This is a genomic window from Gloeotrichia echinulata CP02 (genome assembly GCA_038087035.1).
Classification (GTDB): domain Bacteria; phylum Cyanobacteriota; class Cyanobacteriia; order Cyanobacteriales; family Nostocaceae; genus Gloeotrichia; species Gloeotrichia echinulata.
Genome location: CP051187.1, coordinates 287,764 through 518,449, shown reverse-complemented (window position 1 = coordinate 518,449; position 230,686 = coordinate 287,764). Strand labels below are relative to the sequence as shown.

The 230,686-nt window shown below is 41.8% G+C and carries 193 protein-coding genes, 1 tRNA gene, 1 other RNA gene, 3 pseudogenes, 1 CRISPR repeat array and 1 riboswitch (1 of these 200 cut by a window edge); of the genes and pseudogenes, 98 read left to right on the top strand and 100 right to left on the bottom strand.

All coding sequences use genetic code 11. The annotated features are described in order from the left end of the window. Positions 1-171: 171 nt before the first annotated feature. The 4 genes from HEQ19_02275 to HEQ19_02260 form a co-directional block, all read right to left on the bottom strand. The gene (locus HEQ19_02275; protein WYL98521.1) at positions 172-1,386 is read right to left on the bottom strand and encodes a response regulator; all 1,215 of its coding nucleotides are present in this window, start codon (positions 1,384-1,386) and stop codon (positions 172-174) included. 971 nt (positions 1,387-2,357) lie between these two features. Further along, entirely contained in the window at positions 2,358-3,524 is a 1,167-nt protein-coding gene (locus tag HEQ19_02270; GenBank protein ID WYL98520.1) for a response regulator, read from the bottom strand. Between the two features lie 361 nt (positions 3,525-3,885). Further along, the gene (murQ, locus tag HEQ19_02265) at positions 3,886-4,806 is read right to left on the bottom strand and encodes an N-acetylmuramic acid 6-phosphate etherase (GenBank protein ID WYL98519.1); all 921 of its coding nucleotides are present in this window, start codon (positions 4,804-4,806) and stop codon (positions 3,886-3,888) included. A 198-nt stretch (positions 4,807-5,004) separates the two neighbouring features. Next, positions 5,005-5,433 carry a DUF3110 domain-containing protein gene (locus HEQ19_02260; protein ID WYL98518.1) on the bottom strand — a complete coding sequence of 143 codons (429 nt, stop codon included), beginning with the start codon at positions 5,431-5,433 and terminating at the stop codon, positions 5,005-5,007. A 411-nt stretch (positions 5,434-5,844) separates the two neighbouring features. On the opposite strand from HEQ19_02260, the gene HEQ19_02255 reads away from it, so the two are divergent. Beyond that, positions 5,845-11,274, top strand: a complete 5,430-nt coding sequence (locus HEQ19_02255; protein WYL98517.1) for a translocation/assembly module TamB domain-containing protein — start codon at positions 5,845-5,847, stop codon at positions 11,272-11,274. A gap of 1,006 nt (positions 11,275-12,280) precedes the next feature. On the opposite strand, the gene HEQ19_02250 is transcribed toward HEQ19_02255, so the two are convergent. After that, complete coding sequence (locus tag HEQ19_02250; GenBank protein ID WYL98516.1) at positions 12,281-13,546, bottom strand: CCA tRNA nucleotidyltransferase; 1,266 nt, start codon at positions 13,544-13,546, stop codon at positions 12,281-12,283. A 254-nt stretch (positions 13,547-13,800) separates the two neighbouring features. On the opposite strand from HEQ19_02250, the gene HEQ19_02245 reads away from it, so the two are divergent. Then, positions 13,801-14,049: a Ycf34 family protein gene (locus tag HEQ19_02245; protein WYL98515.1), complete on the top strand. Its 249-nt coding sequence runs from the start codon at positions 13,801-13,803 to the stop codon at positions 14,047-14,049. Between the two features lie 265 nt (positions 14,050-14,314). Here HEQ19_02245 and HEQ19_02240 read toward each other — a convergent pair whose 3' ends face one another. Both HEQ19_02240 and HEQ19_02235 read right to left on the bottom strand, forming a co-directional pair. Continuing rightward, positions 14,315-14,893 (bottom strand): CBS domain-containing protein, encoded by a 579-nt coding sequence (locus tag HEQ19_02240; protein WYL98514.1) that lies wholly within the window; start codon positions 14,891-14,893, stop codon positions 14,315-14,317. 125 nt (positions 14,894-15,018) lie between these two features. After that, positions 15,019-15,507, bottom strand: coding sequence for a hypothetical protein (locus tag HEQ19_02235; GenBank protein ID WYM03215.2), 489 nt, complete (start codon positions 15,505-15,507; stop codon positions 15,019-15,021). Between the two features lie 243 nt (positions 15,508-15,750). On the opposite strand from HEQ19_02235, the gene tsaB reads away from it, so the two are divergent. The 8 genes and pseudogenes from tsaB to HEQ19_02195 all read left to right on the top strand — a co-directional run bounded on the left by tsaB (position 15,751) and on the right by HEQ19_02195 (position 21,344). Beyond that, complete coding sequence (tsaB, locus tag HEQ19_02230) at positions 15,751-16,416, top strand: tRNA (adenosine(37)-N6)-threonylcarbamoyltransferase complex dimerization subunit type 1 TsaB (protein WYL98513.1); 666 nt, start codon at positions 15,751-15,753, stop codon at positions 16,414-16,416. A 417-nt stretch (positions 16,417-16,833) separates the two neighbouring features. Beyond that, complete coding sequence (locus HEQ19_02225) at positions 16,834-17,487, top strand: MotA/TolQ/ExbB proton channel family protein (protein WYL98512.1); 654 nt, start codon at positions 16,834-16,836, stop codon at positions 17,485-17,487. Continuing rightward, complete coding sequence (locus HEQ19_02220; GenBank protein WYL98511.1) at positions 17,471-17,881, top strand: biopolymer transporter ExbD; 411 nt, start codon at positions 17,471-17,473, stop codon at positions 17,879-17,881. The genes HEQ19_02225 and HEQ19_02220 overlap by 17 nt, the downstream gene beginning before the upstream one ends. Before the next feature lie 141 nt (positions 17,882-18,022). Further along, a pseudogene (locus HEQ19_02215) lies at positions 18,023-18,344 on the top strand (DUF433 domain-containing protein). A 3-nt stretch (positions 18,345-18,347) separates the two neighbouring features. Further along, positions 18,348-18,692, top strand: coding sequence for a DUF5615 family PIN-like protein (locus HEQ19_02210; GenBank protein ID WYL98510.1), 345 nt, complete (start codon positions 18,348-18,350; stop codon positions 18,690-18,692). Between the two features lie 128 nt (positions 18,693-18,820). Continuing rightward, positions 18,821-19,027, top strand: a complete 207-nt coding sequence (locus tag HEQ19_02205) for a glycogen debranching protein (protein ID WYL98509.1) — start codon at positions 18,821-18,823, stop codon at positions 19,025-19,027. 499 nt (positions 19,028-19,526) lie between these two features. After that, positions 19,527-20,675, top strand: a complete 1,149-nt coding sequence (locus tag HEQ19_02200; GenBank protein ID WYL98508.1) for a transposase — start codon at positions 19,527-19,529, stop codon at positions 20,673-20,675. Positions 20,676-20,777: 102 nt separating this feature from the next. Next, the gene (locus HEQ19_02195; protein ID WYM03214.1) at positions 20,778-21,344 is read left to right on the top strand and encodes a methylmalonic aciduria and homocystinuria type D protein; all 567 of its coding nucleotides are present in this window, start codon (positions 20,778-20,780) and stop codon (positions 21,342-21,344) included. Positions 21,345-21,487: 143 nt separating this feature from the next. On the opposite strand, the gene HEQ19_02190 is transcribed toward HEQ19_02195, so the two are convergent. Further along, positions 21,488-22,504, bottom strand: a complete 1,017-nt coding sequence (locus HEQ19_02190; GenBank protein ID WYM03213.1) for an NAD-binding protein — start codon at positions 22,502-22,504, stop codon at positions 21,488-21,490. Positions 22,505-22,693: 189 nt separating this feature from the next. On the opposite strand from HEQ19_02190, the gene HEQ19_02185 reads away from it, so the two are divergent. Continuing rightward, positions 22,694-23,977 carry an aspartate aminotransferase family protein gene (locus HEQ19_02185; GenBank protein ID WYL98507.1) on the top strand — a complete coding sequence of 428 codons (1,284 nt, stop codon included), beginning with the start codon at positions 22,694-22,696 and terminating at the stop codon, positions 23,975-23,977. Between the two features lie 210 nt (positions 23,978-24,187). Beyond that, the gene (locus tag HEQ19_02180; protein WYL98506.1) at positions 24,188-25,066 is read left to right on the top strand and encodes an Rpn family recombination-promoting nuclease/putative transposase; all 879 of its coding nucleotides are present in this window, start codon (positions 24,188-24,190) and stop codon (positions 25,064-25,066) included. Positions 25,067-25,216: 150 nt separating this feature from the next. On the opposite strand, the gene HEQ19_02175 is transcribed toward HEQ19_02180, so the two are convergent. Next, positions 25,217-25,489 carry a hypothetical protein gene (locus tag HEQ19_02175; GenBank protein ID WYL98505.1) on the bottom strand — a complete coding sequence of 91 codons (273 nt, stop codon included), beginning with the start codon at positions 25,487-25,489 and terminating at the stop codon, positions 25,217-25,219. 343 nt (positions 25,490-25,832) lie between these two features. Then, a complete protein-coding gene (locus HEQ19_02170) occupies positions 25,833-26,798 on the bottom strand; it encodes a protochlorophyllide reductase (protein WYL98504.1) in 966 nt (321 codons plus the stop codon). A 363-nt stretch (positions 26,799-27,161) separates the two neighbouring features. On the opposite strand from HEQ19_02170, the gene HEQ19_02165 reads away from it, so the two are divergent. Together HEQ19_02165 and HEQ19_02160 are read left to right on the top strand one after the other, a co-directional pair. Then, the gene (locus HEQ19_02165) at positions 27,162-27,365 is read left to right on the top strand and encodes a chlorophyll a/b-binding protein (GenBank protein ID WYL98503.1); all 204 of its coding nucleotides are present in this window, start codon (positions 27,162-27,164) and stop codon (positions 27,363-27,365) included. A gap of 69 nt (positions 27,366-27,434) precedes the next feature. Continuing rightward, on the top strand, positions 27,435-27,638 hold the full coding sequence (locus HEQ19_02160) for a high light inducible protein (protein WYL98502.1): 204 nt from the start codon (positions 27,435-27,437) through the stop codon (positions 27,636-27,638). A gap of 93 nt (positions 27,639-27,731) precedes the next feature. Here HEQ19_02160 and HEQ19_02155 read toward each other — a convergent pair whose 3' ends face one another. From HEQ19_02155 to HEQ19_02130, 6 genes are all read right to left on the bottom strand, one after another. Next, complete coding sequence (locus tag HEQ19_02155; GenBank protein ID WYL98501.1) at positions 27,732-28,847, bottom strand: HAMP domain-containing sensor histidine kinase; 1,116 nt, start codon at positions 28,845-28,847, stop codon at positions 27,732-27,734. Between the two features lie 67 nt (positions 28,848-28,914). Then, positions 28,915-29,316 (bottom strand): hypothetical protein, encoded by a 402-nt coding sequence (locus HEQ19_02150; protein WYL98500.1) that lies wholly within the window; start codon positions 29,314-29,316, stop codon positions 28,915-28,917. Further along, a complete protein-coding gene (locus HEQ19_02145; protein ID WYL98499.1) occupies positions 29,317-29,814 on the bottom strand; it encodes a Rab family GTPase in 498 nt (165 codons plus the stop codon). 14 nt (positions 29,815-29,828) lie between these two features. Then, on the bottom strand, positions 29,829-31,619 hold the full coding sequence (locus tag HEQ19_02140; protein WYL98498.1) for an OmpA family protein: 1,791 nt from the start codon (positions 31,617-31,619) through the stop codon (positions 29,829-29,831). Positions 31,620-31,757: 138 nt separating this feature from the next. Beyond that, positions 31,758-32,372: a hypothetical protein gene (locus HEQ19_02135; GenBank protein WYL98497.1), complete on the bottom strand. Its 615-nt coding sequence runs from the start codon at positions 32,370-32,372 to the stop codon at positions 31,758-31,760. A 535-nt stretch (positions 32,373-32,907) separates the two neighbouring features. Then, positions 32,908-33,135, bottom strand: a complete 228-nt coding sequence (locus HEQ19_02130; GenBank protein ID WYL98496.1) for a hypothetical protein — start codon at positions 33,133-33,135, stop codon at positions 32,908-32,910. A gap of 267 nt (positions 33,136-33,402) precedes the next feature. Between HEQ19_02130 and HEQ19_02125 the strand changes: the two genes are divergently transcribed. The 3 genes from HEQ19_02125 to HEQ19_02115 all read left to right on the top strand — a co-directional run bounded on the left by HEQ19_02125 (position 33,403) and on the right by HEQ19_02115 (position 35,990). Beyond that, a complete protein-coding gene (locus HEQ19_02125; protein ID WYL98495.1) occupies positions 33,403-33,645 on the top strand; it encodes a hypothetical protein in 243 nt (80 codons plus the stop codon). Positions 33,646-33,792: 147 nt separating this feature from the next. Continuing rightward, positions 33,793-35,043, top strand: coding sequence for a transposase (locus tag HEQ19_02120; GenBank protein ID WYM03212.1), 1,251 nt, complete (start codon positions 33,793-33,795; stop codon positions 35,041-35,043). Positions 35,044-35,078: 35 nt separating this feature from the next. Then, positions 35,079-35,990 (top strand): HEAT repeat domain-containing protein, encoded by a 912-nt coding sequence (locus HEQ19_02115; GenBank protein WYL98494.1) that lies wholly within the window; start codon positions 35,079-35,081, stop codon positions 35,988-35,990. Between the two features lie 149 nt (positions 35,991-36,139). On the opposite strand, the gene HEQ19_02110 is transcribed toward HEQ19_02115, so the two are convergent. The 8 genes from HEQ19_02110 to cpeB all read right to left on the bottom strand — a co-directional run bounded on the left by HEQ19_02110 (position 36,140) and on the right by cpeB (position 41,678). Further along, a complete protein-coding gene (locus tag HEQ19_02110) occupies positions 36,140-36,595 on the bottom strand; it encodes an HNH endonuclease (protein WYL98493.1) in 456 nt (151 codons plus the stop codon). After that, positions 36,592-36,831, bottom strand: a complete 240-nt coding sequence (locus HEQ19_02105; GenBank protein ID WYL98492.1) for a hypothetical protein — start codon at positions 36,829-36,831, stop codon at positions 36,592-36,594. The genes HEQ19_02110 and HEQ19_02105 overlap by 4 nt, the downstream gene beginning before the upstream one ends. Positions 36,832-37,099: 268 nt before the next feature. Then, positions 37,100-37,714, bottom strand: a complete 615-nt coding sequence (locus HEQ19_02100; GenBank protein WYL98491.1) for a HEAT repeat domain-containing protein — start codon at positions 37,712-37,714, stop codon at positions 37,100-37,102. A gap of 51 nt (positions 37,715-37,765) precedes the next feature. After that, positions 37,766-39,061 carry a HEAT repeat domain-containing protein gene (locus HEQ19_02095; protein ID WYL98490.1) on the bottom strand — a complete coding sequence of 432 codons (1,296 nt, stop codon included), beginning with the start codon at positions 39,059-39,061 and terminating at the stop codon, positions 37,766-37,768. 97 nt (positions 39,062-39,158) lie between these two features. Then, entirely contained in the window at positions 39,159-39,596 is a 438-nt protein-coding gene (locus tag HEQ19_30625; protein ID WZI67228.1) for a zinc ribbon domain-containing protein, read from the bottom strand. A 75-nt stretch (positions 39,597-39,671) separates the two neighbouring features. After that, entirely contained in the window at positions 39,672-40,382 is a 711-nt protein-coding gene (locus HEQ19_30620) for a hypothetical protein (GenBank protein WZI67093.1), read from the bottom strand. A 178-nt stretch (positions 40,383-40,560) separates the two neighbouring features. Then, positions 40,561-41,055 (bottom strand): C-phycoerythrin subunit alpha, encoded by a 495-nt coding sequence (gene cpeA / locus HEQ19_02085; protein WYL98489.1) that lies wholly within the window; start codon positions 41,053-41,055, stop codon positions 40,561-40,563. A gap of 68 nt (positions 41,056-41,123) precedes the next feature. After that, the gene (gene cpeB, locus HEQ19_02080) at positions 41,124-41,678 is read right to left on the bottom strand and encodes a C-phycoerythrin subunit beta (GenBank protein ID WYL98488.1); all 555 of its coding nucleotides are present in this window, start codon (positions 41,676-41,678) and stop codon (positions 41,124-41,126) included. Between the two features lie 325 nt (positions 41,679-42,003). Here cpeB and HEQ19_30615 point away from each other — a divergent pair, with 325 nt between their 5' ends. From HEQ19_30615 to HEQ19_02070, 3 genes are all read left to right on the top strand, one after another. Continuing rightward, positions 42,004-43,359 carry a hypothetical protein gene (locus HEQ19_30615; protein ID WZI67092.1) on the top strand — a complete coding sequence of 452 codons (1,356 nt, stop codon included), beginning with the start codon at positions 42,004-42,006 and terminating at the stop codon, positions 43,357-43,359. After that, positions 43,352-44,176: an ISL3 family transposase gene (locus tag HEQ19_02075; GenBank protein ID WYM03211.2), complete on the top strand. Its 825-nt coding sequence runs from the start codon at positions 43,352-43,354 to the stop codon at positions 44,174-44,176. The genes HEQ19_30615 and HEQ19_02075 overlap by 8 nt, the downstream gene beginning before the upstream one ends. Positions 44,177-44,628: 452 nt before the next feature. Next, positions 44,629-45,480, top strand: a complete 852-nt coding sequence (locus HEQ19_02070; GenBank protein WYL98487.1) for a universal stress protein — start codon at positions 44,629-44,631, stop codon at positions 45,478-45,480. Between the two features lie 223 nt (positions 45,481-45,703). Here the strand turns inward: HEQ19_02070 and psbM are convergent, their stop codons facing one another. The 7 genes from psbM to HEQ19_02035 form a co-directional block, all read right to left on the bottom strand. Then, positions 45,704-45,820: a photosystem II reaction center protein PsbM gene (gene psbM / locus HEQ19_02065; GenBank protein ID WYL98486.1), complete on the bottom strand. Its 117-nt coding sequence runs from the start codon at positions 45,818-45,820 to the stop codon at positions 45,704-45,706. Between the two features lie 121 nt (positions 45,821-45,941). Further along, positions 45,942-46,238, bottom strand: a complete 297-nt coding sequence (locus tag HEQ19_02060) for a 2Fe-2S iron-sulfur cluster-binding protein (protein WYM03210.1) — start codon at positions 46,236-46,238, stop codon at positions 45,942-45,944. Positions 46,239-46,556: 318 nt separating this feature from the next. Further along, positions 46,557-47,249, bottom strand: a complete 693-nt coding sequence (locus tag HEQ19_02055; GenBank protein WYL98485.1) for a manganese catalase family protein — start codon at positions 47,247-47,249, stop codon at positions 46,557-46,559. 134 nt (positions 47,250-47,383) lie between these two features. Beyond that, positions 47,384-47,662 carry a GlsB/YeaQ/YmgE family stress response membrane protein gene (locus HEQ19_02050; protein ID WYL98484.1) on the bottom strand — a complete coding sequence of 93 codons (279 nt, stop codon included), beginning with the start codon at positions 47,660-47,662 and terminating at the stop codon, positions 47,384-47,386. Between the two features lie 406 nt (positions 47,663-48,068). Continuing rightward, positions 48,069-50,375 (bottom strand): NACHT domain-containing NTPase, encoded by a 2,307-nt coding sequence (locus HEQ19_02045; protein WYL98483.1) that lies wholly within the window; start codon positions 50,373-50,375, stop codon positions 48,069-48,071. A gap of 357 nt (positions 50,376-50,732) precedes the next feature. After that, on the bottom strand, positions 50,733-51,923 hold the full coding sequence (locus tag HEQ19_02040) for an EAL domain-containing response regulator (GenBank protein ID WYL98482.1): 1,191 nt from the start codon (positions 51,921-51,923) through the stop codon (positions 50,733-50,735). Continuing rightward, on the bottom strand, positions 51,920-56,380 hold the full coding sequence (locus HEQ19_02035; GenBank protein WYL98481.1) for a PAS domain S-box protein: 4,461 nt from the start codon (positions 56,378-56,380) through the stop codon (positions 51,920-51,922). The genes HEQ19_02040 and HEQ19_02035 overlap by 4 nt, the downstream gene beginning before the upstream one ends. A 454-nt stretch (positions 56,381-56,834) precedes the next feature. Here HEQ19_02035 and HEQ19_02030 point away from each other — a divergent pair, with 454 nt between their 5' ends. Both HEQ19_02030 and HEQ19_02025 read left to right on the top strand, forming a co-directional pair. Further along, positions 56,835-57,092, top strand: a complete 258-nt coding sequence (locus tag HEQ19_02030; protein WYL98480.1) for a hypothetical protein — start codon at positions 56,835-56,837, stop codon at positions 57,090-57,092. Continuing rightward, positions 57,070-57,288, top strand: a complete 219-nt coding sequence (locus HEQ19_02025) for a hypothetical protein (protein WYM03209.2) — start codon at positions 57,070-57,072, stop codon at positions 57,286-57,288. Before HEQ19_02030 ends, HEQ19_02025 begins: the two co-directional genes overlap by 23 nt. On the opposite strand, the gene HEQ19_02020 is transcribed toward HEQ19_02025, so the two are convergent. From HEQ19_02020 to HEQ19_02000, 5 genes are all read right to left on the bottom strand, one after another. Beyond that, on the bottom strand, positions 57,285-60,023 hold the full coding sequence (locus HEQ19_02020) for a family 10 glycosylhydrolase (GenBank protein ID WYL98479.1): 2,739 nt from the start codon (positions 60,021-60,023) through the stop codon (positions 57,285-57,287). The genes HEQ19_02025 and HEQ19_02020 overlap by 4 nt on opposite strands. 95 nt (positions 60,024-60,118) lie before the next feature. Next, positions 60,119-61,447 carry a TIGR03279 family radical SAM protein gene (locus tag HEQ19_02015; protein ID WYL98478.1) on the bottom strand — a complete coding sequence of 443 codons (1,329 nt, stop codon included), beginning with the start codon at positions 61,445-61,447 and terminating at the stop codon, positions 60,119-60,121. Between the two features lie 1,085 nt (positions 61,448-62,532). Further along, positions 62,533-64,389: direct repeats of the CRISPR family, unit length 37 nt; unit sequence GTTTCAATCCCTAATAGGGATTAAGTGTAATTGCAAT. Positions 64,390-64,769: 380 nt separating this feature from the next. Continuing rightward, entirely contained in the window at positions 64,770-65,594 is an 825-nt protein-coding gene (locus HEQ19_02010; protein ID WYL98477.1) for an undecaprenyl-diphosphate phosphatase, read from the bottom strand. A gap of 261 nt (positions 65,595-65,855) precedes the next feature. Then, complete coding sequence (gene modB, locus HEQ19_02005) at positions 65,856-67,670, bottom strand: molybdate ABC transporter permease subunit (protein WYL98476.1); 1,815 nt, start codon at positions 67,668-67,670, stop codon at positions 65,856-65,858. A gap of 284 nt (positions 67,671-67,954) precedes the next feature. Beyond that, positions 67,955-68,434: a molybdenum cofactor biosynthesis protein MoaE gene (locus HEQ19_02000; protein WYL98475.1), complete on the bottom strand. Its 480-nt coding sequence runs from the start codon at positions 68,432-68,434 to the stop codon at positions 67,955-67,957. A 558-nt stretch (positions 68,435-68,992) separates the two neighbouring features. Between HEQ19_02000 and HEQ19_01995 the strand changes: the two genes are divergently transcribed. Further along, a complete protein-coding gene (locus HEQ19_01995) occupies positions 68,993-69,148 on the top strand; it encodes a hypothetical protein (GenBank protein WYL98085.1) in 156 nt (51 codons plus the stop codon). Continuing rightward, a complete protein-coding gene (locus HEQ19_01990; GenBank protein WYL98474.1) occupies positions 69,121-70,206 on the top strand; it encodes an RNA-guided endonuclease TnpB family protein in 1,086 nt (361 codons plus the stop codon). Before HEQ19_01995 ends, HEQ19_01990 begins: the two co-directional genes overlap by 28 nt. A 630-nt stretch (positions 70,207-70,836) precedes the next feature. Here HEQ19_01990 and HEQ19_01985 read toward each other — a convergent pair. The 5 genes from HEQ19_01985 to HEQ19_01965 form a co-directional block, all read right to left on the bottom strand. Further along, entirely contained in the window at positions 70,837-71,187 is a 351-nt protein-coding gene (locus tag HEQ19_01985; protein WYL98473.1) for a Rieske (2Fe-2S) protein, read from the bottom strand. A 163-nt stretch (positions 71,188-71,350) separates the two neighbouring features. After that, complete coding sequence (locus HEQ19_01980) at positions 71,351-73,246, bottom strand: response regulator (GenBank protein ID WYL98472.1); 1,896 nt, start codon at positions 73,244-73,246, stop codon at positions 71,351-71,353. Continuing rightward, positions 73,243-73,719, bottom strand: a complete 477-nt coding sequence (locus tag HEQ19_01975; protein ID WYL98471.1) for a response regulator — start codon at positions 73,717-73,719, stop codon at positions 73,243-73,245. Before HEQ19_01975 ends, HEQ19_01980 begins: the two co-directional genes overlap by 4 nt. Positions 73,720-73,865: 146 nt before the next feature. Continuing rightward, entirely contained in the window at positions 73,866-75,008 is a 1,143-nt protein-coding gene (locus HEQ19_01970) for an IS4 family transposase (protein ID WYM03208.1), read from the bottom strand. A gap of 222 nt (positions 75,009-75,230) precedes the next feature. Next, positions 75,231-77,279, bottom strand: a complete 2,049-nt coding sequence (locus tag HEQ19_01965; protein WYL98470.1) for an ATP-binding protein — start codon at positions 77,277-77,279, stop codon at positions 75,231-75,233. Between the two features lie 804 nt (positions 77,280-78,083). Between HEQ19_01965 and HEQ19_01960 the strand changes: the two genes are divergently transcribed. The 3 genes from HEQ19_01960 to HEQ19_01950 all read left to right on the top strand — a co-directional run bounded on the left by HEQ19_01960 (position 78,084) and on the right by HEQ19_01950 (position 81,702). Continuing rightward, positions 78,084-78,260, top strand: a complete 177-nt coding sequence (locus tag HEQ19_01960; GenBank protein WYL98469.1) for a hypothetical protein — start codon at positions 78,084-78,086, stop codon at positions 78,258-78,260. Positions 78,261-78,364: 104 nt separating this feature from the next. Further along, positions 78,365-78,766 carry a sulfur transferase domain-containing protein gene (locus HEQ19_01955; GenBank protein ID WYM03207.1) on the top strand — a complete coding sequence of 134 codons (402 nt, stop codon included), beginning with the start codon at positions 78,365-78,367 and terminating at the stop codon, positions 78,764-78,766. 524 nt (positions 78,767-79,290) lie between these two features. Continuing rightward, positions 79,291-81,702, top strand: a complete 2,412-nt coding sequence (locus HEQ19_01950; GenBank protein ID WYL98468.1) for a sucrose synthase — start codon at positions 79,291-79,293, stop codon at positions 81,700-81,702. 182 nt (positions 81,703-81,884) lie between these two features. Here HEQ19_01950 and HEQ19_01945 read toward each other — a convergent pair whose 3' ends face one another. Then, the gene (locus HEQ19_01945) at positions 81,885-82,109 is read right to left on the bottom strand and encodes a hypothetical protein (GenBank protein WYL98467.1); all 225 of its coding nucleotides are present in this window, start codon (positions 82,107-82,109) and stop codon (positions 81,885-81,887) included. A 7-nt stretch (positions 82,110-82,116) separates the two neighbouring features. Here HEQ19_01945 and pgmB point away from each other — a divergent pair, with 7 nt between their 5' ends. Further along, positions 82,117-84,993, top strand: coding sequence for a beta-phosphoglucomutase (gene pgmB, locus HEQ19_01940; GenBank protein WYL98466.1), 2,877 nt, complete (start codon positions 82,117-82,119; stop codon positions 84,991-84,993). A 25-nt stretch (positions 84,994-85,018) separates the two neighbouring features. On the opposite strand, the gene HEQ19_01935 is transcribed toward pgmB, so the two are convergent. The 7 genes from HEQ19_01935 to HEQ19_01905 form a co-directional block, all read right to left on the bottom strand. Next, a complete protein-coding gene (locus HEQ19_01935) occupies positions 85,019-85,393 on the bottom strand; it encodes a hypothetical protein (protein ID WYL98465.1) in 375 nt (124 codons plus the stop codon). A 405-nt stretch (positions 85,394-85,798) separates the two neighbouring features. Continuing rightward, positions 85,799-86,962, bottom strand: a complete 1,164-nt coding sequence (locus HEQ19_01930) for a glycosyltransferase (protein ID WYL98464.1) — start codon at positions 86,960-86,962, stop codon at positions 85,799-85,801. A gap of 173 nt (positions 86,963-87,135) precedes the next feature. Continuing rightward, positions 87,136-88,134, bottom strand: coding sequence for a GDP-mannose 4,6-dehydratase (locus tag HEQ19_01925; protein WYM03206.1), 999 nt, complete (start codon positions 88,132-88,134; stop codon positions 87,136-87,138). Between the two features lie 645 nt (positions 88,135-88,779). After that, a complete protein-coding gene (locus tag HEQ19_01920) occupies positions 88,780-89,223 on the bottom strand; it encodes an anti-sigma regulatory factor (protein WYM03205.1) in 444 nt (147 codons plus the stop codon). Between the two features lie 369 nt (positions 89,224-89,592). Further along, complete coding sequence (gene petD / locus HEQ19_01915; GenBank protein WYL98463.1) at positions 89,593-90,075, bottom strand: cytochrome b6-f complex subunit IV; 483 nt, start codon at positions 90,073-90,075, stop codon at positions 89,593-89,595. A gap of 262 nt (positions 90,076-90,337) precedes the next feature. Continuing rightward, a complete protein-coding gene (locus tag HEQ19_01910) occupies positions 90,338-90,985 on the bottom strand; it encodes a cytochrome b6 (GenBank protein WYL98462.1) in 648 nt (215 codons plus the stop codon). A 389-nt stretch (positions 90,986-91,374) separates the two neighbouring features. Further along, complete coding sequence (locus HEQ19_01905; protein WYM03204.1) at positions 91,375-92,601, bottom strand: transposase; 1,227 nt, start codon at positions 92,599-92,601, stop codon at positions 91,375-91,377. 234 nt (positions 92,602-92,835) lie between these two features. On the opposite strand from HEQ19_01905, the gene ctpA reads away from it, so the two are divergent. From ctpA to HEQ19_01870, 7 genes are all read left to right on the top strand, one after another. Next, entirely contained in the window at positions 92,836-94,083 is a 1,248-nt protein-coding gene (ctpA, locus tag HEQ19_01900; GenBank protein ID WYM03203.1) for a carboxyl-terminal processing protease CtpA, read from the top strand. Positions 94,084-95,310: 1,227 nt separating this feature from the next. Continuing rightward, complete coding sequence (locus HEQ19_01895; protein ID WYL98461.1) at positions 95,311-96,168, top strand: TauD/TfdA family dioxygenase; 858 nt, start codon at positions 95,311-95,313, stop codon at positions 96,166-96,168. 137 nt (positions 96,169-96,305) lie between these two features. Further along, positions 96,306-96,896 (top strand): FcoT family thioesterase, encoded by a 591-nt coding sequence (locus tag HEQ19_01890; GenBank protein ID WYL98460.1) that lies wholly within the window; start codon positions 96,306-96,308, stop codon positions 96,894-96,896. 422 nt (positions 96,897-97,318) lie between these two features. After that, positions 97,319-97,684 carry an acyl carrier protein gene (locus HEQ19_01885; protein WYL98459.1) on the top strand — a complete coding sequence of 122 codons (366 nt, stop codon included), beginning with the start codon at positions 97,319-97,321 and terminating at the stop codon, positions 97,682-97,684. After that, on the top strand, positions 97,681-102,270 hold the full coding sequence (locus tag HEQ19_01880; protein WYL98458.1) for an amino acid adenylation domain-containing protein: 4,590 nt from the start codon (positions 97,681-97,683) through the stop codon (positions 102,268-102,270). Before HEQ19_01885 ends, HEQ19_01880 begins: the two co-directional genes overlap by 4 nt. Before the next feature lie 6 nt (positions 102,271-102,276). Further along, the gene (locus tag HEQ19_01875) at positions 102,277-103,836 is read left to right on the top strand and encodes a long-chain-fatty-acid--CoA ligase (GenBank protein ID WYL98457.1); all 1,560 of its coding nucleotides are present in this window, start codon (positions 102,277-102,279) and stop codon (positions 103,834-103,836) included. A gap of 9 nt (positions 103,837-103,845) precedes the next feature. Beyond that, positions 103,846-105,084, top strand: a complete 1,239-nt coding sequence (locus HEQ19_01870) for an MFS transporter (GenBank protein WYL98456.1) — start codon at positions 103,846-103,848, stop codon at positions 105,082-105,084. Between the two features lie 504 nt (positions 105,085-105,588). Here HEQ19_01870 and HEQ19_01865 read toward each other — a convergent pair. Then, positions 105,589-106,260 carry an MBL fold metallo-hydrolase gene (locus tag HEQ19_01865; GenBank protein WYL98455.1) on the bottom strand — a complete coding sequence of 224 codons (672 nt, stop codon included), beginning with the start codon at positions 106,258-106,260 and terminating at the stop codon, positions 105,589-105,591. 170 nt (positions 106,261-106,430) lie between these two features. On the opposite strand from HEQ19_01865, the gene HEQ19_01860 reads away from it, so the two are divergent. The 3 genes from HEQ19_01860 (at position 106,431) to HEQ19_01850 (ending at position 110,215) form a co-directional block, all read left to right on the top strand. Beyond that, entirely contained in the window at positions 106,431-107,933 is a 1,503-nt protein-coding gene (locus HEQ19_01860) for a site-2 protease family protein (GenBank protein WYM03202.1), read from the top strand. A gap of 331 nt (positions 107,934-108,264) precedes the next feature. Beyond that, on the top strand, positions 108,265-109,482 hold the full coding sequence (locus tag HEQ19_01855) for a hypothetical protein (GenBank protein WYL98454.1): 1,218 nt from the start codon (positions 108,265-108,267) through the stop codon (positions 109,480-109,482). Position 109,483: 1 nt separating this feature from the next. Next, on the top strand, positions 109,484-110,215 hold the full coding sequence (locus tag HEQ19_01850; protein WYL98453.2) for a hypothetical protein: 732 nt from the start codon (positions 109,484-109,486) through the stop codon (positions 110,213-110,215). 376 nt (positions 110,216-110,591) lie between these two features. On the opposite strand, the gene HEQ19_01845 is transcribed toward HEQ19_01850, so the two are convergent. From HEQ19_01845 to HEQ19_01835, 3 genes are all read right to left on the bottom strand, one after another. Further along, positions 110,592-111,158, bottom strand: a complete 567-nt coding sequence (locus HEQ19_01845; protein ID WYL98452.1) for a phycobiliprotein lyase — start codon at positions 111,156-111,158, stop codon at positions 110,592-110,594. Between the two features lie 71 nt (positions 111,159-111,229). Next, entirely contained in the window at positions 111,230-111,910 is a 681-nt protein-coding gene (locus HEQ19_01840; GenBank protein ID WYL98451.1) for a HEAT repeat domain-containing protein, read from the bottom strand. A 117-nt stretch (positions 111,911-112,027) separates the two neighbouring features. Then, on the bottom strand, positions 112,028-113,194 hold the full coding sequence (locus HEQ19_01835; protein WYL98450.1) for a transposase: 1,167 nt from the start codon (positions 113,192-113,194) through the stop codon (positions 112,028-112,030). A 186-nt stretch (positions 113,195-113,380) separates the two neighbouring features. Between HEQ19_01835 and trxB the strand changes: the two genes are divergently transcribed. The 3 genes from trxB to HEQ19_01820 all read left to right on the top strand — a co-directional run bounded on the left by trxB (position 113,381) and on the right by HEQ19_01820 (position 116,128). Continuing rightward, a complete protein-coding gene (gene trxB / locus HEQ19_01830; GenBank protein WYL98449.1) occupies positions 113,381-114,754 on the top strand; it encodes a thioredoxin-disulfide reductase in 1,374 nt (457 codons plus the stop codon). A gap of 208 nt (positions 114,755-114,962) precedes the next feature. Next, a complete protein-coding gene (locus HEQ19_01825) occupies positions 114,963-115,859 on the top strand; it encodes an ABC transporter permease (protein ID WYL98448.1) in 897 nt (298 codons plus the stop codon). Positions 115,860-115,960: 101 nt separating this feature from the next. After that, positions 115,961-116,128: a hypothetical protein gene (locus HEQ19_01820; GenBank protein ID WYL98447.1), complete on the top strand. Its 168-nt coding sequence runs from the start codon at positions 115,961-115,963 to the stop codon at positions 116,126-116,128. A gap of 150 nt (positions 116,129-116,278) precedes the next feature. Here the strand turns inward: HEQ19_01820 and HEQ19_30610 are convergent, their stop codons facing one another. After that, a complete protein-coding gene (locus tag HEQ19_30610) occupies positions 116,279-116,404 on the bottom strand; it encodes a hypothetical protein (GenBank protein ID WZI67091.1) in 126 nt (41 codons plus the stop codon). Positions 116,405-116,406: 2 nt separating this feature from the next. On the opposite strand from HEQ19_30610, the gene HEQ19_01815 reads away from it, so the two are divergent. Next, positions 116,407-117,306 (top strand): ROK family protein, encoded by a 900-nt coding sequence (locus tag HEQ19_01815; protein ID WYL98446.1) that lies wholly within the window; start codon positions 116,407-116,409, stop codon positions 117,304-117,306. A 507-nt stretch (positions 117,307-117,813) separates the two neighbouring features. On the opposite strand, the gene HEQ19_01810 is transcribed toward HEQ19_01815, so the two are convergent. The 7 genes from HEQ19_01810 to HEQ19_01780 all read right to left on the bottom strand — a co-directional run bounded on the left by HEQ19_01810 (position 117,814) and on the right by HEQ19_01780 (position 123,453). Then, entirely contained in the window at positions 117,814-118,263 is a 450-nt protein-coding gene (locus HEQ19_01810; protein ID WYL98445.1) for a transposase, read from the bottom strand. Positions 118,264-118,548: 285 nt separating this feature from the next. Continuing rightward, positions 118,549-118,722, bottom strand: a complete 174-nt coding sequence (locus HEQ19_01805; protein WYL98444.1) for a hypothetical protein — start codon at positions 118,720-118,722, stop codon at positions 118,549-118,551. 403 nt (positions 118,723-119,125) lie between these two features. Then, a complete protein-coding gene (locus HEQ19_01800) occupies positions 119,126-119,308 on the bottom strand; it encodes a hypothetical protein (GenBank protein ID WZI67090.1) in 183 nt (60 codons plus the stop codon). A gap of 56 nt (positions 119,309-119,364) precedes the next feature. Beyond that, on the bottom strand, positions 119,365-120,276 hold the full coding sequence (locus tag HEQ19_01795; protein ID WYL98443.1) for a hypothetical protein: 912 nt from the start codon (positions 120,274-120,276) through the stop codon (positions 119,365-119,367). A gap of 152 nt (positions 120,277-120,428) precedes the next feature. After that, entirely contained in the window at positions 120,429-120,842 is a 414-nt protein-coding gene (locus HEQ19_01790; protein ID WYM03201.2) for a hypothetical protein, read from the bottom strand. 167 nt (positions 120,843-121,009) lie between these two features. Continuing rightward, on the bottom strand, positions 121,010-122,383 hold the full coding sequence (gene thiC, locus HEQ19_01785) for a phosphomethylpyrimidine synthase (GenBank protein ID WYL98442.1): 1,374 nt from the start codon (positions 122,381-122,383) through the stop codon (positions 121,010-121,012). Positions 122,384-122,389: 6 nt separating this feature from the next. Then, a riboswitch (TPP riboswitch) is annotated at positions 122,390-122,486 on the bottom strand. Between the two features lie 199 nt (positions 122,487-122,685). Further along, positions 122,686-123,453, bottom strand: coding sequence for a Uma2 family endonuclease (locus HEQ19_01780; GenBank protein WYL98441.1), 768 nt, complete (start codon positions 123,451-123,453; stop codon positions 122,686-122,688). Between the two features lie 111 nt (positions 123,454-123,564). Between HEQ19_01780 and HEQ19_01775 the strand changes: the two genes are divergently transcribed. Beyond that, on the top strand, positions 123,565-124,155 hold the full coding sequence (locus tag HEQ19_01775) for an rRNA large subunit pseudouridine synthase E (GenBank protein ID WYL98440.1): 591 nt from the start codon (positions 123,565-123,567) through the stop codon (positions 124,153-124,155). On the opposite strand, the gene HEQ19_01770 is transcribed toward HEQ19_01775, so the two are convergent. Continuing rightward, positions 124,124-124,324: a hypothetical protein gene (locus HEQ19_01770; protein ID WYL98439.2), complete on the bottom strand. Its 201-nt coding sequence runs from the start codon at positions 124,322-124,324 to the stop codon at positions 124,124-124,126. The genes HEQ19_01775 and HEQ19_01770 overlap by 32 nt on opposite strands. A 342-nt stretch (positions 124,325-124,666) precedes the next feature. On the opposite strand from HEQ19_01770, the gene HEQ19_01765 reads away from it, so the two are divergent. After that, the gene (locus HEQ19_01765) at positions 124,667-126,397 is read left to right on the top strand and encodes a PAS domain-containing sensor histidine kinase (protein WYL98438.1); all 1,731 of its coding nucleotides are present in this window, start codon (positions 124,667-124,669) and stop codon (positions 126,395-126,397) included. Between the two features lie 58 nt (positions 126,398-126,455). On the opposite strand, the gene HEQ19_01760 is transcribed toward HEQ19_01765, so the two are convergent. Continuing rightward, positions 126,456-127,580 (bottom strand): transposase, encoded by a 1,125-nt coding sequence (locus HEQ19_01760; protein ID WYL98437.1) that lies wholly within the window; start codon positions 127,578-127,580, stop codon positions 126,456-126,458. 593 nt (positions 127,581-128,173) lie between these two features. Between HEQ19_01760 and HEQ19_01755 the strand changes: the two genes are divergently transcribed. The 6 genes from HEQ19_01755 to HEQ19_01730 all read left to right on the top strand — a co-directional run bounded on the left by HEQ19_01755 (position 128,174) and on the right by HEQ19_01730 (position 135,229). Then, entirely contained in the window at positions 128,174-129,490 is a 1,317-nt protein-coding gene (locus tag HEQ19_01755) for an O-acetylhomoserine aminocarboxypropyltransferase/cysteine synthase (GenBank protein ID WYL98436.1), read from the top strand. A 45-nt stretch (positions 129,491-129,535) separates the two neighbouring features. Further along, on the top strand, positions 129,536-130,600 hold the full coding sequence (gene metX, locus HEQ19_01750; protein WYL98435.1) for a homoserine O-acetyltransferase: 1,065 nt from the start codon (positions 129,536-129,538) through the stop codon (positions 130,598-130,600). A 666-nt stretch (positions 130,601-131,266) separates the two neighbouring features. Beyond that, the gene (locus tag HEQ19_01745) at positions 131,267-133,285 is read left to right on the top strand and encodes a serine/threonine phosphatase (GenBank protein ID WYL98434.1); all 2,019 of its coding nucleotides are present in this window, start codon (positions 131,267-131,269) and stop codon (positions 133,283-133,285) included. Further along, complete coding sequence (locus HEQ19_01740; GenBank protein ID WYL98433.1) at positions 133,286-133,507, top strand: hypothetical protein; 222 nt, start codon at positions 133,286-133,288, stop codon at positions 133,505-133,507. It abuts the gene before it with no gap. A gap of 34 nt (positions 133,508-133,541) precedes the next feature. After that, the gene (locus HEQ19_01735) at positions 133,542-133,790 is read left to right on the top strand and encodes a hypothetical protein (GenBank protein ID WYL98432.1); all 249 of its coding nucleotides are present in this window, start codon (positions 133,542-133,544) and stop codon (positions 133,788-133,790) included. A 158-nt stretch (positions 133,791-133,948) separates the two neighbouring features. Next, entirely contained in the window at positions 133,949-135,229 is a 1,281-nt protein-coding gene (locus HEQ19_01730) for an FHA domain-containing serine/threonine-protein kinase (protein WYL98431.1), read from the top strand. A 267-nt stretch (positions 135,230-135,496) separates the two neighbouring features. Here the strand turns inward: HEQ19_01730 and HEQ19_01725 are convergent, their stop codons facing one another. Both HEQ19_01725 and HEQ19_01720 read right to left on the bottom strand, forming a co-directional pair. After that, positions 135,497-135,715: a DUF4327 family protein gene (locus tag HEQ19_01725; protein ID WYL98430.1), complete on the bottom strand. Its 219-nt coding sequence runs from the start codon at positions 135,713-135,715 to the stop codon at positions 135,497-135,499. A gap of 739 nt (positions 135,716-136,454) precedes the next feature. Beyond that, positions 136,455-136,634: a hypothetical protein gene (locus tag HEQ19_01720; GenBank protein WYL98084.1), complete on the bottom strand. Its 180-nt coding sequence runs from the start codon at positions 136,632-136,634 to the stop codon at positions 136,455-136,457. Between the two features lie 50 nt (positions 136,635-136,684). On the opposite strand from HEQ19_01720, the gene HEQ19_01715 reads away from it, so the two are divergent. The 3 genes from HEQ19_01715 (at position 136,685) to HEQ19_01705 (ending at position 141,202) form a co-directional block, all read left to right on the top strand. Beyond that, the gene (locus HEQ19_01715; protein WYL98429.1) at positions 136,685-137,086 is read left to right on the top strand and encodes a tetratricopeptide repeat protein; all 402 of its coding nucleotides are present in this window, start codon (positions 136,685-136,687) and stop codon (positions 137,084-137,086) included. A gap of 109 nt (positions 137,087-137,195) precedes the next feature. Continuing rightward, positions 137,196-139,538 carry a methyltransferase domain-containing protein gene (locus HEQ19_01710; protein ID WYM03200.2) on the top strand — a complete coding sequence of 781 codons (2,343 nt, stop codon included), beginning with the start codon at positions 137,196-137,198 and terminating at the stop codon, positions 139,536-139,538. Further along, positions 139,535-141,202, top strand: a complete 1,668-nt coding sequence (locus HEQ19_01705; protein ID WYL98428.1) for a tetratricopeptide repeat protein — start codon at positions 139,535-139,537, stop codon at positions 141,200-141,202. The genes HEQ19_01710 and HEQ19_01705 overlap by 4 nt, the downstream gene beginning before the upstream one ends. 96 nt (positions 141,203-141,298) lie before the next feature. On the opposite strand, the gene HEQ19_01700 is transcribed toward HEQ19_01705, so the two are convergent. Continuing rightward, positions 141,299-143,527 (bottom strand): O-linked N-acetylglucosamine transferase, SPINDLY family protein, encoded by a 2,229-nt coding sequence (locus HEQ19_01700; GenBank protein ID WYL98427.1) that lies wholly within the window; start codon positions 143,525-143,527, stop codon positions 141,299-141,301. Positions 143,528-143,637: 110 nt separating this feature from the next. Beyond that, a complete protein-coding gene (locus HEQ19_01695; protein WYL98426.1) occupies positions 143,638-144,174 on the bottom strand; it encodes a type IV pilin-like G/H family protein in 537 nt (178 codons plus the stop codon). Between the two features lie 445 nt (positions 144,175-144,619). Between HEQ19_01695 and HEQ19_01690 the strand changes: the two genes are divergently transcribed. The 4 genes from HEQ19_01690 (at position 144,620) to HEQ19_01675 (ending at position 149,633) form a co-directional block, all read left to right on the top strand. After that, positions 144,620-144,964 carry a hypothetical protein gene (locus tag HEQ19_01690; protein WYL98425.1) on the top strand — a complete coding sequence of 115 codons (345 nt, stop codon included), beginning with the start codon at positions 144,620-144,622 and terminating at the stop codon, positions 144,962-144,964. A gap of 345 nt (positions 144,965-145,309) precedes the next feature. Beyond that, the gene (locus tag HEQ19_01685) at positions 145,310-148,045 is read left to right on the top strand and encodes a cation-translocating P-type ATPase (protein ID WYL98424.1); all 2,736 of its coding nucleotides are present in this window, start codon (positions 145,310-145,312) and stop codon (positions 148,043-148,045) included. Positions 148,046-148,063: 18 nt separating this feature from the next. Then, positions 148,064-148,879, top strand: a complete 816-nt coding sequence (pstB, locus tag HEQ19_01680) for a phosphate ABC transporter ATP-binding protein PstB (protein WYL98423.1) — start codon at positions 148,064-148,066, stop codon at positions 148,877-148,879. 463 nt (positions 148,880-149,342) lie between these two features. Next, entirely contained in the window at positions 149,343-149,633 is a 291-nt protein-coding gene (locus HEQ19_01675; protein ID WYL98422.1) for a DUF5132 domain-containing protein, read from the top strand. Positions 149,634-149,955: 322 nt separating this feature from the next. On the opposite strand, the gene HEQ19_01670 is transcribed toward HEQ19_01675, so the two are convergent. The 3 genes from HEQ19_01670 to gntT form a co-directional block, all read right to left on the bottom strand. Next, positions 149,956-150,516: a cation transporting ATPase C-terminal domain-containing protein gene (locus HEQ19_01670; protein WZI67089.1), complete on the bottom strand. Its 561-nt coding sequence runs from the start codon at positions 150,514-150,516 to the stop codon at positions 149,956-149,958. 255 nt (positions 150,517-150,771) lie between these two features. Continuing rightward, on the bottom strand, positions 150,772-150,999 hold the full coding sequence (locus HEQ19_01665) for a cation-transporting P-type ATPase (GenBank protein WYL98421.1): 228 nt from the start codon (positions 150,997-150,999) through the stop codon (positions 150,772-150,774). Between the two features lie 929 nt (positions 151,000-151,928). Beyond that, positions 151,929-153,287 (bottom strand): guanitoxin biosynthesis MATE family efflux transporter GntT, encoded by a 1,359-nt coding sequence (gene gntT, locus HEQ19_01660; GenBank protein ID WYL98420.2) that lies wholly within the window; start codon positions 153,285-153,287, stop codon positions 151,929-151,931. A 460-nt stretch (positions 153,288-153,747) separates the two neighbouring features. On the opposite strand from gntT, the gene HEQ19_01655 reads away from it, so the two are divergent. Both HEQ19_01655 and HEQ19_01650 read left to right on the top strand, forming a co-directional pair. After that, positions 153,748-155,859 (top strand): TIGR00300 family protein, encoded by a 2,112-nt coding sequence (locus HEQ19_01655; protein ID WYL98419.1) that lies wholly within the window; start codon positions 153,748-153,750, stop codon positions 155,857-155,859. Positions 155,860-155,901: 42 nt separating this feature from the next. Continuing rightward, positions 155,902-156,429 (top strand): DUF2085 domain-containing protein, encoded by a 528-nt coding sequence (locus HEQ19_01650; GenBank protein WYL98418.1) that lies wholly within the window; start codon positions 155,902-155,904, stop codon positions 156,427-156,429. 1 nt (position 156,430) lies between these two features. Here the strand turns inward: HEQ19_01650 and HEQ19_01645 are convergent, their stop codons facing one another. From HEQ19_01645 to HEQ19_01635, 3 genes are all read right to left on the bottom strand, one after another. After that, positions 156,431-157,426 (bottom strand): DMT family transporter, encoded by a 996-nt coding sequence (locus HEQ19_01645; GenBank protein ID WYM03199.1) that lies wholly within the window; start codon positions 157,424-157,426, stop codon positions 156,431-156,433. A gap of 198 nt (positions 157,427-157,624) precedes the next feature. Further along, a complete protein-coding gene (locus tag HEQ19_01640; protein ID WYL98417.2) occupies positions 157,625-159,427 on the bottom strand; it encodes a hypothetical protein in 1,803 nt (600 codons plus the stop codon). After that, positions 159,427-161,196 (bottom strand): N-acetylmuramoyl-L-alanine amidase, encoded by a 1,770-nt coding sequence (locus HEQ19_01635; protein ID WYL98416.1) that lies wholly within the window; start codon positions 161,194-161,196, stop codon positions 159,427-159,429. The genes HEQ19_01640 and HEQ19_01635 overlap by 1 nt, the downstream gene beginning before the upstream one ends. Before the next feature lie 85 nt (positions 161,197-161,281). On the opposite strand from HEQ19_01635, the gene HEQ19_01630 reads away from it, so the two are divergent. The 4 genes from HEQ19_01630 (at position 161,282) to HEQ19_01615 (ending at position 164,936) form a co-directional block, all read left to right on the top strand. After that, entirely contained in the window at positions 161,282-162,919 is a 1,638-nt protein-coding gene (locus HEQ19_01630) for a CTP synthase (protein ID WYL98415.1), read from the top strand. A 195-nt stretch (positions 162,920-163,114) separates the two neighbouring features. Then, positions 163,115-163,537 carry a hypothetical protein gene (locus tag HEQ19_01625; GenBank protein WYL98414.1) on the top strand — a complete coding sequence of 141 codons (423 nt, stop codon included), beginning with the start codon at positions 163,115-163,117 and terminating at the stop codon, positions 163,535-163,537. A gap of 10 nt (positions 163,538-163,547) precedes the next feature. Then, the gene (locus HEQ19_01620) at positions 163,548-164,162 is read left to right on the top strand and encodes a hypothetical protein (protein ID WYL98083.1); all 615 of its coding nucleotides are present in this window, start codon (positions 163,548-163,550) and stop codon (positions 164,160-164,162) included. Positions 164,163-164,762: 600 nt separating this feature from the next. Beyond that, positions 164,763-164,936, top strand: a complete 174-nt coding sequence (locus tag HEQ19_01615) for a hypothetical protein (protein WYL98413.1) — start codon at positions 164,763-164,765, stop codon at positions 164,934-164,936. Between the two features lie 250 nt (positions 164,937-165,186). On the opposite strand, the gene pyrE is transcribed toward HEQ19_01615, so the two are convergent. Continuing rightward, positions 165,187-165,807, bottom strand: coding sequence for an orotate phosphoribosyltransferase (gene pyrE / locus HEQ19_01610; protein WYL98412.1), 621 nt, complete (start codon positions 165,805-165,807; stop codon positions 165,187-165,189). A gap of 101 nt (positions 165,808-165,908) precedes the next feature. On the opposite strand from pyrE, the gene HEQ19_01605 reads away from it, so the two are divergent. Further along, complete coding sequence (locus HEQ19_01605) at positions 165,909-166,331, top strand: hypothetical protein (GenBank protein WYL98411.1); 423 nt, start codon at positions 165,909-165,911, stop codon at positions 166,329-166,331. A 152-nt stretch (positions 166,332-166,483) separates the two neighbouring features. Here the strand turns inward: HEQ19_01605 and HEQ19_01600 are convergent. After that, positions 166,484-166,556: transfer RNA gene (locus tag HEQ19_01600), tRNA-Ile, on the bottom strand. 345 nt (positions 166,557-166,901) lie between these two features. Here HEQ19_01600 and HEQ19_01595 point away from each other — a divergent pair. From HEQ19_01595 to HEQ19_01590, 3 genes are all read left to right on the top strand, one after another. Next, positions 166,902-167,603: a hypothetical protein gene (locus HEQ19_01595; protein ID WYL98410.1), complete on the top strand. Its 702-nt coding sequence runs from the start codon at positions 166,902-166,904 to the stop codon at positions 167,601-167,603. 17 nt (positions 167,604-167,620) lie between these two features. Then, complete coding sequence (locus HEQ19_30605; protein ID WZI67088.1) at positions 167,621-167,752, top strand: hypothetical protein; 132 nt, start codon at positions 167,621-167,623, stop codon at positions 167,750-167,752. A 196-nt stretch (positions 167,753-167,948) separates the two neighbouring features. Then, positions 167,949-169,319, top strand: a complete 1,371-nt coding sequence (locus HEQ19_01590; protein WYM03198.2) for a hemolysin family protein — start codon at positions 167,949-167,951, stop codon at positions 169,317-169,319. Between the two features lie 346 nt (positions 169,320-169,665). Here the strand turns inward: HEQ19_01590 and queC are convergent, their stop codons facing one another. After that, positions 169,666-170,343, bottom strand: a complete 678-nt coding sequence (gene queC / locus HEQ19_01585) for a 7-cyano-7-deazaguanine synthase QueC (protein ID WYL98409.1) — start codon at positions 170,341-170,343, stop codon at positions 169,666-169,668. A 667-nt stretch (positions 170,344-171,010) separates the two neighbouring features. Here queC and HEQ19_01580 point away from each other — a divergent pair. The 4 genes from HEQ19_01580 (at position 171,011) to HEQ19_01565 (ending at position 174,784) form a co-directional block, all read left to right on the top strand. Further along, complete coding sequence (locus HEQ19_01580; GenBank protein ID WYL98408.1) at positions 171,011-172,093, top strand: Gfo/Idh/MocA family oxidoreductase; 1,083 nt, start codon at positions 171,011-171,013, stop codon at positions 172,091-172,093. Between the two features lie 206 nt (positions 172,094-172,299). Further along, the gene (locus tag HEQ19_01575) at positions 172,300-172,923 is read left to right on the top strand and encodes a DedA family protein (protein ID WYL98407.1); all 624 of its coding nucleotides are present in this window, start codon (positions 172,300-172,302) and stop codon (positions 172,921-172,923) included. Positions 172,924-173,132: 209 nt separating this feature from the next. Then, positions 173,133-174,287 (top strand): ParM/StbA family protein, encoded by a 1,155-nt coding sequence (locus HEQ19_01570; GenBank protein ID WYL98406.1) that lies wholly within the window; start codon positions 173,133-173,135, stop codon positions 174,285-174,287. Between the two features lie 5 nt (positions 174,288-174,292). After that, complete coding sequence (locus tag HEQ19_01565; protein ID WYL98405.1) at positions 174,293-174,784, top strand: plasmid segregation centromere-binding protein ParR; 492 nt, start codon at positions 174,293-174,295, stop codon at positions 174,782-174,784. A gap of 139 nt (positions 174,785-174,923) precedes the next feature. Here the strand turns inward: HEQ19_01565 and HEQ19_01560 are convergent, their stop codons facing one another. The 3 genes from HEQ19_01560 to trxA all read right to left on the bottom strand — a co-directional run bounded on the left by HEQ19_01560 (position 174,924) and on the right by trxA (position 177,467). Beyond that, complete coding sequence (locus HEQ19_01560) at positions 174,924-176,486, bottom strand: phosphate ABC transporter substrate-binding/OmpA family protein (protein WYL98404.1); 1,563 nt, start codon at positions 176,484-176,486, stop codon at positions 174,924-174,926. A gap of 516 nt (positions 176,487-177,002) precedes the next feature. Next, positions 177,003-177,137, bottom strand: a complete 135-nt coding sequence (locus HEQ19_30600; protein ID WZI67087.1) for a hypothetical protein — start codon at positions 177,135-177,137, stop codon at positions 177,003-177,005. A gap of 12 nt (positions 177,138-177,149) precedes the next feature. Then, complete coding sequence (trxA, locus tag HEQ19_01555; GenBank protein WYL98403.1) at positions 177,150-177,467, bottom strand: thioredoxin; 318 nt, start codon at positions 177,465-177,467, stop codon at positions 177,150-177,152. 352 nt (positions 177,468-177,819) lie between these two features. Here trxA and fabG point away from each other — a divergent pair, with 352 nt between their 5' ends. Next, entirely contained in the window at positions 177,820-178,587 is a 768-nt protein-coding gene (fabG, locus tag HEQ19_01550) for a 3-oxoacyl-[acyl-carrier-protein] reductase (GenBank protein ID WYM03197.1), read from the top strand. A 71-nt stretch (positions 178,588-178,658) separates the two neighbouring features. Here fabG and HEQ19_01545 read toward each other — a convergent pair whose 3' ends face one another. Further along, positions 178,659-179,756 carry an MraY family glycosyltransferase gene (locus HEQ19_01545; GenBank protein WYM03196.1) on the bottom strand — a complete coding sequence of 366 codons (1,098 nt, stop codon included), beginning with the start codon at positions 179,754-179,756 and terminating at the stop codon, positions 178,659-178,661. A 165-nt stretch (positions 179,757-179,921) separates the two neighbouring features. Between HEQ19_01545 and groL the strand changes: the two genes are divergently transcribed. Beyond that, complete coding sequence (gene groL, locus HEQ19_01540) at positions 179,922-181,601, top strand: chaperonin GroEL (protein WYL98402.1); 1,680 nt, start codon at positions 179,922-179,924, stop codon at positions 181,599-181,601. A 213-nt stretch (positions 181,602-181,814) separates the two neighbouring features. Here groL and HEQ19_01535 read toward each other — a convergent pair whose 3' ends face one another. Both HEQ19_01535 and HEQ19_01530 read right to left on the bottom strand, forming a co-directional pair. Next, positions 181,815-182,207 carry a hypothetical protein gene (locus tag HEQ19_01535; protein ID WYL98401.1) on the bottom strand — a complete coding sequence of 131 codons (393 nt, stop codon included), beginning with the start codon at positions 182,205-182,207 and terminating at the stop codon, positions 181,815-181,817. 154 nt (positions 182,208-182,361) lie between these two features. Further along, positions 182,362-183,789 carry a transposase gene (locus tag HEQ19_01530; GenBank protein WYL98400.1) on the bottom strand — a complete coding sequence of 476 codons (1,428 nt, stop codon included), beginning with the start codon at positions 183,787-183,789 and terminating at the stop codon, positions 182,362-182,364. Between the two features lie 158 nt (positions 183,790-183,947). Here HEQ19_01530 and corA point away from each other — a divergent pair, with 158 nt between their 5' ends. The 5 genes from corA (at position 183,948) to HEQ19_01505 (ending at position 188,269) form a co-directional block, all read left to right on the top strand. Further along, complete coding sequence (corA, locus tag HEQ19_01525) at positions 183,948-185,090, top strand: magnesium/cobalt transporter CorA (protein ID WYL98399.1); 1,143 nt, start codon at positions 183,948-183,950, stop codon at positions 185,088-185,090. A 63-nt stretch (positions 185,091-185,153) separates the two neighbouring features. After that, the gene (locus HEQ19_01520) at positions 185,154-185,849 is read left to right on the top strand and encodes a hypothetical protein (GenBank protein ID WYM03195.1); all 696 of its coding nucleotides are present in this window, start codon (positions 185,154-185,156) and stop codon (positions 185,847-185,849) included. 48 nt (positions 185,850-185,897) lie between these two features. After that, positions 185,898-186,347, top strand: an RNA gene (rnpB, locus tag HEQ19_01515) — RNase P RNA component class A. A 36-nt stretch (positions 186,348-186,383) separates the two neighbouring features. Next, positions 186,384-187,103 (top strand): ribonuclease III, encoded by a 720-nt coding sequence (gene rnc, locus HEQ19_01510; protein WYL98398.1) that lies wholly within the window; start codon positions 186,384-186,386, stop codon positions 187,101-187,103. 110 nt (positions 187,104-187,213) lie between these two features. Continuing rightward, positions 187,214-188,269 (top strand): Gfo/Idh/MocA family oxidoreductase, encoded by a 1,056-nt coding sequence (locus HEQ19_01505; protein WYM03194.2) that lies wholly within the window; start codon positions 187,214-187,216, stop codon positions 188,267-188,269. Here HEQ19_01505 and HEQ19_01500 read toward each other — a convergent pair whose 3' ends face one another. Continuing rightward, on the bottom strand, positions 188,270-190,309 hold the full coding sequence (locus tag HEQ19_01500; GenBank protein WYL98397.1) for an ATP-binding protein: 2,040 nt from the start codon (positions 190,307-190,309) through the stop codon (positions 188,270-188,272). A 571-nt stretch (positions 190,310-190,880) separates the two neighbouring features. Here HEQ19_01500 and HEQ19_01495 point away from each other — a divergent pair. The 3 genes from HEQ19_01495 to HEQ19_01485 are packed head-to-tail and all read left to right on the top strand — an operon-like array spanning position 190,881 to position 193,331. Then, the gene (locus tag HEQ19_01495) at positions 190,881-191,624 is read left to right on the top strand and encodes a RibD family protein (GenBank protein ID WYL98396.1); all 744 of its coding nucleotides are present in this window, start codon (positions 190,881-190,883) and stop codon (positions 191,622-191,624) included. Positions 191,625-191,674: 50 nt separating this feature from the next. Further along, on the top strand, positions 191,675-192,934 hold the full coding sequence (locus HEQ19_01490) for a GNAT family N-acetyltransferase (GenBank protein ID WYL98395.1): 1,260 nt from the start codon (positions 191,675-191,677) through the stop codon (positions 192,932-192,934). Positions 192,935-192,947: 13 nt separating this feature from the next. Then, on the top strand, positions 192,948-193,331 hold the full coding sequence (locus HEQ19_01485) for a DUF4346 domain-containing protein (protein WYL98394.1): 384 nt from the start codon (positions 192,948-192,950) through the stop codon (positions 193,329-193,331). A gap of 453 nt (positions 193,332-193,784) precedes the next feature. Here the strand turns inward: HEQ19_01485 and HEQ19_01480 are convergent, their stop codons facing one another. Continuing rightward, positions 193,785-194,522 (bottom strand): TPM domain-containing protein, encoded by a 738-nt coding sequence (locus HEQ19_01480; GenBank protein WYL98393.1) that lies wholly within the window; start codon positions 194,520-194,522, stop codon positions 193,785-193,787. 326 nt (positions 194,523-194,848) lie between these two features. On the opposite strand from HEQ19_01480, the gene HEQ19_01475 reads away from it, so the two are divergent. Next, complete coding sequence (locus HEQ19_01475) at positions 194,849-196,669, top strand: aspartate kinase (GenBank protein WYM03193.1); 1,821 nt, start codon at positions 194,849-194,851, stop codon at positions 196,667-196,669. Between the two features lie 666 nt (positions 196,670-197,335). Here HEQ19_01475 and HEQ19_01470 read toward each other — a convergent pair. Continuing rightward, complete coding sequence (locus tag HEQ19_01470; protein WYL98392.1) at positions 197,336-198,214, bottom strand: hypothetical protein; 879 nt, start codon at positions 198,212-198,214, stop codon at positions 197,336-197,338. Positions 198,215-199,095: 881 nt separating this feature from the next. Between HEQ19_01470 and HEQ19_01465 the strand changes: the two genes are divergently transcribed. Beyond that, entirely contained in the window at positions 199,096-200,094 is a 999-nt protein-coding gene (locus tag HEQ19_01465) for a serine/threonine-protein kinase (GenBank protein ID WYL98391.1), read from the top strand. Positions 200,095-200,258: 164 nt separating this feature from the next. On the opposite strand, the gene HEQ19_01460 is transcribed toward HEQ19_01465, so the two are convergent. The 3 genes and pseudogenes from HEQ19_01460 to HEQ19_01450 all read right to left on the bottom strand — a co-directional run bounded on the left by HEQ19_01460 (position 200,259) and on the right by HEQ19_01450 (position 204,358). Then, the gene (locus tag HEQ19_01460; GenBank protein WYL98390.1) at positions 200,259-200,690 is read right to left on the bottom strand and encodes a hypothetical protein; all 432 of its coding nucleotides are present in this window, start codon (positions 200,688-200,690) and stop codon (positions 200,259-200,261) included. Positions 200,691-200,887: 197 nt separating this feature from the next. Further along, positions 200,888-203,914, bottom strand: a complete 3,027-nt coding sequence (locus HEQ19_01455; protein ID WYL98389.1) for a valine--tRNA ligase — start codon at positions 203,912-203,914, stop codon at positions 200,888-200,890. A gap of 69 nt (positions 203,915-203,983) precedes the next feature. Then, positions 203,984-204,358 (bottom strand): annotated as a pseudogene (locus tag HEQ19_01450) (transposase). A 351-nt stretch (positions 204,359-204,709) separates the two neighbouring features. Here HEQ19_01450 and HEQ19_01445 point away from each other — a divergent pair. From HEQ19_01445 to HEQ19_01430, 4 genes are all read left to right on the top strand, one after another. After that, positions 204,710-205,180: a hypothetical protein gene (locus tag HEQ19_01445; GenBank protein WYL98388.1), complete on the top strand. Its 471-nt coding sequence runs from the start codon at positions 204,710-204,712 to the stop codon at positions 205,178-205,180. A 223-nt stretch (positions 205,181-205,403) separates the two neighbouring features. Next, positions 205,404-206,399, top strand: coding sequence for a formylglycine-generating enzyme family protein (locus HEQ19_01440; protein WYL98387.1), 996 nt, complete (start codon positions 205,404-205,406; stop codon positions 206,397-206,399). Between the two features lie 204 nt (positions 206,400-206,603). Further along, positions 206,604-207,869 carry an MFS transporter gene (locus HEQ19_01435; protein ID WYL98386.1) on the top strand — a complete coding sequence of 422 codons (1,266 nt, stop codon included), beginning with the start codon at positions 206,604-206,606 and terminating at the stop codon, positions 207,867-207,869. A 79-nt stretch (positions 207,870-207,948) separates the two neighbouring features. After that, the gene (locus tag HEQ19_01430; GenBank protein ID WYL98385.1) at positions 207,949-208,917 is read left to right on the top strand and encodes a BadF/BadG/BcrA/BcrD ATPase family protein; all 969 of its coding nucleotides are present in this window, start codon (positions 207,949-207,951) and stop codon (positions 208,915-208,917) included. Positions 208,918-209,296: 379 nt separating this feature from the next. On the opposite strand, the gene HEQ19_01425 is transcribed toward HEQ19_01430, so the two are convergent. Next, the gene (locus tag HEQ19_01425) at positions 209,297-210,589 is read right to left on the bottom strand and encodes an FGGY-family carbohydrate kinase (protein WYL98384.1); all 1,293 of its coding nucleotides are present in this window, start codon (positions 210,587-210,589) and stop codon (positions 209,297-209,299) included. A 339-nt stretch (positions 210,590-210,928) separates the two neighbouring features. On the opposite strand from HEQ19_01425, the gene psaM reads away from it, so the two are divergent. Further along, positions 210,929-211,054: a photosystem I reaction center subunit XII gene (gene psaM, locus HEQ19_01420; protein ID WYL98383.1), complete on the top strand. Its 126-nt coding sequence runs from the start codon at positions 210,929-210,931 to the stop codon at positions 211,052-211,054. A gap of 254 nt (positions 211,055-211,308) precedes the next feature. Next, positions 211,309-211,719 carry a hypothetical protein gene (locus HEQ19_01415; GenBank protein WYL98382.1) on the top strand — a complete coding sequence of 137 codons (411 nt, stop codon included), beginning with the start codon at positions 211,309-211,311 and terminating at the stop codon, positions 211,717-211,719. Positions 211,720-212,018: 299 nt separating this feature from the next. Here the strand turns inward: HEQ19_01415 and HEQ19_01410 are convergent, their stop codons facing one another. Then, on the bottom strand, positions 212,019-212,738 hold the full coding sequence (locus HEQ19_01410) for a tetratricopeptide repeat protein (protein ID WYL98381.1): 720 nt from the start codon (positions 212,736-212,738) through the stop codon (positions 212,019-212,021). 738 nt (positions 212,739-213,476) lie between these two features. Between HEQ19_01410 and HEQ19_01405 the strand changes: the two genes are divergently transcribed. Further along, the gene (locus HEQ19_01405) at positions 213,477-213,941 is read left to right on the top strand and encodes a hypothetical protein (GenBank protein ID WYL98380.1); all 465 of its coding nucleotides are present in this window, start codon (positions 213,477-213,479) and stop codon (positions 213,939-213,941) included. 116 nt (positions 213,942-214,057) lie between these two features. Here the strand turns inward: HEQ19_01405 and tnpA are convergent. The 5 genes and pseudogenes from tnpA to uvrA form a co-directional block, all read right to left on the bottom strand. After that, positions 214,058-214,258: pseudogene (gene tnpA / locus HEQ19_01400) on the bottom strand (IS200/IS605 family transposase). Between the two features lie 13 nt (positions 214,259-214,271). Then, positions 214,272-215,096, bottom strand: a complete 825-nt coding sequence (locus HEQ19_01395; protein ID WZI67086.1) for an ISL3 family transposase — start codon at positions 215,094-215,096, stop codon at positions 214,272-214,274. Between the two features lie 9 nt (positions 215,097-215,105). Next, positions 215,106-215,477 (bottom strand): transposase family protein, encoded by a 372-nt coding sequence (locus HEQ19_30595; protein WZI67085.1) that lies wholly within the window; start codon positions 215,475-215,477, stop codon positions 215,106-215,108. A gap of 239 nt (positions 215,478-215,716) precedes the next feature. Continuing rightward, positions 215,717-216,208 (bottom strand): YajQ family cyclic di-GMP-binding protein, encoded by a 492-nt coding sequence (locus tag HEQ19_01390; protein WYL98379.1) that lies wholly within the window; start codon positions 216,206-216,208, stop codon positions 215,717-215,719. Between the two features lie 168 nt (positions 216,209-216,376). Further along, a complete protein-coding gene (gene uvrA / locus HEQ19_01385; GenBank protein WYL98378.1) occupies positions 216,377-219,307 on the bottom strand; it encodes an excinuclease ABC subunit UvrA in 2,931 nt (976 codons plus the stop codon). Positions 219,308-219,475: 168 nt separating this feature from the next. On the opposite strand from uvrA, the gene HEQ19_01380 reads away from it, so the two are divergent. Beyond that, on the top strand, positions 219,476-220,210 hold the full coding sequence (locus HEQ19_01380) for a Uma2 family endonuclease (GenBank protein ID WYL98377.1): 735 nt from the start codon (positions 219,476-219,478) through the stop codon (positions 220,208-220,210). 658 nt (positions 220,211-220,868) lie between these two features. Here the strand turns inward: HEQ19_01380 and HEQ19_01375 are convergent. The 4 genes from HEQ19_01375 to HEQ19_01360 all read right to left on the bottom strand — a co-directional run bounded on the left by HEQ19_01375 (position 220,869) and on the right by HEQ19_01360 (position 223,650). Next, on the bottom strand, positions 220,869-221,804 hold the full coding sequence (locus tag HEQ19_01375; protein ID WYL98376.1) for an alpha/beta hydrolase: 936 nt from the start codon (positions 221,802-221,804) through the stop codon (positions 220,869-220,871). 20 nt (positions 221,805-221,824) lie between these two features. Continuing rightward, positions 221,825-222,274, bottom strand: a complete 450-nt coding sequence (locus tag HEQ19_01370) for a DUF4112 domain-containing protein (GenBank protein WYM03192.2) — start codon at positions 222,272-222,274, stop codon at positions 221,825-221,827. 152 nt (positions 222,275-222,426) lie between these two features. Then, positions 222,427-223,326, bottom strand: coding sequence for a YihY/virulence factor BrkB family protein (locus HEQ19_01365; protein WYL98375.1), 900 nt, complete (start codon positions 223,324-223,326; stop codon positions 222,427-222,429). 63 nt (positions 223,327-223,389) lie between these two features. Then, positions 223,390-223,650 carry a hypothetical protein gene (locus HEQ19_01360; protein ID WYL98374.1) on the bottom strand — a complete coding sequence of 87 codons (261 nt, stop codon included), beginning with the start codon at positions 223,648-223,650 and terminating at the stop codon, positions 223,390-223,392. A gap of 13 nt (positions 223,651-223,663) precedes the next feature. Between HEQ19_01360 and HEQ19_01355 the strand changes: the two genes are divergently transcribed. Next, positions 223,664-224,137, top strand: a complete 474-nt coding sequence (locus HEQ19_01355) for a hypothetical protein (GenBank protein WYL98373.1) — start codon at positions 223,664-223,666, stop codon at positions 224,135-224,137. A 4-nt stretch (positions 224,138-224,141) separates the two neighbouring features. Here HEQ19_01355 and HEQ19_01350 read toward each other — a convergent pair whose 3' ends face one another. After that, on the bottom strand, positions 224,142-224,888 hold the full coding sequence (locus HEQ19_01350; GenBank protein WYM03191.2) for a pentapeptide repeat-containing protein: 747 nt from the start codon (positions 224,886-224,888) through the stop codon (positions 224,142-224,144). Between the two features lie 566 nt (positions 224,889-225,454). Between HEQ19_01350 and HEQ19_01345 the strand changes: the two genes are divergently transcribed. The 6 genes from HEQ19_01345 to HEQ19_01320 form a co-directional block, all read left to right on the top strand. Next, complete coding sequence (locus HEQ19_01345; protein ID WYL98372.1) at positions 225,455-226,690, top strand: FAD-dependent oxidoreductase; 1,236 nt, start codon at positions 225,455-225,457, stop codon at positions 226,688-226,690. A 196-nt stretch (positions 226,691-226,886) separates the two neighbouring features. Then, positions 226,887-228,113, top strand: a complete 1,227-nt coding sequence (locus HEQ19_01340; GenBank protein WYM03190.1) for an ABC transporter substrate-binding protein — start codon at positions 226,887-226,889, stop codon at positions 228,111-228,113. Between the two features lie 7 nt (positions 228,114-228,120). Further along, positions 228,121-229,071, top strand: coding sequence for a branched-chain amino acid ABC transporter permease (locus tag HEQ19_01335; GenBank protein ID WYL98371.1), 951 nt, complete (start codon positions 228,121-228,123; stop codon positions 229,069-229,071). A gap of 98 nt (positions 229,072-229,169) precedes the next feature. Continuing rightward, positions 229,170-230,108 (top strand): branched-chain amino acid ABC transporter permease, encoded by a 939-nt coding sequence (locus tag HEQ19_01330; protein WYL98370.1) that lies wholly within the window; start codon positions 229,170-229,172, stop codon positions 230,106-230,108. Next, positions 230,105-230,617, top strand: a complete 513-nt coding sequence (locus tag HEQ19_01325) for a hypothetical protein (GenBank protein ID WYL98369.1) — start codon at positions 230,105-230,107, stop codon at positions 230,615-230,617. Before HEQ19_01330 ends, HEQ19_01325 begins: the two co-directional genes overlap by 4 nt. A gap of 29 nt (positions 230,618-230,646) precedes the next feature. Next, positions 230,647-230,686 carry the start of an ABC transporter ATP-binding protein gene (locus HEQ19_01320; GenBank protein WYL98368.1) on the top strand. 779 nt of this gene lie beyond the right edge of the window, so only the first 40 of its 819 coding nucleotides appear in the window; the start codon lies at positions 230,647-230,649; the stop codon falls past the right edge of the window.

Genomic DNA, 230,686 nt, shown 5'->3' with positions numbered 1-230,686 from the left:
TTAGATAAATGCATTTTTTCTTATTTTATAAGTTTGCAGTATTCTCTGGATATAAGCCTCAGAGAAAGTACGGAATATCAGCAAAAAATACACAAAATTTATCTACCCAATTTTCGATAGTCAGTAAGTATTGAAAGTATAGTCATGTTTATTTCCATACACTTAATTAATCTAAGGAAAAACCTCTAAATTAGAGATAGTATGAGATACTCTTTTGACTTTTGATGGAGCCTGTACAGGTAAATACTTACGGACTATAGCTATTACCTTATCAGCCACTATAGGTTTAGCCAGAAAATCGGTAGAGCCTACTACTTTAGCCCGGACTCTATCTAAAAGACTATCATGGGCTGTTAAGATAATCACGGGTGTATTGGTGAAGGCAGAAATTCGTCGCAATTGAGTGCAGATTTCATAACCACTGGCTATGGGCATAATCAAATCCAAAAAAATCATATCAGGCTTATATTGTATTAACATCGGTAATGCTTGCACAGCATCTTGAATCTTCAGAAACTTCAGTCCATGTGCAGTGAGGATTTCTTCTAACATTTGACAAACCTGAGGGCTATCATCTATACAGGCAACCAATGGAGTACTCGGCTTCTTTGGCTGTATGATGGTAGAGTCATTTTTGACTTCAATGATAGCTAAAGGTAAGTCAGGTATTTCCACCAGTTCAATAATTCCTTTGAGAATATAGGGAAGTAACGAACGAGAAACTAATAGCAAACTCTGGTTCATTTTTACAGCTAAATCCCGCAGTGTATATTTACCATTAGTCAACTTCACAAAGTTATTGTACACAGATGGACTTACCAGATTCTGGAGTTGTTCTGGTCTTCGTAAAACTGGTGCAAAATTAGGAGAAAAATTTGCCAAACCAGCTTCTGACCAAACCTTCCATGACTCTTGCATCTGCTTTCTGCAAAGATCTGCACTGGTGAAACTCATTGGTGCTTCTAAGATTACTTCTGAATTGCGTTCGCAACTTATAGAAGCAAAATCTGCCTCCTGCGCTATATCAAAAAACAGTTCTGCTATCGTATTTTCTACAATAGTGTAGATTTGTTCCCGTTGAATTTTCTGTCTTTTATAAAAAATTTCTAATAGACGATAATCCCAGTAATCTAATGATATGTCTTCAGGGCGAAACCGGATCTTATCAAGCTCTATCTGGGGGCAATTTTGTGCTATCTGTCTACGCCAGCGACGAAAGGGATGATTTCCCCCAGTCGCCCAAACTATTCGTCCCAACCGATAATATAACGTCCAATGATTTCCCTTTATACTACTAATATTTAACTGTCCATTATATTGCAGTTGGTTACAAGTCTTAAATTCGTTTACTAAAATAGTTGATACTATCAGTTCTTGGTGGTTCATACTATATTCCTTTTATTAACATGCCAGCCCTTTCAAAACTTACAATATCCATTCATTTGTCACCAAGTATCTCAAAAGTTGCACTTATATTTGGCAACTCAATTCGGATAACTTTCATTTATTTCGTCTTACTTAGGAACTAGCACTACTAAGTCAAGACTGAAAATAACAGAGGAAATAGAGGGCAAAAGCAGTGTCACTACAGGAGCTATTTAGAGTATACTTCTCCATCAGAAAATTCTAAATTATTGCTAATATCGAACCACTCAAATTAGTTTTATATAATTCAAGATTCTGATGTATAGAGTAGTAATATATTATATTACTAACTTTCACTCTGAATTATAACCGTGTAAATTCTGATTATTGTCTGCAAAAAAATCAGTTTTTCTAAATTTTATATTATACTTATTGTAAGTTTTGATTTAATTGTATATTTTTGAGGAAATTAAGTAGGTCGGTGCAAATAAACATTACAGGCTTTGGTCGTCATTGGTCATTGGTCAGGATTTCAGGCATGTTTACGTTTCGTAATATAGTTTGGTTTATTTCCACAGACTTATTTACAATATTCCTTTTAAATCAATTTAAACCAGTTATATAGCGATTTAGTAAACGGACCCCCGTTGTAGGGGTTTAGCATTGCTAAACCCCTACTACTCTGTCAAGATAAAAATGATGGACTGTAGTGCGGGCATCTTGCCCGCGTGAGCGAGACGCTCACACTACCAAAAATCCCTCAAAACAAAATTGACAGACTACTACCACAGATACCGTTTTTCCGCAATGCATGTTTTGTGTTTTTTGTCAATGCCTAAGTCCTAATGTTGATGGAATAGGTCAACCGATTTTGGATACTTCGACTTCGCTCAGTACAAGTTTTGGATACTTCGACTTCGCTCAGTACAAGTTTTGGATTGACCCCGACCACAAGGGGTAAACAATGTTAGATACTTATCTACGAGAAGTATCTAACATTGGCTTGGTAAATACTTTTGCAGTACCGCCATTACCTGATCTACCACTACAGGTTTAGTGAGAAAATCCGTAGCTCCAAATACTTTAGAACGAACTCTATCAAACATACCATCACTACCTGTTAAAATAATCACGGGTGTCTCGGTGAAGGCAGAAATTCGCCGTAACTGACCACAGATTTCGTAACCATTCGTAACAGGCATAATCAAATCCAAGAAAATCAGGTCTGGTTGATTTTGAATCAGAGTTGGTAAAGCTTGCACTGAATCTTGAACCTTGATAAATCTTAATCCATTTCCAACCATAATCCTCCCTAGAATTTCACACATTTGAAGACTATCATCCACACAGGCTACTAATGGAGGATGCGGATGATTTGATCGTGTGGTTGTCAAGTTTGTTTTAACTTTCGTTACTGCTAAAGGCAAGTCAGGTACTTCTACTAATTCTATAATTCCTTTGGAGATATAGGGCTGCAACGAACGGGTAACTGACAACAAATTCTGCTTCATTTTCACTGCTAAATCCCGCAGTGTGTATTTGCCATTCATGAATTTGACAAAATTTTTGTAAGCAGATAGACTTACTATCTGCTGAAGTTGTTCTGGTTCTTTCAGAACAGGTGCTAAATCAGGATAAAAATTGGCTAAACCAGCTTTTGACCAACTCTTCCACGGCTCTAGTATATACTTTGTACAAATATCTGCGTTAATCAAGCTGATTGGTGTTTCTGAAATAATTTGTGGATGACGATAGCAACTAACAGTGGCAAAATGTTGGTGTATTTTTATATCAAATAATAATTCTGCTATCGTGCTTTCTAAAATTACGTGAATTTGTTCAAGTTTAATTTTTTGTTTTTTATACAATATTTCTAGTAAAAGATAATCCCCATATTCTGTCAATACATATTTGTCAGGAAACAGAAGTTTCTCAACATCAATTTGTGGACAATTTTCAGCCATCTGTCTACGCCAGCGGCGAAAGGGATGATTCCCTCCTGTCGCCCAAACTATTTTGCCCATCTGATAATAGAAATTCCATTGTTGTCCTGTGGAACTTTTAATGTTAAATCGTCCATTGTATTGGTCATGACTACATTTTTTCAACTCATATATAAGCTGATTTTCATGCCCAATTATTATTGGCGGATAACTCATATTATTTCCCTTATTTAATCTGTCAGCTATTTCTCAACCCAAATTCAAATTATTTATGCACTGGTCAATATTTTTGCATTGCTTATTTTATCCACAATGCTGTCTAAAAAGTTTTAAATATTCATCACTCCATCGTGCAATCCGCTTGTACTATTTAAGTATACAAATCAAACAGTATAAATCCGGAACATTGCTCGGAAAATATCCGCATTTGCGTACGAGTGAGGTACAATAATTAACTGCTATTAATCTAGAAACGGCGCAGCTTACCTCTGTGTTATCTGCGCCTCTGTAGTTATATTAATTACTTCTTAGTCGCCCAGACACAGAAAGCGCAGAAAGAAAAAAGAGATTTTATGAATCACTTGTCCCGATTGTGACTAGCAACAGCAGCCCTAAGATCACCTTTATGTTCTGATAAAAGCTGATCGCCTGCAGCTTTTTCCAAACCAGTCCAGTGCATTAATAGGGCTAACTTGACCCATTTACCGCTACGATCTAACAATCCGCTAGCAGTTTCTCGATTCAAGCCTGTGAGGTCTTGCAAAATTCGTAAAGCGCGATCGCGTAACTTTTGGTTTGTGACTGCAACATCCACCATGCGATTGCCGTAAACTTTACCTAGCTTCACCATCACCCCAGTGGAAAGGATATTTAACGCTAGCTTAGTGGCTGTACCAGCTTTGAGGCGAGTGGAACCAGCTAACACCTCAGGTCCAGTCAATAGGCGGATGTCTACATCAGCATCAAAGCTCACCTGTTCACTCGGTACACAAGCAATAAAAATAGTGATGGCACCCCGTTGACGAGCGGCGTTGAGGGCGCCGTGGACAAAAGGTGTTGTACCACCAGCGGTAATGCCGACTACCACATCTAATTGCGTAATATGTCTTTGGGCGATCGCCGCCTCCCCATCTTGGGCACGGTCTTCTAAATCCTCAGAACTGCGTACCAGTGCGCCAGCACCACCAGCAATAATCCCCTGTACCAACTCTGGCGGTGTACAAAAGGTAGGTGGACACTCAGCAGCATCTAATACCCCTAATCTGCCACTCGTCCCCGCACCCACATAAAATAGGCGTCCACCGTGACCTAATTTTTCTGCTGTATAATCAATTGCCTTTGCCAACTGAACTTTAGCCGCTGCTACCGCCGCCACTGCCTTTTGGTCTTCGCTATTAAATAATTCTACGAATTCCAACGCAGTAAGCTGGTCTAAATTGAGACTATTAGGATTTACCTGCTCGGTTAAAAGATAGCCGCGTTCCTGTAAATTTGTCATTTGTCCTTTGTCCTATGTCATTTATACCGCCGCTTGTCGGTCATTTGTCATTTGTCAATTGTCAGTGACTAATGACTAATGACTAATGACTAATGACTAATGACAAATTACCCATTGGATTAGGTAATGTTAGACTGGCGCCAGCCAGCAATTGCTGTTTGACTCCAGAATCTCCGCCCTTTTAGGGCGGGGAGTATGTCAAAATAATCCTTCCAGTTGGCGACGAATCTTGTCTAATTCAGAATTAGACAATTCCGATGGGGCTGGGGTTGCTTGGTTCGGCTGGGAGGTATCCTTACTAGTATCCTCCTTCGAGGCATTTGCTTGCCAGTCGGTTTGTTCCACGTTCAGCTCTGGGGGAGTGATCACTTTATCGCTCTGTTGTGGGACAATTTCCCAGTGATAGCCCGCACTTTCACAAAATTCCTTGATTTCCTCAGCATCCATCGCCTCTACGGTCGGGCTGCGGAAATCTTGAGCTTCTAACATTAGCGCATAGCGCGTGGCGTCGTCTTCTGACTCAAACATCAGAATTTTATTACGATTGCCCTCCCGAATTGAGTGAATACCCTCATTTTCGGTGCGAGCATTAAAAATTAACACAAAAACACGCATGGGTGTAATCATCTGTCCTTTTTTTCTCAGGTCTATTCATATTAAAGTTCTAGGTTGTGTCTCTGTCCAAGTCACAGCATCAAATTTCACTTTATTCAAATTTTCCTGACAATGCCAATATTATTGAGCATATATATGGAATTGGGTAAAAAGTCAAGAGTCAAGGGTCAAGAGTCAAGAGTCAAGGGTCAAGGGTCAAGGGTCAAGGGTCAAGTGTCAAGGGTCAAGAGTCAAGGGTCAAGAGTCAAGGGTCAAGGGTCAAGGGTCAAGAGTCAAGAGTGAGCAGTTAGACCAATGACCAATGACAACAACCGTCAGGTAAAGCGAAATCAATGACGTATCCTGGAAAAGACCGCGTAAATATTGTGCCAGTTACCACTAACAGTGTGCCAGATACATTTGTCAAGTAAACAGTGAAAGCCAATGATTAACTCTAGCAATCGAGATCATCACTCCCAGCCAGTCACCCGTAAGCGTTTGTGGTTAATGATTTTGAGTCGCGGTGGTATTTTCTTGGGTGGAGTTTTACTGCTGGGAGTTGTCGGTGTTACTTGGCGATTGTGGACTTTCATTCAAAAAGAGTTAACGCCGTTAGCTGCAGGAAATCTTACTAGTACACTCAACCGTCCAGTAAAATTGGGAGAAGTCACACAATTTTCTTTGACGGGTATCAGGTTTGCGGCGTCTTCGATTCCCGCTACAGCGACAGATCCAGACCGGGTGACAATGGAGGCTGTGGAGGTGGGTTTTGACCCGTTACGGTTAATCTTGAACCGTCGATTAAAGCTAGATGTTACCTTAGTCAATCCCGATATTTACATTGAACAGGATGATCAAGGACGCTGGGTGACTACTACTATCGCCCCCCCAGGAAAAGATGGTCCAATTAAAACCGATTTGGATCATCTGCGGTTTCGTAATGCCAAGGTGGCTTTATTACCATTTTCCGCAAAAACCTCACAACCACTCCCCACTCCTAACCCCCCCATCACTTTTTCCCAATTTAAGGGCGTCGCGCAACTCCTGGAAAATAACCATCTAATTAAATTTGACGTGGCAGGTCAGGGAGATAGTGGTGGTAATATTTCTATTCAAGGAGACACGCGCATCCAGGCAAACTCTTGGAATTTACAGCTAAAAGCGCAAAATTTGCCAGCATCTCATATCACCCGCCTGATTAAATTACCAGTAAATTTACAGGCGGGTAGAGTCAATGGCGATTTACAAATCAAACTGGTAAACCAGCAGCCAGCTTTATTGTTTGGTAGCGCGACAGCGCAAGGGGTAACACTTCAAATTCCCCGTGTACCACAATTATTGAGCAATACCCAAGGGAATCTCAATTTTCAGGGCTTGGTCATCCAGTTAGAGAATATTGCTACCAATTATGGTAAGATTCCTGTATTGGCTAAGGGCATCATAGATAGCCAGACTGGTTTTAAGTTGGCAGGGCGAATTAATCGGGTAACAGTTCCCACAGCGTTAGAAACTCTCAAGGTGAAACTGCCTTGGACTGCAACTGGGGAAGTAAAAGCCGACTTACAGATTACCGGTTCGCTGACTCAACCGATTCTCTCCGGCACAGTTGCCAGCATCAAACCTGCCCGGATTGATAAAGTTGATTTGAAAACTGTTAGTAGTAAGTTTGAGTTATCTACCAGTAATTCCCTCATTACCCTCAAAGATATTCAAGGCATAGGCACATTAGGGGGTGAGGTGACAGCGGCTGGGACAATTAAACTTAGTCAGACGCCCCGCCTGGATTTTAATTTTACAGCAAAGAATGTTCCAGGGGATGCGATCGCCAAAGTTTATGACGCCACACCCACATTTAAAATCGGTACTGTCTCAGCAACAGGGCAATTAACTGGAGTTCCTAGTCAGGTGCAGACGGTGGTGCAATGGCAAGCCCCCGGCGCAACTTACCCCGCCAGTGGTGAAATGGCGATCGCCCCAGACCGCAGTGTCTCTTTTGGCAATGTCGCTGTCAATGTCGGCGGTGGTACTGTCCAAGCATCTGGGAGTTATGTCAATCAAGCTTGGCAAGCTGTCGCCCAAGCCTCTGGTGTACAATTGGCACCTTTTGTCAAGCAAAATCAACTGCAAAATGTCTCTTTAGCAGGAGCAAATTTGAATGGTCGTTTTATCGTTGCTGGGACGACAACACCATTTAAAGTTGCGAAAATTCGCACTGAAGGCGCAGGAGTGCAAATTGCTGGGGGTAGAATAGCAATTGCTGATCTCCAGCTGCAAGACCAAAGCTTTGCAGCCCAACTAGTCGCCAATGGTGTACACTTAGGACAGTTATTCCCAAATTCTCCCCAGGCTTTGGCAGGTCCAATGGCTGGGACGTTTCAAATCGCAGGTAATAGAGATTTTAGTCTGAAAACTCTCAGTGGTACTGGTGAAGCTCGTCTGAGTGTCGCTGGTGGTAGCGTCACCGCTGCCAATATTAAATTAGCTGATGGTGTATATCAAGCCCAAGTCCGGGCAAATAACCTGGCTGTGCAAGAATTGGCAAAGGTACCTCGACAGTTTCACGGTCGCTTAGGTGGTGATTTCCAAGTTGCGGGTGCTGTGGAGTCTTTGAAACCCCAAGCGATCCAAGCTACAGGACTTGCACGATTGAATGTTGCTGGTGGGACAATTACAGCCTCAAATATTAAACTGGCAAATGGTCGCTATCAGGCCGACTTTGATGCTGCAGGTGTAGAATTAAATCAGTTAAATCAGCAGTTGCGCGGTCAGTTCGGTGGTAAACTGCAAGTGGCAGGAACTGTGGAATCGACAAAATTAGCTGATATGCGTGCCACCGGTCAGGTACAATTGTCTCAAGGTATTTCTGTTATTCAACAACCCATGAAAGCGGCGATCGCCTGGAATGGTCAACGTCTGCTAGTTGAACGGGCAACTTCCCCAGATTTAATTGCTAGTGGTGATATATCTGTCAATGCTCAAAGCTCTGGTATACCAGAAATTAGCGAATTAAATCTGCAAGTTCAAGCTCAAAATTACAACATCCAACAGTTACCGTTTAAGCTGCCTAATACAGTAAATCTGGCAGGATTAGCCGATTTTAACGGTAAAATCACAGGTAAGTTACCATTGCCAAACATACAAGGTCAACTGCGGTTGCGGAATTTGGCAGTACAGGACTTTGCTTTTGAGTCTGTGTTAAGTGGAAATATCCAGTCATTGGCTGGAAGAGGTGTAAATCTAGACGTAGCCGGAAAAAGCGATCGTCTGGCTTTTAACCTCGATGCCAAAAATCGCCCCAATGCTTTCCTGGTAAAGTGGCAACAAGCATTGGCTACCGGTCAAACTCAAGGGGATAATTTGTCCTTGAAACTAGAAAACTTTCCCTTAAAGGTGTTGAATTTGACTCCACCTGCTAACACCCGCTTGGGTAATGCACCGCTAGCTGGGTTGTTAAATGGAGATTTGCAGATTAATCAGCAGACATTCGCCACAAGTGGAAATATTGCGATCGCTAAACCGCGAATTGGTCGCATCACAGGCGATAGTTTAATTGCTCAGTTTGGCTACAACCAGGGTAAAGCCACAATTACAAATAGCGAATTTGTCATAGACCAAAGTCGCTACGGCTTTGTGGGTAATGTCAATACTTCCACCAAAGTCCCCCAAGTACAGGGCAAACTCAACATCAATCAGGGTAATATCCAAAATATTTTAACAGCATTACAGCTATTTGAAATCCAGGATGTCCGCAATGGCTTGGCAACACCAACTTACGGGAAAGCGGCTGATTTGGCTACTAACCAACAAGGATTGCCAAATCAGCCGTTATTAACTCAAATTGAACGGTTTTCTCAAGTTGATGACCTCTTTGCACGACAGCAAGAACAGCGACTTCAAGCACATCCACTACCAGAGTTAGCCGACTTAAAAGGAACCTTCAGCGGCGAAGTTGGTGTAAATACAAGCACACCCAAAGGACTCGCGCTACAGTTTAATTTAAATGGTCAAAACTGGAGTTGGGGGAAGCAGGACGAACAGAATCAACTCAATCGTTTTTATAGCGCTGATAGAATAATTGCCGAAGGTAGCTTTGAAAACAGCATTTTGACGTTGCGACCTTTACGAATCGAATCTGGTCAAAAACTCCTCGCCTTCAAAGGTAATATTGGTGGTCAAGACCAATCTGCTACATTAGAGATCAATAATTTACCAATAGAACTATTGAACAATTTTGTCAAGCTACCAGTTGGTGTCACCGGTAATCTGAACGCGACAGCAGGTTTAGCAGGTAGCCAAGACAATCCCCAAGCCAAAGGGGTATTGCAAATCAACGACGGTGCAATCAATCAGAAGAAAATAGAATCAGCTACAGCCAGTTTCGACTATAACAATGGACGCTTGGGCTTTAATAGCAATGTTGTAGTTAAGGGTACAGAACCGGTAAACCTTCGCGGTTACATCCCCTTGCTCTCGAAGATACCAGAAAATAATGAAATCAGTCTAGAGGTCAAAGTCAAAGATGAAGGATTGACCCTGTTAAACTTGTTCACTAATCAGGTAGCCTATGAACAGGGAAAAGGAGAAGTCAACCTCGAAATCCGGGGAACGATGCAAAACCCAATAGTCAATGGCATTGCCACTCTCAATAATGCCATATTTTCAGCCATTGCTTTGCCAGGAAAGCTGACCGATGTCACAGGTAAAGCAACATTTGATTTTGACCGGATCTCAGTAGAAAATCTCCAGGGTAAGTTTAGCCAAGGTAAAGTAGAAGCCACTGGACAAATTCCCATCGCCGACACCCAGGATACGACAATTGACAATCCCCTTACCGTCAACCTCGATAAGTTAACGTTGAATCTCAAGGGACTGTATCAAGGGGGCGCCAGCGGTAATTTGCAAATTACAGGTTCAGCCCTACAACCACGAATTGGTGGTAAGGTACAGTTATTTGATGGTCAGGTATTGCTAGCAGAGTCTGCTTCAACTAAAAAGGCCGCAACTAACAGTTTTAGCCTGACTGATAAGATAGCAGTCAGCAATTCCATCACCACATTTAAGGATTTAGAGTTGGAGTTAGGGAACAATGTCGAAATTACCCGTCCACCAATTCTGAAGTTCCAAGCCAAAGGTAGTCTCATGGTCAACGGTGCGGTGAGTGACCCAACACCCGATGGTACGATCAGGCTAGAAAGTGGTGGAGTCAACTTATTTACTACCCAATTTAACCTAGCTCGTGGCTATCAACAAACCGCAACTTTTAACAAAAATCAACCCCGTGACCCAAATTTAGATATTCGGCTATTTGCTAAGGTACTCGACGGAATCCAGACCAATGACATCAATAAACTAAATTCCACAGGAGGATTAGCAGCCTTAGAGACCATTCGCGTCGAAGCTAGTATCAACGGTCCAGCCAGCAAAATCAACGAAAATCTCCAATTAACCAGCTCTCCATCACGCAGCGAAACAGAAATCGTCGCACTTTTAGGAGGTGGGTTTGTCGATACCCAAGGACGTGGTGACAGCACCTTGGGACTAATTAATATTGCCGGTTCTGCTGTATTCAACAACTTTCAGGGCGCTTTTAACCTGATTGGTAACGCCTTTGGCTTAAGTGAACTGCGGGTATTTCCCACCATCCTCTCAAAGAGACCCGAAGCAGGCAGAAGCAATTCCACTGTAGAATTAGCTTTAGAGGCAGGGGTGGATATTTCTACCAAGTTTTCGATTTCCACCATCAAAATTTTAACAGCCAATGACCCCTTTCAATGGGGTATCAATTACCGGATTAACGACCGAGTGCGTCTTCGTGCTTCCACAAATTTCTTCGATGACAGTCGTACCGTCATTGAGTATGAAAGACGGTTTTGATCTGAGTTAGGAGTTGGGAGTTGGGAGTAATGAGTAATGAGTTAGGAGTAAGGAGTAGGGAGTAATGAGTAATGAGTTAGGAGTAATGAGTAAGGAGTAGGGAGTAATGAGTTAGGAGTTAGGAGTAATGAGTAATGAGTAATGAGTAATGAGTAATGAGTAATGAGTTAGGAGTTAGGAGTAAGGAGTAAGGAGTAGGGAGTAATGAGTAATGAGTTAGGAGTTAGGAGTAATGAGTAATGAGTTAGGAGTTAGGAGTAATGAGTAATGAGTAATGAGTAATGAGTAATGAGTAATGAGTAATGAGTAATGAGTAATGAGTAATGAGTAATGAGTAATGAGTAATGAGTAATGAGTAATGAGTTAGGAGTTGGGAGTAATGAGTTAGGAGTTGGGAGTAATGAGTTAGGAGTTGGGAGTAATGAGTAATGAGTAATGAGTTAGGAGTTGGGAGTTATATCATGTTCGGGTAAACAGTTATTATAAAAGCTCACGCATTCTCTACGTAGACGCTCCGCGTTCGCGCAGCGTCCCGTAGGGAAAGAGCAAACGCGAGTGCGTCCCGTAGGGAAGAAGTCTGATACTTTTAACCGAGACATTTTCTGACATCAGAGATATCTTGAACATCTAAGTATAACATCACCAACAAAGTCAGTGAAGGTGGTATCCCACATTGCCTTAAGCAAACTTAAGGCTCTTTTTATCTGTTTGTTTGCGACACCGAGAACGCAACAACAACTCGCCTACGGCATATGTCTGACTTTCCCGTGCAAGCAATTTATAACTTTCTTAGCTATGGTCTGCTTGTGTCAAAAGACGGAGCCATGCTACTCGTCTTTATTCATTGTAGCACAAATACAGCAAAAAGTTCTAATTAGACATGACCAAAAATATCCGCTATGTCTGTAATGTCTAGCGATTTATCGTCCTATCTTTTGCTCCCAAGTTTTTATCGTAACTAATTAGACGAACCTGATATTAGCAGGTCTAATGACCAATGACCAGCCTAGAGTAACAGACGCGCAAAAGCGATCGCCTCAGATGTCGTGGAAATTTTCGCCTCGGCTTGTGCTACACCAATTTCGGTCAATATTTTGCCGACTAGTGGCGAAGCGGAAATATTTAATGCTATGATAAGGTCTCTCCCATTCAATAACTGAGTGGGATGAGCGACCAGATCATCAGGGTTTAGGTAGCGGCAGATCAAGGGTATGTAGCTGCCAGGCAGCATATCGCCACAAATCTCCTCTACCAGGGTATCATGTGCTAAGGACAAAGCTGCGATCGCAGAAAATGCAGATCCTGCTTCTTGAAAGAAAAAAAACTGTTCCCGTATAGACATATCAGGTTTTTTAACCAGCGGGAACAGTTTAAGGGCTGTGGTTACAGAGCGAATCTCGGCACGGCTATAGGTTAATTTCTGTAGTTCTATTTCTGCTACTTCGGGATTGGGATGAACAAGACAAGCAAGTTTGGCAATAGCTAACCAAGTGGTTTTAACTGTATCACGGACGGATGTTTGCAGTTGCTCCCCGATTTGTTGCCAAGTTTCTTGGAGTAAGCAAGCAGCTTGATCAACTGCAGCGATTTTTTTGCAGCTGTCGTTGGTGGCGTTTTGGAACAACGGCGCCAGTAAACCATCTTCGAGAGCAGTTTTCAGCCAAGGAGTACCTTGGGGACTGGCTAGCAAATAACCAATTTCTACACGCACTCTTTCAGCTGCGACTTCACAGATATGTGAAGCCAAATCACGAATAGTTGCTTGGGTAGCTGGCTCAATGGTAAAATCTAGTTGTGCTGCTTGACGATAAGCCCGCAATAATCGTAAAGGATCGGCTTTGAGGTTGGCAGGTGAGACCATTCGCAAAAGCCGCTGTTGTAAGTCAGCATAGCCTTGTACAGGATCAATGATTTCTTGAGTATGGGGATTATAGGCGATCGCATTGACTGTAAAATCTCTTCTATATAAGTCAGTTTCTAAACTAGAGCCTTCCTGCTGGGCAATATCAACAGTAGCGTGAGGAAAGACCACACGGGCTATTTGTCGTTCCGCATCGAGTAAGACAAAACCAGCTTTGTAATGTTGAGCAATTGCTCTAGCTATCTTCACCGCATTGGATGGAATCACAAAATCGAGATCCACATATTGGCGCCTTCTGTTGAGAATCGCATCTCGAACCGCACCACCTACCATGTAAGCAGGTTGTGGCAATAATTCTAGGCTAAAAGGCCAAGTTTCGGGCGCGAAGATAGAAACTGCAGGAAAATCCATTAACGGTTGTCATTCCTCATATCATGTTCGGATAAATACTTGTCATTGCGAGCGTTGGCGTAGCCTCTCGTAGAGAAGCGTTCACGTAGCGTCTGCTCCAGAAGCAATCCCGTCCCTTGCGATTGCTTCGCTACGCTTGCAATGACATTTTATAAGCGATCAACCCAACATGATATCATTCGTCATGATAGATTTTGGATTATAGGTTAACATAAGCTACATTAATAATAAAGGCCTCTGGAGTTGGTTCTATTATGTGTATTTGTGTGAACTGCCACTATGTAGACACCTGTGTAACCTACCATGCCGTAGAAGCACAGCACCAACAGCCTCACTTGACCGAAGCACCAGATTTCGATCCCAACGAACCTTCGATCAACGTGAACATCCGCACCAAAGAAGATGTGATTGAAATGGAATGGGATGTGGTCGGTTGTCTCAGCTTTCAGCGGGAAACCGGTAAGTGGTCAAAGTTGCGTCCAGGTGAATTAGTACCAACTTGACCAGAACATCATATTTGCTTGATGTAGAATGTCCCAGCCTTGGTCAAAATCAATAGACCACGCTTACCGAATTTTAGATTTTAGATTTTAAATAATGGAATTGAAGATTCAAAATTTAAAATCTAAACTGGTCTGAAGCCCCCGAATTTATTCGCTTAATAAATCTAAAATCCAAAACTTGTACTGAGCGTAGCCTTCGGCGCCCGCTCTTAAGTCGTTGGCGTAGCCTCTGTCTGCGACACGCACTCGCGTTCGTAGAGAAGTATCAAAAAATTTCAATTGAAGCCCCTGCATTCATGCATGGGGTCAATCTAAAACTTGTACTGAGCGTAGCCTTCGGCGTCCCGCTCTTAAGTCGTTGGCGTAGCCTCTGTCTGCGACACGCACTCGCGTTCGTAGAGAAGTATCCAAAATCCAAAATTGATTCACACAGCCTCTCAATCACTTCAGGGGGCGTGATCACCCTTAGCACCTGTCCCCCATTGTCAATCACGGGTAAGTGATGAATGCGGTACTGCTGAAATCGCTCTATAACAGTAGCGAGATCCTCTGCTTCCCTCTCGCTCAAGGTGATTACCGGTTGGTTCATAAATTCAGCAATTGTTATTTCCTCAAATGTGGTATGCTGAGTATAGCCATGTAAATGCTTGATATTACACATCCCCCGCACCACATCCCTTTGGGTGAAAATCCCAACTAATTGTTGCTGCTCTACAACCAGCGCACAACTAGCCTGGGTTTGATTCATCTGATGCATGACATCAATAACTGAGGTGTTTGGTTTAACTATCAGTAATAATTGTTGATAAAATTTATCAATAAACTGGAATCGAGGAATATCCATATTGATACAGTCCTAAATATAGGATTTTATTGGCAGTCGGCGGTTTATCCATCCCCTTGCGATAGCGCAGCGTTAGCAAGGGGATGGAGTTTTTTATTTACCTGAAAATCACTGTAATAACCGCTTTAAGGTCGCGGACTTGAAGGGGGTTGAGAACGTTGTTGCTGGTAAAATTTAACAACTTTTTGGATATAAGTAGCAGTGAAACCACTATTGCAGCCTGTATAACTGCCAGTCATCCACCAACAACCTACCCCACGCACAGCCGCAATTTCATTATTTTTGTTGGCACTATACTGCTTGTTTAACTCGCGGCGCGTAATGCAGGATACCACTTGGCGTGCTGTCGCGGGGTTGTTTTCAAACTGCGCTGGTGTGAGTTCTTTCTTTAAACAAAATTTTGACCAGCCTTTGAGAGTTTCTGGTTTGACCTGCCATTCACTGTACAATCCATCGTTGACCACATTAGTTTTAGGTGCAGCCAATCGCAATGCTTCTACCAAAGCCCCAACTTGGGCGTCAGACACCTGCTGTTGTGCTTGAGCTAACAATGGCGACATTCCTAAACTGACAACTACTCCGCTGACTAATAATCTGATGAAGTTTTTTTTCATGACGGGAACTTATTTGATACACTAATATCTTGCACCAATTGCAATCATTGTAAAGTGGGTAATGTCTACCGGTCTCGAAAGCAGTATTTTCGCCATCGTTTCGCAATACCAACCCTACAAAGATTACATTATTTAATAAGTGGTGCAAGATGTGAATAGACAAAAATCTACTATACTACATGTGCATCAGCAATTTTTCTCGTTGACGCTTGCCGCTTGTTAAGATATAGACTGGAAATAACTTTGACAACTAGACTAAAAAATCTGGAAGCAACAAAATTTGCTTTGGCACTGCACACCACCACTCCAGAATTGGGTTTGGCAATTAGTAACTTTGCTGGCGAAACTCGCAGTAACGTTTGGAATTTGGGGCGTGATTTATCGAGCCAAATACATCAATACTTAATTGAATTTATCCAACCGCAAACCTGGTCAGATTTGGCATTTCTGGCGGTAGCTAAAGGGCCTGGCGGTTTTACGGGGAATCGCATTGGGGTTGTTCTCGCGCGCACTTTAGGGCAACAGTTAGATATTCCTGTATTTGCTGTTTCTACAATGGGGGCGGTAGCTTGGACGCAAAAACTGAGAATTGAGAACAAAGACTCTACTATGAATAATGTAATTGCGGTGGAAATGCCAGCTCAACGGGGTCAGGTTTTTGCTGCGATTTATCAACCTACCCCTGATGGGTCTGGACTAACCGCTTTATTGCCAGATACAGTATTCACACCAGAAGCATGGCAAGAAACTTTAGCTAATTGGCAGACTAGTTATCAGCTAATTGAAGCCAAATCAGGATTAGCCGCGACAGTAACAAGTATTTTGGAATTAGCTCATCTGGATTGGCAACAAGGTAAGCGTCCTCATTGGTCAGAGGCTTTACCTTATTATGGACAACATCCGGTTTAAATGTGCATAATGCTCATTTACAGGACTAATATTTGATTTTTGAAATATACGTAGGGTGGGCATTGCCTAGCCTACAGATACTGATATTTTTTCAGAAATCAAATATGATTACTATATCATTGAAAAGCACAAAAATATTGCTTGAAACTCATACACAAGTATAAATTATCACAAAATACTGGCACGCTAGTAGGAAAGTAGGGGGGGAGACTCCTACTTTTTTCTTTTTTGTATCCCCTACCTCCAACTTTTTTCGCCGGTAGCAGAGAATAATTTTTTGTGAGATTCTTGACTTTGACTTGTCGTCACAGATTGACTTATATATTGACTCACAGTAATCTCTTGGAGAATTTAGATTAGCTTTGCCAAAACAACAATCTGTTAACCTAGCATTGTTGAGGAGTTATTAAACAGTAGATGGAAATTAGTAATTTATTTACGGCCGGTGGCCTGGTCATGTGGCCATTGCTGGGATTTTCGGTGTTGGCTGTGGCGTTGATTATTGAACGGATTACATTTTGGGTAAAAATAAATAATCGACAAAATCGCGTGGTGCGAGAAGTGTTACAGCTTTATCGCCTCGATAATGTAGTTGGCGCTTTGGATAAATTACAAAAAAATACTGATTTACCAATGGCTAGGATTTTTCTCGCTGCCTTAGAATTAGAAGAAGCAACACCAGAAGAATTTCGCTTGGCATTAGAAAGCGAAGCCCAAGCTGAAATTCCATTGCTCAAACGCTTCCAAAATATTTTCGACACCATCATCGGTCTAGCACCCCTATTAGGTCTGTTGGGTACTGTCTTAGGATTAATTACCTCCTTTGCGTCTTTGAATATTGGTGATGTGGGAGGTAGTAAAACTGCAGGGGTGACATCTGGGATTAGTGAAGCTTTGGTATCTACAGCATCAGGATTAGTCGTAGCTATTTTTACCCTATTTTTTGCTAATAGCTTTCGGGGACTTTATCAGCGTCAAATAGCCTGGATTCAAGAATATGGTGGACAGTTAGAATTACTCTACCGTCGTCGTTATGAAAGGGGGGATAAATCCTATGCGCCTACCAGATGAACCAGATATTCCCGCTCAAATTAATATCGTCCCGATGATTGATGTCATCTTTGCGATTTTGACCTTTTTTATTATGTCAACCTTGTATTTAACTCGCTCAGAAGGTTTACCTGTTAATTTACCCAAAGCTGCGTCAGCACAACAACAACAACAAAGATCAACTGAGCCAATTACCGTCACGGTAGACGCCACAGGAAACATCAGCTTAAACCGTAAACCAGTTCCCCTCGATGGTTTGGCGAATCAAGTACGTGGATTGATTGGCGCCAACGCTGAGGGGTTAGTGATTATTAACGCCGATGAGCGAGTTAATCATGGTCAGGTGGTAGCAGTTATGGACCGCTTACGTCAAGTACAGGGAGCAAAATTAGCGATCGCCACCCAAAAACCATAACTAAGGGATTACCAAGAAATCAATTATTCCATCTTGTGGGCTGGACATCCAGCCCTTGTCCATAAAACCTATAATTGTACCATGAAATAGCCCCTAAAATATAAATAAATACAATACAATCCAAATTGAGCTAGTTACTCTATGACTCTCCAAGAACTAGAAAATCAAATCCTAGCATTACTGCCAACAGAAAAAGCCGCAATTCTCCAAAGCCTAACTAAAACTATCAACATTGGAGCAAAAGGTATCACTAAAACACCCGGTGTTTGTGGTGGAGAAGCTTGCATTGCGGGAACTCGTATTGCGATTTGGCTATTAGTTGAAGCATGTCGCCTGGGAATTACTGAAGTCCAACTTTTACAAGATTATCCTCATATTAGCGCAGCTGATTTAGTTAATGCTTGGATATGATGCTTATCCTGAAGAAATTGAAGCTGCTATTCGTGCTAATGAGGCTGCTTAAATCATGGCGCGTTTATATGCGGATGAAATGTTCCCACGGAAAGTGAGTGAACTGTTACGAACAATGGGACACAATGTTTTAACTGTACAGGAAGCTGGTAAGGCAAATTTAGGTATTCCCGATGACGAGGTATTAGCCTTTGCAATCAGCGATAATCGGACTGTCATAACACTAAATCGTCAAGATTTTATCAAACTTCATAAAAGTTCACCCGAACATTTAAGTATTATTGTTTGTACAAATGATACTGATAGGTCTCGAATGGCAACTCGAATTAATGAAGCAATTAATCCAGAAGAACCATTGACAGGTAAGTTAATTCGTGTTGTACGCCCTACAAGTAGGTAGCGAAAAACAATTCAATCTTCAAAAGGCAAGCTTGTGGTTAAAGTTCATCTACGCAAAATTAGGATATCAAATATAGTATTCTAAAATGACCATCGCTTTTTTAGCTACAGTTATCGAGAGGATAAGTCATGACTATTTGGGTAAACGAGCAAATTGATCCGTCTGGTATGATTCATGCTTGTATTGCTTGTTGTAATGAGTCTCAAGCTAACGACTGTCATCAATCCTTTGAGAAAAATTTGAGTGAGAACCAAAAGAGATCAGGTTGGATAGCCCGATTACGAATAGTCGATTCTTGGGATGAAGTTCCCGTTAATGCTTTAAAACTTGATTAAGTCGGTCGTCTATTGAAGCTTACTGGCTTTCGTCGTCATTTCTCCTTTCTCATTGGTAAGGGTTTGGGGAATATTTACGTTTCGTATTTTTCGGGTGCGTCTGAGTAAGGACAACTGATGTTGTTTTCAATATTTTCGCTCTGACGCACCCTACGCCTAGGCCTGATAATTTTTCGGGTGCGTCTGAGCAAGGACAACTGATGTTGTTTTCAATATTTTCGCTCTGACGCACCCTACGCCTAGACTTGATAATTTTTCGGGTGCGTCTGAGTAAGGACAACTGAGTTGTTTTCAATTGAGTCTGAGTAAGGACAACTGATGTCGTTTTCAATATTTTCAGTCTGACGCACCCTAAAATTATCAGAATAGGTTAATAAAACCTAAAAATTAGATTAAAATTTAACAAACATTCACAACTTTTACAAACAAACCAAACTTATTACCAAAGAAATGGGTTTAAAGCCTCGCCCTAGAAGGGCGACTTTGATATAATATTGCCATGATTACACTAAAGTTTAAGCTGTACGAACACAAAAGGAATAGACACCTGAAACGGATGATCAACGCCGCCGGGGTGATCTATAACCATTGTATTGCTCTACATAAACGGTACTATCGCATGTGGGGCAAACACTTAAACTGTGCAAAACTCCAGTCTCATATTGCCAAATTAAGAAACCGGCATCAATTTTGGCAATCAATAGGTTCTCAAGCAGTGCAAGATATCTGTCAACGCATAGAGAAAGCCTACCAATTATTTTTTAAACATAATAAGAAAGGAGTCAGACCACCGAATTTTAAAAAGGTTAAAAAATACAAATCATTCACTCTTAAACAAGCAGGTTATAAACTTTTAAGTGGGAATAGAATTAAAATTGCCAATCGAGTTTATCAATTTTGGAAATCTAGAGAGGTAGAGGGCAAAATCAAAACATTAACCATTAAACGCACTGCACTAGGTGAGTTATTTATGGTGATTGTAGTTGATAATGAGTTAGAACCAGAAATTAAATCAACGACTGGTAAAATAGCGGGGTTTGATTTCGGATTGAAGACATTTCTAACTTGCTCTGATGGAACTTTAATTGATTCTCCACAATTTCTCAAGCAATCTCTGAATGCTATTAAGAAAGCTAGTAAAAACCACTCCAAAAAGGTAAAACGGTCAAATAATCGTGAAAGAGCTAGAAAAAATTTAGTTCGTCAACATGAAAATGTTTGTAACCGCCGACGTGATTGGTTCTGGAAATTAGCTCATGAATTGACAGACAAGTTTGATGTTTTATGTTTTGAAACCCTAAACCTCAAAGGTATGCAACGTCTTTGGGGTAGAAAAATATCAGACGTGGCTTTTGGAGAATTTCTCCAAATATTGTCATGGGTAACTAAAAAGAAAAACAAACAACTTGTTTATATAGATCAATGGTATCCATCTAGTAAAACTTGTTCTCATTGTGGGCATATTTTAGAGAATCTAGATTTATCCATAAGACAGTGGCGTTGTCCATCTTGTCAATCAATTAATGGACGTGATGAAAACGCCGCGAGAAATATTCAAATGGTTGGGGCATCAACCATTGGGTTAGGTGATGTTAGACTGGCAAGAGCCAGCAATTGCTGTTTGACTCCAGAATCTCCGCCCTTTTAGGGCGGGGAGTATGTCAAAGAATCTTGATGATATTTCTGAACTATTCAGAGTTATCATCGATACCAAGGATTAAAATAAAAAACTTGCAAAAACAAAATAAATATAGTGAACTATTCCCCAGTTTACATTTCGGAGCAGAGCTGTCCCATTAATTTAGTTGGCAAAACGGGACAAGCCATTCAGATTTCAATTCATTCCCCCAGTCAGTATATCTGTGCCAACTGCGAACGGATATTACCCGATTGGAAACAGCAACCTTTTTTATGGGTAGTGATTGTTTTACAACAATCGCAATATCCACTAGTAGAATCTACTGCATTCATCGAGATTGAGAAAGAACGCTTACGAGAAAAGTTTATGAGGTTTGGCTGTGATTTAGCATTTAATTTGCGCGATCGCGGTTATGTAACAGACCTCATCGATCCCCGGACTGGCTATCCCTTACTCTCCCATCCCGGAACAGTTCCCCACGACGACACAGCAGTTGTCAAAGCTTTACTCAAGTACCCAGTAATTCACAACAAATGTTCTGTTCTAGTACATCCTGACTGGGGTACAGCCGTTTATCCTAGCATTTTGTTATCAGAAGCTCCCCCAATCTTGATCGAAGAAATCACCAAATGTATAGCACCTATGCATGGGTGGAAAGAGTTAGGAGTTAGGAGTTAGGAGTTAGGAGTTAGGAGTTAGGAGTAATGAGTAATGAGTAATGAGTAAGGAGTAATGAGTAATGAGTAAGGAGTCAAGAGTAAATTAATCCAGTCCCCAGTCCTCAATCCCCAGTCCCCAGTCCCCAGTCCCCAGTCCGCCTATCATCCTTTCTTTGGTCGCCGTAGTGGCTTGGAACTAATTGGCCCTAAAATCTGGTTGAGACTACGCAGCTGATCTGCTGTACCCATACAGATAAGTGTATCTCCCCGCATTAAAACGGTATCGCCAGTGGGTCCGCCAATGAGGGTACCATCGGCGCGGCGAATGGCGAGAACTAAAGCCCCAGATTGCGATCGCAGTTTGGCTTTTTGGAGAGATTGACCGACAAAGGGACAAAATGCTGGATCGAGCAAAAACTCTTCCATATACAACTGGCGGTCTGCACCGGTGAGAATACCATCGACAAAATCCAAAACCTGGGGTCTGAGGGCGGCCGCAGCCATTCTTTTACCACCAGTAATATAGGGAGAAATTACAGCATCTGCACCGCCGCGTTGTAGCTTTTGCAATGCTTCTTCTGTGCTGGCGCGAGCGATCGCCCGAATTCCCGGATTCAATGTTTTTGCGGATAAAACTGTATATAAATTTTCAGCATCAGAAGGCAAGGCTGCCACGATGCAAGTTGCCCGTTCAATACCTACAGCTAAAAGTGATTCATCTAGCGTTGCATCACCCTGGTATACTACATAACCCTCAATTTGGGATCGTTGCACAGATTCCACCTCAGAATCAATCACAACAAAAGGAACACCTTCTGCGCGAAATTCTTTGGCAATTTGACGACCGGTCCGACTAAATCCACAGATGATATAATGCCCTGATAAGGATTCCATGATGCGCCTTTGTTGCCGTAGTCGAATTCCTTCTTGGAAGTAACCTTGAATAACAGCTTCTGTAAATCTATTGACAATGTAACCGATGTTGATTACACCCATCAAAATCAAGGCGATCGTAAACAACCGTCCTCGGTTGCCCAGTGGGTGTATCTCTCCATATCCTACAGTAGCTAAAGTGATGACGGTCATGTAAGCTGCATCTTGCCATGGCCAGCCCTCCACTAACCAGTACCACAAAGTGCCAATCAAGAACACACCACCAAGGGCGATCGCTCCTACCATTAACTCTTTTTGGATACGTTGATATTTTTGCTCAAACATTGAGTAGAAAATATTGTTTCACCAGGGACAGGATATCTGAGGGTTGATCTCAAAAAAATGTTAGTTGTAAAAAATCATCAACCTTTTTGAAGAATTTCTAGGACACTAGATAAATAACTATATGATCAAGAATTATCAGGAGGAGCGGTAGTGAGCAGACAAACTCTAGTTGGAGAAGCCACGATCCCCCCAAAGTCAGATTCTGCGGCATCTAGCCCCTTTGATACAGTTAGCTTTGATGCAGCTGTAATGTCCACCTATGGCCGGTTTCCCCTAGCCCTAGAACGGGGTGCAGGAAGCCGGGTTTGGGATACACAGGGGCGGGAATATCTAGACTTTGTGGCTGGAATTGCCACTTGTACTTTAGGACATGCCCACCCAGCTATGGTAGCAGCGGTGATAGGCCAAATCCAGAAGCTGCATCACGTTTCTAATTTGTACTACATTCCCGAACAAGGGGAATTGGCTAAATGGATTATTCAACATTCCTGTGCCGATCGCGTATTTTTCTGCAACTCTGGGGCTGAAGCCAACGAAGCTGCTATTAAACTGGCGCGGAAATATGCCCATACAGTATTAGACATTGAACAACCCATTATTTTAACCGCTCATGCCAGTTTCCACGGACGAACTTTGGCAACGGTGACTGCCACAGGACAACCGAAGTATCAAAAATACTTTGATCCCTTGGTTCCGGGGTTCCACTACGTACCTTACAACGATATTGGCGCAGTGGAAACGGCGATTAGCGAGTTGGATGAAGGCGATTATCGGGTAGCGGCGATTCTGTTAGAACCTTTGCAGGGAGAAGGGGGCGTCCGTCCGGGAGATGTAGCCTATTTCCAAAGGTTGCGGCAGATTTGTGATGAAACTGGGGTGTTGCTGATTTTCGATGAAGTGCAAGTCGGGATGGGGCGCACTGGTAAATTATGGGGTTATGAACATCTTGGCGTCGAACCGGATATCTTCACCAGTGCGAAGGGACTAGGTGGTGGTATCCCCATCGGCGCAATGATGAGTAAAAAATTCTGTGACATTTTCCAACCAGGGGAACACGCCAGCACCTTTGGCGGAAATCCTTTTGTCTGTGGGGTAGCCCTTGCAGTTTGTCAAACCTTAGAAAAAGAAAATATCTTGCAAAATGTGCAAGAACGTGGTATACAGTTGCGAGATGGATTAAGTGCGATCGCCGCGAAATATCCCAATCATATTTCTGAAGTTCGGGGATGGGGCTTAATCAATGGTTTAGAGTTAAAAGCAGACATTCCGCTGACTGCGCTTGAGATCGTCAAAGCGGCGATAGACGAGGGTGTATTGCTGGTACCTGCTGGGCCAAAAGTCGTGCGGTTTGTACCACCATTGATTGTTACCGAGGCAGAAGTTAATCTAGCCTTGCAAGCAGTGGAAAAGGCGATCGCAACTTTAACTAAATAATTTAGCGTCAGTCCCCCACTAGTTTTGAGGTAATTAAACCACAGATCCTGGTAGGGAACATTGTCCATTGGTGTCAACTTACAGCAGTTTTCACGTAGTTGAACCACACTCTCAGGGCACAGCAGTGCTGTGCCCCTACGGCAAATGTGGTCTATTTACCTGAAAATAGCTGTAAAATCGAGAAAGTCGAATCTTCTAATAAAGCTATCCATGCGTCGAGATTCAATTTTCTATAAACTATTTCAACAATCGCCAACTTTACTATTTGAGCTATTGACAAATCCGCCAGTGAATGCAGGTGAATACCGATTTGATTCGGTAGCAGTTAAAAAACCAAAATTTGAAATCGATGGTGTATTTCTACCTCCAGAAACTCAAAATCCCGGAGTTGTCTATTTCTGTGAGGTACAGTTTCAAAAAGACGAAAGGCTCTATGAAAGGGTATTTGCGGAATCTTGGTTATATTTTTACCGGAATCGGGATAGATTTAGTGATCTGCAAATAGTAATAATTTACCCATCCCGTAGTCTTGAACAAGCTGATATTCGTCCCTATATCAGTCAACTTAATAGTCCACAGGTAAATCGCATATATTTGGATGAATTAGGTGATATTCGCTCTTTACCGTTGTGGGTAGCGTTAATGGTATTGACAACTATCGAGGACGAGCAAGCAACAGAAGAAGCGAGATATTTGCTTACCAGAAGTCAGCAGGAAGTTCCTCAGCCAGAAAATCGCGCCATAATAGAGTTATTGACGACAATAATGGTATACAAATTTGAAAATAAGAGCCAACGGGAGGTAGAGGAAATGTTGGGAATTACACTGAGAGAAACACAGGTATATCGAGAAATCAAGGAAGAAGGACGCGAGGAAGGACGCGAGGAAGGACGCGAGGAAGGACGCGAGGAAGGAGAAAAATCGCTTGTTCTACGTCTATTAGCTAGACGGGTGGGAGAATTACCCCAAGAGGTGCGTCAACTAGTTGAATCTCTCTCGCTGGAACAGTTGGAAAATCTGGGGGAAGCTTTGCTTGATTTTTCTGGTATGTCCGATTTGGATGCTTGGTTCACTCAATATTTGAGTTAATAACGATCGCCTAATCAAATCTCTCCTGATTCTGGCGATCGCTTGACTTTTAACCCAGTTGCTATCATATTAGGCGATCGCACTTTATTTAAGCTAATGAATCTTGGGCTTCTATTAATGGAATCCGTGTCATTGTTATGAGATGAGATGTTATCTCAACCCAGATTCCCAGAGTGTCTTCGCCAAATCTCTTCTACGCTTTGTACCTTCATCATTATTCGGCGGAGCATAATAGAAATGTCCCCAACCTATTTTTTGATCTTTCAACAACTTAAATATACTTACATGATCCAACTCGGTAAATGACATCCCTGCATAAATCTCGTCTCCATACTCGGTGAGATTTATGACAATTACTTGCCCAATATTTGGGTTAGATTTTAGTTTCTCTAAAAAATCTTTTGCAATGGGAGAGCCGATCAATACAAGTTTACGGTTCTTGCGTACTTAACGTGCTAATTTTTTAATTACAGTCGATAACTTTGCTTTAAAATCAAGGCTTACAGGCGCTTCTAGCCAAAAACTTAATCATCTGACCTAAAACGCAGGAAATAATGGCTGTCATCTGAGCCAATCAAGTGTTTCAAGCTTATTTTTCAAAAAATTTAGCACGCTAAGTACGCAAGACCCAACTTTCTAATTACATCGTCGCGTGTAGGGGCACGGCACTGCCGTGCCCTTACGAGTGTATTTGACTACACGGTCGCCCAGAATACAGAGTCAATCAGCCTAGCCGTCACCCGCCCTACAAATGAATGTGGGTAATTTAAGCTAGTCCCACCAGCTTGGCGCTTAAATCCCACAAGCGCTCGGCTTTCTCATCATCGCGGGCTTGGGGAGAAACCTTTTGCACAAAGGATTGACCATTTTTCTTCTGGCGATTTCCCCAACTCCAATATACACCAGATTGGCTATATTCAGGATCGGCGACCACCAAAGCGACTCGCTCCCCGGCTAATTCCTCAGAGACAAACCCCCCAGTGATGTACTTCTGAAACAATGGAAACAGTTTCTGAAACAAGGGATAGTGATTGCGGAATAGAGGCGTTGTCGCCACACAGCCTGGATAAAGAGAACTGAAGGTAATATTGCGTGAATCGTAATAGCGCCGATGTAGTTCCCTCATGGTCAATACATTGCAGACTTTGCTATCTTTGTAAGCTTTGACAGGTTCAAATTTTTTACCGTCAATCATTGATATTGGTTCTTTAAAGCCCTGTGCAAAGCCATTGAGATCACCCAAATCTGGACGCGGCGGAATCTTTCCACCCAACTCGTCTGGGTTGTGGGTCACGGTTCCTAAAATTACCAACCTGGGATTGGAAGATGATGACTTTTTCAGGTCTTCCAAGAGCAGGTTACATAAGAGGAAATGTCCGAGGTGATTGGTCGCCACGCTCAATTCAAATCCCTCTGGACTGCGTAACGGCTCCTTTATTAAAGGCATATAAATGGCTGCATTGCACACCAAAGCGTCTAGAGACATACCCTTAGTTCGGAAATCTTTAACAAAATATCGAACACTGTCTAAAGAGGCTAAATCGAGATGTATGATAGTGTAGCTGTCCTGGGGTATTCCCACAGATTGGGCAGCACGTTCGGTCTTCAATAAATCCCGACAGGCCATCACCACATGCCATTTCCCTGTTTGGATCAGAGCTTTCGCAGCATACAAACCCACCCCGGAGGAAGTGCCCGTGATTATTACCGTTGACTTCCGATGTTGTTCCATTCTGTTGAAACTTGATTCACTTTTGTTGACTGTTTTTATGTTCTCATACCACGTTCACCACCAGATCCAATTTTTCTCCGTTTGGGATAGAACAATCAGTGGCGGAAGGTTTGATTATGGGGAACATTAATTAATCTGCGAGAACGCAGACGTGTTCAAAGCCTCCTACTTGTTGTGGCATAGGGCATGGAAAAAGTCACCAATGCCCTATGCCCTATGCCCCATGCCCTATGCCCAATGCCCTATGTCGGCGGGCGGCTGTCCCTCTCCACCCACAAGGGGATGGATAAACTGCTGACTTCCAATAAATTTAGTGATAAGTAGGTAAATTAAAGTTAAGCAACAAAAGTTCAGGACAAAAAAATGGAAACTCGCTCCTCCAAGGATTTATCAACAGTTGCACTAGAATATAATGGCGTAGATCGCAACGGATTTATATTTGGCTGGACACCCCAAGCCGAAATTTGGAACAGCAGATTTGCAATGTTTGGTTTTATCGCCTATTTAGTATGGGATTTAGCTGGATATAGCGTCCTACGTGACGTATTGCACCTCATTCGCTACTAAATCCCCAATCCCCAATCCCCAATCCCCAATCCCGTTAAGAAAAACCTGCCTGATCTTAGAGGTAAAAAAATGGAAAATCGCTCATCTACAGATTTACCACCTGTTGCTAAAGCTTACAATGGTGTAGATCGAAATGCCTTTCTTTTCGGCTTAAATCCCCAATCAGAAGTCTGGAATGGTCGCTTGGCCATGATTGGCTTTGTAGCCTATTTACTGTGGGATTTATTTGGATTTAGCGTTCTGCGGGACATATTGCACGTCATCAAATATTAGGGAACTTTAAACCATTACAGGTAGGGGTGCAAGGCCTTGCGCCCCGGAGGACTCATTTGACAACTGACACGCAAAAGCGTAGTAAATTCAAAATCAAAATCTTGCTTTTGGGAGACGGAACCAAAAACGTGAACCGCCTTCAGGACGGGGTAAATAACCAATCGCGCCTCCCCAACGTTCAACTGTAATCCGACAAAAATAAAGACCAATTCCAGATACACCAGATTTAACTTTTCCTTGAGAATATTTTTCAAATAAAGTTTCTGTCATCTGTAATTCTACGCCTGTACCTTCATCATCTACCGTCACTAAAACATATTCTCCGTCTTGTTGTAAAGCAATCCTCACAGTAGAATCTGGTTGACTGTGGCGCAAAGCATTTTCCGCCAAATTAGAAATTATCCTATCCAAACGTAATTGATCACCGATAACTTTCCAGTCAGCTTCTAAGTCATTTTTGATCATCAGATACAACTGCACATTGTGGAGTAGGAAATTAGGCTTTAAAAGCTTGGTTACTTGTAGTGCAGAAATTAAAATATCTGGTGCGGTCTCAGGATTATTTGTGAAACCATCTAGGGACTGTACCTCAGCCGAAAATGCATCTAATATTTCCCTAAGCATCATTTCTTGCTTCAGACATTGCTGTTTACCAATTTGTAAATTTTCTTTTCCCTTTAGGGTCAAATCTTCAGAATCTAATAGCGATAAACAGCAATTCATGCTACTTACTAGACTAGCTATATCGTGGATAATACAGTGGATTAAAACTTCTTTTTTCTGGTTATGTTTCAATAAATATTGATAATTTAATTGATACTCTCTAGCTTTTTGGATAATTTCTTGTTTCTCGTGATAAGAGTCTTCTGTTAATTCAATTAATAGAAATTTCCTACTATTAACCCAAATAGCCACAGCTTCAAAATTGTATTCTTCTCCTGCTAAATCCTTGTCTATCCATAGACCTGATTTTAGCTTGATATCCTTTTTTTGTTGCCAAAATTCTTCAGCATCGATCATAAAGTTTGCTAAAAAAGTAAATTTTTCTAGCGGTATTAATACCTCCGTTCCTGATGTCAATGTTTGACGACAAAAGCGACTTACCCAACTTGGTATTGTTCCAGTAATTTTAAAAGAGCCAAGATTAATTCGCTCTAACACCAGAACATTCAAGGCTGCGAATAAGTCCGCTGTAATCGAGTCATTCATGATTTTCTATTAACTGTTGGTCATTAACAAATTCAAGTGGTAATTTTGATTTTTTAGAGTTTCCTGGTTACTTTTTGCAAGTTCTAGTTGATTTTTCCCGCAACAGACTGAACTCGTTAGCTTGTTGCTGAATCAGAGAGAGACGCTTTTCATCGGAACTAGCATCTAATAACAATACCCAATCTCCTTCCTGAGTAGGGAAGATATGAATATCTGCACAAATACCATAGTTAGTTTTGATGTGGGGTAGAAATAAGGGAAAATCATCTAAGGGAAGTAGACCTACGAGAAAAAAAACCTGCTCTTCTACATTTTTGCCTTTGCGGAGGTTAGTGACTCCGTATTCTGTCAGCTTACCACCCCAAGCGGACAAGCTGCCATCTTTTTGGGCTAAAAGATAGGCAAGAGAGCGGTTTTGTAGATTTAAATTAAGTAAATAAGTATTTACAGTCTTGGGGAAATTTAGCATTTATCCCTCCAATATTTTTTTTGCTAGAGTTTGAAAAACTTCATCTACACCTAGACCATTTTTAGCGCTGGTTTTGATGACAGTCAAACCCCGCTCCACAATGGACTCAATTTCTAGGTTATCGATTTCCCATTCATGCTTCATATCCCATTTATTCAACACCAAAATAAAGGGAATTTTTCCCATCATTTCTTCTACTCTTGATTGCAGATTCAAGGCGATTTCTAAAGTATGATTTCGCGTCCCATCTACTATTAATAAATAACCAGATGAACCGCGCAAATAGGATAATTGTAACTTCTGAAATTCGTCTTCACCGTAAATATCCCAAAGAATAAGATTTAAATTGGTATCCTGAATGGTTAGTGATTTTTTATCAATTTTTACTCCTACGGTAGTATGGTATTTTTCTGAAAAAATGCTATGAACGAATCGAGCGACTAAACTCGTTTTACCTGTGGCGAATGCACCTACCATACAGATTTTTTTCTGGAGCATAAATTCCTACTGCTTCAGTTAGGAGGATTGGTGATGAATATCTGGAAAGATACACGGCGGTTGGTTATTTTACCAGATGATGTTGATTCTGAGTGTAAAGGTAGATTTGACCCCACACCCACAGTGTTAAATTTGCTGGTGTTGATTCCTTGGGAACTTAGATAAAATAGGATTTTCTGGGCGCGATTTTGGCTAAGTGCCATATTTCTTTGTTCTGTTCCAGTTGTATTGGTGTGTCCTGTGATTTGCACACGCACATCCTTTCCGAGATATTTAGCAGCATTTATAAGCTTTGGAATTGCTTGCACTAAAGTTGGTAGTTTATCAATCTCACCGGGGATGAAATCTGTTGTTCCTTCGTTAAATAACAAGATTTGTTGTTCAATTTGCTGTTTATATAACTCCAGTTCTCTAAATTGGATATCCTTGAGGTTTTGGTCATCAAATTGAGTCACCCCAGGAATAAATTGCCATGATTTGCTGACTTCTGAAATCCATTGACGCGGTGCATAACCACTGACGTGGAGAACACCGTTATTGTCAACTTTTAGTGCTACTGTTTTGGGAGGTTGCAGCAATTTTTCCGCCCTGGTGGCGATAAATTGCGGCTCTAATGATAGGTAAGGTTTCCACTGACTGATGACCATTGTCGAATCGAGATTTGCTTGCTGAATCAGGGTTTTGGGATCTACTGCTAAAGGATCGCGCAATCCAGAAATGAAATATTTCCCATTGCGGTGCTTGATATTAATCACAACAATTCCTGGCTGAGAGTCGAGTTTTTGCATAGAGGACTGCCACCGTTGTTGCTCTGTGAGCGTAAAATAGCCCCAGATACCACTAGCGATCGCTATTATCCCTAAAAAAGTCCATGCATAAGTATAATTTTTTTTGGACAGAGATTTATATCTAGCAGCCAAACAAACTGCCAAATCAGGCTGACTGGCTGCAAATGGCGCAGAATCACCGACAAAAGCTTGAAGTTCGCGACTCAGCTTCAGGTGAATTTTGGCGATCGCCTGTTGAAAAACTATCCTTAATTCTTGGGGAGGTTTCCCCTGAATAATCCCTGCTAGTACCGCTTGTGGTCCTTCTTCGACCCAAATCGTCAATTCTCCAAACTGCAAACTTTGCAGTCCATCGCCTTTTGCGACAGTAAAGGAATCTTTAACAAAATCCTGGATAGCCGTCAACATGGCTGAGACCAAATCTGGATCTTGAGTGGGAACCTCCTCTGCTACCAGATGTTGTAACAATAATCCCGTGTGTTTGTGAATCAGGAATACCTGTTCTACCCTGTAAACCAGCGTCCGCAGTAGGACAATTTCCGCAAAGGATTTCCCTGTCTGTCGCGCTTCTAGTCTCCACTGCAAGCTTTGAGGCGATAAGCTATGTTCTAGGGCTTGATTGAGGGATTGAATCATCACCTCCAGAACAGCGAAAATCGCCTTACGGCTTGCAGGTGCGATAATCGGGAAAAATGCCTCTGAAAGGACATTTTGATCTTTTTTAACCGAAACTTGAATAGCTTCTTCAACGGTTGATACCATTGCTTCGGCTAATTGTTTATCTTGATGCGATCGCAAGATCACCGCTTCTGGAAGCAAGCGGCTAATATCTTCTGATTGAATTTGGGGGTTGTCTAATCGGTCATAAAGTTTATCCAGTTTACTTGGCTCCACACCGAGGAGTAAACTGCGGAGTGTACTTAATTCATCTTCCCCCAAGGTAGATTCGCCACCATTACTCGGAACTTCCGGGGAGGGTGGCGCTATTTCATTCGGAGAATAATTATTTACCTTCATGAATGGAAATCAAACAAGCTTTTCAAGGTGGATAAAAATTCTCGAAAATAAATTCCTCTATTTCCCTCTATCTCTGGGTCGTTAAATAAATGACTTTTTCACCGCAGAGAGCGCAGAGAAAAAAACAGATTTTACTCCTCACCTGGAAAGGGGATCAGAATTGAGGCGGATCGCTAGTTCTGTGAACAAAGCAGCTAGGTTAGAACGGTCAGTTTTATCCTTACGCAGTTCCTGGGCTTCGCGTTCGAGCAACTTCAAAATCTCTTCTGATTTCTTTTGGATATCATCTTGGAGGCTATTCGATTGGTTCAGAATCTGCTCGCGCAGTTCCCGTTGGCTATTGGTAGTTTGTTCATCTAATTGGGCAAGCTTTTTTTCTAAATATCCGGTGGCATTTTTCTGCTCTTCAGTAAGGAATTTAACCCCGGATTCACGTTCTGTTTGTTCATTTTTTACCCTTTCTGTTAAGGATTCCACTTCTTTCTTGATATATGTTTCTAGATAATCTAAACGTTTTCTTGTTTCATCCCGCATGTTAGAAAATTCTTTAAGTAGTCGTTCTTCTAACCGCGCAAACCTTTTATCAACATCCCTGATCTGATTACCGAATAGAATATCTCTAACTTTATCTAAGCTATTAATTTCACTAATAGTTGTACTATTACTAAATTGCGACTTGCTGATTTCTTGACTTGATGCCCCTTGCCCTGGTTCTATAGAATTATTATTCATGTATTCTTCAGATGGGTTCATACATTTAATCCTTGTACAATTTTTCAGAATAGAGTTGATGTTAATGCTATATAAAACCTAGACAAGCTAGACAGTGACTTGTTGCTTAATAGGGAAGTTCCAGATTACTCTTCTATAATAAGTCATTGTGCAGTCTTTAGTACATCGACCTATTACTCAGGCTGGGAAATACTAACTGTAAGTGGATCGCCGCAAATAAACCGTACTGGCTTTGGTTGTCAGGGACTGACACAAAATCAAGGTCTTTAACCCAGGTCGGTGGGTAGTTCTGCTAGTAAATAAGTAATAATCGCAACGTTAGTATCCCAATAACGTTGCGATTATTACGTATGCATTTATTTGCGTAGGCGCAGCCCGCCGCAGACATCGCCCTTGAGAAAAACTTTTTGGTTTACTGAAGGTGATTGGGGGGAGTGACCTTTGTCGCAAGGCTTTTTGGCAATGGGTTTTTACGAGAATTGAGCCTAAGCGTACGCGACTTAATAATCATATCGGTAAGCAGTTGGGGGAGATTTTATAGCAACCGCCAAAGTGCTTAGGACATTAACTGATGATAAAACCTAGACACAATCAGACTTGTAACCCAGTCCCCAGTCCCCAGTCCCCAGTTCCCTGCTATAGATCGCGAAAAAGCAGCCGGGTGTCCAGTTAAACTGGTGAGGATGAAAGTGGCAGACCACGCGGCGCGGTTGTTATTTCGGGAGTTGGTAAAATCCAGCAAATAATTTACCTTGTAAAGAGCAAAGGTGGGACTTGCACCCACATTAGAGGTATCCGATATTTAGCGTACTTTTCAGGCGTCGGAGCGCACGTCATGCCCTCTGGGCGCGAGCGACGTTTCTATTTCCGTCACTTTGCTCGTTTATTATAGTTGAAGGGCAGGCAGATGCCTAGAGTGAAAGCTGACATCAAAAATTAGATGAAGCAAAAAATAGAATCAGGACAATCGAAAAGCTTTGTGCGTTGGTAACTGAATCTGAGAAAATCGAACATAGGCATTTTAAATCTACTTTTAGAAACCAAAACGGATATGACTGATACTACAGAAATCACTTCAAACGCTCAAGCTAGCCTTGCTGAAGAAATGACAGCAGCGATCGCAGAATTGGAAGAATATCGGGAACGCCTGGTTAACGACACCCTATCAATGGCGCAAAAAGCTAAAGTCATGAAGGCACAAGCACTTGCTAGCCTGCAACCTCAACTTACCCAGATTGACGCAACTCTTGAGTCACTACGCCAGCAGCAGTCTGTTCTGACATCTGGTAACTAGATTATAAGAACACTCGTTGAAAACCCTTAGCCTTTAGGCAAGGGATGAAAACGGATTGAGGTGTTTACGCCTCAGAAATGTTTTCTATTTCTTGATGCATTTATGTGATTCATGTTAACATAACTATGTGGTTAATTGGTCGATGCCATGATCGTCTACGAGTTCAAGGTCAAGGGAAAAGACAAGCAATATCAAGCTATTGATGAGGCTATCCTCACATCTCAATTTATCCAAAACAAATGCTTGCGCTATTGGATGGATAACAAAGGCGTTGGCAGGTATGACCTCAATAAACACTGTGCTGTATTAGCATCTGAATTTCCTTTTGCCGATGAACTCAATTCAATGGCTAGACAATCTGCTGCGGAACGTTCTTGGAGCGCAATAGCTCGGTTTTACGATAACTGCAAGAAGAAGATTAAGGGCAAGAAAGGTTTTCCAAAATTCAAGAAAAACTGCCGTTCAGTTGAATACAAGTCATCTGGATGGAAGCTTTCTGAAACTAGGAAGGCTATCACTTTTTCAGACAAGAAAGGTATTGGAACCCTGAAATTAAAGGGAACCTATGACCTTAACTACTATGACATTAAACAGATTAAGCGAGTGCGCCTGGTGCGTCGTGCTGATGGGTATTACGCGCAGTTTGCAATAGACGTTGATGTCAAGGTAGAAAGTCAACCTACTAATCAGATTGTCGGTATTGATTTGGGATTGAAGTATTTCATAGCTGACAATAAAGGCAATGTAGAGTCTTCACCCCAGTTCTACCGTAAGTCGGAAAAACAGTTAAACCGAGCTAATCGCAAAAAGTCTAAGAAGTTTAGCAAAGACAGAAAAAAAGCCAAACAACGACAATCAAACAATTACCACAAAGCCAGAAATCGATATGCTCGGAAACATTTAAAAGTAAGTAGACAACGAAAAGAGTACTGCAAGAGATTGGCGTACTCCGTCATCCAATCTAATGATTTGGTAGCCTATGTTCGGCGAAGCCGTTGCCGAAGGCTAGATTTAAATGTGAAAGGGCTGGTACGTAATCGACATCTAGCTAAGTCGATATCTGATGCTGGTTGGTACACCTTTAGGCAATGGCTAGAGTATTTTGGGCATAAATATGGGAAAGTAACTATTGCAGTTCCTCCTCATAACACGAGCCAAAATTGCTCTAACTGTGGTCAGAAAGTGAAAAAATCTCTGTCTACCAGGACTCATGTTTGTCCTCATTGTGGATTTTCAGAAGACAGGGATATCAATGCAGCGAGCAACATTTTGAGATTAGGACTCAGTACGGCGGGGCACACCGGAACTTACGCTACAGGAGATTTGCCCTCTTGGGCGGTTGGTGCAAGCCTGCTGTCTAACGGCGAGTCTGTGAATGTAGAATCCCCGCCCTTATAGGGCGGGGAGTGTCAATTAACGATAGGGAATTTGTAATGAGTCAATCGCTCAACTTTGAAACTCCAGGGGTGGATGATCCTATACTGCGAGTGCAAGCTGAAAATGATGCTCTGGTTCAGAGGGTAAACGAGCAAATTACATTAGAAACCTTCGATTCTAAAGATGAAACAGTTCTTAAACAACTCGTGGAGGGTTTAGGAGATCCACGGGGATTGGTGCGCCTGCGGTTTGCTGAAACCTTGGGTGAAATTGGTGAACCAGCAACGCCATTTCTCATAGAAGCACTGGCAAATCATTCTAATGTAGTTGTGCGACGGGCTGCTGCCAAAACACTCACTATCATATCTGACCCCCGTGCTGTGCCAGACTTGCTTCATGCTTTTCTCAATGATGAAGATACGGTAGTCAGAAGTTCAGCCGCCGGGGCTTTGGCTAGAACTGGCGAAGCATCTGTACCAGCATTGTTGGAAATTTTAGCATCAGAGGAGCATCCACAGGATATTAAAGGTCATGCCGCCTGGGCGTTGGCGTTTATTGGCTCGGAAGCAGCAGACTATCTATATAAAGCGTTGAACGCCGCCTCTTTGGATGTGCGATGTGCTGTTATCGGGGCCCTTGGTCATGTAGCACAAGAGCAGTCAGATGAAAAGTCTTGCAACCTGCTAGTTTCTGCTCTGAGTGATCCAGAAGCACTCATCCGCACCGAAGCAGCCGCAGCCTTGGGACAAGTGAATTATGCTCCCTCTGTCCCCCATTTAATTATGGCAATTCACGATACCGATTTAGACGTGAGGAAGGCAGCAATCAATTCTCTGGGTAAAATTGGCGATCGCACTGCTCATGAACCATTACAGGCGCTACTCCATGATGAACAGGAGGTGGTGCGGGTTTTGGCGAAATTAGCGATCGCGCAAATTGAACGCCAATCACAAGGCGATGGTTGGTAATATTCTGGTCAGCGGCTACTAGCAACCTTTGCTTTACCTTTAACAGCAAGAAGGCTCTCACTGTACCTGTACCCAGGTCAGTGTTGAGATGAATTGCGGGTAAGTTGACGACAGTCCTCTGACCAATGCGACTGCAAATAGCTTGAGAGCTAACTTTCCAGTCGTGGGTCATCTTCTGGTGGATGCCAACCACCTTTTACCCAAAGTCGTCGCGCTTTGACAATAGAACCCTCGTTATGACGCTCATCATTCAAATCTAAACGATTACAAGTAGCTCGTCCTGTTTCCGTAATACCAATAATCGTCAAACCATCCGCCGACCAAATAAAATGGTCAGACCATTTTTGCTTACGAGGATTAAAAAGAGGAATATTTTTCCCAGTTTCCTGGTCAATGCCGGTTGTAAAGTTGTAGCGATAGCCATTACAACGCTGACATGCCAATGCTAAATTATCAGGCTCATCCGACGAGTTAGGAAAAGACTGGGGAATTATATGGTCGATCGCAAATAAAGCAGCACTTGCTTCTTCCAAAGCATGACAGTATTCACACAGGTATTTTGCCCTTTTCCTGACTACTTTTCTCGTTGCATCATTAACTGTCATGATTCGGCAATGACTTTAGCATTGAGCAAGGTAAAAATGCGATCAAGTTCTAATATTCCTGTTAGTTCAGCTTCTTCTTGTGGTGTCAGCATATCAGTTTTTTTCTTCTCATTGAGTTGATCAAGCCGCGATTGCAGTTCTGGGGTAAATTTGAATAAAGATAAATCTCTCACTTTGCTAATTTGGATTCCAGATTCTACCCAGGATGAGGGTTGAACCATTGTTTGAGTAATCATGGTGGTAATAGATGGAGTTTGATGTATGCTCGCATTCTAGCAATGAATACTTTTAGGTCAACCGATTTTGGATTTTGGATTTTGGATTTTGGATTGACCCCGACCACAAGGGTACCTTGCTTGAGGATTTTGGATTTTGGATTTGTTCCGCCCACAAGGAGCGGGGCTTGTACCGAAACAATCTAAAATCTAAAATCTAAAATTGGCTTGGTCAAGGGAATTTGTTGTGGTTTATTGTTATTGTTACATTTCAAAAACCACATGAGGATTATTTTTCCCCCCGTTGAAACTTCATCGTCATCTCTAGGCGAGATAATGCACTATTAGCGGACTCGCGCACATAGGAATCAGTTGATTCATCCTGAATTAGGGATTGTAAAACCTCCACACCTCGGCTATCGCCAATCGAGCCAAGGGCATTCACTATAGAGATTCCCAGTGCCGGGTTATCTGTAGTTTGCAATGCTTCAATCAAAACATCCACTACGGGAGAACCAATTTCACCCAGGGCCATGACAGCGGCAATATTTACCACGGGATTGGGGTCATTAAGAGCAGTCTTTAAACCCTGCACACCTTCATCTGCAAAGGGAACATCAGGATGATTAATGGCGACTTGCGCGAGTGCTTTAGCAGCACTTCCCCGCACGGTGACATTATCACTATTGAGCAAGGCTTTAACTAGAGGAGTCACTGCATCAGGTCCGATTGCGCCTAAAGCTTTGACAGCAGCTCGCCGATAGGTGGTATCTTCTTCATCCAAAATACCCATCAACCGGGGAATAGTTGTCTCATCGGGATTCTCAGCTAATGCCCACATTGCTTGATCGCGGAGGTGGGGGTTGGGGTGTTTCAGTTGTTGGAATAGTTCTTCTGTAGACATAATAGGGCTTTGAGCAAAAATGTGCAATTAATGTGCAAAAAATTTGTTAACTCAACACTCAGCACTGAGAACTCGGTACTGTTTCTGTGACTTGGCTTTTTCGCGAATCAGCCAATCATCATCATCACCAATTTGTTCATAACCACTGGTATCACCTAGTTTTTCCAGTGCCATCAACGCCGCATACTTCAGATCCCAAATTTTGGTTTCTAGACAGGTTTTTAGTTCAGGAATAGCCTGTGGATCAGCGAGTTCACCGAGAGCGATCGCTGCTGCTGCTCGAGATTTTTGAAACTGTGGTTGTTTGTTATGTAATCCTTCAACTAGTAAATCGTAGGCTGGGCTATGTTTCAACCAACCGAAGAGCTTCATCACATGGAAGTGGGCACCATAATCATTATTGGCTTCTTCGACGTAGGTGGCAAACAACGCCTCAGGAGAAGCATCGGCGTAATGGTCAAGAATGGTTTTAGTTGCTAAATAGCACCGCCCAAAGTCGGTTTCGTACAACCCCCGGATCAAAACTGCCAGAGTGGGGAGGCGATCGTAACTATGCACTAAATTCAAATCCTGGGGATGGTCGTATAATGTCTGCTCTAAATAGGGTTGAATTGTGGCAAAAGTAATTGCTCCAGCAGAGATTCCGGCTTCGGCTAATGTCCGAATTCCTCGCAGCCGAAAAATCAGGGATACAGGACAGCTGGCAATATGGGGAATTGCGTCGTAGTAACGCGCATCCATCAAATCTTGGATGGACAAACGCCGCCCTAAAACATTCGGGTGTTGTAACATCGCCACCACCTTCCCCATCTGGGAATAGTCCCCAGTTAAACGGCAAACAGCCGCCATTGCAGCACTGGCTGTAGGTGGGTCAGCATCATCGACAAATTTACGAATTCGTTCTAGGGCAGGTTGATAATTAAACTTTGTTAATGTATGGATAATCACTCGATAGGTTTGCCCTGGCTTGTCCAACAACTGAGCCACATCTTCTAGTATCTCGGCGTCCTGAGTCCCAATTTCACCAATTGCCCAAACGGCATTTTCTACTGTATAGCAGTCTTCATCACTTAGACATGCGCGAATTACGGGCATAGCTACCCCGGCTTGGAGTCGCCCCAAAGTCTCTACCGACTTCCGACGGACGATGCGGTTATCTAAGCTGGGGTCAGTTTGCTGCACAGCCCGCATCAGGGCGTTGATTGATTGCTCTGTGGGGAAGTTAACTAAATGAGAAGCTGCAATATAGCGTGAATCATTCTCACTCAATTGGTCTTGGGGAGTATCCAAAAGAGCGATCGCGTGGTCTTCTGTGAGATTAAATAAATTAAAAAAGCGTTTATCCATATATATAGATATATCACCTGTCAGCTTGTTGAATCTTATTCAAACAAAACAAACCGCTCATAGGAATCTGTACAAAGCTACCCAAGGATAGCCAAATCTAGACAACTACGTTTGTAATCTTAGTCCAAAGTCCTAAAACTACAGGCACAAACGGCAATGCCTCTATCCCATCCATAAAGTTTGGGATTACTTTCCTAGCTATATTTAAGCTTCCATTGGTATCGGCATTAATTGTTTTACCTGTGGAAGTTTTGTATAAACCTCGTTGAATACGCTTGCCACTAAATACAGGTTTTAATTCCGATTTAGCATGATAAACAGGTAACTTGTCACCATCTAAAGCGCTAGCTTTTGAAGTGTAACTTTCTTCAGTTAAAACAACATCAACACCTGCTAATTGCGCTTTATAGGTCAACGGATTAATTAACTTAGCATGAGGGATTTTGGTAAATTCTTGATTGTTCTTTTGACCAATATTAATATCTTGCTTCCATCCTGAGTTATTACCGATAATCAACTGACAAATCCCGTTGATTTGACACCAATCAATTACTCTACGGCTAACTGTATGGAGGTAATTATCAATCCGTCTATCACGTTTACTGTTGAGTTATTTAACCTGTTTCCCAACTTCTATTGATTGTGCTTTTGCTAATCGTTTATTGAAAAATTGGTTAATACTTTTTAACGGTCTACCATTAATCAAAAGCGGTCTAATGCCGGGATGATTGGATGTTATAGCCATCAAATTGTTTAAGCCAAGGTCTACACCTGCTGAATATTTACCTGTAGCTTTTCTCGGCTCATCAACCGTGTAAACTATTTCAATAACGTAATGATTTAACTTGGTAACAATCCTCACTTGGTCTATGTTTTTAGCTTTTGTGTCAATCTGTATATTGGTCTGAGATAGTTTAACAATACCTTTGGTTAACGCTGGTTTTGATATTGCATCTAGCGGATAAATGACAACATTTCGACCGCGTTCTTTATGTTTGTATCCTGGTATTTTCGGTTTCCCAAGATACTTTTCGGGATGTTTAGACCAATCTTTTAATGCTGCTAACCATCCTTTCCAAGTTTCTGAGACTCTACGCACAATCTGTTTACTAACTTTGGTTGGTAAATAGCGATATGCTTCTAGATTCTTGGTTTGATGATAGATGTCAATTGAGTTGTAATACTTCTTGGTCTCAAAAAAATATTGACGCTGAACATAGTTAACAGCATTGTAAAGATGCTTGGATTGCAAAGCTAAATAATCACATTCTTTCCAAAACTTATGCTGTCGGTTGATTACGTGTTTCTCAACTAATTGCATTTGACTCGACCTCTCAAATTTAGATTTATTCCCCGAATAAATTCGGGGGCTTCAGACCAGTTTAGATTTTAAATTTTGAATCTTCAATCCAAAATTTAAAATCTAAAATCTAAAATCTAAAATCTAAAATTCGGTGACAATGTACCCTTGCCACCAAATGACTAGTTTGACAAGTGAACTAGGACAGAGAGTTAATAGCGTAGTCCAGTAAAGCATTGTACTCAGTCAATGCTTGAGCAGACAGATCGCGAGGAGCGCAACCACGGTTACGAGCAAAGCTTAATGCTTCAACGTAGGGAGCGGTGGGCAAGCCCAAAGCGCGATAAACTTCACGTTGACCAGCAATACCCCACTCATCCAATGGACCAGTACCGCCAACTACCAAGCTGTACTGAATGAGGCGCAGATAGTGCTTGATGTCACGAGCGCACTTAGCCTTGAAGGTATCGGTGGAATTAGCTTCACCAGCATTGTTCAAGTAAGGATACTTCTTGATACAAGCGTCGTAGGCTTCTTTTGCAACTGCGTCGATGTTGTTAGCTAGCTTTTCAGCTGCTTCTAAACGAGCAGATGCACGTTGGATAGAACCTTGTACTGATTCTAAATCAGAGGTGCTGGGGAAACGACCTGCAGCATCAGCAGATGCAATAACTGTGGTAACAACGGATTTCATTTCTTAAATCTCCCAAAAGGCTGTTAATGTTAACTGTGTTAGATGTTGATCTGTTGAGTTAATTGCGATTAGCTCAGAGCAGAAATTACGCGATCAAAGTAGCTGGAAGCTTCAGCAACCAAGCTAGCGCAACGATCTTCTGTGACGATGGAACCCATCTTACGCAATTTGGAACCAGCAAACTTTTCACTGGGAGTGTCTTGAATGTGAGCAGCTGCTTGAGCCTTCATGATTTGAACTGCACGCACTGTGGAGGTGGTGGGTACGCCTAGAGCAGCATAGGTTTCTTTCAAACCGTTCAAGCAACGATCATCTAGAACTGAAGCGTCACCAGCTAATAGAGCGTAGGTTACATAGCGTAAGATGATTTCAGCATCGCGCAGACAAGCAGCCATGCGACGGTTGGGATAGCAGTTACCACCAGCTTGGATCAAACCTTGGTTTTCGCAGATCATTCCAGCCACAGCATCAGAAACCATGCAGCTAGCGTTGCTAGCGATCGCATTTACAGCATCCAAACGTCTGTTACCACTAGCCACGAAGGCTCTAAGAGCAGCAATATCAGATACGGTAGAAGTGCTGGCATCTGCTGAAACTACAGCTCTTGAAAAAGCGTCAAGCATTTCGCTCTCCTTAAAAATTGGTTTTCTGTTGAAACTTGATTCCCTGTTCGGTGAACAAGACAATATAGAACATAAAAGATGAAACCTATCTCAGTCTCAGTTATGAGAAACTAAGTAATAATCCTTAACAAACAATCCCCAGTCAGAATTACTCTGACTGGGGGTAGAAACTGTAACTTAATTTATACCCAGATATAGACAAAGCTTAATGATTGTCCATATCTTGAATCAGTTCATCAACATATTCTCTTAGCCGTTCTTGCCATCCAGGAACGGCGTTTAGTTTTTCTTTCTGCCCTACTCTACCCTTAAAGCAGATTGTCATTTGTCATTTGTCATTTGTCATTGGTCATTGGTCATTACTCATTACTCATTACTCATTACTCATTACTCATTACTCATTACTCATTACTCATTACTCATTACTCATTACTCATTACTCATTACTCATTACTCATTACTCATTACTCATTACTCATTACTCATTACTCATTACTCATTACTCATTACTCATTACTCATTACTCATTACTCATTACTCATTACTCATTACTCATTACTCATTACTCATTACTCATTACTCATTACTCATTACTCATTACTCATTACTCATTACTCATTACTCATTACTGATTACTCATTACTCATTACTCATTACTGATTACTCATTACTCATTACTCATTACTCATTACTCATTACTCATTACTCATTACTCATTACTGATTACTCATTACTCATTACTCATTACTCATTACTCATTACTGATTACTCATTACTCATTACTCATTACTCATTACTCATTACTCATTACTCATTACTCATTACTCATTACTCATTACTCATTACTCATTACTCATTACTCATTACTCATTACTCATTACTCATTACTCATTACTCATTACTCATTACTCATTACTCATTACTCATTACTCATTACTCATTACTCATTACTCATTACTCATTACTCATTACTCATTACTCATTACTCATTACTCATTACTCATTACTCATTACTCATTACTCATTACTCATTACTCATTACTCATTACTCATTACTCATTACTCATTACTCATTACTCATTACTCATTACTCATTACTGATTACTCATTACTCATTACTCATTACTCATTACTCATTACTCATTACTCATTACTCATTACTCATTACTCATTACTCATTACTCATTACTCATTACTCATTACTCATTACTCATTACTCATTACTCATTACTCATTACTCATTACTCATTACTCATTACTCATTACTCATTACTCATTACTCATTACTCATTACTCATTACTCATTACTCATTACTCATTACTCATTACTCATTACTCATTACTCATTACTCATTACTCATTACTCATTACTCATTACTCATTACTCATTACTCATTACTCATTACTCATTACTCATTACTCATTACTCATTACTCATTACTCATTACTCATTACTCATTACTCATTACTCATTACTCATTACTCATTACTCATTACTCATTACTCATTACTCATTACTCATTACTCATTACTCATTACTCATTACTCATTACTCATTACTCATTACTCATTACTCATTACTCATTACTCATTACTCATTACTCATTACTCATTACTCATTACTCATTACTCATTACTCATTACTCATTACTCATTACTCATTACTCATATCAATGCTTGAAGATGTAGCTAAAAATGTGATGCCAATAGATGTCAAAGATTTAAGAAGATTAGGAATAGATGAAATTAGTTTGGTCAAAGGACAAGGAAAATTTATTGTCGTGCTAGTAGATATAGATTCAGGTAAATTGATAGGTTTAGTAAAAGAAAGAAAACAAATTGAAATCAAAAAAACCATGAGAATGTGGGGAGAAAAAGTTTTGTCACAAATAGAAGAAGTAAGTATTGATATGACAGGCAATTATAAATCTTTAATTGAGAAGATTTGTCCAAACGCCCTTGTAACGGTAGATAGGTTCCATGTTACTAAATTAGTACATGAAGAATTAAATCGAGCTGGGATAGCAGAAAATAAAATAGCATCTGAGTTAAATGCCCCGGAAAGAAAAAAAGTATTTGAAAGTTTAAAAGGAAATAAATTTACAATTCTAAAAGCCGAGAATAAGCTCACCGAAAAGCAAAAAGATAAATTAAATAGAATTAAACAAGCTTCTCCTTTAATAGCTAGAATGCATTCATTAAAAGAAGATTTTCACAATTTATTTGAAGACAATAAAAATGTGGTAACGGGAACGCTAGAATTAATCAATTGGTTAAAAAAAGCTGAACCATATTATCAAAGAAGTGTGCAGACAATTAAACGGTGGTTTGGAGAAATAGTCGGATATTTTGAACGAAGGACTACCAGTGGAGTAGTAGAAGGAATAAATAATAAACTGAAGTTAATAAAGCGAAGTGGATTTGGATTTAGAAACTTTCGTAATTTTGAGATTAGAGCTTTACTTTCTTGGCATTATCCTATCAATTTAGCACGCTAAGTACGCAAGAGCCATAGATTCAATCTAGAGAATAGAAAAAAGTTTCGGAAGAAATTTATCAAAATTCGGGAATATTTTCTTAAAGCTGCTATAATTTAGGTTTTTATAGCCCTTATTTGCAAGACTTAATGCTGTTTTAATGAACAAAAGTAAACATAGATTAAAAAAAATAAAAAACATCATAATTTATGTAGTTGATCTGGCAATATTGAGAGTATGCTTAATCATCGGAGCCTAGTTGAAAACTATAAGTAACTAAGCGCAAACAAACTTAAATATTCATGAGTGTTTTTTAGTTTTTCATGAACTTAAGTGCTAGTGACTAATCACTAATGAGTAAAGTTTGTTTGTAGACAATGGCGTACTAGGTTGTTCAGTAATGTGGCGAAAATCCACTACTGAGCCAATCACTAAGAGCAAAAACCAAAGCAACCTTAACAACAAGAGGTAAGATGATCGAGAAAATTTTACTGGCTGTCTCTGGATTAGGCCATGCGGAAGAGATGCTCAAATTTTTGAAGGAAGTGCCATCGATCCGAGACGCCAAAGTTACAGTTTTGCATGTTGTGCCTTCTCAATCTACCGCTGCAGCGATGACCGAAAAGTGGGAAGAGGGTGGCAAAATTCTGGCTAATGCTATTCAGGGTTTAAGCTTAGATCCAAGTCAGGTTTCTTCAATTTTGCGGCAAGGCGATCCCAAAGATGTGGTTTGTCAGGTAGCGGACGAAATTGATGCTGACTTGATTATCATGGGTTCACGGGGACTCAAGCGACTACAATCGATTTTAGGGAACTCTATTAGTCAGTATGTTTTCCAATTGTCTTCTCGCCCCATGTTGCTGGTAAAAGATGACATTTATGTCAAACGAATCAACCGCATTATGGTGGCAATAGATAACTCTGATGCGGCAAAAAATTGCTTGAAATTGGCTTTGTTCTTACTGCGAGGTATTGAGGGCAGTCAATTAATTTTGACTAATATTACTACAGATTTGCGTGGCAAATCATCTGAAGTAACCGAAATCACGCCAGAAAAAAATTCTGTTTTGGGAGAGGCGTTTGCAGAAGCTGAAAGAGTCGGGGTGCGCGCTCGTTGTTTCAGCAGCAGTGGTAAGCCTGGTGAAGAAATTTGTCGTTTGGCAGAAAAGTTGAACGTAGATTTATTGTTGCTCGGCTCTCCTGACCGTCGTCCATCGGTAGCTAAGAGTTTTGTCGATATCGACCGATTAGTAGGTGCTTCTTTATCTGACTATGTTCGAGTCAATGCTAGTTGTCCTGTTTTATTGGCACGAACAGTAGCTTAAGGTCGAATAGGACTCAATACTGCTCGGTTAAGGAAAATTGTATGTTGGGTTTCGTTCCTCAACCCAACCTACGCAGGTTAAGGTTTTTGGGCTTAACCGAGCAGTATTGGAATAGGACTTACCGCAAATTTGGGTCTAGAGCCAAGTCCACAACGGCGGTTGATAACCAAAAACCCCTACACTTGTCGTGCAGGGGTTTTTCATTTTCCACAAACAAGCAGTCTTAACTATCTTTTCCACCTTCGCGGCTAGCAGTTTGGATGTAAAGAATGATTAAAAATACAGAGGGAACAAGTACGAACAGAATGCTCGCAACGAACCCTAGCTCATTAACTTGCATGGCAAGACAGCCCCTTTTTAATTTCCAGTCAACAACATTAGAATATCATCTATAGATGACGGAGTTAGTCCAAATTTTCTGCTTGTGCAAATGCTAACCAAACAAGGACTAACCCAAAAACTTAAGGTTTAGTTACCACGCTCACTGGTCCATTGACTAAGGTTTGACAGGCAAGGCGGTAATTTTCGGGTTTTTTCTGCAATTTTCGGTTTTCTACATCTGTGCGCGGGGAAAGATTTTCTATGCCTTCGACGATCTCGATAATGCAAGTGCCACACTGACCATAGCCGCCGCAGTTAGTCATTTTAGCAAACAATGTGTAGATGTCAATGCCATTTTGCACCGCTTTGAGCCGGAGATTAGCACCATCCGCTGCTATTACTTCTTTATTTTCTTTAACAAAGTTGATATTACCCATACCTGATTCCTTGTTGACTTTATGCGTGGCTTGATACATTCATCTTACTGACTTATGATTCAACAATATTAAAAAATATTAAATATTTTAGCGATAGGGGAGCAACTTGGGGTAAATAGACCACGCATCTGGGGCGCAAGGCCTTGCGCCCCTACGATTATCTGTGGTTATGGGCTGAAAATTGCTGTAATTTGTCAGTAAAGAGGGTGCGTCATCTGAGGCTAAGTAGACCACGCATCGGGGGCGCAAGGCCTTGCGCCCCTACACTTATCCCCATGTCTAAAGCCAGGGGCTTGCGTCTCGCTTTTTGGTCAGTCCCTAAGCACGACTTTCTAGCGGGTTAGCAATGTATTTGAATGTTGGTTCAGAATTCCAAGGGCCACGCTCATCCTTTCCATTTCCATTTGTCGATAGGTGGTAGTAAAGAGCCACAGTTTCGTCTGGCTTAATATTACCGAACATGGGATCTGTCAACTTACCCAGTGAATCTAAAGCCTTCATAAACATCTGAGTGTGAGAAATTTCTCGCGTCAAAAGATGCACCAAAGTCTGTTGAGTTTCTTGGTCAGTTGCAAGTTTAATTAACTGTTCATAAGTTTGACGCGCTCCAGCTTCAGATGCAATATTAGCTCTCAAATCACGGACTACATCTCCACCCTCATTCAAGTAATTTGCAGTCCAAGCACTACCTTGACTATCTAAAAAGTGTGGTCCTACTCCTCGGATAGCAAACAGAGTACTTTTATAAGCCGCTGTTTGATCGACATTTTTGGTATGGGCTTCGATGAGCTTACCCACCATCTCTAAATGTCCAAATTCCTCAATTGCAATATCTTGCAGCATGTCTTTAATGCCAGAATTTTCGACATGAAAAGATTGCACCCAGTATTGTAAAGCCGCTGTTAGTTCTCCTGTTGCGCCGCCAAACTGCTCTAGAAGTAACTGGGCAAACGGGGGGTTAGGCTCACCGATTTTGACTACATGAATTGGTTCTTTTTTGTGAAAAAACATGCTATTTACCAGGATGTTGTTGATAGATTAATTGCAGAAAATATCTTTTTATTCACCAGTTTTATTTAGGACTGGTGAATCGTAGACTGACCCAATATGTTGAGAATGTCATGCTTTTTAGCTAACAACTGAAACTAAGCATTACTCCTGCGCGCTAACAGTCCCCATAGGTAAATAGCAATCACTGCACCAATGATAGCAACCACTAGACCAGGAATATTTAAACCAGCACCAGCAGCAGTAATTTGTAAGGTTCCTGTTCGGATTAATGTAAATAAAGTTCCACCAAGAAAAGCACCGACAATACCCAGTATTATGGTTGAGAGTATACCACCACCCTGATAACCTGGATAAATAGCTTTGGCGATCGCACCAGCCAAAAGCCCTAATATAACCCAAGCAATAATATTCATAATTGCCTCAAAAAACAGATTCGGATCTGTATAGAATCTATCAAGCAGGCTTCATGATTATTTCTGCCAAACGAGAGAAATGTTACAATCAAAAGATAGAGGTAAAATTTTATATCAAATTTTTCTCAATTAATAAGCTCAAGACCTACTCTCCGCGCACATTATATCTTCTGTTTTGGAGTTCAAGAGTCAAGGGTCAGGTGTCAAAAGTCCGGGTTTTTGGACTCTTGACTTTTGACGCCAGAGCGGAGCTATCCAGCGCTCCGGTCTTGTCTGCGACACGCTGCGCGATGACAACCAGAGCGAAAAAAATATGACAGTTGCGTAAGTCCTAATTAACTGAGAATAGCTTTGAAAACGGTAAAGATACCTGAAATCTTGAGCAATGACCAATGACAAACCTTATTTACGGCGAACTACTTAAAAACAAACTATTCTCTATCGACTTTCGCACATGGGGAGTGACATTAGCAGCACTCTTGAGGCAATCTAGCAGTAATTGGTGAGCATCCCAGTACTGCTGCAGATAGTGCCAGTCTTCTGGATTAAACTCCCAAAGATGACCAATTTGGCGATCGCTAATCATTATAGTGCGTAATTTCCCCTGCCAAGCTTCTCCATGCGTTTGCCACCAGATTTTTAATGCTTCTCTACCTTGATTTGGCGAGGGTAGTTGGTCTTTTAGGTCTTGTAGGGATGTTTGTAAAGATGGTTTATCCTCAACCAGATGTTCCACCTCAAGAGCTAAATTTAAAGCTGAGAACCTGTGGAAGAATATATCAGCAGTCATGGCTAAACTCACTCCCAGAGCATGAGTCAGAGCCAGATCCAAACCTAAATCAACAACGAGATTACCTGCTAACCCATGATCTAAAGATATAGCCAAATTTTGGTTGCGGGCTAAAGGATGTTCTGAGGGAAGACCAATAGTGAAGTAAAACCCACGCACACTAGCTGGGTGATAGGAGGTATTAACTGCAAGAGATTTTTGCCACAACCACCGCAGATAATCTTGTAATTTGGCATTTTTAGCCGCTAAAGTATCAATCTGCTCCTTCATTAACAGGAATAAATCATCACCAGGTTGCAACATTCCGGCGCTGAGTAAAAAAACTTCTCGCCAACGCTTTTCATTTAAGTGAGTGACGAATTCTTGCAGTGTTTGGGTATTCGCATTAGCAACAATTTCTCGTGCTGTGAAATACTCATGAAAAGTCAAATGAGAGAAAGAATAAATTCCGCGTGCCCTTTCAATTAATAACCCATGTTGGGCTTCAATTGCTTTTAACACAGCCCCACTCTCAATTTCCAATGCATCTGCATCAGTGATACCCTGGGGAAGATGGCGTAAATATTCGCCAATTAGTTGCCGCATTTTAGCTTCTGGTAGCAAGTAATTTCCTTGACTAAAGGTACTCGCAGCTACATAACTCAGCAGCTTAATTTTATGCAGTAACGACAAATCACGATAAATTTGATCTCGTTTAATCCCCCTGGCTTCATCCCAGCGCACCAGTAATAGTTCTAATCCTTGTTTATAGAGTTCAGAGCGTTGAGTGGGAAAATCTTCTGCAAATTGAAACAATAAACAGGTAAGATTAAGCAAAATCGGTGTAGTTGCCAACTCGAGAATTTGCAAATTCTCAGCCAGATCTAGCTTTTGCATAAACTTATGTGCCAAAGCTTGTGCTGCAATTGGCGAATTTTTGGCTACCGCCAAAAACCATTTATTCGCAAAAGCCGCAATTTGTAATTTGGTTAAATCAGCAATTTCTACTTCAGTAAAACCCTGAAACTTGTAATGTTGAGCAGCAATGCGGCAGGTAATAATTATCTTATTTCTGTAATAATTATCAATAAAATATCGGATGTTTTTGATAATTTCATCCGAATCTTCGCCCCCAACCTCATCTAAACCATCTAGGAGAATCAAAGCTTTACCCTGAGAAAAAACTGTGGTCATTTCTTGCTCAGAAATGCCAAAGCTCTTAAAATATTCATGCAGGTAATTTAATAAACTAATTTGCGTGCGCCCTCTAATATCTTCAGCAAAGTTTTTCAGGCTGACGAAAATGGGCACACAATCTGGTTTAAAAGTTCCTAGATTACAACTAATCGCAATTGATTGTAAAAATGTCGTTTTACCAGAGCCTGGTTTTCCCAGCACCATTAGCTTAGAATGTTTGCCAACTGCTTCTAGTCCCCAAACCCGTTCTTGAAGGACTTTACCTAAGCCAAATCTGTCAAATTCATGAGGTTTTAACTTTTGTAAATGGTTTAGTTCCAACCATCTCTTGCTGGCCATTTCTTCGAGAATATTGACATCGACATAAAGGTCATTTAAGTCGATAGGCCGAGCCACATCCAAAATGTGCAAGGTTCCGCACTGGGCTTGAATCTTCTCATGGTGAGCCGACCGCAGCTTTTGTACTAGGGTATCAATATCTACAACCGAATTAGCAGGTGTATCTGGAGGTGATTCATCCAGTCCCGACTTTTCGGCGATTTCTGTGGGGTCTAGCTCTAGGATAAAGCAAATTTCATTGAAAGCGTGACGGTCTATAGGCTTACCGGTAAAAAATTTCCAAATGGGCTGACGAGTTTCTAAACCTACAGCCGCAGCTAGATATTCTTGTGTCCAGCCTTTGCGTTTAAAAGCCTGTTTGGCTTTTCTAATCCCTTCGGATGATACCTGTAATGAGCGTTTTGCCATTCCTTATACTACCAAAATATCAAATGTTTATGCCTTTGTATACAACTTATACAGAATATACTGAAAGTTCTACCCAAAACCTAACACAAGATCATACATCACCTGTTCATAATGGTATTTAAGTCAGCCAAATCTACATACCCAACTAGCTTATGGCATTGCTAAGTTAAGTTCTCTTTTCTTCAGTAATGCCAGAGCTTTTATTAATTGGCTGGTTCGGCAATACTACTGATAGCTACTCTGGGATTTTGAGTTCGCTATCCCGTAATTACTCAGTCAAGTATTGGAATCATCTTTATTTTATTACAACTTCTGTCATCCTAGGTAAGGATTATTACATAAGTAAGCATTTCTTAATTAAAAGAAATTTTCCAATTCTCCTGGTGACAATGGACGACTTAAGAGCAAGCCTTGCATAGCATCACATTTATTTTGGTGCAGGAAAGACAGTTCTGCTTCTGTTTCTACACCATCAGCTACTACCTGCAGATTTAAATTGTGCGCCATTTGAATCAATGCTTGAGTATTGGCAGATTTTTGTGGGTCGGTGGTAATATTGTGGATAAAATATCGCCCGATTTTTATAGCATCAATGGGTAAGTTCTTCAAATAAATTAGAGAAGAATTTCCCATCCCAAAATCATCTATAGCGATTTTCACCCCCAAGGATTTTAATTCATTCAACTTGGCGATCGCACTATTGATGTCTTGCATAATAATGCTTTCACTGATTTCAATTTGTAGATACTTTGGCTCCAATTTATTGCTGGCTAAAATCTCCCCTATTCCCTTAACTAAATCGGGATGATTAAATTCCATCTCGGAAACATTTACAGAAATAACCAGCGAAAAAGATTTTAAATTTCGCTGCCAACTTCTCATTTGTTCAGATACACTTTGTAGAATCCATTTACCAATGCTGAATATTAAACCCGTAGATTCAGCTAAGGAAATAAATTCTGTCAGAGAAATCAGACCCAACTCAGGATTTTGCCAACACAATAAACTTTCAGCCGCTATTATTTGCCCAGATTCAATAGCAACGATTGGTTGATAATACAATTCAAATTCTTGAAAATTATTTTTTTGGACTACCCTTTCTAAATCAATTTTTAGTAATTGCAATTTTGGGGATAGACTCTTATGTTCATTTGGTGCCTTCAAATATTTTTTTAAGGCGGCCTGTCTTTCCAAGCGATTCATAATCGCACTTAATAGTTCAGCGCGAGTGAAAGGCTTAGTCAAATAGTCATCAGCCCCCATATCCATACCTTGACGAAAATCGGCTTTGGCGGATTTAGCCGTCAGAAAAATAAAGGGAATGGCTGCTGTTGATGGTTCTTGACGTAATGCTGTTAGCACTCCATAACCGTCAATTTCTGGCATCATCATGTCGCACAGAATTAAATCGGGAATTTCGCTAACAGCTAAATCTAAGCCAATTCTACCATTAGGAGCAGAAATTGTTTCAAAGTTTTCAGCTTCCAGCAAATCCAACAAGTTTTCCCGAACTAATTCTTCGTCTTCAATTACTAAAATTTTAGTCATTTTTGTCCCTCAGATGGTATTTGATTATTTAACGGTATTGTAACTGTAAAAACTGTACTTTTACCTAATGTACTCTTGACCTCAATTGTACCTTGATGTACTTCTAGACATTTTTTAACAATTGCCAGTCCTAAGCCAGTCCCAATGATATTGCCAACATTGCCGGCGCGATGAAAAGACTCAAACAGACGCGGTAGATCTTCTTGAGGTATGCCAATTCCCTGGTCTTGAATTTCAAATATTGCTCGTTCATCGACGCAAGTCAGAGTCAAATTTATTAGGCTATCAGATGGAGAGTATTTGACAGCATTTGAGAGCAAATTACTCAAAATATGTCCCAGTAATTTTTCATCCATAAAGCAGGGTATAGACGAAAAATTGCTCGTAAAACTAATCTGGTGTTGATTCGAGACATTCATCTCTATTTCTGCCACCATTTGGCGACAGTATTCAATCAAATCAAAATTAGTGGGTGTATACTCCAATTTTCCAGCTTCAGCCTTGCCAATAAACAAAACATCACTTAACATTTCCGTCATGCGCTTGACGGCGATTTGAATCCGATGTAGGTGAGTAAGTTGTTTTTCCTCAGTCCATCTGTGACGGTAGTGTTCCAGCAACTCCGAGGAGGACAGAATAGTACTCAACGGGGTGCGGAATTCGTGGGAAGTCATGGAGATAAAGCGGGATTTAAGTTCGTTAAGTTCTTTTTCTTTATCTAGGGTGACTCTGAGTTCTTGTTCTAATTGCTTACGATCTGTGATATCTGATAAGTAACCGACAAATTCGATGGGGTTCCCACCCTCATCGCGAACCATTTTACCTTTGTCATAGATCCAACGATAGTTATTATCTGGGTGCAACCAGCGGTATTCTACCTTGTATTCCCCTTGCTCAACTCCATGTGACATTTTATTCAACACCTGGGGTCGATCTTCTGGGTGGATAATAGTCAACCACAGGCCAGGATTGTTGATCAAATATTCCCCTTCATAGCCCAGCATGTTTTTGACATTAGCACTCATAAAGGTAGCGTCAAAATTGCCGCTTGCCTGACAACTATAGATCACAGCGGGGCTAGAAGTCAGCAAATATTGCAGACGCTGTTGACTCACCAGTAGAGATGTTTCTGCTTGCTTACGTTCAGTTATATCGGTTTGAATACCGATGTAGTGAGTGAGTTCACCATTATTGGTGTCATAAACAGGGGAAATGTTTAACTCATTCCAAAATAGAGTGCCATCTTTGCGGTAGCTTTCAAACACTAGGGTACAGCCTTGTCCTTGTTGCATGGCAGTACTGAGTTGTTGTAACTCTAGTTGATTAATATCAGCACCAGGAAGCAGGCGAAAGTTTTGCCCAATGACCTCAGTAGACGAGTAGCCAGTCATCTGCTCAAAGGCAGGATTGACATAGATAATTGGTCCGTCTGACATTGTAGCATCAGCAATCACAATTCCATTACTACTAGCAGCGATCGCCCGATCGCGCAGTCGTAAACCTTCCTCAATCAATTTGCGCTGTGTAATATCAGTATAGATGCTCACAAAGGAGACTATCTTACCTGTGGCATCTTTTATGGCATCACTACGCAGTTCAATTTGTACAATTCCACCACTACGAGTTGCCATCATCACTTCACCACGCCAAGACTCGCCTGTTTGCAGTGTCTCAAATACTGTCGCAAATACTTCTTGTTGTCTAAAATTAGCCGATGAACCCCCAGAGGCATTCATTTGCTCACAACTGTAATCAAATACTTCATGAAATGCCGGATTGACATAAATCACCCGACCTGTAATGTCAGCAATGCTCACAGCATCGCTGGTGCTTTCTATAGCTTTACGCAGGCGTAACAAAGACTCTTCGACTAATTTCCGCTCGGTAATATCGCGGGTTACTTTCGAGAAACCCCGGAGCTTGCCTGTATCATCCCGTAATGCGGTTAAAATACAATCTGCCCAAAACCGTGAGCCATCTTTGCGGACTAAAATGTTCTCACATTCATACCGACCATTGACCTTGGCTATCTCTAGGTGTTGATTGGGTATAGCGTTAGCAATATCTTCTGGTAAGAAAAAGCGAGAAAAATTCTCCCCGATAATTTCTCCTGACTTGTACCCACTAATACATTCTGCCCCAGAGTTCCAACTCATGACTAATCCCTCTGGGTCGAGCAGATAAATGGCATAGTCTTTGACACCTTCAACCAATAACCGGAAATATTCTTCATTTTGGCGGAGTTCTTCTTCAGCGCGTTTGCGGTCTGTAATATCGGTGATCGTGCCAACGTTAGCAACGATTTCTCCTGTGTCTCCTAGTTCTGCTACTGCTTGACCCATCACCCAACTAACACTCCCATCAGGACGCTGAAACCGATATTCAGCCCGGAATGGCAGCTTTTTTGCCGTCGCTGCATACCACTGTTGCTGAATCCGTTCTCGGTCTTCAGGATGAATCGCACTGAGCCAACCACTACCAGCCGCTTCTTCTGGAGTCATCCCAGCAATTTCGCACCAGTGACCATTGACGTAAAGACAATTTCCGGTTGCATCTGTGTGGAAAATCCCCACAGGGGAGATGGCTGTTAAGCTCTGATACCACTGTTGACTCTCTCGCAGGGCGACTTCTGCTGTCACACGGTCGTGAATGTCGGTGTTTGTGCCAAACCAGTTGACAATATTACCTTCGTGATATTGTAGGGGTAATGCCCGTACCAGATGCCAGCGATAGGTATTGTCAGTTCTTCTCAGACAGCGATATTCTATTTCTAAAGGTGTACCAGTTGCCAGGGATGTTTGCCATAATGCTTGGCTCTTCGCCTGATCTTCTGGATGTAGCCATTGCTGCCATTGCCTGTCCTGGATATCTTCCAAGGTACAGGCAAAGTAATCTAGTGTGCGTTGGTTAACGTACTCTACATGGCCATCGGCACTAGAAATCCATACTTGTTGGGGGATAGATTCCGCCAAGAAGCGAAAGCGTTCTTCACTTTTTTCTAGCTCCTTTAGTGCAAGCTTGCGCTCGGTGATATCTTCATAAGTACCCAAAACACCCACTACCTGGTCTTGGTCATCATGCAGGGGGATTTTGTTCACATCTAACCAAATTTGTTTGCCATCTGCCAGTCGTTTGGTTTCTATAATGTGATATCGAGGTGTATTGGTCTGCATTACCCTGACATCATATTGCCGATACACATCTGACTGTTCTTTTGTCAAGCCAAAATCGTAGTCAGTTTTGCCCACAATATCTTCAGGATTTTCCCAACCAGCATCCCGCGCAAAGTTGCGATTACAACCCAGGTAGACTGAATTGCGATCCTTCCAGAAAATACTCTGGGGGATATTGTCCATGATTAACTGTAACATTTGCTGGGATTGGTATAGCTGCTCCTGTGCTAGTTGGCGATCGCCAATTTCAAATACTAATAGCCGATTAATTTCTTTTAAAGCCTCTGTGCGCTCTGCTACTCGCCTTTCTAGTTCTATGTTGGCTTCTTGCAAGGCTGCTTGTGCTTGCTTAAGTTCACTGATGTCCCGTCCTTCGGCAATTATCAGCACCACTTTACCAGTTTCGTTGGCAATCGGCTTTAGGGAAAAGTCAATAGTTCGCACTGTGCTATTAGCACTGATCACATCCATTTCGTAACGGACAAATTCTCCCCTAGCAGCGAGGGCGATCGCTTGTTGTAATTGGGTCTGGGTTTCGGTTCTACTCCAGGATCGCGTCTCCCAAATTGGCAACCCAATTAAAGCTTGTGGATTTAATCCCAAAAAGTCTATTGCTGCCTGATTAAGTTCTAGTATAATTCCTTCTGGTGTTAGTAGCCCTGTCAACTGGTATGCGCCGTTAAAAATAGCCCGGAATCGCCGTTCATTCTCCCGCAATAAGGCATCTGTTGCTTGTTCGAGGATAGTACGAAAGCGCTCTTCACTCTGCCGACACGCTTGAATATCTTCAGCAGTTTCCCCCGTACAAAAGGCATTGTCAAGAGTCACTACCGCTAAACCTGATTCACCTATTCCTGCTTCACCCATCGTTAACCCTGCTGGCTGTGCTAGTAATTGACAAATACTTTCAGGAGTCACAGTACCAATTAGTTGCTCCTGTTCATCTACAACTAGTAACAAAACTAACTCACACTGGCGCAAACTCGACAATATTGCCGAAATATCTGTGAATTGCGCCAATTTCAGCGTCATATTTGAGGTATGCATAACTTCAGAAATCTTCACGATGCTGAAATCTACCTGATTAGCTACCAGCCTGACAACATCTTGGTTTGTCAACCAGCCCAATACCTGGTCATCAGAAACTACCAAGGCACTTTTGCCCAGATTCGCCATGAGTGCGATCGCATCTGACACTATTGTTTCAGGAGTAACCGTCAACGGCGAAAAATCAATGATTGACCTTAAGCATCTTAGCCAGAAAAGCTGAGGTAATGCCTGCATAGATGATAATCAGTTGAGCTATGAGCAACCAATAGAGGTTTTAAGTTGGGTTAAGCACATACAAATAAACATCCCTCCCAAAATACTACAAGGTAACGAGTATATTTCCCAATACTATACGGTTAAGCATTTCCATCATAAATTTGGCTTGGGCAAAAATTTTTCGGCTCATGGTGAAAGATATTTGTCTTTCCCCTTTCCTCTACCCCAGTGTCCGCAAAACCAGATGAATTTTGGTATATTTACTCTCTCTTGCTACGGTAGGTTGAATTTGTATGTATCCCAGTGTAAACGGCTATAGTGAGCTACAGCATTTCATAGAGGTAGATTCTGATATTGTGTCGTTAAAAAACCAATTATAAGTGGAGTATAAACACTGGACAGCTAATGTTAATAAATACAAATAATACAAGTTTTACAATTTCTTAGGACTGGGGACACTTCGACAAGCTCAGTGCATCGCTGGGGACTGGGAACTGGGGACACTTCGACAAGCTCAGTGCATCGCTGGGGACTGGGGACTGGGGACACTTCGACAAGCTCAGTGCATCGCTGGGGACTGGGGACACTTCGACAAGCTCAGTGCATCGCTGGGGACTGGGGACACTTCGACAAGCTCAGTGCATCGCTGGGGACTGGGGACACTTCGGCAAGCTCAGTGCATCGCTGGGGACTGGGGACTGGGGAAGATGGGGAGAATAATAACTCCTAACTCATTACTCCTAACTCATTACTCATTACTCATTACTCCTAACTCATTACTCATTACTCCTAACTCATTACTCCTAACTCATTACTCATTACTCATTACTCATTACTCATTACTCCTAACTCATTACTCATTACTCATTACTCATTACTCATTACTCATTACTCATTACTCCCAATCCCCAATCCCCTCGTCTTAGGGACGCAACAGCAGGCGTTGTTCACCGTAACGTAAAAGCCTTTCTATAGTTGCTAGACGATTTTCCCAGACTTTGACTTGATAGGGATTCTCTATCGCCTCTTGGCGCATCCAGTTGCGAAATTGTGACTGGAAGCGAGTCAGGGAACCTCTGGCGATGATTAACTGAGTAGAACTGGGGGTGGTAGCCAGCTGATTTAAAGCTGCTTGCAAAACTTCTGCTTGGGCGTTAAACTCAATAATTGTGGCTGCAGGCATACGCATTTGGTCGTTTTGCAAAACAAATTTCCATTCTCGTTGCAGACCAGTGTAACGAAGAGCAGCAGTTTGAAAAGGCTGGCGGTGAGGAATCGGTTCAGCTGTGGTTTGTTGTACCCTACCTTGGGTATTACTAAAGATTTTGTGTAGTTCGTTGTTAAAGTTCTCTGCAGCAAAGAGTGCGTAACCACTAACTGGTAAGTCTCGTACCAATTGGAGTTGATCAAAAGCGCCAATTGTGGGCAAAGAAAGCAAGCGAATTCCTGGTATTAATAAAGTACTGCCTAATTGTTTAGAGGCGATCCAAGGTTGGGCTAGTCGTTCAAAGCGAGGAGTATCCAGAGCATAAGTCATGGGAACAATTAAATCTATATCGCCGCGCCTCGCCCAAACTTCCCAGTGCTGTTGGAGTTTTTGAATTCGTTCTATTTCTGGTAGAGGAAATACAGCAACTGACAGGATCAAATTCGGGCGCTTTTGTCGCAATTGCTGTGAAACTTGGCTGACAAAACTATCAACTTGCTCGGTGCGAAATGTTGTCCACTTTTGCCATAAGTCGCGATCGCTTGGTGAAATATTCAGCGGATCAACCCCAGTCAGTTGCTGAAACTGTTCCCTAGCTGCTTTACCATAGCCATAAGTTCGACCGGCGCCTGGGTCTTGAAAGGGATAGCGAATGTAGTCTAGCTGTAGACCATCGACATTATAGCGGGTGACAATTTCCGTGTAAAGGTCGATTAAGTACTGCCGCAGTTCGGGATTGGCTTGGTCAAAAAATGGTTTATTCTGACCAACAGGAATCATATTACCACGATTATCGTAGTTTGCCCAATCAGGATGTGCCGCCAGCACTGGTCCTGGATAATCAGGATTAACGTTGATAATTTCATTGTGACGCTGGTTTCCTGCTGCAAAAGCCCAAACCCAAGCATGTAACTCCATACGTCGTTCATGGGCTAATTTGACCGCCGCTGCTAGTGGGTCCCAACCGCGAATTAAGGGGTTTTGCTGGGGCGCAATTTGGCTGGGATAAATCGTGTAGCTGGCGTTCAGCGTTTCAAAAAAGACGGTATTAATCCCTGCTTGCGCCAGTCGATCAAAAATCTCAGCTAATCCCGCTTCACTACCAGCGCGAACAATTGTCCCCCTATCTAACCAGACTGAGCGAATTTCTGGTTGCGCTAATCGGCGATCCACAGGAAACTGCTTCCATAAACTGGCCTTTGCAGATAGCCACTGTTGACGAGCCAGAGCATAGTTTTTTTTAGCAATTAATAGGGGTATATTTTTCGCAACTTCCCTAGCCCTGACTAAGGCTTGGTCTAGGCTGAGGACTCCTCCACCTGTGGTGCTAGAAATCAACCGCGCCTGTTGCACTTTCAGGGACTCGGAGTTACTAGAAATCGCCTCCCCACGATCTGCAGCCAAAGCCGCAGCGGCTAGACGGGCGCTTTCCACTCGACCGATGAGATTTTCTAACTCCTGCTGGAGGGCGATCGCTTCACTGCTATCAATCGGGTCATTAGAATTGGGTGTGACATCCAGGCGCACCGTTTGTTCTAGTTGGTCAATGGCCTCCTGTGTTCTTTGGGGTTTGATGATGCTAACAGGAGTCCTGGGAGTGGGAGTGGGGGTTGGGGGAAGGCTGGGAGTGGGGGAAGGCGTGTTTTTTTCGCTGCTGGGTTCCCTAGTAGCTACCACGGAAGTAGCGCAGGTTGGGGAACCTCCTTCTACTTTTTTCTGTCTTTGATTTATTGGCCCTGACAGATAACGATTGAGAGCCGCTTTTAACCAAGCATTATCTAACTCTGGGGCTGAAGCCGTATCTACTCCCCAACGCCAGCCAAAAAAGGTGGAGCGCTCGGTTGTTACCACCGCTGTAGGACTATCTTGAGTATTCCACACAGCCGCAGATTGACTACCCATATCATCAGGAATGACAACACCACCACGCACTTTACCAAAGAGTTCGCTTTGGTTAGCCCATTCCTGTGTTTTACTTTTTGAGGGTTGGAGTTGTTGTATTTCATTGAGGCTAAATCCCCAATAACCGCCCAAGAGCGATCGCAACAACTGACGCACTCCGGGCGCCGACAGACTTCCTACAGGTCCACTTGCAATTAAACGTCCACCTTTGCTCATCCATTCTTCTAGAGCGATGATTTGTGATGGGTTTAATGTTTCGACATTCGGTAACAATAATACCCGACGTTCGCCCCAATCAGCCGCACTCCTGACGTTCGCCAGGGGAATCACACAATATTTTACCCCAGCCGCCTGTAAGCGATTGGTGATTCCTGTCCACTGATTGGCATTTTCTTCGCTCTGCACCACGCTGAGTACAGGTTCTTCTGGCGCTGCCATTGCTGGTAAAATTACCAAACCATTAAAAATTAAAAGGTTAAAATTTACAATTAAAAATCCCGCTTGGTTAATTTTTGATTTTATTTTTTTCAATCGTTTTTCCTGATTCTTCACCAGTCACTCCTCTCTTGATTAGTCAAAAGTCAAAAGTTGGAAGTCAAGAGTCCAGAGTAACAAAACCTGATGATTCAGGATAATTTACTCAGAACTCAAAGCTGAATGCAGGTATTGATCAATTCGTCAATTCCTGCTACTGGATATATTTTTGTATCCAGTACGTTAGCTACTTCCTCAATACTCATATCATCTAAAAATAGTAATTCGCTATGTTTGAGCATTACATTTGGCAGCAAAATTCCATCACCTAAATCTTGCCCCTGTAAATTCATTAATAAATCATGTCCAGTTAGTAACCCAGTAACACTGATACTCTGTCCCCAGTAATCACTAGCTAAAGCACGCATATTTACGAATAAACCCTCAACAGCATTCAACTGCTGCAGAATGGGTTGAAATGCTTTTTCCACGGCGTTACCCACTACCCAGGTTAATTTTCGGTTGGGAGCAATTTTATCCGGGAGCAATTCGGCCGCAGTGGCTGCAAATTGCTTGATAAACAAACGAATCGAACCCACACCATTATCAATTTGCGGATAGTCTTCATATTCAGATTCACTAGGTAATTCCTCACCTGCAATTAAAAACCATTCATCAGCCAACCAAACAACCCTAGAACCAAATTTTTGCTGAAATCCTAGGGATAGCGATCGCACTTGAGAAATCACTTCTTGCGCCTTTTCCCTGGTTACAGGCGTCAATTCGTCTGCTTCTGGACGAAACCGCGTTAAACCTACTGGTACCACAGCAACTGAAGCTACAGCAGGCACATCGTCCGTATAAAATGACGCTAAATCCGTTAAGGTTTGTTCCAAGTGTATACCATCATTTATACCTGGACAAACTACTACTTGAGCATGAATTTGTAATCTTCTATCAGAGAACCACTTGATTTGTTGCAAAATTTGTCCAGCACGAGGATTTTTGAGCAGTCTAATTCTAACTTCGGGTTCTGTAGCATGGACAGAAACATATAAAGGAGACAGACGCATTTGTTCAATCCGCTGCCATTCTCTTTCTGGTAAATTGGTAAGAGTTAAGTAGGAACCATATAAAAAGCTCAGGCGATAATCGTCGTCTTTAAAGTACAAGCTAGACCGCTTACCTGGTGGTTGTTGGTCAATAAAGCAAAATGGGCAGCGGTTATTGCACTGAATTAAACCATCAAATAGGGCAGTTTCAAATTCTAGCCCCAAATCTTCATCGTAATCTTTTTCAATTTCCAGCCGGTGGGTTTTACCAGATGCGTCTAAAACTTCTAATTCTAGAACTTCATCAGCACATAAAAACTGATAATCAATTAAATCACGGGGATGGGTACCATTGATAGCAATAATCGCATCCCCCGGTTCAAAGCCGATTTCTGCTGCTATCGAATCAGGTAATACTTGAGAAATTTTAGCAGGATGAATGGTAGTCATGGGTAAGAGTTAGGAGTTAGGAGTGAGGAGTGGATAATGTTCGGTTAAGCCCGAAATCCCGCCCCAATTGCATTTGGTGCCAATAGCTAAAGTAGGGGATCTAGGCCTTGCGCCCCTACAAAGCTTACTGGTTAATCTTTTAACCCATTTTAATGGGTTTAAGCTTTCAATCCAAAATTTATTTACCGGCTCAAAATCTACACAGTGTTGAGTTAGGAGCTACTTCCAATACAGTTCGGTTAACTCAGATCTTGCACATTTACGCATAAACAATGGATCTACAAAAAATATGTGATGCATATAGCGTTTCTCGCCCTAGTGAGGTACATCGGTAAGGGCACGGCAGTGCCGTGCCCCTACATCGCGTGATACAATTTTGTACCTCATCTGAATAGGAAGTGCTATATTACCTTACGAAAATACAGTTTTTAGTCCTCTTATAGAGGACTTAAGCTATGAGCCAGGGACTTGCAGTCCTTCCAATACAGTTCGGTTAACTCAGATCTTGCACATTTACGCATAAACAATGGATCTACAAAAAATATGTGATGCATATAGCGTTTCTCGCCCTAGTGAGGTACATCGGTAAGGGCACGGCAGTGCCGTGCCCCTACATCGCGTGATACAATTGAGTACCATCACTGAATAGGAAGTGCTATATTACCTTACGAAAATACAGTTTTTAGTCCTCTTATAGAGGACTTAAGCTATGAGCCAGGGACTTGCAGTCCCTGGCGGATTTGTTAGCACCGCGAAAATCTATCAATACTTAGTGATTTTTGTTGTGTATGACATAGTTAGTGCAAGATATGAATTAAGGAACAATACGGTTCAGTTAGGGACTGACAATTAAAAAAATCCCTAATTTGTAGGGTGCGTCAGCAGCGAGAAAACTTGGGTTAGGTAAGAGATTACTGGTAGTGACGCACCCTATGGACTCAAATATTTGGTAATTTATTTTTTGGTAGTCCTTTAGAGGATGTTTGAAAAGTTTTGGGCGAATGAAGGTGACTACTACACTAGCATTGTCCGCCTGCGCGGACTAATGAGAAATCTTCTCTACGTAGCCTTCGGCGTCGCAGACAGACGCTACGCGAACGCTCCGCGTCTGGTAATTGCAATTCAGTATTTCCAATCTTGGACTAGTACAGTTCTTGTTTCAATCCCTAATAGGGATTAAGTGTAATTGCAATCTTGAGCAGTCTGATACTCAGTCTTTGCCTCATCAAACTTGTTTCAATCCCTAATAGGGATTAAGTGTAATTGCAATCCTCTATTGATAAGCCCTGGAGGATTTTCGATGATGTTTCAATCCCTAATAGGGATTAAGTGTAATTGCAATGGCATAATCATCGCAGGTAATTCTGGTAGTGGTAAAAGTTTCAATCCCTAATAGGGATTAAGTGTAATTGCAATTAGGCAATAGTGGGGTAGGCAAAGACACCATTGCGTTTCAATCCCTAATAGGGATTAAGTGTAATTGCAATGTTAACATTACAGCACTGATTTTAGCACGTTGGTTTGTTTCAATCCCTAATAGGGATTAAGTGTAATTGCAATGCGTGTTGAAGGCTTGCAAATGGTTGAGGAGATGTTTCAATCCCTAATAGGGATTAAGTGTAATTGCAATTGGTAACTTATCATCGTGTGCCTTAGCTGATAGGGGTTTCAATCCCTAATAGGGATTAAGTGTAATTGCAATTATTCTTTACTTAGACGTTATTCGATTTTCAAAGTTTCAATCCCTAATAGGGATTAAGTGTAATTGCAATAGTGGCGACATGCCTATAGAGTGGGACACAAAAGGTTTCAATCCCTAATAGGGATTAAGTGTAATTGCAATTTAAAGATGATTTGTTGGTAGAACTTCTACCGGGTGTTTCATCCCTAATAGGGATTAAGTGTAATTGCAATAAACCAAATGTACCCCGACAAGTTGAAGAAAAAGTTTCAATCCCTAATAGGGATTAAGTGTAATTGCAATCTTGAGCGGATATATCAACTTGAATTTGAGGGATTTGGCGTTTCAATCCCTAATAGGGATTAAGTGTAATTGCAATTATTTGGGAAGCATTGTCACAAAACTTCAATGGTTTGTTTCAATCCCTAATAGGGATTAAGTGTAATTGCAATCTGCAAGAGCAAAAGGGAAGAGAATATTATTGATCGGTTTCAATCCCTAATAGGGATTAAGTGTAATTGCAATTAAATTTTCGGAATCTGCGACGTATACTTTTTTTGGTTTCAATCCCTAATAGGGATTAAGTGTAATTGCAATAAGAAATAATCCCTCTCTGGTAAGTTGCCTATCTGGTTTCAATCCCTAATAGGGATTAAGTGTAATTGCAATTCTTCGCTGTCCAGAAGATAGGAGTAAGAGTGATTGTTTCAATCCCTAATAGGGATTAAGTGTAATTGCAATTTATGCGGTTTATCCGCCAAAGGAATCAGCACTCATTCGTTTCAATCCCTAATAGGGATTAAGTGTAATTGCAATTCAAGAGCGAATTTAGTTCGATCTTGAACAGTGCCACGTTTCAATCCCTAATAGGGATTAAGTGTAATTGCAATAGCATCTAAGAATACAAATAAGTTAGTAGATGGCTGTTTCAATCCCTAATAGGGATTAAGTGTAATTGCAATTTTGTATTCACTCGACCTTGAAATTCAAGGAATCGATAGAAGTTTCAATCCCTAATAGGGATTAAGTGTAATTGCAATTTTGTCCCCAGCGCCTTTTTACCCGAATGGGTTTATGTTTCAATCCCTAATAGGGATTAAGTGTAATTGCAATGCGTTAGCGCACTTCCAGAATATAAGAAATTCCTGTTTCAATCCCTAATAGGGATTAAGTGTAATTGCAATTAGAAACATTTGTGCTAGCTTTGGAGCAAAGCTTTATTGGGTTTCAATCCCTAATAGGGATTAAGTGTAATTGCAATGGCTCGCCGTAAAAGCCTTGATATATTTGGTTTTCAAGGTTCAGTTCCGTCAACCTAAAATAAGGATAGCGTTTCAAGCACCGACATGTCAACAGAGGCAGAAGAAAAAAACGCCCAAAAGGTTGACCGATAAACATTCCAGAGATTCCGTCAACCTCCTTTAGTGGTTGAGCGGGGTCAAAAGCAGCACAGGAAAGGATTTCAGCCCAAAAAAAACACATAGCTGACAAAACACCTACAGGTTGACGGAACTAGGGAAACAACTCAGCAAATCGGACAGAATAAAGTCCTTGTGTAGGGAAATTGTATAAGGTGTTACGAAAATCCCGACATTTGTTCATAACGTCGCCACGTTGGTTACACCCTCTAACGCCTAACGCCTATTCACGCCAACCTGCAGCGATCGCCAACAATATGGCACTTCCAAATGCTAATCTATACCAAACAAAAACTAATGTATTTTTAGTTTGTAAGTACTTGATCAAAAATGCTATCGATAGGTAGGAAAAAATAAAGGTAGAAATAATCCCGACAATTAACAATCCAACAATGTTATCTGGTAACTGACCGGCTTTAAACAATTGGAATATTTTCAGGCTTTTATACAGGGTAGCAATCGTCAGGGTAGGAAATCCTAACAAAAATGAGAACTTAGCGGCTGTATCCCGTTCTAATCCTAAAAATAAGGCTGTTGTCAACGTTGAACCAGAACGAGAAACCCCAGGAATCAAAGCTAGGGTTTGTCCTAATCCTACTAAAATACCATCGCGAATCTGCAAGGTATCGAAACCTCGCTTACGTGTCCCAATTCTTTCTGCCAAACCTAGTAAAATCGCCATAATTATTGACATAATGGCAATAACTAATGCACTTTCAGGTATCACATCTTTGAAAATAAAGCCAAGAAGTAATGCCGGGATTGTTCCGACTACAATGCCAACCAGAATTTTCCATTCCTCCCGTTGCCAGTCTTTATCTCTTATGGCTGCAATTCCGCCTTTAATTATACTAGAAATTAGTGACCAAAAATAAAACAAAATTGCTATAACACTGCCAAATTGAATCGCATCGACAAAATCTTTAGCACCTAATTCTTTCCAACCAAATACCTTGGTCACAATCAGAAGATGTGCAGTGCTGCTGATTGGTAAGAATTCTGTAATTCCTTGAACAATACCCAAAATAAACGCTTGAATAAACTCCATATCCAATTAATACCTTTTTCGTTCTCTCGAAAAACTATGGGAAAATTTTGGGTATTGGTGGTTAAATTTTAAACCACTAAGACACCAAGACACAAAAATCAGCATTTTTCATCGGTTCTAGTGTACGCCAGGAATGACGATTACTGAGTTGATGATGTTCTCGACTGCACCCCATTTTGCGGGAAATTCAATACCTAAGACGTTGATAATATTCCTACACCCGCCTGAATAAGTCAACTGCTCAGGTATAAATTGCAGTGTTCACTCCATCAACAGCAATCGCTGGGGATCTAAACGCACATACCAAGGAAAAGGCTGGTCTTTGAGAGTCGCCCATTTTTCCTTGAAAACTTCTGCTTGTAAATGATAATCTTGAGGACTATGGGCAGGAGAATTAAGCTTTAAAAATAACGTCATGCGGTGGGGGGTTTCACTAGTCCTGACTAGCCAACATTTAAAGGTGTTTTCCTGGTTGGGGTCGTTGGTAAAAATAATCTGATGGGCGCGAATGCCGATGTGGGATAATTCACTGTTGATTGGTTCTACAACTTGCAGAGTACAACCCCAATCAACTGCTTCTACTTGGTGTGATGGTTGCACCACAGCACGAGAAAAGTTCTTACATCCAGTTAATTGGGCAACACTTACAGTTGTAGGATGTGCGAAAATCTCTTGTTTGGTGTCATACTGAACTGCTTTACCATGCTCCAATACTAATAGATTTGGGCAAACTCGATAAGCCTCTTCCATATTATGGGTGACAAATAAAGTCGCACCTGAATAATTAGCAAGAGTTGCGGTCATTTGCTGTTCTAATTGACTGCGGAGATGGGTATCAAGTGCAGAAAACGGTTCATCTAAAAGTAATGCTTCTGGTTGACTAGCCAAAGCTCTGGCTAAAGCTACCCGTTGTTGTTGTCCCCCAGAAAGTTGGTGCGGATAGCGATCGCCTAATCCTTGCAATTGCATAGCTAATAGTTGTTCTTCTACCTGTGCGCGGATATTTCCTGGCGCTAGTCCCTTGGGTAAGCCAAATGCAATATTTTGGGCGACAGTCATGTGTGGAAACAGGGCGTAATTCTGGACTAAAAAACCAATCCGGCGATCGCGACTGGGTACGTTAATTTTCTGTTCCCAGTCAAATAATATTCTACCATTCAAAATAATCTGTCCTCTCGTGGGCGTTTCTATTCCCGCTAGACAACGCAAAATCATACTTTTACCCGCACCCGAACCCCCCAACAATCCCAAGGGTTGTGCATCAGTTGTGAAAGATACTTCTAGGTGAAAGCCAGGTAGCTGTTTTTGGATATCTACAATCAGTGCTGAACTGTCTCTGGTTTGGGTAGTTGTCTTAACTTGGTGTTCCTGAGAGTTCTGAGTAGACAATTGGGAATTTTGTTGTCCCTTTGTCCCCCTGTCCCTCCATTCCTGCCAAAAATTGACTACAATAATTCCCGTTAGAGAAATTACCATAATTGCGATCGCCCAAAACCAAGCTTCATCTATTGCACCTGCTTCCACTGCAAAATAAATCGCCATCGGAATTGTTTGCGTTTGTCCAGGAATGTTACCGGCTAGCATCAGTGTGGCACCGAATTCACCCAAGGCACGAGCAAAAGCTAAGGTCGTCGCTGCTAAAATGCCAGGGAGTGCTAAAGGTAAACTAATCCGCCAAAAAATTGTGGATTCTTTCGCCCCCAGGGTTCTCGCTACCAGCAGCAAATTCCGATCAATCTGTTCAAAAGCGCCTAACGCAGTTTTATACATTAAAGGAAAAGAAACCACCGTAGCTGCGATCGCCGCACCATACCAAGTAAAGACGATAGTGAAGTCCAACGCTGTCATTAATTTTCCCACAGGGCCATTTTTGCCAAAAAACATCAGCAACAAAAAGCCGACTACCGTGGGAGGTAAAATTAGAGGCGCTACAAATATCCCCTCAATCAGTGACTTGGCTTTACCGCGATATCTCAGCATCCAGTAGGCCGCAGCAATACCTAAAAAAAAGGTGATAAATGTAGCCAGCAATGAGGTTTTGAGTGATATCCAGAGGGGCGATAAATCCTGTGGCATAATTTACTAGGAAACAACTGGTGAGTAGAAAAATTTGTCAGGGTTGCTGATTGATGGGATGATTTTTATCTCACGCATTCGCGTAGCGTCCCGTAGGGAAGGCGCAAAGGCGCAAAGAGGGAGAGTTTTCAAGGTTGAATTTAACGATTTCATCCCGCAATTATGCAACGCCAAATTTGTCAGGGTTGCAAATTGCCCAGACACAATTTCTGCTATTCACAATTTACCAACTAAACCAGATGAAAGTTGGTAAAATATCCCAAATTTGTTGATAACAGTATCCTTTAGCCGTGGGATTCGTCGCAAGCGCCGATACTCACCCAAGTTGAGGCAATTGTACCATCTAATGTACTCACATACTCTTTTTTCCAAATCGGAGCATTGTGTTTGAGGGTATCAATAGCATAGCGACAAGCTTCAAAAGCTTCACTGCGATGGGGACAACCCACAGCCACCAAAACGCTGATTTCGCCAATTTGCAAGCGTCCAATCCGATGGTAAATGACCACCCGATTCACATCAGACCACAACGAGCGAATATCAGCAGCAATTTGATAAAAAACCTGTAAAGCCATCGGTTCATAAGCTTGATACTCTAGGGCTACCACAGTTTGACCATCGGTTTGATTGCGAACCATCCCGCTCATCAGCACCACCGCGCCATTAGCAGGATCGTCGGCTTTGGCGTAGATTTCTTCCACAGACAAGGGCGCAAAGGTAATAGCAAAGCTATCTTCTCCTCTTGGTTGAATGCGAGAAGCCATAGTCCTCACAACAGAGTTCCTCGTTATTGGCTATCAGTAATTTTGACATATGTATATATAACAGTCCTATTTGATTTCTGAAAAAATCCCAGTATTTGTAGTATTTGTAGGGTGGGCAATGCCCACCCTACGTATATTTCAAAAATCAAATAGGAGTCCTACATAACAGTGATTCTTTAATTTCTCAAAAAGGAATAATTCACAAATAATTTACAAATAATTCACGTAAATTTGCGTAAACAAATAACTCTCCTAGTCAGAGAAATTCAGGAAAATCACTATAATTTAATTAAAAAGTCAAAACTGAAAAAACCAAGCAGCAAGTTAGCGGTCAAAAGCAGACTCAACCAGGGCTAAGTTATAGCTAGGGACTAGGGGCTAGGGAAAGAAGGGAATGACATCAAGGGCTAGAAACTGTAACTTAATTCCTTATCACCTCTCTTCATAACTACTCAATTTTGGGGAGCTTTTTAATATTTGTACGGCTTTAGTACGGTTAATACTACTTGGTATATGGGTATTTCTTGGGTAAGATAGACCCATAGAGTCAAAAAAGTTATGCCTAAACGCGATAAATGGTTTAAAGCTTTACTCAGTCAAGAAGAAATAAATAAACTTCAAGCTTACGCAGATAAGCAAGGTTGGAATATGTCACAAGCATTTAGAGAATGGATTAAGGAGTTACCGTGCTACTCGGATTCAAAACTGAATTGAAACTGAATAATCAGCAACGCATAGCATTCGCTAAACATTGTGGAGTAGCTCGTCATGCTTGGAATTGGGGACTTGCTTTAACAAAGCAAATTCTTGACCACAACAAAGAAAATCCCAGTTCTAAGATTAAATTTCCTACTGCTATTGACTTGCACAAATGGTTAGTGGCATTGGTGAAATCTGAAAACGAATGGTACTACGAATGCTCAAAATCTACTCCACAGCAAGCATTGATGGCTTTGCGAGAATCCTGGAAACGCTGTTTTGACCATCAGGCTGGAGTACCCAAGTTTAAAAAGAAAGGTAAACGTGATTCTTTCACATTAGAAGGCACAGTCAAAATTTTAGACAATAACAAGATTCAAGTACCTATTATTGGTGTTCTCAAAACTTATGAACGATTACCACAAGTATTAACTAAATCTTGTACAATATCTCGTCAAGCCGACAGATGGTTTATCAGTTTCAGATTTGATGTAGAACAACAGGATTTAGGCAACAAGAGTATTGTCGGCGTTGACCTTGGTGTTAAGGCACTGGCTATACTCTCGACTGGTGAAGTTTTTTTAGGAGCCAAATCCTACAAGAAATATGAAGCCAAGCTGTCAAGAATGCAATGGTTGAATCGTCATAAAGTCATCGGTTCAGCTAACTGGAAAAAAGCACAGATAAAGATTGCTAGACTGCATAGAAAGATAGCCAACATCCGAAAAGATACATTACACAAGCTCACGACACTACTAGCCAAGAACCACGGCACAGTAGTGATTGAAGACCTTAATGTGTCTGGAATGTTGGCTAACCACAAACTAGCTAAGGCAATTACTGATATGGGATTCTTCGAGTTTCGCCGTCAATTAACATACAAGTGCAAACTGTATGGTTCTAATTTGGTTGTAGTTGATAGATGGTTTCCTAGTTCCAAAACCTGCTCTAACTGCGGAACCAAAAAAGAAACGCTCTCGCTATCAGAAAGAGTGTTTGAGTGTGGTAACTGCGGTTTCACAATTGACCGAGATTTAAACGCAGCAATCAATTTGAGTCAAGCTGTCAGTTAGACAGTTTTAGCCTGTGGACTGGTTAACGCCGACGTTGCCAGAATGAAGCAGGAAATAAACGAAACTCAAACTCAGTTGAATAGCTTTGATAGGTGTTGACTAGGTTTGAGTAGGATTTATGTAACGGTTCTCAGTAATTTAGAACCTCCTAACCACCTTGGCGATTGCTATATCGTTTCACTTTTTCATTTTAATACAAATAAATGGTTAGCAGGGGGTAGGGATACCTGAGTAGGGGAAAAAACTTAGAAAAAATAATTTGTATCAGGCATTTACTCACATAGTATTACCTGCTGAGTGACATCTCCTACACTTCCGCAAGCGGTAAGTGTAGGCTTCCAACAGCCCTCCAGCAACAAGGTTTGAGGCTATCCGACAGTATCAAATTCTTGACACTGGATCAGAACAAGCATTCGACGATCTGGTGTTTTTAGCCGCCCAGATTTGTGATACACCTATCGCCTGCATCATAGAGCGTAGGGGCGCAAGGCCTTGCGCCCCAAAAGATCATTCAACAACGCCCTAGGATACAAAATCCCCAGCGCTAACACCATAGAGCGTAGGGGCGCAAGGCCTTGCGCCCCAAAAGATCATTCAACAACGCCAAAAAAAACAGTTTCAAACCCTTGATTACACATCGACCCAGATACTTCCTTCTTGTACACGGGTGGGAAAAACGGGTAGTGGTTTTTCTTTAGAAATCATAGCTATAGCCTTGTTAATAACTGGGGGGAAGGTAATCCATTCAGTAACATTACCAGTTGCTAGGTCAAAAGAGCTACGGTGAAAGGGACAGACGATCTCGCCATTTTCCGTAATTTTGCCCTTTTCTAAGGGTACCTTCATGTGGGGACAGGAATTTTGCACGGCGTAAACTTGGTTATTATGGTTAACGAGTAAGATGGCGCGTTGTTCGACTTTTACCACTTTACGTCCATTAGATGGCAGTTCGTCTTGAGGAAGCACCTTAATCCAGCTCATAAATACCTCGGTTGATGTCTACAGGGCGGTTACTTGATGAAAGACTTGGGGATTTTATGCTTTTTTAGCGCTTAAAAACCCGGTCAACTACATCATTTCATAAATCGTCAACTCAAACCAAGGGATTTCAATTGAGAAAATATCTTATTACCAGCGTCAACCGTCAACCCTGATTCTGAACAGTGTTAATTGTTTGCAATAATTGATTGGCTGTGTAAGGTTTGGATAAAAAAGCTTTAATACCCATCTCATAAGCTGCTACGATTTTATCACTAGAAGTCAGTCCGCTAACAGCAATGATTTTGACATCTGGGTTGATTTTTTGCAATGTCCGAATTGTAGTTATCCCATCCATAGATGGCATGATAATATCTGTTAAAACTAAAGATATTTCATCACGATGTTCGGCGTATAAGGCAATTGCTTCTATGCCGTCGTTAGCTGTAATTGCTTTGTAATTATGATTTTCTAGGGAGATTTTAGTAATGTCTCGAACGGCAACTTCATCATCGACAACCAAAATTAATTCTCCCTTACCTGGTGTCAATGGTAATATTGGTTCTTCTAATGTTTCTGTTTCTGCTTGTGCTGGTAAATATACTTTAAATTGACTGCCTTTTCTGACCTCGCTGTCAACGGTGATAAAACCATCGTGGCTTTTAATAATCCCCAGGACTGTAGACAGACCTAAACCAGTACTTTTACCAATTTCTTTAGTAGTAAAAAATGGTTCAAATATCCGGTCTAATATTTCTGCCTGAATACCAATACCAGTATCACTCACAGTAACGACAATATAGGAACCAACTTTAGCATCTGGATGGATTTTAGCATAACTTTCGTCAATTATCAAATTTTTAGCCGTAATTTTTAAAGTCCCATCATTAGGCATGGCATCCCGCGCATTAATACACAAATTCATCAGCACTTGATGCAGTTGAGTCGCATCACCTGAAACAGTCCAAAGATTTTGGTTAATTTCGGTGACAAGTATAATTGATTTGGGAAATGTTTCTTGAATAATTTGCTTAATTTCTCTAATTAAATGCTTAATTTGTAAAACGCTACGCTCTCCCCCAAGACCGCGACTAAAAGACAGAACTTGGTTGACTAAATTCGCTCCACGTTTAGCATTTGATATTAAAATTGGCAACAGTTGTCGCGAACGTTCATCACGCATCTGTGGCTCTAAAAGTTGGGCTGTCATTAGAATTGGGGCTAGCACATTGTTGAGGTCATGGGCGATACCGCTGGCTAATGTGCCAATGCTCTCCAATCGCTGGGCGCGGAGAAATTGTGCTTCTAGTTGTTTTTTTTGCGTAACATCAGTGTTAACAATCAAAATGCATTGTAGTAGTCTATCACAACATTCAGGCACTAATGTCCAACGGGTTTCGACAATAATTTCTCTGCCAGATTTTGTTATTTGTTGTAACTCTCCATTCCATGAGCTATTTTTCAGCAAATTCTTGCGGGCTTCTTCTAAGAGAGGCAAATTTTTTTCCTCCCAAAGCTCCTGCATTTTCTTACCAATTGCTGCTTCTGGTTTCCAACCATAAAGTTTCTCCGCAGATTGATTCCAAAATAAAATTTTACCCTCTAAATCGGCAACAAAAATTGCATCGTTAGCGACATCGAGTAAAGCTGCTTGTTCACGAATTTTTTCTTCTGCTTGTTTGCGTTCAATAGCATAGCGAATAGAACGCTCTAGCAAATGTGCTGTCAAATGGCTTTTTTCTAGATAATCTGCTGCTCCCGCTTTCATAGCCTCCAGGTCTATTTCTATGTCTCCCTGACCAGTGAGTAAAATAATAGGAGCAAAGCAGCGATTCTTAATTGCTTCGCGCAAAAGTTCTAGTCCATTTTCTCTACCTAAACGGTAGTCTATAAGATAAATATCATGTTGATTTTGAGCTATATTATTCCTAGCATCTGCATAATTATCTACCCATGCCAAATCACACTTAATTAGCTGAAATTCTGCCAACCATTCACGAATTAAAATATAGTCATCTTCGTCATCATCAACTAGTAATACTCTGATGAGAATTTTGTTCATCTCTGGTTCCCCCTGCTTCCCCCTGCTTCTACCGGCAATTGTACAATTTCAAACCAATATTTGATGATATTCTTCATCATCTCAACGAGGGAGGCAAAGCTTACTGGCTTAATGATGAAGGAGCTAGCCCCAAAATCGTAGGTTTTATAAATATCTTCCTCAGCCATTGATGTTGTCAAAACAATCACCGGAATTCGTCGGAGATTGGGGTCTAATTTAATCTCTTTGAGGACTTCCAAGCCGCCTTTTTTGGGCATATTTAAATCTAGGAAAATTAAACTTGGTGGTGAGGGGCAACACCCATCAGCATATTCGCCTTGGCAATGCAGATAATTCATCAATTCTTCACCATCTCTCACCATATTTAATTCTATAATTAGTTTACTTTCTGCAAACGCTTCACGGACTAAAAGACTGTCGTCTTCATCATCATCAGCGATTAAAATTTTAACGATTTTTTGCCGACCTTTCACTGTTGATTATCTCCTTTGTCTATTTTATTTGACCGACACCTGTCTTAGCGGTGCAAGGTCTTGGGGGCGAAAGGCCTTGCGCCCCTACAAGCTCGTCTATTTAACTAAAAATTACTGTAGGTGAGCTGAGGGGGCGACGAAATAAGCTAAAACATAGACTCGATAAGCTTCATAGCCCTCAATCCCTGTTGATAATACTTGCGCTTATTACGATTAATTCTCATTAATTCTGTCACTAATTCCATACAAATATCTGTGAAATTGACCCAAGTTTGACCATACAAGCCAACATAAAAACTACTATGTCTCCGCACAGAGCGACCAGACTCTTTAACACGAGCTACATATTTTTGTATTCCTTTATGTTTAATTTTTTGACCCTGAATCATGGCAGAAGTGTAAGCGAGCGTTATCAGTAAAACTAGAGAAATAAATCGGTTGCCTTCAACATTAGTCTCTTCTAAATTATAACCACCTGTTTTAAAATCTCTAAACATTTCTTCTATATCAAATCTTTGTTTATAGGCAGATATTGCCGACTCTAAGTCGTCAAAATTTGTTAAAATAAACCATCCTTCTTTCGGTGCTACTCCATTGATTTTACGTTTCCATTTAGCCGCTACATTAAAGCTCATAAAACCCCGAGTCTTTGTCACTTTAACTCCTTTGATAAAAAAAGAAACTCCCGGTACTAAACCCAGATTTTTTAACTCAACAAAAACATCTTTTTCAACTTGCAAAAACTCATTCTTTTTTAATCGCAAACAAAAATACACATCCAATCCCTGGAGATACTTTGCCAGTTTGACAGAGCAAAATTCTCTATCACCTAATACACAGATTTTATAGTTTTTAAAGATTGGTATTACTTGAGACAATATTTTTTGTTGTTCAGCGATGTTACTATTACCTAATTTTGGCAATAAAGTAAAATATATTGGTACTGCTCTTTTATCCCAAATGATACTCACCATGAATAAATTTATCCGACTCCAATTAGTTCTATCAATTGCTATATAAATAATTTTTTCATCTTTGAAGTATGTTTCCAGCCATTCTTTAATAATGGGAAACCAAACTTTCTCAATGGTGAGATTTGGTAATGATAAAAATCTTTGTATTCTCTTTCTTCTACTCTCAAATTTAACTGCCAAAGGTAGCGCATTTGCTAACTTTTCTAAAGTTACTTCTTTGATTGACTGTAATAGATGGATTAAAATTTTTAGCAGCAAGTATTCTGCTAAACTTAATTGACTTTTTAAGTGGTTTTGGTAGAATGCAGGTAACATTATCATTAGATAGGTCTTATTGACAAAAGTAGACCTATCTTTTTCTACCACAAAACGTTGCCCTCCTTACATACAAAGCTTTTGAGCTTGTTTCGTCGCCCCTTCAGGTAGGTGAGAATTTTCGATGAATCAATAAGTGAGAATTTCCATGAATCAATTGGCATAATTGTATAATTAACCTTTGTTTGGGGTTAGGTAGAAATCCCTCTCCAGGAATAAAAATCATAAATGGGTATTAATTGGCAATTTGACAATGAATTTTGCTCCCACTCCTGGTTTACTTTGGACTATGATGCTGCCATGATGACGTTCGGCAATTTTCTTACAGATAGCTAAACCTATACCTGTGCCTTCGTACTCTCTTCGACCATGCAGACGCTGAAATACATTGAAAATGCGATCAAGATACTTTTCCTCAATACCAATACCATTATCCTCTACAATGATTTCACAAAATTCAGAATTGATGCTAAATTTATTTGATTGATTGTAGGAATGTTGACTATAGATTTTGACTATGGGTCGTATGTTTGGGCGATGGAATTTGAGAGCATTACCGATGAGATTTTGGAATAATTGGCGCATCTGTACTGGATCAGCCTGAATTATCGGCAATTTCTCCACCTCTACACGTCCCCCAGTTTGCTGGATACGCACTTCTAAATCGGATAATACTCCTTGTATGATTTGGGTTAAATTTACCGATATAAAAGGCTGTGCCCTAGTAGTCACTCGCGAAAGCGTCAACAAGTCTTCAATCAATGTCTGCATCCTGATCGCAGCATTCTGCATCCGTTCGAGATAGTCAAGCCCTTGTGCAGTTAATCCCCCCTCACAAGTAGCTTGGAGTCGTTCACCAAAGCTGAGAATTTTCCGCAATGGCTCTTGTAAATCATGGGAGGCGATAAAGGCAAATTGTTGCAATTCTTCATTAGAACGGCTGAGTTCTTCCCTTTGTCGAGTTTCTTGTGCTAGAATTAGGCTGTGAACTACGGCAATACCTATTTGATCTGCCAGTTCTCTCAAAAGTCCAATTTCCCAGTCAGTCCACCGGCGAGGCTGTTGGCAATGATGAGCGATCAGCAACCCCCAAAGTTCGTGTTTGCAGATAATTGGGACAACGAGGTTGGCTTTGACACCAAATTTTTGCAGAATTTCGAGATAGCATTGCTCAATATTAGCCTGAGCGATGTCAGTAATGGCGCTAATATGACCCTGGGAATATTTCTCAATGTAACGTTCAAGAAAGCAAGGGTCAAGAATCTGTGTCCCCTCAACAACAGGTAAACCGGGAACCACGGCTTCTTTCACAGTTGAAAAACAACCATTTGACTGTAGCTGTAGGATTAATACACGGTCTGCGTACAGCAGCTTTTGCACCTCTGTCACAGTAGTGTGGAGAATTTCATCCAGTTGTAAAGATTGCCGAATTTTGAGGGTAATATCCGCGAATAATTGCGATCGCCTGTTTTCCCATGTTAATTTTTCTTGTGCTTGCTTGCGCTTGGTGATATCCATATCTACCCCACACATCCCTACAGCTACTCCAGAGGCGTCGCGAAAGACGACACCTTTACTAAGTAACCAACGAATGCTATTATTAGCTAATAAGACTCGAAATTCAATATCATATTCTGCCCCTTCTTCCACAGCATTGTTGATCGAGCGATTAACAAAATCGCGGTCTTGGGGATGAACGTACTTAATGAATGCTTGATAAGAGCCATCAAACGAGCCTTTTTTCAATCCAAAAAGCACTTCCTTCTCATCAGACCAAGTAACTTTATTGTTGGTGATATCCCAATTCCAAACCCCCATTTGGGATGCTTCTAATGCTAACCGCAATTGCGTTTCCTGCATTTGAGCTTGCTGAGTCTGCTGTCGTAATTCTTTTACAGCACGACTAGCTTGTAGCATACGGCTCACTCTTTCACGTAATAGGGGCCAATAAATCGGCTTGGTAATCAAATCAGTTGCACCGACAGCAAAAGCACGCTCGACTGATGCTTGATCATAAAGACCAGTAATCATTAACACAGGCGTATTTTCAGAACCAGAAACTGTTTGCAGTTGTACGCAGCAAGTAAACCCATCCATAATTGGCATCATAGCATCCAACAGCACTAAATTAGGCTTGATTTCAGAATAAATATCTAACGCCTCTGAACCGTTACTCGCCTCAGCTACCTGATACCCTGCTTGTTCTAGGAGATCACACAGTTGTATTCGCGTCATATAGTCGTCGTCTACAACCAAAATTAAATTAGTCATTAGTTATTGGTGATTCGTTATGGGTCATATTATTTATAGTTACTAGTTATTTCTCAGCCTATAGCAACCCTTTTATGCAAAATAATGTTGAAGTTTTGTAACAGTTTTTTCCCAGTCCCTTTCACGAAAAATTACCGAAAATTTGTACGGGCGCAAGGCCTTGCGCCCCGAAGCACAATCGTCCTCACATAACCGATAAAATAGTTGCTGGGCACCGTACAATCTCTTTTTTTGGCACCCTTCCATGATTTGTAAGGGCGCAAGGCCTTGGAACCCTATAGCTCAATACAGTTCAGTTAGGCTCGAATGATATACACTGTAGGGGCACGGCATCCAAAATTTTTGCTTCTAATGACAATTTTATTCGTGCCGTGCCCCTACGACAATTTTCCTTAACTAAACTGTATTGTCCTATAGCTGTTACAGGTGGAAACTTGGGTGATGTCCTCACAAGTTCCTCAAATTTATCTTCTAACCTAAAACTATAGAGAACACCAAATAGTTTATTTCCATCGGGACATTGGTTGATCTCTAAGTAGAAGAGTGCTGTTAGCATAGCGGGGCGTAGCCCGTGCTGAGTAAAAAGCACTTGATTACTCAATAGTGCCTAGCTTTTGGCTAAAAGATCAAAATGTGTAGGTTGAGTTAAGGAACATAGACCCAACATTTGCGCGCATTTGTTGGGTTTATGTAAATAATCTATATGGTGAAGGGCTAATTTTGAGACAACCAATCACGGGACAGACAACGGTTTTTGTCAGATTTTTCGCTAGCTGGAAATAAATAGAATCTGGAGTGAATATTATGTCTAACTCTACCAAATTACAGGAAATCATTCAAGCCATTCTAGAAGTTCCTCAAAAAGTAATCAATTACTTATCAGGTGCGGTTAGCAGGATTTTTGGACCTAGAGATGATGACTATCCAGCAACGGGAGTGCAACCATTTGAAGGCGACCCCCCCGAAGAGAAGCATTTTTGAGTTAACTGTGGAAATGGGCGTCTGATGTCGTCGCTCGTAGTGAAATTTTGAGTTAACGGGAAACTTGTTTAGCTCATCACTGATAACTCAAAAGGTAAGTTATGATGGATATGGTTAGAAAGATTAATGGCGATTTAGCGATCGCTGGGCAAATTACAGCAGATCAGTTCACACAAATCGCTGACGATGGTTATAGGTCTGTGCTGAACTTGCGATCGCCAGACGAAACAGGCTTCCTCGCTCATGAACAGGAGAAAATTGAGTGTTTAGGATTGCACTACGTCCATTTCCCCATCAAGGCTGAAGAAATTAATCATCAAATTGCAATTCAGGTATTTCAAACAATTACAGAACTACCCAAACCAGTTATCATCCATTGTGATAATGCAATACGTTCCGCAGCAATAATGTTATTGTATATCGCTAATAAACAGGGCATAGAATTTGAAAAAGCCTTTCAAAGAACCATCAATTTAGGATTGTTAGAAGAGCGCTTTGGTTCATAGATATATAGCAGTTGGGTGCGCTGAAGCGCTACTGCTAACATTTTATTTTTTTATTTGAAGTACTTTTACAGCAGTTTTCAGGTATTTAGACCACACCTCGATATCTGTATTCCTTTCTTCCTTCTCTGCGAGACGCTCCGCGAATGCGCCTTCTCTGCGAGACGCTCCGCGAATGCGCCTTCCCTACGGGACGCTCCGCGAATGCGTGAGATATAAAAATGTGGTTCATTTACCTGAAAATCGCTGTAATCTGACGCACCCTACCCACTAGACAAAAGCCAGTCCTTTTATTCCTCACTCACCTTCAAGTCTCATTCCCCAGTTAGATGCGAAGAGCTTTGAGACTTATTTACTATTAAAGGGGTAATGTGCCTCTAAATACACATAATACAAATTTGTCAACAAAGATAGTAGTAAAAATCAGCAAGATTGCCTGTATTTGCACTCAAATTTGTATTCGTGGAACCAAATTGATTTAGGGGAAAAAATCAGGTTGCGACCCAGGTAGAGATTGGGAATTTGTCATGCATGAACTAGTTCAAACTGTCATCAACGGTGAAGAAAAAACTGCTTTACATCAGTTAATTTTGGCATTAAGTCATACGGGTAAGCGTTACTTCCTGAGAAATGAGATTTTGCAAGCCTTTGCAGAATACTGTCATCAATCTCAACAGCCCGTCTACTTTTATCACTCTTCCACTGTTGGTAAACTCATTCATTACACCCATGAAATCATTTTGGCAGAAGAAAGTACCTGGTTTGTTGTTCGTCCCAGGATTGCTAGTCAACAAGTTTGGCGGTTGACAGCAGACTTCAGTAGATTTGATTTGATGACTCCTCAAGAATTGTTAGATGTGGGCGATCGCCTAGTAAACCACTACCAACCCCACATTTTAGAAATAGACCTCCGCCCTTTTTACGAAGCTTCCCCCACCATCAGCGACCCCAGAAATATTGGTCAAGGTCTAGCCTTCCTCAACCGTTACCTTTGCGATCAAGTAGTAATCCACCCCCAATATTGGTTAGAGAATTTGTTTCAAGTATTATCTCAACTCCAATATGATGGGATTCGTCTGCTAATCAACGATCGCATTCAATCAGGTATTCAACTAACCCAACAAATCCATCAAGCCATCAAGTTTCTATCTTTGCAACCCCCAGACCAACTTTGGGAAAAATTTCGCAATCAATTCCAAGAACTAGGCTTTGAACCAGGTTGGGGTAACACAGCTTCGCGGATCTGCGAAACCTTACAACTCCTCGACCGACTGATTGACACCCCACAACCAGCCATTCTGGAAGCATTTGTCGCCCGTGTTCCCGCTGTTTTTCGTGTCGTTCTCATTTCGATACATGGTTGGGTAGCGCAAGAAGATGTACTGGGACGAGATGAAACAATGGGTCAAGTAATCTATGTCTTAGAACAAGCCCATTGCTTAGAAAACAAACTGCGTGAAGAAATCAAACTCGCTGGTCTTGATGTTCTGGGTATTCAACCCCAGGTAATTATTCTCACTCGTCTTATTCCTAATTGTGAAGGGACATTTTGTAACCTGCGCCGAGAAAAAGTTGAGGGAACAGAAAACGCCTGGATCTTGCGCGTTCCTTTTGCTGAATTCAACCCAGAAGTTACTAATAATTGGATTTCCAAATTTGATATTTGGCCTTATTTAGAAACATTTGCCTTGGACGCAGAAAAAGAATTACTAGCTGAATTTAAAGGCACACCTAATCTAATTATTGGTAACTACACCGATGGTAATTTAGTCGGTTTTCTCCTCTCCCGCAGGCTGAAAGTTACCCTGTGCAATATTGCCCATTCTCTAGAAAAGCCGAAATACTTATTCAGTAACCTCTACTGGCAAAATTTCGAGAAAAATTACCATTTTTCAGCACAATTTACCGCCGATTTAATTAACATGAATGCTGCGGATTTTATCATTACTTCGTCCTACCAAGAAATTCTTGGTACACCCGACACTATGGGACAATATGAGTCGTACAAATGTTTTACAATGCCGGAAATGTATCATGTGGTAGATGGAATTGATCTGTTTAATCCCAAATTCAACATGGTGCCACCAGGAGTAAATGAAGATATCTTCTTTCCCTACAGCCAAAAAGAAGACAGAAACCCCTCCTTTTCTCAGCAAATTCATGACCTAATTTTTTATCGTGAAGCTCCTCAAATTCTAGGTCATTTAGATAACCCAAACAAACGACCAATATTTACCATAGCGCCGATTACCTCGGTGAAAAATCTCACAGGCTTAGTTGAATGCTTTGGTAAAAGTCCAGCATTACAAGAGCGTTGTAATTTAATTATCCTAACCACTAAACTGCATTTATCTGAAGCCGCAAACCCAGAAGAAGCAGAAGAAATCCAAAAAATTTACGACATCATTCATCAATATAATCTCCACACAAGTATCCGCTGGTTGGGGATGCGTCTTCCCCTCCCTGAAATCGGCGAAGCCTACCGAGTAATTGCAGATTATGGCGGAATATTTGTCCATTTTGCCCTCTTTGAAGCCTTCGGTAGGAATATTTTAGAAGCCATGATTTCTGGATTACCAACTTTTGCTACTCAATTTGGCGGTTCTTTAGAAATTATTAATAATCAAGAAAATGGATTCCATCTTAACCCTACAGATTTAGAAGGAACAGCCAATAAAATTCTGCTATTTCTGAAAAAATGCGATACTAATCCTGAATATTGGCATGAAACATCTGAGTGGATGAGTCAGCGAATTCATAATCATTATAACTGGCATTCACACACCATTCAGCTTCTATCACTCGCTAAAATCTATAGCTTCTGGAACTTTGTAGCACCAGAAAATACCGAAGCTAGAACTCGCTATATGGAAACATTATTTTATCTAGTTTATAAACCCAGAGCCGAAAAGATTTTGGCACAGCATATGCGTAAGTAGAGATTGGGGATTGGGGAGCGGACAAAGGAGTAATGAGTAAGGAGTAATGAGTAATGAGTAATGAGTAATGAGTAAGGAGTAAGGAGTAATGAGTAAGGAGTAATGAGTAAGGAGTAATGAGTAATGAGTAAGGAGTAATGAGTAAGGAGTTGTAGGGTGTGTTACGGTGCTAGCGATGGCTGCTAATTTTTAGCTAAAAATTCCGAAATGCGCCGTAACGCACCGTCACAGTGAGGAGTTTGGAGTTGGACAAATGACAAATGACAAACAACAAATGACAAACAACAAATGACAAATGACGAATGACAAATGACAAACAACAAACAACAAATGACAAATGACAAACAACAAATGACAAATGACAAATGACGAATGACGAATGACAAATGACAAATAAAAAATGACAAATAAAAAATGAGTAAAAATCTTATTTATACAGACTGGATATTAATAGAAACGCAGTTTGAAGCTGAAAAATTGCAGTCCAGAGAAACGATTTTCACCACCGGTAACGGTTACTTAGGAACACGGGGGAGCTTCGAGGAAGGCTATATTCGTACATTACAGGCTACTTTTATCCACGGTGTTTACGATGATGTTCCTGTGGTGTACACTGAACTGGTGAATTGCCCTGACTGGTTACCATTGGTAGTGATTGTGAATGGCGATCGCTTCCGTCTTGATCAGGGAGAAATCTTGAACTATGACCGTCAGCTTGACTTGCGTCAGGGTTTACTCACCCGTTTGGTGCAGTGGCGTAGTCCTAGAGGGGATATCATAGAATTGCAATTTGCACGCTTTGCTAGTCTGGCAGATCAGCATGTGTTAGCACAACGCTGTCAAATCAAGCCGATAAATTTCGATGGTGTAATTGAAATTCAGGCTAGCATCAACGGTTATCCCGAAAATCCGGGTTTCAATCACTGGGAAGAACTAGACCAAGGTAAAATTGACCAAGGAATTTGGTTACATCGTCGCACCCGCAACTCTCGAATTGATATCGGTATGGCTGCTAAAATGACAATTTCGGGAGCTGACGCTACATTACAAGTCAACAGCGCACCAGGTTATCCTACCTTAACTGCGACCTTCTTGGCTACCTCTCAACAAACAGTGACAGTGGAAAAGATAGTCACAGTTTTTACCTCAAGAGAAGTAGATACACCAGTGACAGCAGCCCAAGATAAAATCGCCCTCCAACCTGAATACATAACTCTATTAAAAGCCAACGAACAAGCATGGGATGAAGTTTGGCAAAAAAGCAACATCGAAATTGAGGGCGATAGCACAGCTGCATTTGCTGTTCGCTACAATCTTTTTCAGCTGCTGATTGCTGCGCCAAGGGATGATGGAAAGGTGAGTATTCCCGCGAGAACCCTATCAGGATTTGGCTATCACGGACATATATTTTGGGATACAGAAATTTTTATTCTGCCATTTTTTACTTACACCCAACCAGCGATTGCCCGCAATTTGCTGAGTTATCGCTATTATACCTTAAATGGAGCGCGACGCAAAGCAGATCATTATGGTTATAAAGGGGCGATGTATGCTTGGGAAAGTGCGGTGACTGGTGATGAGGTAACGCCCCGGTGGTCACTTCCTAATGATTTTTACGCTGAAGACGTGCGGATTTGGTGCCGCGATCGCGAAATTCATATTACTAGCGATATTGTCTACGCCGTTTGGTACTATTGGCAAGCCACTGGTGATGATCAGTGGATGCAAGACTGTGGCGCAGAAATAATCTTACATACTGCTATATTCTGGAGTAGCCGGGTCGAGTTCAACGCCAAATCCGAACGCTATGAGATTCGGGGAGTCATTGGCGCGGATGAATATCACGAATTTGTCCACAACAACGCTTTTACCAACCGGATGGTGCAATGGCATCTAGAAAAAGCTATCTTTGTCCTAGATTGGCTTGCTTCCACCTGCAACGAACGAGTTAGTGAACTAGATCATAAATTATATATTACCACAAAACAGCGATCGCGTTGGCAAGATATTATCGCCAATCTTTGGATACCTGAAGATCCAGCAACAGGACTGATCGAGGAGTTCGAGGGATTTTTCCAATTAGAAGATATCAACTTAAATGACTACGAGCCACGCACCAAATCGATCCAATTCATCCTCGGTATCGAAGGTACTAACAAACGCCAGGTACTTAAGCAGCCAGATGTGTTAATGCTGCTCTATTTGATGCGCCAATCAGGAGATTTTCCCTATAACCACAAAGCCTTACAGGCAAACTGGGACTACTACGCACCCCGCACAGATATTAGCTATGGTTCTTCCCTCGGTCCAGCAATTCACGCCATCTTAGCCTCGGATTTAGGTAAATCTGCTGAGGCTTACGAATGGTTTATGCAAGCGGTAATGGTAGATCTTCACGATATGCGAAATAACACAAAAGAAGGCATTCACGCGGCTAGTGCTGGTGGTATTTGGCAGGCTGTCATTTTGGGATTTGGTGGGATAAAATTTACTGAAAATGGCCCCGTAGCCAAACCCCAACTACCTCCTGGCTGGACACGTCTCAAATTCCAGCTGCACTGGCGTGGTCAATGGCACCAGTTCGATTTGCGTCCGGGACTGGGGACAATCTCTCCGCCCACATCCCCATCCCCCAACATCCGAGGGGTGATATTCGATCTCGATGGCGTCCTCACAGATACTGCAGAATTTCACTATTTAGCTTGGCAGAGGCTAGCAGATGAGGAGAATATACCTTTTAATCGCCACGCTAACGAAGCGCTCCGGGGCGTGTCCCGTCGTGCTTCGCTCATGCTAATCATTGGGGATAGACCGTATTCCGAAGCACAGATTCAAGAGATGATGGAGCGCAAGAACCGTTACTATGTAGAATTTATTCAAAATATTACATCTAAAGATTTGTTACCAGGCGCGATCGCCCTGTTGGATGAACTGCGTCAAGCTGGTATCAAAATAGCCATTGGTTCAGCCAGCAAAAATGCCCACCCAGTTGTAGAGCGATTGGGTATTGCCAATAAAATAGATGCGATCGCCGATGGTTATAGTGTCCAGCAACCCAAACCAGCACCCGACTTGTTTCTATTCGCCGCCCAACAGCTAGGACTCCCACCACAGCAATGTGTGGTTGTAGAAGATGCAAAAGCAGGTATTGAAGCAGCCCTAGCCGCCGGTATGTGGGCTATAGGAATAGGTCCACCTGAGCGAGTGGGTGCTGCTCATATTGTCTTGCCAAGTTTAGAAAGCACAAAGTGGGCAAATTTACAAGCTCAACTCCTCACTCCTCACTCCTAACTCCTAACTCCTAACTCCTCACTCCTCACTCCTCACTCACTTGTCGAGCTTGCACTTCGACTGCGGTAACATCAATTGTGCCATCTGGTGTGAAGCGCTGAAAATTACCATTTTTCACTGATAGCGGCTCCCCACAGCTAGGACACTGCAACTGGCTATTATTTAAACCTGTCAACTCATAACTACAAACGGGACACTGGCCAACAACCAAGTTGCGTTGTAGCCACCAACGAAATCCAAAAAACCCAATCACAGGTGCTAAAAACACCAACCCAACAATAAACAGTAATGAATTAACCAACCAGCCCAAGCCTAATGATCCTAGCAACCACATAACTGCTAACAGGGTGAGCCAAGGGCGAAAGGTTTCAAAATTAAATTGAATAGATTTAAGGCTCATTTTTAAAATGTCGTGCTGTCCTACTTCTAGGATAGCGACTTTACCAAAAAAACTGGGTCTAGAGCCGCCGTCCTTCTAGGACGGCTTTTTGGTAAAATAGTCGCAACAGGCAGGGCATTGTCTGTCGTTGCTCAGTGATGTAAGACGGGCTATGCCTGCTATTGCTGTTTGAATCCAGAATCCCTGAACTTTCAGATCAGGGAGTATGTCAAAAAATATTTTTGGGGACTGGGGACTGGGGACTCAATACTGCGTAGGTTTTGGAATTTCTTGGTTGAGGGGAGCAGGGGGAGAAATGGAGGCTGGCGTTGAGTTTTGCCTCCCCTGCTTCCCCTGCCTCCCCTGCCTCCCCTGCAAATCCTACGCAGTATTGACTGGGAACTGGGGACTGGGGATACCCAATCCCTAGCCTTTAGCCCCTAATAAAAGCAGCTCTTGCAAACGTTGTTGGAATGCATCTTTACCAAAAAGTGCGATCGCTTGTTCTCGCAGCCACTGGCCATCACAGCGTTGGTCTTTAAAAGCGAGAATCTCTATACAAGCTGCAGCTACAGCATTTGGATCGCGATGTGGTACTCGCCAGCCCAGTTTACCATCCTGTAAGGGGTCTGCTGACCCATCGTCGTCACCTGATAGCACTGGTACTCCACAGGCCATCGCCTCTAGATAAACAATGCCAAAGCCTTCTTGGGAAGGCATAATATAGGCATCCGCTAGGCGATAATGTGCTATTAATTCTTCGGTGGGAACGAAACCAGCAAATACAACGCGATCGCTTACACCTAAATCTTTTGCTAGCTGGGCTAATCGCGGTTGGTCATCGCCCCGACCAATTACCAAATATTTGACTTCTGGACAAGTTTGTGATATTAGGGGTAATGCCCGAATCGTCACATCGACGCCTTTGTAAATATCCCCTGACCATAACCGCGCTACAGTCATTAATACTTTGGCATCAGTTAAACCATATTTCTCAACTAATTCTGGCTGCTTGGGACCTGGAGTAAATTTATCCCCATCAATAGTACAGGGTAGCATTTTGACCATATTGTGGTCTAAATGATTAGCCCCACAGGCGCGATCGCGGCTGTAGCGACTAACTGTCCAAATACCGGCGGCTGAAGTAAGTGCCCAACGTTCTCTACTTTTGAGCGGTTCCCAAACTTCTTTACCATAAGTGAGGACGGTATAGGGAATACCCAATGGCTGACAAAGGGTTTGGATCAATCGTGCCAATTTTATGTGACCGCAAAAAACATGTTGGGGGCGATGTTGCACCAGATACTTGAGCAACGCCCCAGCCATTTTGACTCTTCCCACCTGGGGAGATTGATTTTTAAAGCTATAAAATGTTAAGTTCTCAGACTCTAAAGGATTTGTGTACTCTGAATTATCTCGCAGAACAAATACTTCCGCTTTATATCCTGCACTCAATCCCAGATATGCTTGCAAAATATCTTTTACATAAGATTGAATCCCACCTTCGTGGACAAAAATTTCTAGGAACACGAAGACATGATTAACTTTTTGAGTAAATTTATCACCTAAATTTAGGGTTTCATTTGTCATTTGTCATTTGTCATTTGTCATTTGTCATTGGTCATTTGTCATTTGTCATTTGTTATTAATCCCTGGTCACTGAGCGGAGCCGTTCGCGTAGCGTCTCGCAGAGAAGTGCAATCCCTGGTCACTAAGCGGAGCCGTTCGCGTAGCGTCTCGCAGAGAAGTGCAATCCCCAATCCCTATACTCGCGGGAAGGATTTGGCGGGTGAAATCATCCCACTTCGTAACCGCTCTAAATCTGTGATTACCATTTTTTCTAAAAGTTCCTCAAAGCTAACTTGGGGTTCCCAACCGAGATTGCTTTTGGCTTTGTTGCGGTTGGCTACTAGTTGAAAATGTTCGTCTGGACGCAGTAAGTTAGTATTTATTACTACATACTGTGTCCATTCGAGTCCCACACACTCAAAAGCTGCAGAAACTAAATCGCGAACACTGTGTAGTCTTCCTGTACCTATTACGTATTCTTCTGGTTGATCAACTTGCAACATGCGCCACATTGCTTCTACGTAATCTCCAGCAAAACCCCAGTCACGTTTAGCATCCAAGTTACCGATTTCTAAGGTGTTGGTTAAACCCAATTTAATCGATGCAGCGGCTAAAGAAACTTTGCGTGTGACAAATTGTGGTGGACGCAGAGGGGATTCATGATTATACAAAATTCCACTACAGGCAAATAGACCATAGCGCTGTCGGTGATGTACCATTGTCCAGTGGGCGTGCATCTTGGCGGCTGCATAGGGATTTTTGGGACGAAAGGGGGTTTCCTCATTTTGTGGAGAACAGGACACATCCCCAAACATTTCGGAACTGCTGGCTTGATAAAACCGCGTAGACAAACCAACCTCACGCACTGCTTCTAATAGTCTGGTGGCTGTACCAGTGATGAGATCTAGGGTTCCTAGGGGGTCGTTCCAAGAATCGGGTACAAAACTAGGCGCTGCTAAATTGTAAATTTCTTGGGGACGCAGTTGTTCGACTGCAGTCAACAGCGCCCTACTGTCTCTCAAGTCAACTGTGTAGATTTCTACCTGGTCTGCAAGAGTTCCTAGTTTTGTTAAATTTGGTTCTCTGTGTGGCGGTATCAATCCGACAACCCGATAACCCTGGCTCAACAGCAAATGACTGAGATAGTAGCCATCTTGACCAGTAATTCCTGTAATTAGGGCTGTTTTATTCATCATCTCTTCCAATTACCTCTATCTCTTGCAGCAATTAATGGCAATTGTGGGAGAGCAAAAAATTTGCTTGGAGCAATCAAGTACCTGATGAGCAATAATGTTGATGACTCGAAACGATGAATAAGTCTCTTGGTGAGCGCATCACAAAAATTGGCAACTCCCTACATTGCTGCCAAATCGTAACAAAGGATTAGTTGGAACTCGAATGCTATTTTTACGGGAATCAGTATTTTTCTTTATACAAAAAAAATAATCTTTTTTCCGAAAGAAATAAGTAATTATACGTCAGTAATTTATATATGTCGAGAAATATTTACATACCGTCTATCCTTGGTTACAATGAAAAAAATTATATTGTGCGGCGCTGGAAACAGTTCCCATTGGTATCAACTTAAATATAACCAAATGGCACAAACATAAGCTCAAAGTCTTGTGTTGTCTAGTTCCTCACCTCCATGCTCAAACGCATCCGCTAGGCTCCACCTGTCGTCATCAAAGGTGTAGGTCGAGCCTTCGAGTATGAGTTCCCAACCTGGAGGCTGGGAACTAGTAGTCAGCCACATCAGTTTTGAGGGGTTGTTTGTAGTTGCGCTTTAGCGCTGTTAGCTATATAGCTAGCAGTGTGTTAGATGCAAATAAGAACCGCTATACTTGCCCTTGTAGAGCATATTTAATGATTAGCAAACAATTCCTACCATCAGTACCACGTTCGTAGACAACACGATCACCCAAGCGTCGCAGGAGATACCATCCATACCCGCCTACTTGCAGAGTACCGGGCTTTGGCTCTACGATCGCATCGGGGTTGAAAGGTTTTCCATAATCCCAAATTCGCATCTCCAGTCGATCCATCCATAGACAAACCTCAATGTCTATAGTTGTTTCTGGTGGTAAAGATCGATGGGCGTGACGAACTGCATTGGTAAAGCCTTCTGCTAATGCTAGGGTGAGACGAGAACGTTCGCCTTCTGACCAACCAACTTGAACTAAATGTTGTTGACAAAATTGGTTAAACCATTGTTGCACTAGCTCTAGAACCTTGAGATCGCTCTTCACTGTCAGATGGTCTCGCTTCACCATTCTCAGCATTGAACGTGACTTGAATTTTAAGAACTTAATGTGCAATTTTATCTTATTTAGTAGGGCTTTCAGGCGCTTTTGGATAAAATTCTCTTGTTCAAAGCCCCTGGGAATATGGGTTTGTAAAAAGTTGCACACAGCGTTACGTAAGTGATAAGTAAGTGAGAAATTGTTCTGTTTTGCTGATTGTAGATTTGAAAGTAGTTGTGACATGCAAAACTTAAAATCCCCGTTTTAACCTGGATGACTAAAATAGACGCCTGGAGATTTTTTTCCACAGCAGAAACCAGAAGTATGAGCAGAGACCATCTCCACTCATACTTCAGTAAATGCTCTAGAAAATCTCAGACGTCATCGAAGGGGTTCGTGGTGACTGATTTAGAACAGTCCCAAGGTCAAAGATTTATCTAATGGTAAGGCCGCACCAATACCTAGCCACAGGGTAACAAGAGTGCCAAAGAGGAACACTGCAGTTGCAACCGGACGACGGAAGGGATTTTGGAACTTATTGACGTTCTCGAGAAAAGGAACGAGGATTAGTCCCAAGGGTACGGAAGCCATTGCTAACACCCCTAAGAGTTTGTTAGGGAGCGATCGCAAAATCTGGAACACAGGATATAAATACCACTCAGGCAAAATTTCTAATGGAGTGGCGAAAGGATTTGCTGGTTCACCTGTCATTGCTGGATCTAGCACAGCTAGGGCCACAATACAAGCGAATGAACCCATAATCACGATGGGAAATACGTAAAGTAAGTCATTAGGCCAAGCAGGTTCACCATAGTAGTTGTGACCCATACCTTTGGCTAATTTGGCTCTTAACTGAGGATCGCTCAGATCAGGTTTTTTTACTGTTGCCATTTTTGAGTTTGCTCTCTTGCTCAGGTTAAATTAAAGCATTTGTGAAAGCCTACAACCTTAATGTAACCCTAGCCTGCGGCTAACCAAGCTTTCTGCTTTTGTCGGGAAGCCTGCAGGAAGGGTACTACAGCTTTGGGCTTCAGATAGTGTTAATTGTTTCGTAACTTATGTGTTTATTGATTTCTCATGTTTCATAAGTTTAAAACAAACGACTCCATCTGGGAACTAATTGCTGTTGCCTTTTTGGGCTTAGGGCTTCAGATTACAACGGTCCGGAAATGCCTTGCTTGCGGATCATCAAGAAGTGAAATAGCATGAAAACCGCAATCAGCCAAGGTAGCACAAATGTGTGGGCGCTGTAGTAGCGAGTCAGTGTTGCTTGACCAACACTGGAACCACCGCGCAGTAGGTCGGAGATGAGGACGCCAACTACGGGAATTGCTTCTGGTACGCCGCTGACGATTTTTACCGCCCAGTAGCCAACTTGGTCCCAAGGTAGGGAGTAACCAGTTACGCCAAAGGAAACGGTGATGACAGCGAGGATAACGCCGGAAATCCAGGTCAATTCGCGGGGTTTTTTGAAACCACCTGTCAGGTAAACCCGGAAGACGTGTAAAATCATCATCAATACCATCATGCTGGCAGACCAGCGGTGGATGGAGCGAATTAGCCAACCAAAGTTGACTTCATTCATGATGTACTGCACTGAAGTGTAAGCTTCGGCAACTGTTGGTCTGTAGTAGAAGGTCATGGCAAATCCAGTAGCGAACTGGATTAGAAAACAAACCAAGGTAATTCCACCCAAACAGTAAAAGATATTGACGTGGGGAGGGACATATTTGCTGGTAATATCTTCAGCGATCGCCTCAATTTCCAGGCGTTCCTCAAACCAGTCGTAAACGTTGGCCATACAATCTTAAGTCCCTAAAAATCGGTTGCGGTTGATCAATATCCCAATTAAAAGTTTTGGGATTTTAGCAAAGAGGAGTTTCTTGAGAGTGTTGAGATTTTTCACAAACTTAACACTCTGTAAAGGTTTTATGTATTGCGTTGTGCTACATAAATTCCGGACATCCTGCGACATCCTTCCTTTATTTGACGTTTCATTGGGTGAAGTCGGCTTCATAACCTATTGAGACTGATTGCACTACGATTGGCAATCAAATACTCTTTGCAACCCAACACCCACAATGGTGGTTACAAAGTAGATCTTATCGTTAGTTGCGTTTGGATGCACCGGAATCAGTTGACTTAACAAGTTTATGAGAGCAATGCACCACTTCTTTGACACTCCCCTGCCTAAAGGCGAGGGGATTCTAGGTTCACAGACTCGCCATTAGACAGCAGGGTTACCCCAACTGCCCAAGAGGGCAAATCTCCCCCAGCGTAAGTTCCCGTGTGCCCCACGGTACTTAGACCCCTGATCAAAATGTTGATTGCTGCATTGACATCTCTGTCTTCTTGGAATCCACAGTGAGGACAAACATGAGTCCTAGTAGACAGAGACTTTTTCACTTTTTCACCACAGTTAGAACAATTTTGAGAAGTATTGTGAGCAGGGACAGCAACAGTCACCTTGCCATATTTATGACCAAAGTATTCTAACCATTGACGAAAAGTGTACCAACCAGCATCAGAGATTGATTTAGCTAGATGTCGATTACGTACCAAGCCTTTGACATTTAAATCTTCATAGGCTACCAAATCGTTAGATTGGATGACGGAGTACGCTAATTTTTTGCAATACTCTTTTCGCTGCCTACTTACCCTTAAATGTTTGCGGGCATATCTATTTCTAGCTTTGTGGTAATTGTTGGACTGCTGTTGTTTAGCCTTCTTTTTGGCTAAACTAAACTTCTTGGATTTCTTGCGGTTAGAGCGCTTTAACTGTCTTTGGGACTTGCGGTAGAACTGGGGAGAAGGTTCTACATTACCTTTGTTATCAGCAATGAAATACTTCAATCCCAGGTCAATACCCACTACTTGATTGGTGGGTTGAGTTTCCACTCTGACATCAACATCAATTGCAAATTGGGCATAGTAGCCGTCAGCACGTCGCACTAATCGTACACGTTTAATCTGTTTGATGTCGTAGTAATTTAGGTCATAAGTCCCCTTTAACTTTAGAGTTCCAATGCCTTTCTTATCTGAGAATGTTATGGCTTTTCTAGTCTGGTTAAGCTTCCACCCAGTTGATTTATACTCAACTGAACGGCAGTTTTTCTTAAACTTTGGAAAACCCTTTTTCCCCTTAACTTTCTTCTTGCAGTTATCGTAAAACCGAGCAATCGCCGACCAAGAACGTTCCGCAGCAGATTGTCTAGCCATTGAATTGAGTTCATCGGCAAAAGGAAATTCAGATGCTAATACAGCACAGTGTTTATTGAGGTCATACCTGCCAACGCCTTTGTTATCCATCCAATAGCGTAAGCATTTGTTTTGGATAAATTGAGATGTGCGGATAGCCTCATCAATAGCTTGATATTGCTTGTCTTTTCCCTTGACCTTGAACTCGTAGACGATCATGGCATCGACCAATTAACCACATAGTTATGTTAACATTAATCACATAAATACATCAAGAAATAGAAAACATTTCTGAGGCGTAAACACCTCAATCCGTTTTCATCCCTTGCCTAAAGGCTAAGGGTTTTCAACGAGTTTTCTTATAAAAAAAAGTAACATAGTCGAGAGATGGTTTTCATTTAACACGAAGCAACTGGGCAGTTTTAGGCAATTGGGCTATATGTGGAATTCAACATGGGTTTGGTCATGAATAAAAGAATTTTTCGGCTGGGATTTTCACTGCTAATCGCATTTTGCTTGGCGCTGGGCGGATTTATCCCACCGGCGACAGCTTTGACACCGGAGCAAAAGCTGGTATCAGAAGTTTGGCGAATTGTCAATCGTACTTATGTGGATGAGACGTTTAATCATCACAATTGGGCTGCATTGCGGGAAAAAGCGCTAGAAAAGCCGCTGAAGAACCAGGAAGCAGCTTATAACGCCATTCAGACAATGCTGAAAAATCTAGATGACCCGTTTACCCGCTTTTTAGACCCGGAGCAATACCGGAGTTTGCAGGTAAATACTTCTGGAGAACTCACGGGGGTGGGATTGCAAATTACGCTGAATTCCCAGACTGGTAAGTTAGAAGTGATAGCACCTCTAGCGGGTTCACCAGGAGATAAAGCCGGGATTAAACCGGGCGATCGCATTCTCAAAATTGAAGGCGTCTCTACAGAGAATCTTACCCTAGATGAAGCCGCAGCGAAAATGCGTGGACGAATTGGCAGTTCCGTGACGCTGTTGATCGAACGCGATAACGAGGAAGAAACAGAAATCACCATAGTGCGCGATCGCATTACTTTGAATCCTGTAGTAGCCGAATTGCGTTCTTCCGCCCAGGGTACGCCCATTGGCTATCTTCGCCTGAATCAATTTAATGCCAATGCCTCAACGGAATTGGCACATGCTATTACTAGTTTAGAGAAAAAAGGTGCCGCTGCGTACATTTTAGATTTGCGAAATAATCCTGGTGGGCTACTACAAGCCGGAATTGAAATTGCCCGTTTGTGGTTAGACTCTGGTACCATCGTTTACACTGTAAATCGGCAAGGCATTCAGGGCAGTTTTGAAGCCTTTGGTCCAGCGCTAACCAAAGATCCCCTAGTAATTTTAGTCAATCAAGGTAGCGCCAGTGCTAGCGAAATTCTCGCCGGCGCACTCCAAGATAATGGACGTGCCCAACTCCTAGGCGAAACTACCTTTGGGAAGGGACTAATACAGTCCTTATTTGAATTATCGGATGGTTCTGGTTTGGCAGTCACAATTGCTAAGTATGAAACCCCCAAGCACCGAGATATTAACAAACTCGGTATTAAGCCAGACAAAGTGATTCCCCAACAGCCAATTACTCGCAAGCAGATTGCTACAGCAGCCGATCAACAATATCAAGCAGCGGTAGCATTATTAACAAAAGATTCCGTAATGGTGGGAGCAAAGTGAGGAGAGGGGGGATGTGTAGAGGGGGAGAGCTTTCAAGGGTAGGTTTTTTTGGGAGAGCGAAAACAGTTGAAAAAATTTTCAATTGCTTAACGTGGTTTAGTTGTTTGAGGGTTTAACCATTGGCTGAAACCGTCAAAAAATAACCAAATACAAAATACCTACCCTTGCAAGGAGCGGGAGAATAATAACTCATAACTCCCAACTCCCAACTCCGAACTAAACCTGAGTTCGATGTAAAAAAAATGCCCGGAAATATTATAACCCACATTCCGCACTTCAAAATGTATTATCTCTGTTTTCCATAAAAATTCCTAATAATGTTCAAACTATTAAGTATTAATATTGAATCCTGTTGGTAATTTATGTTGTTGATTTAACCATCATTAAACAGGTTTTGGAAATCTACGCATATTACACGATGAAGTGCGGAAAGCCGGATAAACACTATACTCTCAATAAAAACCGTGAATAAGTGCCTAGCTCATTTGGTCTTAAATCTTAACAGACAAGCTTTTCACACTAATTTCTTATACCGAACTCAGGTCGAACTAAGTGTTACTCACTTAACACCAATAGTCAGCAGCCCAATCCTACGTCCCTGTCAAACCTTAATTCTGTAATAAGTCAATTGGGCGAATATAATTCGCTACTACACAAAAAAAATCCACCTGCGTGGACTTAATAAAACAACGCGCGCAGAAGGGTTTTGTCTGTGTAGCCGCAATTTCTAATCGCCATATCCGAATAAAATTTTACTTTTAAATTCGATATCAAGCCTACGTATTTTCTCACGATTAAATTCGGATTGCTATGGTGATAAACATTTCTTATAGCAACCCCAAATCATTTGTGAGAAATTTCTAGTCAATTGGGCGAATATAATTCGCTACTACACAAAAAAAATCCACCTAACTTGACTTAATAAAACAAGATTTGCAGGAGTGTTTTCTCTGTATATCCGCAATTTTTAATCGCCATGTCCGAGTAAAATTTTACTTCTATGTTCGATATCAAGCCTACGTATTTTCTCACGATTAAATTCGGATTGCTATATATAGAATTTTTATGTTTTAACTTGCATAAATCCCTAGAAAACCTCTGATTGATTAAGTAGGTCAGGATAGCGATACAGTAAGAGGCGTCTAAAGACAAGCTCCATATACTACATATACGCATCCTTTCAAGAGATAACAGAAAAAGTCAGAATGCCTTAGAAAGAGGAAAGTTATGAAAATTAATAGACCATCTCCAGAACATATTGGTGCCGAAATTGTGGAGATAGACATTGCTTTGATTAGTGAAGCAGAAATCAATTTGATTAAACAGGTTGTATACGATCATAAATTAGTAGTTTTCCGGGAGCAAAATATTGACGATAATCAATATTTAGAATTTGCTCGCAAAATTGGTACCCCACAAATTTACCCTCAGAGTAACTATCATCATCCAGACTATCCTGAGATATTTGTTTCTTCAAATGTTCCAAAAGATGATAAAAAGTTTGGCGTTTCAGGAACTGGTAAATATTGGCATACCGACTGTGCATTTCTTGATGAACCTTTGCCATTAACTATGCTATATCCACAAGTTTTGCCAAATTCCATTAGAGAAACCTACTACATTGACATGGGGCTGGTTTATCAAAAGATGCCTTCAAATTTGAAAAGCTTTGTCAATGATAAATACATGGTGCATGATGGAAAATGGCGTTACAAAGTGCAAGAGTGGGATATTGACAAAGCAATTATAGATATTTTGAACGACATGGGTAGGCAATTCCCACCTGTGAAACATCCAGCTATCATTACACACCCTGTCACCAAGGAGAAAATCTTGTACATGAGCCAAGGTTTTACCACTGGTATCTTAGGTCTAGATTATGAAATAAATCAAGAATTGTTGCAGGAATTGTTTTCATTTATTGAGCAAGAAGATCATATACATACTCACGTATGGAAAGAGGGAGATATCCTGTTATGGGATAACAGACCACTAATTCATAAGGCATCTTCAGTACCAAAAGGTGAAAAAAGTGTTAGTTATCGTATAGGTATTTACGACAACTTACCGTTTTATATTTCCTAGCTTAAGAGGATGTTTTAAAAGTCAGGAGAGGTAGAATTTTGCGGTTTTAACTTGGATTAACAGCAACGACAGAAAACTCAAAATTTCAACCATGTACTTATATACTCCGCTCTCTAATACAAGGAAGAATGAAAGTCATGAATAGCAATCAGCAAAGTCCAAAACTAAACGATGTTAGCCAGTTTTTATTGGATATGTTTCTTGAGCCATACAAAGATAACTGCAAATATCTAAAAAATGCTCATATTCAAGATTCAAAGGACGGAATACCACTTCACAAATGGCAAAATATAGATGAGACTGAATGGATTATTAAAGGTGATTTTTCCATTCCGGAATCTTGCTATATTGATGACACAGGACACTTTAATGCGGTAGAATTTAACATTTGTTACAATCAGTTGTGTTACATTTTAGTCGCTTACTTAGTTGAAAATAAATTACTAGATTCCATGAAATATTGGGATTTAAAAACATATAAACAGCGCCAGCTAAGTAATTGTTTAATTGCTAAATTCTCCAGCAAATTCAAAAAACAAATAAACGCCAGGCGTTTTCAAGGATTACTATCAATTAACAAGTCTTCATCTCGAGGTAATTTGATAATATTGAAAACTTCTTGTGCCTTCTATGATGATAATGAGGGGTGGGCTGAAGGTGATGTTACAATTGCCATATTAAACGAAGTAGAAACCATTGAGCCTGTCAAAGAAAGGGCAATTGCTTAGAGGATGTTTGAAAAGTTCTCGGCGAATAGAATTGCCTGCGGCACACTGCGTCAACGCTACTACACTAGCATTGTCCACCTGCGTGGACTAACACAATATTTTCTCTACGAGCGCCCTTCGGGAACGTAGAGAAGGTTTTTCCAACCTGGGTCGGCAGGTTTTGCCTGTGTAGCCGCACCTAGAGCCTGGGCACATCAAAAGTATTTCCCTGTATCTTCGCACTTTGAGATCCCCCCTAACGTCCCTTTTTAAGGGGGGAACCGGAATCAAAGTCCCCCTTAAAAAGGGGAGCCAGCGCGATCCTTTGGTCTCCAAAGTGGAGCGACTGGCGTGGATTTAAGGGGATATCAAATTTTTGATACCGACAAGAGGACTTTTCAAACATCCTCTAACTGCACGTAAAACTACTCTGATTGTAAAGTATGACTATAACTACTGAATTACAACAACAAATAACCTTGGCTTCTTTACAAGAGCAAAAAAAGCATATTCTTTTTACATATATTCGCCAACAACTGGTGGAATTTTTTAATTTGTCTTCTGTAAACGATATTAAGCCAGAACAAAACTTGATTGAAATCATAACTGATTCCTTAAAAGCTGTTGATTTTAAAATTCTCCTAGAAACGTCTTTGAATAGTAAGTTACGTAGCACTTTACTATTTGAATATCCTAGACTAGATTTGTTGGTCGATTATTTGGTTGATGAAGTATTAACCACAATTAACAATGATAACTCTGTCTCTACAGAAAGTAATGTAATTGATTGGATAGAAGGTGAAGTATGAATTTAGTTGAATTTCTCCAAGAACTTGCATCTCAGAATGTGGAATTGTGGAAAGATGGTGAACAACTGCGCTATTTTGCTCCCCAGGATGTTTTAACTCCTACATTCTTAAAAAAGCTTAAGGAACATAAGACAGAAATCCTAGCATTCCTGCAAGATAATGGGAATATTTCTAGGTTTTATCCTCTTTCTCATGGACAACAAGGGTTATGGTTTTTGTACCAGCTTGCACCAGAAAGTGCTGCTTATAATGTTGCTTTCACCACACACATCCACTCTGATTTAAATGTTCCTGCTCTGCAGCGAGCTTTCCAATTATTGATAACTCGTCACGCAACACTGCGGACTACTTTTTTACAAAATGGTAATAAACCTATTCAAGAAATTCAAGCATACCAAGAAGTATGTTTTGAAGAAATTGACGCCTCAACTTGGAACCAAGATCAACTAATTAAAAAGGTGATTGAGGTATATCAGCGCCCCTTTAACTTGGAAACAGGTCCAGTAGTTAGGGTAAGTCTGTTTACTAAATCTGCACATTATCATACCCTTGTACTAGCAATACACCATATTGCTGTTGATGGCTTGTCATTTGGGATTCTTCTAGACGAGTTGCGTTTATTTTATCAGGCAGAAAATGAAGGTTTAGAAGTTTCATTACCTCCCATTAGTTGGCAATATACGAACTACGTGCAGTGGCAAGCTAAGATGCTAGCAAGTTCTACTGGTGAAAAGTTATGGGACTACTGGCAAAAAAAGTTATCTGGTGAATTGCCAGTGTTAAATTTACCTACGGATAACTCTGGATCTCAGATATATCAGGATGAAGGAGCTTCTTATACCTTTGAAATAAATAAGGAACTAGCCTCTCAATTAACAGGGTTGGCTATGTCTGAAGGAGCAACTCTTTATATGATTCTGCTTGCAGCCTTTCAAATATTGCTGCATAAGTATACAGGTCAGGAAGATATTATTGTTGGTTCTCCAAGCAGTTGCAGAAATCAAGCTGAATTGACTAGAACGGTAGGTTTCTTTTTAAATATGCTGGCTTTGCGGGTGAATCTGAGCAGTAACCCCATCTTTCAAGAGTTTCTTAGTCAAGTGCGTCAGACAGTTTTGGAAGCGATCAGCTATCAAGATTATCCTTCCCCTTTATTGGTTGAGAAATTGCAATTACACCGTGATCCCACCCTTAAACCGCTTTTTCGCGTTGCTTTCAACCTCGTAAAAGTGTCACAAATAGGGGAAATTTTAGATTTACTTAACCCCAGTCAAGTAAACACTAGAGTTAATTGGGGTGGATTATTACTTGAACCTTTTCAAATACCACAGGAAGAAGGTCAAAATGATCTAATCTTAAATTTATTAGAAACATCAGACTCACTTATTGGTACGATCAAGTATAGCAAAAATTTATTTAATCAGACTACAATTACTCGATTAATAGATAATTTCCACACGCTACTGGCAGGGATTGTCGCCAATCCACAGCAGCGGATTTCAGAATTACCGCTATTGACAAAGTTAGAGCAAGATAAATTACTAGTGGAATGGAACAATACTCAGGTAAATTATCCCAGGGATAAAAGTGTTCATCAACTATTTGAAGAACAAGTAGAACGCACCCCAACAGCAATAGCATTGGTGTGGGAAAACCAAACACTGACCTACCAAGAGTTGAATCAGCGAGCGAACCAATTAGCGCACTATTTGAAAACTCAAGGTGTCAAGACAGATGTGTTAGTCGGTCTGTGTATAGGACGTAGTTTAGAAATGATAGTGGGAATGTTAGCCATCCTCAAGGCAGGTGGGGCTTATGTACCACTTGATCCCACCTATCCCCAAGCCCGCCTAAACTATATGTTGTCAGATGCAGAAGTATTAGTGGTATTAACTCAACAGCAATACTTGGCGCAGCTTGAGGAATGTACAGCAAAAGTAGTTTGTTTGGATAGTGATTGGCTGGTCATTTCTGAGTTAAGTCAGACTAATTTAGTTGACATTGTTAGCCCGTCAAATCTGGCTTATGTAATTTATACATCAGGTTCGACAGGTCAACCCAAGGGGGTGATGATTCAACATCACTGTTTAGTCAACTTCATCCAAACGGCAATAGTTGAATATGAATTAACAAACAGCGATCGCATTTTGCAATTTGCTTCGATGAGTTTTGATCTCGCAGCGGAAGAAATTTATCCTTGTTTAAGTTGTGGCGCAACGCTAGTTTTACGTAGCGATGAAATGTTAAGTTCTGTGCCAACGTTTATCCAAAAGTGCCAAGATTGGCAGTTAACAGTATTAGACTTACCAACAGCATATTGGCATTTACTAACTGTAGAATTGGTGCGTGAGCATCTATTGCTACCTGATACCCTCCGATTGGTAATTATTGGTGGAGAACAAGTATCACCAGTCCAATTAAGAGCATGGTTGGAGTATGTGGGTAGTAGCCCACGGTTAGTAAATACTTATGGACCCACTGAAGCAACTGTAGTAACAACGTTGTGTAAATTATCCGATTTAGCCCTGGAAGAAGTAGATAGGGGAGGGTTGTCAATTGGTAAACCCATTCATAATGTCCAAGTCTATATATTAGATAAATATCTGCAACCAGTTCCTATTGGTGTTCATGGAGAACTTTATATTGGCGGTGCTGGTTTATCTCAGGGTTATCTTCACCGTCCTGATTTGACACAGGAGAAGTTCATTTCTGTCAACACAGCACAAGATACAAGTATTCCTCAACGGCTATATAAAACAGGAGATTTAGCTCGTTATTTACCAGATGGAAATATTCAGTTTCTGGGACGGATTGATCATCAAGTCAAGATTCGTGGTTTCCGCATTGAGTTAAGTGAAATAGAAACTGTAATCAGTCACCATCCTCAAGTTCAAACTAGTGTAGTTATTGCCAGAGTTGATATTCCCAATCATAAACGCTTAGTTGCTTATCTTGTCCCACATCCAGGTCAGACATTAGAAATCAGCCAGTTGCGCCACTTCCTCGCTACTAAACTGCCTGAGTATATGCTCCCAACTGAATTGATGATTTTGGCGGCTCTTCCCCTCACTCCTAATGGTAAAGTAGACCGTCTCGCCTTGCCAATCCCTGATTCTCATCTTTCCTCTACCACAGATTTTGTTGCTCCCCGCACTCCTATCGAAGAAATGTTAGCTGTGATTTGGGCAGAAATTCTCGGACTAGACTACATCGGTGTTGACGATAATTTCTTTGAACTTGGTGGACATTCTCTTTTAGCTACACAACTCATTTCTCGATGTTCTAAAACTTTCTCTGTAGAAATACCCTTACGTTGCCTATTTCAGTTTCCAACTGTGGCTGGATTTGCCCAAGTTATAAATACTCTGGCTCAGAGAGATTTATCCAGTTCAATTAATCCACTTTCAACTATAGACTTGAAGAAGGAAGCTGTTTTAGACCCCTCATTGATTGAGGATATTATACCCATTTCCTATGTTAAGGAACCAAAATCTATCCTATTGACTGGGGCGACAGGTTTTTTAGGCGTAAATTTACTCTATGAATTGCTTATCCAAAGTTCAGCTAATATCTATTGTCTAATTCGTTCACATAATCTAGAAGAAGCACAGAAAAAAATTGAAAGCAAACTTCAAGCGTATTCTCTTTGGAAGCAAGAATTTTCCCAAAGGATAATTCCTGTGCTTGGAGAACTTTCTAAACCACTTTTAGGTTTACAGAAACCGGAATTTCATGAATTAGCGAGTCGAATAGATACCATTTACCATAATGGCGCTTTAGTTAATTTTATTTATCCTTACTCCATGCTCAAAGCAGTCAATGTTCTTGGGACTCAAGAGATTATTAGATTAGCCTCTCAAATTAAAACTAAACCTTTGCATTACATTTCGACGCTATCTATTTTTGATTCATCTGCATATCCGAGGGAGCAGATAATTCAAGAATCAGATCCACTTGACTACCCCCCAGATATAGATAGTGGTTACATCCAGAGTAAATGGGTTGCAGAGAAGTTAGTTATGCAGGCACGGGATAGAGGGCTACCCGTATGTATTTATAGACCAGGTAGAATTACAGGTCATAGTCAAACAGGTATCTGTAATACATCTGATGACTTATTTGCCAAATTTCTCAAAGGCTGTATTGAGTTGGGAGTTATGCTGACGGATGAATCGACAATAGAAATGATTCCCGTAGATTATGTTAGTCAAGCGATTGTCTATCTTTCTCGACAGCAAAAATCTTTAGGCAAAGCTTTTCATTTAATTAATCATAACTCCTCACGCATGAAGGATTTAGCCGAATGGATTCGTACTTTTGGATATCCAGTTGAGCTATTATCCTATGATAATTGGCGAAAGGAATTATCCCGTCGTTTAAAAGATGCACAAGATAATCCATTGTATCTTGTTCTGCAATTGATTGAAACACTAAAAAATCAACCAATAGAAATTAAATTTGATTGCGAAAATACTTTAAATGGGCTGGACAATATATATAGATGTCCCCATGTAAATGATAAACTGATAGGGACTTACTTTTCCTATTTCATTAGCAGCGGTTTTTTGAATTATCCATTACTTTAAGTAATCATGAACTATAACAACGAAATTACAACCTTAGCAGATCTAACTCGTGTGCAAGCCTCTCGATTTCCAGATAAGAAAGCACTGATATTTAAGGGGTATCCTCTAACTTACATACAATTAAATACTCGGTCTAATCTTGTGGCTCATGCACTTTTAGCGCAAGGAATAAAATCTCATTCACGAGTTGGTTTATTAGCTAAAGATTCGATAAAAAGCTATGAAATATTATTTGGTTGCTCCAAAATTAATGCTGTTACTGTACCTATCAATTGGCGCTTATCTGCTCCAGAAGTGAGTTATATTCTCAAGGATGCTAATATAGAAATCCTTTTTGTTGGCAATGAATTTCATAGGTTAGTCACATCTATTAGTGATGACATTAATGGTATAACTATCATTTCTTTAGAAGAATCTACACAAACATGGTTGAATTATGATAATTGGCTACTAGGTAATATTAATCATGATATAAATATTACTGTTGAGCCAAATGATATAGCAGTCCAAGTGTATACCAGTGGGACAACTGGACGTCCTAAAGGTGTCCAACTAACACATTACAGTTTATTTGCTATTTTTCAAGAAATAGGTAAACAAGGTGAAACTTGGATAGATTGGAATGAAAGTGATAAAAGTCTTTTGACATTACCGATATTTCATATAGGTGGTTTATGGTGGGCTATTCGCGGTTTAGCAGTTGGTGCTGAAAATATTTTACTAGAAGCTTTTATAGCATTTCAAGTTTTTGAAGCTATTGAAAAATATAGTATTACAAAAATTGCTATGGTACCGGCAATGATGCAAGTTTTGTTGGCCGAACCTGGATTAGAGGAAACTAATTTTTCATCGCTGCAATACATTGTATATGGGGGATCTCCCATTGCTCAAACGTTATTAGCCGAGGCTATGGCTAAATTTCCTAGTAAATTCGTCCAAGTCTACGGGATGACTGAAACCGGAAATTGTGCTGTATCTTTATCATCAGAGGATCATGAATCTGGAGATTCAGAGAGATTAAAGTCCGTCGGTAAAGCTTTACCTGGGGTTTATCTGAAGATTATAGACAGTAATACTACTATTTTACCTGTTGGTAAAGTGGGTGAAATCTGTATAAAATCACTAGCAAATATGGTTGGTTATTGGAAATTACCTGAAGCCACAGCTAATACATTAATTGATGGTTGGATACATACGGGAGATGCAGGATATCTTGATGAAGCTGGTTATTTATATATATGTGATCGCTTTAAGGACATGATTTGCTACGGGGGTGAAAATATCTACCCGGCGGAAATTGAAAATGTTCTCTTTGAACATCCAGCAGTTATGGACATAGCAGTAATTGGTGTTCCAGATAAACGTTGGGGAGAAACTATTAAAGCTATTGTCGTTTTAAGAGCCGGAATGAGTGCGACACCTAGCGATATAATTAATTTTGCACAGGGTAAACTAGCAAATTTTAAAATCCCTAAAACTGTAGAATTTACTGACTCTTTACCCAAAACACCAAGTGGAAAAGTGCAAAAGAGTAAACTGCGAGAGAAATATGGGAAAGGTAATTAGTTATTAAACATGGAAAAATCAAAAAAGTCTCCATCGTTATGGGAGCCATTAACTGTTAGGAATTTCCTCCTCCTTTTTATAGGTGAAAACATTTCATTGTTGGGTGATCAATTTTACCTAGTAGCATTACCTTGGCTAACTATACAATTAACTAACTCCCCCATAAGTTTAGGAGCAGTACTTATGGCCAATGCTATTCCCCGAGCTTTGCTGATGCTAATTGGTGGGGTAATTAGCGATCGCTTTTCAGTCCGGTTTATCATGCTAATCTCTAATACTTGCCGTATAGTACTGACAGTTTTATTGACAGCACTAGTCATTTCGCAAACTACGCAAATATGGCATCTTTATATTTTTGCCATCATCTTTGGCTTTGTGGATGGTTTCTTTATCCCAGCTCTAGAATCAATTATACCTACTCTTGTCACTGAGGAGCAGTTACCTGCTAGTAACACTTTAAACCTCGTGTCTGGCCAAATTATTATGTTGATTGGACCTGGCTTAGGTGGTTTGCTAATTGCCAACATTGGAGTTGGTGTAGCCTTAGCAATTGATGCTGTGACCTTTATATTAAGTGCTTTTACACTTTTACTAATGGAAAATAAACCTAAGAAAACTGCTATCTCAAACTCAAATATTAACAGTGCTAGTTTAATTATTGGTATTCGTGAAGGACTAAACTATACCTGGCACAATTCAGGATTGAAATTAGTTTTACTGGCAATGACAGCCTTAAATTTTTTCTTTATTGGTCCATTAGAAGTTGGTAGCACATCACTAGCAAATAGTAGTATTTCTGGTGGTGCTTTAGCATTGGGAACTATGAGATCTGCTTGGGGGGTGGGTGGGCTTTTAGGAGCTTTATTACCAGGATTAACCCGAATTCATCCCCAGATAGGGAAGTTGATATTAACTATTTTTATTATCCAAGGTTTTGGCTTATTCTTACTAGGGTTTATAACAAATATATCCTGGGTAAGTTTGATAATTGCTGCTTTGAGTTGTTGTAGTGGGTTTTTAGTTGTTGAGGGAATAACTTGGGTTCAAAAACAAACTCAGCCTGAGTTATTAGGTAGAGTTATGAGCTTGGTGATGTTTTCTTCCTTTGGGATTACCCCTTTTTCTTATGCTATGGCAGGCTTATTAGCCAATTTAAGTCTTACTATTCTATTTACCACGGCGGGTAACGCTCTAGTTTTAACAGGATTATTTTTATTAATAAAATCATCAATGCGTTTCATCAAATGACGAAGTTGTCACCCGATCAGGTTGTAGAGGTGGTATTTTTTGGTCACCAATCTCTTCAATCAACCAACTTAGGACTTACGCACTGTACAAATTAGGAATTAGGGGTTGCTGAAAAAGTAATAAAAAAGCAATCTGAAGGGTTGGCTACTTATTTGAACCAGGTCAAGTATAAGTTTTTATCGCCTACAATTGGCAGAAATATAATTTAAAATTATATTAGATTGTAAAAAAAGTCTATTTTTCAAAAATATAGGACTTACGCATTGACAAAAAACACAAAATATGGTATGCAAAAAACCGGAGATTTCGTAGGGGTAAAGCGCATTGCTAAACCCCGAAAACGCGGGTCTGTTTACCATCAAAGTAATAATTAATCAAAGCCTTAAACAACGTATTTTGGTAAAAGCATACCATGCCAAATTTGTACAGTGCGTAAGTCCTAATTTAGTCTTAACCTGTCACGAATGGGTGTTTCCTAACTCCTGGCCCGCTCACTCCTCACTTCTAACTTTTTAAGGCTGGCAAATCTAAGGAGGCGAGGCGTTGATAAGCTTGATCTATCACGCCTTTACCTCTGAGAAAACCTGTATTCGCCCCCGGACAAATATACTTAAGAGTTTCTGGTGTAAATTTTTGTAGCAGTGACTGAAGGCTGTTGATTTGTCGAGGCCAATGAAAAGTTTTGGCTGTGGGTAATGGCGCTGGTTCGCCCTGTAGGTTCGGTAGTAAATGGCGTCCAGAAAATAATACTCCCCCCAAATCACTGTAGTATAGGCAAGATGAGCCGGGAGAATGTCCTGGTGTCCAAATCACTTGTGCTGTTGCATCAAGAGTAAATTCTTGAGCAAAGGTGGTTACGGTTAATCCGGGTAATAAATAGGCTTCTTGTTCTTGGATGAGAATCTCGCAGCCTAGGTTTTGCTGAATTTCTGCTGTCTTACCCATCGCACCTCGATGGGTGAGGAATAACCAACGTACACCGTTATGCGATCGCAAAAAATCCAGATTTGTCTGTTCTAAGGCAGGGCAATCTATGAGGATATTACTTTCATTTCTTACAATAAAGTAAGAGGTTCCCCCTAATGTGTCCCGATTTGGTGGAAAGGCAAAAATACTTTCTAGCACAGCCCGTGGTGGCTTGGCTATATGACTCGGCTGTTGAGGTAAGGGACACATGAGCAAAAAAACCGAAACTGAGAAGTTGTGGACAATCTGGTGACAGAGTTTGAGAGTTCACAAACACTGTTAACCATTGGGAAAAATTGGGGTTTTGGATCTGGCGCTGACTGATGGCTGTGGCGCTGACACTATCGGTGGGACATTTTTGCAAAATTACTGAAGATGACATGACACTTTGGTTTCTCCTCCTACTGGGATTGGCTACTTATCTAATGGTGCAGCGTATCGTCGCTCACAGCACCCGCACACCAGTGTGGTTGTTGTGGCTAGTTCTCATGACGCCAGCTTTGCTCTTGAGCGGGTGGACGCTGATGTATGGCACGAAACAGCCGCCACCGCCGTCGCTGATACTTTGGCCAGCAATTGTCTGTATTCTGTTATACTGGTTGTTGTTTCAATGGGGGCGTCTACCGCCAAAAGATACACAGACTGAAGCCCCACCTATTGAATCACAATCAGCTATCCATCCTACCGCAGAACCAGTGCCAGTGCGTACCATTGAGTCAACGGAAGAAACCCAGCTGCGAAATTGTTTTCCCTGGGCTGTATACTATATTCAAAACATTGAGTATCGACCGCAAGCTGTTATCTGTAGGGGTCAGTTAAGAGCTACACCCAGCGCAGCGTACCAGAAAATTAAGGCAAATATTGAAGCGGAATTTGGCGATCGCTTTTTGCTGATATTTCAAGAAGGTCTCAACGGTAAACCTTTCTTTGTCCTAGTCCCCAATAGTCAAGCTGCTAAACAGGGAAATACCAGCCAACCTGAACGGGTAACTCGACCAGGATTGGCGTTATTGTTATTAGTGGCGACTTTGCTCACAACTACCTTGATAGGAGCAACAATTGCTGGTATTAATCCCAAGTTACTGGAATCTAACCCTGGCGCTCTTGTTCAGGGATTACCCTATGCTTTAGGACTAATGACTATTTTGGGTATCCACGAACTTGGTCATTATCTGACAGCTAAGTATTACAAAATTCGCTCGACATTGCCTTACTTTATTCCCATGCCTTTTTTCTTGGGAACTTTTGGTGCATTTATTCAAATGCGTAGTCCAATTCCTCACCGTAAAGCTTTATTTGATATTAGTATTGCAGGTCCAATTGCAGGCTTTATTGCTACATTACCGATACTAATCTGGGGCTTGGCTCATTCTCATGTGGTTGATATGACGGAAAAAAACGGAATTTTGAATCCCAATGCCCTTGATCCTAAATATTCTATTTTACTAGCATTACTCTCAAAATTAGCACTGGGAAGTGTTTTAACAGCAAAATCTGCTATTGATTTACATCCAGTTGCCGTCGCCGGTTTTTTGGGACTGATCGTGACTGCATTGAATTTAATGCCAGTGGGACAACTCGATGGGGGTCACATTGTCCATGCTATGTTTGGACAACGCAACGCCGTAGCTATCGGTCAAATTGCTCGCCTGTTGTTGCTGGGAGTGTGTTTGATTCAGTTCAGACAAACACCTTCAGAAATTCCCCAGTATTTCATCTGGGCAAGTATTTTGTGGTTTATGCCATTAATTGATGAACCTGCTCTCAATGATGTCACTGAACTGGATAACGGACGTGATATTTTGGGGTTGTTGATCATGGGTTTGTTGATCATCATTGTGCTACCATTACCCCAGGCGATCGCTAGTTTATTACAAATTTAACCTAACGCCGACCTTCGCCTATGCAATTGTCTCCCCCAAGTAGGGGCGCAAGGCCTTGCGCCCCTACAAATCTTACTCAGTAGTCTTTTAAACCATTAAAATGGGTTAAAGCTTTGGGCTGACAATTTATTTCCCGGATCAAAACCTATACAGTATTTCCTTGACTATTGTGAAAATTTAAAGCCAAATTTCTCGATTCTTTGTTGTATTAGTAGTTTTTCTGCTCTACAAGATGACTTTAGATACGATATTATAATCATTTATATGCTTTAAGTACAATAAAATACTTAAAACATGTAAACAGTTGAGTATATTTGCGTGGTGGCAAACAATGGAGATTGTGCTAATAGTTTTTTCTGCGTTATCAGCAATATCAATAGCAGTAATTGCTGTATTCATTTGGCAAATTCAAAAGAACCTAGGTGCTAGCACATCCGCTCAGGAAAATCTCATCCAAATTGTGGAAGTCGTAAATCAGTTAAGCAAGCAACTAAATCAGATAAATACAGAACTAGATACACAGCAGACGAAATATTCCGAACTACTCAATACTAAAGTTCAGTCTTTAATTCAAGGAACTGCAAATTTAGAAAATCGTTTCACACAGTTAGCAGAAGTTCAAAATAAAGCCCAAGAAAGCATCACTAATTTGGTACAAGGTAAAACCGAAATCCAATTAGAACAATTGCAAACCGTAGCCGAGAAATTAGACGGATTTGTAACGGTGCAAAATCAGGTTCAGTCTTTAATTCAAGGAAGTGCAAATTTAGAAGAGCGGCTGACTCAGTTAGTAGAAGTTCAAAATCAAGCTCAAGAAAGCATCGCTAATTTGGTCGAAGGTAAAACCGAAATCCAATTAGATAAATTGCAAACCGTAGCCGAGAAATTAGACGGATTTGTAACGGTGCAAAATCAGGTTCAGTCTTTAATTCAAGGAAGTGCAAATTTAGAAGAGCGGCTGACTCAGTTAGTAGAAGTTCAAAATCAAGCTCAAGAAAGCATCGCTAATTTGGTGGAAGGTAAAACCGAAATCCAATTAGATAAATTGCAAACCGTAGCCGAGAAATTAGACGGATTTGTAACGGTGCAAAATCAGGTTCAGTCTTTAATTCAAGGAAGTGCAAATTTAGAAGAGCGCCTGACTCAGTTAGTAGAAGTTCAAAATCAAGCTCAAGAAAGTATCACTAATTTGGTGGAAGGTAAAACCGAAATCCAATTAGATAAATTGCAAACCGTAGCCGAGAAATTAGACGGATTTGTAACGGTGCAAAATCAGGTTCAGTCTTTAATTCAAGGAAGTGCAAATTTAGAAGAGCGGCTGACTCAGTTAGTAGAAGTTCAAAATCAAGCTCAAGAAAGCATCGCTAATTTGGTGGAAGGTAAAACCGAAATCCAATTAGAACAATTGCAAACCGTAGCCGAGAAATTAGACGGATTTGTAACGGTGCAAAATCAGGTTCAGTCTTTAATTCAAGGAAGTGCAAATTTAGAAGAGCGGCCTGACTCAGTTAGTAGAAGTTCAAAATCAAGCTCAAGAAAGTATCGCTAATTTGGTGGAAGGTAAAACCGAAATCCAATTAGATAAATTGCAAACCGTAGCCGAGAAATTAGACGGATTTGTAACGGTGCAAAATCAGGTTCAGTCTTTAATTCAAGGAAGTGCAAATTTAGAAGAGCGCCTGACTCAGTTAGTAGAAGTTCAAAATCAAGCTCAAGAAAGTATCACTAATTTGGTACAAGGTAAAACCGAAATCCAATTAGAACAATTGCAAACCGTAGCCGAGAAATTAGACGGATTTGTAACGGTGCAAAATCAGGTTCAGTCTTTAATTCAAGGAAGTGCAAATTTAGAAGAGCGCCTGACTCAGTTAGTAGAAGTTCAAAATCAAGCTCAAGAAAGTATCACTAATTTGGTACAAGGTAACACTGAAATCCAATTAAGTCAATTGCAAGCCATAGCCGAGAAATTAGACGGATTTGTCCCTGTACAAAATCAGGTTGAGCGTCTAATTCAAGGAACTTCCAATTTAGAAAATCGCTTAGTTCAGTTCCAAGAAGGTAACAATATTCCTCAGCAAAATCCTACCAATATTGAACTCACTACTAACCAGGAAAAGTTACAAGCGCTAGGTGAGAAATTAGAAGGATTGGAAACTGTAAAAACCCAGGTAGAAAATCTGGTCAAAGGAACTGCAAATCTTGAAAATCGCCTAACACAGCTATTAGACGCTAACAAACCAAGGACTAAGAGTGACAGAAGGGGTCCATCAACAAGACCCTAGTACTCCAGTCATTACTCCCTTCCCGGTCTAAGATTACCTATAATTTTCCTTCTTTGCGCCTTCTCTGCGTTCGCGTAGCGTGTCGAAGACAGACGCTCCGCGAATGCGCCTTTGCGTGAGCTAAAAATTATTTCCCTACGGGACGCTCCGCGAACGGTAATCTTCTAGCGGGAAGGGAGTAGTTCTGAGGGGTGAACTGATTTTTTCGTAGTTGGGCTTTAGCGCTCTTGACTGTCAGAGCGCTATTAGCGGAGCTTTCCCCTAGGGAAGCGCAACTACGAACAACCCTTCAAATTGAATGGGACAGACCCCTAGGGAAGTCCAAAAAATAAAAATAACAACTTAACTGTTGACAATTAAGCGTCAACAGTTAAAACTAACTCGATGCTGAATTAGGCGCATCTGAGACTTTCGCCGCTGCTGGACTACCACCCATGCGAATCTCGGATGTGAAGGAAGCCATACTAAAGCCGTCAAAAGGTTTGAGAATTCTCACGCGCATTCGCAAATTCGGACTTGCAAACCACAGACGTTCTTCAGACCACATGGATTCATACTCTGTGATTAGCGTCAAGGCTTCATCGCTACCTATCTTATAGCGTCCGGCGACTGCGCTTTTCCCAGCATAACCTCTTTCATGGAGTAACTTACCTTCGTTTGGATTACCCGCATCAGGTACGGAAACTAACACACTAGATCCAGAGTGTTTTTGTTTATCCCTTTCCATTGTAGCATTCCAAGTAACTTTAGCACCACAGGAAGCGTAGCTAGGATCAACTGCGTACTGTTGACAAAGTTTGATCACCTCTGGATGCTCGGCGGCCAGCATCTCAATCAGGATATCTGACTTGCCATCTTCGGATTGCTTAAAGGGTAAATGGTGGCTAGTACGATGGGACAACCATTTACCAGCACTCATCTGAAAAAACTCTTCAATATTCATGGATCAAATTACCGTGGATCTAAATGCTTAAAATCCCACTTATTATTAAAAGGTAGCAGAAGGAGTGGATCTCAAACTTGATTATTTGTTGTTTCCATCTGTTGGCGGGAAATCCTCGCCGCTTCAGCAACGTTGGGGTGGCTGTCTTTTTCTAGGTATTTCAAGGCTGACAGACTCTTGGGAGTGGGAAGATTACCCAAGGCTTCCGCCAGACGTTGGCGTACTAACCAATCATCTGATTGAGCAAACCGCAGGATCAGATCTACAGACTCGATGTCTTTAATTTCTCCCAAGGCAGCGATCGCCGCTTGATGTAATATAACTTCTTTGCTATCTAAGGCTTCAATCAGGATATCATGGGCGCGGGGGTCTTTAATATTACCCAAAGCAACTGCCACACTAAAGCGTACTAACCAATCAGTATCTTCATAAAATGCCCGTGACAGCACCTCAAAGGCTCGGACATCACCCAAATATCCTAAAGCCCCAGCTGCATCAGCCCTTATACCATAATCTGGGTCATTTTCGAGAATTTTCACCAAAATTGAATAACATTCTGGCGTTGGTTTGATTCCCAAGGCAAATATTGCCATTGATCGCAGTTGCAGAGATTCATCATCCAACACCTTTTTAATCAAAGGTACTGCATCTTCAGGGGAAACATGACGCAAATTGGCAAGGGCTACCATGCGATCGCGCAAATTTGGACTTTCTAACTGAGCAGAAATTTGTTCTAAGCTGAGAGCGGCCATTTTTTTCTGATAAATTTCTTTACATATCTTTACTTTAACAAGGCTAAAGGGGAGATGGGGAGATGGGGAGATGGGGAGATGGGGAGGTATTTTCCGATCCAAAAAAGCTAACAAATGCTAACAAATGTCCGCTTTTTCTTCCTGCTTCAACCTGGAAGTGTCGGCACTATCCAGTCCACAGGCTAACACGGTCAATCTCACCGCTTCTTTTCTTAAATTAATAGCAGCATTCAAATCTCTATTACACTCAAAACCGCAGTTATCACACTGGAACACTCTTTGAGACAGTGACAAAGATGATTTTTTCTCACCACAACTAGAGCAAGTTTTACTACTAGGATAAAATCTATCCACAATGACTAACTTGCTCCCATATAGTTGAGTCTTGTATTCTAACTGACGACGAAACTCATAAAAACCCATATCAGCTATAGCTTTAGACAACTTACCATTAGCTAACATCCCTGATACATTTAAATCTTCTATCCCTATGACTGCGTGGTTTTTGCTGATATAGGTGGTGATTTTATGTAATGTGTCTTTCCGAATGTTGGCTATTTTTTGGTGTAGTCTGGCTATTTTTATTTGTGTTTTTCTATAATTACTTGAACCCACTTGTTTATGCCGATTCAAGTATTGCATTTTCGCTAGTTTTTCCTCAGACTTTTTATAACTTTTTGCTCCTTCAAATACTTCTGTTGTTGATAATATTGCCAGATGATTTATACCTAAGTCAACTCCGACAAATTCTTCCTTTTTCGGGGTTTTGCTGGTTTCTAATTCTATTTTCCAGGAAATAAACCACTTATTAGCTTGTTTACTGATTGTGACTGATTTTGGTTTATATCCAAACGATAAAAGTTCATAGGTTTTCAACCACCCAATTACTGGAACTCTTATCTTCTTATGGTCTATGTGAATTGCTCCATCTAATGTAAAAGAATCATTTCTACCTTTTTTCTTAAAGTTGGGAAACCCTTTAACTTTGTTGAAAAAAGATTTAAAGGCATCTGACAAATATCTTAATGCGTACTGAGGAGCGCATTTTGATACTTCATAATACCAAGGATGGGTAGATTTAACTGCTGCTACTAACCATTTATGTAAATCTATGGCTGTAGGAAATTTAATTTTCTCATCAGGGTTTGTCCGATTATGTATGAGTACCTGTTGACATAATGCTAAACCTTGATTCCACGCATGTCTGGCTACTCCTGCGTGTTGTGCCAGTAGTAGACGTTGTTGTTTGTTTACCTTCAGTTGTGTCTTGAATCCTAGTATCATGATTGTATTTTACAGCCAAATGCCAAAGTAGTTACTCATAGCAGATGATTTGGCGTCGGAGCATAAGTGATTAATTGGTAGTAATTGTTAGCTTTTCAGTTACTGTTGATTAACCCATCGCTTGCGTTGCCCATCAGTTATGTTATGCTATACTAAGCGTAGTCGTTATGAGTTTGTGCAACTGTCATGACTAACCCCACAGTAGAAAACTTAGTAATTATTGGTTCAGGTCCAGCAGGATACACAGCGGCCATTTATGCAGGACGAGCTAACCTCAAACCCGTTGTATTTGAAGGCTTTCAAGCCGGGGGTTTACCTGGTGGTCAACTGATGACAACGACGGAAGTCGAGAACTTTCCTGGCTTTCCTCAAGGGATTACCGGTCCAGAACTGATGGATCGGATGAAGGCACAGGCGGAGCGCTGGGGGGCTGAGTTATATACTGAGGATGTGATATCAGTTGATTTGAGTCAGCGTCCTTTTACTGTCCGCTCCGAGGAAAGAGAAATTAAAACCCACAGTATTGTCATAGCCACTGGTGCGACAGCAAAGCGTTTGGGTTTACCTAATGAACAAACATTTTGGACTCGTGGAATTTCCGCCTGTGCAATTTGCGATGGTGCTACACCAATTTTCCACGGTGCAGAACTAGCTGTCATCGGTGCTGGCGACTCGGCGGCTGAAGAATCGATTTACCTCACCAAATATGGCTCTAAGGTGAATTTGTTGGTACGTTCTGATACAATGCGGGCGTCTAAAGCCATGCAAGACCGGGTTTTGAGTAACCCCAAAATCCAGGTACATTGGAATACCGAAGCCGTAGATATTTTTGGTAACGGCCACATGGAAGGACTGAAAATCCGCAATAACAAAACAGGGGTTGAGAGTAAACTGCAAGCAAAGGGTTTATTCTACGCCATTGGTCACACTCCGAATACTTCTTTATTCCAAGGACAACTAGAACTAGATGAAGTAGGTTACATCGTCACCAAGCACGGTTCACCAGAAACCAGTGTAGATGGCGTTTTTGCAGCTGGCGATGTGCAAGATCATGAATATCGCCAAGCAATTACAGCCGCCGGTAGTGGCTGTGCGGCCGCATTATTAGCAGAACGCTGGTTATCGTCCAATGCTTTAATTCAAGAATTCCATCAACAGCCAGTAACTGCTGTGAATGAATTAGAAAGTCAGCCAGTAGCCACGAAAACCGAAACTGAACAAGCTGCTGAATTTGACTTACAAGCGACACGCCATGAGGGAGGTTACGCTTTACGGAAATTATTCCACCAAAGCGATCGCTTACTCCTGGTCAAATATGTCGCTCCTGGATGTGGCCCCTGTCATACCTTGAAGCCAATATTAAACAAAGTGGTGGATGAATTTGACAGCAAAATTCACTTTGTAGAAATTGACATCGACAAAGACCGCGATATTGCCGAAAATGCCGGTGTAACAGGAACACCGACAGTTCAATTGTTTAAAAATAAGGAACTGGTGAAGGAAGTCAAAGGTGTCAAGCAAAAGAGCGAGTATCGCCAGTTGATTCAAAGTAATCTTTGAGGGACTGGGGACTGGCGACTGGGGACTGGGGAAGATGGGGACTGGGGAAGATGGGGAGAATAATAACTCATTACTCATTACTCATTACTCATTACTCATTACTCATTACTCCAATCCCCAATCCTAATTTTGTGCCTTTGCGCCTTTGCGCGATATCATCTGGTAGGTAAAATGGTCAGCGTATCTTGCTCAATGCAGGCGATCGCTAATGACGGTGACAAAACGGCAACTGCCAACATTTTTACGCTTTGCTCAAAATCCTAATCTTTCCCAGCGATTAATGCTGATTGGGTTAGGAATTACCCTGTTTTTTATCTTCTTGGCGTTTTTTGCCCCTGTATTCCAGGCTTGGGGATGGCTGCAAAACCCCAAAGAGTTTCTCACGAACCCCATTCATGATGCACCTTCAGATAAACATTGGTTTGGCACCAGTCGCCTGGGTTATGATGTATTTTCTCGCACTTTGTTTGGCGCCCAAGCTGCGTTACAAGTGGTGATTTTGGCGACAGCGCTGAGTATGCTGATTGGTGTACCCTTGGGTATGGTGAGTGGCTATCTTGGCGGTAGATTGGATAAGGTGTTACTGTTTTTGATGGATAGTATTTACACCTTGCCGGGGCTATTGCTGTCAGTAACTTTGGCGTTTGTGGTGGGGCGTGGCATATTAAATGCTGCATTGGCTATTAGTATTGCCTACATTCCCCAATACTATCGCGTTGTCCGTAATCACACGGTCAGCGTTAAAACAGAAGTGTTTATTGAAGCTGCCCAAGCAATGGGTGCTAATACTTGGCAGGTACTTTCACGGTATCTGTTTTTCAACGTGATTCAAAGTGTACCGGTACTATTCACCCTCAACGCTGCTGATGCAATTTTGGTCTTAGGCGGTTTGGGCTTTTTGGGGTTAGGACTTCCCGAAGAAGTGCCAGAATGGGGACATGATTTAAAACAAGCTCTGGAAGCACTACCCACAGGCATTTGGTGGACTACCCTATTCCCTGGTTTAGGGATGACGATCATGGTGGTAGGGTTATCACTACTTGGTGAAGGGTTAAATGAATTTGTCAATCCCCGTTTACGGCGACAAAATAGTATCCGGAAGTAGTCAGGAGTCAACGGTAAAAAGTCAAGAGTCAAAAGTAATTATTCTGGACTCTTGACCGTGGATATGAAAATACCTATTGTATTTATTACTGAGAGTTTTTTGTGAAAGATAACATTTCCTTAATTGCTGCTGCTGCTGGTGGGTTCATGCTTTCCGTCGCCTTATCTGGGATTTTGCGAGGTGCGCCAGTCACAGTTTGGACAGGACCATCAAGCCTTAATTCTTACTCAATGGTTAATGTGCGAATTATTAAATCACTTAATAGTTAATAGTCAAGGGTCAAGGGTCAAGGGTCAAGGGTCAAGGGTCAAGGGTCAAGGGTCAAGGGTCAAGGGTCAAGGGTCAAGGGTCAAGGGTCAAGGGTCTAGGGTCTAGGGTCTAGGGTCAAGGGTCAAGGGTCAAGGGTCAAGGGTCTAGGGTCAAGGGTCAAGGATGACAAATAACAAATGACAAATGACAAATGACAAATGACCAATGACAAATGACAAATGACAAATGACAAATGACAAATGACAAATGACAAAATAAATATGTTGGATCTGCAATTGTGGTGATAAGGTCAGTAATTGGGATTGATTTGGGGGGAACAGCAATTAAGCTGGGGCGATTCAATCAGGATGGAATTTGCCTACAATCTTTGAGTGTAGCAACTCCCCAACCGGCGACCCCAGAGGCGGTGTTTGCGGCGCTGGTGGATGCGATCGCCCAAATTGACTCAGATGGTCAAACTCTAGCAATTGGTGTTGGAACTCCTGGCCCTCCTGACGCGGCTGGACGGATTGCCAAAGTCGCTATCAATTTGCCAGGATGGTATGATGTGCCTTTGGCTGATTGGTTAGAAGCCAAAACTGGCAAACCCACGGTTGTGGCTAACGATGCTAATTGTGCGGGTTTGGGAGAAGCTTGGTTGGGTGCTGGTCGTCACTACCAAAATCTAATTTTGCTAACTTTGGGAACTGGCGTAGGTGGCGCGATTATTCTCAATGGTAAACTATTTGCGGGACATCAAGGCGCAGCGGGGGAATTAGGCTTAATCTCCTTCAATCCCAAAGGACCCAAGTGTAATAGCGGTAATCAAGGCTCTTTGGAGCAATATACCTCAGCCACAGCAATTCGTCGCCGCACCGGTAAGGAACCCGCTGAATTGGGCGCTTTGGCACAAGCGGGAGATGTCGCCGCCTTGACTTTTTGGCAGGAATATGGTAATGATTTAGGTATTGGTTTAACGAGTTTGATTTATGTCCTAACGCCGGAAGCTGTAGTGATTGGTGGTGGCGTTAGTGCCAGTTTTGAGTTTTTTTTACCAACAATGAAAGCAGAAATTGAGCAGCGAGTCATGCCAACTTCGCGGGTGGGGTTACAAATATTGCCTGCAGAATTGGGTAATGGTGCGGGGATGTTGGGTGCGGCGAAGTTGGCTTTGGCTGTAGTCGATGTTGTTGAATGACCAATGACTAAAGATCCTCGTAAGGGCGCAAGGCCTTGCGCCCCTACTGCATGGTCTATTTATAGCGATTATCAGTCTTATGAAGTACAGTAGCAGCAGTCAGTAAACCAACCCACTAAATTTTCTATAGTCACTTCTGCGAATGCCGCATCTAATGCCTTGAGTAAATCAGGATATGTCCTTGCGCCAATGCGACGGAGCAAAAGATAGGACGATAAATCGCTAGACATTACAGACATAGCGGATATTTTTGGTCATGTCTAATTAGAACTTTTTGCTGTATTTGTGCTACAATGAATAAAGACGAGTAGCATGGCTCCGTCTTTTGACACAAGCAGACCATAGCTAAGAAAGTTATAAATTGCTTGCACGGGAAAGTCAGACATATGCCGTAGGCGAGTTGTTGTTGCGTTCTCGGTGTCGCAAACAAACAGATAAAAAGAGCCTTAAGTTTGCTTAAGGCAATGTGGGATACCACCTTCACTGACTTTGTTGGTGATGTTATACTTAGATGTTCAAGATATCTCTGATGTCAGAAAATGTCTCGGTTAAAAGTATCAGAATGTTCTTAATCTTCGACCAACAGTTCTCGATGGGTGAAAAATCGGGGGAGTAGGGGGGGAGATAAATGAGGCTAGCTCCAGCAGCGATGATCAAAGCTTCAAGTTCATCACTTTTATGGATCGAGCAGTTATCCATGATCACTACTGCACCAGTCCAAAGTTGGGGTACGAGCTTTTGAGCGATGAAGGCATCAAAGGTCAAGGCGTCGATAGAACCTAAACCACTCCACTGGGTGAGCAGTCCTTTCAAGCTAATGGCACCAATCACCGAGACATTTTTCCCTTTGCGATTTGGCTTTGGAGCATAGGCCCGTTCCCCTGATAAAGCGCGGGCACATTTGCGAATGAAGGACAGATTAACCCCCGATTCATCTAAGAAAATCAGATTTTCCACGGGTATGCCCCTCAAAAGTTTCCAGTACTCAAATCGCGCTAGCTGGACTTCATCGCTGCCTTTTTTCGTGGGGTGGAGACTTTTTTTTTGAGGTTCAGGTTAAGTTTCCGACGAACCATCCGATTCACCGTGGCCACCCCAATTAAGACCTCTGTTTTCTCGTAAAGTCGTTCCCGCAATTCGCGCGAGCGTCGCATCGGGCTGTGCTATTACCAATTGGCGCAGGATTTCTAGCTGTTCGGCATTCAATGAAAGTTGGCGTCTGCTCAGTCCGCACCTTGGGGACTATCGTGCCCAATTCACGATGCCTGCGGCGCTTGCGGTGCCATCACGTTTGAGTAAATTTTGCACAAAACTTAAGGTGACGCCAAAGTTTTTCGCCAGTTTTCGTTGGGAAATGTCACCGCAGGCATAAGCATCAACAATTTTCTGGCGCAAGTCGATAGAGTAGGCTTTCATAGCGACCAGTTATCAGTACAATTGCTCTCTCCTAGTGTACTGCACTGGACTGATAACCGCTATAATGGTCGTCTAATAGCCATTCATGCTTACAGTCGTAAGAAAAAATATCATCCAAATTGTGAGCCTCTACCAAAGGAGCCTACACCAGAGTATGGAGACAATTGGGGTATTTCTATCCAAAAATTTTTAGAGTATAAATCATCTTTCCCTTCCGGGTTAATGTCCAATTTACGAACAGAAAATGTGATATCAAAACCAGATCCAACGAATACTCCTACTCCTACTCCTACTAAAACTACATGTCCTCCATTTATAGGGATTGGTGAAACATGCAACTCGTAGAGGCTGCTAAACACTGTGAATAGTAATTCGCTGTTCTCGGCAAGTACGCTCATAAATATTATCTAATTCTAAAAGCAGCTACATCAATTTCAATGCCAAATTGTACATTTGGTTCCGCAAAGTAGCCCTCTGGCAATTTAGCATTTAAATCAGATGCAATATAAGTCGCCCAGGCGTTATGAAATGCGTGCCAGTGACGGCGTACTGAGAGTGGTGGGCGGAAATGGTCTTGCAGCATCATTCTTTATAAATTGCTAATCTGAGGGCTATAAACTCCAAAAAATCCATATTCAAAATTTAGTCTTTACTCAGTCTTTGTAACAATTCCTCCCGCGATAAATTCCCCAAAGAAAGAAGTAACTGAGTCCGTTCTGAAATCGGAATTTCGGCAATCTTTCCCACCAAACCAGATAATTCAGAATCCAAAGTACCAAATCGCCCTTCCAGAAGACAAGCTATCATTGAAATTTGTCCTTCTAACTTACCTTCTTGCTTTCCTTCTTGCTTCCACTCTTCTATTTGTTGTAAATAAGCTGGTGATAAGTTCATAATCACTTCCTCTTCTTCCCTACTTAAATTATCTCTCAATTCTAAATTCTTGCGCCAGTCGGCTAAAATTAGTAACAAATTCTCTCGAAAAGGGTTATTTTCTGGTAGTTCAATCAACTCCTCTACCGCTCTTTTCTGTGTTCCTCCTTTACCCAAAACTCTCAACCATAAGGTGTCCTCATTTTCTGGTAATTGATGAATAGCGACTATTGCTGTTTTGAAAATATTCGGAAGAAAATAAACGCCTTTAACCCAATTCTCTTCAGTCTCTTTTGCACCTAATCCTTCAATCATCCGGGATGAAAAGGTTGGTGTTAAAATCCATAAAATGGGTAATTCAGCTTCAGCAATATTTCTGTCTTCCCGTTTCGCTTTCCTGACTACATCTCCATGAACAGCATATAATTTCAGTAAACAACTGCGAATTTCTACCTCGGAGGGTGGATTGCGAAAAGGCTCAAATAAACATTGAGTCGTCGCCATCTTTCCTAATAAACCTAAAGGTAGATTATCCTGAGTTTGAGAAGGAAATGGTTCAAACCACACATCAATTTCTTGAACTTCACTTTTAACTTTTTCGCTCTTTTTAATCGTTCCTAGAGGTGTTAATAATTCCTCTAAATATTCTTTTGCAAATTGGTCGTGAGATTGACGAGTCATTTAAGTAATAAAATATTTTTATATAAAGTATAGCGTTTCTCGCCCTAGTTAGGTACACTCGTAGGGGCACGGCAATGCCGTGCCCCTACACATCGCGATATGATATTGTACCGAATCTGAATGTGTTGCGCTATATGTAGTTCTAAAAGCTATCACTCCAATAAACTCTGAATGTGGGTTTGAAACCCTTTTAAACCACCGTCATGATCCCAACGACTCTTAAAAGTGGGCAAGTCATCCAATTTCATCACATTCCCACCCTCATAATGGAGAACCGCTGAATAATCAAACATTTTGTCTGCTTTTGCTGATGCGGGTGGATTAACAAAATCAATAGTCCAAAATACCTCAACGATTCGGTAGATATCATAATCACCCTTCCAATCCTCACGTTTAGGCTTGTAGTCCAGAACTCTTACCAAATGAGTGACATATCCGCGTTGTCTGAGCAAAATCAAATCGTCTTTTTCAGGTTTACGGGCATTATCTTCACTATCTTTCCAAGCCAGTTTGAATAGATCATGAACTTTATATCGTGAATACGCCCACTTATCATCGTCTCTCACGTTTTTAGTCCACTTCAAAAGATGTAGATCCATATTACTCATCCAGTTCCCATTAAGATGAGGTACACATTATACCGAAAGGTGTAGGGGCACGGCAGTGCCGTGCCCCTACGAGTGTACGTCACGCTTGTCGAGAAATGCTGTAACGATGTTTAAGGAAAATTATCTTAACCTTGCGCTACAGGTTCCTTCGCCAAGAACTTCTCAAGTTCTGTCAACGCATCAGCATCAACTTTGGTTTGCATGGGACAGAACTTGGGACCACACATGGAACAAAACTCAGCAGTTTTATAAATATCTGCTGGTAAAGTTTCATCATGATATTCCTTAGCTCTTTCCGGATCGAGTGATAATTCAAACTGACGGTTCCAGTCGAAATTATAACGAGCTTCGGAAAGTTGATCGTCTCTGTCTCTGGCACCTGGGCGATGTCTGGCGATATCCGCCGCATGGGCTGCTATCTTGTAGGCTATCAACCCATTCCGCACGTCTTCGGCGTTGGGCAATCCCAAATGTTCTTTAGGTGTTACATAGCACAACATGGCAGTCCCGTACCAGCCAGCCATAGCCGCGCCAATGGCTGAAGTGATGTGGTCATAACCAGGAGCGATATCTGTCACCAATGGACCCAATACATAGAAAGGTGCTTCAGAACACTCTTCCATCTGCTTACGGACATTGAACTCAATTTGATCCATTGGGACATGTCCGGGACCTTCTACCATCACCTGTACATTATCTTCCCAGGCTCTGCGGGTTAGCTGTCCGAGGGTTTTCAATTCAGCTAATTGGGCGGCGTCTGAGGCATCATGGGTACAGCCAGGGCGCAGGGAATCGCCTAAACTGAAGGAAACATCATATTTCTTGAAAATTTCGATGATGTCGGCAAAGTGGGTGTAAAGTGGGTTTTGTTTATGGTGATGTAGCATCCACCGCGCCAAAATGCCACCACCACGAGAGACAATACCTGTGATGCGGCTTCTGACTAAGGGCAAATGCTCAAGCAAAATTCCCGCGTGGATGGTTTGATAGTCTACCCCTTGTTGCGCGTGTTTTTCAATAACGTGCAAAAAGTCATCGGGTGTCAGCTTTTCAATTGTGCCGTGGACACTTTCTAAAGCTTGGTAAACTGGTACTGTCCCAATGGGAACAGGTGAAGCATTGATAATGGCGGTGCGAATTTCATCCAAGTTACCGCCGCCTGTGGACAAGTCCATGACGGTATCAGCACCATATTTCACCGCTAATTTCAGCTTATCAACCTCTTCTTGAAGATTGGAAGAGTTGGGTGAAGCGCCGATATTCGCATTTACTTTACATTTAGAAGCAATGCCAATAGCCATCGGCTCTAAATTAGTGTGATTAATGTTCGCAGGAATAATCATCCGTCCCCGCGCCACTTCCTCACGAATGAGATCTGCAGGAAGATTTTCCCGCTGGGCGACATAGTGCATTTCTTCAGTGATTACACCCTGACGGGCGTAGTGCATTTGAGAAACATTGCTCTGTCCACGCCGCTTCGCAACCCATTCTGTCCGCATATTGAATTCCTCGATAAACAGCTTCCCTCCGCTGGTATTACCCAGACTCAGGTGTTAAGGGTGTGATCTCAGCCTGGCATTTCAGGCACCCCTAGCATGGAAATTTATTGTACCACTTTGATTGTGGCTAGGGGGAGGGGTGTTAACAATTCCTGAGAATGTGGGGATTAAGCTGTTTTTTCATGTTTCAGAATATATAGGGATTATCGATAAATTTATTTAGTAAATCTACAATAGAGCGATGCCTACAGCGGCAGACGATCGCCCCTTTGAAACCCGAAATGCGATCGCACTCTTTTTCCTTACACATCATCAGGTTCAATCCCCAACTGACGCAACCTTTGCGCCAAGCGTTCAGCCTTTTGCTGTTCTTGCTCTAACTGTGATGATACTTCTTCTAACTGAGATGATAATTGTTGGGATTTCTCATCGCTACTCAATAATAAATTCCCCTGAGCATCCCACCAGCGTAACCAAGGAGCTTCCATGTTTTTATATTGCCCTTGCCAAATACCCAATTCCACACCCATTGGGGGAATGGGATAGTGACCTCTTTCATTTGCTGGCAGTAATTGATACTTACCATCTACTAAATGATAAACCTCTACTGAAGCTTTACTAAACTCATAGATACCATAAAACGGCACTCGAATCGCTTGCTCATACACCCAAAATTTCCCCTTTAGAGGATTTTTATCTCGTTCATCTGAGCCATCACCAGATACAAATTCTAAGACAATTAATGGTGCTACGTATTCTTGCCATAAAACATAAGAACGGCGAAATTGACCATTCAAAAGCGGTGATACATTTGGTACATAAAACCAATCGGGTGCTTCGGCGCCTCTTTCTGGGGGGTCTGTTAAACGCCAGTAGATACCAGAATCTTGACCAATACTGTATTGGTTATCAGGATGTAATTCCTGCAATCGCTCTGTAATTGAGTCAGTGAGCAGGAGACTTTGGGGATGTTCTTGAAAATTTTTCACGAAATTTCCGTCTGACTCTGGTAACTCGGTATGGTCGGGAAGATGGGTAATGCCTAGTTCAGAAGGTTTAGCAAGGGTCATAGAACTTGGGCGCTTGGTTGAAGACTCATTTGTATATATTTTAAGCTGAAGAGAGCGCGATGGGACGATGGGGAAGGGGAGTAATGACAAATGAAAAATGACCAATGACAAATGACAAATGACCTTAGATATATTATTTTCTACAAACCCTATGGCGTCCTCAGCCAATTTACCCAAGACACCCCCACCCAAATTACCCTGAAAGATTATATCCAGGTTCCCGATGTTTATCCTGTGGGGCGTTTGGATTGGGACAGTGAAGGATTAATGCTGCTGACGAATAACGGAAAACTACAGCATCGCCTTTCTGACCCGCGATTTGGACATAAACGTACTTACTGGGTGCAGGTAGAACGCATTCCTGATGAAGATGCTATAAAGAAGTTGCAAATAGGTGTGCAAATTCAAGATTACTGTACTCGACCAGCACAAGTAAGGCTATTATCAGCAGAACCCGCCCTACCTGAACGAAATCCGCCAATTCGATTTCGCAAAAATGTCCCGACAGCTTGGTTAGAAATGACTTTGACTGAAGGAAAAAACCGACAGGTGCGGCGGATGACTGCATCTGTAGGGTTTCCGACTTTGCGATTGGTCAGAGTAAGCATAGCCCATCTAAAATTAGATGATCTACAGCTAGGTGAGTGGCGTGACCTCACACCCTCGGAAGTCAAATTGCTGCATAATTTGCCGAAAAATTGATGACAGTTAACTGTTGTCCCCAATCCCCAATCCCCAATCCCCAATCCCCAGCGATGCACTGAGCTTGTCGAAGTGTCCCCAGTCCCCAGCGATGCACTGAGCTTGTCGAAGTGTCCCCAATCCCCAATCCCCAATCCCCAATCCCCAATCCCCAATCCCCAATCCCCAATCCCCTGTGTTTGTTGAAAGATTTACCGGAGCAGGTATTTAACAATAAGTATTATTACTTATTGAATTTACAGAGATTAGCAAGCAAAATTTTCCGGATTTAGATGCTTAGACCCCGCATCTAATATTTCACTGTTTGCTATTAAAATCCGAAGTAAGTAGATCGGTAAAGATTTACCACCTGCTGTTTTAACCTATCAATTAAAAAACCAAAAAAATCATCTATTTTGTTGGCAGAAGTTTTTATTTGCACCTTTGTCACAAATTTCGCCAAAAGCAGTATAATAATCTTCTTTTATTCCTGCCTTGTTCACATCAGCCCTTGGGTGCAAGCTTAATTCTTATGAGCCGTAATCAGCAATCGATCTGGCATGACACTCGACAACAACAAGATATATTGTCTCCAACGCCTGCACGGTTGGAACTTGTGCCTGAACGATCCCCCGATTTGGAAAATTGCTCTACAGAGACCCTGCGCCGTACCCAAGAGGAACTCCAGTGGTATCGGCGGCTTTATGAAAATATCCCTTCTGTTTACTTCAGTTTGGATACGACAGGAATAATTTTGTCGGTAAACCAAAGCGGTGCAAACTCTCTTGGTTATACCCCTAGTGAATTGATCAATCAGTCGATTTTTAATTTATTTGTCCGCTCAGATAAACAAAAATTATCTGATGCATTTATGAGCCTATTAAGAGCTTCACCGAAGAATGGAATTGCCAATTGGGAATTTCGTTTAGATTGCCCTGCCAGTAATATTGTATGGGTAAAGGTGGTGGCGCGGTTATTGCCTGGTGCAGACGGACACTATCTTCCACAGGCGGACCCGACGGAAAAGTGTCCGCGAAAAAATCCGGTAATTTTGATGGTGTGTGAGGATATCACTGCTCATAAGCAGGCTGAAGATGCTTTGAGAGAAAGTGAACAACGCTTTCATACTATGGCTAATACTGCACCAGTGATGATGTGGATGGCAGGATGTGACGGACTGTTTACTTTTTTTAATCAATCTTGGTTAAAGTTTACTGGAAGCAGTATAGACCAGCAGCAAGGGTTAGGTTGGCTCAAAGGAGTGCATCCACAAGAGCAGAGTTTCTGTGAGGAAATGTACTATTCTGCTTTTCATGCCCGCACGAAATATGAGATTGAATATCGGCTCAAGCGTCATGATGGGGAATATCGTTGGATTTTAGATACTGGAATTCCGAGATTTATGCCCAGCGGCGAGTTTGCTGGTTATATTGGGTGCTGTATTGATATTACTGAGCGCAAATTAGCGGAAGTTTCTCTCAAGCAAAGTCAAGCGGCGGTGCAAGCGCAGTTAGAGGAAATAGAATGCCTAAATCGCCTCAAAGATGAATTTCTCAGTACAGTATCTCATGAACTACGCACGCCACTAACTAATATGAAAATGGCGATTCAAATGTTAGGAATCGCACTAGACCGAGAGCAAAACTTTTTAGCCCAAATAGAGAAGCCACAACCTGAACGCTCAAAAGCATATCGCTATTTTGAAATTTTAAACAATGAGTGCGATCGCGAAATCAATCTCATTAGTAATTTTCTTGATTTACAACGACTGGATGCAGGGGCTAAACCCTTGGTCTTAGAAAAAATTCACGTACAGCAATGGCTTTGGCGCGTGGTAGAGCTATTTAAAGCACGCCATCCTCATTACTGTCACCAAACCTTGCGCCTCAGCGTCGCTCCTAATCTTCCCCCACTTGCCTGTGATCTATTTAGTCTAGAACGCATTTTGATTGAATTGCTCACCAATGCTTCTAAATTCAGCCCTCCAGATGCAGAAATCACCGTTTCCGCCCAATTAAAATCTCACAATATCCTCTTCCAAGTGATTAATTCTGGTGTGGAAATCCCTACCTCAGAATTATCACGTATTTTTGACAAATTCTACCGCATCCCCAGCAATGACCCTTGGAAGCAAGGTGGTACAGGATTAGGACTGGCGTTAGTACAAAAACTCACCAAGTATTTAGGAGGAACAATCGAGGTTGAAAGTGGGTCAAACCGTACCTGTTTTACCATCCAACTGGCTGTGGGTAATGAGACGTGATGGGTAGATTGTCCATGATTGACATACTCCCCACCCTTCAAGGGTGGGGATTCTGGGGTCAAATAGCAATAGCAGGCAGAGCCAGTCTTACATTACCTAACCCAATGGTTGATGCCCCAACCATTTGAATATTACGTGCGGCGTTCTCGTCCCTCCCATTAACTGATTGACAGGATGGACAACGCCACTCTCTAACTGACAAATCAATATTTTCTAAAACATGTCCGCAGTGGGAACAAGTCTTACTACTGGGATACCATCGGTCGATGAAAACAACCAACTTGTTCTTTTTCTTGGCAACCCATTCGAGAATTTGCAGGAACTCGCCAAAAGCTAAGTCTGATATTTTTCTACCCCAAAGACGCTGCATTCCCTTGAGGTTTAAAGTCTCAAAGCAGAGGATATCGAATTTATCAGTTAGCTCATGAGCTAACTTCCAAAACCAATCACGCCGACGATGAGAAATATCCTCGTATCTGCGTACTAAATTCTTCCTTGCTCTTTCACGATTAGATGAGCCTTTTAACTTTTTGGAATGCTGTTTGCTGGCTTTTCTAATGGCGCTGATGGATTGCTTGAACAACTGGGGCGATTCAATTTTGGAGCCGTCTGAACAAGTGAGGAATGTCTTCAACCCAAAATCAAAGCCAGCAATTTTACCTGTCTTAACTTCAACTTCTTTCTTGTTACCGTCATCGACAACCAAGACCATAAACAATTCACCCAAGGTCGTGCGTTTAATAGTTAAGGTTTTGACTGTTCCCTCAATCTCTCTTGACTGACAAAATTCATAAACACGCAGACCAATTTTTACTCTGTTGCCACCTAAAAATTTATAACCTGCTTGCTTAAGAGTGAAGGATTTGTACTTCTTCACCTTCTTGAATCCCGGTGGTCTAACTCCTTTTTTATTATGTTTAAAAAATAATTGGTAGGCTTGATCAATGCGCTGACAAATATCTTGTACTGCTTGAGAACCTACTGTTTGCCACAAAGAATTACGTTTTCTCAACCTGGCAATATGGGATTGCAGCTTTGAGCAGTTTAAGTGTTTCCCCCACCAACGGTAGTACCGACGATGAAGGGCGATGCAATGGTTATAAATCACCCCAGAAGCATTAATCATTCGCTTGAGGTGTTTATTCCGTTTATGTTCGTACAGCTTAAACCTTAGTGAAATCATGCTAGTAGTCTACCACAAGCTAACGCCAATATGACGGCATGAAGAAATTAACAATTAGATGCTCAGAGGAAGAATAGGGAGCAACGCGAAAAAGTGAGATCATCGTGAAGTGAGCAGGGGAGGCAGGGGAGGCAGGGGAAGCAGGGGGAGTAAATAGAGTTTTTAGTCTTTTTTACTACCTCAGTAACCACAAATACACTTATTTCTTTGTCTCCCCCTGCCTCCCCTGCTCCCCCTGCTCCCCCTGCTCACAAAATCGCGTTGCTCCCGGAAGAATACGATATGCTTGTGGAGTATTGCACCCAGACAAGCCGTACTCAGAATGATGTACTCACAGAGTTGATTCGGAAGTTAAAGAAAAGCCGTCCTAGAAGGACGGGGCTTTAGACCCAGTTTTTCGGTAACGAAAAATCAAGGGTTTGGGTTGGATATGGGGCATAGGGACCAAAAAATTAACCAATGCCCGGCGCCTGTCGCCCGATCTCCAAACATGTTGTACATTAAAATACGGTAAGCCTATCATATTACAGTAGATTTATCCTTGGCTCAATATTCTTACTTTTGGGAATAACTGCAAACCCAAATAACTGCTTATGTCTGAAAAATATCGTTTTGAAACCCTGCAAGTTCACGCTGGACAGGAACCGGCTCCTGGAACTAACGCCCGTGCTGTACCAATTTACCAAACAACTTCCTACGTTTTCAACGATGCCGACCACGGGGCGAGATTGTTTGCGCTGCAGGAGTTTGGCAACATTTACACTCGCATCATGAATCCAACGACGGATGTCTTTGAAAAGCGGATTGCTGCTTTAGAAGGGGGTGTAGCAGCATTAGCAACTGCTAGCGGACAGGCGGCGCAGTTTTTAGCATTGAGTACGATCGCCCAAGCTGGAGATAATATTGTTTCCACCAGTTTTTTATATGGCGGAACCTATAACCAGTTTAAAGTATCACTACCACGGTTAGGTATTAATGTCAAGTTTGTCGAAGGTGATGAACCGGAAAATTTTCGACAGGCGATCGACGATCGCACCAAAGCCCTGTACGTTGAAACCATCGGCAATCCCCAATTCAACATCCCAGACTTTGCCGCTCTAGCTCAAATTGCCCATGAAAACGGCATTCCCTTAATAGTAGATAATACCTTCGGCGCTGGCGGTTATCTAGCTCGACCAATTGAACATGGTGCAGATATTGTGGTAGAATCTGCGACCAAATGGATTGGTGGTCATGGTACCTCCATTGGTGGCGTGATCGTCGATTCTGGTAAATTTGACTGGGGCAACGGTAAATTTCCCCTATTTACCGAACCATCACCAGGCTATCATGGACTGAATTTCCAAGAAGTATTTGGATCAAATGGACCCTTTGGTAACATTGCCTTTATTATTCGCGCCAGAGTAGAAGGATTACGGGATTTTGGTGCTTCATTGAGTCCATTTAACGCCTTTCTCTTACTGCAAGGATTAGAGACACTTTCCCTACGTGTAGACCGTCATGTCAGCAATGCCCTAGAATTGGCTCAATGGTTAGAACAGCAAGAACAGGTATTATGGGTTAATTATCCAGGGCTACCCAATCACCCATATCATGAACGAGCCAAAAAATATCTACGAAATGGATTTGGCGGAGTGCTAAACTTTGGCATCAAAGGTGGATTGGCAGCAGGGAGAGCCTTTATTAATCATCTAAAATTGGCGAGTCATTTAGCAAATGTTGGCGATGCAAAAACCCTCGTCATCCATCCCGCTTCCACAACCCACCAACAGCTAAGTGATAGCGAACAACTTTCCGCTGGTGTCACACCCGATTTAGTGCGGGTATCAGTAGGAATTGAACATATCGACGATATTAAAGAGGATTTCGCCCAAGCATTTGAGCAAGTTACAGGCATTTTCAGGAAATAACCACATACAATGGGGGCGCCGGCAAAACGCCTCCCCATCCCACCTATGCTCTACTCAAATTTCATCTCACCGCAAACTCAGTTTTACCAGCTTTGGGAGCCATTTAAACTGGAAGGGGGCGAAACGTTAATTGGGGTACAGGTTGCTTATCGTACCTGGGGAAAGTTAAACGCTGCAGGCGATAATGGGGTACTAATTTGTCATGCTCTGACTGGTTCGGCTGACGCTGATGACTGGTGGGCACCTTTGTTAGGTTCAGGGAAGGCGCTTGACCCCGATCAAGATTTTATAGTCTGTAGCAATATTTTGGGAAGTTGTTACGGTACCACTGGCCCTACTTCGATTAATCCAACAACGCAAAGGGCTTATGGTGTATCGTTTCCTGAGATTACAATTAGGGATATGGTTCACCTGCAGGCTGCACTGATAGAATACTTGGGTGTTCAATCTATGCGGTTAGTTATTGGCGGGTCACTCGGTGGAATGCAAGTACTGGAATGGGGGTTATTATATCCAGAAACAGTCAGAGCGATCGCACCGATTGCTGCAACTGGAAGACATTCTGCTTGGTGTATTGGATTGAGTGAAGCCCAAAGACAAGCAATTTATGCCGATCCCAATTGGCGCGGGGGTAACTATACAATTGATGCGCCGCCAACCCAAGGACTAGCTGTGGCGCGGATGATGGCGATGAGTACTTACCGTTCTTGGCAAAGTTTTACAACCCGCTTTGGACGACAGTATGATGCATCTGAGCAGTTTGCTATAGCTAGTTATTTGCAGCATCAAGGTCAAAAACTGGTAGAACGCTTTGATGCTAACACTTATATTACTCTGACGGCAGCAATGGATCGCCATGATGTGGCACGCGCTCGCCAAGATTATCAATCAGCTTTGCAACGTATCCACCAACCAACTCTAGTTGTCGGTATTGATTCTGACATTCTTTATCCGCCATTGGAACAGCAGGAATTGGCAAATTTCATATCTCATGCTCAACTGAGATGGCTCAAGTCAAACGACGGTCATGATGCATTTTTAATTGATATGGAAGTATTAAATGATTTAGTGATTTCGTTTCGGTTAATTATTTCTGGTAGTGCTGCATAGTATCGCAACTGGTATATCTTAATTTTCCCATATCTTCTGCCAACCGTCGAGTTCTTTTTTCTGGGAAGTTGTTAAGTCCTGAGTTAGTTACCCCCACTGCTGATACTGTTGGCGAAAGTATTACAACTCAAAGCTGCAACCACAGATTGCGGATCTGCATCGTAATACTTAAAAATACAAATATGTATTACATTCGCCAACAGTATCCACTCTCCCATCATCTGTGATAGGTTAAGACTAAATTACTTTTGTCAATTCGTAATCATCCTGAAACATAGCCAAAATGTGAAGTATTCAATTTGCCTTTGTACTGAGATTTTAGCGCTTGAATAAATGATCGGTCTAAAGATGAAGGGTAGATTAAGCCGCCGTAGGCATCACTGGAGCGAAAATAGTGTTTTCAAACCGTATTTTCAGCATTATTACTCATTGACAAATTGTTCATCACCTTAACCTATCACGAATGCTCTCCCATTTGTGAGGAATTGCCTTCCCGATAACGAAATATTTAACGAATATGCGTCACAATTAATACTGCCACCAAAATTCATTTGTGAAACCACAATCTCTTGTTGGTCTACTGTAGGCAGGGGCTGCCAATTGTGGGACTTTGGATAAAATTAGTGGCTAGAAGCACCTTGGAAAGGGAATAAAGGAACTTCCACCATGCTGATTTGCCCTCAGTGTAAATTTGAAAACCCCAATACCAACAAATTTTGTCAAAAGTGTGGCACGTCCCTGACCCACAAGGTCTGTTCTAAATGCAGTACCTATGTACCTGTGAATCAAGAACGTTGTCATAACTGTGACGCCAACTCTGGAACAGTTTGGTGGGCAATTATTGCCCAAGGGGGAACTGGAGACTGGGAACTGGTGACTGAGGAGTCGGGACACTTCGGCAAGCTCAGTGCATCGCTGGGAAGTGGGGGAGAAGAGGACAAGGAGACACCTTTACCTCCTGCTCCTCGTAACCCCATCACCCCATCACAATTCTCAGTCGGCTCCTATTTAGATTCTCAACAGCGCTATCAGTTGTTAGATACACTACCAGTGTTAGAGGAAATCACGGACAATACGGAGGTGTGTGTTAGAGTTTTGGATTGCCAACCATATCAAATTTCACCCCTCCAGACATTGTTAACCCATCAGCAACAGGGGCTAATAACTCCGTCAGTGGGCGCGAGTGAAATTCCTCAACTCGCTCAACCTTATATTGCCCTAGCTGACCAGGGTCAGCTAGAAATACCGCCAATTCACGATGCCTGGCAGCAGGGTAATATGGAGGTGGTACTGATTCAAGACCGCTCGGATTGGCAGTATTTGCTGGAACTGTGGCAAGAAGATAGCACGAGTTCATCACAAATTTTACACTGGTTTTACCAGATGACTCAACTATGGGAGGTACTGGAACCAGTTAATTGTCGTCAAAGTCTCTTGGATTTGTCGAATCTACGATTGGATGAAGACCAAACCCTGGCGCTGCGGCAGCTATATGTGGAACCATTAAATAGTCAGTCTGCTGTTTCTTTACCGGGGGGTGGAGAAACCCAAGGATCTGAGTCATTAACCATCAAGGCTTTGGGACGGATTTGGCAGGCTTTATTTAGACAATCCCAACGCACTCAATTTGGTTCTGTAGTGCAATTGTTGGGAGATTTAGAACTAGGTAAAATTGAAACGATCGCAGAGCTGCGATCGCGGTTGAAGGCAATCTCCACTGAATTAGCAACACCGCTAACCACTACTGTTCCCCAACAGGAAACAAAATCTATAAGTACGCCTACTATCTTGCAATTAGATGACCCGGAAGATTTCACCGCCAAAAACGAAGATCTGCCAACAGTGGTGCTACCAATGCAGTTAAGCAGCTTGGAAGATGCTGGACGCACTGATGTAGGGCGTCAGCGTGATCACAATGAAGACTATTTTGGCATTGAAACAACATTTAACAAGCTAGAATTGCCGAAAAACCGAGTCTTGCAAGCCCGTGGTTTGTATGTTCTGTGCGATGGTATGGGCGGACACGCAGGCGGTGAAATAGCTAGTCAGTTAGCAGTTAACACCTTGCGGCAATACTTTCACGAAAACTGGACTTGTAACCAATTACCAACAGAAGACAGCATCCGTAAGGCTGTGTATTTAGCTAATCAGGCGATTTACGATCTCAATCAACAAGAAGCTCGTTCTGGCGTCGGGCGCATGGGTACTACCCTGGTAATGTTGTTAATTTATAACACTCAAGCGGTCGTTGCCCATGTAGGAGATAGTCGCCTTTACCGTTTGACGCGCAAGCAAGGACTTAAACAAGTCACAGTAGATCACGAAGTCGGTCAACGAGAAATTGCTCGCGGTGTAGAAGCGAACATCGCTTATGCCCGTGCCGATGCCTACCAACTCACCCAAGCCTTGGGACCACGCGACCAATACTCAATCAATCCCGATGTTGAGTTTTTCGAGATTAATGAAGATAGCCTCTTCATCCTAGCCTCGGATGGTCTATCAGATAATGATTTACTAGAAATCAATTGGGAAAGTCACATATTTCCGCTACTGAGTTCTGGGACAAATCTAGAAGGGGGTATCACAGACTTAATTGATTTAGCGAACCAATACAATGGCCATGACAATATTACAGCTATACTAATTCGAGCAAAAGTACGTCCAAATTTAGGCAGTCCCATATAAATGGGGATTGGGGATTGGGGATTGGGGATTGCACTTCTCTGCGAGACGCTACGCGAACGGCTCCGCTCTGTTACCAGGGATTGGGGATTGGGGATTGCACTTCGGCTCCGCTCTGTTACCAGGGATTGGGGATTGGGGATGGGATTAATTTACTCATTACTCATTACTCATTACTCATTACTCATTACTCATTACTCCTTACTCCTTACTATTGGGGATTAGGGATTGCACTTCGGCTCCGCTCAGTGACCAGGGATTGGGGATTGGGGATGGGATTAATTTACTCATTACTCATTACTCATTACTCCTTACTCCTTACTCCTTACTATTGGGGATTGGGGATTGCACTTCGGCTCCGCTCTGTTACCAGGGATTGTGGATGGGGATGGGATTAATTTACTCATTACTCATTACTCATTACTCATTACTCCTTACTCCTTACTCCTTACTATTGGGGATTGGGGATTGGGGATTGGGGGCTAATCTTAGACCGGTTCGGGAGTAACTCCTAATACCATTTCACCAAAACTCTGATACATATAGATTTCCCGTAAGGGCACGGCAATGCCGTGCCCCTACCAACGTATTTGTATCATACTTAAAGTGAAACGGTATAACTCCTAAGTTTCAACTCATAACTCTTTTTATTTTTTAGGTTGTATTGTGGTTACTCTGACCCTGTTAGAACCGCACCTCAAAACGCCGCTCAACCAGTGGCGTTTTGAGAACTCTTCCGTGATTCGGATTGGTAGAGCGGCGGATAATCATGTTGTGTTAACTGATAGTTTGGTTTCGCGCCATCATCTAGAACTTAGACCAGTCAGTTCTAGTAATAATGGGGGTTCTTGGCAGGTCATTAGTCAAGGTACCAATGGTACTTTCCTCAATGGTATCCTTGTGACTCGCTCTCAACTACCAGATAATTCCCTGTTGCAACTAGCACAAGGCGGACCAATACTGCAGTTCCAACTTGAGAAAGTCAAAGCGCCGGATTCTTCATTGCAGTCGCCGGAAATTCTCGAACCAACGGTAAAAAGTGTTGCACCAAGCTTTATAGGACAAAATCCGGTAATTTCATCCTATACTTGCACTCATGAAGGTAATTCTCCTAATAATCTGTTTTGTATTCATTGTGGTCAACCCCGTTCAGTACAACAGAAGATTCGGCAATATCATGTGTTGCGTACTCTGGGACAGGGTGGTATGGGTACTACCTATCTGGCTTGGGATGGATCTGCTGGTATTGGAGGACAGCCACACCTGCTGGTGTTAAAGCAGATGAATGCTGATATGGCGAAAATTGCCAAAGCCCAAGAATTATTTGAGCGGGAGGCTTATACACTCAAATCACTGAACCATCCTGGAATTCCCAAATATTACGACTTTTTTGTCGAAGGCGGCAAAAAATACCTAGCAATGGAATTAGTCCACGGACAGGATTTAGAAAAACGTATTTATACTACAGGGCCAGTAACGCCAAACCAAGCGATCGCCTGGATGATCCAAACCTGCGATATTTTAGACTATATCCATAGTCAAGAACCACCACTGATTCACCGTGATATTAAACCGGCGAACCTGATGGCGCGAAACTCAAATAATCGCATAGTGGTACTTGATTTTGGCGCTGTGAAGGAAATTGGTACTCCCCTAGGCACTCGCATTGGTGCAGAAGGTTACTGCGCTCCTGAACAAGAACGGGGACAACCTCTGACTCAATCTGATTTATATGCCATTGGACCGACGCTAATTTTCTTGCTCACTGCGGAAAACCCTTTCAAGTTTTACCGCCAACGAGGGCAAAATTTTAGATTTGATGTCGCCCATGTACCCACCATTACTAGCCAACTGAGAGAAGTTATAGATCGTGTTACAGAATCATTGCCACGCGATCGCTATAAAACCGCGCAGGAACTAGCTGCGGCCTTAGCTACTTGCCAATAAAGGGTATGGGGGTAGGGGGTTGGGGACCAATACTGCGTAGGTTTTGGAATTTCTTGGTTGAGGCAAGCAGGGGGAGCAGGGGGAGAAATGGAGGCAGGGGAAGAGTTTTGCCTCCCCTGCTTCCCCTGCCTCCCCTGCAAATCCTACGCAGTATTGGGTTGGGGAGTGGGGAAGAGTTTTTCCAATCCCTAATCCCCAATACTTCTCTACGAGAGGCTACGCCAACGACAAGCTCAGTACAAGTCCCCAATCGCCAATACGAAATCCCTACTCTTCATCCCAAGCTTCTACAGCTAGCAATTCACTAATTGGGTCTTGCATGGTAAATCCAAAATCCAGCAGCTCTTGTTTCCAGTGCTGCCACTCATTGCCATAGAGCAAAGCGATTTTCCAAATGCTATCAGTTGGCTTGATAATATTCGATGCTAGGAGTGATTGCACATTACGTTGCAATTTCACCATTGGGTGAATCACTTGCTGAGTCATAACCTCGATTCAATTCAGATTTTGTATGGTAAATGCTTAATCAAAACTGCTTTCCGTTTTGCAATTGTCACCGATGCGTAGAGCGTTGTATTTTGGCAAAGCTAGTCTTAACTTTCTAACTATACCATAACTAACTCTACTACGTGGCGGGGAAATTCGGTTTTGTACGGTAATTACCACCATAAAATCCCAACTTCCCTAAAAGCCATTGTTGATGCCGAACCCGAAATTAGTAGTCGTGACAATTGCATTTAAATCACCACTGACGACCTGTAAAATATTGCTTGTTTGAGGAACTAGAAAGCTCGTGCTTGTTGAAAAACCCGTATAATACGGGCTATTTTGAACGTTTCTGCAAACAATGCAAGAATACTTACTGTCTATATTTAGACGTTATCAAACACAATATCGCAAACATCTACGATTATACAGTAATATCGCCAATCTTCATAGAACTTTCATAATATCACCAGAAAATCAGCACTGAGGTAGGTAATTTTCCTGCTATCAGAGGTGCTGAGGTGCGGTAAGAGCAGGCGATCGCTTTACCCGGATGCTATTGTTAAACGCAACTTTAAAGATATTTTAAAATACCGATAAGGTATAATTTGTCATTGATATAGGCTATTTGTGGAGATTGGGCATAGGGCATGGGGCATAGGGCATAGGTTAATTTTTCGGTCTTTATGCCCCATACCCAACCCAAACCCTTGATGCGCGAGTTACTCATGCGTAAGTCCTATGATTTTTCAATTATACCATCCTTAAGGGTGTGGGCGACTTGGAAAACACGCCCCAATCCCCAGTCCCCAATCCCCAATCCCCAGTCCCCAATCCCTATTTTCCAAACAGATTTTCTGGCTGTGTGAAAAATTTGCAGCCAAGATGATAGTTTCTGTGAAGTAGTGGGTATCCTCATAACGGGAGGCTTGCTGTAGCCTAAGTATTTACCACAGCATAATTTTAAAGATGGGCATTTCAGGGGAAGACTACTTAGTTTCCCGCAATAAAAAAATTGAGCGGAAAAAAAAGCTGTTAGCGATGGTGTCGGTTGTGTCCTTTGTTGGTTCTACGGTATTTGCCGTGATTCCTTTAATACAACATGCCATGCAACCTCAACAGCCAGCTTCTGTATCTCCTGAGTCTTCGTTACAGCAACAGGCTAAAGGTTACGAGTTGGTTTTACAGCGAGAACCGAATAACCAAGTTGCATTAGAGAAGTTGTCTTTAGTGCGCTTAGAGTTGAAGGATACTAAGGGTTCTGTGGAACTGTTGGAAAAGTTGGCGAAGCAGCATCCTGACCGACAAGATTATCAAGTTGTCCTAAAGGATATTAACAAACGAAAAAACACAGAAAATAACTTGAAATAGGTTTTCTAATTAAGTCGTTAAAGGAGAAAAATCAGCATAACCTAATTGATAATTCCCCAGAAAAGAAGCTCCTGTCCTACATCTACGATGATAACGAGTATAACCAATAATGAAAAAAGATATGATTGATGATTTACCCATTAGATGTAAAGTGTGTGAAGCAGAATCACATAATTTTGGTAAAGGTATTTTACTGAATAAGTATGAAGTTGATTATTTTCAATGTTCTAATTGTGGGTTTGTGCAGACAGAAGATCCTTATTGGTTAGACGAAGCTTATTCTGATGCTATAGCTAGCACGGATATTGGTTTGGTGTTCCGCAACAATAATTTATCACGAAAAGCGGCTCATATCATATTGAATATATTTGATCATGAGGCAAAATTTTTAGATTATGGCGGTGGCTACGGTCTATTTGTCAGAATGATGAGAGATTTTGGCTTTGATTTTTATTGGAATGATAAATTCTGCACCAACTTATTTGCTAAGGGGTTTGAATTTGATGAAGCCAGAAATGATTATTATGAATTAGTAACCGCTTTTGAGGTCTTTGAGCATTTTGTCAATCCCATAGAAGAAATTGAAAATATTTTAAAGATTTCCCAAAATATTCTATTTAGTACAGAAATTTTACCACCAAATAATCCTAAACCTGGTCAGTGGTGGTACTATTCACCGCATGATGGTCAGCATATTTCTATATATACCATTAAGACTTTATCAAAAATTGCTGATAAGTATGATTTAAACTTTTATTCTGATGGAGCATCTTTGCATCTACTGACAGAAAAAACTTTACCAATAGAGTTATTCAATAATCTATGTCATAGTCAAATACAAGCATTTAACAAGCAGTCCCTACTTCAACAGGATTACTCAAAAGCAGTTATTTCAGCTATGAATATAAATCATAATCAATTTATACAAATTCCCGATAATCATACTAAATATATTAGCAAAAATCCGGTAATTTTAGTAGATGCTGTATTCTTTCAACTCTACCAAACTGGTATTGCACGTCTCTGGAAGTCCTTACTAGAAGAATGGGTAAAAAGCGGATTTGCTAAACATATTGTTGTACTTGACCGTGAGGGAACTTGTCCAAAAATTCCGGATATTAAATATAGGACTATTCCAATTTATAACTATAATAATACTGATGCAGATCGAGAAATGCTACAGCAAGTATGTGATGAAGAAGAGGCTGATGTATTCATCTCTTCCTACTATACTACATCAATTACAACTCCTTCTGTATTCATGGCTTATGACATGATACCAGAAGCCATGAATTGGGATATGAATAATCCCATGTGGCAAGCAAAACATCAGGCTATCAAACAAGCATTTACTTACATAGCGATTTCAGAAAATACTGCGCGTGATTTGACAAAATATTTTACGCATATCCCTAAAGAATCTGTAACTGTAGCGTACTGTGGAGTTAAAAATCCACTATTACCAGCAGCATCTTCAAAAATTAATGGTTTTAAAACGAAATACGGTATTACTAAACCTTATTTTCTCCTAGTTGGTACAGGTAGTGGTTATAAAAATGGTATTTTGTTCTTTCAGGCTTTTTCACAACTTGCTAACAGCTATGGATTCGATATAGTTTGCACGGGAGTTGGTGGTGCATTAGTATCTGAATTTAGAGCATATACATTAGGTAGTGTTATTCATACTTTACAACTCAGTGATGAAGAGTTAGCCACAGCATACTCTGGTGCTACAGCGCTGGTTTATCCTTCTAAATACGAAGGATTCGGAATGCCTATAATAGAAGCAATGGCTTGTGGTTGTCCTGTAATTACTTGTCCTAATGCTTCAATTCCAGAAGTTGCTGGAGAAGCAGCAATATATGTAAATGATGATGATGTTGAATCCCTGGCGAATGCTTTATGTGAGGTGCAAAAACCTAGTATCCGTAAATCATTAATTACTGCTGGTCTAGCACAAGCACAAAAATTTTCTTGGTCAAAAATGGCAGATATTGTCAGTTCTGTTTTAATTGATGCTACTCTTATGTCGTTAAATCTCAAAGAGATTAATTTAATTATTTTTCCTGACTGGTCACAATCAGAAGAGTCAATAAGTTTAGAGTTAGCGCAGGTAATTAAAACAGTAGCCATTCATCCTGATAGTGCAAAAACTACGTTGCTAATTAATATTAGTAATATTGCTGTAGAGGATGCCGAATTATTGTTATCATCTGTGACAATGAATCTGTTGATGCAGGAAGATTTAGATGTGACTGAAGGATTAGAAATTTCCCTAGTAGAAAATCTGGCTGATATTCAGTGGAAAGCCTTACTTACTCGTATTAAGTTCAGAATTGCCTTAGAATATGAAGATAAAGACGCAGTAATACAAGCTAAAGCAGAAACTTTGTTGACATATGAATTACAAAGCTTGAGTCAGGTAACTGAGGAAGAGTTTTTTTTTGCTTGAGTCAAAAATTATATAATCAGGGAAGATGGCAAGAAGCGATCGCTTCATATCAAAGGCTGTTAGAATTGCAGTTAACAGATGCAGATATTTACTGGAATTTAAGTCAATGCTATAGAAACTTAAACTTGCTAGATGACTATTTTCGGACTCTACAGCAAGGAATCCAAATTTACCCGCAAAATGGTAAATTGCATTTTACACTGATTATAGACTTGCGACGCAATGGACTTACTCAACAAGCAATTGATTGTGCAGAAATTGCTTGTCAATGTTTACCCCATGACTATACTTTTAAAGTTCTCAAATATTTAACAGTACCAACTATTTATCAGAATCAAGAAGAAATAGGATTTTATCGTCAACGTTATACTCAAGGATTGCAAGATTTAATTGCACAAACCTCTCTGCAAACTATTGAAGAAAAACACAATACTTTAGCTGGTATCAGTAGGCTGACAAACTTTTACCTATCTTATCAAGCAGAAAATGATATAGATTTACAACGCCAATATGGAAAGTTAGTACATGAAATTATGGCAGCTAACTTTCCTCAATGGATTGTACCTTTATCTATGCCAAAACTCCAAGCTAATGAAAAAATTCGTATTGGCTATGCTTCCGATTATCTGCATTCTTATAGTGGTACACTGTGGTTAACTGGTTGGTTAAAATATTGCGATCGCCACAATTTTGAAATCTACTGTTATTACACAGGTAATGAACCAGATGCAGTAACTGAAAAATTCCAAGAATACAGTGATATATTCTACCATATTCCTGACAATTTATCAGCAGTTTCTGAACAAATAATTGCCGATAAATTACATATTTTAGTATATCCAGAAGTTGGCATGAATCCCCAAACTCTGCTCATGGCTGGGTTGCGGCTTGCGCCTGTGCAATGTGTAGCTTGGGGACATCCGGTAACGACTGGTTTGACTACAATTGATTACTTTTTATCTAGCGAATTAATGGAAGCAGAAAATGCTCAAGAGCATTATTCAGAAAAATTAATTCGCTTACCGAATATTGGTGTTTCCTATCCTAAACCACATATTCCCCCAATTGTTAAAAATCGGGCATCTTTTCAACTACCAGATGATGCAATAATCTACTTATGCTGTCAAGCGCCGTTTAAATATTTACCACAATACGATTTTATTTTTGCAGAAATAGCTTGTCGTCTTCCCCAAGCTAAATTTGTCTTTTTGCGTGGTACTTTACTTCAAGAGCGACTACAAAGAGCTTTTGTTGCTGTAGGTCTTAATAGTGAGGATTACTGTGTATTTCTCACTATTCCAGAACGACTAGACTATTTAATGATTAATTTACTTTCTGATGTTTATCTAGACACATTCACTTGGTCTGGAGGTAATACTACATTAGAAGCGATCGCTTGTAATTTACCCATCGTTACTTGTCCTGGTGAATTTATGCGGGGTCGTCACTCTGACAGTTTCCTAAAAATGTTGGGAGTGACAGATACTATTGCTAAAAATGAAGCAGAATATATTGAAATTGCTGTCAAATTAGGGCTAAACCCAGCTTGGCGACGCGAGATTTCAGAACGAATTAGCCAAGGTCATGACCGACTATTTGATGATAAAACTTGTGTGGCTGGTTTAGAAGCGTTCTATAAACAAATTGTTGAATTCATCTCGTAGTAATTACTAGAACTTACTAGGGTGCGTCAGATTTGAGAAATTGCTGATTCTCAACAGATTGTTGACCTGACGCACCCTACAAGATATGTTGAGGTGTTAACCTTTAAGATACTTCTCCCACATTTGTGTGTAAGCATTTTCCATTTCACGTGTAAATTGCTTACCATTCCACAGGGGTGAAGTTTTCCTTGACTGTCTCAATTTCCAAGCGATTTGTTGTCGCAAAGCCTCATCGTTTCCTAAGCGCACACCCCACTCTACATATTCTTCATCAGTCCAAGCAATCCCTTCTGTGATACCCGCATTCATCATCATAGTGTAGCTGTTACGGGCTGCAAATTGCTCACCTACTCGCGTCACCATAGGAATACCCATCCACAAGGTTTCTAAAGTTGTTGTAGCGCCATTATAGGGATAGGTATCTAATACTATATCAGCAATTCCTAAATTAGCTCTATGAACGCTTTCTGAAGCAACAATTGGGAGAAATCGTAGATTTGAGTAATCAACTCCTTCCTCTTCTGCTATTTGCTCAAAGAATGATTTAATGGATTCTTCGTCAGATAGTCCTTTAATCAATAAATAGCTATTGGGAACTTGTTTAATAACCCTTAATTGTAGTCTAGTGACCTCTGGATGTCGCTTAAAACCTCTTTGAGCCGAGAAAAACACTATTGCATCATGAGGAATATCTAACTGTTCACGAGTTACTGTAGGTACACTCACCTCAAAACCATCCACAGCTATATAGGTTTGAGGTAAACGCCAAATTTTTTCACTGTAATATTCCTGGGCTGATTCTGGTAAAACGTAGGGGTCTGCAATAAAATAATCTACTGCTGGACTACCTGAAGCATCCCAACCTAACCAAGTAACTTGAATTGGTGCAGGTTTTAGAGCTATAATACCACAAGTAATGTCTAGAGTAATGCTATCTAAATCAATTAAAATATCGATTTCATCCTGATAAATTTCTTCGGCAATTTCCCAGGTTGAATTTGACTTAAAGGATTTGTCTACATGGCTAAGATACCATTCATGCAGTGGATCGAAAATTGGATTAGTACTAATAAAATAAGCATTTATTTCAAACTTTTCTTGATCACAGTACTCAAATAACCATCGTGCTAACCAACCTACCGAATGACTTCTAAGGCAATGTGATAAATATCCTATCTTTAATTTCTTATCAATTCTATTTTTATTTTTTCTTTCTATGTGTCCTTGATAATATCGCTCTACTGTTTCTCTACTGTTATTTTCTATATTTGTTTGACAAAACTGTAATAATTGATTTTGAATGATTCTATTTTTTTCAGGATTATCTTCAATATATGGGGTAAAAAAGTTAGCATTAAATAATCTTGATATTCTAGTAGAATCAAATTCTTTATAATTCTCTTCTATCAGCAATTTAACTAATGATTCTTGTCTTTGATGCATATGATAAGATTCTTCCCAATGTCCACCAGCACTCATTAATCCCCTCAAAACTTGACGATTAGCAAAAACTTTATCTGCTAAACCTTCTACTAATGAAAAGAATATTTTGGCAGTTTCTATACCTTTTTCATATTGTTCAGTGTTTTGATAAAAGCTAGCCAGATGACCAATAACTTCTGTATTATTAGGACTTAACTTTAAATAAATTTCACAAAGCTGTACTGCAACTTTGGTTAACTTTTTAGAATAACCTATTTCTAAAGCTGCTGGCAGTAATACAATCAACAAATATTGGGGATTGTTTTGGAAATGTGGTAAACAAGCTTCCAAAAAATTCAAAGTTGATGGGTGTGCAGGTGCATACTCTAAAAGAATTTTGAAAACTTCCATCAACAGATCTAAGTTTACTTCTACTATCGGTTCAGATTGGAGGATTTTAATTATCCCCATTTCCTGTAATTCTTCACCTGTGTAAATTTCTAGCTTGATAGACATCTGTAACAGATGCAATAAGTTGTGAATATTTTCAGGAGAAATTTGTTTTATATTTTGGCGGATTTTTTCAGCAATTACATATTGTTCCTGTTTTTCTCGGCGTTCGGCTTCTGTTTGCAAAACTTCAACTAATTCCTCATTCCAAGCCTCAACTTCTTCTGGTTCTCCTTCCATCATGGCCATGAACCAAGTCGTCTGAGCTTCTACCTCTTTCCCTTGCAAAAATAACATTAATCCCAGATACCAATAATGTAATTTAACATCAGGCTCGGCGTTAATTGCTTGCTCGTAGAGGTTAGCAGCCTGAAAGTAGTCCTCTTCGATTAGCAAATTATAAGCTTGTTGCTGTAATTGAACTGGAGCAGCATTTAAAACAGATTGATTCATAGGATCTCACCAAGTAAATAAACGGCGAAAATGAGCAGTCTATAGACCACTCATTTTGATATAAATATGACTAGATATGACTGTTACAAAGGCAGTAATGTTGGTTTTTATTACCTAGATAAAGAGACATAACTATTCTCGCAAGCAGTGAAGCTACTAGTGTCAGTGGGGACTGGTGGAGTTGTAGTAGGACCGGCTGACTCACAAGCAATGGCTAAAGTTAGTGACTCAGAGGTGGCTGTATTGGCTGTAGTCGTACCTACAACACCATAATAAGCTTTCAGTGCATTTTTTACGGGTGTGCCTGTAAATGCACCAACAGATGATAAACCAGCGGTGACTTCGTATTTGTAATTATCAGTTTGACTCTTAACCCCTACTTGTAATTCAGACAGTCCAGTGGCAAACTTTTGATATTCCAAGAAATAGGCTTGTTGAGAACGGTTAACTGTACCTAAGTAGTTTCTAGCTTCTGACTGCTTGGCTTTGTTTACTTGACCTAATAGTGAAGGTAATGCAATAGCAGCAAGTACACCAATAATAATTACGACTACAAGCAATTCAATAAGAGTAAAACCTTCTTCAGTTTTGTTCTTGCGATTGTTGAGGTGTTGGATGAATTTCGCTTGTAATTCTGGCTTCAGCATGGGTTTCTCCTGAAAAATCTGGAATATAAAAGTTTTGCGTTGTCTTCTGCATTTAACTTACCCACCGCAGATCATTTTCATATCACTCTAGTAAAAAAATTTTTGGCGCAAATGGGGAGATGGGCGGATGGGGTGGAAAAATCTAGAATTTTTGCGTCTAAAATTCCACATATAGCAGGGGACTGGGGACTGGGGACTGGGTTACAAGTCTGATTGTGTCTAGGTTTTATCATCAGTTAATGTCCTAAGCACTTTGGCGGTTGCTATATAACCCAAACCCAACCCAACCCAACATCAAGGTTGTTTCTAGCCTGAAGTTTCCCCCAGTCCGGGGGTAGGTGTTGAAATTTTGTGGTGATAGTTTAATTAAATTATGTTTGACGACAAAAACCGCTAAGGCCTAAAGGTTTTCGGTATTTCGTTTATAAAAATGGACTAACAAAAAATGTTCGCCACCAATAAAGCCACAAACTCCACCAACATTCAAGTTGAGAGCGCTACACCAGTGCTAGTGGAAGAACTTAGCGATGGTAGATCTGAGCAAGTATCCGGTGGAAGAATCCTGACGCCGGAAATTCCAGGAACTACCGTAGGGGACAGCAACTCAATCCCATCTGGGGGAGGGTATAGCCCAACTCCAATGATGGGAGGGTCCGGTGGAATTGATTTAAACCCGTTCTACCTTCCTCAACACGCCAGTAAATTACCGCGTCTGGGTCCTATTGACCCATCTACAAGAACTTCGCCGAAAAATGTCATGACTATAACTATACCCCTACCTGAGATGTGAATTTTTTCGCTTATTTTTCGCTTTATCCCTGCTGTTTGTGTGCCGATAAAATCCAAAATTGTTAATCTAAAATCCTCGCGTCTGGGGCGTAAGGCCTCGCGTCTGGGGCGCAAGGCCTTGCGCCCCTACGAGCTTTCCTATTGCTAGTTGCGTAAAAAATCTATAAATATGTATATACATTAGCTTTTGATTTAAGCCTAATATTATCTATAGTATCTGTAGGTTAGGCAATGCCCATCCTACGTATATTTCAAAAATCAAAATTAGTCCTATATATACCTTGGCATGTGCCTGAACCATTAAGCATTTGGGCTAAATTACTACCTCAATCTAAAGAGGTATTTTATGAGTAATTGGTATCAACTAAATTATCCAGAAGTGCTGCAAGAATTAGGCAGCGATATGTCAGAAGGTCTGAGCCAAGAGCAGGCAAATCATCGTCTGAGATTGCATGGTTATAATCAATTGATTGAACAGGATCTCAAAAAACCTTGGGTAATCCTGTGGGAACAATTGACTGATACTTTGGTGATAATTCTGATTGTTGCTGCTATTGTCTCGGCTATCTTGGGAGACTACAACGATGCTATCGGTATCATCGCCATTGTTGTGTTAATCGCTTTGTTGGGTTTCAACCAAGAGTACCGGGCACAAAAGGCGATCGCTACTCTCAAAAAGCTATCAATACCGACAGTCAAAGTCCGTCGCAGTGGGTGTGTAACAGAAATCTCGGCTCGTCAACTTGTACCAGGGGATATTGTGGAACTGGAGGCTGGGGATTTAGTACCCGCAGACTGTCGCTTGCTAGATAGCCTGCACCTACGGACACAGGAAGCAGCCCTCACAGGTGAATCAGAATCGGTAGATAAGGACCCAAAAGCACTGGCTTTAGATGATTTGCCTCTGGGTGCTAGGTATAACATGGTTTATATGGGAACGGACATCACCTATGGGCGCTCGCTGGCTGTAGTTACCGAAACCGGCATGAAAACGGAGTTTGGCCGCATCGCTACCATGATCCAAACGGTGGAGTCAGAAGCAACCCCACTACAACGACGACTAGATCAGCTGGGAAAGATGTTGGCGATCGCATCTTTAGTCCTTGTAGCCCTCATCTTTGTTTTGGGACTGCTCAGGGGAGAGGATATTAAGTTAATGTTCTTAACCGCAATTACCCTAGTAGTAGCAGCTTTACCCGAAGGATTACCAGCGGTAGTAACTATTGCTTTAGCTTTGGGGGCACAGCAGCTGCTCAAACGTCGGGTTCTGATTCGCAAACTACCAGCTGTCGAAACTCTGGGATCGGTGACGGTGATTTGCTCCGGTAAGACTGGCACCTTAACTGAGAATCGCATGACTGTTTCAGTGTTAGATGTAGCAGGGTCTAGATTAGATCTAACTGCACCCCTACGTTCTTATACACCATCTGCAGAAACACCATCTCTACTCAGTCAGCCGCCGGCGCTGTCTCTACTATTGGCTGCTAGCACTCTCTGCAATGATGCTCAGTTAGAGGCTGACTCAGATGAGCCGCTCTCCTTCCATGTCGTAGGCGACCCTACGGAGGGTGCTTTGGTAGGCGCCGCTGCTCTTCAGGGACTTTGGAAACCTGAATTGGAACAGACTCTTCCCCGTGTGGCTGAGATTCCCTACGATTCACAGCGACAACGGATGACTACTGTACACCAATTCCCTGTAGATTTATCCCAAATCCCCCTAGCGCTAGAGACAGTTTGGCACTGGAACCAAGGTAATGGAAAATTATCCGACCTTGCTTTTACCAAGGGCACAGTGGAGAAACTCTTGGATATTTGTTCTGATGTGTGGGTAAATGGGCGAACTGAGCCTTTAAACAAGAAGTGGCACAAACGGATTTTGGCAACCTACAACCAGTTAACCAACAATGGTTTACGTGTTTTGGGTGTTGCATTTCGATTGGAAGCCACCCCTGGAAACCTAGAGCAAGACCTGACTTTCATCGGTTTAGTAGGGATGAATGATCCAGCGCGACCCCAAGCGCGGGAAGCCGTGTTAACTTGTAAAACGGCTGGTATCCGTCCGGTAATGATCACCGGCGACCATCCTTTGACATCTCAGCACATCGCTCGTGAGTTAGGTATTGCTATTGACCACCAAATTTTAACTGGTGAGGATTTGGCTCGTCTGTCTGGTGAGGAATTAGAACAGCAACTGGAAACTGTATCAGTTTATGCCAGGGTTTCACCAAAGCAAAAATTTGACATCGTACAAGCTCTGCAAAAGCGGGGGCAAATTGTCGCCATGACCGGCGATGGCGTCAATGATGCACCTGCCTTGAAGGCCGCTGACATTGGTGTGGCTATGGGCATTAGGGGTACTGACGTGGCAAAAGAGGCAGCGGATATGGTGCTGCTAGATGACAACTTTGCTACCATCGTTGCTGCCGTGAAAGAAGGACGGGTGATTTATGACAACATCCGCAAGTTCATTAAATACCTCTTGAGCAGCAATTCTGGAGAAATGTGGGTAATGCTGCTAGCGCCCTTTTTGGGTATGCCATTGCCATTATTACCACTCCAGATTCTCTGGATTAACCTGACTACTGATGGTTTACCAGCCTTAGCCTTGAGCCTAGAACCAGCAGAAAGGGGCATCATGAGGCGATCGCCCTACAACCCCAACGAAAATATCTTTGTCCGGGGAATGGGGCGGGACATTATTTGGGTAGGTTTACTAATGGGGTTTGTATCTCTTGGTACTGGTTATTGGTATTGGCGCATCAACCACCCAGCCTGGCAAACAATGCTATTTACCGTCCTAACTCTCTCACAAATGGGTAATGCCTTAGCGATTCGCTCTGAGCAAGACTCACTGTTTCGCATTGGTCTACTGTCTAATAAAGCACTATTGGCAGCAGTTATCCTCACTCTGGGATTACAACTGGCGGTCATTTATGTACCTTGGTTACAAAGGCTGTTTATCACAGTCACCCTATCATTTACAGATTTAATCCTTAGTTTTGCTCTAAGTAGCCTAGTTTTCTGGGCTATAGAGCTACAAAAGCGGTGGAATCGTCAACCTCAACCCCAATCCATAGAGTGAAGTTGCAGGACGCTCATTATGATTAATTCTTCAACATCTACAACTACCTCTACTGTTAATCAAGATGCAATCTTACACGCACAAGTTAGGGGTTTTTATTATGGAAAAGCCTTAGCTTTACGTAATATTGATCTCCCCATATACAAAAACCAGATTACGGCGTTTATTGGTCCTTCCGGCTGTGGTAAAAGTACCTTACTTCGTTGTTTTAATCGTTTAAATGACATGATTCCTGAGACTCGCCTAGATGGTCAAATCCTGTTTAAAGGTCGTAATATTTATCATCCTCGAGAAGATGCGGTGGTAGTTCGTCGATACATTAGCATGGTCTTCCAAAAGCCGAATCCCTTTCCTAAGTCTATCTACAGCAATATTGCTTTTGGTCCTCGCATTCAGAAATTACGAGGGGATTTAGATGAATTGGTAGAGCGGTCATTACGTCAAGCTGCTCTTTGGGATGAAGTGAAAGATAAATTAAGAGAAAGCGCTTTGACCCTCTCTGGTGGACAACAGCAAAGATTATGTATTGCGCGAGTACTAGCTATACAACCGGAGGTAATACTAATGGATGAACCCTGTTCTGCTCTTGACCCCATTACCACTAGTCAGATTGAAGAATTGATGCGACAGCTAAAGGAACACTGCACAATTGTGATTGTCACCCATAATATGCAGCAGGCAGTAAGAGTTTCACAAATGACAGCATTCTTTAACCTAGAAATGCAAGAAGGAAGCCAAACTGGAGAACTGGTGGAATATGACTACTCTACTGTGATTTTTCAACAACCAAAAAATCATGTCACCCACGAATATGTTAATGGTCGTTTTGGCTGAAACGACTATTACAATAGCAATACTCCTCTGTTAAGCCCAAAAAAAAAATTTAAATTTTGTAGGTTGGGTTGAGGAACGAAACCCAACATTTCCGGGATTTTGTTGGGTTTCACTTCCCTACGGGACGCTACGCGAACGTTCAACCCAACCTACAATTTTTCTTAACCGAGCAGTATTGATTACAATAGTATTTAATTAACTAAGTCAGTGCAAAAAAAGCCTACTGGTTAGTAGTTTATCGCCTTAATTTTGATGGATTGTTCGTAGTTATACCAATTTGAAAAAAGAGTAGGACAGATAGGGTAGGGGCGCAGGGACTTGCGCCCCTACAGATTATCGATGTGTTGCAAATATTTTTTGAATTTGTATTACCCTAAAACGCTCCAACCTTTTTTTTATTTGCTATCTATTTAACTTTAAGACGATATAATAAAGATGTAATAAACGAGGAATCAAAAATAATATGTCACTGAAAATAATACCAGAGTTGGAAGAAGTAGTTGAAGGTCTTGGTGTACCTGGAATTGCTGCAATAGTCCTTTTACCTGTTATCATCCCAGCGATGGGAGGTATTAGCAAATCTTTGACTAAAGCAACTATCAAAGGTGGAATTGTGCTTTATGAAAAGGGTAAAGGAGTAATCGCAGAAGTTGGTGAGACATTTGAGGATATTGTTGCTGAAGCTAAGGCCGAACTTGCTGAGGAACACACAAGCGATATGGAAACTACTCCAATGGAAGGGGGAGTTAACTAGTTTCCATGCGACAAAATCAAAATGATAAAAGTTGCTTGAGGGATGGATAAGATATCTATCCCTTTTTTGGTTGATATATTCCAATACGGTTCAGTTAGAGCCAAAAACCTTGCCCACGTAGGTTGGGTTGAGGCTTTGCGAAACCCAACATTTGGCGGGTTTGTTGGGTTTCGTTCCTCAACTCAACCTACAATTTTCCTTAACTGAACCGTATTGTGATATATTCTGCTTATACCATTTCAGCAAAACTCTGATACATATAGAGGCGAGCATTGCCGTGCCCCTACGAACGTATTTGTATCATACTTAAAGTGAAACGGTATTAGTTATAGCCATATTTGTTGATAAACCAAGTCTTCACAAATTGCGTCAACACACAATAACTCGATAGAATTAACACTAACCAAGGGAAGTAACTTGATGGCAAGGGTACGAACCCTAAAGTTGAGCCAATGGGTGAAAAAGGAAGATAAAGACCTACCGCCATAATAGTCAGAGTTACTAACAGTGTTGACAAAGCAGGCCAGCTTTGAATCAATGGAATTTTAGCTGTCCGAATAATATGGACAATCAAAGTTTGAGTCATCAGGCTTTCGACAAACCAACCTGTTTGAAACAATGCTTGCTTATCTACAGTATTAGCTCCAAAAATAAACCACATTAAAGCATAGGTCGTATAGTCAAAAATTGAACTAATCGGACCAATGAATAGCATGAATTTTTGAATATCATTAATCTGCCATTTACGCGGTTTGGCTAGATATTCTTTGTCAACATTATCGAAGGGAATTCCTGTTTGGGAAAAATCGTAGAGCAAATTATTTACTAAAATTTGCACTGGTTGCATGGGCAAAAATGGCAGTATGGCACTTGCACCCAACATACTAAACATATTCCCAAAATTGGAGCTAGTACCCATTTTGATATATTTGACGATGTTGGCGAAGGTTTTACGTCCTTCAATTACGGTTCTTGCGTACTTAGCGTGCTTAATTATTAGTTAAAGTCTATAAATTTGCTTTAAAAGTAAGACTTACAGGCGTTCATAATTTAATTTTCAGCAATATGACCAAAAATACAGGAAATAATGGCTATTACCGTATCTCAGTAAGGGTTTCAAGCTGATTATTTAATAAATTTAGCACGCTAAGTACGGAAGAGCCGCAACTTCATTAAATCCGTATTTTTGTAATCTGCCAGAAGACTGAATCTCACTTAATCCTTCTAAACTGGTATTGAGGGTTTTCAGTACAGTTTCTACATCACTGTAAGCTACATCTATCAAGTGGGCTGATACTTCTATAGATTTACTAGGTGTGGTGTTAGATGTTTGTTTTAGATTTAATATTTGGGTAAAATTTTTCATAACTGATAGCGTAAACATTTATGAAAATAACGGTTCAATAATTTACTTTGCTATAATCCGCTTGTTAATCCAACCTACTTTAGGTAGCTTTTTTATTCACAATAAATAATTATCTGAATCGAATATCTCCCCATAGGATTAGGTCTGTTAACTTTTGACAGACACGACTTACACAAAAACCACAACTTTATGTCATTATGAAGAAAGATAAGTAATCACAAAGGCTTATTTTTCGTCACGAGTGGCTAAGTCTTAAGATAGATAAATCTCTCAAACCAAATCAGTGAAAGCCATGTCTAATCGGTTCTTGCGTACTTAGCGTGCTTAATTATTAATTAAAGTTTATAAATTTGCTTTAAAAGTAAGGCTTACAGGCGTTCATAATTTAATTTTTAGCAATATGATATAAAATACAGAAAATAATGGCTATTATCTTAGCTCTGCAAGGGTTTCAAGCTGATTATTTAATAAATTCAGCACGCTAAGTACGGAAGAGCCGATGTTTGACACTCTCAGGTCTAAAGACACTGAGATTCTTTAAGACTTGCTTAAAAGGGATAGTCAAGTATCCCCCTAGACGCTCAAAACAACTACCCAAAGGTATTGCAATTGCGCTTACTTTTTTTGTTAAATTGCTTTGGGAGTCTATCACTTTGCCAATCCGGTACGCTCACCATCCTGACATTACAAGTCTTTTTGTGTTGCCTTTAATAGGTGTACTAAGTAGCCGGGATTTCACCGAACTAGGAATGGTTCAACACGTTGAAGTTGCCCTACTTGCTTCTTAAGCATATCAGAAAACCACAGCGACTAAAGGAGCCACTGCGTTGCTTTGGTTCCCAAAGTTGTAGCAAGTGGCGTTCGCCGAGTCGTTTCCCACGAGCGGGCTAAAGCCACTGAGTTTCCCACTTAGAGCGAGGTTCTATGATTCAAGCACTGGGAAGTAATTCCTGATTCTGGCGATTTTCGCTATCCAAAGTTCGGGGTAGTTGTAACCCCAGTACTAAGATGATAGTTGCCATATAAGATACAAGAGATATCCACAGCAGGTGGTTATTGTGGAGATACCACGCTGTTATTGCTAGTGGTAGAAAACCTAATCCAAAAGCGAGGAGAACAGCATTACGAAGCACTACTCCTTCTTTTAACCCGATGAAGTATCCTTCCAGCATGAAGGCAATAGCAGTCAATCCTAACAGAGGTAATAACCAAATATTATAGCTAGTGATATGTTGGTTGACTTCTGCATGACTAGTCAATAGCCCAAATACAGCATCTGGGAATACAACAGATACTACAGCGAAAGCCATTGCCACTAGCAAACTAGTGAATACAGAGACAACGAGCAACGGTATCATCTGTTCTTTAGACTTTTTAGCGTAAAAGTTTCCTGTCAATGTTTGGGTTGTCATCCCCACACCTTGAATTGTAAACTGACTCAAAAGAGCAATTTGAAGCAGCAACCCGTTTTCTGCTAAGACAATTGTTCCCATTGCTGCACTCAAGTTTGTGAAGATAGCGTAGGTGGATATTAGGGCTAAAAATCGTATTAGAATATTACCTTTAAGTGCAATGGTGTCTCTCAAGGCAGCCCAATCAAAAACCTCTAGCAATGCATCTGGTAATACTTTCCAGGAAATACTGAAGCATACCCCGATCAAACCAGTTACTAGTGCCAAATACTGACTTATAGCTGTTGCTAGTCCGGCTCCCATGCTTTCCCAGCCCCATCTGACAATCATTAAATAGTCTAGTAGCACATTAGAACCATTACCAATAATAGACATCAATAGCACTACGCCATTCATTTCTCGCCCTAGAAACCAACCCATCAGCACAAAGTTAAGCAATACAGCCGGGGCACCCCAAATCCGGGCGTAAAAATAATCAACCCCAGAGGCTTCAATCTCTGGGGAACCACTGAGGATGGTAAATCCTATTTTTTGCAGCGGGTATTGCAGCAGCAACATCAGTAAACCAATACTTAGTGCCATTAAGCCGCTTCGTAGTCCCGCCAATAAGACGGCTTTAGAATCATCAGCGCCTACACCTTGTGCTGTGAGTGCGTTAGTACTTGAGCGCAGAAACTTCAATACACGATAAAGGTAGTCAAACAGAATAGTTCCCAGAATCACTCCAGTCAAGTGACGAATATCTGCTAGATGTCCCAAAAAGGCAATGTCAACCAGACCCGCTAGGGGTATCATCATATTAGAAAACATACTAACGCTTGCTAGCTTGTAGAAGCGAGGCAAGAATTTGTAACGGTCCCAAATCACAAATGTCATATATGCCCTATGGAAGAATTGCTAGGATATTACTCCACGAAAAAAATATCACAGTTGCGTAAGTCCTAGGTTATTGTAATCTTTCAACCGATATTCCGCACACCCACTATTAAAATCGGTTCTTTCGGATTTTATCCCTTAAAGGATAGTTCTTATCCAAAAACAAGGGAATGTCTAATGGCAAGGCCTAGGCTGGAAAGTGCCATCCCTAATCCCAAATCTGGAAACGTCCAAAATTCTTTGTGTGACAGTTCACCAGAACCAAGGAACAAAGGATAGGCAACATCTTCTTGCTGCTGAGTGTCAATGTTGTACTGCGGGTAATAGAATGAAAAGCGAAGCCTTTGTGCTACCTTTAACTATCAAAGATAAAGGTTTAGTATCATATTTTACAGAAAATTGAAACAGAAATCTGTATTCAAATTAGGCTTGTAGCATCTAAAACGCTCGTAAAATTTTTATGACTTCCCGGATTCGCTTTTTGATGTGTGCCCCTGACCACTACGATGTGGACTATGTAATTAATCCCTGGATGGAAGGGAATATTCACAAATCGTCACGCGATCGCGCTGTTGAACAGTGGCAGAAACTTTATCACGTCCTCAAAGAACACGCAATTGTTGATTTAGTACCACCCCAAAAAGGTTGGCCGGATATGGTGTTTACCGCCAATGCTGGTTTGGTACTAGGGAATAGTGTAGTATTGAGTCGCTTTTTACACAAGGAACGGCAGGGAGAAGAGCCGTATTTCCAACAATGGTTTGAAGAAAATGGTTACACAGTCAATGTTCTACCGAAAGACTTACCTTTTGAAGGCGCAGGGGACGCACTGCTAGATCGGGAGGGACGTTGGTTATGGGCTGGATATGGCTTCCGTTCAGAATTAGATTCCCACCCCTATCTAGCCAAATGGCTAGATATTGAAGTCCTGTCTCTGCGATTGATGGATGAGCGCTTCTATCACCTAGATACCTGCTTTTGTCCGCTAGCAAACGGCTATTTACTGTACTATCCCGGCGCTTTTGATTCCTATTCCAACCGCTTAATTGAAATGCGCGTCACACCAGAAAAGCGGATTGCAATTGAAGAAGCCGATGCGGTAAACTTCGCCTGTAATGCGGTGAATGTGGAACACATCGTGATTATGAACAAGGCGAGTGATACTTTGAAAACCCGCCTTGCAAATGTGGGTTTCCAAGTTATCGAAACACCGCTGACGGAATTTCTCAAAGCTGGGGGTGCGGCTAAATGTCTCACGCTGCGGGTGACGGAACCAGTTAGGGAAGAAGTCCATGCGAATGTCTCGGTAGAAAGCCGGATTATTCGCCTGGAAGGACACCTGCTGGACTCTGGTTTGATTAACCGTGCTTTGGATTTGATTGTAGACACTGGGGGAAGTTTCCAAGTCCTAAATTTCAACTTGGGAGAACAGCGCCAAAGTACCTCAGCCGCTGAAGTTAAGGTATCAGCGCCATCCCATGAGGTGATGGAAGAAATCATCTCGCAATTGATTGATTTGGGTGCAGTAGACTTGCCCCAAGATGAGCGGGATGTCAAACTAGAGCCTGTGATCCAAGATGGTGTGGCTCCCGATGATTTCTATGTGAGTACCATTTATCCCACAGAAGTAAGGATTAATGGTCAGTGGGTGAAGGTACACAATCAGCGCATGGATGGGGCGATCGCCATTTCCCAAACCCCGAATGGGCTATTTGCGCGGTGTAAAATTTTACGTGATTTAGCAGTTGGTGAGCGGGTAGTCGTAGATGTCCAGGGTATCCGCACCATCCGCAAAACTGAATCCCGCGAACAACGCAATTCTCAGGAATTTAGCTTTATGTCGTCGGGGGTTTCCAGTGAGCGCCGCGTGGAAATAGTCGTGGAGCAAGTGGCTTGGGAATTACGTAAAATTAGGGATACTGGTGGTAAATTAGTTGTCACAGCAGGTCCGGTGGTGATTCACACTGGCGGCGGCGAACATCTATCACGCCTGATTCGCGAAGGCTATGTACAAGGATTGCTGGGCGGAAATGCGATCGCCGTCCATGACATCGAGCAAAATATTATGGGCACCTCCCTGGGTGTGGATATGAAGCGCGGTGTCGCTGTCCGTGGTGGACATCGCCATCACCTAAAGGTAATTAATACCATCCGCCGTTATGGTAGCATCGCCAAGGCTGTGGAGGCGGGGATGATTCCTAGTGGTGTGATGTATGAGTGTGTACGTCATCATATACCTTTTGTCCTGGCTGGTTCGATTCGGGATGATGGTCCTTTACCTGATACCGAAATGAATTTGATTCAAGCCCAGGAGGAATATGCCAAAGTCCTCGAAGGTGCGGATATGATTTTGATGCTCTCATCCATGCTGCACTCGATTGGGGTGGGTAATATGACTCCGGCTGGGGTGAAAATGGTCTGTGTGGATATTAATCCTGCTGTGGTGACTAAGTTAAGCGATCGCGGTTCGATAGAATCGGTCGGTGTGGTGACAGATGTGGGGTTGTTCTTGAGTCTGTTAACTCAGCAGCTCGATAAGTTGACAAGTCCCTATGTTGCTAATGTAGGTTAAAAGAGGTATCACGCAGAGGCGCAAAGGCGCCCAGAGGGGGGGATGAGAGTGGCTTTGAGGAGAGATTTGCAGGTTAATTGGGTGAGTTTTATTGCTGATTTTCTGCTGGTGGGTATGGTTTTTGGCCCGCCAGTTGCTCCCTTTCTGGCTGCTTCTGGTGTGTTTTTGCTTCCGGGTATTGCGGACATTATTTATTTCTTGGGGAATCATGTGTGTCCGCAACCGGATATGGGGTTAGATTTGGCTCCGCCTTTTATTATGGCTGTGTGTATGCGCTGTTATGGTACGGTGACGGGTTTATTACTCACGCGCTTACTGTTTGCAGTGACTGAGGGTAATGGTTTTTATTGGTTGAGTCAATATGGTTGGAGTGGTGCGGCGCTGGCTAGTGTTTTGATGATGGCTTATCCTTTGGAGTTGGCGGCGCAGGTTTTCGATTTGTGGAGTTTTAATAATTATTTGGTTACGCCTTTTGGGTTGATTACGGGTTTGGCTTGGGGGTTGTTTACTATGCCGATTTTGCATGAAGTGAAGATAAAATCAGCCAGGTTATTAGCTAATAAAAACTGACTTATTCTTTTGTGTTTATTGTAAGTTCACGTGGTTTAGCTAAGTATACACCGAGCAAAACAATACAAAAAGCTATGCAATTTATAAAAGTTAACTGCTCAGAGAAAATGACCCAAGCTATAAATGCAGTGATCATAGGTTCAAGCAAAAGGCTAGTAGCCACAAAACCTGATGATAATTGATTGAGGGATTGTGCTAGTAGTCCTTGACCTAATACTTGACACACAACTGCTTGGGAAATTACCGCTAGCCAGCCGGATAAAGAATAGGGAAAAATTGGCTGTTCACTTAATATTACTATAGGCAGAGTTAATACTGTTCCTATGAAGCAGCGCCATAGGAGTATGGTAGAAGACGAAAATCTGGTTCGGAGTTTTTCGACACTCAGGAGGTAAACACCATAGAAGATTGCAGCAAGTAAGGCTGCTACATCACCAGTGATGTTATTAGTAGAGTATGAAAAGTCAGTAATCCCAATTACAATTGCTCCACACAAGGCGATCGCTATCCCAACTAAGAAGGTAGTTTCAAAGTACTGTCCTAAGAATAGCCATCCGAAAAAAGTGGTAAAAACCGGGGTGAGACTTCGCAGCACTATAGAGTTGGCAAAACTAGTTTGTGTTAGCGACCATGCCCATAAAGTAATGTAGATAGAGGAAGTTACGCCCATTATAAGTAGAAGTTTTAAATTATTTAGAAAACTAAAATTTTCTAAGTTAACAGCTTGAGGAATTAAATCTTTTGAGCGGTAAAGTTGTATTTGTTTGATTCCACTCCCTACGCCAAAAATCGTCATTGCGATCCACAAACGATTGAAAACTGTAGCATTGGAACTAATTTCCATTTCGCTAAATCTGATGAAGATTGCAGCAAGGGACAAAGCTATTAAGGCGATAAATAATAACACTAGTGCTGACAGTGTGGGTAACTGCTCTACCTTTTTGAGATCATTTTCCTCTAGATTTGGCTGACTAGATAATTTTTCTGTGCTTGTCATAGTTAACTGGTAAATGTTGTAATTTACCATTATAATTCACTTTTAATATTTTTAATATTTGCGGAATGTGGGTTCAACATCAAAAACTTTGTAGTGGCGCTTTAGCACTACTACAAAGTTTTTCCCTTCTTTAATGTTGAACTATTTAGTTGTCGCAATTGGTATAAGACCCTGAGTTGATGCTTTTGCTTATGGAATTTAGCGGGTCAAGTTGATACTATTCGACTGGGTGTTAGGTTTGATGAGGATTGGTAACACCAAGTTGTTCCATTTCAACTTTAAGATATCACTACTAACAGTTGCAGTCACATTGGGGACAGATTTATATTGTTTCGTTCCCATCTGTAACGCGAATCCAATTCCGGCTTGTTTCAAATCACCAAGACGAATTGTTTTTTGTTGACCAGAATATAACACTAAGTCAAGATATGAAGTTGTATCTGTTTTGCCAACTTGCCATGTTCCCGATGTATTACCAAACTGAGCATAAGGCACGGCAATCTGAAAATACAAATTACCAACGTTTAAATTAACTGGCGATTTTAAATCCTTTGGTAATTGTAACTGATTTTTTCCGGCTTCTCCTCCAAATTCAAAGCGTAAACGTAGGTCTTTGGCTTTAATTACACCATCTTTAAGTTTGTCAAAAACGATATGGGTATCGCCGCCATTGGTAGCGAAGTTTATCCCAGCTAAAACACGTTCTTTATTTTGGACGCTAAACAATTGTGCCGCTGCAAAATCATAGCCATCATGCAAAAAACGCAGGTGTAAATAGCTTGGCTTTTCTGATGTACCCCAGTAAGCTAGGAGCGATCGCCGCTGATTCCACAAATCACTGTAGTTAACTGAACCAATTGTGAAAGCTGGATCAAGATAGGTAGTAAGGATAGTTTTGAATCCACCTATATCCAAGTTTTCCACAAAAGTGCGTGCCTGATTCAGAAAGGTAAAATATCCCTCCAGATCCCGTGGAGCAGGAAGTGGTAAGCGATGTTCTTCTAAGGTAGGGCTTGTATCTAACCGGAAATTTACTCGTCCTTCAGTTGCTCGCTGAATAATATCAAGCACACGAGGCTGAAGTAAGGTTTTGTAATTTCGACTATGAGGGCCAGCCCACTGTCTGGTTGGCGCGTGGAAGTGGTAGGCGATTTCTTCCCAGGCTAATCGGTAAAGATCTCCTACCAATTTTTTAGCATTGGTGTTTTTGACGTGTAAACGCAAACGACCCAGTGATTCCACATTTAGGGTGCTATAAGATGGGCTGTTATATTCCGGAAAGCCTCCCATCTTCTGAGTGTAATCATAGAACCGTTGGAGACGATCTAGGGCATAATTACGTAAATCCGCAATATCGTAGGTTTCGGCTGTTACCAGCGTTACATAAGTCCCCAAGATGGCAATGTTTGTATAGCCAAGACTAACATTGCGTCGTTGAATAGAGCGTGCTGCATGTACGAGAGCTTGATCCAGTTTTTTTGCGAGATCAGGCGCTAGGCGATGACGATGATAAAGTGATACTTGTAGCAGTTGCGTACCTAAGAAGTCAGCCCAGTTCCAATCTGGGGGTGACATTTTTGCTAGTGGCTCTTCTAAATACCACGACCAGATACCGTAAGTCTTGCTATTGGGATTTTGATCCTGTAGAGCAATAATCCGCCGCAAAATGTCCTCGGCTCGTTTGCGGTAAGTTTCATCTTGAGTGTCTAGCAGTGCAACCGCATAGTCCAATGAACTCTTGGTTGGATGTACCATCCCACCTGTAAGCTGGGTGTGATAACCAGGCGATGAGAAAGGGACGCGCAGCATTTTTTCGACTGGATCGTACTGCTTATGGTACCACCCTAGTGCCTTATTGAGACGTTCAAGTTGTTTTGGTGTCAGCGGAACTGTCTGCAATTTTACAACTGGTGGATTCACATTTTGAGCAATTGCTGTGTGAATTTCTGTGAGCATGGCTGTAGGGAAAAATAACAGTGTCCCTAGCCATAGGTTTTTCATTAGCGCGTACTTATGAACCATTGAGTAATTCCCTCAGCTAGAATTTTTGCCAATTTTTTCTGTTCTTTTGGGTTTATCACCCATTCAAATTCATCAGGGTTACTCATAAAACCCAATTCCAGCAGCACCGATGGTGTATCTGTCGGACGAGTTAGAGCCAGATTATTCCAAAATACACCATAAGTGGATCTACTTAGCTGATTCACGAGGTAATTATGCATGAATACAGCCAAATTATGAGATTGCGGATGATACCAAAAAGTGCCCACTCCCTGAGTATTTTTTGGATCTCCATCATCAGGTAGGGAATTATAATGAACAGAAAGAGCGATAGCAGGTTGTTCTCTACTAATAATTGCCTGCCGTTCTGGGAGGGAAACTTCTTTATCAACGTCTCGTGTCATCACCACCGTTGCGCCACGCTTGACTAACTCATCGCGCAGCAACTTAGATACCACCAAATTCACATCTTTTTCCAGATATCCAGTAGGTCCACTAGCGCCAGATTCTTTACCGCCATGTCCTGGGTCTAGTAAGATCTTGATGCCAGATAACGGTTGGCGTTTTTTATGCCCAATTACAGGCGGATGGCGTAAAGTCAAAACTAGGCTTGTAGCTTCGTATCTGAGCTGATAACCCCATTGTTGGGATTTCTTGAGGTTGAAGGTGTATTGCACCCGCTGACTCCCGCCATTCGGGGAAGGTAATTGTTGCCAATCTAAGCGAGAAATTAGAGAATTATCATCTGTGCGAATAATATCCGTTTGAGCAGTGGTATTGTATAAGGTAAGGGTGAAACTGCGATCGCCTTGTTGCACGCTCAACGGTACAGGAACTTGTAAGGGGAAAATTATCTCTGTGGCATTCGGAAGTTGACGATATCCCACACTCCGAATCATCGTGCTTGGTGGGATGGCATTTGGTAAAATCCGGGTTTCTTGACTCTTAATCCAAGCGCCATAGTCTAAACGTAACCATTCACCTTCCTTACCTGTGACGCTGGCACGTGTACCTTTAGGCAGAGGTGTGAGTCGAGAATAATCGGTATCTGGACCGGTGCGAGCGACACCTGAGTCTGCTGTTACTTCTACAACTGGCAACTGTGCGGGTGCGAGAATTTGAATTTTGCCAGTACCAGGCTGCGTTATCATCTTACCATTGAGGGTCATCTGAAACTGAGGTTGTCCGAGATCGGCAGCAGTTGACACCGTAGTGCAACCTTGGTAGTTTCCTGCGGTAGACTGAATACCAGGTTGATTTTTCCCAGTTAGGGCAGCCAAATTGCTTGGTAATTCTGCCTGAGTTGGTTGGGGTGCAAGGACAATTGTTTGACTAGCCAAGTTGACAGATACTGTGGCGTTAGATGGTGCAATAGCGTTAAAACAAATTAATTCCCCTGGTAATCTAGCAATGTCAACTGCTGGAGCGAGAGAATTTTTGGCAAAGCCTAACCCCTGTGGTATCTCAGGTTGAGTGGAAAGCCTTGTCACCTTAATCTGGCGTTCTTGATTAAGGTGGCGTATAGTAAACAGATTCTCTCCCAACTGCAAAGGGAAACTGGGTGCAAAATGACCGGCATTGCTGCGGGCAATTGGCTTATCATTGATCAAAACCTGCCCGTCTGGTGGTGCTGTGCCAAGAAAGAAAATTTTTTCTGCCGTAGTCTGGTGGTTTGTCTGGGGAAAAACAACTATCAGAGATGACTCTGCCAATGCTACCGAGGAGGTGACAGTACAGCTTAATATTACCAATCCTAAAAGTTTCTTCACAGGAAAATCACACGAAATTTGACAAGAGTTACTGTGACACAATGACGAGATGCAATTTTAGAAGTCGCTAGCAATACAAATTACTATGACTAAGTTTATCTTTGTAACTGGAGGCGTAGTTTCCAGTATTGGCAAAGGCATTGTAGCAGCAAGTCTGGGAAGGTTGCTTAAATCACGCAATTATTCGGTATCGATTCTCAAACTCGATCCTTATATTAATGTCGATCCAGGGACGATGAGTCCGTTTCAACATGGAGAGGTATTCGTTACTGAGGACGGCGCGGAAACAGATTTGGACTTGGGGCATTATGAACGCTTCACTGATACCTCAATGTCGCGTCTTAACAGTGTTACCACGGGATCAATTTACCAAGCTGTCATTACCAGAGAGCGCCGTGGTGAATATAATGGCGGCACTGTGCAGGTCATACCCCACATCACCAATGAAATTAAACAGCGGATTTTAAGGGTAGCACAAAATACGAAAATTGATGCCGTTATTACAGAAATAGGCGGCACAGTGGGAGATATTGAATCACTACCGTTTTTGGAAGCAATTCGCCAGTTTCGCAAGGAAGTGGGACGACAAAATGTCCTGTATATGCACGTTACCCTGTTACCGTGGATAGCCTCGGCTGGGGAAATGAAAACTAAGCCAACCCAGCATTCGGTTAAGGAACTCAGATCCATTGGCATTCAACCAGATATTTTAGTCTGTCGGTGCGATCGCCCCCTTGCTCCCCGATTGAAACAGAAATTATCCGAATTTTGTGATGTCCCAGAAGAATGCGTGATCACATCTCAAGATGCTAAAAGCATCTATGAAGTACCGCTAATGCTGGAAAGGGAAGGAATGGCCGAGCAAGTCCTAGATTTGCTGCAAATGGAACAACGCCTACCAAATTTGGTGCAGTGGCAAAGGTTGGTCCAAAAGTTGTACACTCCCAAATATAGTGTGGAAATTGCCATTGTTGGCAAATACGTGGGCTTAGGTGATGCCTATATCTCCGTGGTCGAAGCGCTGCAACATGCAGCCATTTTTACCCAAGGACAGATGCGTCTACGTTGGGTCAACTCCGAAACCTTGGAAACAGAACCAGCAGAAGACCATCTAGGTGGTGTTGATGGCATAGTTGTCCCAGGAGGTTTCGGGATTCGCGGCGTAGATGGTAAAATTGCCGCCATTAAATATGCCCGCGAGCGCCAAATCCCATTTTTAGGATTATGCTTAGGAATGCAATGTTCCGTAATTGAATGGGCTAGACATATTGAGGGATTAACTGATGCCAATAGTGCTGAATTTGACCCCCATAGTAGCGATCCGGTTATTAACCTTTTGCCAGAACAACAAGATGTGGTAGATTTAGGCGGTACAATGCGCTTGGGTCTTTATCCTTGTGAAATTGTGCCCAACACTCTGGCGTTTAAGCTCTATCAAAGAAATGTAATTTATGAACGACATCGCCATCGTTACGAGTTCAACAACGCTTACCGTCATATGTTACTCAAGTCTGGCTATGTCATTAGTGGTACATCTCCTGATGGACGTTTAGTCGAAATTGTGGAATTACCTAAGCACCCTTTCTTTCTGGCTAGTCAATTTCATCCAGAATTTCAATCGCGTCCTAGTAACCCCCATCCTTTATTTAAGGGATTTATGCAAGCCGCGATTTCCCGTACTCATCCTACCTCTGGTACACCAACACCAGTAGAAGTATCTTAAGTAATTCAAAATTCGTCTAGAAAAGTTTGCTAGGTCGGGAAACCCTCCTAACAACTTTTCGTCAAATTCAAAAGTGCGTTTGTGAATTTTGAATTTTGACTGAGTGTTGAAAATATGAAGGTCAGGTTTGAGGATAATTTCTGGGGTATTTTGTGACAATCATTCATTCGTAAACTTTGGACTTGAGGAGAATTTGTGGCGTACTGGGTGAAAATCCTTTACGAGAGGAAAGAATATGTAGTTAATTTTGACCGTGTTAATGCTTTTTGTTATGAAAAGAACGGCAGGGTTACTTTTTGGCTACCAGATTGTGCTATTCCTGTTGTTATTAACCCCCAAAATAACCTACCAGACTATCAAAAAATCCTGCAATATATAGAACGTGTTACAGGGTTAGATTTGGATAGCGCCCATTGGGTAAAAATCAACTATGAAAGAAATCAATATGTAATTAATCTCAACTGCATCAGTTCCTTTTGTCAAGAATCTAACGGGAGAATCACTTTCTGGCTACCCGATGGTACTATCCCCATCATCATCAACCCCGTAAGTAATCCAGAATCATATCAAAAAGTTTTAAATTTCGTTCAGAATACAACAGGATATTCTTTATCGTAGCTGTTGTCATTTGTTATTTGTCATTTGTTATTTGTCATTTGTCATTTGTCATTTGTCATTTGTTATTTGTCATTTGTTATTTGTCATTTGTCATTTGTTATTTGTCATTACTCATTACTCATTACTCATTACTCATTACTCATTACTCATTACTCATTACTCATTACTCATTACTCATTACTCATTACTCATTACTCATTACTCATTACTCATTACTCATTACTCATTACTCATTACTCATTACTCATTACTCATTACTCATTACTCATTACTCATTACTGATTACTCATTACTCATTACTCATTACTCATTACTGATTACTCATTACTCATTACTCATTACTCATTACTCATTACTCATTACTCATTACTCATTACTCATTACTCATTACTCATTACTCATTACTCATTACTCATTACTGATTACTCATTACTCATTACTCATTACTCATTACTCATTACTCATTACTGATTACTCATTACTGATTACTCATTACTCATTACTCATTACTGATTACTCATTACTCATTACTGATTACTCATTACTCATTACTGATTACTCATTACTCATTACTCATTACTCATTACTGATTACTCATTACTCATTACTCATTACTGATTACTGATTACTCATTACTCATTACTCATTACTCATTACTGATTACTCATTACTCATTACTCATTACTCATTACTGATTACTCATTACTCATTACTCATTACTCATTACTGATTACTCATTACTCATTACTCATTACTGATTACTCATTACTCATTACTCATTACTCATTACTCATTACTCATTACTCATTACTCATTACTCATTACTCATTACTCATTACTCATTACTCATTACTGATTACTCATTACTCATTACTCATTACTGATTACTCATTACTCATTACTCATTACTCATTACTCATTACTCATTACTCATTACTCATTACTGATTACTCATTACTCATTACTGATTACTCATTACTCATTACTCATTACTCATTACTCATTACTCATTACTCATTACTCATTACTCATTACTCATTACTCTTTGTCATTTGTCATTTGTCATTTGTCATTTGTCATTAATATCCCATGTATGAATGCAGGGGATTGAATATTGATGATGAACCTATTTATTTTTTCATTAATACAGCGATTTTCAGGTATAGCGGTTATCAGTCCAGTGCAGTACACTAGGAGAGAGCAATTGTACTGATAACTGGTCGCTATGAAAGCCTACTCTATCGACTTGCGCCAGAAAATTGTTGATGCTTATGCCTGCGGTGACATTTCCCAACGAAAACTGGCGAAAAACTTTGGCGTCACCTTAAGTTTTGTGCAAAATTTACTCAAACGTGATGGCACCGCAAGCGCCGCAGGCATCGTGAATTGGGCACGATAGTCCCCAAGGTGCGGACTGAGCAGACGCCAACTTTCATTGAATGCCGAACAGCTAGAAATCCTGCGCCAATTGGTAATAGCACAGCCCGATGCGACGCTCGCGCGAATTGCGGGAACGACTTTACGAGAAAACAGATGCAAATACTCTCTAAATTTTTACCTGCTTCATCTGGTGTAATTTTAATTGAGATAATAATTCTCAACTCAATCTGATAATATTAGGGATGCGATCGCATCCCTCAATTGCTTAACTAATTCCCTAACTCCCGATACCGTTGCTGAATATCCTCAATCGTAAACACAGCCTCAAAATCTAATCCAACAGACTGGTAAAACTCGGCTCCGCCTTGCTTTCTATCAATCAGTGAAATTACTTTATTAACAATATAACCTGCTGCTCTGAGTCGCTCTACAGCCTTCATCGCCGATCGCCCCGTAGTCACGACATCTTCCAAAACCACCACTTTTGCACCTTCTGCTAAAATCGGCCCTTCAATATAAGCCCTTGTGCCATGTCCCTTGGCTTCTTTACGAACAATCAACGCGGGTATCGGTCGATTTTCATACACAGACACCACACTCACTGCTGTAACAACTGGGTCAGCGCCTAGTGTTAATCCTGCAACCGCCTGTGTATCTACGGATAATAAGGGAAACAGCACCCGTCCGACTGCTAAGGCGCCTTGGGGGTGGAGAGTTACCTGTTTACCATTGATGTAGTAAGAACTGCGTTGTCCAGAAGAGAGGAGAAAATCACCCTCTTGATAGGCGAGTTGGGAAAATAAATCTAGTAACTTATGGCGGAGGGTAGTCAAATCAGCAGTGTCCGCCCAAATATCGGAGTGGGTAAGGGTTTCAGTAATATCAGTCATTACAAAAGGTGAAAAATTGTGCTACACCAAAGATTGAACTGTTAACAGTTCTGAATTTAAGCATAAGTGAAGATTCGCCCCAAAATTGCGGAGTGATAAGCATGGGTATAAAATTTCAAACTAAAACCTTTAGCGCTTTATTGGTGCTACTGGCTTCTAGTATTGCTTTTCCTGGTCTTGCAGATGCGGATACAGCAGTACCTAATTATGAAACCACAAATGATACCTTTAATCGAGCTTTTTTTCGACACGATCGCAATTTTTATGAAAATCGCAGCAAGAAGCGTCAGATAGACTCTTTACTGGGATCTGGTTCAGGTTTGCAGGATAGTTTCCCAGAAAATGAAATTGCCCGCGATGCTGAGTTAGTTAACAGTCTCTATCGCGATGTTTTAACCCAACAAGCTACCAATGATCCCATACTCCGCACTCCCGACTTACCCAATCCCTATGGTACATCACTGCTGATGTCTCCGCGCATGAATGCCAATCAGCTCAAAATCGGCACTGAATTTAAATTTTAGGCTCTTAAGTCAGGAGTGCTGAGTCAGGAGTGCTGATAAGAGTTAAAAGTGAGGTTACGATTGAAATGAACCCTAACCAAGGAGTGTGGATTTCACTCAAAAACATAACTTATCACTCAGGATTCAGCACTCACGACTCAGTACCGATTTAATCCAGGGTGCAGGAGTTGAACCTGCCTTGCACGAATTATGAGTTCGTTGCCTCAACCGCTCGGCCAACCCTGGTAGAATTTCATCAATTGTATTGTAGCGTGAGTTGACAGTTTGTCTACCCTCAAAAATAGTTTACCAGATTTTAATACTACATCATTGGAGAGTGAAATAGTGCAAACTAATATTGATTAAGTTCTTCTAATCATTGAGCTTAACGGCTTCAATAGGACTAAAGCTGCGTGTCATATTTTTTCGCAGGGGCGGTCAAGAGTCCAAAGTCAAAAAAAAAATCTAGATTTTTGACCCTTGACCCTTGACTCTTGACGACCATAGCGCAAAGCATATGTCCCAGTTGGCCAAGTCCTGAATACTTTACTTTTAACTAGACCAGCATTCTTGTGCAATAGCTTGTCAGCGATGAAAATAAATTCCACTGTTCTTCTTACGTTAATTTTGTTAACCCTGATGTTGGGAGCTGGTTCTGTTAGTGCTTTTTGGGGCTTTACTCTGGGGAGTTCAGCACTCAAAGGTGTGACAACGCCAGATGGTCGCCCGACAACCAAATTTGCTAGTGGTAAGTCAACCAACGCTCAACAGGGAGGAGTCACCCTGTTAAGAGAGGATGAAATCCTAAAAATTGTTAAGTCACGGATTGAGGGTAAAACCAAGGCCGCTAAATCCCAAAAGCTAGACGAAGATGATGAAGACACCAAGAGCAGCAAGCCTAAGCCAGAGGAAAAGAAAGAGCAACTAGTGGAAGAAAAACCCCTACCAGGGTTTCCAGTCGCGGCTGAAAATGGCGGTGTAAATATGTCTGTACAATCAGCCCGCTATTCTGGCGGGAATCTACTACTGAAAGTAAAAATGCAGAACAAAGGTGCTGATTCTGTGAGATTCCTGTATAGTTTTTTGGATGTCACCGATGACAAAGGCAGAACTCTCAGTGCTAGTACAGATGGTTTACCCGCTGAATTGCCTGCAAATGGACCTACTTTTACTGGTACTGTGACCATTCCCACCGCTTTGCTTGATGATGTCAAGAAGATATCCCTAGGGCTGACAGATTATCCTGCTCAACAATTGAAGCTAGAGGTGTTGAATATTCCTGTAGAAAAGTAAGTGGGGCTATTTTGAGAATGGGGACTGGGGACTGGGGATTGGGGATTGGGGACTGGGGACCGGGGATTGGGGACTGGGGACTAGGGGGACTGGGGACTAGGGACTGGGGACTGGGGACTGGGGACTGGGGACTGGGGACTGGGGACTAGGGACTGGGGACTGGGGACTGGGGACTGGGGACTGGGGACTGGGGATTAGATTAATTTACTCTTGACTCATTACTCATTACTCATTACTCATTACTCATTACTCCTTACTCCCAACTCCCAATCCCCAATCCCCAATCCCCAATCCCCAATCCCTAATACTAATAATGGGGGCGTAAGTTGTACACGAGCTTTAACGGTGAGTGGTTTTCCTAGCTTAAATTTGACAGATATCGGGCTGCGATTGTTATCAGTGCTGCTATTGATTGCGATCAATGCCTTTTTTGTCACAGCGGAGTTTTCAATGGTGACAGTGCGGCGATCGCGTATCCATCAGTTAGTCAAAGCTGGTGACATCCCAGCGATCGCCGTGGAAATGTTGCAACGTAGTATTGACAGATTGCTATCTACCACCCAGTTAGGTATTACTCTCTCTAGTTTGGCACTGGGATGGATTGGCGAAAATACGATTGTTATCGTAGTGAATACATGGCTAAAATCCTTACCTGTACCGGGTGGGATGACTCAATTTGTCGCCCATTCGTTATCAATACCCATCGCCTTTTTGTTGATTAGCTATTTGCAAATTGTGTTAGGGGAACTTTGTCCCAAATCAGTAGCTATGTTGTATTCAGAACAACTGGCACGATTTTTGGGACCATCAGTAAAAGCGATCGTCCGTTTTTTCAGCCCCTTCATCTGGATTCTCAACCAATCCAACCGCTGGCTATTGCGACTATTTGGCATTGAATATACAGGTCAAGGCTGGAGACCACCGGTGACTCCTGAAGAATTGCAGCTAATTATTTCTACCGAACGCGAATCCACCGGTTTACGACTTTCGGAGCGAGAACTGCTAAATAATGTCTTTGAGTTTGGGGATGTCACAGCCGAAGATGTGATGATTAAGCGCACCAGCATTGTCGCTTTGTCTAAAGACGCCAGTTTCCAGCAATTACTCAAGGAAATGGCTACTACTGGTCACTCGCGCTATCCCGTTATCGGTGAATCTTTAGACGACATTCGTGGCATAGTATACTTTAAAGACTTAGCAAAACCCTTAGCTGTAGGCAAGCTGAATTTAGAAACACAAATCCAACCGTGGATGCGTCCAGCCCGATTTGTACCAGAACATACCCCTTTGAGTGAACTACTGCCAATGATGCAGCAAGAAAAGCCCGCTATGGTGATGGTAGTCAATGAATTTGGCAGTATTGTCGGACTGGTAACACTGCAAGATGTCATTGCCGAAATCATTGGCGATGCTGGCGTACTGGACAGCACCGAAGACCTGCTGATTCAAATGTTAGACCAGCAGACATTTCTCGTCCAGGCACAAATCAACCTAGAAGACCTCAACGAAGTCTTGAATATCCGTTTACCCTTAACTAAGCAATACCAGACTCTGGGGGGCTTTTTGCTCTACCAATTGCAGAAAATTCCCGCCAAAGGTGAAACCTACACCTATCAAAATCTTGAATTCACCGTCGTCTCAGTTGTTGGACCACGTTTACACCAAATCCAACTGCGACGGATTGAGGAGTTAGGAGTTACTCCCTTCCCGGTGTAGGATTAGCGCTTGAGATTGCTCTGCGTTTCCTGCGGGACGCGGAGCGTGTCTTAGCCAGACGCCCAAGGGACGGGGTTCATTTAAATCCGGCTTTCTGCACTTCATCGTGTAATATGCGTAGATTTCCAAAACCTGTTTAATAATGGTTAAATCAACAACATAAATTACCGATAGAATTCAATATTAATACTTAATAGGTTGAACACTATTAGGAATTTTTATTGAAAACAGAAATAATACATTTTGAAGTGCGGAATGTGGGTTAAATAAATATTCTTCCAGTGGTAGGAGTTGGGAGTTGAGAGTTGGGAGTTATTTCTCCCCAGTCCCCAATCCCCAGTCCCCCTTACAATGCATAGGGAAGCGGATCTTTCAGCCCCAATTCGGCAAAAGCGGCTAGCCGCAAGCGACAAGAATCACAGACGCCGCAAGCGACATCGCCGCCGGCATAGCATGACCAAGTTAGGTCCCAAGGAACTCCTAATTTGTTGCCAAGTTGGATTATTTCGGTTTTTTTCAGGTGTATCAGGGGTGCGAAAATGGTAATGGGTTCTCCATCACGTCCTTGTTTGGTTCCCAGGCGGAAAACTTCTTGCATTGCTTGGATATAGTCGGGGCGACAGTCAGGATATCCAGAGTAATCTAAGGCGTTTACACCGATATAAATCCTTTCAGATGCGATCGTTTCAGCATAGGCCAGGGCAAAGCTTAAAAAGATTGTATTACGCGCAGGCACATAGGTTACAGGAATATTTTGTGCCATTTCATCTAAGGAACGCTCCTGGGGTAAATCAATTCCATCGTCTGTAAGCGCCGAACCGCCCCATAGTCGTAAGTCAAAATTAACCACTTGATGTTTTACCACTCCAGCTTTTTGAGCGACGCTGAGGGCTGACTTTAACTCTCGTCGATGTCGCTGCTGGTAATCAAAGGAAATGGCGTGACACTCACAACCATCAGCCTTAGCTTGGTACAGAATAGTAGAAGAGTCTAATCCCCCAGACAACAGAATTACAGCTTTCATAAAACCTGCTATACAAAACTTGGCTAAACTTATCTAAGCTTCGCCATTCAACTAGAAGTAATTTCTAGAGGGTCTGCTTCTTGCTACCCTTCTCCTTCGGAGACGCTACGCGAACGGGAACGCTAAGAGCGAACCACCAAGGGAGTCGGCTCCAACAGTCCACATACGCTAGTATCCCCCAAAAATTGCCCTGGGAGATCTGTAAGTGTTGCAGATAATTATGCAAAAATTATTTAAGTGAATCAGCGGTGGTAATTCCACATAAATTCTGTGTTTAAACAACCCTCTCCGTGTGATATTTTGGCTTTTTTGTAATTTTCCTGACAAAATAAAAAAATTAGTTTTCAATGGTATCAATTAGATATTGATCCCGCTAATTAATTGACTCACAAGCATCTGAGAATTTCCACTTAGATATTACTTAGGTTTTCAAGTTAATAAAAACACACATTGTAAATTGTATAAAGTGCAAAAAATTGATCAACTCCGAACCAACTATACAAAAGACAGCCAGATTGCGGGAACCCATAATAATCTTTGAAATTCTTCATAAACAGAACCTCTATGTTACCATCTGGATGGTTTTAGACGGATCGTAACTGGCAGTTAAGTATAAAGGCCAACGTCCGCAGCGTCTCTAAATTTGGTGGTTGAGGAGAGAATAATAGTGCAAAATAGTATGTCAGTGGCAGAACCGAATCCATATACACAGCGCAACCAGCCACGACCGATTCGCATAGGCGTTATCGGTGTGGGTAATATGGGGCAACATCACACCCGTGTGCTAAGTTCCATGAAAGATGTTGAACTGGTGGGGGTATCGGATATTAATGTTGAGCGGGGATTAGAAACCGCCAGCAAATACAAGGTGCGATTTTTTGAAGATTACTGTGACTTGCTTCCCCATGTGGAAGCAGTTTGTATTGCCGTTCCTACGCGCCTGCATTACGCTGTTGGCATCAATTGTCTATTAGCCGGAATTCATGTTTTAGTTGAGAAGCCAATTGCTGCCAGTATTTCTGAGGCAGAATCCTTAGTCAATGCTGCTGCCGAGTCTCAGTGTATCCTGCAAGTAGGCCACATTGAGCGCTTCAATCCAGCATTTAAGGAATTGAGCAAAGTCCTGAAAACTGAGGAATTGTTGGCACTAGAAGCTCATCGAATGAGTCCTTACTCAGATCGAGCAAATGATGTTTCGGTTGTCCTGGATTTAATGATCCACGACATTGACCTCCTTCTGGAATTAGCCGCATCCCCAGTGGTGAAGTTGACCGCTAACGGTAATCGTTCCTTAGACTCTGGTTATTTAGATTACGTGACTGCTACCTTGGGATTTGCCAATGGTATTGTAGCCACTTTAACTGCCAGCAAAGTGACTCACCGGAAAATTCGCCGAATTGTCGCCCATTGCAAAAATTCATTTACTGAGGCAGATTTTCTCAAAAATGAAATTTTGATTCACCGACAAACCAATCCCAACTGTGTGAGTGACCATCGGCAAGTACTCTACAGACAGGATGGTGTAATTGAGAAAGTCTACACCACTAACATTCAACCCCTCAGTGCAGAGTTAGAACATTTTGTCAACTGTGTACATGGTGGTAATCAACCTTCCGTTGGTGGTGAACAAGCACTCAAAGCTCTGAGATTAGCAAGTTTAATTGAGCAGATGGCTCTGGAAGATAGGGTTTGGAACCCATTAGACTGGCAATCGGAACCAAGAGTACAATCATTAACCCAGACTGTCTAAAAGCTGAGGGCGAGCAGAAAATTCCCAATTATTTAATCAAAATTTGGGATTTTCTGCCCACTCCCATGAAGTTGTTTATGAGTTTAATTGCCAATTTCATCAAGCCAAGTTATCTTGACTCCAGCAAGTTTGGATAATTAAGGTTTGAGAAAGCTAAGGGTGAATGTAGCAAGTATACAGGTGCAGAAATTTCAGGAATCGACTCGATGCTCGAATGGATAACTAATACAATCAACTCCTTGGGTTATTGGGGAATCGCTCTACTGATGTTCCTAGAGAACCTCTTTCCCCCCATCCCCTCAGAATTAATTATGCCATTGGCAGGATTTACGGCCAGTCCCGATCTCCCTGGAGGGGCAAAACTCAATATCATTGGCGTGTTTATCGCCGGGGTGTTGGGTTCTGTATTGGGCGCACTGATCTGGTATTACCCAGGTAAGTTATTAGGTGAACAACGCTTAAAAGATTTGGCTGATAAGCACGGGAAATGGTTAGCCATATCCAGCAGAGATATCGCCAAAGCCAAACGTTGGTTTGACACTCAAGGTAATAAAGCAGTGTTTATTGGTAGGCTTGTACCGGGAATCCGGACTTTGATTTCCGTTCCCGCAGGCATTAGCAATATGCACTTGCTACCCTTTTTATTTTACACAACCCTGGGTAGCGCCGCCTGGGTAGGTTTGCTAACATACTCAGGATATTTCTTGGGTAGTAAGTATGAAGTTGTGGACGAGTACCTTGCTCCTGTATCCAAAATTGTTCTTGGGGGCTTGGTTCTGGCATTTGCTGTTTGGGTATTCCGGCGTCGGCGCAAACAGACCAGAAAATGAAATCCAACAGCTTTTGGTGTAAAACCGGGCCTTGAATATCACCAAAATTAACATACACTATGCCAAATAATGTTAAATTCGCGATCGCCTGAATTAATTTTTGGCGTATTTCTAGCTACACTTGACGCAATCGAGAATTTCTGGTAGCTCGCATTTTTGTAAGATGAGCATGATAACTTTTTACAGTTAAGTTAGGACTAGGAGCTTACATGACAGACCAACCTTCCGCTGCTACCCCAATGAATGCCGCTGCAATCCCTCTAAATAGAGTCACGGCCTCTACTCCCATCAATACTGGTGGTGGTGTTAATAGGCCAAGTAGCAGTCCTGATGGTAGAACCATACTCAGTGTCGATTTAGGTAGAACTTCTACAAAAACCTGTGTCAGCCGCGAACCCAACAATGTGGTGTTTGTACCTGCAAACGTCAAACAAATGTCAATTGAACAGGTGCGCGGGGGGGTTTTTGAAGCTAGGGCTACAGATCCTTTAATGGATCTTTGGCTAGAGTATCAAGGTAGTGGATATGCTGTAGGTCAGCTGGCAGCAGATTTCGGGGCAAATCTCGGGGTAGGACAATCTAAAGTAGAAGATGCACTGGTAAAAATCTTGGCAAGTGCTGGCTACTTTAAGCTCAAAGGCGAGATTTCCGTGGTACTGGGTTTACCTTTCTTGTCTTTAGAGCAATTTGAAAAAGAAAAAGCACAGATGACCAGCTTAGTAACTGGACCCCATGTGTTAACTTTCCGGGGCGAATCTGTAAGCCTCAACATCGCTAAAGTCTGGGTAATGCCCGAAGGCTATGGTAGTTTGCTGTGGTCTGAAGCTCAACCCAAAAAAACCGGCGCCAGCCCCGATTTTACGAAAATATCGGTGGGAATTGTCGATGTAGGGCATCAAACTATCGATTTCTTGATGGTGGATAACTTCCGCTTCGCACGCGGTGCTTCCAAGAGCGAAGAGTATGGGATGAATAAGTTTTATGAACTTGTCGCCGCTGAGATCGAGGGAGCCGATAGTCAATCCTTGGCGCTGATTTCTGCTGTCAACAAACCCAAAGGCGAACGCTTCTACCGTCCCAAAGGTGCTAGCAAGCCCGCGAACCTTGATGACTTCCTCCCCAATCTCATCGAGCAGTTTTCTCGCGAAATTTGCAGCCGTGTGCTAGCGTGGTTGCCAGAGCGGGTCACAGATGTGATCCTCACTGGTGGTGGTGGTGAATTTTTCTGGGAAGACGTGCAACGTCTGCTCAAGGAAGCTAAGATCAACGCTTATTTAGCTGCACCTTCTCGTCAAGCTAATGCTTTGGGGCAGTATATTTATGGAGAAGCCCAGCTATCCTCCAATCGCTCTGCTAAGGCTTAAAACTGATGTTCCAATGGTCAAAAAAGGTAGTTAAATCGGTTACGTTCAATCCTGGGGTCGCTGATGAAAGCTTGTTAGCCCTTGTTGAAAGCCATTTGGAAAAACAACCCGACAAAACTTTCAGCGACCTCTGTAAAGAAGCCTTATGGCAATCTTTATGTGTACCAGAATCTGTCAGACCTGGCCCGAAACCCGCAGCAACAGAATCGGTTGAACAACGAATCGGTGAACTGCAACATCAAATGGCTGACCTTGAGGAACGTTTCTTTGCCAAGGAATCCAATCGTTTAGAGACTATGGAACGCCAGATTCTGCAACTTACTCAACAAGTAGCTCAACTGGCGCTCATGGTCAATGACCGACCATTTATTCAGGCTCCGACCCAATCAGCATATGCAGAAGTGGTGAATACCCCTTCTACCTATGCTGCTCCTACCCCTCCTCAAGAGGTTGACCCCGTTATCAGCCGACTTAGTCAGTTTCTCGATGATTTTTAAGGAACTATCAGGGTGTTGAGCATCTTTTGCTCCTATTGACAATCCTTAATAGTAGACACTATTAAGGATTATTAATATTTTTATATATTTAAAATGGGGTTTGAATTGTTCATCCCCCCGATTTCCCCATTCCCTAAAGTTAACTAAAGCGAACTAAACGAATTTCTGTCCGTTGGTTGCGTTTATCTTCGGGATCGATGTTAGGTAGAGGCTGTTGTCCGCCTTTTCCGACAGCCTCAATTTTTAGCTTGACACTGCGATCGCGCAGATAGTTGGCTACAGTCTCAGCCCGTTGTTGACTAACGGTTTGGTTAAAGTCAGCATCGCCAAATTTAGAAGTATGACCAATTACCCGAATAGCCACAGTTTCCTGGTTTAATCCTGTCAATTTCTGCGCTACCTTATTTAAGGTTTGTTTACCTTCCTCCGTCAGATTGGCAGAATCAGTAGCAAATCTAACATCTCCTTCCACTTGCAAGTTACCGATATCCGTGGCGCCCTCCAGTGGTTGAGAATTAGGAGTCAGACCAGTCGCATTTTTACCTTCAAGTTTCTTGGCTAGATCCGGATTATCAGCATGTACCAAATTAATCAAGTTTTGGGTGCTTTCTGCTGCTTTGGCAATAAATTCTGCAGAATACAGTTCCCGGGGATTCTGGGGTACCTGAGTTATTTTAGCGGCGAGGGTCAGCACTGCTGCTGTAGAATCAATGCGTTTATTTAAAGTCTCATCCGTCAGCCAGTTTTTGGCTTGTACAGAGGTAAAAAAATCAATCCCTTGCAACACCGCAGTCGCATCAGATGGAGATAATTTACCATCCTTCGCAATTTGCTTTTGCAAGAGTGAAGCATCGCGAATACCAGCATCAATACGACGGTAATAAGCTGCTAGTAATTCAGCAATTTTATCTGGTTGAGACTGAATCAGGCGATTAGAGGCGACAATCACATTTAAAATTGCCTCTGGTTCATCCTTGCTCGATAAAACTACCTTGTAGCCTTGCTGTCTAGCTTGGGTAACATAAGGCTCCCAAATCACAGCAACTGCTACATTCTGATTGGGGTCTTGCAACTTCTTCCAAGCAACAGATGCATCTGCTACTATATCTATCTGGAAATCTGACAGCTTGAATGCCTCAAATTTGCTACTTAACACCCAAGCTAGGTATTCGCTAGCAGTGTCACCAGCAAAGGAAATTGTTAACGGCTGTCCCTTCTCCCGTGCTTCCTGTAGCAACTGGGTCAGATCCACCAGGGACTTGAGGTTGGGATACTTTTTGGTATTTAGGACGACAGCATCTGCACCCACGGTCCGACCAATCAGCCCGATAATTTTACCATCAGGCTTGTGTTTGAGAAACTGATCTAAGCTCGTTAGCAATAAATCAGCTTCTCCCTGATTCAATCTTTCAGCCCGTTTAGTCTGATCTAACTCATTTTCATAACGTAGATTGAAGCCAATTTCTTTAACTGCTTCACTAAATGCTGCACTGCGAAAAGTGCTGTAACCACTAAAAGAATCGCCCAGAACTAGCAGATGCTTCTTTGCAGATGTATTTTCTGTTTTGGTTTCCGATTTATTTTCGATAGCTGAATTGAAACCAAACCCAAATTGATACGCCCACCCAATACCAGCCACACTCAGACCAAATGTCACCGCCAGAGTCAAGAGCAATACAACCGGATTGTCAAGCTTACTCATAAGACCTCAGTCAATGGTGGTATTTCATTAAGTAATCAATCAGGTATTTTTATACATTATTTTTTATGTAATTTCTAGTAGGTTTCGACACGCAATTGACACAAGATTAATTTTTTCTGGGGATTGGGGATTGCACTTCTCTGCGAGACGCTACGCGAACGGCTCCGCTCAGTTACCAGGGATTGGGGATTGGGGAATGAATGAGGTCTACAGCAATCTCGTCCAAAAAATAAATTATCCGCAGGTGCGATAGGGTAGGGTAGTTCATATCTTGCACCAACTATGTCATACAGAATAAAAATCACTAAGTATTGATAGATTTTCGCTGTCCTAACAGATCCGACACTGACTTACAGTCCCTGTCTCATAGCTTAAGTCCTCTATAAGAGGACTAAAAACTATATTGTAATTTAGTAATATAAATTACATGGTTTTTTCTGGATTCATGGTTTATACGTAAAGGTGCAAGATCTGAGGTAGGGTAGGTGCGTCATTACCAGTAATCTCTTACCTTACCTAACCCAAGTTTTCTCGCTCCTGACGCACCCTACAAATTGGAGATTTTTTTTTAATTGTCAGTCCCCAGTCCCCAATCCCCAGCGATGCACTGAGCGGTCGTTGTGTCCCTAATCCCCAATCCCCAGTCCCCAATCCCCAGTCCCGTTAAATTATCGTTTTTAGACGTTCCACCAACTGGGGTGCTTGCACAACACCCTCAATTCGCTCTACTGGCTGACCTTGCTTGAATAGCACTAGGGTTGGTAAAGCCTCAATCTGATACTTGGTTGCCAAATTCCGGTATTTCTCTGTATCTATTTTAACAATACATAGGCGATCGCTAAGTTGGGCATTAACTTGCTCTAAAATCGGGGTCATCATCTGACAAGGGCCACACCAATCAGCGTAAAAATCGACCAAAACAGGTACATCTGAACCAGACAGCATTTCTTCAAAGCTGTTGAATTCCTTTTTAGTAGCCATGTGACACACACAGATTTTCTATTGTTTGCTTTCAATGGTAATTGCTGGTAAATCGAATCGGCGTAATATCATTTTGTTTTTATAAGAGACGGGGGCCCAAACCACTTTTGTTTAAAACAGGTTTTGTTTAAAACAGGATCTACTCTCTGGGCACATATATCTTCTGTCTTGGAGGTCAAAAGTCCGGGTTTTTGGACTCTTGTCTGTGACACGCTGGGCGATGACAACCTGCGCGAAAAAAAATATGCCGGTTGCGTAAGTCCTACAAAATTCAAAAACCTATAAGTTCTAGGTACGAATCACCATAAGATAATTAGCGCGGTGATTCAAAAAAGCTGAGGAATAGTTAATGGTGGAAATATTGAGTGAAAACTTACAACTGTTGAGGGGAAAAGTTGCAATTATTACAGGTGCTTCACGGGGAATTGGGCGAGCGATCGCACAAGAATTAGCCACTTATGGAGCGAATGTAGTGGTGAATTATGCCAGTTCTAGTAATGCTGCTGACAATTTAGTTGCGGAAATTACGGCGACTGGCGGTCAGGCGATCGCCGTACAAGCTGACGTTTCTAAAATCGAACAAGTAGACGTACTATTTAACACTGTCATCGACAAGTTCAAGCGGATTGATATTTTGGTTAACAATGCAGGTATAACCCGCGACGGTCTTGTTTTGCGGATGAAGCCAGAAGATTGGCAAGCCGTGATTGACCTCAATCTCACTGGTGTTTTCTTATGCACACGTGCTGCCAGTAAAGTTATGCTCAAACAACGGTCTGGGCGGATTATTAATATTGCCTCTGTAGCAGGACAAATGGGCAACCCTGGTCAAGCAAACTACAGCGCCGCCAAAGCAGGTGTCATCGGCTTTACTAAAACCGTTGCCAAAGAACTGGCGGCTCGTGGGATCACCGTTAACGCCGTCGCCCCTGGTTTCATTACCACCGACATGACCAGCAATCTCAGCAACACCGAAGAAATACTGAAATTTATCCCCCTAGGTCGCTACGGTCAACCAGAAGAAATCGCTGGTATGGTGCGCTTTCTTGCTGCTGATCCCGCCGCAGCCTATATTACGGGACAGGTCTTTAATGTCGATGGTGGGATGGTCATGGCGTAGAGAGTTAGTGAGGAGTGAGGAGTGAGGAATGAGTAGTTAATTAAACACTCATAACTCCTAACTCCTAACTCCTAACTCTTCACTTCTGCTCTGGTTCCCCTGATTCTTTGCCAGACAGTAAAGCCTAAAAGGCTAATGATGCTAATGACGGTAGCACTTATAACTATCAAGCTCATGCCTTGGATTCTCATCGCTACCAAATTGCAAATCAAGGTTATTGACCACAGAGTGATTGCTGCACGGCGTTGGGAGAATCCCCAAGCTAGTAAGCGATGGTGTAGGTGGTCTTTACCGGGGGTACTGAGGGGGTTTTTCCCTGCCATTAGCCGCCGAACAAATACTTGAGTAGTATCGAGTACTGGCAATAGCAAAAATAACACCGTCGGTATGAGGGCATAGAGAGTGTTTTGCTGGAGTTTGCCTAAGATGCTGGTAGCCGCCAGCACATAGCCAAAAAAGTAAGCCCCGGCATCACCCATAATGATCCGCGAGGGGTGGAAGTTGTGGCGTAAAAAGCCCAACGCCGCCCCCCCCAATGCTGCCAAAACTAAGGTTGCTGCTGCCCGATTGGGGAACTGGGCGGAAACTGCTAATAAACTTAAAGCGGTGATAAAACTGATTCCACCCGCCAAACCATCCATTCCATCCATCAAATTGATGGCGTTAGTAATTCCTACTACCCACAATACCGTGAGTAACATCGAGAGGACTGAATCGATAGGAGTGCCAAAAGGTACTTGAACACTAATGCCATTAGCAACTAGTAACAGTGCTGTGACAATTTGTGTCCACAAACGAACAGAGGGGGGTAAACCGAACTGATCATCAATAAAACCGACCAGCACGAGGATAGAACCCCCCAGTAGAATAGTCAGTACCTGAGCCAATACGCTTTGAATTTCAATTCGTCGTAAGAGGCTAGCTAATACCAGGGCAGCAATTACTCCCGCGTAGATAGCTAAACCTCCTGCATTGGGCAAAGGTTCTCGGTTGAGTCGCCGTGCATTGGGTTGGTCAGCCCAACCTACTCGCAAGGCAAATTTGCGTATTGTCGGAATCAACCGCCATGTTACCAGGCAAGCCAAGAGAAACGTACCTACTACCGCCAACCAGCCGGTGCCGCTAGGGTCAGCAATCCCGAAGGACTTAAGGGAGTTGTCTAGATTCAGATTCATCTCCCAATACAACCATTACTGCTAGTATCCAAATTGAGCATCAACTGTATAGTAATCAATTTTTTTATTTACATTTGTAACTTGATTCGATTTACGAGAATTAGCACTCTGGTCCGGTGAGTGCTAAATTGTCTAATGGAAGCGCTGAAGAAAAAAAACATGGCGAAAATTCTTGCATTTGATGAGGAATCGCGGCGGGCCCTAGAACGGGGTGTAAATGCCCTTGCCGATGCCGTAAAAATAACCTTGGGACCAAAAGGTCGGAATGTTCTGTTAGAGAAAAAATTTGGCGCACCCCAGATTGTCAACGATGGTATCACTGTTGCCAAAGAAATTGAACTAGAAGATCCATTGGAAAATACAGGCGCCAGATTGATCCAAGAGGTGGCGTCAAAAACTAAAGATGTCGCTGGTGATGGTACAACTACAGCCACAGTTTTAGCACAAGCCTTGATTCGGGAAGGTTTGAAGAACGTCGCGGCTGGGACTAACCCAATCAGCTTAAAGCGGGGGATCGACAAAACCATCGAAGGACTAGTGCGAGAAATTGCTAAAATAGCGAAGCCAGTAGAAGGAAGTGCGATCGCTCAAGTGGCGACTGTCTCAGCTGGTAACGATGAAGAAGTCGGCAATATGTTGGCTCAAGCAATGGAGAAAGTTACCAAAGACGGTGTGATTACCGTTGAAGAATCTAAATCCCTGACAACCGAACTAGAGGTAGTAGAGGGGATGCAGATTGACAGAGGTTACATTTCCCCCTACTTCGTCACCAACAACGATCGCTTGACGGTAGAATTTGACAACGCCCGCATCTTGATTACCGACAAGAAAATCAACAGCATCCAGGATTTAGTACCTGTGTTGGAAAAAGTTGCCCGTTTGGGTCAACCTTTGTTGATTATCGCGGAAGATGTCGAAGGAGATGCTTTAGCGACCTTGGTCGTGAATAAAGCACGGGGTGTGCTTGCTGTCGCTGCGATTAAAGCACCAGGATTTGGCGATCGCCGCAAAGCTTTGTTACAAGATATCGCAATTCTCACCGATGGCCAGTTGATTTCTGAAGAAATCGGCTTGAGCCTAGATACCGCTTCCTTGGATGCGCTGGGAACTGCACGTCAAATCACCATTGACAAAGAAAGCACCACAATTGTAGCTGGTAGTAATACCAAGCCAGAAGTGCAAAAGCGGATTGCTCAAATTCGTAAGCAGTTGGAAGAAACAGATTCTGACTACGACAAAGAAAAACTGCAAGAACGCATTGCCAAACTAGCTGGTGGTGTAGCGGTAATTAAAGTTGGCGCAGCCACCGAAACTGAACTCAAAGACCGCAAACTCCGCATCGAAGATGCCCTAAACGCCACCAAAGCCGCCGTGGAAGAAGGTATTGTTCCTGGTGGTGGCACAACCCTCATTCACCTATCCAAGAAGGTAGAAGAGATTAAAGCCAGCCTCAAAAATGATGAGGAAAAGATTGGGGCTGATATTGTAGGACGGGCCCTAGAAGCTCCCTTACGCCAAATAGCAGACAATGCTGGTGCAGAAGGTTCTGTGATCGTCTCTAAAGTGCGCGATACCGATTTTAACATTGGCTACAACGCCGCTACCGGAGAATTTGAAGACTTGATTGCAGCTGGTATTATCGACCCTGCTAAAGTCGTGCGTTCAGCTTTGCAAAACGCCGCTTCCATAGCTGGTCTGGTCTTAACCACCGAAGCCCTCGTGGTTGAAAAGCCTGAGAAAAAATCCGCAGGCCCAGCACCTGACATGGGTGGTATGGGCGGCATGGGCGGTATGGGCGGCATGGGTGGTATGGGCGGTATGGGCGGCATGGGCTTCTAATCCCTCCTTCCCCAGATAGATAGATACTTATGTTCAGCAGTTTGCCCTGACAAGGCAAACTGTTTTTTTATACCCTTGCTGATTCCGAGGCGATTGAATGATATCATGTGCGCTTGAATACTCAAAATAGGGCATGGGGCATGGGGCATGGGGCATAGGGCATGAGGCAAGATATAGTTACATTTAATTAGGGGTTGCTGAAAATGAGATCCTTCACTTCACAAGCATTGGAGAATCGACATCTAAAAGCCAATTCTCATCAACAAATTCTAGATTTTCATCATAAACAAGAACCAATTCACCCAGTTTTTGAGCTTTACTACTTGAAGTTTTTGTATGATCTAGAGCATCAGCTATAAGTGAAAACTTTAGTTGTAAAAAACGTTCAGTGTGAGTAACACCAATAGAACTGCTAACTAATTCAGCTTCTAGGGTACGAGGCAACGTAATTGTTTCATAATATTCATCTTGTTCATCCCAGTAACCGGACACTTGATAATCACATTGATCAAGATGTTCTTTAACAAGAATATTGGCATCTAAACTTTCTAATATTTCAGTTAAATCTCGCCAAACTTGATGATTTTTTAATTCGAGTCTTGTCATAGTTATGCGGGTTTAATGTTCTGTTACAAAACCAGGGAAGTGTAATATACCATCAACGAATTTTGCATGAAATCGGCGGTCGCCACCTTTACCTAAGACTTTAGATTTGAACGCACCCCATCTAAATCGGAGATTATAGATGGGGATTCTTACGCTATGCAGCTTTTAGACTACGCAGCGTTCCCAGAGTTACTGGCGTTCTCAGTGTGTCGTTAGAACTTTCGCTTACGTTGGCGAAGCCTGCGCTCCGCGCATACACTCTAGAAAAGGTTTTATCTCCCACAGTTAGACAATACCAATATCTAGCACCGATGTTATAAGATGCTGATAAGTCGCAATTGTATTGCTTGCCACTCTTAAAGACAGCGAGAGAATAATTATTTTTATTTCGCTTAACTTTACCGCTGCCATCAAAAGCATAAGCACTGGTATATTTGGGATTAATAGCTTGAACTTGTCCCCCTAATTCAGACCATCTATGTGTGACTATCTCAACAATTTTTGTGTGACACCACAGATGAAATTTCTGTTTTAGTAGAGAGCCTTTCTTACCAGCTTTCGCCTTCCAACCAGCTAAACTCTCAATCACAATTACTTTGACATTATGAGTTTTCCCCAACTCAACAATACCTCTAGCAACCTGACGCGAGATTTCTAAGTTAATATGTGAGGACTTGCGGTAAAGTCCCTTACAGAAACCCTTTTTCCGCTTAGATTTAGTAATATTTTGAGTCTGTTTAGACTTTTTAGCAATCATCATTCGGCGTTGATTACGACGGTCTATGTCTCTGGCTGGATTAATGAATTTCCGTGCCTTTACAGTACCGTCCTTCCCTACTACCGCGCAGGTGGCTGCGTTATTAATGCCCAAATCAACACTCACTACATAATCAGAATCCTCAAGGTTTTTTTTGTCAATTTTTACTGGCATTGATAGCTGGCATTTGTTTTTGTTTACCACTAATGCAGGTGAACAAATTTCATTACCATCTATTAAATGCCGATTCAAGCCGTGACGTTTTATCTTAATTCCACTAAGCCATACCCAATCAGTTCCACTCCAAACTTTAATATCAACTGTCTGATAGTTTAAGTTGTAGCGAATCTGCTGACCTTTGTACAATGCTGGGTAGGTATTGCACATTGCAGTTAAACGCGGCGGTTTTGCATCTCTTCTAGCTCTAATTCCACTCTGCCACTCTCTATAACGAGTTTGAAAACTTGAGACAATTCCAATAGCATCTGCAATTGCAGCACGTCTTAAATAGCTAGGAAACTTTCGATGTGATGGATAATTTTTAATAATTGATTGAAAATATTTATGCTTCGGGTCGGGGTTATCTGCTGTTTTGTGAATCATTTTCTCAACAACATTTACCCGTTCTTTTGCAGTTAAATCAGTCAAGTTGAGCCATTGAGCATTTACTATTATTACCAACGGTAAAAGGTATTTGCGATACTCCTCAATCGTTAAAAGCATTTGCTCTTTCTCGGATTTGAGCGTTACTAAATCCCAAACATCAGTTCTAATTAGTTCTGGCGTTTTTTTAGATTTATGCCGTTTAGTTTGCTTCTTGCCCATGACCCTAGCCTCGACCTTGACTTAGATTATAATATTAGATACTATTTATAGTTGTCAACTTAGTTATTTTTTAGTTAATGGAAAAGAAGCAAGCACTAAAAACCCGCAGCAACATGACAAATAACAAATGACTAATGACTATTGAGAGGTAAAAGTGCATGGTCAGAAAAATTCGCCGCTTTACCAAAGCAGTAACCAGACCATTTTTCCAGGAATATTATCACCAACCGGGCACACTGCCAGGGACACTCATTGTTGACGAAAATGCTGAATCACCAACTATTTTGTTGATTGACTATAATCCAACAAATTTCATTCGCATACAAATAGAAACGCCGGAGGAATGCGTCAGTTATCTGGAATCAGAATCTGTGTCTTGGGTGGACGTACAAGGTTTAGGAAATCAAGATATATTACAACGATTGGGGGAAGTGTTTGATTTACATCCTTTAGTTTTAGAAGATGTCGTCAATATGTCAGAACGCCCAAAAATAGAAGATTATGAAGAACAATTATTAATCATTGCGCGGATGGTAGTGCCCAAAGAGAGAACATTTGGTTTTTATAGTGAGCAAGTCAGTTTAGTATTGAGTAAAAATTACTTGTTGACTGTTCAAGAAGAACCAGAACATGATTGCTTTGAAGGCGTGAGGGCGCGAATTGAAAAAGGCAAAGGAACCATCCGAAAACAGGGGACAGATTATTTAGCTTACGCTTTATTAGATTCAATTGTTGATGGCTTTTTCCCAGTGTTGGAGCGTTACGGCGAGCAAATCGAAGACTTAGAAGAGGAAGTCATAGTTAGACCCACTGAAAAAACACTACAAAAAATCCATCAAATTAAGCGAGAATTACTGCAATTGCGTCGAGCTATTTGGCCACAGCGAGATGCAATTAATGCCTTGATTAGAGATGGCAGTGATCTGATAACCGAGGAGGTGCGAATTTATCTGCGAGACTGTTACGACCATGCAGTGCAGGTCATGGATATGGTGGAAACTTACCGAGAATTAGCCTCTGGGTTGATGGATGTATATTTGTCGGCAGTGAGTAACAAAATGAATGAAATTATGAAGCTGCTCACGGTAGTTTCGTCAATCTTTATTCCACTAACTTTTGTTGCTGGGGTATATGGAATGAATTTCAATACGGAAAAATCACCATATAATATGCCTGAACTGAATTGGTATTGGGGCTACCCGATTTGTTTGGGATTGATGGCAGGGATCGCACTTGGGCTGCTATTGTTTTTTTGGCACCGGGGCTGGCTGTCCAAGTCTGTCCCTCTGGAGCGTGATTAAAAATTGGCAATCAGCAATGAGTCGCATATACAAAATTAACACAGGGAGTATATATTCTGAGTGATGAAAGGGAGCAGTGACCAGAATTTAGTAGTTTTGACGCTTTATATTATCGGCGTCACTTACGTCTTTAATCTCATGAAAGAGTCTATCGACGACAAAATTAAGTATGAATTTCTCAAAGGAGTCGTCGATGATCAACTCAAAGAGCAAAATCTCCAAGACAAAATTGGGGTTTCCTTTAAACTTGGACCCTCAAACGGATTTGAGGATATCAAAGAATTGTCACTGAGCATTGAGAACAAATCTGAGGATATAGCCATATACGTTGACTGGGACAATAGCTCTTTGGTAGTCGAACACAGCAAGCAATCACGGCGAGTAATTCGCAAATCACCAGACCTGACCCGTGATTTAGCAGTACCACAAAGTCCTAGCCTCATAGCCCCCAAGAAAACACTTTCCGAGACAATCTCAGCCGAAGATGTTTTCCAGCGCGATGAAAAAGGTATTTATTCAGCGAAAAAACCCTTAGTTGATATCACCGGGATCAAAGGAGGAAATAAAAAGTTGTACAACGACTTTATGAACGAAAAAGCTCAGTTGAATTTTTCACTCCAGCTAGTGCTGCGGATATCTGAGGTGCGTGTGGGTTTAGCCCCTGGGATCAATTTCCCGCCCATGTGCATTCTTAATTGTCCTTTCACCATCAAAAAACTACCTTGGACCTACGCCCTACCCTGGAATAAAAAGAAGTAATCAAAATCGGACAGTCCATGCCATCCAAGATTAAACTGGATCTAGGGAGGGAGTAGGTGCAGGCGGTTGCAGATCAGTCACAATGACGGGTTTGAGGAAAGTCCGGGCTCCCGAAAGACCAAACTTGCTGGATAACGTCCAGTGCGAGCGATCGTGAGGATAGTGCCACAGAAAGATACCGCCAGGAATAGGGACTGGGGACTAGGGACTGGGGAATTATTTTCCCAATCCCCAATCCCCATTCCCCATTCCCTGGTAAGGGTGCAAAGGTGCGGTAAGAGCGCACCAGCACGACCGAGAGGTCGTGGCTCGGTAAACCCCGGTTGGGAGCAAGGCCAGAGGAACTACGGTTGGTCTTTTACCAGTTCCGCTCAAATAGAGCCGCTTGAGGCGTTTGGTAACAGGCGTCCCAGATAGATAACTGCCCTGATGTAGAAGGCTTTGCGTGCAAGGTCTCTACATCAAGAACAGAACCCGGCTTACTACCAACTCTCTCCCCCTTTTTCCCTCTACCCCATCCCCCCATCTCATGTAATGTCTCTTGCTTACCCACGCCGTCAAAGGCAGCTCGAAACTTTAGTACACAAATTAGGACTGCCAAAGGAAGCACCGATAAACTGGCAATTGCTGGATTTGGCGCTGACTCATCCGACTGTTTCTGAGTCCGCAAATTATGAACAGCTGGAGTTTATTGGTGATGCGGTAGTGCGGCTGGTAGCGGCGATTGTGTTGTGGAAATATTATCCAGATTGTCCCGTGGGGGATTTTGCAGCAATTCGTTCGGTGTTGGTGAGCGATCGCATTCTCTCTCAACTGGCTAGAGAATATGGTTTAGAACTATATTTATTGGTGGCTGGCAGTGCTACGGCTGATAAAATTGGTCAAGAATCACGTCTGGCTGATGCTTTTGAAGCGGTTCTCGGTGCCCTTTACCTTAGCACTAATAATCTCAATCTCATTCACCCTTGGTTAGACCCGCACTTCAAAGAACTAGCGGCAGAAATTCGCCTCGATCCAGCTAGACTCAATTACAAAGCTGCCCTGCAAGAATGGACTCAGGCACAATTTAAGGTTTTACCTGAGTATCGGGTAGTGGAAATTAGTCAACCCCACCACAATCTTGAGCGTTTTGCCGCTGAAGTCTGGCTGCATGAAAAATTGCTGGGTCAAGGTAAGGGACGCTCGATTAAAGCCGCCGAACAAGCTGCAGCTAAAGTTGCTTTTTTATCTATTGACTCTCAGCAATTGCCCTGAACTCAAAATACGGAAGCAAAGCAGATAATCAGTTGTTATTCAGGAGTCAAAAGTCCACGGTCAAAATATTGACTCTTGACTCTTGACAACTGACAAATGACTACTGACAAATGACTAAAATTAACATCGCTGTAATCGGGGTTGGGCGTTGGGGTGTGCATTTGCTGCGGAATTTTTTAGAACACCCACAAGCAAATGTGGTAGCGGTAGTAGACCCCCATCCAGAACGATTAGCGGTTTTGCAACGGCAATTTCACTTAAATAAAGATGTGCTGTTAACCACCGATTTCCAGTGCCTCAAGCAAGTGCAGGGTTTGACAGGAGTAGCGATCGCCACTCCTGCTACTACTCACTATGCCTTAATTAGGGACGCTCTTAACTGCGGATACCATGTTTTGGCAGAAAAACCCTTAACTTTAGACCCAGTAGAGTGCGAGGAACTTTGTCAATTGGCTTTGAAACAGGGTTTGATACTGATGGTTGACCACACCTATTTATTTCACCCAGCGGTGGAGAAAGGACAAACTCTCCTTGATGCGGGTAAATTAGGTGATTTACGCTATGGCTACGCTACCCGCACCCATTTAGGGCCTGTGCGTCAAGATGTAGACGCTTTGTGGGATTTAGCTATTCATGATATTGCCATCTTTAATACCTGGCTGGGTCAGTTACCTGTGAAAGTGCAAGCAACGGGTAGAGTGTGGTTACAGCCAGGAGTGGGGGAAAATCTCTCTCCCTATCGCCCCATCGTCCCAACCGGCTTGGCTGACTTAGTATGGGTGACGCTAACTTATCCAGATGGCTTTCAAGCTTATATTCATCTGTGCTGGCTCAATCACGATAAACAGCGACGGTTGGCGGTGGTGGGTAGCCTTGGTAGTTTGATTTTTGATGAAATGTCACACTTATCACCTCTAACTTTAATAAACGGTGAGTTTGAACATCAGGAAAATCAATTTATTCCTGTAAATCAAAGTCAAGAGGTCGTGGAAATTGAAAAAGGTGAACCATTACAGCGGGTTTGCGATCGCTTTGTTAACAGCATTCAAAAGAATACTCCCCCAGTGGTTTCATCTGGCTGGGTAGGAACAGAGTTAGTACAAATTCTCTCTGGTCTGACAACATCTTTGAGCCTGGGTGGTCAACCTGTAGTAATTAACAGCTGATTATTGTAGGTTTCTGAAAGCGGACATCTGGGGTTTATCTGCTTCTACCTCTGCGATCGCCGAACCGTAAACTTCTATAGATGGGCTACCGATAAAGGTTGATTCCCCTACTCCTTTCATCCCCCTGACGGCTTCATCAGCAGAGGGGATTCCTATATCCTCTAAAGCTGTATGTTCTACTGGATCTGATAACAGTGCTATATCAATTAAAGGCAAAGTAATTGAAACTGTTGTACCTTGATTTAAACCAGCACTCTCCAGAGTAATTGTCCCTTTCATCAGTTCAATTAAGTTGCGGGAAATCGCTAATCCTAATCCAGTACCTTCAAACTTGCGTGTGGTTGTACCATCCACCATCACAAAGGGACGAAATAGTTTATGCTGTTGAGCAGGATCAATGCCTACACCTGTATCTGTGACATTGACAATCACCTGAGAGTTTTGCTGGTGATGTTGAATTTCACAAGCAACTGTGATCATGCCTAGGTCAGTGAATTTAGTGGCGTTGCCGATAACATTAATTACTACCTGCTTGAGTTTTGCTGGGTCTGCTTTAACTGGAATCGGCTCAGTACCCAGGTCTGTTTTCAACTGCAAACCTTTTTGTTGAACATTCACTGATTGTATATTTACCACTTCCAGCAGTAATTGGCGGAGGTCAATAGGTTCGGTAACTACCGAGAGTTTACCTGCTTCAATTTTAGAAATATCTAGTAAATCATTAATAATACCTAACAAGTGAATCGCTGTTTCATCGGCTCGCTTGAGGAACTCCAATTCTTCTTCGCGGTTATCGCACAAGCCATCGTGAACTAGGCGAACACAGTTAATAATAATATTGAGTGGGTTTCTTAACTCATGGGAAGTTGTAGCCAAAAACTGAGTTTTGATTTGATTGGCACTTTTCGCTTCTTTCCACGCTATTTCTAGTTCTTCAGCCCAGGCTTTGAGTCTCTCAACCATTTGGTCTAATGCTTGGGCTAGTTGATTGAATTCCCGGATTTTGAAGTTGTGAGGAACTGGTTGGGCGGCTTGGTGGCTGTAAATATTCAAGGCGTAGTCTCGCAATTCTTCTACCGGACCTGCCAGGTAAGGAGCTAGATACAATGATGCTAACAAACTCGCACCAATTAAACCTACTGTCAAAACGATCAGGATGAGTTTGATTTCCTCTAAACCAAATAGAGCATTATTGACGCTTGTCACAGCTAAGACAATCCATTTTTCCTGGGATTGTGTTTTGATGGGATTGGCAATAGCTGTATAACCCGCTACTGATTCTTGTCCATCTCCAAAAGACAAATCTAGAGAATCTTTTTGCCCAATAATGGTATTTTTGACCAGATTTTTCAGTTTGATACTATCTGGATGCTGTTGAATATTAGTGCCCACCATATATGCTAATGGGTGTGCTAAGATCGTCCCATCCTCGGCAATGATGATCATCGAACCGATGAGCGACCCTGGCTTATTTTTAGTTTGTTGGTGTAATACTGACTGAAGACTCAAGGCATAAAGCATCTTGCCTGTGTGATCATAAACTGGAACAGACAGTAGCAATTGCAGTTGATTTTGTGCATCTCTTTGACCAGTTCTTCCTGCCTTTGGGGGTAAGATTACTGTGGTTTCCACCCCTTCAGTAGTCAACTTTTGACTAGATTCTCTAATTGCTTTGTCGTCACAGGTACTGGCTATAATTCTACTATTTTGCAGATTCGTTAATTCAATGCATTCAATGCTGTTCGGCAGTTTTTGTGCTATGTCAGTCAGCAAAGCTTGAGCTTGTATTGGTGAACCCGATTGTATCGCTTTTGTTTGACTAGCTATGAGCAAGTTGATTTTCAGGGTAGCTATTGCTTCTTTGAGCTTCTCCCCTTTGATGACGGCGCTTTCTGTTAAATTTTGTCTAGCAGTTTTCAACAGGGTAGAACGTGCCTTATTAAGAGCGACAAGCTGTCCTATGAATAAAACTGGCACAAATAGCAGTAATATTCTTGTTACTAAAATCCTACGAAAGGATGATTGACGGGGCTTAACCATCGAGTGTCTCACTTCGCATCTGCAAAACCACAAGAGCAACGATATGCAATTAGACCAGCTTTATGAGACATTTTATGAAGTTATGACTATTATATTACCAAGATTTAAATGTATCAAATATTTTACCGTCAAAAAGGCACATAGTATACCGAATTTTGTCAATAATGGATGTGACAGAGCGTTGTGTGGCATAGAGCTAAGGTGGTGAAATTAGTCAACAGTGGCTGGTAGGGATTTTTTGAGAATCAAGTTACTAGTAGTCTGTCAATTTTGTTTTGAGGGATTTTTGGTAGTGTGAGCGTCTCGCTCACGCGGGCAAGATGCCCGCACTACAGCGTCTCGCTCACGCGGGCAAGATGCCCGCACTACAGCGTCTCGCTCACGCGGGCAAGATGCCCGCACTACAGTCCATCATTTTTATCTTGACATAGTACTAGTACCCCTACGGGAAATTGAAAATTCGCTGACGCAAAACGCCTATGTTGTCAGCTTTTGTCAGATTTGGTCTGGTTGTTTTATTGACGCTGTGCTGTACTGGCAGAGAGAATAGACAAATTATTACACCAATTCAATGATGCAACATCGTCCTCATACCACAGTGATTTTGGCAATGAGTGCAGATGGCAAAATAGCAGATTTCAGGCGATCGCCTGCTCGGTTTGGCTCAAAAGTAGATAAAGCACACCTGGAAAAACAAATTGCTGCCTGTGATGCCGTTATGTTTGGTACTGGCACTCTAGAAGCCTACGGAACCACATTAACCGTATCACATCCCACACTGCTACAACATCGAACTCAGGAGGGCAAATCAGCCCAGCCAGTTCATATAGTCATTACACAATCTGCTAATCTTAATCCGGAAATTCATTTTTTCCAACAGCCAGTTAAACGCTGGTTGCTGACGACAACAGCGGGGGCGCTTTCCTGGAAAGCACGGTTAAAGACACTACCGACATCGCGGAGTTGTCCATTACTGGATTTTCCTGGAGGATTTGAACAAATTTTGATTTTTGAAACCCCTGGGGGCAAAGTAGATACTACCGCTGCTTTACAACACCTAGTAAACCTACATCATATAACACGCTTAGGAGTTTTGGGAGGTGGTGAATTAGTCGCTTCGATGCTGGAACTGGATTTAATTGACGAATTCTGGCTAACTATCTGTCCATTGATTTTAGGTGGTGCAACTGCGCCCACGCCAGTAGGAGGTCAAGGATTTCTGGACAAATTCGCTCACAGACTGGAACTGTTAGAAGTTGACCAAGTTGAACAGGAAGTCTTTTTGCACTATCGCCTGCAACGACTAGCAGATTAGTATACGCTAAATAAAGTTTTTGCTAATTTTTGTATCTTCAAAGCCACAAGATGATAGAAAAACCCCAGCCTCGCTATTCTATCCTTTGGATCAACAAAATTGCTGAGGTCCCACAAAATGCATGGGATGCTTTAGCAATACCACTCAAAACCCCTTTTTTAGAGTGGGAGTGGCTGAATAATCTGGAAATTTCCCACAGTGCTACGGCTAAAACTGGTTGGTTACCAAATCACCTGACATTGTGGCGAGACAGAACGTTGATTGCTGCGGCCCCACTCTACCTTAAAGGTCATAGTGCTGGGGAATTTGTGTTCGATCACCAGTGGGCAAATTTAGCGGAGCGCCTTGGGGTAGAATATTACCCAAAACTGTTGGGGATGACGCCATTTACCCCGGCTGAAGGCTATCGATTTTTAATTGCACCAGGGGAAGATGAAGATGAGATCACCGCTTTGATGGTGCATGAAATTGACTCCTTCTGCTCTCAGAATCGGATTTCTGGGTGTCATTTTCTCTATGTTGATCCCCAATGGCGCCCAGTGCTGGAACGACAAGGGTTTACAACTTGGTTGCACCACAATTATATCTGGCAAAATGCAGGGTTTAAGACTTTTGATGATTACTTGACGGTATTTAATGCCAATCAGCGTCGTAATATTAAACGGGAACGCAAAGCAGTCCAAAAGGCTGGTTTACAACTGCGATCGCTGAGTGGTGATGAAATTCCTCAGTCCCTTTTCCCTTTGATGTACCAGTTCTATGCTGATACCTGTGATAAATTCGGCTGGTGGGGGAGCAAATATCTAACCAAAGGTTTTTTTGAGCAATTACACAGCAATTATCGCCATCGGGTGTTGTTTGTCGGCGCATACAGTGAGCAAGATGATCGCCAACCCTTGGGAATGTCCTTTTGTCTGTTTAAGGGCGATAGATTATACGGTCGCTATTGGGGTAGTTTTCAGGAGATAGATTGCTTGCATTTTAATGCTTGCTATTATGCACCGATTGAGTGGGCGATCGCTCACGGTATCCAAATTTTTGACCCTGGCGCTGGTGGAAGCCACAAAAAACGGCGCGGTTTTCCCGCTACCCCTAATCACAGTCTGCACCGCTTTTACAATCGGCGTTTAGAACAAATTTTACTTCCTTATATTCGTGAAGTAAATCAACTCGAACAACAGGAAATAGAGGCGATTAATACTGAGTTACCTTTTACAGAAAATAAAATCCAAACATCCCAGAATGTACTAGAAGATAGCAACGAAGGAATTACACTTGAATTAGAGTGTAAAAACCCTGAAGGTATTTGATTTAAGCATGACCATGAATCTGATAGTTGAAGATTTGGCGGCAATAGATAACCAGCTTTCTGAGCGTCATATTGACCTTGACCCTAGTGGATATTTTATTATTTACTTGGATCGCGAAGCGCGGTTAATTTATGCCAAGCATTTCACAAATGTGATTGACGAGCGTGGTTTAGCCGTCGATCCAGAAACAGGGAAAGTGATTCCCGCAAAGGGAAAAGTAGAACGCACTCACACAACTGTATTTAGTGGGAGAACAGCAAAGGAACTTAGTGTAAAGATTTTTGAAGCAACTCAACCCTGTCCAGTGACGCTGTTAGATCACGCAGCCTATTTAGGTCGGGAGTTTGTCCGCGCCGAGATGGCTTTAGTAACAGGACAAGAGTACATTCAAGATTAGAGTTAATCAGATCTTGCACTAGGTAGATAATGCACAACAAAAATCACTAAGTATTTATAGATTTTCGCGGTGCTAACAAATCCGCCAGGGACTCTAAGTCCCTGTCTCATAGCTTAAGTCCTCTATAAGAGGACTTAAAACTAACTTTATACAAAGTAAAATATATAACGCAATACAGTTCAGTTAGGCTCGAATGGTATACAGTGTAGGGGCACGGCATCCAAAATCTTTTCTTCTAATGACAATTTTATTCGTGCCGTGCCCCTACGACAATTTTCCTTAACTGAACTGTATTGATATATAACGTTATTTTCCTCGATTCATGGTTTATGCGTAAAGGTGCAAGATATGAAGTTATGAGTTAACTGCATAGTTCTATAGCAGTTTCCACTCAGATGCGGTAAAATGTTGCACTGCCAGATGTAGGGGCACTGCTGTGCCCCTACGGGTGTACTACCCATTGCTTGATGGTTGATTAATTTGGTAGATGTAGTAAGTTGCCATCGGGATAACGGTAGCAGCAATTATCAGTCCTACTACCCAAGCAGTGGCGTTACCTTTGTCGGTTTCTCCGGCTTTTTTAAAGGTGCTTTCTACCTGAACTTTCTCAGTGATTTGCGGTGGACCTGGATCAGGTTTACCAGCAAGAACGGTGACTAGGCGATCGCTAGCATCTAGAAATGCTTGGTTATATTTATTACCTTCACGCAAGGGGAGCAATAATGTCTCAGACGCTACGCTCAGGGCGATAGAGTCTGACAGCAAAGATTTAACTGTATCCCCAGTAATAATGGCAGACCCATTGGTAATTGTGTCAATCACCAATAAGGTCTGATTTGCTTGTGCTTCTTTGGTGGGAAACCATTTTTCAAACAACGCTTTGGTGAAACTTTCTGGTGTTTCTCCGTAGTCGAGTCGGCGAACCGTGACAATTCTGACTTCGCTTCCTGTTTGTTTGGCTAAATCCTCAAAGGCGCTACTAATCTTTCCTTCATTGAAACGGCTGATGACTTCTGCTTGATCCACAACCCAGGTTTTGTCCCCTGGTACGAGGTTAGGTATTTGATAAACACCTGTAGCTAATGCAGGTGCGGTAATCAGCGAAGAAGCTAAAATGATCATTACCAACGGCAGGATTAGCCTGATCAGATGCTTGGTACTGTTAAATACTTGCGGGAGGAGGTGTTTCATCAGATGAATTCGCAGAGAGACTTTCACCAAAAATACTACAGAACCACTGACAAAATCATCAGAAAAATAGGTTCAAACCCCGTGCTTTAGCGGAGCGCAACTACGAACAAATAAATTTCCCCAAAGAAACACCGCCCCATTCGGGGATTAACCCAAATAGGTGGGGCGGACTTTGCAAACCATTAAAGGATTATACCGTATTTTCACATTGATTAATATCAAAAAAAGGTTTTGAGAGCGATCGCAATTTTATGTAAACTAAAGAATGGGGAATGCAAGAAAGTTTCCTGACCCAACAGGAAGCAAAATTGATTAAAGATAAAGTTATGGCGCTGATAGTTCAAAAATACGGTGGCACCTCGGTCGGTTCAGTAGAACGTATTCAAGCTGTTGCACAGCGCGTGTGCAAGACGGTGAAAACAGGAAATTCAGTGGTGGTGGTGGTTTCGGCAATGGGTAAAACCACCGATGGACTAGTCAAACTAGCCAATGCAATATCGAGAAATCCTAACCGGCGGGAAATGGATATGCTGCTTTCCACTGGCGAACAAGTAACTATTGCCTTGCTGACTATGGCATTACAGGAACAAGGACAGCCAGCAATTTCGATGACTGGCGCTCAGGTAGGAATTGTTACGGAAGCTGAACACACCCGCGCTCGAATTTTAGATATTGCCACAGGTCGGATTGAGCGTCATCTTAACCGAGGTCAAGTAGTTGTAGTAGCTGGGTTTCAAGGCGTAGCTAGTACCGAAGAATTAGAAATTACTACCTTGGGACGTGGTGGTTCCGACACTTCTGCAGTGGCTCTGGCGGCGGCATTACGGGCGAATTTTTGTGAAATTTATACGGATGTGCCAGGGATTTTAACTACAGACCCCCGCCTAGTTCCAGAGGCACAGCTGATGGATGAAATTACCAGCGATGAAATGTTAGAATTGGCAAGCTTGGGAGCAAAAGTGCTTCATCCGCGAGCCGTGGAAATTGCCCGTAATTATGGAGTACCCCTAGTAGTTAGGTCTAGTTGGACTGAAGACCCAGGAACATGGGTAACATCAGCGCAAATCCCAGGGCGATCGCTAGTGAATCTAGAAATAGCCCGTCCAGTAGATAATGTAGAATTTGACACAGACCAAGCCAAGGTAGCTTTATTGCGTGTACCCGATAAGCCAGGGGTAGCAGCACGGTTATTTGGCGAAATTGCCCGACAAAAAGTAGACGTGGATTTGATTATTCAGTCAATACACGAAGGCAATAGTAACGACATTGCTTTTACCGTAACAACACCAATATTAAAGCGGGCAGAAGCAGTTGCAGCAGCGATCGCCCCCGCACTGCGAAATCCATCCCATCCCAAAGCAGAGGAAGCGGAGGTGATGGTAGAGCCAAATATCGCCAAAGTCAGCATCGCGGGGGCGGGAATGATTGGGCGTCCTGGGGTTGCAGCTCAGATGTTTGCCACTTTAGCAGCAGCAGGCGTCAATATCCAGATGATTTCCACCAGTGAAGTCAAAGTCAGCTGCGTAGTCAACGCCACAGAATGCGATCGCGCCATCACCGCCCTCCGCAACGCCTTTGAAATCGCAGCAGACAAGGAAACAAGTTTCCCCCCATCCCCTGTTTCTCCCCTCGCCCCAATCCCTCCTGTGCGCGGCGTGGCCTTGGATATGAATCAAGCGCGTCTGGCCATTCGCCAAGTCCCAGATCGTTCAGGGATGGCGGCGAAGCTGTTTGGATTATTAGCGCAAAACAACATCAGCGTTGATATGATTATTCAATCTCAACGCTGTCGGGTAGTTGATGGAGTTCCCCGGCGGGATATTGCTTTTACCGTCGCCCGGATGGATGGTGAAAATACCAAAGAAATGCTATCCCAAGCTGCAGCAGAATTAGGATGGGGTGAAGTAGTGCTTGACAGTGCGATCGCCAAGGTAAGTATTGTGGGTGCAGGTATGGTAAAACAGCCAGGTGTCGCCGCTAAAATGTTTGCAGCCCTAGCCGAAAACCAAATCAATATTCAAATGATCGCCACTTCTGAAATTAAAATTAGCTGTGTTGTGGCACAAGAGCAAGGTGTGAAAGCTTTGCAAGTCATTCACGCCGCCTTTGGGCTTGCTGGTACTGAAAAATTTGTAGTTCCAGCGTAGGACTAGTACCGCTGCGCGTAATGGGCTACGCCCCGCTACGCTAACGTAATTACTTTTTTTCAGGCTTGGTCACGTTTCTCATAGAACCTCGCGGGATGCGGGAAACTCAGACACTTCAGTGCTGAGAGGGAAGCGGCACGAGCGACTTTAGTCGCAGTGGTATTTGTGTTAAAATTAGAGCGTGAGTAAGAACAAAAAACATCTACGTGTTGAAGCATCCTAGTATCGGAGAAATCCCGGCTCCTATGAAACAACGGTTAGGTTTAAGTCCTGGCGCAGTATGACAGGAAAGAGCAAATAAAGGCTTGTTGCGGAGCGTACCGCGTCTTGGCTTAGTGATGGATTCACCAAAGCATTGGAAAAAATAAAAGTAGCTAGAAACCTAAGCTTGACTTAGAGTGACTAGGTAGACGGCGTTTGACGGTCGTAGCGAGAGTTTTACTCTGTCTGTAGAATCTCAGTGTCTTTAGACCTGAGAGTGTCAAGGATGGTTTATTTGCACCTTACCTTACTGTACTAGGGAAAAAAGCAATCTCCAGAACAACGCGACAAGGCGAAAACCGTCAACTGTTAAAAGTAGTTACGACTGACAAATGACCAATGACAAATGACCAATGACCAATGACAAATGACAAATGACCAATGACAAATGACCAATGACAACCATCAACCATTTCTAAGTTGCCATTTTTCCATCATAGCTATTATTTGCGAAATCGGCCGTTCTCCGCACCAAACTAAATCAAGTTTTTTCAGTTGTTCGAGACTGATACCGCCATCTTCGTCAGTGATAGATTCATATTTGCTGTCGCCGAGTGCTGCTAGTAAATGCTGGAAGATGATTCGTTCATCGAATTCGGGGTTTTTTTCCTGATCGTTGAGGATGGCTATTGCTCGTTGTTGTGGAAGCCCTTGGAGACTGCTGAAAATGAATATTGTAGGAAAGTTAGCATCTTGAAGACTTGGATGACGGGTGACTAACCCAGCTAGCAGCACTCCCAAATAAGCAGCTGCTTGAGAATTACTCAGCAGCTTGATCTGTTGAGATGCAATCTCAGTCAAATTTGTAAAGAATGGACACCCCAACATCCGTTCAATAGCGGTGACTTGATTTGAGACTGGGATACTTTCTAATTGTACCTGAAAAAATACCTGGCGCTCCTCTGGCAGTCGCCGGTGTAAGGTTTCCTTAGCCAAATCATTGATCATGATGTCGCCACCATACCCAATGCTGAAATCTCTACCAGGTTCCAAACCTTGATTTACTAATGTTTGAAAAACGTTATGTTGGGCTAATTGCTGCATTTGTTCATATTCAGATTTCCCTAGAAAAATTTGCATAAACCAACTGTGGCTGTCAGAATCGCATTCGACCAATACCTGGTTACAAATCAAATCTGTTAATTTTTGTAACCCGATAATTTTTTGCCAACGCCTAATTAGGGTATTAATAGCAGCTATATCACGACAATATAGAGCCTTGAGTAATTGACGCTTTGCATTAGCTGCCTGGTCTTCGTTTCGTCCAAATCCGTAGATTTTCAATGTTTTATAGAGGATGATTTGTGATTCGAATTAATACGTTTGTACACTGTTTAGCATCGCTCGTCATGAGTGGGAACACTGAAGAAATAGGAAAAGAGGATTTCACTTTTCTACACCAGAAATAAAAAGGGGATTTGGAGAAGGTAAACAGCGCCATCTCTTTCTATTTAGGGGTTTTCAACTTAGTCAAACCTGGTCGTAGATCACCATATTTAATTATAGTATTATTTACTCCTTGACAAAAATGTTCAGATACACAATGTCGATTTTTAGGTAACAAGTCGCGGAATAAAGTTTGAGTTCTCCATGATTAGCGCTCGCAGGCTCTCTATCCAAAGGTAGTTGGCAAAAGCCTGAGATGACATAATTGCCGTATATACATAATGTCCTATTTCTAGAGTGCGTAGGTTATATATAAATATTTTTCATAGATACAAAAAGTAACTATAGGACTACTATTTGATTTCTAAAATACATATAGACTAAGCAATATCAGGCAAAACCTGCATGTATCAGCCATGTAGCTAAGTCAGTAGACAGGAATAAAGCGAACTGTGTTAAAAAACGAAAAAAGCGTGAAACCCTTAGCAATTAAGAATAACAAAGGACAAATAACGATGCTTTTCTGTCCCAGAAGCACTCGCGTTCACCAGTACGGTTTATTTGCACCGAGCTACGCAGCTAAAAATACTGATACTTTTCCAAAAATTAACTAGATTACTATATAAAATTTTAGGTATAGTCAAGACTAATTTTTGATTAAAGATATATCACAGGTAACTTGACTTTTTACTGATTTTTATCTAAGCAGCAACATTAAAAATCGGTAAGAATACGCAAGCTATAATCAAACAAGAGAGTATAAAGCTATATTTATTTTCATGAATAATCAACTTTTGGATGCTCGTTACCGAATACTGACAGTTCTGAATGTGGGAGAAGTAGCGCAAACTTACCTAGTCGAAGATGCTAGCCTTCCCAACAGCAAATTTGTATTAAAGCAGCTCCATCCTGCTAGTAACAATCCCCAAGCTTTAAAAATTCTGCGGTGCTTGTTTGCGGATGAGGTCAAAATTTTAGAACTATTAGGTCAGGAACACGACCAAATCCAGAAGCTTGTTGCTTATTTTGAAGAAAATGAAGAATTCTACCTAGTCCAAGAATTCATTCCCGGTAATCCGTTAACTGAGGAAATTTTACAAGGAATACCGTTGAGTGAAGACGAAGTAATTAATCTCTTATCAGAGATATTAGAAGTATTAGTATTTGTCCATAGCCGTGAGGTGATTCATCAGGACATTAAACCTGCAAATATGATTCGCCGAGAGTCAGACAAAAAGTTAGTTTTAATTGACTTTGGTACCGTTAAAGAAATTGTCACTACTATTGTTGGTAATCTTGAATATATACCAGTAGAACAATTGCATGGAAAATCCCAATACAATAGTGATATATATGCTCTAGGTATACTGGCGATAGCTGCACTCATAGGTTTAACACCCAACGAAATAGCTATATTACCAAGTCATAAAAATGTACTTACTGGTGAAATTCTCTGGCGATATCAAATTCCCCAAGTTAACACAGAATTAGCAAAAATTCTCGACAAAATGATCCGCTTTGATTACCGGAAACGCTACCAGTCTGCGAGGGAAGTATTAAACGATCTGAAAAAATTAAAGAATCATGAATATGAGCCGCAAAGTCGGAATCAGAAAAAAATCAGGATAGTTTTGACAAGTATAGTTAGTTGTATTGCAGTTAGCGTAGCAACGTGGTTTTTTTTAGCACATAATTCTGTCAATAATCCTCCACAGTTATACAAACAAGGAAATGATTTTAATAAAGTAATTCAAATTAATCCCGATAGCGCCAAATAAGCTACGAGATGCTTCATTATCAATACTGCATAGGGCATTGGTGAATCTTTGCCATGACGCCACTTGCAACAAGCGGGGGAACCCTAGTCGAGCAGTGGCTCCCCCATACCTAATGAACCATGCCCTAAAACTCCATCCCCAGGTGGCTAAAATCCAAAATTGATTCACTCATCTTTGTTGTTACCATGTTTTTCCTTTTTCATACTTTCTTCTAAAGATTGAATTTGTTCACGACGGGCTTCCAGTTCTAGGGAACGACGCGCCAAGTCTTGGTTTTGTAACGTCAAAGATTGTCGCCAATGTTCCGCTCGCTCTACTTCCTGTTGCAATAATTCCGGTGTCATACCAGTACTGAGGTAGCCTTGGACTAAATGTAGTACCCAGTTAGTAGCATCTTCTAATTTTTTGATATCACCTGTGGGTGAAAGCTCAACTAACACAAGCAATTTTTCGCTCATCGTTTTTCCTTTTCCCAAGAGAATAAACGCCTCTTCTGGAATAATTGCCCACAGGTTATCAGCTTCTTGACGTGCCAACAAGCGCAACTGGTACTGCTCTAAAAATTCGTTTTTATGCACTTGAGCCAGATATCTCATGAGTCTCGCTTTGCTCCAATTAAAAATTTTCAATTAAAAATTCACAAAAATTTTTTATTTTTAATATCTTTATAGGGATTGGGAATTGGGAATTGGGGATAGGGGATTGGGGTGATGGATGATCCCCACTCCCCAGCGATGCACTGAGCGGTCGTTGTGTCCCCAGCGATGCACTGAGCGGTCGTTGTGTCCCCAGTCTACGGCAGATCCTGAAGGCGTAAGCGCAAAATTTCCACTTGTTTCTGGGCTTCTGCTAAAGCATCTCGTGCTGCATCTACCACATCAGGTCTAGCTTTATCCACAAAATTAGGATTACTTAACCTTCCGCTGAGAGAGTTAACCTCGGCTTCGGCTTTGGTGAGGCTTTTCTCTAGCTTGGCCCGTACTGCGTCGATATCCACCACACCTGTGAGGGGAATGACTACTTGGACAGTACCAACAACACCAGCGATCGCATTTTCGGCTGCTTGAGGTTCCTGTGCTTCTGGTTGTGGTAGATGCTTGTCAGTTTTTTGGGCGAACCACTTTCCCCAAAACCTTTGTCTACCCTCAGCTAACAATAAATTACGGGACAAAAACCAAGTTGTGTAACCAAAACCAACGATTTTAAAGAAATTCCCCAAGAAGGTAATGTCATTAATCGTATACGCCACATTGTAAGCCAAGCGAATCAAGACAATTGCCAGAATAATCAAGCCTATTATCTGCCAGCCTTGGAGTGATTTTTGAGGTGCAGCCGTTTGGCTGTTTTCTGGCTCACCCACAATGCTTAAACCCGCAATGCTTAAAGTTTCAACCTTAGCCAAATCTTTAATATATGCTTGTCCTGCGTTCAAAATTTGGCGTTCCTGTTCGCTTTCACTTTGCAAATTCACCGTCACCTTCACCCCTGGCTTAATCTCCGCTTCAGCGCGGAGATTCCGAATTGTGCGGATAGTGCCAATTAATAATTCAAACTGTGCTTCTAATTCCAAATCAATCAGTTTGTCATCTACCTGGGGATAGAGTTGTAAAGATATAGTTTGGGGGGAATCTGTTGGTTGTTGGGTGAGAGTTTGCCAAATTTCCTCAGTAATGTGAGGCATAAAGGGATGAAGTAATTTTAAAATCCCTTCCAGCACGTAGGCGAGGGTTTGTTGAGCGACCCGCCGCGATGCTGCATCAGCGTCTTGCTGCAGACGAGATTTGACTAATTCAATATACTGGTCGCAAAAATCACCCCAAATAAATTCGTAAAGTCCCTTTGCTGCTTCCCCTAAACCGTAATTGTTGATGGAATAAGTCGTTTGTTTAACAACTTGATGATAGCGGGAAATAATCCAGCGATCGCTCAGTTCAGTGCTGAGTGGTTGACCTAATTGTTGCGGGGTTTGTCCATCCAAATTCATCATCACAAATCGGGCAGCATTCCACAACTTATTCGCAAAATTGCGGGAAGCCTCCACCGATGATGATTCATCCTTTTTGCGATCATATTCCAAGCGGATATCTTGACCAGCCCCAGCCACTTCCTTCACCAGGGTGTAGCGCAGCGCATCAGTGCCATATTTAGCAATCAGCAACAGCGGGTCAATACCATTATTCGCCGACTTCGACATCTTTTTATTATTTTCATCCCGCACCAAGCCATGAATATAAACCGTTTTGAATGGCATAGTCCCGGTCAAATGACCCGCCATCATCGTCATTCTGGCAACCCAGAAAAAGATGATATCAAAACCTGTTACCAAAGTAGTAGTGGGGTAATAAGTCGCTAAATCTGGGGTTTGTTCCGGCCAGCCTAAAGTCGAAAATGGCCACAGCCCCGAAGAAAACCAGGTATCCAACACATCTGGGTCTTGCTCTATCTTGACATGTTCGCCAAATTGTGTTATTGCTTTTTTCCAAGCTTCCGCTTCATTCTTTGCGACCACAAACGGCGTCGAGTCAGTAATTTTACCATCAGTTTCACTAACCGCGTACCAAGCCGGAATTTGGTGTCCCCACCACAACTGACGAGAGATACACCAATCGCGCAAATTCACCAACCAATCACGATAGACCTTTGTCCAGCGCACAGGGACAAACTCCGGAGAAGAATGCTTATCGAGGAATTCCAGACCTTTGTCAGCTAGGGGGCGAATATTGACAAACCACTGAGTTGAGAGCAGAGGTTCAACAGGAACCTTACCGCGATCGCTGTAGGGAACGGTATGCTTATAATCCTCCACCTTCACCAAAAAGCCCTCAGCTTCCAAGCGAGCAACCACATTCTTTCTCGCCACAAAGCGGTCTTGTCCTTGAAAATCCCCAGCATTAGCGTTTAGGGTGCCGTCCTTATTCATAATATTAATAAACGGCAAATTGTGACGCTTACCCATTTCAAAATCATTGGGGTCATGGGCGGGAGTCACCTTCACACAACCCGTACCAAAAGCCGGGTCAACCAACTCATCACCAATAATAGGAATTTCTCGCTGTTGAATAGGTAGAGTCAGAGTCTTACCAACGAGGTGCTGATATCTTTCATCATGAGGATTAACCGCCACCGCAGTATCACCCAACATCGTTTCTGGTCGAGTCGTCGCCACCTCCACATAACCAGAACCATCAGTGAGGGGATAGCGGAAATGCCAAAGATTCCCATTTACCTCTTGATTTTCCACTTCCACATCAGACACCGCTGACATAGAAGCCGGACACCAGTTAACTAAATATTCACCGCGATAAATTAAGCCTTCCTGATACAGGCGAATAAATGCTTCAATCACAGCTTGCGATAAACCCTCATCCAGGGTGAAGCGTTCCCGCGACCAGTCTACCGACACACCCAAGCGGCGTAACTGATTCACAATTGTCCCACCAGACTCCGCCTTCCATTGCCAAGCGCGTTCTAGGAACTGGTCACGCCCTAAATCGTAGCGCGTTTTACCCTCAGCTTTGAGTTGCTTTTCCAAAATCGCTTGCACAGCAATACTAGCATGGTCAGTTCCCGGCAACCACAGGGTATTACGTCCCTGCATCCGGTGGTAACGCACGAGAGCATCAATTAACGCGCTTTCAAAGGCGTGACCCATGTGTAAACTACCGGTCACATTGGGGGGTGGGATGACAATGCAATAGGGTTCACCTGTGTGGTTGGGATCGGCTTTGTAAATTTGGTTTTCTTCCCAGAATTTTTGCCATTTGGCTTCTGTGGAAAAAGGTTCGTAGAGACTGGGGAGATTCGGAATAGTTGCGGTCATGCTGGGAAAACTAAGTTTGGAAGGACTCTATTGACACTCCCCGACCATTAGGTACGGGGATTCTGTAATCTACGTCAGAATTTGCTCTTGCTGGCTTGCGCCAACTAGCACAGTGATTCCGACTCCTACAGCGTTACTTCGGGATTGCCCATCCCTAGCTTGTCTGGCAAGATTTAAAATATTAATTGCTGCGTTTTCATCTCTATGCAAATTGCATCCACAACTACAAACATGGGTGCGAGTTGATAGAGACTTTTTCATAATTACACCACAACTTGAACATTTTTGTGAGGTGTAATGTGGTTGCACGCTGAACACTAGCCTTCCAAATAAACCTGCAAAATACTCAATCCACTGCCGAAATAAATACCAGCTAGCGTCAGCAATTGACTTAGCCAAACAATGGTTTTTGAGTAAATTACGCACTCGTAGGTCTTCATAGGCATATCATCCGCCTATTATACTACAATCCGCGTGGTGTTAAGGAAAATTGTAGGTTGGGATTACCGTTTAGATCTGGTTTAACGGTACTTTATTATATCGGTATATGCTCGCCAACTAGACCACTGACCGGTCAACCGCTTAAACGTTTTTCATTCCTTGTGTATACAAAATATACGTATATACACATAGTCAACAGACAGTAATATGTGTTTTTATAAACCGCATACTCCTAGGTCGAAGCAACCTACACGCAGTGTCTCATAACACAAAATGTAATACATTACTGCTGCAAATGATCTTACTAAAACCAACCATGTAACCTGGTATTAATATTTATGGCAATTGGTAAATGTGCGTATACTTAGCCTGCGGCAGGCATCGCTTGTCAAAACAAAGTTTAAGGACAATGGGCATGGAGGACAACTATTTCGTAAAGCAATGCTGGCTCAGTATAACGATAAACAGGGTAAACCAGTAGGGATTGAACTTCATATTGGGAAAAGACCAATCATCGCAGTTGGTAACTCTAGTGGTGATTTACAAATGTTTCAATACACCAATGTTGGGGTGGACAAATCCTTAATCGTGCTGATTAATCACGATGATTGTCAACGGGAATATCAATATAATGATACCGAAGGCACGCACATAAAACCTAAAAGGCTACGAAAGCCAGAAGAGCTAGTATATGATAATGAATCTCTAGTAGAAGCTAACAAGCATGACAATTGGAAGGTGGTTAGTATGAAAAACGATTTCAAAACCATTTTTGAATCAAACCCACAAAGACCAACTCCAATTTGCAAAAGTAATCATATTTGATTTTTGAAAAAATCTCAGTACCTGTAGGGTGGGCATTGCCCACAAAAACGTTGATGTATAAGGCATAGCCCTACCTACGTATATTTCCCAAATCAAATATTAGTCCTAAAATAGATTTTAGTATTCAGCTAAAATACTACCATCAGTAGTCAGTAGGGTGGAAAATCTCCACCTTACAACCAATTAAGTTGAGAGCTTGTATTGTTTAAACATAAAAACTGTTATGAAAACTTTTTGGTTAAAATCATTGATTCTCAGTTTGCTGACAATATGCCTCTTTTTAGGTTCTTCCACAGAAGTAAAGGCATCTCCTACAAAGAATAGCTGTCCAGAGGGGATGGTGTTTATTGCTGGTGGAACTTTTAACATGGGTTCAGATGCTCACTATGCTTCAGAGCATTCTGCCCCAGATATTACCGTTAATAGTTTTTGTATGGATAAATATGAAGTTACTAACGCCAAATTTGCTCAGTTCGTCAAAGAGACCGGCTACATTACAGTAGCAGAGCGTCCTCTATCCAAAGAGCAGTTTCCCGATTTATCAGACGATGTGAGGAAACCAGGTTCATTAGTCTTTCAAATGTCAGAACCAGAAGCAAAAAAAATCCGCTACTTAAGCTGGTGGAAGTGGACTCCTGGGGCAGACTGGCGACATCCTTTTGGGACTGGGAGCAATATCAATGGCAAAGAAAATTATCCCGTCGTCCAAGTTTCCTATGAAGATGTTGAAGCCTATGCTCAATGGGCAAATATGTCACTCCCAACAGAAGCCCAATGGGAATATGCTGCTCGTGGTGGACTCAATGATGCTACCTACAGTTGGGGTGAGCAATACTCAGAAAAGAAGGCTAATACTTGGCAAGGATTATTTCCTGTTTTCAATACCAAAGCGGATGGTTACATTGGCACAGCACCTGTAGGGTCTTTTCAATCCAATGGTTATGGCTTATATGATATTACTGGTAATGTTTGGGAATGGACTTCAGACTGGTATCGTCCTGGTCACGACCATAAAGCTCACAGTTTAGAGCCTACAGGTCCGTCTAAAAAAGAAAGCTTTGACCCTAGAGAGCCAGGAGTTGCTAAACACGTAATTAAAGGTGGGTCTTATCTGTGTGCCCCTAACTATTGTAGTCGCTATCGTCCTGCAGCTAGGGAGTCTCAATCACCAGATACAGGAACGACACATATTGGTTTTCGCTTGGTGAAATCGCACTGACCGCTAGTCCCGCGATTTCAAAGTCTTATACAATACCACTAAAACGCTGACACATGTGTATTTCGCGTAGGGGCACGGCAATGCCGTGCCCCTACAGCTGGTATCATATCGTGTGGATTTAGGGGTATCTAAAAATTTATCCGGTTAAACAAATAGTTTGAAAACACGCCCTAACCCCCTCGCTCTTTTCATCAACTTGAAAAAATGAAAACCCCCCCCTCACCCTGGACATACATTCCCACCCTCTACTTTGCCTCAGGTGTGCCCTACGTCATTATCAACACAGTTTCTGTGATTTTTTACAAAAAACTCGGCGTAGATAATGCCCAAATTGCCCTATGGACAAGTTTTCTCTATCTACCTTGGGTGATTAAAATGTTTTGGGGACCAATTGTAGATGTTTATTCCACTAAAAGAAGATGGATACTCTACACCCAATTTGCCATGTTCTGTTGTTTAGGTTTAATAGCTTTTTCGTTACATCTACCAAATTTCTTTTTTATCTCCCTCGCTGCTTTGACAATTGGAGCATTTATTTCCGCTACTTATGATATTGCCACGGATGGCTTCTATTTGTTGGCTTTAAGTCCAGAACAACAAGCATTTTTTGTCGGTATTCGCTCACTATTTTATCGACTTGCTGTAATTTTTTGCTCAGGAATTTTAGTGGTTTTAGCAGGTCAGCTTGAAGTATCTCTGAATAATATTCCTTTAAGCTGGACTCTAGCTATTAGTTTATCATCTTTAATTTTAGCCATAATTTTTATTTTTCATCGCCTAATTTTACCCATCCCTGAATCAGATACCCAACGACAGTCAGAAGCTGAAAAAATAAAGATTCCTTTTTGGGAAATTATTAGCTCATATTTTGCTCAGGAGAAAATATTAGGGATTTTAGCTTTTATTTTGCTCTACAGATTTGGCGAGGCGATGCTTGTGAAGATAGCTTCTTTATTTTTATTGGATAAACCAGAAGTAGGCGGCTTGGGTTTATCAACATCGGATGTCGGGTTAGTTTACGGAACTTTTGGGGTAATTTCCCTGATTTGTGGCGGCATTTTAGGCGGCTTGGTGATTGCTAAGTATGGGTTAAAAAAATGCATTTTTCCTATGGCTTTAGCATTAAATTTACCTGATTTATTTTATGTTTATCTCGCTTATACTAAACCTAGTCTGGCATTAGTGTATCCTTTGGTTTCTTTAGAACAATTTGGCTATGGTTTTGGTTTCACAGCGTTTAGTGTTTATTTGATGTATATTTGTGAAGGAGAATATAAGACTTCGCATTTTGCTATATCGACAGGCATCATGGCTTTAGGTATGATGCTACCAGGTTTGATTAGTGGTTATCTGCAAAAAGCTTTTGGCTACCCAGTATTCTTTATTTTGGTTTGTTTTTTCACTATTCCGGGGATGATTTCTCTGTTTTTTATTCCTTTGCAAGCACAAACAACTCGCACAACCAGTTAAGGTAGTTCTAATTTAAAATATAAGGCATCAAAATTTATTAAAATAAACCATCTTTCTTTTGGTGCTACATTAATTGTTTATGAGTTATGTATTAGGTATCGATGGCGGCGGTAGTAAGACGGTTTGTGTCTTGATGGATGAAAACCGTCAAATATTAAGTCGTGGTGAAGCAGGTGCATCTAATTATCAGACTATCGGTATTGCTGCAGCACTACAATCAATTCAATCGGCAATTCATGCTGCTGTCAATACAAATCATTGGGAAATTCAAGCGATATGTTTGGGTTTAGCTGGCGTTGGTCGTGCAGCAGATATCGAAGTAGTAAAAAATTTAGTAAAAGATTTACAAAATAACAAATATATACCTATTGTCTGGCAATTACAACCATCTAATATGGTAATTTGTAACGATGCGTTGATTGCTTTAGTAGGCGGAATTGGTCATTCTGTAGGCATTGTAGCTGCAGCAGGCACCGGTTCGATAGTTTTGGGGCGCAATCATCAGGGAGAAATTAAGCGAGTTGGTGGCTGGGGATATATTTTAGGTGATGAAGGTAGCGCTTATAAAATTGCTGTTGCTGGTATGCAAGCAGCGTTAAAATTTTATGATGGGCGTGAAATGTCAACGAGTTTGATAGATGGTTTTCAACAGCATCTTGGTTTGGCGAGTATAGAAGATTTAATTGAAGTCATCTATCGGCGCGGATGGGGTGTTAAAGAGATAGCTGCTTTGGCACAAATTGTGGATTTAGCTGCAGTATCAGGTGATGAAGTAGCGAATCAAATTATTGATGATGCTGTGCAAGAGTTGGTGAAAGCGACTGCTACAGTTATTGAGGCTATTTTTAGTTCTGAATCTGTTTTGGAAGTTGTTACCACCGGAAGTCTGTGGCGAAGTAGATGTAAGATGCAGGAGAGATTTTCAGTATCTCTGGGGATGAATTATTCTCATGTTAAAGTTATTTTTCCGAGGTTTGAACCTGCTTATGGTGCGGGTTTGTTGGCGTTGAAGAGTTTAGCGGGGGAGAGGAAAATAATTTTTAACTAATCGCCCCAGGGACAGAGTATACAGATAGTAGTTACAGCAGTTTTCACGTAGTTGAACCACACTCTCAGGGCACAGCAGTGCTGTGCCCCTACGGCAAATGTGGTCTATTTACCTGAAAATAGCTGTAAGAGTAAAATCGCACGAAAAAATACATTACAATCATATAATATGATTGTAATTTAATCGGCAATAAATATTGGTAAAAGGGATAGATGACATTCGCGAAATGCGAAGCATCTACCCCCAAATAGCTGCCCAGATGATTAACCTAGAACCCTATAGTCAGGTATCTAATAACCCAAGTATCAGCGGAGAAATGTCTATCGTCACCCGGAGAGATACTGATTTAAAAGATATTTGTAAACCGACTTTACAGGGGTTACGTAATTTCTGCCCATCTTCCGATCCCTTCATCGCCTCGCCTTATTCCCCCCATCGCCAATAAGGCTGTTCCATAGGCGGCTTCTGTATTCATTGAAGCGCTTACAGGCACTTTTAAATACCGCTGACGAATCACAGTCCAGGTGTCATTGGCTGCGCCACCCCCAGCGGTATAAACGTGGGTCAATCGGTCGGCCCCTTGCTGCTGTAATAATTCATATCCTTGGGCTTCGATGCGGGCAATGCTTTCTAACAAACCATGTAGAAATTGTACGGAATTATGTGGGCGTGGTTCCAATCTTGGGAGTAAATTGGGATCGTTAATTGGAAAGCGATCGCCTGCTTTCAACAAGGGATAATAATCCAAGGGGCTGGCTTTTGCACCATCAATCTCCCCGCTGAGGCTTTCTAACTCGGCGTTCGTGAAAAATTGCTTTAGCACCGCACCCCCAGTGTTAGAAGCGCCGCCAGTTAGCCACAAATCCCCCAGACGATGGCTGTAAATCCCGTAACGTGCATCTTCTATGCGGGTACGACTCAACAGTTTTAGTACCAATGTTGAACCGAGGGAAGTCACCGCTTCACCTGGTAATTTTGCACCACTGGCCAGAAAAGCCGCAATACTATCAGTTGTACCAGTACATACTAAACAATCATGACGTAATCCGAATTTAGCCGCAATTTCCGGGCGTAATTCGGCAATGGGACTGCCAGGTGGTAAAATTTTGGGTAGCTGAATGGGAATTTGTAGCTTGTTCAACCATTCTGGGTATTTTAACTGTTCTACGTCATAACCTAGCTTTAAAGCGTTGTGGTAGTCGCTAATACCTAAATACCCATGCAGGAGAAATGCCAACCAATCGGCTTGATGTAAGAAATATTCAGCCTTGCTAAAAGATGGTTGTTGCGACATCCACAGAAGTTTGGACAGACTGGAAGTAGCACTTAATACTGTATGATTTTCTGGTACTATGTCCTGCAACTGCTCTAGCATCAGATATCCGCGTCCATCGTTATAAAGTAAGGCTGTATCTACAGGGTTGCCAGCAGCATCGCTGAGTAATACTGTAGAAGAAGTGCCATTAATGGCGATCGCCCTAATTTCTTCTCGCAATTCCTCTGGAATGTATAAAAGCAGCGTAAATAAAGCCGTTTGCCACTCGGTTACTGAGTCGCACACAGCAGCGTTTTCCCAAGGATACCTCACCTCGGCTACGATGGCAGCCTCATCATCAATTACTATAGCCCGTGCGCCAGACGTACCGAAGTCGATCCCCAGAAACAATTCCATAGATTTTTAGATTTTTCTCACGAATAACAACGATTAAAGAATGCTTTGTTGAATCAGCTTTGAAATATTGAATTTTTGCGTCTTTTAGTAGACAATTATCAAGGTAAACCATGTTAGTCTAGGCACAGACTTACATCGGGTTAAAGCTCCTAAGTGTTGGTCTGTGATTGTTTCCGGTATATCTAGTAATTCTCGACTAGATTTTATTTGTATCTAGCATAACCACTACTACAATACCGATTTTAACGAATTGTGTCTATATATTTCCAATTTTGGCAAAACAAGGAAAAGTAGTAAACGAACTGTTCAAAATCTATTGGGTTTAGGAGGCTTCCAACCATGCCTTTATTAAATACTCTCTACCTAGCTGTTTCTTTGTCCGATACTCAAGTGTACATCGCTCTGGTTGTAGCACTAATTCCAGGACTTTTAGCTTGGCGGTTAGCTACAGAGCTTTACAAATAAGACCATAGTGTGAAAGACTGAATCGGATTTATAATCCTGGCATTACGGGTGGCATTTTCTAGACGCTTGGGGCTTTAGAGCATCAACTGTTTGAAAATATCTACGTACGTGTGCCAGGTTTATTTTTTGGCTATAAACACACGTGTAGCATTTTCAAAAAAATGAAGTAATATGGCAGCTAAATCAAGCCGTAATCAATGCAAGTGGGCTGTTTGCGGTGTTCCTCTTTAATCAGTGAGGTTATTTTTACCATCATGCACGCGATTCAACCGACCAGTCCCCCGCAACAACCTATACAAAAACCCCGGGTTGTGTCTCGACCCAAGCGACATCTTCGCCAACGGTCTTACCAGGTGATGGCGCTGGAAACTTCAGCTAAGATTGTGGTTAATCTGGTGATCTGTGGCACTGCAGTTTCTGCTCTGGTGCAACTTTTACCTTATCACTGGTTACAGCAAGAAAAACTGCGAGAAGTGCGTACTGAAGTCAAGCAGATGGAAGGACGTGTCAATACTTTGCAGGCGGAATTTAGCCGGAATTTTGATCCGCACCAAGCTAAAAGTATTAGACAACAACAAGGATACCGATTTGACCCTAGCCAGCGTCCGGTGGTGCTGATGAATCAGGAGGGGAGAGACGTTGAACAAGCAGAGTCATCACCCTAAAAAAGCAGTATATCTGGAATTATAGAAGTTTTTTGCGTTGTCGCAGTGCATCAACAACCTTTGTTAGATACATTAGCTAACAGCTAATAGTTAATAGCTAATTATTGAAGATCTGTTTAGTTATCATCTATTAGCCATTAGCGGTTCAGGGGCACTATACTGCTACAAAAGCATTCAAAAAAAATCAAAAATCATTTTGAATTTTGAATTCCCATTCGGCATTTACCACAAGCGTGATCAGACAGCGAAGCAGAAGCCTTAGATACAGAGCGGCTCGCTGTAGGCTAGACTAGGATAATCTACCAATCAGTATGCTGGGGAGATAGCAGTTCATTTAACCAATTTTCCACTTGTAAACGCAATCGGCAACCTGGAACATCCCTGCTGCTGTCGGAAAGTTTAGTGATGGCGCGGCGATAATCAGCGATCGCACAGTTCCAATCACCGCACAAGTGATATGTTCTGCCTCTCTGGGCTAAAATATGACCTTCTAGTTGACCAAAAAGCAGTGCTACGTCAAAATTCTCAATAGCCTCCTCGTATTCGGTCAAATCACGCAAAGTAATGCCTCGGTTAATCCGTGCCCGCACATGACTAGGATGCAAATCAATCGCCTGATCGTAATCAGCGATCGCCATCCTTAATTCCCCACAAGCCGCGTAGTAATTGGCTCGGTTATTATAAGCGCTGGCTAAATTGGGATTAATTTCTAGTGCTGTATTGTAGTCGCAAAAAGCTTTTTGCGTTTCACCACTTTGAAAATAAATCAGCCCCCGGTTGTTGTAATCAACGGCATTTTCGGGATGACGTTGAATCAGTTGGCTTAACAAGGCGATCGCCTCGGTGTAATCTCCTTCTTGCGCTGACTTCAATGCACAAGAGCGTAAGTTAGTGTCTTTTAACGGTGATTCACCGCGTTTTTTTACACCGTGCAATATATTATTTAATGTACTTTTATTGACTAAATTATCTAAGTTGTTTTGCTGATTGCCGAAAGCTAAAAATGAGTTGTTATTCATATTCTTCTGCCGGATGTGCTTGCTTTTTGAAATCAAATTATAATTTGACACCCGCTGCTGGATTTGCCAATGTGGCAGTTATTTAGGTGTCTATGATCACTGGATTGCCAGAACCCAGCGCTACCAGTGGAAGTCTTCACCTCACACACACACGGGACTTACGCGACGAGGGTATTGATGGAGATCGGTCCTAGGGCCTTGGTTAATTTTTCAGCCCTATGCGCCCCCATGGCCAACCCCAAGATTTCTCGTTACTCATCCATAAGTCCTAAAACAATTGATGCTCCAACCTGATAATGGATACTTCATCCCCAAGTTGAATTCCTGAAAAAGTAAATATCAATCTTCGAGACTACTCAAGTAGTGGGAGCGACAAGTTGCTAAAATGCCAACAAGCCGTTCGTTAAAGATTCACAAGAGGAGACAGGGACACGGTGACTGGTGGAATGCAACAGCAACATCGACTAGTCATCGAGTCTCACCCCAGTACAGCATGACAAAAATACACCTACATACCCTGCGTAAACCTGTTACGCGACTCCAAAATCAGTGAAAAGCTTACTGGATCAGCTTTTTGAATTTTGACCATTCACTTCTTACCCTACGGGAAGGCTACGCCTACGAGGGCAAAATTGTGAAATTTGAATTTCGCGTACGGCTACTTGGTCTGGATTTTACACCCTCCAGCCTCCAGTAGTTGATTTTGACTGTTAAGTTTTATTTTGAGAAAATTGGTTTATGACAACTGCAATTTCTTATCCTCATGCCCCCGATTTAACTGCAGACGATTACATTGTCATCGGACTGGCAAGCTGTTTTGTCAAGGAAGATGGAGAAGTTCATCAAATCGAAGTGATAGAACCAATTCCCTCTGCAGCGTTGGAAGCACTGGTAAAAGGCATTCCTACCTCCTATAAGCTGGCTTATGCGACAACCTTGGGATCAGTGCTAGACAGCGATCAACCATCCTTGACGGCTGATTTTCCACCATCAGCACAGCTAGGAGATGAATTTATGTTAAGGACATTGGCAGCAGCTCGCACCTACAAACGTCGTGAAATTTCACAATCCCTCATTCCTGTAGGTACAACCTTCACAGAATTTAACTATTCCATAGAGCGCAAGCGGGTGCTAAATGCTGCTAGAGTTGTCACCAAAGACGACAACGTTAAACAGCACTCCCACACTCACAAAGTTCTTTAGTTGTCATTTGTCATTTGTCATTGGTCATTTGTCGCCTTGTCTCTCCATCACCCCGTGACCTGTGACCCGTGACCCTTGACCTTTGACCGAAAAAATGGGATTCAAGCCCCGTCCTTCTAGGACGGCTTTTCTTGATTTCTAATATATTGTTTAAGCACTTCTAGCGGCGCTCCACCCACAGAAATAGCAAAATAGCTGGGACTCCATAGAGCTTCTTTATGGGGTTTTTTATATCCAGCTTGTCCATAACGACGACTAGAAACCCCTTTTAGCGCGTTAACGATTTGAGATACAGACAGCTTGGGTGGATATTCAATGGCTCTTGCGTACTTAGCGTGCTAAATTGATAGGATAATGCCAAGAAAGTAAAGCTCTAATCTCAAAATTACGAAAGTTTCTAAATCCAAATCCACTTCGCTTTATTAACTTCAGTTTATTATTTATTCCTTCTACTACTCCACTGGTAGTCCTTCGTTCAAAATATCCGACTATTTCTCCAAACCACCGTTTAATTGTCTGCACACTTCTTTGATAATATGGTTCAGCTTTTTTTAACCAATTGATTAATTCTAGCGTTCCCGTTACCACATTTTTATTGTCTTCAAATAAATTGTGAAAATCTTCTTTTAATGAATGCATTCTAGCTATTAAAGGAGAAGCTTGTTTAATTCTATTTAATTTATCTTTTTGCTTTTCGGTGAGCTTATTCTCGGCTTTTAGAATTGTAAATTTATTTCCTTTTAAACTTTCAAATACTTTTTTTCTTTCCGGGGCATTTAACTCAGATGCTATTTTATTTTCTGCTATCCTAGCTCGATTTAATTCTTCATGTACTAATTTAGTAACATGGAACCTATCTACCGTTACAAGGGCGTTTGGACAAATCTTCTCAATTAAAGATTTATAATTGCCTGTCATATCAATACTTACTTCTTCTATTTGTGACAAAACTTTTTCTCCCCACATTCTCATGGTTTTTTTGATTTCAATTTGTTTTCTTTCTTTTACTAAACCTATCAATTTACCTGAATCTATATCTACTAGCACGACAATAAATTTTCCTTGTCCTTTGACCAAACTAATTTCATCTATTCCTAATCTTCTTAAATCTTTGACATCTATTGGCATCACATTTTTAGCTACATCTTCAAGCATTGATATGACTTATTCATTAGTTAGTCCATTATTTCTTGCCACATTACTTACATTACTATTAATCACTTGTTTGATAATATATTCCGCATATCGGTATGTATACCTCTTTCTTGCTCCTAGAAAATCTAGCTTTTCATTAAATGTTTTTCGGCATTTTTTACACTTGAATCTTCGTCTATTGACATTCAGTATTACTTCAAAATCCCCCATCGGTAAATCTTTCACTAAACATTTTTGATTTTGATGTAAATGTCTTGAGTTTTGACCACAGTGTGGGCACGATGCACTTTTCGCTTTTTTACCTACTGATAGAATTAGGACTTGACCCTCTTGTAGGCTTGATTCTACTAATACTTCAGGCAAATTTAGGAGTTGAGTCATTATTCGTTTCATAATTTATTTTATTAAACATTATTAAAAAATATCTTAACATTTTAGCACGCTAAGTACCCAAGAACCGATTTTAACCACAGATACTCGTAGGGGCGCAAGGCCTTGCGCCCCTACCACGTGGTCTGTTTACACGAACGTGCTGCAAAAAAAGTCTAGAGTAATTCTTGACTTTTGACTTTTGACCACGTGCAGTAAAAAAGTGTAATTTGTAGGCGCAATATAATCGTTTATCGATAATTGGTAAATTGCAAAGCCACAGGGAAATCTTCTTGCTTTAGGCGCTGGATGACCACTTGCAGGTCATCTTTAGATTTGGCTGTTACCCGCACTGCATCACCTTGAATTGAGGCTTGTACCTTTTTGAATTCATCGCGAATCAATTTAGAAATTTGTTTGGCGATGTCTTGGCTAATGCCTTTTTTGAGTGTGATTTCTTGACGTACCCGGTTTCCACTAGCTGAGTCAACTTTACCAAATTCAAAGATTTTTTGGGAGAGGTTACGCTTGGCAGCTTTTTCACGCAGGATATTATGTACAGCATCTAAAGTAAAATCACTGTCGGTGTTAACGTTAATACTTTCTTCAGTTAATTCGACAGTAGTTGCAGTATCTTTGAGGTCATAACGACTTTTAACGTCTCGGACAACTTGATCGACAGCGTTGACCAATTCTTGTCTATCAAAGTCGCTAACAATGTCAAAAGAAAAAGTAGAAGCCATAGAAAATGTTGGATTTGAGATGTTGGTTGAGAAAACAGGAATTAGGGATAGGGTGCTTTTATTTTGAATTTGGAAGTAGTTAACCCCATTTTAACCAGGGAGCAACGCGATTTTGTGAGGTGAGGTCAGGACAAAAACAAGCGATACCTGGGACGGGCTACGCCTACGCTAAAATACCCGATCTCCTTGTGGGTGGGGCGGTTGACTAGTAGTTGCATTTGCTGGATACTGCTGCAAAACGTGGCGCAAATACTCCCCAGTATAAGACCGGGGATTTTGGGCTACATCTTCTGGCGTACCCACCGCAATTACTTCTCCTCCTTTATCGCCACCTTCAGGACCCAAATCTATAACCCAATCAGCACAACGAATTACATCTAAATTGTGTTCAATTACTAAAATTGAATTTCCTTTATCTACCAATCTTTGCAAGACATCCAACAATTTGTGGACATCGTAAAAAGATAACCCTGTTGTGGGTTCATCGATTAAATAAAGTGTCTTACCTGTGGCGCGGCGTGATAATTCTGTGGCTAATTTCACCCGCTGTGCTTCGCCTCCAGATAAGGTAGTTGCAGGTTGTCCCAATTGCACATAACCTAACCCGACATCCACCAAAGTTTGTAACCGAGTGACGGCTTTAGGAATGTTTTGAAAGAACTCTAAACTCTCCTCAGCGGTCATGTTGAGAACGTCAGAAATAGATTTATCTTTATATTTTACCTGCAAAGTGTCGCGGTTGTATCTTGCACCTTTACAAACTTCACATTGGACGTAAACATCGGGTAAAAAGTTCATTTCAATGACATTTACTCCCTGTCCACTACAAGCTTCACAACGTCCACCTTTAACGTTAAAAGAAAATTGTCCAGGTTTGTAACCTCTAGCTTTGGCTTCGACAGTTTGAGTAAATACATCCCGAATAATATCAAAAACCCCTGTATAAGTCGCGGGGTTAGAACGTGGTGTGCGTCCAATGGGAGATTGGTCAATGACTATTGCTTTATCAATAGAATTTAATCCCTTAATTGCATCCATTTCTTTGGGTAAGGGAACTTTTTTAAGTAAGTGATGTTGCAATGCTGGATAAAGTAATTCATTAATTAAAGTAGATTTACCAGAACCAGAAACACCAGTGACCGCGACAAGTTTACCTAGAGGAATTTCGACATTGATATTTTTTAAATTATTGCGATGGGCGTTTGTGATTAGCAAACTGCGTCCATTTCCTTCCCGGCGTGTTGTTGGCGTATTAATTACCCGCCTTCCTGATAAGTAGGCACCGGTCAAGGAATCTTCTGCTGTTAGCAAAGCTTGTAAATCACCTTGGGCGATAATATGTCCCCCATGAATTCCTGCACCGGGGCCAATATCAACAATGTGGTTGGCTGCACGAATTGTTTCTTCATCATGCTCAACTACAATTAAAGTATTACCCAAATCGCGCAATTTCGTTAAAGTTGTGAGTAATCTGCCATTATCGCGTTGATGTAAACCAATACTTGGTTCATCTAAAACGTAGAGAACGCCTGTTAAGCCAGAACCAATTTGTGTTGCTAGCCTAATGCGTTGTGCTTCCCCACCAGAAAGGGTCATTGCGGGACGGTCAAGACTGAGATAATCTAAACCGACATCCAATAAAAATTGCAATCTCGCCTTAATTTCTCTCAGCACCAAATCAGCAATTTTAACTTGGCGATCGCTCAACTTTAACTGATCAATTCTCTCTCGACAATCGCGAATAGAAACGCTAGTGAAATCCAGAATTCCATATTGACCTAACCTCACCGCCAAAGCTTCCGGCTTTAACCTTTTTCCCCCACAAACCTCACAGGGCTGGTCAATCAAATAGTCTTCTAACTTCTGCTTAACTAACTCCGACCCCCCCTCATATTGCCGTTGTAAAATGGGAATAACCCCTTTAAAACTCTGTTTTCTCTGTGCCTGGGCGGTTTTTTGCTCGTCCTCCCCATACAAAACAATTTGCTGTTGTTCTGCTGTTAACTGACTCCAAAACATTTGCAACTCAAATCCATAAATTTGCCCCACACTATACAGCAATTCCAGATAGTAGGAATTATCTTTTTCAGACCAAGGGGCAATAGCCGCATAGACAGGCGTTTCTGGGTCAGGTACTATCAAATCAGGCGAAAATCGTTTTAAAGTTCCTATGCCATGACAATTAGGACAAGCACCATAAGGCGAATTAAAAGAGAACAATCGCGGGGATAATTCTTCCATTACCGCCCCATGTTCTGGACAAGCAAAGTTCTCAGAAAATACTAACTCTTCTTCACTCTCATTTGTTGTTTGGCCTTGGTCATGACCAAGGACAATGGTAGCAATACCACCAGATTGCTTGAGACAGGTAGACAATGAATCAACCAAACGCTCGTGAATACCGTCTTTTTTCACCAAGCGGTCAATGACAACTTCAATCGTGTGTGTCAAATTTTTATCTAATTCAATAGAATCAGAAAGTTCTCGCACCTCCCCATTAATCCGCACACGGACAAAACCAAGGGAAGCCAAACTGGATAACAGCTTGCGGTGAGTACCTTTTTTACCCCGAACCACAGGGGCAAGAATTTGGAATCGGGTGCGATCTGGTAAATTCATAATGCGATCGCACATCTCATCAATAGTCTGAGGTGCAATACAGCGATCGCAAATGGGACAATGGGGTTCACCAGCACGACCATACAATAGCCGCAGATAGTCGTAAATCTCCGTCACCGTCCCCACCGTCGAACGGGGGTTATGAGACGTAGACTTTTGGTCAATGGAAATCGCGGGACTTAAACCCTCAATCGCCTCCACATCCGGCTTATCTAATTGTCCCAGAAATTGCCGCGCATAAGCGCTGAGAGATTCCACATAGCGGCGTTGTCCCTCGGCGAAAATGGTATCAAACGCCAAAGAAGACTTACCCGAACCAGAAACGCCAGTGAACACAATCAGGCGATCGCGTGGCAATTCCAAATCGATATTCTTAAGATTATGCTGCCTTGCGCCCCGAATCCGAATCGTATTCTGATTTTTGTGGCTGGGGTAAGGAAGATGACCATTTAAGGATGTTGCTAGCTGTTCGTCTGACATATCGCCTGGCTGAAAAGGAGTTTCTAGTGAAACAGTCCTTAATAATAATATCTTTGCAGCCGTTATTATAGAACAATAGTACTGTTGTGGGTAATAAACTCCGATTTATTATCCAGTAATTGTTAATTTGAAAGCATATTTCTGAAAAATCCTCCTGAAGGTGAAGGTATGGTAACTCAAATCCAAGCACCGACCCAGCCAGAGGTCATCTACCCCGATTGTGATGGACAACCAGTGGCAAATAACACCATACAGTTTCGTTGGCTTGTGGAGATCAAGCAGAATTTAGATTGGTTATTCGCCAATGATCCGAATGTATTTGTAGCGGGAGACTTATTTTGGTATCCCGTCGAGGGACGGAATAAAATCGTTGTCGCCCCAGATGTTATGGTAGTCTTGGGCCGACCAAAACGCGATCGCCTTTCTTACCGACAATGGTTAGAAGCAGGAATTTCCCCCCAAGTAGTCTTTGAAATCCTCTCCCCCAGCAATACTAAAGCTGAGATGGATAAAAAATTACTCTTCTTTGACCGTTATGGCGTCGAAGAGTATTATATTTATGACCCTGACAGCCATGATTTGTCTGGTTGGTTGCGTGGTGAAGACGGGTTGGATATCATCCCCGAAATGGCAGATTGGACTAGTCCTCGCTTAAAAATTCGCTTTGGTCTATCAGCAGAAGGCTTACAGCTTTATCGACCTGATGGGGAGCGTTTTTTGGGTTATGACGAAATTTATCAACAGCTAGAACAAGAACACCAACGCGCCGAACAAGAACACCAACGCGCCGAACAAGAACACCAACGCGCCGAACAAGAACGCCAACGCGCCGAACAAGAACGCCAGCGAGCAGAAAAATTAGCAGCCCAATTAAGGGCGCTAGGAGTGGAACCAGAAACTTAAGATAGACTTTCCCACATTGTAGGGGCGCAAGGCCTTGCTCCGTAGGGGCGCAAGGCCTTGCGCCCCTACCACTCCAAACGCCACGCTAGGAACTTGAAACTTGAATATTTTGTAAGCTGGGTCAGATGTCAAAAATCTGTTGAGAATCAGGAAAAACTCAAATCTGACGCACCCCACTAACTACTAACACTCAACAGTCAATAAATATTAAATTTCAAAAAATGCCAAAATGGCAACCAAGCCAAAAATAATTCAGTTAAATTTGTAAAAGATAAACGACTTCAAGGGTGTTGTTATCAGGGTCTACCAAACAATCATATTACTTGTAAATACAAGTTTTTCGGATTGATTTGATTGTACACAATAATTATATCTACCAATCATTTGTATTGGCAGATTATAAACAGTAATGAACCTTGGCATTTGCCGCAACAGGAACATTAATTTTGTCTGGATATTGTCGTTAAATTACACTTTAGCCCCCTAAATAAAGGGCAGTATCCATACATATTCCTGAACGCTCCAGTGGCAAATGACAGAGTGGGAGAATTAAGGCGAATGGTATGCCTTCTCTCACTTATTATTTATTAAAAGCGACGGGAAACTCCATCCCAATACTGCTAGGTTAAGAGCCGGAAATAAATTTCCGGCTCTTAACTTATAAAAAATTCGTATCCCGCAGGAACTCAAGAATCTCAAGATTCAGATGTTCTGAAGAACCAGTAGCAGCATCATGACAACAGTTAGGCAGAATTTGTAACTTAGCATTAGGGAGAGATTGATATAATTTGTAACCGTGACTAACCGGGAACCAACTATCTTGCTCACCCCATAAAATTAGTGTGGGACAATAAATTTTATCCAGTTTATTTTGAATTTGACTGAGGAGATTTGGTTTATTAGTTTGGTAATCTTCTAATTCCTTTGCTGCTATTTGTAATTCTTCAGCGATTTTGACAATAGTACCAGGAAACTCAATAAATGGGTAACATATCCAGTAGATATCTTCCTCATTGAGGATGGATGGGTCAAATAGTACGCCACGTCTTTGAATTGCCATGAATTCTCGAAATAGAGGCGCAAACAAATATGCGAGACGCAAAGAGTCAATTGTTTGCAGTATTTCCAGCGGCGTTTTGGCTAATAACCACATTCCCCAATGGGGTAAAGTTTCAGCAAAAATTGGTACATTAATGACTACTAACCGCGCTATTAATTCAGGATATTCTTGAGCCAGGGATAGGGAAACTAATGCTCCCAAAGATTCGGCGATAATCACAGCAGGTTCATCACATAAAGCCTGAATAATCCGCGCTAGCTCAAGAACTTGATGTCCGTTATTTTCACGGCGAGACAAAGGTTTTTCGGAAAAACCATAACCTTTAGCATCAAAACAAATTACGCGAAAATATTTAGACAATGGCGTAATGGTGTGACGCCAATTGTAGCTCCAGTTGCCCATCCCATGTAATAAAATCAGCGGTTTACCTGTACCTTTCTCACCATAAGCAATTTGTACAGGATAACCTTGACTATCAGTAATAATTAAACTTTGCCGCCCTTGAGGAAAAGTAGTATCCCACCAATCTTTCATTTTTTTTATCAATGACGAATTTAGCCGCCAATTAAGGACTGCCACAACAATCTAATTAGTATAACTGGGATGGCGACTAAGATAATAGCCACGACTAATAATCCGACCAAAACAGCAAAGATAAACCATCCATCAGCACTTTTATTTTGGCTGGGGAATTTTAAGTACTCTTCCAAGAGCTTGATATTAAAAGTATTAGCCGTCCAAGCAAAATCAAAAAAGTCTCCCAGCAGTGGGATAGAACCTACCAAACCATCAATAACGATATTGAAGACCATTTTACTGAGTGTCCTTTTAGGCACGCCTAGCCGCGCGGCTTCTAAGACAATGTAGCAAGAAAGCATGACTCCTAAAAAATCACCACCAATAGGTATTAATCCTATAAGTGGATCTAAGCCAATACCAACATGGGTTCCGGGAATGGTAACAGCATTATCGAGTAACCAGCTAAGTTGACGTAGGCGCTTCAAGGTAGGGGCCTTGGCATCGGGTTCAATAGTGGAAAACCGAGAGGTAAAATCAGGGCATTGGGGCGATCGCTTTCTTGAGGACGTAGAATTCTCGTATATTTTACTGCTGTGTTATAACTTTTCAACGGCGAAATGTATTTATAGCTACATACTTAAGATTTTTTGACAAACTTCGAGTCCTTTGGTGAGTGCATATCTTCGCCCACAATTACATTCAATTGGTCTCCCACCAATAGTACAAAGGAACTCATCCACAGCCATAACATTAAAACTATCACAGCGCCTACAGCACCATAAACTTTGTTGTAGTTACCAAAATTAGTCACATAAAGCCGAAATAAGCCAGATAAAATCGCCCAGACAATAGCTGCTAAAATTGCTCCTGGCATAATCGGTGTACCTGATATCCACACACTCGGTCCATAGCTATAGATAAAGCCAAAAGCAGCGGCAATAATACCTAAAGCTAAAGGCCACAGTAATAGTTGCCAAAGATGGGATAAAAAGTTTAAATAACTATGTTGACGGACGACAATATTTAATAATATATCACTAATAAAGATTAAGAAAGAAGCCAGCAACAACAGTAAAATGCTCCCAATTGTTAATCCTAGAGATACGAGTTTGGCTTTCCAAAAGGGGCGCATGTTCTGTTTGGGAATTTGATGAATTTGATCAAAGGACGCCATCCCAGCACTTATGGCGCCAGAAGCAGTCCAAATTGCCAGTGCAAAACTCAAAGAAAACAAGCTACTATTTTTGGAATTAGCAATTTCTTTTGTGGCAAAATCACCAATCAGATCTAGCGCTTCTTCTGGGATGATGTGACTAAGTTGATCCGTTAGCTGCTTAAAAGTGTCTTGCAAAGATTCTGCCAATAAGCCAATGGCTGTTAGAAATGCGAGTATAGCCGGAAACAGCGATAACATGGCATTGAAGGCAATTTCTGAGGCTAGTCCTAAAAGTCGGCTTTCGATGGTCTTCGTCAAAGTTTTCTTCAGCGTGCGCCAATTGAGGTGACGAAAGAAGCGGACAAAAGGAGGCTTGTCCATGATTGTGAGTTATGACTGTGTGGTTTTCTCAACTAATGTGCCAAGTATTCTGTGGCGACGCATCTATCTTATTACTTCTTTTTTACGAAAAAATACTGATTTGGGGATTGGGGATTGGGGATTGGGGATTGGGGAGCGGACAAATGACAAAGAGTAATGAGTAATGAGTAATGAGTAATGAGTAATGAGTAATGAGTAATGAGTAATGACAAATGACAAATGACAACTGACAACTGACAAATGACAAATGACAAATGACAAATGACAAATGACAACTGACAAATGACAAATGACAAATGACAAATGACAAATGACAAATGACAAATGAGAAATAACTATGAATCAAGACTTAACAAAACAATGGTTAGGAGAAATTCAAGCACTCAAACAGCAGATGGAGCAATTACAGCGCGATCGCGATGCAGGTTGGGAAAGTGCGGAAAGATGGCGTAAACTGTATAACACAGAGGCAGAACAACGCCGTACAGATATTCAGCTGTCCCAACAGGCGATCGCATCCCTAAAAGCAGAAATTCAAAAACTCCAGGGTTTTGAGGAAGGGACACTTGCTGAAACTACACTCCAAACAGCGATTGAACAAGAAATCTCGCAACTCGAATCTTTTGAGGAATTGAAAACTAAATTAATTACACTCATCAAAGAACGCGATCGCCTGCTACAAGCTTTGAAAATTGAACAAGATAACCACGCCCAAACTCGCCAAAGCTTAACCACTGCCTTAGGTGATGCCATTGATAGTTTGACACGAGAACGCGCCGACGGAATGGGCGAGGGGGAAAGGAGGGGATGAGGAGCTAGTCTGGTATATCTACATCTGAAAATTTGCACTCTCTGAGATTTGCCCCACGAAACATGGTATTATCGAGGATGGCGTCATATAGGGTCGCTAGATATAGATTAGCCTGATACAGGTTAGCATCAGAGAGGTTGGCGCAGTCGAGGTTGGCTGCACTGAGGATTGTTCGATGCAAATTAGCCCCAGATAGGTTTGCGCCTTTGAGGTTGGCTGCAGTGAGGATTACTCCAGATAAATTAGCCCCGCAAAGTTCTGCGCCTGAAAGATTACTTTGATAGAGGTTTGCCTTTTCTAGATTAGCCCCTGAAAGGTTGACGCCGCTCATGTCTGTATGACTCAAATCAAGTTGCTCATTTTCTGGGTCTTGGTTGATATCTCTTCTAGCAATTACAGTCAAAGCTGCTTGAATATCTTGACGAATTCCTAGGGATGTGTTAGGTTTCAGTTCTGCTTGGGGCTGATAGGGCGCATGATTACGGACAAACATAGTGAGATTGTCCATGATTATCCAGTGAAATTGTGGATATTCAAGGGCGATTTGCTCTAAATCATCAATTGCAGTCAGACTTGTTTCTAGATTTTGATGATTATCTAGCTGTTCAAAGGCTATTTTTAAGCGTTGCTTGGGGGATGGAAATTTAGTTTTCTTGATTTTTCTCCTACTGGTGATTATTCCCAAATCTATATTCGGCAAGTAATTTTTATTCCTCGGCAAAAGAATTTTACCATTCTGATAACCATTCATAATTACTCTCCACATTTCCAAAATTATTTTGAATAATTTAGTTGCGTAAGTGATTTTTCCATCCATAGACAAATCCTGAATATTTAGTAAATGTCGGGATTAGATTTACCAAAAACCGAAAATATAAATTTAAGAACAAATAAACGCAGATGCTTGTTATATCGCACCCTGTCCTATACTCTGTAAATAGTTGCGCTCACTACAAAAGACTGTTACCCTGACGATATAGATTTCCCTAAGTCCCTGAAAATAGCCAGCAGTAGACTGGTCTGTTCGGTTGCTGAACAGACAATCAAGGGTTTTTTTGAAATACGGATGATCCTGATGTGATCAACTTATATCATAAAACCTGCACTGAAAATTCAAAAGCGGATCTGAAAAATCTATCGAAGGGCTTTGTTGGGTTACCCTGCGGGTTCTCCGAAGGAGTACGCAGAGCCTCAACCCAACCTACGATTTTCCTTAACCGAGCAGTATTGCACCGGGAATTGCTCACAATGAGGCTATAATATTTCTTCCTTTACTAATAAATCTCCACTCAGGACTCAGCAATATTTTCAAGACAGATGCAGCAAGATTTACAGCCGATAGTTAAAGACCTAGTGCTGATTGGTGGTGGTCATAGCCATGTGATTGTGCTGAAGATGTTTGGGATGAAACCCTTACCTGGTGTTCGTTTGACTTTGATTACGACAGATGCAAATACACCTTATTCGGGAATGCTACCGGGACACATTGCTGGATTTTATAGCCACGATGAATGTCATATAGACTTAAGACCTTTAGCAAATTTTGCTCAAACACAGTTGTACATTGACAGAGTAATTGGTATTGACATAGCAAATAAAAAAGTGATCTGTACTAACCATCCAGCGGTAGATTTTGATGTTATATCTATTGATATTGGCAGTACGCCAGCGACAATATCTGTATCGGGTGCAGCAGAATATGCGATTCCAGCTAAACCAGTTTCACAATTACTAGAACATTGGCATCAGCTAGTAGAAATTGTAGCGAAAAATCCTCAAAAAGCAATTAAAATTGGGATTGTCGGTGGAGGTGCTGGCGGTGTAGAATTAGCACTATCGATGCAAGCACATTTACAGCGAATTTTGCATCAAAATCAACAACCAAGGCAGAATTTAGAAATTCATTTATTTCAACGTGATGCAGAATTGACGCCGAATTATTATCAGTCAGTGCGGCTGCAAATTCAGCAAATTTTAATTAGACGTGGTATTAAGTTGCATTTAGGGGAAACAGTTTGTCAAATCGAACATAAGAACTTGACCCCTAACCCTTTTTTGCAACCAGAAAGGGGAATAGAAGAAATATTGCAAATCAAATGTAAATCTGGGTTGATAGTAGAGTGCAATAAAATTTTCTGGGTAACACAAGCATCAGCACCCGAATGGATAAAAACATCAGGACTGAGGACTAATGAGCCAGGTTTTATTTTGGTAGATGACACATTACAATCGCCAACGCACCCCTACATATTTGCAGCGGGTGATATTGCGACAATGGTAAATCATCCCCGTCCGAAAGCTGGGGTATTTGCTGTGCGACAGGGTAAGCCTTTATTTGAGAATTTGCAGCGATTTTTATTAGGAAAATCTCTCAAACCCTATAAACCACAGCAAGAATATTTAAGCTTAATTGGTACAGGGGATGGACGAGCTATGGCTATCCGAGGTAGGCTGATTTTACCACCTCATAAACTCTTGTGGTGTGGGAAAGATTGGATTGATCGCCGCTTTATGAAAAGCTTTAGTAATTTGTCATGCGCTAGGCTAACTTAATTACCTTTTCAGGAGTTACGCAACTGGTAAATTAGTAAGGTGCGTCAGATGTCAAAAGTCTCGTGATAATCACCAATTTCTCAAATCTGACGCAGCCTACAAGATACAAGCAATAGCAATGTAGCTAATTTACTTGAAAGCTTTGCCGTTGCATGGTCAAATAAATATGGTTCTCAAACTAGATTATTATTCATTCATGAAAAAATCCGCTGCGCTGACATCTGCATTTTTTGTTACTTGTACTCTGCTGCTAACAGCCTGTGGTGGCGCTAATACTGGTACGAATTCTCGAAATGATGACTCAACTAATACTACAGCAACGACGGGTGGCGCTATTCCTATCGGTGTGGCTTTTGCTCAAACTAGCAATGTGGCGTTAATCGGTCAAGAGGGAGTTGCTGGTGCGAAAATTGCTGAAAAGTATTTTAATGATCAGGGTGGGATTAACGGTACACCGATTAAATTGGTGTTTCAAGATTCTGGTGGTGATGAAGCAGGAGCAATTAACGCTTTTCAAAGTTTAATTAATAAAGATAAAGTCGTAGGAATTGTGGGTCCTACTTTGTCACAGCAAGCTTTTAGTGCTGACCCGATTGCCGAACGTGCTAAAGTTCCAGTTGTAGCAGCATCTAATACGGCTAAAGGTATTCCAGAAATTGGTGATTATATTGCTCGTGTATCGGCACCAAGTTCTATTGTTGCTCCTAATTCGATTAAAGCTGCACTCAAGCAAAATCCCCAAATTAAAAAAGTAGCAGTTTTTTACGCTCAAAATGATTCCTATAGTAAATCGGAAACGGATATTTTCCAAAAAACTGTGAAGGATCAGGGACTGGAAACGGTAACAATACAAAAGTTCCAAACTACTGATACAGATTTTCAAAGCCAAGCTACGAATGCAATTAACTTAAAACCAGATTTAATTGTGATTTCTGGTCTAGTTGCAGATAGTGGTAACTTGGTGCGACAATTGCGAGAACTGGGTTATAAAGGTTTAATTGTTGGTGGTAATGGTCTAAATAGTTCTAATATATTCTCAGTGTGTAAAGCACTTTGCGATGGCGTAATTATTGCTCAAGCTTACAGTCCTGAACACCAAAATGAGATTAATTCGACATTTCGTAAAACCTACGTTGACCAATACAAAAAAGAACCACCTCAATTTAGCGCTCAAGCTTTTGCAGCGGTGCAGGTGTATGTAGAAGCGCTGAAGGATTTAGATAAAAAGAGCAAAATTAGTAAGTTGGCGCTACCTCAATTGCGTACAGAATTGAATAAGCAAATCCTAGCCGGAAAATATAATACGCCCCTGGGTGAAATTTCTTTTACACCTGTAGGTGATGTCGTTCAAAAAGAGTTTTACGTCGCTCAAATTAAGATGGAAAAAGACGGAACCAAGGGGAAATTTACATTTATCAAGTAATTACCTTATGGATTTGAATCTGTTTATACAGCAATTTTTGAATGGGTTATCTATCGGCAGCGTCTACGCGATTTTTGCTTTGGGATATACCCTAGTTTATTCTATTTTGGGCATCATTAATTTAGCTCATGGTGCAGTTTTTACCTTGGGTGCATATTTCACATATGCACTCATCGGTGGTACTTTTGGATTTAACGGTTTGCTAGCTAATGCGGTTCTACCGATAAAATTACCATTTCCCATAGCTTTAATATTAGGAAGTATTCTCGCGGGATTGGTGGGAGTAGCGACAGAACGCATTGCTTTTCAACCTTTGCGCCGTAAGGGTTCTGACCCATTGTTGACAGTTGTTTCTAGCTTGGGTGTGGCGGTGGTAATTGTCAACTTAATACAGTATTTAGTAGGAGCAGAAAGTTACACATTTCCCGCAGATGCTTACGGTAATTTACCACCTTCAATTAACTTTGGTAGTTCTGATAACCCGATTCCCATTCGTAGTGTACAGGTGGTAATTTTTGCTGTATCTGTAGTGATTGTCAGTATCATGACTTATTTTATTAATCGTACTAAATATGGGAAAGCAATGCAAGCGATCGCCGAAGATCCAATTACCGCTAGTTTGTTAGGAATTAACACCGATGCTTTTATTATCCTAACATTTTTTATTAGCAGTTTTTTAGCTGGCTTGGCGGGAACTTTGGTGGCTTCTAGTGTTAGTATTGCAGGACCATACTTTGGGATTGCTTTTGGTTTACGGGGTTTAGCAGTAATTGTTTTAGGTGGTTTAGGTAGCATTCCCGGCGCAGTTCTCGGCGGTTTAGTGATTGGACTAGCAGAAGCGTTTGTTCCCGGTGAATACTCTGCTTATAAAGATGCAGTAGCCTTTGGAATACTATTTATCATGCTGTTAGTTAGACCCCAAGGTTTACTCGGACGGCGCCTTGTACAAAAAGTCTAAATACCACACAAAAAACTCTCAGAAAACCTCTGCGCCCCTTTGCGTAAACCTCTGCGTTCCTCTGCGTTTAAAAATGAAATCACTCCTAACTCAAAAACATGGCAGATTTTATCAATACTTACGGCGCAATTATCGTCTCTATGGTATTAGGGGCGCTGCTGGGTTTATCGCTATATTTACCCTTGATGGCTGGACAGTTATCTTTAGCTAGTCCTGGATTTTATGCGGTGGGTGGATATATTGCAGCAATTCTATCAACTACCGTTTTTCCAACTCCTACTGGAGATTTATTTCCGATTCCTCTGGTGTTATTGGAAATGATAATTGCAGGAATAATTTGTGGTTTGTTGGGTGTCGCGGTGGGAATTCCTGTTCTGCGGTTGCGGGGAATTTATTTGGCGATCGCGACTATTGCTTTTGTGGAAGTGCTGCGGGTTATTTCCCTAAATCTGGATATTACAGGTGGCGCAATTGGGATTCCGAATATTCCTCAACCTTTCGTCAGCCAAATTGAATATTTGTGGATTGCTTTACCATTACTCATCATTAGTATGGTGTTGTTTTATCGCTTAGAACGTATCCGCGTTGGTAGAGCTTTTACTGCTATTCGCGAAGATGAATTAGCTGCTGGTGCAATGGGAATTAATCCTACTTCCTACAAAGTTTTAGCCTTTACCCTTGGAGCAATTCTAGCCGGAGTTGTCGGTGCTATTAGTGCCCATTTTCTCAATACTTGGAATTCCCGTCAAGGGACTTTTGATGCTAGTATTATCTATTTAACTTTTGTGTTGATTGGTGGTTCGAGAACTTTTTTGGGTTCGGTTGTAGGTGGTATGGTATTTACAGCTTTACCAGAAATTTTGCGAAACGTTGCGGATACGGGCGGTTTACCCAATTGGTTAGGACAATTTTTACGAGATGGTCGGTTAATTGTTTTCGGTTTGCTGATTGTCGTGGGAACAATATTTTTTCCCCAAGGTCTGGTGACACCAGATATCTTTAAAAGACGCACCAGTAATCGGAATCGCCAAACATGAGAAAATTCAAAAAATTCAAAAAATTTAAACCTTTATTAATAGCTATTATAGCAGTTTTGTTCTTATGCACTACCAGCCAGGCGCAAATAGCTAGACCTGTGTCCACAGTACCTGTAAATGCTGATTATGTTAGAGCATTATTTACAGCCGATAAATTCTTATCTGCTTGGAAAACTAGAAATGTGAAGGAAGGATTGACCCTGGTTTCTTCTGGACTCAAAGGTAAAATATCTAATGATGACCTATCTGCTTATATTTCTGGAACTTCTAGCCCCAGTCATGCGGCTTTTGAGGTAAAATCTGGGAAAAAATTAGCGGATGGTAGATATGCTTTTGATGTTAAACTTTATGAATATCTTTACTCAGCCATACCTGAGTCTCAGACTTGGAAGTGTCCGCAGTCTTCAAGAATTGTGCTTGTGAAAATAGGAGTTGATGACCCTAAGTTCCGGGTCGGGAATTGGCTAGTTGATCAATTGCCTACATCGTGTGAATTAAACTTAAAATAAACATGACCCTTACTCATGACAAATGACAAATGACAAATGACGACCCTAACCAGTACGGTTTATTTTCGC

Coding starts and splice junctions, on each gene's coding strand:
- HEQ19_02275 (WYL98521.1), bottom strand. CDS start 1,386: ATGAACCACCAAGAACTGATAGTATCAACTATTTTAGTAAACGAATTT.
- HEQ19_02270 (WYL98520.1), bottom strand. CDS start 3,524: ATGAGTTATCCGCCAATAATAATTGGGCATGAAAATCAGCTTATATAT.
- murQ (WYL98519.1), bottom strand. CDS start 4,806: ATGACAAATTTACAGGAACGCGGCTATCTTTTAACCGAGCAGGTAAAT.
- HEQ19_02260 (WYL98518.1), bottom strand. CDS start 5,433: ATGATTACACCCATGCGTGTTTTTGTGTTAATTTTTAATGCTCGCACC.
- HEQ19_02255 (WYL98517.1), top strand. CDS start 5,845: ATGATTAACTCTAGCAATCGAGATCATCACTCCCAGCCAGTCACCCGT.
- HEQ19_02250 (WYL98516.1), bottom strand. CDS start 13,546: ATGGATTTTCCTGCAGTTTCTATCTTCGCGCCCGAAACTTGGCCTTTT.
- HEQ19_02245 (WYL98515.1), top strand. CDS start 13,801: ATGTGTATTTGTGTGAACTGCCACTATGTAGACACCTGTGTAACCTAC.
- HEQ19_02240 (WYL98514.1), bottom strand. CDS start 14,893: ATGGATATTCCTCGATTCCAGTTTATTGATAAATTTTATCAACAATTA.
- HEQ19_02235 (WYM03215.2), bottom strand. CDS start 15,507: ATGAAAAAAAACTTCATCAGATTATTAGTCAGCGGAGTAGTTGTCAGT.
- HEQ19_02225 (WYL98512.1), top strand. CDS start 16,834: ATGGAAATTAGTAATTTATTTACGGCCGGTGGCCTGGTCATGTGGCCA.
- HEQ19_02220 (WYL98511.1), top strand. CDS start 17,471: ATGCGCCTACCAGATGAACCAGATATTCCCGCTCAAATTAATATCGTC.
- HEQ19_02210 (WYL98510.1), top strand. CDS start 18,348: ATGGCGCGTTTATATGCGGATGAAATGTTCCCACGGAAAGTGAGTGAA.
- HEQ19_02205 (WYL98509.1), top strand. CDS start 18,821: ATGACTATTTGGGTAAACGAGCAAATTGATCCGTCTGGTATGATTCAT.
- HEQ19_02200 (WYL98508.1), top strand. CDS start 19,527: ATGATTACACTAAAGTTTAAGCTGTACGAACACAAAAGGAATAGACAC.
- HEQ19_02190 (WYM03213.1), bottom strand. CDS start 22,504: ATGGTAGGAGCGATCGCCCTTGGTGGTGTGTTCTTGATTGGCACTTTG.
- HEQ19_02180 (WYL98506.1), top strand. CDS start 24,188: ATGCGTCGAGATTCAATTTTCTATAAACTATTTCAACAATCGCCAACT.
- HEQ19_02170 (WYL98504.1), bottom strand. CDS start 26,798: ATGGAACAACATCGGAAGTCAACGGTAATAATCACGGGCACTTCCTCC.
- HEQ19_02165 (WYL98503.1), top strand. CDS start 27,162: ATGGAAACTCGCTCCTCCAAGGATTTATCAACAGTTGCACTAGAATAT.
- HEQ19_02160 (WYL98502.1), top strand. CDS start 27,435: ATGGAAAATCGCTCATCTACAGATTTACCACCTGTTGCTAAAGCTTAC.
- HEQ19_02155 (WYL98501.1), bottom strand. CDS start 28,847: ATGAATGACTCGATTACAGCGGACTTATTCGCAGCCTTGAATGTTCTG.
- HEQ19_02150 (WYL98500.1), bottom strand. CDS start 29,316: ATGCTAAATTTCCCCAAGACTGTAAATACTTATTTACTTAATTTAAAT.
- HEQ19_02145 (WYL98499.1), bottom strand. CDS start 29,814: ATGCTCCAGAAAAAAATCTGTATGGTAGGTGCATTCGCCACAGGTAAA.
- HEQ19_02140 (WYL98498.1), bottom strand. CDS start 31,619: ATGAAGGTAAATAATTATTCTCCGAATGAAATAGCGCCACCCTCCCCG.
- HEQ19_02135 (WYL98497.1), bottom strand. CDS start 32,372: ATGAACCCATCTGAAGAATACATGAATAATAATTCTATAGAACCAGGG.
- HEQ19_02125 (WYL98495.1), top strand. CDS start 33,403: ATGACTGATACTACAGAAATCACTTCAAACGCTCAAGCTAGCCTTGCT.
- HEQ19_02120 (WYM03212.1), top strand. CDS start 33,793: ATGATCGTCTACGAGTTCAAGGTCAAGGGAAAAGACAAGCAATATCAA.
- HEQ19_02115 (WYL98494.1), top strand. CDS start 35,079: ATGAGTCAATCGCTCAACTTTGAAACTCCAGGGGTGGATGATCCTATA.
- HEQ19_02110 (WYL98493.1), bottom strand. CDS start 36,595: ATGACAGTTAATGATGCAACGAGAAAAGTAGTCAGGAAAAGGGCAAAA.
- HEQ19_02105 (WYL98492.1), bottom strand. CDS start 36,831: ATGATTACTCAAACAATGGTTCAACCCTCATCCTGGGTAGAATCTGGA.
- HEQ19_02100 (WYL98491.1), bottom strand. CDS start 37,714: ATGTCTACAGAAGAACTATTCCAACAACTGAAACACCCCAACCCCCAC.
- HEQ19_02095 (WYL98490.1), bottom strand. CDS start 39,061: ATGGATAAACGCTTTTTTAATTTATTTAATCTCACAGAAGACCACGCG.
- HEQ19_30620 (WZI67093.1), bottom strand. CDS start 40,382: ATGCAATTAGTTGAGAAACACGTAATCAACCGACAGCATAAGTTTTGG.
- cpeA (WYL98489.1), bottom strand. CDS start 41,055: ATGAAATCCGTTGTTACCACAGTTATTGCATCTGCTGATGCTGCAGGT.
- cpeB (WYL98488.1), bottom strand. CDS start 41,678: ATGCTTGACGCTTTTTCAAGAGCTGTAGTTTCAGCAGATGCCAGCACT.
- HEQ19_02075 (WYM03211.2), top strand. CDS start 43,352: ATGCTTGAAGATGTAGCTAAAAATGTGATGCCAATAGATGTCAAAGAT.
- HEQ19_02070 (WYL98487.1), top strand. CDS start 44,629: ATGATCGAGAAAATTTTACTGGCTGTCTCTGGATTAGGCCATGCGGAA.
- psbM (WYL98486.1), bottom strand. CDS start 45,820: ATGCAAGTTAATGAGCTAGGGTTCGTTGCGAGCATTCTGTTCGTACTT.
- HEQ19_02060 (WYM03210.1), bottom strand. CDS start 46,238: ATGGGTAATATCAACTTTGTTAAAGAAAATAAAGAAGTAATAGCAGCG.
- HEQ19_02055 (WYL98485.1), bottom strand. CDS start 47,249: ATGTTTTTTCACAAAAAAGAACCAATTCATGTAGTCAAAATCGGTGAG.
- HEQ19_02050 (WYL98484.1), bottom strand. CDS start 47,662: ATGAATATTATTGCTTGGGTTATATTAGGGCTTTTGGCTGGTGCGATC.
- HEQ19_02045 (WYL98483.1), bottom strand. CDS start 50,375: ATGGCAAAACGCTCATTACAGGTATCATCCGAAGGGATTAGAAAAGCC.
- HEQ19_02040 (WYL98482.1), bottom strand. CDS start 51,923: ATGACTAAAATTTTAGTAATTGAAGACGAAGAATTAGTTCGGGAAAAC.
- HEQ19_02035 (WYL98481.1), bottom strand. CDS start 56,380: ATGCAGGCATTACCTCAGCTTTTCTGGCTAAGATGCTTAAGGTCAATC.
- HEQ19_02025 (WYM03209.2), top strand. CDS start 57,070: ATGGGGAGAATAATAACTCCTAACTCATTACTCCTAACTCATTACTCA.
- HEQ19_02015 (WYL98478.1), bottom strand. CDS start 61,447: ATGACTACCATTCATCCTGCTAAAATTTCTCAAGTATTACCTGATTCG.
- HEQ19_02010 (WYL98477.1), bottom strand. CDS start 65,594: ATGGAGTTTATTCAAGCGTTTATTTTGGGTATTGTTCAAGGAATTACA.
- modB (WYL98476.1), bottom strand. CDS start 67,670: ATGCCACAGGATTTATCGCCCCTCTGGATATCACTCAAAACCTCATTG.
- HEQ19_02000 (WYL98475.1), bottom strand. CDS start 68,434: ATGGCTTCTCGCATTCAACCAAGAGGAGAAGATAGCTTTGCTATTACC.
- HEQ19_01995 (WYL98085.1), top strand. CDS start 68,993: ATGCCTAAACGCGATAAATGGTTTAAAGCTTTACTCAGTCAAGAAGAA.
- HEQ19_01985 (WYL98473.1), bottom strand. CDS start 71,187: ATGAGCTGGATTAAGGTGCTTCCTCAAGACGAACTGCCATCTAATGGA.
- HEQ19_01980 (WYL98472.1), bottom strand. CDS start 73,246: ATGAACAAAATTCTCATCAGAGTATTACTAGTTGATGATGACGAAGAT.
- HEQ19_01970 (WYM03208.1), bottom strand. CDS start 75,008: ATGTTACCTGCATTCTACCAAAACCACTTAAAAAGTCAATTAAGTTTA.
- HEQ19_01965 (WYL98470.1), bottom strand. CDS start 77,279: ATGACTAATTTAATTTTGGTTGTAGACGACGACTATATGACGCGAATA.
- HEQ19_01960 (WYL98469.1), top strand. CDS start 78,084: ATGTCTAACTCTACCAAATTACAGGAAATCATTCAAGCCATTCTAGAA.
- HEQ19_01955 (WYM03207.1), top strand. CDS start 78,365: ATGGATATGGTTAGAAAGATTAATGGCGATTTAGCGATCGCTGGGCAA.
- HEQ19_01950 (WYL98468.1), top strand. CDS start 79,291: ATGCATGAACTAGTTCAAACTGTCATCAACGGTGAAGAAAAAACTGCT.
- pgmB (WYL98466.1), top strand. CDS start 82,117: ATGAGTAAAAATCTTATTTATACAGACTGGATATTAATAGAAACGCAG.
- HEQ19_01935 (WYL98465.1), bottom strand. CDS start 85,393: ATGAGCCTTAAATCTATTCAATTTAATTTTGAAACCTTTCGCCCTTGG.
- HEQ19_01930 (WYL98464.1), bottom strand. CDS start 86,962: ATGACAAATGAAACCCTAAATTTAGGTGATAAATTTACTCAAAAAGTT.
- HEQ19_01925 (WYM03206.1), bottom strand. CDS start 88,134: ATGAATAAAACAGCCCTAATTACAGGAATTACTGGTCAAGATGGCTAC.
- HEQ19_01920 (WYM03205.1), bottom strand. CDS start 89,223: ATGCTGAGAATGGTGAAGCGAGACCATCTGACAGTGAAGAGCGATCTC.
- petD (WYL98463.1), bottom strand. CDS start 90,075: ATGGCAACAGTAAAAAAACCTGATCTGAGCGATCCTCAGTTAAGAGCC.
- HEQ19_01910 (WYL98462.1), bottom strand. CDS start 90,985: ATGGCCAACGTTTACGACTGGTTTGAGGAACGCCTGGAAATTGAGGCG.
- HEQ19_01905 (WYM03204.1), bottom strand. CDS start 92,601: ATGATCGTCTACGAGTTCAAGGTCAAGGGAAAAGACAAGCAATATCAA.
- ctpA (WYM03203.1), top strand. CDS start 92,836: ATGGGTTTGGTCATGAATAAAAGAATTTTTCGGCTGGGATTTTCACTG.
- HEQ19_01895 (WYL98461.1), top strand. CDS start 95,311: ATGAAAATTAATAGACCATCTCCAGAACATATTGGTGCCGAAATTGTG.
- HEQ19_01890 (WYL98460.1), top strand. CDS start 96,306: ATGAATAGCAATCAGCAAAGTCCAAAACTAAACGATGTTAGCCAGTTT.
- HEQ19_01885 (WYL98459.1), top strand. CDS start 97,319: ATGACTATAACTACTGAATTACAACAACAAATAACCTTGGCTTCTTTA.
- HEQ19_01880 (WYL98458.1), top strand. CDS start 97,681: ATGAATTTAGTTGAATTTCTCCAAGAACTTGCATCTCAGAATGTGGAA.
- HEQ19_01875 (WYL98457.1), top strand. CDS start 102,277: ATGAACTATAACAACGAAATTACAACCTTAGCAGATCTAACTCGTGTG.
- HEQ19_01870 (WYL98456.1), top strand. CDS start 103,846: ATGGAAAAATCAAAAAAGTCTCCATCGTTATGGGAGCCATTAACTGTT.
- HEQ19_01865 (WYL98455.1), bottom strand. CDS start 106,260: ATGTGTCCCTTACCTCAACAGCCGAGTCATATAGCCAAGCCACCACGG.
- HEQ19_01860 (WYM03202.1), top strand. CDS start 106,431: ATGACACTTTGGTTTCTCCTCCTACTGGGATTGGCTACTTATCTAATG.
- HEQ19_01855 (WYL98454.1), top strand. CDS start 108,265: ATGGAGATTGTGCTAATAGTTTTTTCTGCGTTATCAGCAATATCAATA.
- HEQ19_01845 (WYL98452.1), bottom strand. CDS start 111,158: ATGAATATTGAAGAGTTTTTTCAGATGAGTGCTGGTAAATGGTTGTCC.
- HEQ19_01840 (WYL98451.1), bottom strand. CDS start 111,910: ATGGCCGCTCTCAGCTTAGAACAAATTTCTGCTCAGTTAGAAAGTCCA.
- HEQ19_01835 (WYL98450.1), bottom strand. CDS start 113,194: ATGATACTAGGATTCAAGACACAACTGAAGGTAAACAAACAACAACGT.
- trxB (WYL98449.1), top strand. CDS start 113,381: ATGACTAACCCCACAGTAGAAAACTTAGTAATTATTGGTTCAGGTCCA.
- HEQ19_01825 (WYL98448.1), top strand. CDS start 114,963: ATGACGGTGACAAAACGGCAACTGCCAACATTTTTACGCTTTGCTCAA.
- HEQ19_01805 (WYL98444.1), bottom strand. CDS start 118,722: ATGAAAGCCTACTCTATCGACTTGCGCCAGAAAATTGTTGATGCTTAT.
- HEQ19_01800 (WZI67090.1), bottom strand. CDS start 119,308: ATGATGCTGCAAGACCATTTCCGCCCACCACTCTCAGTACGCCGTCAC.
- HEQ19_01795 (WYL98443.1), bottom strand. CDS start 120,276: ATGACTCGTCAATCTCACGACCAATTTGCAAAAGAATATTTAGAGGAA.
- thiC (WYL98442.1), bottom strand. CDS start 122,383: ATGCGGACAGAATGGGTTGCGAAGCGGCGTGGACAGAGCAATGTTTCT.
- HEQ19_01780 (WYL98441.1), bottom strand. CDS start 123,453: ATGACCCTTGCTAAACCTTCTGAACTAGGCATTACCCATCTTCCCGAC.
- HEQ19_01775 (WYL98440.1), top strand. CDS start 123,565: ATGACAAATGACCTTAGATATATTATTTTCTACAAACCCTATGGCGTC.
- HEQ19_01765 (WYL98438.1), top strand. CDS start 124,667: ATGAGCCGTAATCAGCAATCGATCTGGCATGACACTCGACAACAACAA.
- HEQ19_01760 (WYL98437.1), bottom strand. CDS start 127,580: ATGATTTCACTAAGGTTTAAGCTGTACGAACATAAACGGAATAAACAC.
- HEQ19_01755 (WYL98436.1), top strand. CDS start 128,174: ATGTCTGAAAAATATCGTTTTGAAACCCTGCAAGTTCACGCTGGACAG.
- metX (WYL98435.1), top strand. CDS start 129,536: ATGCTCTACTCAAATTTCATCTCACCGCAAACTCAGTTTTACCAGCTT.
- HEQ19_01745 (WYL98434.1), top strand. CDS start 131,267: ATGCTGATTTGCCCTCAGTGTAAATTTGAAAACCCCAATACCAACAAA.
- HEQ19_01740 (WYL98433.1), top strand. CDS start 133,286: ATGGGGATTGGGGATTGGGGATTGGGGATTGCACTTCTCTGCGAGACG.
- HEQ19_01725 (WYL98430.1), bottom strand. CDS start 135,715: ATGACTCAGCAAGTGATTCACCCAATGGTGAAATTGCAACGTAATGTG.
- HEQ19_01720 (WYL98084.1), bottom strand. CDS start 136,634: ATGAGGATACCCACTACTTCACAGAAACTATCATCTTGGCTGCAAATT.
- HEQ19_01715 (WYL98429.1), top strand. CDS start 136,685: ATGGGCATTTCAGGGGAAGACTACTTAGTTTCCCGCAATAAAAAAATT.
- HEQ19_01710 (WYM03200.2), top strand. CDS start 137,196: ATGAAAAAAGATATGATTGATGATTTACCCATTAGATGTAAAGTGTGT.
- HEQ19_01700 (WYL98427.1), bottom strand. CDS start 143,527: ATGAATCAATCTGTTTTAAATGCTGCTCCAGTTCAATTACAGCAACAA.
- HEQ19_01695 (WYL98426.1), bottom strand. CDS start 144,174: ATGCTGAAGCCAGAATTACAAGCGAAATTCATCCAACACCTCAACAAT.
- HEQ19_01690 (WYL98425.1), top strand. CDS start 144,620: ATGTTCGCCACCAATAAAGCCACAAACTCCACCAACATTCAAGTTGAG.
- HEQ19_01685 (WYL98424.1), top strand. CDS start 145,310: ATGAGTAATTGGTATCAACTAAATTATCCAGAAGTGCTGCAAGAATTA.
- pstB (WYL98423.1), top strand. CDS start 148,064: ATGATTAATTCTTCAACATCTACAACTACCTCTACTGTTAATCAAGAT.
- HEQ19_01675 (WYL98422.1), top strand. CDS start 149,343: ATGTCACTGAAAATAATACCAGAGTTGGAAGAAGTAGTTGAAGGTCTT.
- HEQ19_01670 (WZI67089.1), bottom strand. CDS start 150,516: ATGTTGGGTGCAAGTGCCATACTGCCATTTTTGCCCATGCAACCAGTG.
- HEQ19_01665 (WYL98421.1), bottom strand. CDS start 150,999: ATGAAAAATTTTACCCAAATATTAAATCTAAAACAAACATCTAACACC.
- gntT (WYL98420.2), bottom strand. CDS start 153,287: ATGACATTTGTGATTTGGGACCGTTACAAATTCTTGCCTCGCTTCTAC.
- HEQ19_01655 (WYL98419.1), top strand. CDS start 153,748: ATGACTTCCCGGATTCGCTTTTTGATGTGTGCCCCTGACCACTACGAT.
- HEQ19_01650 (WYL98418.1), top strand. CDS start 155,902: ATGAGAGTGGCTTTGAGGAGAGATTTGCAGGTTAATTGGGTGAGTTTT.
- HEQ19_01645 (WYM03199.1), bottom strand. CDS start 157,426: ATGACAAGCACAGAAAAATTATCTAGTCAGCCAAATCTAGAGGAAAAT.
- HEQ19_01640 (WYL98417.2), bottom strand. CDS start 159,427: ATGAAAAACCTATGGCTAGGGACACTGTTATTTTTCCCTACAGCCATG.
- HEQ19_01630 (WYL98415.1), top strand. CDS start 161,282: ATGACTAAGTTTATCTTTGTAACTGGAGGCGTAGTTTCCAGTATTGGC.
- HEQ19_01615 (WYL98413.1), top strand. CDS start 164,763: ATGAAAGCCTACTCTATCGACTTGCGCCAGAAAATTGTTGATGCTTAT.
- pyrE (WYL98412.1), bottom strand. CDS start 165,807: ATGACTGATATTACTGAAACCCTTACCCACTCCGATATTTGGGCGGAC.
- HEQ19_01605 (WYL98411.1), top strand. CDS start 165,909: ATGGGTATAAAATTTCAAACTAAAACCTTTAGCGCTTTATTGGTGCTA.
- HEQ19_01595 (WYL98410.1), top strand. CDS start 166,902: ATGAAAATAAATTCCACTGTTCTTCTTACGTTAATTTTGTTAACCCTG.
- HEQ19_30605 (WZI67088.1), top strand. CDS start 167,621: ATGGGGACTGGGGACTGGGGATTGGGGATTGGGGACTGGGGACCGGGG.
- queC (WYL98409.1), bottom strand. CDS start 170,343: ATGAAAGCTGTAATTCTGTTGTCTGGGGGATTAGACTCTTCTACTATT.
- HEQ19_01575 (WYL98407.1), top strand. CDS start 172,300: ATGCTCGAATGGATAACTAATACAATCAACTCCTTGGGTTATTGGGGA.
- HEQ19_01570 (WYL98406.1), top strand. CDS start 173,133: ATGACAGACCAACCTTCCGCTGCTACCCCAATGAATGCCGCTGCAATC.
- HEQ19_01565 (WYL98405.1), top strand. CDS start 174,293: ATGTTCCAATGGTCAAAAAAGGTAGTTAAATCGGTTACGTTCAATCCT.
- HEQ19_01560 (WYL98404.1), bottom strand. CDS start 176,486: ATGAGTAAGCTTGACAATCCGGTTGTATTGCTCTTGACTCTGGCGGTG.
- trxA (WYL98403.1), bottom strand. CDS start 177,467: ATGGCTACTAAAAAGGAATTCAACAGCTTTGAAGAAATGCTGTCTGGT.
- groL (WYL98402.1), top strand. CDS start 179,922: ATGGCGAAAATTCTTGCATTTGATGAGGAATCGCGGCGGGCCCTAGAA.
- HEQ19_01535 (WYL98401.1), bottom strand. CDS start 182,207: ATGACAAGACTCGAATTAAAAAATCATCAAGTTTGGCGAGATTTAACT.
- HEQ19_01530 (WYL98400.1), bottom strand. CDS start 183,789: ATGGGCAAGAAGCAAACTAAACGGCATAAATCTAAAAAAACGCCAGAA.
- corA (WYL98399.1), top strand. CDS start 183,948: ATGGTCAGAAAAATTCGCCGCTTTACCAAAGCAGTAACCAGACCATTT.
- HEQ19_01520 (WYM03195.1), top strand. CDS start 185,154: ATGAAAGGGAGCAGTGACCAGAATTTAGTAGTTTTGACGCTTTATATT.
- rnc (WYL98398.1), top strand. CDS start 186,384: ATGTCTCTTGCTTACCCACGCCGTCAAAGGCAGCTCGAAACTTTAGTA.
- HEQ19_01505 (WYM03194.2), top strand. CDS start 187,214: ATGACTAAAATTAACATCGCTGTAATCGGGGTTGGGCGTTGGGGTGTG.
- HEQ19_01500 (WYL98397.1), bottom strand. CDS start 190,309: ATGGTTAAGCCCCGTCAATCATCCTTTCGTAGGATTTTAGTAACAAGA.
- HEQ19_01495 (WYL98396.1), top strand. CDS start 190,881: ATGATGCAACATCGTCCTCATACCACAGTGATTTTGGCAATGAGTGCA.
- HEQ19_01490 (WYL98395.1), top strand. CDS start 191,675: ATGATAGAAAAACCCCAGCCTCGCTATTCTATCCTTTGGATCAACAAA.
- HEQ19_01485 (WYL98394.1), top strand. CDS start 192,948: ATGAATCTGATAGTTGAAGATTTGGCGGCAATAGATAACCAGCTTTCT.
- HEQ19_01480 (WYL98393.1), bottom strand. CDS start 194,522: ATGAAACACCTCCTCCCGCAAGTATTTAACAGTACCAAGCATCTGATC.
- HEQ19_01475 (WYM03193.1), top strand. CDS start 194,849: ATGGCGCTGATAGTTCAAAAATACGGTGGCACCTCGGTCGGTTCAGTA.
- HEQ19_01465 (WYL98391.1), top strand. CDS start 199,096: ATGAATAATCAACTTTTGGATGCTCGTTACCGAATACTGACAGTTCTG.
- HEQ19_01460 (WYL98390.1), bottom strand. CDS start 200,690: ATGAGATATCTGGCTCAAGTGCATAAAAACGAATTTTTAGAGCAGTAC.
- HEQ19_01455 (WYL98389.1), bottom strand. CDS start 203,914: ATGACCGCAACTATTCCGAATCTCCCCAGTCTCTACGAACCTTTTTCC.
- HEQ19_01440 (WYL98387.1), top strand. CDS start 205,404: ATGAAAACTTTTTGGTTAAAATCATTGATTCTCAGTTTGCTGACAATA.
- HEQ19_01435 (WYL98386.1), top strand. CDS start 206,604: ATGAAAACCCCCCCCTCACCCTGGACATACATTCCCACCCTCTACTTT.
- HEQ19_01430 (WYL98385.1), top strand. CDS start 207,949: ATGAGTTATGTATTAGGTATCGATGGCGGCGGTAGTAAGACGGTTTGT.
- HEQ19_01425 (WYL98384.1), bottom strand. CDS start 210,589: ATGGAATTGTTTCTGGGGATCGACTTCGGTACGTCTGGCGCACGGGCT.
- psaM (WYL98383.1), top strand. CDS start 210,929: ATGCCTTTATTAAATACTCTCTACCTAGCTGTTTCTTTGTCCGATACT.
- HEQ19_01415 (WYL98382.1), top strand. CDS start 211,309: ATGCACGCGATTCAACCGACCAGTCCCCCGCAACAACCTATACAAAAA.
- HEQ19_01410 (WYL98381.1), bottom strand. CDS start 212,738: ATGAATAACAACTCATTTTTAGCTTTCGGCAATCAGCAAAACAACTTA.
- HEQ19_01405 (WYL98380.1), top strand. CDS start 213,477: ATGACAACTGCAATTTCTTATCCTCATGCCCCCGATTTAACTGCAGAC.
- HEQ19_01395 (WZI67086.1), bottom strand. CDS start 215,096: ATGCTTGAAGATGTAGCTAAAAATGTGATGCCAATAGATGTCAAAGAT.
- HEQ19_30595 (WZI67085.1), bottom strand. CDS start 215,477: ATGACTCAACTCCTAAATTTGCCTGAAGTATTAGTAGAATCAAGCCTA.
- HEQ19_01390 (WYL98379.1), bottom strand. CDS start 216,208: ATGGCTTCTACTTTTTCTTTTGACATTGTTAGCGACTTTGATAGACAA.
- uvrA (WYL98378.1), bottom strand. CDS start 219,307: ATGTCAGACGAACAGCTAGCAACATCCTTAAATGGTCATCTTCCTTAC.
- HEQ19_01380 (WYL98377.1), top strand. CDS start 219,476: ATGGTAACTCAAATCCAAGCACCGACCCAGCCAGAGGTCATCTACCCC.
- HEQ19_01375 (WYL98376.1), bottom strand. CDS start 221,804: ATGAAAGATTGGTGGGATACTACTTTTCCTCAAGGGCGGCAAAGTTTA.
- HEQ19_01365 (WYL98375.1), bottom strand. CDS start 223,326: ATGGACAAGCCTCCTTTTGTCCGCTTCTTTCGTCACCTCAATTGGCGC.
- HEQ19_01355 (WYL98373.1), top strand. CDS start 223,664: ATGAATCAAGACTTAACAAAACAATGGTTAGGAGAAATTCAAGCACTC.
- HEQ19_01350 (WYM03191.2), bottom strand. CDS start 224,888: ATGAATGGTTATCAGAATGGTAAAATTCTTTTGCCGAGGAATAAAAAT.
- HEQ19_01345 (WYL98372.1), top strand. CDS start 225,455: ATGCAGCAAGATTTACAGCCGATAGTTAAAGACCTAGTGCTGATTGGT.
- HEQ19_01340 (WYM03190.1), top strand. CDS start 226,887: ATGAAAAAATCCGCTGCGCTGACATCTGCATTTTTTGTTACTTGTACT.
- HEQ19_01335 (WYL98371.1), top strand. CDS start 228,121: ATGGATTTGAATCTGTTTATACAGCAATTTTTGAATGGGTTATCTATC.
- HEQ19_01330 (WYL98370.1), top strand. CDS start 229,170: ATGGCAGATTTTATCAATACTTACGGCGCAATTATCGTCTCTATGGTA.
- HEQ19_01325 (WYL98369.1), top strand. CDS start 230,105: ATGAGAAAATTCAAAAAATTCAAAAAATTTAAACCTTTATTAATAGCT.